This window comes from Flavobacterium stagni, assembly GCF_004122105.1.
GTDB lineage: Bacteria > Bacteroidota > Bacteroidia > Flavobacteriales > Flavobacteriaceae > Flavobacterium > Flavobacterium stagni.
In genome coordinates, this window is sequence record NZ_SBKN01000004.1 from 57672 (window position 1) to 288357 (window position 230686).

Here is a 230686-nt window from a genome sequence, read left to right on the forward strand (position 1 = left end):
AGCATTGGTAGTACACGAAGCCGCCGAGTAAATTTTTACTTCATCAGGGTTGTATTCGTTATGATTAACTCCGTGTACAATATTAGGAACACCTTTGCCTGGCGCCGTCAATAATACTTTTTCCACACCTTTGGATGTCAAATGACGTTTCAAGGCTTCTTCTGTAGTGAACGCCCCAGTATTGTCAATCACCAAAGCGTCTTCAATACCGTATTGGGTATAATCGATTTCCTCTGGTCCAGCGGCCGTGATAATATGTACCGTTGTACCGTTGATTACTAATGCATTGTTGGCTACATCTGCAGCAACCGATCCTTCAAAATCACCATGAACGGAATCATAACGCAATAAAGAAGCTCTTTTTTCTAAGGATTGTGCATCATTGCGGTCTCGCGTCACAATCGCACGCAAACGCAATTGCTCTCCTTTACCAATTTTACTCATCATCTCACGCGCCAATAATCGTCCGATTCGTCCAAAACCATAAAGCACGACGTCTTTAGGTTTGATTTCTTGCGACTTTTTCGAATCTTTCAAACGATCAATCACAAAAGCACGGGCATCGTGCATGGTGTTGGTGTCTAAATGAAATTCGTAGGTCAATTTTCCAATATCGATACGAGAGGGCGGTAAGTCTAAATTAGAAAGTGCTTTGACAATTTCATCGGTATCAAAAACATTAATGGGTTTTTGAATGAATTCCCCTGCATATTCATGCAAGTTCATGATGTCACTGACGTTGCGGTTTAATAAAGGATTACGGAAAAAAATCAATTCGATGGATTTGTCGTACCATAAATCGCTCACAATTTTAATAATGTCTACGGCCGCTTTTCTGCGATCCACTTGAAATGCCAGTTCTTTCTCGTATTGCTGGATATTCGTCATAAGTATTGGGTTAAGGTTGTGTTGTACATTTATTTAATCCGGTGCAAAAGTAATTAACTACAACGTTTTCGTAAAATATTTTGCCAACTTTTTTCCAAAAAAAAACCACCTCTTACATTGGAGGTGGTTTTGAGAATTATAATGTCTAAATATTAGATGATAAATCGTAAAACTTGTCCGTTTTTCGTAATCAATTGAACACTCGCACCCTCGCGATCGTCTTTGTTGCCTAATATTTTAGAAACCGTTTCAATATCCGTCGCATTGGCATTGTCAATGCGCAATATTACACTGCCGATTAATTCGTCTTTATAAGGCAACAATCGTTCGTTGGTAATGTCTTTGATTTTTACACCCGATTCAATATTGAATCGCTTTTTGTCACCTGCATTGATGTTTTCCAATTCCATACCTCGGAATTCGGTATTCATCAAGTCGTTTTTGATCAACGTTACAGGTACAATTTTCGTCGAGCCATCACGAATAATCGTCACATTTACTTTGTCATTCGGACGTTTCGTGTTAATGTAGCCATTTAATTCTGAATAAGAAGTGATTTTTTGATTGTCCAATTTGACAATAATATCTCCTTTCTTAATTCCTGCTTTGGCTGCTCCCGAATTTTCAATCACATTGGTAATGTAATAGCCTTCCGTTTGTTTTAATCCGAGTTGTTTTGCTGTCGTACCATTTAATTCATTCCCCACAGCACCCAATACGCCGCGTTGTACATTTCCAAATTCCATAATATCCTCAATGATTTTACGGGTAATGTTGGATGGAATCGCAAAAGAATACCCTGCATAGCTTCCCGTTGGCGAGGAAATCATCGTGTTGATGCCCACTAATTCACCTTTTGTATTCACTAAGGCACCACCACTGTTTCCTGGATTCACAGCCGCATCAGTTTGGATGAAAGATTGAATCCCGTTGGTGTCTAAATTTCTTGCCTTAGCCGAAACAATTCCTGCGGTAACTGTAGAAGTAAGATTATACGGATTCCCAACAGCCAAAACCCATTCGCCAACTTTCACTTGATCCGAATCGGCAAATGTGGCAAATGGTAACTTTTCATCCGCATCAATTTTTAATAAAGCCAAGTCCATTTTGGCGTCGGTTCCAATTAATTTGGCTTTGTATACTTTTTTGTTGTTTAATGTGACTTCCAACTCAGAAGCATCCTTGATCACGTGATTGTTGGTCACAATATAGCCGTCTTGGGAAATAATGACGCCCGAACCTGTTCCAACTTGCTCTTGTTGAATGCCGCCACGGGAACCGTAGAAAAATTCGCGTATGGGATCATAAACGGTTCTCACGGATACATTTTTAACGTGCACAACCGTATGCACTGCATTGTCTGCAGCTGCAGTAAAATCAATATTTTCAGCTCCCATGCCAACGGTTCGTGTTCCGTAATTGGGCGCTAACGTGACTAAACCGTCACGTGAATTTCCTTTTTCAATAAATAGTTTATACGCACCTAAAGTAGTTGCACCACTCAAAAGCGATACTAAAAACAAACTTGATAATCGTTTCATACGTCAAAAATTAGTTCACTATTTAACCTCAAAATTATTAAAATATTACCCGGACCCTTTTCCTTTAACGCTCGTTTAACATTGTTTAACGTGCTATTAATATTCGTAACTTTGTTCTTTATACAAAAGTAAAAATGCTGCTCAAATTTCAAAAATACCAAGGAACCGGTAACGACTTTATCATGGTCGACAACCGTACTTTATTTTTTCCCAAAAATGATACCAAACTTATAGAGCATTTATGCGACCGTCGGTTTGGCATTGGTGCCGATGGATTGATATTGCTGGAAAATGACACCCTGTCAGATTTCAAAATGGTCTACTACAATTCCGATGGAAATGAGAGTTCGATGTGCGGCAATGGTGGGCGTTGCTTGACCGCTTTTGCGAAAAGTCAAGGCGTAATTGAAAATAAAACAACCTTCAATGCTGTCGATGGATTGCACCATGCGCATGTTGATTCCAATGGAATCATATCGTTACAAATGATTGATGTGAACACAATTTCACTACAACCGGAGTATGTTTTTTTAAATACGGGTTCGCCCCATCATGTGACACTTGTTGATGATTTGTCTTCGTTCGATGTAAAAAATCAAGGAGCCGCCATTCGCTATTCGGATTTGTACGGCAAAGCGGGTAGTAATGTGAATTTTGTACAGCCTTTAGGTGAAAATCATTTTCGATTGCGAACCTATGAGCGCGGTGTTGAAGATGAAACACTTTCCTGTGGAACGGGCGCTACAGCCACAGCCATTGCAATGCATGCATTAGGAAAAACCACAGCCCATGTCATCGATTTGGATGTGGAAGGGGGAAAATTGCAAGTTGCCTTCGAAGTTAACGACGGGAAATACTCCAACGTACATTTAATCGGGCCAGCTACTTTCGTTTTTAACGGTGAAATTGAAATCTGATGCAAACCTTACACGGAACTAATTTATACTTGCGTGCCCTCGAACCCGAGGATTTAGCCTTTTTATATGCTATCGAAAACGAGGAATCCATTTGGGAAGTAAGCAACACGATCACACCTTACAGTCGGTTTTTGATACGGCAATACCTAGAAAATGCCCATCAAGATATTTTTGAAGCCAAACAATTGCGTCTCGCGATTTGCCAAAAAGGAATGGAAGAAGCGATTGGTTTAATTGACTTGTTTGATTTTGATCCCGTCAATCGTCGTGCGGGAATCGGAATTATCATCAAAGAAGAACAAAATCGCGGAAAAGGTTGGGGGAGAGAAGCTTTACATTTGTTGGTAGATTATGCATTTACGCATCTTCAATTGCACCAAGTCTATGCAAATATTGGTGAAGATAATGCGGCGAGTATAGCCCTTTTTACTACATTTGGCTTCCAAAAAATAGGCGTAAAAAAAGATTGGATTTGTCGCAACGGACACTATTTTGACGAATCCTTGTATCAATTGATTCAAAATTAAAACAATAAAAATGTTCGCAAATAAGAAAAAATTACTGTACAGTATTGGTGGGTTAGTGCTTATCGTGGGGATCGGATTCTATCTTCGTTTTTTTGCATCGAATACAACTTTTAATGAAGAGGAAAAATGGGTAACAGTTCCAACAGGTTCCAATTTTGAAGAGGTTAAAAAAATAATTGCGCCTTATATCGACGGAATGGGTGGATTTGAAAACATGGCAGCACTTCGTCGTTATGATCAAAATGTAAAACCCGGGCGTTTTTTATTAAAAAAGGGTATGGGTAACTTCGGGATCGTTGCCGCATTACGCCACAATATACCCGTTAAACTGACTTTCAATAATCAAGAACGATTGGAAGATTTGTGTGTGCGCTTCAGTCAACAAATTGAACCCGATACAACGCAATTGATGAAAGTGTTTCGCGATTCTATTTTTTTAAAAGAAAATGGATTTACAAAAGAAAATGTAATCGCCATGTTTATCCCCAATTCCTATGAATTTTATTGGAATATTTCAGCCGAAAAATTCAGGGATAAAATGTTGAAAGAATATAAAAATTTCTGGAATACCGGTCGTTTGGCCAAAGCCGAAAAATTAGGAATGTCTCCTGTAGAAGTGATTACTTTGGCTTCTATCGTGCATAAAGAAACGGTCAAAAAAGATGAACGTCCCCGCGTAGCCGGTGCTTATTTAAATCGCTTGGAGCAAGGGATGCCTTTACAAGCGGATCCTACGGTAATTTATGCGTTGAAATTAAAGGATAATGATTTTACCAAAGTCATCAAAAGGGTATTGTATGGCGACCTTACGCTGTCTTCTCCTTATAATACGTATGTGCATGTAGGTTTGCCTCCAGGACCCATCGCAATGCCTGATATTACAGCTATAGACGCAGTTTTAAATCCCGAGAAACACAATTATATTTATTTCTGTGCTAGTGTAGATCGTTTTGGTTATCATGAATTTGCGGCTACCTATCCAGAACATCAGGTGAATGCCAAGAAATACGCCGATTGGATCAATTCTACTGGAACGACACGCTAACGAATGTATCGTTTTCTATATACAATACTATTGCTGTTCACCTTGAGTCTTCACGCTCAACGTGAACAGTTTTCTTTTTTAAAACCCTCCGACTCGTTAAATAAACCGAGAAGAAATGCGGTAGTGATAACTACGACAGGATTAGCAACCACTGCATTAGTCGGACTCCATCAATTGTGGTATAGCGATTACCCGCAATCCAAGTTTCATTTTATTAATGATAATGACGAATGGCTACAAATGGATAAAGCTGGCCATTTGCTATCGTGTTATCATCTTAGTAGGTTGAGCGCTGAATCATTTCGTTGGGCCGGCATGTCGCAAAAAAGTCAGTTGCTCTATGGCGCTGCTTCGGCTTGGGCATTTATGTCGGTTGTCGAAGTGTTTGATGGTTATTCTGCAGAATGGGGCGCTTCATTGGGCGATGTAGTGGCCAATACAACCGGGACGGCATTGTTTGTGAGTCAGGAACTGCTTTGGAAAGAACAACGAATTCTTCCCAAATTTTCCTTTCATCAAACTTATTTTGCGCCGCAACGCCCCAATACGCTAGGGAGCTCGTTCAACGAACAATTATTGAAAGACTACAACGGACAAACCTATTGGCTCTCTGCCAATCTTCAAGCCTTTACCAAAAGTAATTTTATCCCCAATTGGTTAAATGTAGCAGTAGGGTATGGTGCAAATGGATTATTAACCGGAAAAAGTGAAAATAATACCGTTTTAGGATTAAATAACTATCCACGAGAACGACAATTTTACCTCAGTCTTGATATAGATTTAACGAAAATTCGTACAAAAAATAGAATTTTAAAGACGGTATTTTCAACCTTCAACTTTTTAAAAATTCCTGCGCCAACCCTTGAATATCAGGCGTCCGGAAAATGGAAAGGACATTGGATTTACTTTTAACAAGCAATTAACTGCCTGATATTCAATATTTATTTCAAAAAAGGTCGTATATTCGCCCCCGCTAATCAAGTGGTGACAGGGCTTGGAAAACAAACTATATGATCAGAAAATGGACGTATTATCTTACCATTTTACTTGTAATCGGATTTATTAGTTCCGCATTTAAACCCTTAGACGTAAGCGACCACAATTGGTTTTACGTTGATGAGCAGGATGAATTAGTATACCAACTTCCTTCTCAAAATCCAAACGACTATAGTAACAATACAATTCCTTTCACAGGAAAGTATTTTATCGGTTTTAAAGAAGCTTTAGCTTTCAAAGAATCGCAAGGGAATTACAAAAAAATCAATACCAAAGGGTTTATGGGGAAATACCAATTTGGTCCCCAAACCTTAGCCTCGATTGGTATTCACAATCCAGCAGCTTTTATGCGTAATCCTGAATTACAGGAAAAAGCATTTGTTGCCTTGTTGAAAAAACACAAATGGGTTTTGCGTGACGAAATCAAACAGTACCGCGGAAAAACAATAGGCGGTGTTTACATCACCGAATCCGGAATTCTAGCGGCCGCTCACTTAGGTGGCCCTGGATCTGTTCGACGCTTTTTGAAGAGCAATGGCGAACGGAAATGCCGTGATGGGTACGGTACATCCGTGAAAACCTATATGAAACGATTTGGGGGTTATGAAACCCATAATCTTTTAGCAGAAAAAAATCCACAAGTAAAATAAAAAAATAGCCTCCGAATTGGGGGCTTTTTAATGGGTTTTATGCAGGATAAAAATCGCCGGACGTTTATCCAAATCTACCTTTTGTCTTTTCCAGTCAGCTATACGTAGCGTTTTTATATATTCTGTAGGAAGTGTGATATCTGCTGCAATACACAGTAATGTATTGGGTTGTAAATGCTGAAGTAAATCTTCTAGAAGTCGATTGTTTCGATACGGTGTTTCAATGAATAATTGGGATTGGTTGCGTTCCAATGAAAGGCGTTCCCAGTTTTTTAAAGCGGTTTTCTTTTCTCCTTTGTCAATCGGTAAGTAACCGTTAAAGGCAAAACTCTGACCGTTCATACCACTGGCCATCATTGCCAATAGGATAGAGGAAGGTCCCACTAAAGGTACTACTTGGATGCCACGCTCATGGGCGAGTTTGACAATGTCAGCTCCCGGATCAGCGACGCCAGGACAACCCGCTTCACTCATTAATCCTACATTTTTTCCTTCCATGCACGGTTGTAACATGCTGCGGTGTTCACTTGCTTGAGTATGCTTGTTTAAGGTGCTGAGTTGTAAAGAGGGTTGGGGTTTTTCAGGTGTAATTTTTTTAATAAAACGACGCGCCGTTTTTTCATTTTCAACGATGTAAATATCAATGACTTCGATAATGCGTTGAACAGTATAAGGCAAAACTTCCATCGGATCATTTTCACCTAAGGTAATTGGAATAAGATACAGTTTTCCTCTGGGTGTCGTTTCCATTATTTCTCCAATAAACGTTGGGCAATAATATCGGTGGCTTCATCCAACATTTCGTAAACCATGTCGAAGCCATTTTGCAATCCGTAATACGGATCGGGTACATCTACATTATCACCGGGGAACAAGGCGTCCAAAATCAATTGCACCTTTTGCTTTTGTGCCTCATTTTTGGCTAAAAAAACCACATCGTCATAATTGGAATTGTCCATGACATAGATGTAATCAAAAGTATCGAAATCGTTGACAGTAAATTGACGAGCCTTTTGGTGTGAAATATCTAATCCATTTTTATCAGCCGTAGCAATAGAACGATGGTCCGGTTGACGACCAACATGGTAGTTTCCCGTTCCAGCGGAATCAACAAAAAACTGATCTTTAGGCAATTTGGAGGCCAAAAGTCCTTCCGCCAATGGCGAACGACAAATGTTGCCCAAACATACCATTAAAATTTTAACAGGCATGATGGAAAAGTGTACTTAAATTTCGGCACAAAAGTACGAAACCCGACTACAATGACAACTTTTTGTTGATATCTTCCACAAACTTTTTGAACTGTTTGTCGGTGGCTACTAAGTTGTCAACTGTTTTACAAGCGTGAAGAACCGTAGCGTGATCGCGGTCACCAATTTGTGAACCAATATTTGCTAAAGAAGCTTTGGTGAATTTCTTAGCAAAGAACATGGCTAATTGGCGCGCTTGCACTACATGGCGCTTGCGGGTTTTAGATTGTAACGTGTCAATGTCCAATTGGAAATAATCCGAAACCACTTTTTGGATGTAATCAATTGAAATTTCACGTTTTACATTTTTAACGAATTTCTCGACGATACTTTTCGTTAATTCAATGGTTACCTCTTTTTTGTTGAACGATGACTGGGCGATCAGAGAAATGATGGCACCTTCCAATTCACGAACATTGGATTTGATGTTTTGCGCCACATATTCTACAATGTCATTTGGCATTTCTACGCCATCACGGTACAAAATGTTACGTAAAATTGATACGCGCGTTTCGTAATCGGGTTGGTGTAACTCCGCCGAAAGTCCCCACTTAAAGCGAGACAATAAACGTTGCTCTATATCTTGCATATCCACCGGCGCTTTGTCAGAAGTCAAGATAACTTGCTTGCCGTTTTGATGCAAATAGTTGAAAATGTGGAAAAACACATCTTGTGTTCCTGATTTTCCAGAAAGGAATTGCACATCGTCAATGATTAATACATCAATCAATTGATAGAAGTGAATAAAATCGTTTCGGTTGTTTTTCTTAACCGAATCAATATATTGTTGGGTGAACACTTCGGCTGAAATGTACAGCACGGTTTTTTCAGGATATTTGTCTTTGATTTCAACCCCAATGGCATGGGCCAAGTGGGTTTTACCCAAACCAACGCCACCAAAAATCAAAAGTGGGTTGAATGAAGTGCCTCCTGGTTTATTCGCTACAGCCAAACCTGCAGAACGGGCTAAGCGGTTGGAATCCCCTTCCAAGAAATTGTCAAAACTGTAGTTCGGATTTAATTGCGACTCAATTTTAACATTGCGAATTCCTGGAATCACAAACGGATTTTTTAACTCCGGATTCAAGTTTTTGTACGGAGCGTCAACGTTTTGTGATTTAATCGGACTGCGGTGAGCACTTGGCAACTGCTCCGTGAACGGTTGTTTGTTGCCATAGGTGTTTTCCATCTTAATTTTATACAGTAACTTTGCGTTTTTTCCAAGTTCTCGGGTTAACGCCACCTTTAACAGTTTTACATAGTGTTCCTCGAGCCATTCGTAAAAGAATTTGCTCGGAACCTGAATGTACAATGCATTATCAGTAAGTTCAACGGATTTGATAGGTTCAAACCAAGTTTTGAAAGCTTGCTCCTGGATATTGTCCTTTATGAATGAAAGACAATTCTCCCATACTGATTGCGCAGTTTTACTCATAAATCTGTTAAAATTAATAATTTGTTAAAGGTTCTGTTGCTGAGGAAAAGCACGATTTGCTTCCTAAATTTTGGGTTAACAAATATGTGAACAATTTTGGTTAAAAAAAAATAAAACCCTATTGATTTTTTGAAAATATTGTTGTAAAGAATTTTCCAATCATAGATTAACGGCATAAAAATATAGATGAAATTAAATGAAGTTCACGTTCGGGTTCGCTACAGCGAAACGGACCAGATGGGAGTGGTGTATCACGGGAGTTATGTGCCCTATTTTGAGATAGGGCGCGTGGAATGGCTCAGAAATAGGGGGATTTCGTACAAAGCCCTCGAAGAAAGCGGGATTGCACTTCCCATTGTATCCATGCACATCAATTATAAAAAACCCGCACGGTATGATGATTTGCTCACCATCACAACACGTTTAAAACAATATAGTGGCGTGAAGATTGAATTTGATTGCGAAATCCGCAGTGAAAACGATGAGTTATTAACAACTGCTCATTTTATACTCGTTTTTGTCGATGTCAAAACAGGACGTCCTATTGTGCCGCCAACCGAAGTTTTGGAAATCATGAACGCAGATAATTAATCCAAGCGTTGGATTTCAATTTCAAATAAGGAATTAAAAATGTCGAAGATACTTTCGGCATTTTTTTTTCGGGTAGCCACCACCACTTCACAACGCATTTCCATCGCCTGGGAAACCAATTCCAAATTCTTTTCCTTAATCACCCGCATCACTTTGTTGAGGTTTTTGTAGTCAAAAGTGACCTTAAATCGAACGTCAATCGTGCGCTCTTCAATCGTTGAAGCCTCCAATGTCATTTGCGCCGAAGTGCGGTAGGCCGAAATCAAACCGCCTACTCCCAATTTAATCCCACCAAAAAAGCGCACCACCACGACCAAAACATTGGTTACACCAAACGACTGAATTTGTCCATAAATAGGCATACCCGCCGAGTTGGAAGGTTCGCCATCATCGTTGGCGCGGTAACTAATTTTCTCCGTACCCAATTGGTAGGCATAACAAAAATGAACCGCCCCCACATGCTGCTTGCGCAACGTTTCCAAATGTTCCTTCACTTCAACCTCTGTCTCTACCGGAAACGCATAGCCAAAAAACTTGCTGTGCTTCTCCTTATATAAGGTCTCCTCGGAAGGTGCCGTTAATGTGAGGTACGTATCGTTCAAAATAAAATCGTTTGAGTCGGCAAAAATAATAAGTTTCATCCGATTTTGGGCGTTGCCTCCGGCCAGGCTTTCGGGAGTCGCTACCCTCGTGACCTCGGGTGAGCTCCAACAATCCCTCAATCCTTAACGCGGGGCAGTGCTAAAGGGATAATGTGACAATGTGTCGATGAGACAACCTGCCTGCCGGCAGGCAGGTGAGTCGATGTGGAAAAGTGGAAAGAGTTTAAAAGAGTGTAATGGTAGTAGTTTAAATGTTTAACGGAATTGTCATTTTCAAATTTTCAAATGAATTAATTTTCAAATCTTCCTAATCTAAATTCTAAAATCTACAAAGGAAACTCCTTATGTTGGAACAACTCGGTGACGTCTTCTTTGCCCACCTGTAAATTCCAAACATACAAGCCCAATGCTTCTGCCGCGTCCGTGTTTACTTTTTTGTCGTCAATAAATAAGGTGCGTTTGGGCGATAAATCGTATTTATTGAGGATGTGATTGAAAATCTCGGGTTCGGGTTTGCGCATGCCCATTTCATAGGAGTAAAAGACTTTTTCAAAACAATTATAAAAGTCGGTGTAAAACGACATGCCCACTTTGTGTTCAAATTTACTGATGTGAATCTCATCCGTATTGGTCAACAAAAACATGCGGTATTTGCCCGAAAGCATTTGTAAAAACTCCAAACGCTCCAAGGGGAATTCACCAATAATCGAATTCCAAGCATCACGAATTTCCAACAACGTAGCATTCGGAATGTAGTTATGAAAAGATTCCAAAAATTCTTGCTCCGAAATTTTTCCCTTCTCAAACAAGTCATTCTGTGCAATCAAATCGTCTTTCGGACCGTCTAATCCCAATTTTTTAAACGCTTCAATTTGCGCTTCCTTCTCTAAATTGATGAAGATGTCTCCAAAGTCAAAAATAATGGCATCAATCATGACGGTAATACATTTTTAATTGATTCTCAACTATAGTTTCAGTGTGCGCTACAGGGGCATTGAATTGCGGTGCAGCTAGGCCCGAACCCAATGTAATCCCACTTTCAAACACCCGCGCTTCATCCCATAATCCCGCGTCTATAAAACTTTGTAAGGTTTTTTGACCGCCTTCGATGAGCACCGATTGCAGTCCTTTTTGAAATAAAATTCCTGCAATTTGTTGGGGGAGCGAACTCTCAAATATACAATTTTGATAATCAACTTGGTCGGTTGCCGTCAAATTTTCTTCGGCAGTAATCACAATTGTAGCAGTTTTTCCGTCTTTTACATGAAAGTCGGTACTAATTTTCCCACTGCGATCCAAGACAATCCGCGTCGGATTCTTGCCCCACCAATCCCGAGTATCCAATTTCGGGTTGTCGTCCAAAACGGTTTGAGTGCCCACCAAAATCGCTTGCTCTTCACTGCGCCATTGATGCACCAATTGGCGCGCATATCGGTTCGAAATCCAAACCGGTTCTCGCTTTTCTTTTGCCAACGGCGCTATAAACCCATCCGCCGATTGGGCCCATTTTAGTATTATATAAGGTCGCTGTTGATTGTGAAAGGTGAAAAAGCGTTTGTTGAGTGCCCGACATTCGTTTTCCAAAACGCCAACCGTCACATTTCTTCCCGCTGCGCGCAGTCGCTCAATGCCTTTTCCAGCCACCGCTGCAAACGGATCAACCGTACCCACCACAATATTCGGAATGCCTTTTTCCAAAATTAAATCAGAACACGGCGGCGTTTTGCCAAAATGACTGCAAGGTTCCAAACTCACATAAATCGTCGCCTCTTTCAAAAGTTCGGGATTTTTCACCGAGCGAATAGCATGAACCTCCGCATGGGGTTCGCCCGCTTTTCGGTGCCAACCTTCTCCGATAATTTGGTCGTTGTGCACGAGCACACTGCCCACCATCGGATTCGGATACGTGGTGCCCAAGCCATTTTGCGCCAATTGAATGCAACGCTGTATGTATTTTTCATGTATCTTCACCCCACAAAAATACGATTACCCGAGCAATGAATTCCATATCCATTCGTAAAATTCAACAAAACGACAATCTTGCAATAGCCCGAGTGATTCGTGCCGTCTTCGAACATGAAGGCTATCCGTTAACGGGAACTGCCTATGCCGATCCGCAATTGGATTTTTTGTTTGAAACCTATCAAGCGCCACAATCGGCTTATTTTGTGATCGAAGTGGAAGGGACAATTTGTGGGGGTTGTGGTGTTGCTCCGCTTGAGAACGGTGCAGACGATACCTGCGAACTCCAAAAAATGTATGTGTTGCCCGACTATCGTGGTCGTGGCTTTGGGAATCAAATTATCCAACTCTGTTTAGAAGCGGCCAAAGCATTTGGATTCCAAAAATGCTATTTGGAAACCTTACCCGAAATGAAAGCCGCTCAACAAGTCTATCAAAAAATGGGTTTTGATTATCTTTGCGCACCACTCGGAAACACAGGTCATACCAGTTGCCCCGTGTGGATGCTGAAATCGCTTGCATAAATGGTTTTACTCCAACTCAAATCCCAGTTTCTTGACCGACTCACGCCTTTGTACGACGCAGAGGAAGTGGCGCGTTTTTTTGAATTGTTGTTAAATGCCTTCGAATCCAAAAAGCGTATTGATTTGGCCTTGGATCCCGAACTCGAAACCCAACAACTGCCCCGCTGGTATCAAGCGATGGAAGCCTTAGAACGTTTCGAACCAATACAATATATTATAGGAGAAACTGAGTTTTTCGGACTTCCTTTTGAAGTCACACCAGCCACCTTAATTCCGCGTCCCGAAACCGAAGAATTGGTGGAATGGATACTGAAGGACGCCAATGCTGCCTCACTCTCCATTCTGGAAATCGGAACCGGTAGCGGCTGTATTCCCATCACTCTGGCGAAACAGCTGCCTCACGCGCAAGTCACTTCTATCGATGTATCAACGGAAGCCCTTGCTGTAGCCACACGCAATGCCAAGCGCAACGCCGTAAACGTGCAATTCATCCACCAAAGTGTTTTGGAAACCGAAGCACTTGAGACTTGTTTTGCCGATCAATTTTTTGATGTCATCGTTTCCAATCCGCCCTACGTGCGCCATTTGGAAAAACACGAAATTCAACCCAATGTGCTCGAACATGAACCGCATCTCGCTTTGTTTGTTGAAGATGACGATGCACTGTTGTTCTACCGCCACATCGGACAGTTGGCTCAAAACCATTTGAAAAAAGGAGGGAAGTTGTATTTTGAAATTAATCAATACCTCGGAAAAGAAACGGTTGCGCTATTGAATCAGCTGGGATTTCAGGGTATCGAACTCCGGAAAGATCTTTTTGGAAACGATCGAATGATTCGTTGCGAACGCTAGTTATTCGTAACGTAAGGCTTCGACAGGGTCGAGTTTGGACGCCTTCAACGCAGGATACAATCCAGAAACCACTGCAACAATAAAACTGGTAATGACGGCCGTAATCATCGCCATCCACGGAATGGTAAAGTCAAAATCCAAAAGTGAGGCAAAAAGGTAGCCAATCAACATTCCTAAAATCATTCCAACTAATCCTCCCAATTGGCCAATCACCAGCGTTTCCATAAAAAACTGCCAAGCAATCGTACTGCGTTTGGCACCCAAGGATTTGCGCACCCCGATTTCGCGGGTACGTTCGGTGACCGAAACAATCATGATGTTCATCAAAGCAATCGACGAACCTAAAATGGTAATGAGTCCGATCACAAAAGCCGAAATATTCAATGTTCCCGTCATTTCTGCAATGCGTTGCACCAAATCGTCACTGCGGGAAATTCCAAAGTTATTATCCTCCACCGGATTCAAATGACGCACACGACGCATCGTCAAACGCGCATTATCAATGGCTGCATCCAAGATTTCTTTGCGGGAAACCATGGTGCTAATTGTATAATTGATAGAAGGTGCTGAAAAGAGTGAGCGCGCAATTTGTATCGGAATCATCACCCGTTGGTCTTGGTTGTTGCCAAAGGTCGATCCTTTTTCTTTCAATACGCCAATAACGCGGAATTTAGCGCCCCGAACCGAGATGATTTGGTCGATGGGATTTACGTTTTTCAATAATCCGTCCTTAACAAACGCATTCCCCACCAAACACACATAGCGGTTGTTGGCAACGTCAAACACGTTGAAGTTTCTACCTTGAATTACCTCCGAGCCTGTGTTGGGGACATAAAACTCGTCCACACCCAAAACAGAAATAGACGGATCTGTTTTTTCGTTTTCAAATTTGATTTCTGCCTTGGCAGTAGCGGTAAAATACACTGCCGTTTGCGTCGCAGGATACTCGTATTTTTCCTTAAACGCTTTGGCTTCAGGATAGGAAATAATCGGGTTGATTTGGTCCACTTCGCCACCGCCACGACGTCGGTTTTTGAATTCGTATTGGTTGATGTTGAAGGTGTTCGAACCCATGGCGGCAAATTTAGAGTTCAGCGTATTGTCCAAAGCCGAAACCACCGACAAGATGCCCACCAAGGCCATAATCCCGAGGGCGATAATCAAAATGGTTAAGATGGTACGCAAGAGTTGGGAACGAATCGAACCCAAAGCGATTTTAATATTTTCTCTAAAAACTCCGTTCATGGTGACCATAGGTAACGAAAATACGGATTTTGTTACAGATTTTCTTCTTCAATTTTATTAGGGCGTTGGCCGGGCTTTCGGGAGTCGCTACCCTCGTATCCTCGGGTGAGCTCCAACAATCCCTCAATCCCTAACGCAACGGTGCAAAAAATCGCGAAATGGAAATTGTTGAAGTCTCGGTTTTTAAACTCCTTGAAATGTCCGATATTTGCAGCCAAATTCTATTTAAAAGTATTCAAAATGGCACAGAAACCAGGACTTCCCACAGGAACTCGGGATTTATCTCCCGCTGAAGTAGCAAAACGCAACTACATCATGTCGGTCATGCGCCATCATTTTGAATGTTTTGGATACCAACCCATTGAAACACCTTCGTTTGAAAATGCTTCCACTTTAATGGGGAAATACGGCGAAGAAGGCGACCGGTTGATTTTTAAAATTTTAAATAGTGGCAATTATTTCTACGACAAAAACCGTGTTGAATTACCGGAATCGTTGGATGCTTTATTGTCGAATTCAGCGGAGACCATAACCTTGGAGCAGCGCATCGAATTGAACCGTTTTACGGCTAAAATTTCGGATAAAGCCTTGCGTTACGACTTGACTGTACCTTTTGCGCGGTATGTGGTGATGAACCAAAATGCCTTGGCGTTTCCGTTTAAGCGCTACCAGATGCAACCCGTGTGGCGCGCCGACAAACCCCAAAAAGGGCGTTACCGTGAATTTTATCAATGCGATGCCGATGTCGTTGGGTCAACTTCGCTTTGGCAAGAAGTCGAGTTGGTGCAATTGTACGATGCCGTTTTTGCCGAATTGGGATTGAACGGCGTAACTATCAAAATCAACAACCGTAAAATACTTTCTGGAATTGCTGAGGTGATTGGCGCTTCGGATAAGTTGATTGATTTTACAGTGGCTTTGGATAAATTGGATAAAATCGGGGAAGACGGTGTGAAAAAAGAAATGTTGGAAAAAGGCATTTCCGAAGCGGCGCTCACTTTGGTGCAGCCGTTGTTTTCATTCACGGGTTCGACCACCGAAAAACTCACCCAATTGGAACAACTTTTGGCCCAATCCGAAGAAGGGATGAAAGGGGTAGAAGAGTTGCGATTTATCACAGAACAAGTGTTGCAATTGGGCTTACAACAAGCGCAATTGGATTTGGATGTCACGTTAGCCCGTGGATTGAATTATTATACCGGAGCAATTTTTGAAGTAGCGGCACCAGCAGGCGTAAAAATGGGTTCGATAGGCGGTGGCGGTCGCTACGACGACTTAACCGGCATCTTCGGATTGAAGAATGTGAGTGGGGTAGGAATTTCCTTTGGATTGGACCGCATTTATTTGGTGTTGGAAGAACTGGGCTTGTTCCCAGAAACGATTACATCGGCGCCGAAGTTGTTGTTTTTTAATAATGGGCCTGAGCAGGCCGTTGCAGCGATGCAAGCGGTAACCGCATTGCGCAAAGCGGGTGTTCGTACTGAATTGTATCCGGATGCGGCCAAATTGGATAAGCAATTTAAATTTGCTGAAAAACGCGGCATTCCTTATGTAGTTCGCGGTATAGAAGGCAACGTGTATTCGGTGAAAAATATTGCCTCGGGCGAGGTGTTGACTATCGATTTGGAGCAATTAAAGACTTTATAATTCAATATAAAAAATAGTTGAAACCACGTGAGCACCACGTGGTTTTTTTATGGATGGAAAATGCCTAAAGGAATTCGGTACTTGTCTTTTAGCCCCGATGGAAGCGGCATCCCCGTAACGGAGTGGAGGGATAGAGCGTACAGCGGGAAGGCACTGGAATGAAAGCAAGGCGACTGCTCCAAAAGATAAAAGCCACGCTAATCAGGCGTGGCTTTATCGTCGTCAAATCAAAATTGTTTAAACCCTAATTAAAAACAATCTTTTTCGATGTGGTTCCTTTATCGGACACTACTTTGGTGATGTAGGTTCCGCTGCTGATTCCGTTAACCGGAATTTCGATGTGTGATTGGTCTTGGCCATTCACTTTGAAGGTCATTACTTCTTGACCCAGCATGTTGTAAAGGATCACTTTGTGGATTGTAGCATCGGCTACATTATTTTTGATGGTCAACACATCGTTGGTAGAAGTGTAGACTACTTGAATGCTATTTTCGTTGTTGAAATCGGTGTTGTTCAACGCTGTTGTGTCTTTGAATGTCAGAACAAATCGGTTGTCGGTGTTGCCTTGGGGCACTTCTACGATGTAGGGATTGTTAGTGATATCGTGGAATACGCCGTCTTGGTTGTCCAAGATATAGTAGCGTTGTGCAGCGGGAAGGTTTTCCACTTCGTCAATCATGAATTTGATTTCTCCAGTTATATACGCCTTCACTCCGATAGGGTACATTTTGTTCACATTGAAATAATCGTCACCTTGGATAGCCAGGTTTGTCCCCGCCGTTTTAAAGTACACATCGTTAGGTTGGTTGTCGATACTTACGGCATCGAACCCATAGTCTAATGCTGGTGTGGCTAAATTTTCCATGAAACCTAACAAGATATTACGGTGGTAATTGTCTTTGGAAGTCATACCCAATCGCACACGGATGTATTGATCATTGGCGATAGGATCTTCTTCATTGTTGCCCAAGTAACTTGTGGTTGCATTTGCATTTTTGAACAAAGCGTTTGAAGAAGCATTGGTTTCTTTGATGAACGTACGTTGGCCATTAGTAAACGTAATGGTTCCGCCGGTCGAATTACCGACTACAAAGAATCCTTGTCCCACAGGGATATAGCGTTGCGGTACGCGGCTACTGTTTCCTACACCGTTGATTCCGGCTGGCGCTGAGGGTCCGACACCACCAACTAAATTACGTACAGAGTATCCACCTTGGTAGGCTGATAAATTGTGCGAGTTGTTGTTTGCGGCATGTTCCCAGAAGTACAATGACCCAGTGATTGAACTTGTGTTGGCATTGATGAACAAGTTGGCATCAATAGCTGACGGGTAAGGGTTACCGGTCAAGTTCAAGTTGGAAGGTGCTACTGTAGTAGTAACTGTACCGTTGTTAGGTTTCCCTACGAAAGTCAAGTTTTGGTTAGGACCTGTTGCCCCACTTCCTTTTAAGGTAAATCCTTGTGCGGGATATAATGCTCCATTTTGACCAACCGATTGCCAGTTGGCATAAGTATTCGTTAAGTTTTGGAATTTAAAAATCCAATAGCTACTTAAGGTGATCGGAGAGGTGGCTGCGCCATCGAGTCCGCTCGTCCAAGTAATATTTTGTGGAGTAGAGGTAGTACCATCTTTTACCACACCGGCTACAGTAAATGCACCGTTGTTGGTTGTGGTGTTAATGGCTGCTACAGGAGAACTCCAATAGTTGTAATTGTAGATGTTTTTTGTTCCTTGTTGGTCGCGTTCAATAGAACCGGCGCTAGTTACTTCAAGGTCACTAGAGTTGGTTTGAATTAATTGCGAACGGCCTGCTAAATCAAGAACACCATCCAGTTTTAAGTACCAGGCATTTTGCATTTTGGTGTCGTTGTTCATGGTGACACGTACACCAGAATTGATGACCATGGCTAAGTCGGTTGAATTGCTGGTTTCGGTAATGTTATGACGTACGTCGATGATGTTCCAGTCGAAGTTGAGAACATCGGCACCGTCAATATCTTTAGTGGTATCGGTAATAGCAGTGGCAAAGTCACCCGTGCGAACCGTTACGTAGGGCATTGGGGCTTCTTGTGTTGCGATTACTTTATGGTTGTAAATTTTTAAACCAGTTCCAGTGTCGATTCCAGGTGACACAAAATTATCAGCGATGTCGTCTTTAAAGGCATCCATACGGTAGTAGCGAATCAAGTTGGCATAAGGAAGGGATTCGATATCTTTTGGAATAAATGTTCCTCGAACTTGCGCACCATTACTTTGGATTTCTTGGTTGATCATGCGTTGTACTTTTGTATCGGACATGCTTACGTTGAATACACGTACTTCGTCCATTTTACCATTGAAATAGGTATTGGTATTGGTTGGGTTTTTTCCTAAGGTAAAGTTGGATGTGTCGGCACTAATAGCTCCGCTCACCGAGAAAGTTTGTGGGTCACCGTTGAGGTAAATTGTCAAACTTCCACCACCGTAGGTTGCTGCAACGTGGTACCATTTGCTTCTGCTTAAAGCGGCTGTATTGGTGTAGGTAAAAGTTGTGCCATTGATCACTACTTGTAATGCACGACTGCTATTTACTTTGATATGGAAATTGGATTGTCCCATAACGATTCCGTCGCTTGCAAATGTAGGGGCAAGGTCAATCCAAGCCATTAATGTTGCATTGGATAAGCCACCTAAAATGGGGCTGTCTTCCGCATAATCGTTACGTCCGTCAAAGTTGAGGTAAAGCTTTTGATCCAAATTTCTTGGAGAACCTGTTACGGATGTATTGGTATCGAATGTATCTAATAAACCGTCTTCGTCAGCATCTGCAGTACCATTGATTCTACCGTTGTTATCGGTGTCAAGCGCGGCGAATAATCCGGTAGCCACATCATTGATACCGTCATTATTGGAATCCAAATCTAAAACATCTGCGGTTCCATCATTATCGGTGTCTTGCGCATAGGCTTTGCCGTTTGTCCCATATCCTGTATAATTATCATGAATGTTCATGATTCCGTCTCCATCAGCATCTAAATAATCTCCTTTACCATCGCCATTGACATCGCCATCACCAATTAATAAACCAGCTTCATCAATATCAAATAATGAGTCATTGTCACTATCTAAATCAATATAATTAGGAACTACGTCGCCATCACTATTTAAAACCGTATAGGAAGGAGCTGCTAATGTAGCTTCGATATAATCATTCAAACCGTTGGCATTGGCATCTGCCCATAGTGAGGCATTGGTTTTATCCATGGTGGATGATTGGTTGCTGTAGGCTTTAAATCCGGCTTCTTCAATATCGGGTGTACCGTCGTTATCGGAATCTAAATCGCTAATGTCCGCTACACCATCGGCATCAGTATCGACGCAACTTTGATTAATTGTAATTTGAATATCGTCGATAAAGTTACCTACAGATTGGTCACCAGTAGCAGTTGGCCCTGCTTGAAAGGTAATTACAATCTGGCGCATTCCTGTTGGGATTGTATACGTTCCTGCATATAATCCCCATGCAGAATTGCCATCCGTTAACGTTTGTACTGGCGTTGACGCTAATGCATTGGCTAATGAATTTCCAATTTTCATATAAGCCGTATCCGTGCCTACACGACCACGGTGTCTTACCGAATAGGTAATGGTTCCGCCAGCTCCATTCAAACAAAACGTTTGATAGAGTACGCCGGGAACATTCGCATTCAATTCAGCAAATTGATTACCAGCAGCAGCATTCACACCATTGAATCCAGAACTCCATATTTCGATTACATTTTCAGCACTGGTTTGCCAACCTGTAACAGAAGCTGTAGGAACAAATGAGTAAGTTGATGCACCAATTACAGGAGTTTCAAAACTACCATTTTGGAAAGGGTCTGTAGTACATGTGCGGCACTCAGAAAGATCGCTAATGCCGTCGTTGTCGTCATCGGTATCCACACTTACATCAATGCCGTCACCATCAATGTCGGTAATTCCCGTACCTTGAATAGAAAACGTATATGGATTTTCATTTTGGTCGTTGTTAACAATACTAATGATTGCATTACGTGTTCCAGTTGCAGAAGGGTTAAAAACGATGGTAAATGTTGTCGAACTATTAGCGGCGACAGTAGTTGCTGGAGGTGTTCCAATAGAGAAATCACTTGCATTGGCTCCAGAGAAACTGATTGTTCCAATAGTCAAAGGTGCTGTTGAAGATAGGTTACGCAATTGAAAAGTTTTTGAAATACTTCCTACGGCAACATCGTTGGAACCAATGAAGGTAAAATCTGAAGTAGATGGGGTTGCATCTCCATTCCCGATGGCAACGTTATTACCACGAATATCAATTTCGGGATAATCAACAGTAGCAATTACTAGAGTGCGTGTAGCACTTACACAGGTTCCATTTGCAGCTTCTGCATAATAATTGGTAGAAGTGCTAATGGAGGGTGTTGTGAATGTAGTTCCAGTTCCTAAAATACTTCCTCCGGAGGAATTAGCATACCAATTCACAGTGCCATAATTTGCTGTGGCGCCAAGTGTAACAGTTCCCGCTCCAATAATAGTTCCAGGAGTTGTTCCTGTAATACTTGGTCGAATATCAACATAATTTGTCAATGCGCTGGAGGTGCGATAAACACGACAGTTGCCTGAAAGTGCATAAGATAATATACGATAATGGATGTAATTGCACAAAGTACTAACATCATCGGTAAATGTTGTATTGGATCTTCCGTTGTTTAGCGCAACGATAGTCCATGAACCTAATGTCTGTCCAATACTGTAGTTGGTATAATTGGTAGGATTGGTCGTTCCTGGAGCTGAAGTAGTTGTACTTGTGGCTCTTAATATGATATATCCACCAGCAGTTGCATTAGAGGCTTGTGTAAAGGACCCATTTACGGAAGTACCATTAAAGCTCAAATTAAGTGCTGTTGGTTGAACGGTAGGAGTTGAAAGCGATGTGGTTGCAGGGGATAAGATAGACCCTGTACCAATAGGAGTATTACCTACAACTATAGCGTGACCACTACCACCAATGGTACCGTTATTGGTGAAAGCTCCTGATGCACTAATGTAATTGCAACTGGTTGATGAGCCTCCTAAAATGACACCTCCGCTGTTATTTAAAATGATAGCCGTATTGAACGAGCCTTGTTGTGTTAAAGTTCCCGTGTTGGTTAAAGTACCTGTTATTGAAGCATTCCCATTTATGCTCAAATTACCACCACTAAAGTTAGTAACAGCGGTCCCTGTTAAAGAGCCAGTAATATTCATGGTGCTGCTATTTGATAACAAACCAGTTAATGCCAAGGCACCATTGATAGTAAAATTTGAACCACTATTATTGGTAAATGTTGTAGCAGTAACATTAGCCGTTGTATTGAAAGTACCGTTATTAATAATTCCAGCCGTTGAAACAATAGTAGCAGAAGCTGTAATAGCTCCACCTGAATTATTAGTAATTCCAACAGTATTCAAAGCCCCTGTAATGTTTAAACTACCATTGTTACTGATTAAGCCTGAACTGTTTGTTGTACCTCCCAATGTAACAGAACCGCCACTGTTTACTGTAAGTGCAGTAACCGATAGCGTACCGTAATTGTTGAATGTAGTAGAAGATCCAATATTGATTGAACCTAATGAAATGGTCCCCGTAGCTGCATTGGTAAAGGAAGTCCCCGAGTTGAAATTTAAATTAGTAGTTTTCGTGAACGTACCATGATTTATAATAGTCCAATTCCCATTATAGTTGGGAGCTGTTGACGGGTTATAATTCACACCTGTTCCAATACAAAGGGTGTTACCATTAAAATTATTAAGTCTCCCAGTGAAAGTTCCTGAACCTGTGATACAGACAGTTTGACCTGCTGTAAGGTTGTACGTATTGTTATTGGGAACCGTAATGGTTAAATTACATCCACTACTACATTGAGCATTTAGGGTTTGTGTGAGTAATGTAATTAATACTATGAAGTGCAGTTTAAGGGTAATTGCTTTCATAACATTTAAGTTGTTTATTGTTTTGATTTGATTTGACGGTTCAAAGATATGTAGGTAAAAGTGTATAAACTCGATAAAGTGCATAAAAAATCGATGAAATACACAAAAGTGGTGTTAGAAGAAATAAAATCTTACAAAAAAATCATATAAAATTGTAAGTTGATTCGGAGAAAAGGGAGTGAAAGGGTAAGATAATTTGTATAAAAACAAAAAAGCAGCCTGAAATTCAGACTGCTTTTTACTAGTAGCGAGGACGGGAGTTGAACCCGTGACCTCAGGGTTATGAATCCTGCGCTCTAACCGACTGAGCTACCTCGCCAGGACAATGCAAAGCGTTTGCTAATGCGGGTGCAAATATATAATTAATCTATATGTCTGCAAATAAATACCGCCAAAAAAAAATATTTTTTTTAAAGTGAAAATTCTTAAATAAATTATATATTTCGAAAAAATTTATTTTATGGCACAAAAGGTACGTTACGAAATCGAGTTCCCCATCAACTCGTCACCTCAATTGCTTTATCAATACATTTCTACGCCATCAGGTTTACAAGAATGGTTTGCCAATACCGTTAATTCTCGCGGTGAATTTTTTACATTTCATTGGGATGATACGGAAGAAAATGCACGTTTAGCTTCTAAAAAAACAGGAGAGAAAGTTCGATTCAAATGGGTAGATGATAATAAAAAAGATACCGAGTATTTTTTTGAACTTCGCATATTAGAAGATGAAATTACCAAAGATGTTTCCTTAATGGTTATCGACTTTGCAGAAGAAGATGAGGTGGATGAATCCAAACAATTGTGGGAAAATCAAATTTCCGATTTGAAACACGTTATTGGTTCGGTGTAATCTCATTTCAATAAAGTATATTTGTCCCTCCAAAAAAGAGGGATTTTTTTATGCTTAATTTCAACGGAACCTTAACCGATAGTTTACCTGTTAGTGTCTACAATCGTGGCCTACTCTATGGCGATGCTTTGTTTGAAACTGTTCGCGTAACCGCGCAAAAAGTACATTTTGCGGAAGATCATTATTTTCGATTAATGGCTTCGATGCGAATTTTACGTATGCGTATTCCCGCTAATTTTACCCTGGAATATTTTGAAGAACAACTGTTATCCGTAGTACAAACCAACGGAGCTTTCCGTGTGCGAATGACTGTTTTTCGAAATGAAGGGGGACGTTATACTCCCAATACCAATACTGTTTCATTTTTTGTAAGCGCTGAAGAATTGGAAAATGAGCAATTCGTTCTTAACTCATCGCCTTGTGAAGTCGATTTATACAAAGATTTTCACCTTACCAAACATTTGTTGTCTACCTTAAAAACAACCAACCGATTAATCAATATTGTTGGGTCAGTCTATGCACAAGAAAACGGACTGGATAACTGTTTGTTAGTCAATGAAGCTAAAAATGTAGTGGAAAGCCTCAACGGGAATTTATTTATGGTAATGGGAGATACCGTGACAACACCACCTTTATCAGAAGGTTGTTTGAACGGCATTATGCGTAAACAAGTGTTGCAAATTGGGAAAAAAATAGAAGGATTGCATTGGGTCGAAGCACCGATTTCTCCTTTTGATTTGCAAAAAGCCGACGAATTGTTTTATACGAATAGCATACAAGGAATACAATCCATTACCAAATATCGTAAAAAAGAATACGGAAATACAGTGGCGCAACAGCTAGTCCAAGCGCTGAATGCTTTAGTTTAAAATTGGATTTTCAGGCGCATTCGACCAAATCAAATAATCGCCACCCAATTCCATGATTTTTTCTTTCCAAAAATCATTCGAGGATTTGCCTAATATTTTATTTTCATAGGTATTGGTGCAGATAATCCAGGAGTTTACTTGCAATTCGCTTTCCAATTGTTGGGCGCCCCAACCCGTATAACCCAAGAAAAACCGAATCGAATCCCGTTGAATCGTTCCGTTATTGATCAATTCTTTGGTTAATTCAAAATCGCCTCCCCAATAAATTCCGTGAGAAATTTCGATACTATTTGGAAGTAAATCGGGAATAGTATGAATAAAGTATAAGTTGTCCTGCTCCACCGGTCCGCCATTATACACTTCAAATGAGGATTCGATCTCCGGAATTAAATCATTGATGGAATAATTTAAGGGTTTGTTTAAGATAAAACCCACCGAACCTTCATCGTTATGGTCAGCTAGCAAAATCACCGACCGATTAAAGGACAAGTCGCCTATAATCGAGGGTTCAGCAATTAAAAGTTGGCCTTTATGGAGTTTTTCGGAGATCATTTAACAAGCAATTTTAACTAAAATTACAAAAAAAATCTTCCGATTCCAATTTGAGGCAAAAAAAATCCCGATCGAAATCGGGATTAATTTATAGAATATAGGTCTAGAATTAGTTTACAGAACCTTCTAATTCAGCACCAGCTTTAAATTTCACTACATTTTTAGCAGCGATTTTGATCGTTTTACCAGTTTGTGGATTTCTTCCTTCACGAGCAGCTCTTTTAGAAACTGACCATGATCCGAAACCTACTAAAGAAACTCTACCACCTTTTTTCAAAGTAGCTCCTACGTTTCCTAAAAATGACTCTAAAGCTAATTTAGCAGCTGCTTTAGAAATTCCAGCATCAGCAGCAATTGCATCGATTAATTCTGACTTGTTCATAATAATAGTTATTAATTGTTGGTTAAACTTAATTGTTAATCAAAACAAATTTAATAGAAAATCCACAGCACGCAAGCCTTTACCTTTATTTTCGCTTATTTTGTTGATAACTCAAGTGTTTTGTTGATAAGGTGTCGTCAAAACGTTGGAATCGCCCGTTAACAGCGGACTTGTCGCTAAAAAGCACTACAATTTTCGCTAAATTTCATTCCATTTAAAATTTCAAATGCCGCCATTTGTTTTTTACCTGGAAATTGTAATCGAATCAAATTCAAAAATCCGTCGTTAACCGCAATTTTGATTTCTTTCTTTCCAGTTACCCAAGTTCCCGGCGCCAAATTGTGCGTTTCTGGTTCCCATGACGCTTCATAAATTTTTACATTCCACTCTTGTTCACCATCTTTTACCATACACCAAGCTGCTGGATACGGCGATAATCCGCGAATTTGATTATAGAGTGCCAAACCCGATTGGGTAAAATCCAATTTACAATTCTCTTTGTTTAATTTGTAGGCCGTTTTAATATCGGGTGTATCGGTTTGAAGGGTCGTCGTCACCGTTCCGTTTTGAATTTGGTCCAAAGTCTCAACCACCGCTTCACATCCCAATGCCATCAATCGATCGTGTAAACTTCCTGCGTTTTCCTTTGGATCGATCGCCGTGGTCTTCGCTAAGATCATCGCACCCGTGTCGATTTTGTCATCGATAAAAAAGGTGGTCACTCCCGTTTCTTTTTCACCATTAATAATAGCCCAATTAATCGGTGCCGCTCCGCGATAGTTGGGAAGTAACGACGCGTGTAAATTAAACGTACCCAATTCCGGCATGCGCCAAACGACCTCGGGCAACATACGAAAGGCAACCACCACTTGTACGTTGGCATTTAATGCAGCCAATTCTTGAACAAACATTGGATCTTTTAAATTGGTCGGCTGCAACAAATGCAATCCTTTCTCCAAAGCATATTCTTTTACTGCTGAATATTTCACTTGCTGTCCACGCCCTGCCGGTTTGTCCACCGCCGTAATTACACCAACTACGTTATAATTGTTTTTTAAAATCGTGTCGAGAATCCCCACTGCAAATTCTGGAGTTCCCATAAAAACTATGCGCAAATCATTCATGCTATCGTAAACTGTATTTGTTGTTGGGCAACAACCGAATGCGTTCGGCTTCCAACAACGATTGGAGTGCAAAGATAAGTACCTCGTCGGGTTGTGAAAGCATTTCTTGTAATTCTCTCGAACTCAAATCGGATTTTTTTAAGGCTTTGAGTAAGGCCTCCGGTAAATCACCCAATTCGACTTTCGACTTTTGAGCGTTGAGACAAACCGAACAAATTCCGCAATTTTCTGCTTTCTCTTCTCCAAAATAACGTAATAGATAGCGGGAATTGCATTCATTTGTATTCGCCGTATACGCCAAAACCGCTTGTAGTTGCTCGGCTTTCAGTTGGTTCTGACTCGCCAAATATTTGCTCACACGGTTAATCGTGCGCTCATCATCCCGAACTTCATTAAACGTCAGTTGGGCATCATTCGATTTGGCATGCAATTCGATGAGTCCGCGTTCTTGTAATTTGTGTAAAACCGCCAAGACTTGGGTTTCTGTCCCACCCGATTTCCGTGCGACTACCGATATATTAATAGGAGTCATCAAATCATAGACACCCGGATGTGTGCGTAATAAGGTCACCACAATGGGTTCGTCCTGCGGATTCAAACTCGTATACCGCATGACTTCCTTGGATTCAATGATGAATTGTAAGGTCAGTTTTTCTGAAAATTCTTGTGACAAGGTCAGTATTCCCTGGCGATCCAAAAATTGCAAGGCATTAAAGGTTTTCAGAACGGGCAATTGGTACTTACTGCAAAAACGATTCAGGTTAAACCCAAAGGTTTCATCCAATCCTTCTCCAAAAGCGACCTGCAAATCCGAACACAGTTTTTTATACACCACATTCAAAAAAGCCTTGTCGGGTAAAACAGCAATAAATTGGTTCTCGGCTTGAAGTCGGTCAGACGCATTCGCTAATAAAATGGCATATGCCTTTTCGCCATTACGGCCCGCGCGTCCTGCTTCTTGGTAATAATTTTCAAGGTTAGGAGGGAGGTTGAAATGAAAAACGGTGCGAACATTACTTTTGTCAATTCCCATCCCAAAGGCATTCGTAGCCACCATCACCTGCTTTTTTTCTTCCATCCACAAACCCATCTGCTTTTCTTTATCCGCCATCGAAAGTCCGCCGTGATAAAAAGTCGCCGTAATCCCTATCGCTTCCAAATGTCCCGCCGTTTCTGCACAAGCTTTGCGGTTAGAAACATAAACTATTGATGGGCCCGGATATTTTTTTAAAACATTTTGGGTAAAATACAATTTGTCGGGCGCTGGGTAGACCATGTAGGCCAAATTATCCCGGGCAAACGACTTGGTGAACAACTTGGGTTCGTGCAATTGCAATTGGGTAATGATATCGGCTTTGACCCGTTCGGTAGCGGTTGCCGTCAACGCCAAAAAAGGAACTTTCGGGAAGTGGGTCTTTAAATCCGCTATTTTCAAATAGGCCGGACGAAAATCATGACCCCATTGCGACACACAATGCGCCTCATCAATGGCTATAAGATGGATCGGCAAAGCTTTTAATCGCTCCACAATCCAATCGTTTTGCAAACGTTCCGGAGATATATAAAGTAATTTATACCCACCAAACTGGGCGTTGTCGAGCAAGTCGGATAAAGCATCGGTTCCTACACCACCCGTAATCGCCATCGCTTTAATGTCGTGCATTTGCAATTGATTCACCTGATCTTTCATCAAGGCAATCAACGGCGAAATCACCAACACCAAGCCTTCTTTTAAAACGGCCGGCACTTGATAACACAAGGATTTCCCACCGCCTGTCGGCATGAGCCCAAAGGTATCGTGACCGTCCAGAACCGACTGAATAATGGCCTCCTGCGGTTCGCGAAACGCCGCATAATTCCAATGCTTTTTTAAAATGTCATGTAATGCACTCATTCGGTTCAGGGCTTGCCTTCACCACAAAGATAACGGAATATTACAACTGATTCAGGATAAATTCGATGCGCGATTCCACGGTTCCCACGGGAACTTCAACCAAGTCGTAGCCATACGAACGGTAGGTTTCCCGTAAATGATTGTAAATCAGTTGGGCTTGCTCAAAGTTTTCATAACGGGCTTCGTCACTTTGATAAATCGCTTCCCAAGGCGGTAAAATAAAAACTTTGGAATAGGTGTGCTCCTTGCAGGCTTGGTCAAAAAAAGCCGGATACGCATCGCCAATATAATGCATATAGGCTAAAATATCCGGAATGCCGCGGTCCAAAAAAACGCGTTCGTGGGTTTCTTCTTGGGCACTAAAATATTGTTTTTTGCGTCCTTCCAACAAGAGTTCGCTGAACAACAACGGTTTCTCCAAAAACAACTGTTCAATCCCTTGTTCACGGGCTTCGAGCGTAATTTGTCGCGAAATTTCAGGATAGCATAAATGCCCCATTTCGACCATCTGGTTGATAATCGTCGTTTTCCCCGTGCCGGGTCCGCCCGTAATCACAATAATCGATTGACTCATAATCTTTGGAAAGGCGCAAATGTATCGAAATGTTTTCGAAATTGTAAATGTAAATAGCGATTTTCCATAAGCTCAAAACGAATTCCCTAACAATCAATGCCTTGATTTGGGCGTGCCCCCGTGTTCGTTACTGTGCATATATTCAAGTTTGCATAACACGGGGTCGGGCTGTCGGGAGTCGCTACCCTCATGCTTCGGGTGAGCTCCAACAATCCCTCCATCCCTCACGCAAATCCTGCAAAATTCACTCTAAGTACTGCATTCCAAGTGATGATGATAAACTCATAAACAAACCCTAAACCGCTTAGCAAACTAAAGGCAAATACCGTATATTTGCCCTTATTTAATGAAGATGGATAAAAAAACGGAAGAATTTTACATTCGCCTAAAAGAAGAGTTGCAAGCCACCTCCGATTGGCCCAGTGTGTATTTGTATAAATTTATTGTACCTACCGATACCCAAAAAATTGTCATTGTGGAAAACGCATTTGATAACATGGGCGCGGTAATCAATACACAACAGTCTAAAAATGGTAAATTTACCAGCATTTCGGTAAATGTGATGATGACTTCTCCCGAAGCAGTAGTGGAGAAATATCAAGAACTGTCTACCGTAGAAGGCATTATATCCCTATAATATGGTACCAAAATACATCAAGGAAAATGCACACGACACTGTGCAACATTTGGAATACAACGCTGAACGATCCGCTTTGTTCATTCCCGAATACGGTCGTCATTTGCAAAAACTAATCGATCATGTTGTGCTCATCGAAAATCGTGACGAACGCAACAAAGCGGCACGTTATGTTATCAATGTGATGGGTACTTTAAACCCGCACTTGCGTGATGTGCCCGATTTTCAACATAAATTATGGGATCAAATTTTTATCATGTCCGATTTTAAATTGGATGTCGATTCACCCTATCCCATTCCGACACGTGATGTAATCAATTTGAAACCGGAACGTTTGCCGTATCCGCAAAAGAATCCGAAGTACCGTTTTTATGGAAACAACATCACTTCCATGATCAATATTGCCAATTCTTGGGAAGAGGGCGAACTCAAAAGCGCACTCATTATGGTGATCGCCAATCACATGAAAAAATCCTATTTGAGTTGGAACAAAGACACCGTGACCGATCAAGTGATCTTCGAACATTTGTACGAACTCTCAGACGGTCGCATCAACCTTTCCCAAAGTGAAGAAGAATTGTCTACCACCACGGACTTAATTCGTACCAACAAAAAAATGTCGAATAAAGCCCAACAACCCCTGCCCAAGCACAAAGGTGGTTTTCAAAAGAAAAACAACAATAACAACAACGGGAAAAAATTTATTAAAAAGAATCACAAAAATTAAATAAAGCAAGCCAACTGGCCAATACCAAAAACATGGGAACATTCAAGATTGAAGGAGGAATCCGCTTAAAAGGAGACGTAACCCCACAAGGAGCAAAAAACGAAGCGTTACAAATTTTATGTGCTGTTTTACTAACACCTGAAAAAGTAACCATCAACAATATACCCGACATTATCGATGTCAACAAATTAATCACGCTATTAGGTAACTTGGGCGTAAAGATTCAAAAAAACGGACCAGGTTCGATTACCTTCCAAGCCGACGAAGTGAATGTAGGTTACCTAGAAACCGAAGCTTTTAAAAAAGAAGGCGGTTCGTTGCGCGGTTCGATCATGATTGTCGGACCTTTATTAGCACGCTTTGGAAAAGGATATATCCCAAAACCAGGAGGTGATAAAATCGGTCGCCGTCGTTTGGATACCCACTTTGAAGGTTTTATCAACTTGGGGGCTAAATTCCGCTACGAACGCGAAGACCATTTTTATGGGGTTGAAACGAAAGACCGTTTGAAAGGAACCTACATGTTATTGGATGAAGCTTCGGTTACCGGAACCGCAAATATCGTGATGGCAGCTGTTCTAGCCGAAGGCGTAACCACTATTTACAATGCGGCTTGTGAACCGTATTTGCAACAATTGTGTAAGATGTTGAATTCCATGGGTGCCAAAATCACCGGTGTGGGATCCAACTTGTTAACGATTGAAGGCGTAGAAAGTTTAGGCGGATGTGAACACCGCATCCTGCCCGATATGATCGAAATTGGAAGTTGGATTGGTTTAGCCGCGATGACCCGAAGTGAAATCACCATCAAAAATGTAAGCTGGGAAAACCTAGGTGTCATCCCATCGGTGTTCCGTAAATTGGGGATCACTTTAGAACAAAAAGGTGACGATATCTATATTCCATCACATGAAAATGGCTACGAAATCAAAACCGATATCGACGGTTCTATTTTAACTATTGCCGATGCGCCTTGGCCCGGATTCACGCCCGACTTATTAAGCATCGTGTTAGTAGTAGCCACACAAGCCAATGGCGATGTGTTGATTCACCAAAAAATGTTTGAAAGCCGTTTGTTCTTCGTAGATAAACTTATCGATATGGGGGCCAAAATCATGTTGTGTGATCCGCACCGTGCCGTAGTTATGGGTCATAATTTCAAATCCCAATTGAAAGCTACTACAATGTCCTCACCTGATATTCGTGCCGGAATCTCCCTTTTGATTGCTGCACTTTCAGCAAAAGGAACATCAACCATTCAAAATATCGAACAAATTGACCGCGGTTACGAACGTATCGATGAGCGTTTACGTGCCTTGGGTGCCAATATCGTACGAGTTTAAATTATTAAATCTCAATAGTTGAAATTCCAAATTCCATACGAAAACTACTAGTATTGGAATTTGGAATTTCTTTGTTTTGGAATTTTTGAATCCATGGAAATCTATGCAATTATAATTCTTTGTCTTGCGGCTTTTGCGGCGGGTTTTGTCGATGCGGTTGTGGGCGGGGGTGGACTCATACAAACGCCCGTGGCGATGATTGTTCTGCCCAAAGAGTCGGTAGCGACTTTGATAGGGACTTTGAAAATACCCGCTTTTAGTGGCACTTCAATGGCCGCCCGACAATATGTGCGAAGAGTAGCTTTAAAACTACGGTTGCTAATATTGATGGGTACTTTAGCTTTTCTGGCTTCTTTCTGTGGTTCGTGGTTGCTGACCCAAGTGCGCAACGACTTTATGAAACCCGTACTTTTAATCGTATTAATCGGAATTGCAATTTATACGTTTGTGAAAAAAGACTTTGGGCAACAATCACAAAAGTTGCGAACTGACAACGAACTCCTTATTTATGGTATACTATTGTCAGTAGTCATCGGTTTTTATGACGGCTTTATTGGTCCGGGAACGGGCAGTTTTCTGGTGATCGGCTTCATTCTTGTACTCGGGTTTGACTTTTTGCAAGCTTCGGCTCATGCCAAAATGGTCAATCTGGCCACCAATTTGGGTTCGATCCTCCTTTTTTTACTCAAAGGAAAAATTATTTGGACATTAGCACTTCCTATGGCACTTGCCAATGCAACGGGTGGTTGGATTGGAGCCAAAACCGCCATTTCCAAAGGAAATCAATTCATTCGGAAAGTGTTTTTATTCGTTGTAATTGGAACATTACTTCGCTTTGCTTGGGATGTGGTTTGTTTATTCAACCATATCTAAAAATTTCAATCCAAACAATATGGCGTCACCTACATAGCCACTTTGGTAGGAGCGGATATAGTCAATGCGTAAAATTTTGAATTTTTTAAACCCTAAATTATCCAATCCTACCGTAAATTCATGATACGGTGTGCGATGGGGAATAGATAAATTATGGTACCCGACAACGAGTTGAGCATTGATTTTGTTCAATAACGGAATTTTATTCATGATAAATCCTTGGTCGTTGTGCTCCATGTGAAACTCTACAAAAGCATCATTCGTACTGGCACTGTAGTAAGGGAGATTGTTAAATACATTCGTATACGTGCCACCACCATTGACATGCGTTTGGTTACCGTTAAAATGTTTGAAATCGGGAAAGGCAATTTGCTCGGCATTGAAGAATTTGCCTGCTTTAAAGTTGTATTCTAAATTTCCTTTATTGCCCAGTTCTAATTCTTGGTTAATCCGTGCCATGACAAAATCGTAGTTGTATTTTTTGTCACTTCCTGCCAACCCTTTTTCATAGGTAAGGGTTAAAGTAGGATACGCCCCATTGCCTATATTGAATTTTCCATCAGGGCGCGACCAGTATTTTTGACCAAAATCAAAGCGAGCTGTTAGGTTGGTTTTGACCAAATTATATTTCGTAAATGCAGGCGTCAATTCGTCCAACGGTAAAAGTGGATTGTTCGATGAATATACATCTTTAGATTTTACGGATGCTTGAAATGAATTGTTGAACAACGGTTTGCGCTCGCCATAGTCTACAGAGGCATTGAGTCGAATCCCATTGGTCACTTCGCTACTAAAACTAATAGTAGCACTGTTTTTCTCGTATAACTTCATGAAATTATTTTTAAAAAACAGGGAGCTGATCGAGTTGATGTTTTCCGTTATAGGGTTAGAGGGATTGAACTGATTTACATAGGAACCGCCGCTTAGTGTGAGAAAGGAATTGTGTTTGTTTTCCAATTTTTGAGAATAATAAACCGAACCTCGTAATTTTTGTTCTGCAAAACCATAATTTATACGCGATCCGATTGTATAATAAGTGCGTTTGTCCTCATTACGTTGGTTATAACTAAAGCCAATTTGTGCTTTCCAACCTTGAACAGTATTAAAAGAGGTAGAAAAAAGCGGACCGTCATAGGTAAAACTTCTTTTTTTGTACGAATTGGAATAGGTGTACCCACTGATGATATCCATGAAACCGAATTTGTTTCGCTTTTTGTCGATGGAATCCAGGTAGGCTTTTGATTTGTGTTTGGTTTGAATCAATTCCTTTTTTACATAATCCGATGTTTCTTCATTGGTTAGCGGTACGGGTCGAATGGAATTCCAGAAGGTATCGTCTTTTTTATTGGCATTCTCTTCAAATTTCAATACTTCAGCCGTAAAGGTTTTGCGCTCAAATTTATCGGGGAATTCAAAATTAGAATAGACATAGGTAAAGCGACCGTTGAAATTAAATCCGAAAATACCGGCTTCAAAATCGAGGGTTTGGGTGTTTTTAGACCACACTTTTGTGGCGTTGTTATAACTAAAACTTTGCTTTAAGGAGAGTGAATTCAACGCCGGATTCTGTATTTGCACTCCTTTTATAGTTAAATCGACGGCATATATCGCATAACTTTCTTCCACTATATATATGTAGCCTTCAAATGCAGGTTCGCTTGTGCGCCGCGGAATCACTTTAATTTTATTGATTTCGCGGTTGTTTTCATCGGCAAAAGAACCTTCCATTTTATACCTATAATAGGCAAAGGCATTGTCTGCTATTGGGGAAATAGCTTTGGCATTAAGGTCAATATAGTTTTCGTAAAAGTCAAAATTGGCTTGGGCAGCATTATTAAAACTGAATCCGTTATCCTTGCCACTCACTTTGGAAGCCACAATTACTTCTTTCATTCTATCTGGTTTTTGAAACGTCAATTTGGATACCGTTTCAGAAAGATAAAGGATGCCGCTACGTGTGGAGTCAATGACTTCGTCAAAAAAGTCCACTTTTTGGCCCATAAACGTTTTGGGTAAATTTTTCACGCGAAAGAGTCCGCGCGAATAAAAGTCGCAGGTATATCTCGATGTTTTTGCACTATTGCTTTTACGATTAGCGATGGCATTTTTGATAATCGCATTGGCGGGATTCGCTTTGGGATCGATGACCACTTCATTTAATTGGATTTCTTCTTCTTTTAAAATGAAATCAACAACTATGGTTTTTCCTGAATAGTCAACCACTTGTTTTTCGGTTTTGTATCCTAAATATTGAACGAGTAGGGTATAGGTTCCGTTTTGTCTTGGCGACAATTCAAAATTACCATTGTCGTTTGAGGTGGTACCTATATAAGTGTCTTTAATATATATGTTGGCAAAGGGAACGGGTTGACCTTTGGTGTCGGTGATTTTACCTTTGATTTGGGCATTAGAGAGTGTAAATAAAAACAAAAGAGCGATGGAATAATACAACTTCATGTTATTGATTTAAAAAATGATACAAGGCTAATTCATAACTTTTCAATCCCAATCCAATGATGACTCCTTTTGCATGGGGAGAAATATACGATTGGTGGCGAAACGATTCGCGCGAAAAAGTATTGGATATATGTACCTCAATAACTGGAGTTGTTACAGCTTTCACCGCATCGCCAATTCCGACTGACGTATGCGTATAGGCAGCGGCATTTAAAATAATACCCTCATAATCAAAACCACATTCTTGAATTTTGTTTATGAGTTCACCTTCAATATTACTTTGAAAATAGGATAAATCAATCGTTGGATATTGATTTTTAAGGGCGTTAAAATAAGATTCAAAGTCTTGATTGCCATATACATCAGGTTCTCTTTTACCTAATAAATTCAAGTTTGGGCCGTTGATAATTATAATTTTCATCGTTTTCAAAAGGGCTTTTTGGTCATTTTTCACCTTAAAATTACTGAAATTAATGGTTTTTAGCGGTGATTTTTTGATTTTTCCATTTTTTAAAAAATCGTTAAATAGGCTTAAAAATCAATTAAGATCTTGAAAATAAAATGCTTACTCTATAGGTTTTGTTAACAACTATGTTGATAACTGCAAATTGCTATCAAATTTTTTGAGCTTGGAATAATTTTAACTTTGTCTCAATAATTTTAAACAAAATAAAACATGAAAAAAATTATTTTATCTATGGTTGCTGTTTTAGCTTTATCTACAGCTAATGCGCAAGACAAAAAAGAATCTAAAGGATTTGGTTTCTCTGAAGGAGATATCTACGTTGGTGGTATGTTAAAATACAACAATGAGAAAAATGATAACGGAACTACTTCTGTTACAACTTCTTCTTCTACAATTGCTCCTGAAGCAGGTTATTTCTTAACTGACAAATTTGCAATTACTTTAGGTGTTGCTTTAGGAAACACTGACAACGGTACTACTAAAACTAAAACTTTTGGTGCTAATGTTGGTGGTCGTTACTATTTCTTAAACATGGGTGAGCGTTTCAAAACGTACACTAACTTTGGTTTAGGATTTGGTTCAGATGATAACGGTGGTAATGGTGCTGACAAAACTAACACTTTCTCTATTGGTGGTGGTTTAGGTATCAACTATTTCGTTACTTCTAACTTAGCAATTGATTTCCAATTGTCTAACGTTATTGGTTATTCTTCAGAAAAAACTGGAGATTTTAAAACTAACAGCATTGACGTTAATGCTAACGTTTTCAACAACTTCTTTGGAAGCACAGCTTCTTTCGGTTTGATCTACAAATTGTAATCAATCGAGTGAATAATTTCAAAGCCATCCTTCGGGATGGCTTTTTTTGTTTGTATCTTTCGGCATGCAATGGAATACTTACCTAAAAGGCTATCAAAATTATTTACGGTTGGAGCGCGGTTTGTCTGCGAATACCATAGCTAATTATTCCTTTGATATTGAACGACTGATCGCTTTTTTGAACCAACACACTATTTTGGTTTCGCCGCTCCAAATTTCGCCTCAAATCATTCAAGATTTTGTATATCAATGTTCCAAAGAAGTCAATGCCCGTTCACAAGCCCGAATCATCAGCGGATTAAAATCGTTTTTCTCCTATTTATTATTTGAAGATTTACGAAAAGATTCTCCGATGGAGTTGATCGAAGCCCCAAAAGTAGGTCGCAAACTCCCCGATACCTTAAACGTGGATGAAATCGATCAATTAATTGCAGCCATTGATTTGTCTAAACCTGAAGGCGAACGCAATCGGGCTATGCTGGAAGTATTATACGGGTGCGGACTTCGGGTATCTGAATTGGTTGAATTAAAAATTTCCGATATTTTTAGTGATGAAGGTTTTATCAAAGTAACAGGTAAAGGGAACAAACAACGATTTGTCCCTATTGCGTCGTACACATTAAAATATATCAACTTATACCGAACAACCATACGGGCGCACCAAGACATCCAAAAAGGCTTCGAAGACACTTTGTTTTTAAATCGAAGAGGGAAAGCATTGACCCGAGCTATGGTGTTTACGATAATAAAAGATCTAGCAGTAAAAATTAATCTTCAAAAATCCATCAGTCCCCACACGTTTCGGCATTCTTTTGCAACCCATTTATTGGAGAATGGAGCCGACTTAAGGGCGATTCAAATGATGTTAGGACATGAATCCATCACAACAACAGAGGTTTATGTGCATCTCGATCGCCGTCATTTGACCCAAATTGTGCATCAATTTCATCCTCGAAAGCAATAAATGTAATATAAAGATTACAAAAACACTTATTTTTAATCAAAAACTGCATTTTATCGATAAAAAAGTACCATATATCGATAATAATGTTAAATTTGGTTTGCTGATTTTAACAGATCAGGTAAAAAAAGCGCCCCAAACGCCCCAAAACAATAGGATTATGAAAACAAACTTAGCCTCGAAAGAACTATTGGTTCATGATAGTTATGGATACCATAAGCGTATTCTTAATTTGATTCCCGATTTAATTTTTCAGATTACTGTTAACTCCAATGATGACTTTTATTTCTCGTATTTGAATAAAAGCATCATTTCTTTTTTTGAAGTAAATCGGTTCGAACTCACTTGCAACCCTTTTGAAGTGATTAAAAGTCGGATCCATCCCGATGATCGTGACGCTTTTTTTAAATCCATTTTTGTGGCCAAAGATTGTTACGATCAATGGCACCATGAATTTCGGGTACAATTGACCAATAAAGGAACGTTGTGGTTTAAAGCTACAGCAAATATCGATATCGATGAAAATGGTTGCGCAGTGTTTATTGGTAGTTTGAATGATATAACCGATATCAAGCTTCGTGAATTCAAAATCATCGAGTCAGAAGCGCGTTATCAATTTGCTTTAGAAGCTTCCCATAATGGGGTTTGGGATTATGATGTGGCTACCGATAAAGTTTATTTTTCAAAAGAATCCTTACATATTCTAAAATTTGACGAAACTGATAATTTAGTCACCAATTCCAAATGGGACGACCGTATCCATCCCGAAGATTATGCTACTTATCAAGAAGAAATTCAACAACATATTGACGGTTTGACTCCGTATTATGAAAACGTAAAACGTGTGTTAACCAAAGATGGTGAATACCGTTGGATACGCAGTAAAGGTAAAATTATCGAGCGCGATGATAACGGACAGCCTTTAAGAATTATTGGTGTGCATTCAGATGTAACCCTTGAAAAGGAAAAAGAGAAAGCCATGCAGCATCAAATGGAGATTATTTCCAAGCAAAATAATCGTTTGCTCAACTTTGCGCATATTGTTTCCCATAACTTGCGTTCCCATACGGGTAATTTCAAAATGCTGATCAATATTATTGATGAAACCAATGATCAAGAGCAAAAAGACGAATGTTTCGGATTCTTAAAAGCAACTTCGAAAGCCCTTTCTGAAACGATTGATCATTTAAAAGAATTGGTAGATATTCAAAGTACGATTGTTCATAAGAAAGAAGATTTGAACTTAAACGAATTTTTACACCAAACCTTAGAAGTTTTAAGTAATGAAATTAAAGACAATAAAGTAAATATTGTAAATTTGATAGATCGAAAAGAAACCGTACAGTTTAATCCAGCTTATTTAGAAAGTTTGTTTTTGAACTTTACAACCAATGCGATCAAGTATTCGCATCCGGATCGCACACCTGAAATTACCTATTCATTAGAGAAAGAGAATGGAAATGTAATGCTGGTGATAAAGGATAACGGATTGGGAATTAACTTGGATAAGCACGGACAAAAGCTTTTTGGTATGTATAAGACTTTTCATCAACATCCCAATGCAAGAGGCATCGGATTGTTTATGACAAAAAACCAAATCGAATCTATGGGGGGGACTATTGAGGTGGAAAGTCAAGTAAATGTAGGCACAACTTTCAAAATCAACTTTAGTAATGAAATTCAATAACATTTTTGTAGTAGATGACGATCTCGTCTACCATTTCGTAATCAAAAAGCTCTTTAACAAGTGTAATATCGATGCCGATGCCAAGTTTTTCTTCAACGGTTTAGAAGCCATAGATGGCTTGAAAAACGTGATGAAAACGGAAAACGAACCCGATCTGATTTTATTGGATATTAATATGCCTGTTTATGATGGCTGGCAATTTTTGGACGAATTCCGAAAAATAAAAGACAACATGAACAAAAACATCACGGTTTATTTAGTAAGTTCTTCCAATGATTCCACCGATTTGAACCGTTCCAAAGAATACAAAGAAGAAGTAAAAGATTATTACTTCAAACCCATTACCACAAAAGAATTTGAAGAAATGCTCACTGCAGCATCCTAAGACTGTACCACTCTAACAAAAACAAAAAAGCACATACAACATAAAAAAAGGGACCGAATTTCGGTCCCTTTTTTATGGTATAAGCATTACGTTATTTTGCAATGTTAACGGCGCGTGTTTCACGAATTACTGTGATTTTCACTTGACCCGGATAAGTCATTTCCGTTTGGATTTTTTGTGAAATCTCAAACGATAATTTAGCAGCCATTTCATCAGTTACTTTTTCACTCTCTACGATCACACGCAACTCACGTCCGGCTTGAATAGCATAAGCATTTTTCACACCGTGGAAACCAAATGCAATTTCTTCTAAATCTTTCAAACGTTGGATATACGAATCCAATACTTGACGACGGGCACCTGGACGTGCTCCCGAAATCGCATCACATACTTGGATAATAGGTGAAATCAAATATTTCATTTCAATCTCATCGTGGTGCGCTCCAATAGCGTTGCATACTTCTTCTTTTTCACCGTATTTTTCAGCCCATTGCATACCCAATAAAGCGTGTGGTAAATCACTTTCTGCATCCGGCACCTTACCGATATCGTGTAACAGTCCGGCACGTTTCGCTAATTTCACGTTTAATCCTAATTCGGCAGCCATGATACCACACAATTTCGCTACTTCACGCGAGTGTTGTAACAAGTTTTGGCCGTATGAAGAACGGTATTTCATACGCCCTACAATCTTAATCAATTCAGGGTGTAATCCGTGGATTCCTAAATCAATAACCGTGCGTTTACCTACTTCAATGATTTCGTCTTCAATTTGTTTCGTTGTTTTGGCCACCACTTCTTCAATACGAGCCGGGTGAATACGACCGTCAGTTACTAATTTATGCAACGATAAACGGGCAATTTCACGACGAACAGGGTCAAAACAAGAAAGAATGATCGCTTCTGGCGTATCGTCTACAATGATTTCTACTCCAGTAGCCGCTTCTAAAGCACGGATATTGCGACCTTCACGACCGATAATGCGTCCTTTTACATCATCCGATTCAATGTTGAAAACAGAAACGCAGTTTTCCACCGCTTCCTCTGTTCCTACACGTTGAATCGTACTGATGATTACTTTTTTCGCTTCTTGTTGCGCGGTCAATTTGGCTTCTTCAATGGTTTCTTGAATGTGCGCCATTGCGCTAGTTTTGGCTTCTGCTTTTAAGCTTTCCACCAATTGTTCTTTCGCTTCTTCCGCTGACAAACCAGATATAACTTCCAATTGTTCCACTTGCGACTTGTGCATCTTTTCTACTTCTTGATGCTTTTTGTCCAAGATTTCAATCTTTGTTTCGTATTCTTTGGCTTTCGATTCAAAATCATCGTTTAATTTTTTCGTCTTTGCCAATTCACTCGAAACTTGTGATTCTTTATCGCGAATACGCTTTTCCACTTCAGCCATTTTTTTGTCTTTGGCTAAAATTTCTTTCTCGTGTTCCGCTTTTAGTTCTAAAAACTTCTCTTTTGCCTGAAGCAATTTATCTTTTTTAATGTTTTCTGCCTCTTGGTTGGCGTCTTTCAGAATCGATGCGGCTTCTTTTTTTGCATTTTTAATTAGGGTCGATACGTTGCTTTTCTCAAGCATTTTGGCAACACCAAAACCGCCGGCAAGTCCGACCACTAGGCCAATTATGATTTCTACTATACTCATGGTTAATAAAAGGTTATATATAAAAAAAGCCTACATTAATTGCTTGTATAAACTCGTATAGACAAGTTTTGAGCTAGCTCGCTGTTCAAGCTTCCCGTCAAGCGGGCCTGCTATAGTAGCGACGAATTGCTCATTCTAATTTGTTAGTGTTGAGTTTACCAAAAATGAACTAATGTAGGCAGTGTCTTTATTGCTTAGTTATAAGAACGTTTTCTCTATTATTTGTTGAGATATTTTTCCAATGCGTTATTCAATTGTGCTAAACGATCCGCGGAATCCGTGTCCAAAACAGCTACTTCTGTTTTTTTCTGTTCCAATTGAGAAGCAAACTGTAACGCACACATCGCTAGAACATCTTGTTTGTCGCGTACGGCATAGTTTTCTTCAAACTGTTTGATCATGGCATCGATTTTTTTAGCTGCAGCACGCAGGCTTTCCTCTTGTGTCATTTCCACAGTTAATGGATAAACACGGTCGGCAATCGATATCTTGATTTTCAGTTTATCGTTCATATTTAATCAGCCAATTGGGCAATACAATAATCGATTTCTCGTATCAGTGCATTGATCTTAAGCTTGGTATCTCGTTTATATTCGTCACTGCCCAGTAACGCGTTGGTCATTTTGAGCGCTTCAAAGTCCTTTACTATATTTTCCTTTGCGGATTTATGTTGTTGGATTTCTTCGACAGAAACCTTTAGCTGCTGCTGTAATGCCTGATTTTTAAGTTCTAAATCGTCGATCTTCGCGAACAACTTTTGAACTTTTTTTTCCAGAGCATCAATGATTTCCGTGATTTCACTCATAAGTGACGTGTTTCGTTACTTTATCCCACAAATTTATAATTCTGACATCATTAAACCAATAAAAACCACAAAAAATAAAATTTATTTTACAACAATTGGATAAAGATTTGCCTTTCAGGATTTTGGAAATTCTTAACAGCTTTCGTTTTTAACTCCAAATCCCTTTTGTTATCTTAGCCAAAATTGTGGATTGTATGCGCTGGATGCTATTTTTTTGTTTTTCAACTACTTATCTTTTTAGTCAGAATTACCCTCAGGATTATTTTCAAGCGCCCTTGGATATTCCGTTGCAACTGTCAGGGAACTTCGGCGAATTACGGCCCAATCACTTTCATGCAGGGTTTGATTTTAAAACCCAACAACGGGAAGGGCTGAATGTCTATGCAGCCGCAGAAGGCTATGTGTCCCGCATTAAAATTGCTACCAATGGCTATGGGAAAGCGATTTACATTACCCATCCGAATGGATACACCACTGTTTACGGCCATTTGCAAAAAGCAGTTGGTGCCATTGAAGCTAAAATTCAAGAATTGCAATATGCTGAAAAATCCTTTGCGGTTGAAGCCTATTTTAAACCGGGTGAATTGCCCGTAAAAAAAGGGGAACTCATCGCTATTTCAGGGAATACAGGAGGATCGGATGGGCCGCATTTGCATTTTGAATTTCGGGATTCCAAAACCGAGAAAATTATAAATCCATTGTATTTTGGCATTCCGATCAAAGATACCAAAGCGCCTACAATTGCCAATTTAATGGTGTATCCTGTGGGTGCCAATTCCGTGGCCAATGAATCCAAACGTCCCACATTGTTAAGTCTGTCCTTACAAGCCGATGGTTCGTATTTGGCGCAAAAAGTGAAAGCAACCGGAACCATAGGTTTTGCCATCAATGCCTACGATCGCGATGATGTTTCATTCAATAATAATGGGACCTATTTTACCCAATTGTCGCACAACGGAGCGCCTACCTTCGAAGTGTTGTTTGATCAAATGCCTTTCGATGAAGCGCGCTATGTCAATGCATTTATCGATTATGAACGGTATAAGAAGTCGCACCAACGTTTTCAGAAACTCTTTTACAATTATCCCTATCCGTGGTCCAATTTGCGCAATGTGAGGGAGGGCGGACTCATCAATGTTTCTCCCAATTTTGTGTCGATAGAAAGGATTGAGGTGTCCGATTTTAATGGAAATAAAGTACGAGTTGACATCCCCGTAGAATATTCCAATATGCCGGCAAAAATCGAGGAGGGTGGAATCAAAACGCCCTATTTTATCAAATGCAAAACCGATGCTTTGTTTGAAAAAGAAAACGCGACCGTCTATTTTCAGGCCCAAACGTTTTACGATGATTTTTATTTGCAGTTTGAGGTGAAAAATGGGGAAGTACAAGTGCATCAAGATATTGTTCCCGCTCATAATTCGTTTACGGTGACGATTCGCGACGAATCCGTTCCAGTTGCTTTGCGCTCAAAAACCTACATCGCCTCCGTAAATGGAGCAAAATTAGGATACAATACAACAAATGTGGAAGGTGCCACGTTTAGTATTCGCACCCGAACTTTAGGAAAGTTTAAATTGGCCCAAGATGTTTTACCGCCCAAAATTGTTTGGTACAAACAACCTAAAAATAAAGATTGGACCACATCCAAAAGCCTGAATTTAACAATTTCGGATGATCAAACGGGTGTGGCCAAAGTAAACGGCTACATCAATAATCAATGGGTGTTGTTTGAATACGAACCTAAACTAAAACGAATCACTCATGTGTTCGACGACCGATTTTTAAATGATGGTGCCAATAATTTGAAAATTGAAGTGGTCGACCATGTCGGAAATTCGACTATATTTGAATCAACATTTAACCGAACCAAGAAAAAATAACGATTTTGTCAATTCATAAATTACTTTATTCGCTGTTGTTTACATTCGTAGCTACAGTAACTTTCGCACAAACCGGGAAAATAACGGGTGTGGTTTTGGATGAAAATAACAAACCGATTGAAGGTGTCAACGTTTCGACACTTTCCACATCAGTGACCACCGATGCTTATGGATTTTATGTCATCGAAGTTCCCGCCCAACAAAAAGTCACCGTCAATTTTAAGCACGTCGCTTTTAAAATGGTTACCCAAAATTTTGAAGTACAATCCCAAGAAGTGTTGGAATTTAATCCGGTGATGGATAGTGAATACGAGCAATTGGGACAAGTCGTAATTAGTGGTGTTCGACCTAGAGCAACCGGTGTGATTACCGTTACCCCTGAAGTAGTTCGCAAAATTCCGGGATTGAATGGTGGGGTTGAAAATATTTTAAAAATTTTGGGTGCCAATGGAAACAGCGACATGAGTACGCAGTATTCGGTTCGTGGTGGAAATTACGATGAAAACTTGGTCTATGTGAACGAAGTCGAAATCTACCGCCCATTTTTGATTCGTTCGGGCCAACAAGAAGGATTGAGCTTTGTCAATAGTGATTTGATTCAGAAAATTGACTTTTATGCCGGTGGTTTTGAAGCCAAATACGGGGATAAAATGTCGTCTGTATTGGATATTACCTACGAAAAGCCCAAGGAGTTTGGGGCCAGTCTCGATGCCAGTTTTTTAGGAGGAGCACTGTCTGCTAAAGGGATTTCAAAAGATAAAAAATGGAGTGCCATTGGTGGTATTCGCTACCGCGATAATTCTTTATTGGTGAATAGTCAGGAGACACAAACCAATTACCGTCCACGGTATATGGACGGACAGTTGAATGTGAATTTCATGCCTTCGGAAAAATGGAACCATAGTTTATTAGGAAATGTATCCTTGAACCGGTACAACTACCAACCGTTGACACGACAAACCAATTTTGGAACCTTGGACGAACCCATTGCGTTGCAAATTTTTTACGAAGGACAAGAAGACGACCGTTATCAAACCTTATTTGGAGCTTACAAAACGACTTTCAAACCGAATGATAATAACAATTACCGTTTTATCGCTTCGGCTTACCATACGCAAGAACAAGAATATTTTGACATTGATGCATCTTATTTCTTAGGCGAAGTAGATGCCAATATCGGTTCGGAAACGTTTGGTAATGTTACGTTCAATCGGGCGATTGGATCCCAATTGAATCACGCACGCAACAACTTGGATGCATTGATTTTCAATGCTGAAATCAAAGGGTCCAACAACCAAACCGGAAAACATCGCTTTGATTGGGGTGTAAAATATACCCATGAAAATATTCGCGACCGTATTGTTGAATGGGAAGTGATTGATTCTGCTGGATTTTCTTTGAATCCGCCGGTGATTGATATTCCTGTGGACCAACCGTATCAGCCGTATATCGGACCTTTAGTGCCGTATCAAAATGTGCGTGCTACTAATTTTGTTGATATTAATCGTTTTTCAGGATATGCACAATGGAATACGCGAACCCGTTTACGTCGTGGGACATTGATTGCTACAGCGGGTGTACGTGCCCACAATTGGACGGTTTCGGGACAAAATATAGCCTCCAAATCGCAAACTGTGTTTAGTCCGCGCGTACAATTGGCATATAAGGTTGATGGAAAAGATCTTTTGTACCGTTTTTCAACCGGATTCTATTACCAACCGCCGTTTTACCGTGAATTACGGGATCAATTTGGGGTCGTGAATCCCAATGTAAAAGCTCAGCAATCGTTTCATGTGGTTTTGGGCAATGAATACGGATTTAAAATGTGGGAGCGTCCCTTCCGTTTGGTAAGTGAGTTGTATTACAAAGACATGCAAGATGTCAATACCTATACCTTGGAAAATGTGCGTATTCGTTACCGTGCCAACAATGATGCGGTGGCCTATGCTTACGGATTGGATGTGCGTTTGAATGGAGAATTTGTAAAAGGAACGGAATCGTGGTTTACTTTCGGGTATATGAAAACGGAAGAAAACCAAAACAACCGTGGTTATATTGCGCGACCTACAGACCAACGTTTAAAATTTGGGATTTTGTTCCAGGATTATATGCCCAATATTCCAAATCTGAAATTGTACATGAATATTGTGTACAATACCGGTTTACCGGGCGGTTCACCTTCGTATGCAGATGCGTATACGTACCAAAGTCGCCTGCGCGATTACCGCCGTGCTGATGTTGGGTTTTTCTATGTGTTTACGGAGAAAAACGCACAGCGTCCGAACGGACATTGGTTGAAGAAATTCAAGGATCTCTCGTTGGGATTTGAGATTTACAATATGTTCAATAATCAGAATGCCATTACAAATACATGGGTGCGCGATGCGTATACCAAAAATCAATACGGCATTCCCAATTATATGACAACACGAGTGTTTAATTTGCGTTTAACCGCGCGTTTATAACAGACCTATGAAAAAGTTGGGAGGAATTGCACTTGGAATACTTACGGTATTGGTTGTGGGTTGTAAGAATGACCAACCGCTACCCAAAGTAATTTATGATAAAAAAGACCAGGCCGCTAAAGCTGAAAAAAAAGAAAGTGATACACTGACTTTGGTCGACTTACCCATACAGTTTGATGGTACACAAGTTTTGCTGTTTCCTGTTGGGAAGGTGGCGATGTATGAAGACAAAGGGTTGAAAGAAACTACGTATTCCGAAATTCCGAGTCATACTGTTTCCAATACCAGCGAATTTGAGATTGCCGGAACGATGACTAATTTGAAATTTCAAGTGAAAGATACCGACAGTTTGCGGGTTCTTACGGATAAAAAGGTATTGATCAGTCGGGTGAGTTATTTATCGGCATTGGCAGCCAGTATCAAGAAGCAATTGTTGGTCTATGAAATGGAAGATGCCGACACGAATCAAGACGGCGCAATTAACGAAAGTGATATTCATGGGTTGTACATTAGTGTGTTAGACGGCACAGGATTTCAAAAGATTTCCCCCGATTTGCAAGAAGTGATTGGATGGAACGTGATTCATCAACGCGGGCGATTGTATTTTCGAACCTTAGAAGATGCGAATAAAAATGGCGCCTTTGACAAATCCGATATTGTGCATTATTTTTATGTGGATTGTAAAGTCAATCCATTGCAAGTACACGAATATTTTCCGCTTAAATAGCGGAATTTTTTTTGAAATAAGGTAGGTGATTTTCAGCCCCGGGCGCAACGGCATCCTTTATGGAGCGCAGCGGAGTAAAGATACAGTGGAGCACGGGAAGGTACGTTTTCAATACCCATTCGTGTGCTGCCAAAAAAAAAAGACCTTCCGAAGAACGTCTTTTTTTTATTTAGGCTTGTTCAAAACTTTGAAGGGATACCAGTTTGGAGTAAGTCCCGTCCAGCGCTAGGAGTTCGGCGTGTGTACCTTGTTCGACAATCTGACCTTTGTGCATCACTACGATCAAGTCGGCGTTTTGAATGGTCGATAGGCGGTGGGCAATCACAACTGAGGTTCTGTTTTGCATCATGTTTTCTAATGCCACTTGTACTAATTTTTCACTTTCAGTATCGAGTGCTGAAGTGGCTTCATCGAGAATCATGATCGGCGGATTCTTTAATACCGCTCGGGCAATAGAAAGGCGTTGTTTTTGTCCGCCCGAGAGTTTACCTCCCGCGTCACCAATGCCGGTTTCAATGCCTTCGGGCAACTCTTTTACAAACTCATACGCGTTGGCCACTTTGAGTGCGTTGATGATTTCTTCGTCGGTGGCATCGGGCTTCCCGATTAATAAGTTGTTTTTGATGGTATCGTTGAAAAGAATGGATTCTTGGGTAACCAAACCAATGTTTTTGCGGAGCGAATGCATGGTGATGTGGTGCAATTCGTGGCCGTCGATGGCGATGTATCCATCGTTGATGTCGTAGAAACGCGTTAATAAATTGGCGATCGTACTTTTACCTGAACCCGATTGGCCCACCAAAGCGATGGTTTTTCCTTTTGGGATGGTAAGGGAAAAGTTTTTCAAGACCAATTCGTCGGTATAGCCAAAGTTGACATTTTTCAGGGTAATGTTCTCTTTGAATTCGCCCATCTCCTTGGCATCAGCTGGGTCAGTGATGGAATTTTCAACGGCCAAGATTTCAAAAACCCGTTCGGCCGCAGCCAAACCGCTTTTTACCGAATAAGAAGCTTTCGAAATTCCTTTGGCGGGTGTTAAAATGTTGTAAGCTAATCCCATATACGCAAGGAATTTCGCTGCATCCAATAGCGGTTTTCCGTCCAAACCACGATCCACCAAGACCATGTTACCACCGAACCATAACAAGACGGCAATTACAATGATTCCGAGGAATTCACTCATGGGCGATGCCAAATTGTTTTTGCGGCCAATACTGTTGGAAAGTTTTAAAATGTTTTCTACGGTACCCGTGAATTTTTTTGAAAAAGTATTTTCGGCATTGTAGCCTTTAACGACTTTCATTCCGGTAAGGGTTTCTTCCACGATTGAGATCAAATAGCCACCTTCACTTTGTACTTTGACTGATTTTGTTTTCAATGTTTTTCCGATTCGCGAAATAATAAATCCCGAAATGGGAATGAAAACAAAAACAAACAAGGTTAATTTAAAGCTGATGGCAATCATCGCACAAATCGTAAAAAGAATGGTCATGGGTTCTTTTACGATTAATTCGAGAATATTAAAAAACGAATTTTGTACTTCATTGATGTCGCCTAACATGCGTGCCATCACATCGCCTTTGCGTTTTTCAGAGTAATAGGAAATGGGCAAGGAAATAATTTTGGCATATACTTCATTACGAATGTCTCGTAATACACTGTTTTTAATCACCGTTAAATGATTGCTCGCTAGGTAATTGAATAGGTTTTTCAGTAAGAATGTAGAAATAACCAAACAAACAACCAATAAAAGTGCATACTGAGCCCCGTTGGTTTCTGTGAGTCGCGTGATATAGAAATACAGCGATTGCTTTCCGTAATTCATGATATCCCAAATGCCTTTGTAAACGGGTTTTTCAGTTATACGTTCTGCTTGATCAAACAAAACCTGAAGCATTGGAATCAATGAAATAAAGGACAGCGTACTGAACAACGCGTAAAAGATATTGAATACGATATTCCAAACTACATGATGTTTGTAGTTTTTCATATACGGAAGTATTCGTTTTAAATTTGGATCCATTAGTGTAACTGCATTGCAGCGATTATGTTTTTAATTTTTTGGTCTAATTCAGCTTCTACCAAGTCAATTTCGTCGAGCGACAACACAGGCGCATTGACACTGAAATAGAATTTGATTTTGGGTTCGGTCCCACTGGGGCGTGCGCAAATCTTACTGCCGTCTTCCAAATAGTAAATCAATACATTGGATTTTGGGATGGTAATGTCAAATTCGCTACCGTTCATGATATCGCGTCCTTTGGACGTTTGATAATCTTCAATACACACCACGCGTTGTCCGTTAATTTCCGCCACCGGATTTTCACGCAAGTCTACCATCATTTGGTAGATTTCTTGTAAGCCTGAAATGCCTTTTTTAGTAAGCGAAATCAGGTGTTCTTTATAAAATCCGTGGTCCACGTAGAGGTTTAATAATTCCTGGTAAAGCGAACTTCCAGATGCTTTGGCTTGAGCAGCAATTTCGCACACCAATAATGTGGCGCCTACGGCATCTTTGTCGCGTACGGCATCACCGACCATGAATCCGAAACTCTCTTCACCACCACCGATGAATTGGAGTTCGGGGAAGTCTTTGATGAATTTAGCGATCCATTTGAATCCGGTTAAACCTACTTTACATTCCACATCATAAGCGGCCGCCAATTCCAACATCATAGGAGTCGACACTATAGTGGAGCCAATGAACTGTTTGCCGTTGATTTTTCCGGCGCGTTTCCATTGTTCCAACAAATAGGCGGTCATGATGACCATGGTTTGGTTTCCGTTTAACAAGACCAATTCGTTGTTGGTATTGCGGACAGCAACGCCCAATCGGTCTGAGTCGGGGTCAGTTCCCACCACGATGTCAGCGCCAATTTCGTTGGCCAACGCCAAGGCCATGGTTAAGGCTTCGGGTTCTTCGGGGTTGGGTGATTTTACAGTAGGGAAGTCGCCGTTGGGTTCGGCTTGTTCTTTTACAATATTCAAATCGGTATAGCCTGCAGCGGTTAATACGTAAGGAATCGCTTTGATGGAGGTGCCGTGTAACGAAGTGTACACAATTTTCAATCCTTCACGCGCTTCTTTTGGCGTATTGAAACTCGCATTGGCTAGGGTAGAGGCCACAAAGGCTTCGTCGATAGCCGTGTCAATGTATTCAATCAAATTGTCATTGGCTTCAAAGCGAATGTCGGCGTAATTAAGGGCTTCAATCACTTGGATAATTTCGCCGTCTTGTGGCGGAACCAATTGCCCGCCGTCTTGCCAATATACTTTATAACCGTTGTATTCGGGTGGATTGTGAGAGGCTGTCAACACAATACCAGCATGGCAATTTAAATGTTTTAAGGCGAAAGACAATTCGGGAGTAGGACGCATTTCAGAGAACAAATACACATGAATTCCATTGGCTGAAAATACATCGGCGACAACTTTAGCAAGTGTATCACTGTTGTGTCGGCAATCGTAAGCAATGGCCACTTTCAAGGCTTCACCTGGAAAACTTTTGATTAAATAATCCGAAAGTCCTTGAGTGTTTTTCCCAAGAGTATATTTGTTGATGCGGTTAGTGCCTACGCCCATAACGCCGCGCATCCCGCCCGTTCCGAATTCAAGGTTTTTATAAAAACTCTCTTCCAATTCTTTTGGGTTGGAAGCCATCATTTCGCGGATAGCCGCTTGGGTATGTTCGTCAAAGGTTGGAGTCAACCATTCGTTTACTTTGTCTAAAACGTGCGATTCAATTTGCATTTTAATAAGTTTTTAAATCCAAAAGTGTTGTGTTGAGTTTAAAAAACAATTAGCGTTCTTCCGCAATTTTATAGCGTTCTTCGTTGCTTTTGGTGCGAAGGATTATTTCGCCCAAGAAACCGGCCAAGAACAATTGGGTTCCAATGATCATCGAAGTTAGCGCAATATAGAATAACGGGTTGCTTGTCACTAATATGGTATGGAAACCGGTATATAATTTAATCAATTTCACGGCAATGATAATTCCGGTCGAAATGAATCCGAGTACAAACATCAAGGCTCCGAAAGCGCCGAACAAGTGCATTGGACGTTTGCCGTAACGCGAGAGGAACCAAATGGTGATCAGGTCCAAAAAGCCGTTGATAAAACGACTCATGCCAAATTTGGATTCGCCGTATTTACGAGCTTGGTGGATGACTACCTTTTCGCCAATCTTGTTAAACCCTGCATTTTTGGCAAGTACAGGAATGTAGCGGTGCATTTCACCCGAAACTTCTACGTTTTTTACCACAAGGTTGCGGTACGCTTTTAAACCACAGTTGAAGTCGTTCAAATAGACACCCGATGTTTTTCGAGCCGCCCAGTTGAATAATTTTGAAGGTAGGTTTTTGGTCACCACGTTATCGTAGCGTTTTTTCTTCCAACCCGAAACCAAGTCGAAGTTTTCTTCGGTAACCATTTTGAATAAGCCTGGAATCTCATCCGGACTGTCTTGTAGGTCAGCATCCATCGTAATTACCACATCGCCTTGGGCACGGGCAAAGCCGGCATGCAACGCTTGCGATTTACCATAGTTACGGAAAAAACGAATCCCTTTTACGTTGGGATTTTCTTGGCACAAGCCTTCAATGACGTTCCAGGATTGGTCAGTACTTCCGTCGTCGATAAAAAGAACTTCGTAGGTGTATTGGTTTTCATCCATTACCTTTTTAATCCACTTGTGGAGTTCAGGCAAGGATTCTTGTTCGTTAAGTAACGGGATTATAATGGAAATATTCATCTACTTAGAAAGTGGCTTGTTCTTTTTTTACAATGAGCCCAACAATGGTTCCGTGAATTAATCCTACAAAACTATACATGAGGATGGAAGTAGGAATTAAAACATAGGGTTTCATGAATTTTTCCATGATGGATAAACTCATTTCCATTTGTTCTTTACTCAAATTAGGGTTTTGTTGGATGGTGATGCTACGTATTTTTTCCATCAATTCAGGGATGAAATCCGGGAAGACAATCGTGAAAATCCAAAAGAAAATACTGTAAATCAAGGCCGCAATGGCACCCATTCCCACCGTAATTTTTATCGCTTCTCCAATAGAAATGAATCCGTTGTTGCTTTTTTTGTATTGGTTCGAACCCATATAACCCAACGCGAAAGGCAAGATTAAGAAGTTCAATAAATTAATAACAAGTCCGTACGTTTTATTGGTTTGTGGATCAATGTTCATCACATAACCCACCACAAATTCTAACACCATTACGATGCCGAATAAAGCGCCGTAATTTAAAATCGTTTTTCCAACTGTAGTTTTTTGTTCCATGTCTGTTAAGTATTGGTAAGATTCAACCCGCAAATATAGTGAATCTGCCGTAACGATTTTCGGATTTTCGGATTAAAAAAAAGTGATTTTGAGTTTGATAATTGAAAATTAGTTGTATTTTTGCACACTCAAAATTAAAAGGATTAATAAAAAGTTGCAGCCGGCTAATACCTTTTGATTGAAAAGCATCAAGGCCAACTGCTTCATAACTAATAAAAAGATTTACAAGATGAAACAAGGTATTCACCCAGAAAATTACAGATTAGTAGCTTTCAAAGATATGTCAAACGAGGATGTATTTATCACAAAGTCTACTGTTGAAACTAAAGAAACAATCGTTGTAGACGGAGTAGAATATCCGGTTTATAAAATGGAGATTTCAAGAACATCACACCCATTTTACACTGGTAAATCAAAACTAATCGATACTGCCGGACGTATTGATAAATTCAAAACCAAATACGCTAAACACGGTAAGTAATTTGATATTTATTGTGTGTTCAAATACAAAGAGACCATCCTTCGGGGTGGTTTTTTTATTGCCTAAAACTTCGTACTTTTGACGCTTTAGCTGAACAAACTACCATGAATTATATCCTTTTCGACGGTCCCGTCCGTACTGCCTTACTTCCGTTTACCTTTACCCGTCCCGTATGTGATATTCGTGTTGGGATTTTGACGATTCGTGAAAAATGGGAAAAACATTTGGGGTACACCACCACTACTTTAACGGAAGACTATTTGTCTGAAAAGTTTCCTATGGTGGAAATGGAGGCCAATGTGATGATCAACGGTGCCTATTTCCCAAATCCTGTTTTGGTGGAAATGGTGCGTAATTTGGAACCCAACCAAGCGATCTTTCGCGGAGAAGATGTCGTTGCTTTTTACACCACGGATACCCAAGAGGAAGTAGATTTTGATACGTATGAAATCTTAGAGTATACCGATGACTGTTTGAAAATCGAACATACCTGGGATATTTTTGCTAAAAACGATGCGGCCATTCGCGAGGATTTCGAATTCTTAACGGCCGATCGTCATTCGCAACCCATTCCGAAGTCGGTTAATGTGATTAGCCCAGAAAACATTTTTATTGAAGAAGGCGCGCGTCTCGAGTTTGTGACGTTAAACGCGTCTGCGGGTCCGATTTACATTGGTAAAAATGCCGAAATCATGGAAGGTTCTGTAATTCGCGGTCCATTTGCCTTGTGCGAAGAAGCCCAAGTGAAGTTGGCCACCAAGATATATGGAGCGACTACCGTAGGGCCGCATAGCCGTGTGGGTGGTGAAGTAAGCAATTCAGTTTTATTTGCCTATTCCAATAAAGGACACGATGGTTTCTTAGGGAATTCGGTGTTGGGCGAATGGTGCAACATTGGCGCCGACAGCAATAACTCCAATTTGAAAAACAACTACGAGGAAGTTCGCTTATGGAGCTACGAAACCGAAGGTTTTGCACGCACCGGACTCCAATTCTGTGGTTTGATGATGGGAGATCACAGCAAGTGTGGGATCAATACCATGTTCAATACCGGAACGGTAGTGGGTGTTTCTTCGAATATCTTCGGATCGGGATTTCCGCGCAACTTTGTTCCTAGTTTTAGCTGGGGTGGCGCTTCAGGAATGACGACCTATCTCACGAGCAAGGCGTTTCAAACCGCCAAAATCGTTATGGCTCGCCGTCATGTGGAATTTGACGAAGTCGAAGCCCGTATTTTGGAACATGTGTTTGAGGAGACGAAGAAATATCGGAAGGAATAAGAGTTGATTTGAAAATTTGAAAATTTTTAGATTTGAAAATTTCTATTCGCTCTTAAGAAAAGCGCTGGTTTTCTTTGTGATTTATATTCAATCCATTTTACGATAAAAAATATGTACCTTTGCGGCCGCAATCACTTGACAACGATTTCTAGGGTTGTGTGCATTTATGGAACAGCAAAAAAAAGTAGCCTTTTATACCTTAGGCTGTAAGCTCAATTTCTCCGAAACGTCTACTATCGCGAGAAATTTTCAAGATGAAGGATTCGAACGTGTCGACTTTGAAGACGTAGCCGATATCTATGTGATCAATACGTGTTCGGTGACGGATAATGCCGACAAACAATTCAAACAAGTCGTAAAAAAAGCTTTAAAGCTCAACGAAAAAGCGTTTGTGGCAGCCGTGGGTTGTTATGCCCAATTGAAACCGGAAGAACTAGCCGCAGTTGATGGTGTGGACTTGGTTTTGGGCGCTACTGAAAAATTCAAAATCACCGATTACATTCACGATTTGTCCAAAAATGATATGGGCGAAGTGCATTCTTGTGAAATTGAGGAAGCGGACTTCTATGTGGGCAGCTATTCCATCGGTGATCGCACCCGCGCGTTTTTGAAAGTGCAAGACGGCTGTGATTATAAATGTACCTATTGTACGATTCCATTGGCGCGTGGTATTTCCCGTAGTGATACCATGGCGAATGTGTTGCAAAACGCTGCTGAAATCTCTAAACAAGGCATCAAAGAAATCGTTTTGACGGGTGTCAACATTGGGGATTATGGTAAGGGCGAATTTGGGAACAAAAAACACGAACATACGTTCTTGGAATTGGTGCAAGCTTTGGATCAAGTGGACGGAATTGAACGGTTACGTATTTCGTCGATCGAACCCAATTTGTTGAAAAACGAAACCATTGAGTTTGTCGCCCAGAGTCGGACCTTTGTGCCGCATTTCCATATTCCTTTGCAATCGGGCAGCAATGCTATTTTGAAAAAAATGAAGCGCCGTTACATGCGCGAACTCTACACGGAACGCGTCGCTACAATTCGTGAAGTGATGCCGCATGCCTGTATTGGCGTGGATGTGATTGTAGGTTTTCCGGGTGAAACGGACGAGCATTTCTTGGAAACCTATCATTTCTTAAACGAACTGGATATTTCGTATTTGCATGTGTTTACCTATTCCGAACGCGATAATACCGAAGCCGCTTTGATGGACGGTGTAGTACCGAATAATGTGCGCGCTAAACGCAGTAAGATGTTGCGTGGCTTGTCGGTCAAAAAACGCCGCGCCTTTTATGAAAGTCAGTTGGGTACTACCCGCACGGTTTTATTTGAAGGCGAAAACAAAGAGGGCTACATCTATGGATTGACTGAAAACTATGTAAAAGTAAAAACACCTTGGAATCCCGAATTGGTGAATACGTTACATGAAGTGCAGTTGACGCATATTGACGAAGATGGTGGTGTGCGGATTGCGTTTGTGAATGTTGCGGTGTAATTTCTAATACTTCGATCGAAAATGCAATCGCGTGATGCGGTAGAAGGCTTCAAGAGTTTTGACGGAAAATAAATAAATATAAGGTCACGATTAATTTTTAATAATCTTGTGTGTAGAACTGTAATTCGCTGAAATTATTTTTAAAAAATAAATTCCCGATTGTAAAAAATCAATATTGATGTTTTTGGTATTTCCATCAAGTTCGTAAACAATATTTGAATAAATATCTAAAATTCGAATTTTAGAAACATCTTCATTTATGGAAATATTAATAGTACTCGTTGTTGGATTTGGATAAACCAATATATTGTCTTCTGAGTTAATAATTGAGTTGTTTAAACTACAAGTGCTAAATAAAATTGGAGCATTTTGACTAACTGTAGTACCATTACCAAGTTGACCAATATTATTTGAACCCCAGCAAAAAACATTACCTTGACTATTTTCTGCAAAACATTGAAAACCACCAGAAATAACTTTTGACCAATTAGATTCAATACCTATCTGAGTGGGGATCAATTTATTTGTTGTTGAATTTATACCTAATTGTCCATTTGAATTTTGTCCCCACGACCATAAAGTGCCATCAGATTTAATTCCATAACAAGAAAAATTTCCTGCTGATAATGCTACCCAAGGTAAGTTTGAATTAATTAGTTGTGGAGTATTTCTACCTGATTGAGAATTAATTCCTAACTGTCCGCTTGAGTTTTGTCCCCAACTCCAAAGCGAACCGTTTGTTTGCAAAGCAACACTGTAATAAGTCCCCGTTTCAATATCAACCCATTGATTAGAACTTCCTATTTGAACAGGTGTTGATTTATCTAAATAACTTCCATCACCTAATTGCCCGAAATTATTTCTGCCCCATGACCATAATGTTCCATTAGATTTTAAGGCAATAGTATGATCCGCACCTGATGAAACTTTCACCCAATCTGAATTAGTTCCAATTTGTATAGGAGTGAAATTACCTATTGTTGTACCGTTTCCTAGTTGGTAATAAAAATTATCACCCCAAGCCCATAAGGTCCCATTATTTTTTAATCCTATTGAAAAATCACCTCCACACTCGACTCTAAACCAATCATTTGAAGATCCAACTTGTACAGGTGAAGTTCTTGTAAATGAAGTACCATCTCCCAATTCACCATTCCCGTTAAATCCCCATGCCCATAATGTGCCATCTAATTTTATTCCAAGACAATAATTATATCCCGTTGTAACCGATCGCCAATTATTCAACGAACCTGATTGCGCGGGAGGAGAGACAATATTGGAAGTTGTGCCCAGACCAATCTCTCCAGATGTATTTGAACCCCATCCCCAAAGTGTTCCATCTGTTTTGATACCCATTGAGAAATTTCCTTTGCTGTAAATTCCTTGCCAACATTGAGAATAAGCATTGGCAAATCCAATAAATATTAGAGTAACTAGTATTTTTTTCATTTGTCGTAGTATATAATTTCACGTTCTGCTATCAGTGATGGTTTTCCTTCTTTTGTGCCTTCTAAATACATATAACATTTGATCCAATTTTTATGATCATCGTATTCATAGTCGTAATAGCGTGGTCTTCGGGAAACTCTTGTCATGGGCTGCCCCTCAAAATCAGGTAAAAAATCAATTTGAATTAAATCGCCATATTCATTATAATACCGTACTGTTTTTTTGATCTTTGAAGAATATTCCCCTTTAATGTCATAGTAAATAGACTTTTCGACATAATCCAACTTTCGGTGGTACACATATTCCTCGCTACACAAAAGTTCTTCTTTTGATGACAAGCTTACAAATACAATTCTCCCTTGTGCATCGTATTTAAAGTTTGCAATCATTTCGGGATAGTATTCATTCAATTCAAAATCAGTCCTTAAAAAATTAATGTTTACTCTATCGATATCATACTTGGGATTTAACTTAATGGAATATATTATCTTTGTAACTTGACTTTTTTCATTATAGTAATAAGTACGAACAGTACATATAATTTTTTTTGAATCCTTCAAAGATTGAAGTGAGTCTAGCGAAACACCCCATTCATATTCATTTTCAATAAGTATTTTATTTTGCTTATCTAAAATGTAACTAAACTTTGCAATATTAAATGCATCTTTTACCTCACCCGGTTCAGGTCCTTTTATACAATAGTCATATTGCGGAAATAAAGGTTTATCATATACATTAAGGTATCTTTTTTTTAAGTTACTTTTTATTTTTTTCTTAAAAATGGAATTATCATAATAATAAGTATAAATATCTTTCTTTCTCTGTTGGTATACTGTATCAATAGTTCCTCCCCAGAAGGTTTTGCATTGTCCTGTTGGATAATAATAAAAATCAAATTTAGGTGTAGCATCAGCCCTGAGCCTCATACTATTATATTCTTGGGTGCTGATATTGGGTTTTATATAGGAATATTTTCTTCGAATACTTTTTACTTTCCCATAGAAATGATATTCGTAGTTATCTTTAAAAAAATAGTTTGCATCATCTAAATCCTGTGCAGAAGTTAGAACTGCAGTAAATAAAAATAGGGTGGTAATTAGATATTTCATTGTACAGGTTTTTGGGCGGATAGTGATTTACAGCAGTATAAAAATAAGCATAATTTCTAATACTTCGACCGAAAATGCAATCGCGTGATGCGGTAGACGCCGTAGCCGTAAATTTCGACAAATTCATATTTATGACGACCGGGGTTTTTAAAATCGATGATTTTCTCGGCAGCGATTTCGTAGTATACACCAGCACCTTCAAGCATAAAACGGTTTCCCACATTGCGGTAGGCCGAACGCACGAGTTGGAACTCGGATAAGTTCCAAGTGGTATTTTCAGCCTCGACTTCTTCGGTACTGGTCATGAGACCTTCGGTGATTTCGGTGGCACAGCCGTAGTATTTTTCGATGTGTTCAAAAAAATCGAGAATGTTGTCGCGTAGTTCTTCGGTGTTCATGGTTTAAAGATAAAAAAAAGCCGCTTCTGTAGAAACGGCTTTATCAATAACTTATTTTGTTAGATACGAATTCCAGGGGGAAGCAAATCGCGATAGGTGGGATGCTTCCGCATAAATGCAGCTACTTTAGGGAAAACGGGAACGACTTTCAATTTGCGTTCGTAGGCGATTTCCATAATGTTTTTCAATAAATCGGTGATGAAGGCTTCATCTTCTGTACCGTTAATGCGGGTCAAGAAAATCTTTTTTTCTTGAAAGGAATACTCAACAGAAACCATTTCACCGTTGAACGTCGTCTCAAATTGACGTGCAAAGGTATTGTCCTTAATTTCCATTTGTTCCAAAATTAACTCTGAGTTCATCTTCTTTTCGTAGTATTCATTAATTTTATGCAAATTTCGGAATAATTTAGAAACTTTGCACCCTTTAAAGCGTTAAATCTTTGTGTATGACCCGAATTCCGGTTTACTTCATGCCCGGACTCGCCGCGAGTTCCTCCATTTTTGAACGAATCCAATTGCCCGAAGACCAGTTTGAAGTGCATTTGTTGGAATGGTTTTTACCCGAACCCAATGAATCGTTGGCGGCTTATGCCCAACGGATGGCGGCTCAGGTTACCGATCCAACGGCTCTATTGGTGGGTGTTTCCTTTGGAGGGATTCTTGTTCAAGAGATGAAAGCGTTTCTGCAACCGCGGAAGGTGGTGATTATTTCGAGTGTAAAATCCAATCGCGAATTCCCGCGCAAGTTCAAGGTGGCCCGAACCACCAAGGCCTATAAACTGATCCCGACGGGATTGTTGCAGGATGTCGAACTCTTGGTCAAGTTCGCTTTTGGGGAGACGCTGAAGCGCAAGTTGCATTTGTATGAGCAGTTTTTGCACATGCGCGACAAACGCTATTTGGATTGGGCGATCGAGCAAGTCATGTGTTGGGAGCGCACCGAAGTAGATCCCGCCGTGATTCATATTCACGGTACGCAGGATGAGGTTTTTCCTCCGAAATACCTTAAAAATTATGTGCCTGTCAAAGACGGAACGCATGCGATGATCTTGAGTAAATACCGTTGGTTGAACGCGCATTTGCCCGCAATTTTACTACAAGAATAGGGGGAGTGGACTGAAATTTGTAGTTTTGCAAAAGAATCGTGCGGTGCGTATACGAAACCGCTGTATTCTTACGTTGGACTACAAAAAACTGGCCCTTATGAAATCGATACGTTGGATGGCAACTGGTGCGTTAGCTGTTGTAATTACGGGATTATTTGTTTTCGCTATTTCTGGCGAAGAAAAGAAACACTTATTTAAAGAAGGTACGGCTCAGTATTTCCCTGCGAAAGTCGATTTTGCGGGCGAAGCGACACCCTTGCATCTGGCCGATGTGAAAGAACGCTTCGATCGGGAATTATTGGTGAATGCTAATTTACATTCGTCGACCATTTTAATTATGAAGCGCGCCAATCGGGCTTTTCCTGTGATCGAACCCATTTTGAAGCAATACGGGGTACCCGATGATTTCAAGTATTTGGCGGTGATTGAAAGTGCCTTGTTGAATGCGGTTTCGGCTTCCGGAGCGCGTGGCGTGTGGCAGTTTATGCCCGATACGGCTAAGGAAAAAGGCATGGAGGTGAGCGAAACGGTAGACGAGCGGTACCATTTGCAAAAATCAACAGAGGCGGCGTGTAAGTATTTATTGGCCGCCAAAAATAAATTTGGTTCGTGGACGATGGCGGCAGCGAGTTATAACGGCGGTATGAACGGTTTGTCTCGAAAACTAGAAGAACAAGGGGTAACCGATTATTACGATTTGTTATTAACCGACGAAACCCACCGTTATGTGTTCCGTATTTTGGCTTTAAAAGAAATTATGCAACATCCCGATTTGTATGGATTTGACGTGAGTCAGCACGAATTGTATGAAAATTTACCCACCAAAATCGTGGAAGTCGACAGTTCGATCAACGATTTGGCTAAGTTCGCCAAACTACAAGGCGTGAACTATAAAATCTTAAAAATCCATAACCCTTGGTTACGCGACAAGAAGTTGGCGAATCCAGGAAAAAAGAAATACCAGATTGAGATACCGACGAAAGGGTATTAGGAGTTGTGAATTAGGAGTTATGAGTTATGAATTAAGGTGCTGGAAGGCACCTTTTTTTTATTTTAAATTATAAAATCTAAATTATAAATTTCTGTTGAAGTTTCGGGAGGAATTTCGTGTAAAAGTAGAAAGAGTTTAATTGTTTAATAAGTACCTTTTAATAAGTACGTTTTCTTTTCTCTTGCTTCTTTTTTCTTTTTGCCACGAAGACTCAAAGTCACCAAGATTTAAGACCAGAAAAACTAGTTTTTTGGCCTGCTTAATTGCCTTAATTTATGCGGTTTAGTGAGTAGTCTTAATTCCTTAATGTTTTGAAATTTTGGAGCACAAAGTATCACGATGTTGACACAAAGTTTAAAAGGTTAATTTGTGTAAAAATGTAAGGGGTTTAATAGTGTAGAGTGAACCGTGATAATAACACGCGCCTTCTTTTTTCTTGCTTCTTTCCTCTTTCTTCTAAAAAAAAACTTTTCAAAAGTACCCTCATTTCTAATTTATAATCTAAAATAGAACATAAAAAAAGACCCCTTTCGGAGTCTATATTATTTAGATGCGTTTCATTTGTTCTTTCATCATGGTGATTTGCTCTTTCAACATGCCTTGTTTGTCGAGCTTTTTCACTTCGTTGATTAAGTTGGTGGCTTCCAATTTACGGCGGCGGGATAAAGCAATTCCGGCTAAATTTAATTTGGCTACCGCTAAGTCCATATCCATGTTCAATCCCAATTCGATGGCTTTTTTGAAAAACTTCTCGGCTTGGTTCAAGTTGGTTTGTGACACCATCAAGCCTTGTAAGTAATTGTAGTAGCCTTGTTGTTTTTTGATTAATGCCGTTTCTGGGTTTTTGATTTTGGCTAACCATTTTTGTGCGCCAGGGAAATTTTGTTTACGCATTTGTAAAAAAGCCAACAAAATAAACTCGTTACGGAAGTATAAAGCTAAAGGAAAAAGGGAAATGATGATTAAGAAAATTCCATTCCCTACGTTATTTTCGGTAAATTGCCATACCGCTGCAGCAAAAATCAGAACGGTTAAAACGATTTTGATATTTCTGTGAAACATGATTGTAAAATTTAGGTTGCAAATGTACTAAAAGGAATTTAAAATATTTTTAAAAAAGCGCTTGCAAGAAATAAAAACCTTTGTATATTTGCACTCGGTTTTGAAAAGCCGTAATCATAGAATAATTATCAGGATTTAAAGATATCGAACAATGAGTAAAAGAACATTTCAACCATCGAAAAGAAAAAGAAGAAATAAACACGGGTTTATGGAAAGAATGGCTACTGCAAATGGTAGAAAAGTCCTTGCTCGTCGTCGTGCAAAAGGAAGACATAAATTGACGGTTTCTTCTGAACCAAGACACAAAAAATAATGGTATTTACTATCATATATAAAGGCGTTACTTTTATTAGTAGCGCCTTTTTTTTATACTGTTTATAACTATTGATAAGTTGGCAACCCCGATTTTTTCAAAAGTTTTATAAACCGACTAATTTTGACACACACAACAATAAACAACTAAACCACAACACCACATGCCGAAAGATTCCTCTATCAAATCCGTTTTGATTATTGGTTCAGGTCCGATCATCATTGGTCAAGCCTGTGAATTTGATTACTCGGGGTCACAATCCGCCCGTTCACTTCGCGAAGAAGGGATTGAAGTTATTCTTATTAATTCCAATCCCGCTACCATCATGACCGACCCAGCCATGGCGGATCATGTGTATTTAAAACCCTTAACCACCAAATCGATTATCGAAATCCTAAAAGCGCATCCCAATATTGATGCTGTACTCCCTACTATGGGCGGACAAACGGCGTTGAACTTGTGTTTGGAAGCGGAAGAAAAAGGGATTTGGAAGGATTTTAATGTGCGTTTGATTGGGGTAGATATCAATGCAATAAACGTCACCGAAGACCGTGACCAGTTCAAAACCTTATTAAGTAAAATCGGTATACCTTATGCGCCGGCCAAAACGGCCAATTCTTTCTTGAAAGGAAAAGAAATTGCGCAAGAGTTTGGGTTTCCTTTAGTAATTCGTCCTTCGTTTACGTTGGGTGGAACTGGGGCAGCTTTTGTACACCGCAAAGAGGATTTTGATGAATTGTTAACCCGCGGTTTGGAAGCGTCACCGATTCATGAGGTGTTGATTGACAAAGCGCTTTTGGGTTGGAAAGAATATGAATTGGAACTTTTACGCGACCAAAATGATAACGTCGTGATTATTTGTTCCATCGAAAATATGGATCCGATGGGGATTCACACCGGGGATTCTATTACGGTAGCGCCTGCCATGACGTTGTCGGATACGACCTTTCAAAAGATGCGCGATATGGCCATTCACATGATGCGCTCTATCGGGAATTTTGCTGGAGGGTGTAATGTGCAGTTTGCCGTTTCTCCCGATGAAAAAGAAGATATCGTTGCTATCGAAATCAATCCACGGGTATCGCGTTCGTCGGCCTTGGCGTCTAAAGCGACTGGATATCCGATTGCAAAAATTGCCAGCAAATTGGCTTTGGGGTACACCCTTGATGAATTGCAAAATCAAATAACGAAATCCACTTCGGCCTTGTTTGAACCGACGTTGGATTATGTCATCGTGAAAATACCGCGTTGGAACTTTGATAAATTTGAAGGCGCAGATCGTACCCTCGGACTCCAAATGAAGTCGGTAGGTGAGGTGATGGGCATCGGGCGCTCGTTCCAAGAAGCGTTACACAAAGCCACGCAATCCTTAGAAATCAAACGTAACGGTTTGGGTGCTGATGGAAAAGGTTATAAAAACTACGAACAAATTATAGAAAAACTCACCTATGCGAGTTGGGATCGCGTGTTTGTAATTTACGATGCGATTCAAATGGGAATTCCGTTGAGCCGTATTCACGAGATTACCAAAATCGATATGTGGTTCTTGAAGCAATACGAGGAATTGTATTTCTTGGAGAAAGAAATTTCGAATTACCGCATTGATACATTACCCAAGGAATTGTTATTAGAAGCCAAACAAAAAGGCTACGGCGACCGTCAAATTGCGCACATGTTGGGCTGTTTGGAGAGTCAGGTGTACCGCTTGCGCGAAGACATGAATATTCGTCGCGTTTACAAGTTGGTGGATACTTGTGCGGCCGAGTTCAAGGCAAAAACCCCGTATTACTATTCTACTTTTGAAGCGGAGATTGAAACCGCTACTGGAGAACGCTATGTTTCCAATGAAAGTATTGTCACAGACCGTAAGAAAGTCGTGGTGTTAGGTTCGGGACCCAACCGTATTGGACAAGGAATTGAGTTTGATTATTCCTGTGTGCATGGGGTTTTGGCGGCAAAAGAATGTGGCTACGAAACCATCATGATTAACTGTAACCCGGAGACGGTGTCGACCGACTTTGATACGGCGGATAAATTGTATTTCGAACCTGTATTTTGGGAACATATTTACGATATCATCCAACATGAAAAGCCAGAAGGCGTGATTGTACAGTTGGGTGGACAAACGGCTTTGAAGTTGGCCGAAAAATTAAACCGCTACGGTATTAAAATCTTCGGAACCAGTTATGATGCCTTGGATTTAGCCGAAGACCGCGGTCGTTTCTCGGGCTTGTTGAAAGAATTAAATATTCCGTATCCTAAATTTGGTGTAGCTGAAAATGCAGAACAAGCGTTGCAATTGGCAGATCAATTGGAGTTCCCGTTATTGGTTCGTCCTTCTTATGTATTGGGTGGCCAAGGGATGAAGATCGTGATCAACAAGCAAGAGTTGGAAGAACATGTGATTGAGATTTTAAAACATATACCGAATAACAAATTGCTGTTGGATTACTATTTGGATGGTGCCATTGAAGCGGAAGCGGATGCTATTTGTGATGGTGAAAATGTGTACATCATCGGAATCATGGAGCATATCGAACCTTGTGGAATTCACTCGGGCGATAGTAATGCGACATTGCCTCCTTTTAATTTGGGCGAATTTGTAATGCAGCAAATTAAAGATCATACGAAAAATATTGCCTTAGCCTTGCAAACGGTTGGGTTGATCAATATTCAGTTTGCCATCAAAGATGATATCGTTTATATAATTGAAGCCAATCCAAGAGCTTCTCGTACGGTGCCTTTTATTGCGAAAGCGTATGGCGAGCCGTATGTGAATTATGCGACCAAAGTGATGTTGGGTGAGAAAAAAGTCACCGATTTCACCTTTAATCCGAAGTTGAACGGATTTGCAATCAAGCAACCCGTTTTCTCTTTTAATAAGTTTCCGAATGTGAATAAGGCACTCGGTCCCGAAATGAAATCAACGGGAGAAAGTATTTTGTTCATTGAAGATTTAAAAGATGATCAATTTTACGATTTGTATTCCCGACGAAAAATGTATTTGTCTAAATAAGAAAAGGCTGCTTTCGGGCAGCTTTTTTTATGCGTGAAATTGCGTAGTTTTACCAAAAAAAAGCATGGCCTTTCGCACCCCTTTTAATTCCAAAGCCCGCACCGATGCCAATACCGGTTTAGGTACCAATGCCGCTAGTTATGGCGGACGATTCTTTACCAAATCGGGTAATGCCAATATTCGAAAGTCGGGTATCCCTTTTTTGGATAGTATCAGCTGGTACCATACGATGTTGACCTTACCGCGATGGAAGTTTTTTGTGATTATCTGCGGATTTTACTTTTTGGTGAATTCTGTTTTTGCCTCGATGTATTATGCTTTAGGGGTCGAACATTTGAATGGCGTCAATGCCAATTCGAGTTGGGACGCCTTCGGTCAAGCGTTCTTTTTTAGTGTGCAAACCTTCACTACGGTAGGGTACGGACATGTGAGTCCGAGTGGCTTCTTGACGAGTTTTGTCGCAGCTGTTGAAGCCTTATTTGGTTTGTTGAGCTTTGCCATTGCAACAGGTTTGTTTTATGGACGATTCAGTCAGCCCAAAGCCCATATTTTATTTTCCCACAATGCCATCATTGCGCCGTATAAAGGCGGTACAGCTTTAATGTTGCGCATGTGTCCGTCCAAAAACGCCAATTTGAGTGATGCGGAAGCGCGAGTAACGTTGGGAATGCATGTTGAGGAGAATGGACAGATGGTCAATAAGTTTTTTACTTTGGATTTGGAGTTGTCCACGATTAATGCGTTGAATTTAAACTGGACCTTGGTACATCCGATAACAGAAGATAGTCCGTTGTATCAATTTACAGCAACTGATTTTGAGAATACTGTGGGCGAACTCATTGTGTTTTTAAAAATGTTTGACGATATGTATAGCAATACGGTCATGAAGCGCACTTCCTATACTTTTGATGAGATTGTTTATGGCGCCCGTTTTCTTCCGATGTTTACGCGTGATGTCAACCAACAGAAAACAATTTTACAAATCGATAAGTTGAATGCCATCGAAAAAGTACAATTATAAAAAAAGCCCTGATTTGACGTCAGGGCTTTTTTTTGGAATGTATTGTGTTTAGTTTTTCACGATTTTCTGAGAAGCTGCATTTCCATTCGCATCTAACACTTTTAAAAGGTAGGTTCCTTCGTTTAGTGATTGGATGTTTAGGGTGTCATTTTCAATTTTAGAGGACAAAACCATACGGCCATTTAAGTCATATACTTCTGCGCTTACAGCAGTGTATCCTTCTTTGGTTTTAATGGTGATGCTGTTTTTCGCAGGGATTGGGAAAACACTCATTGCTGACACATCAAAAGTAGTGTTAGCTAAGGTCGAACCTTCTGTGATATCAATTCTTTGGTTAATTCCAGGATTGTTAATCGTATCTACTGTTCCCGAAGGCCAACGAATGATTACTTGAGTAATTGCGGTATTGGTCCCAATTCCGAAGTGTGCATTTAACGAACTCATGTATTTGAAACCTTCACCGCTACGGATGTCACGAATTTGTTTTCCAAAAGCACCATAGATTTCAACGCGAGCTCCAATACCGTTGCTGTTGCTTTGTACACCATTTAAACGGATTTTAATCCAGTTATTTCCGTTTGGTACGGCATAACGAATTGTAGATCCATTTTGGATATCCAAGAAACCATCATTGTTCAAATCTCCTACAGCACCTACAGCAATTCCTGTGTAAGGTACAGCTGAAAACGTATTGTTACCTTGATTAAACATAATTTTGTTTCCACCGCCTAAAACATCCACTTTACCATCGTTATCAAAATCGTAAGCAATGTTGTCAATGTTTGTTGAAGTATTGGTATCCCAACCAGATCCTGTTGTAATGTTAGTGAAAGCAGTCAACGAACCTGTGGTTTCAAAATTATTTCTAAAGAATTTATGCAATCCAGCACTTGCTGTAATAATTACGTCCATATCGCCATCGTTATCGAAATCGGCAATACCCGAAGACCATGTTTGAATAGGGGTTACGTTCACACCTGCTGCTGCAGAGATGTTAGTATAGGTTGTACCGCCATCATAACGAATTAACTGACATGGAGGTCCGGAACATTTTGAAATGAATACATCTGAATCTCCGTCATTATCAAAGTCAGTAAACAATGTGGCATAGTTTCCACCGCCACTACTTAAATTCATAGCACCAGGCGTAATGTTGGATTGGTAATACGTTAAATTTCCATTTCCATCATTTAAATAATATACATTTTCATTGATGTCATGACAAGAGAAGATGTCCAAGTTTCCGTCTTTATTCAAATCGGCAAAATTGGTACGTTGACAAAAGATATATTGTCCCGGTGTGTACCCAGTATAGGACGATCCATTATTCGCTGAAGTAAGGATTGACAACCCACTTCCGTTTCCAAGTACGATATCATTATAGCCGTCTTTGTTGTAATCTCCAGCGGCCATACTCCAATTGGGGTAAAAAGAAACATCGGTAAAAGGATAATTTACAACATTGAAAGTACCTGCTGTTGAAGTTTGGTAATGTACTTTCATTGTTCCAGTACTAATTCCTACTACATCATCCAAACCATCATTGTTCATGTCAACTACACAAATATTGTAAGTGTTGTTGATCGTTGAAACTGTTTGCGTAGTATAATTTACTGGAGTAACCGGGGGAACTACAATTGGGTTTTCAGTTAATTGGAAGGTAAATCCAGCACTGGTCCATTTATTATCCCAAGCGATGTAATACGTAGTTCCTGCTGTCACATTAAAAGTGGCTACAGTAGAGTAATTAGCCCCACTATCATCATCACCAGCATAACAAGTCAGTGCACCACAAGTTCCTGTGTAAATGTGTACACGCGTGTCCACTCTTGGTGTGTTTGCAGTGATGTCTGTAGATAAAATTACCGTGTAATTTTGAGTTGGGGTGTAGCTGTACCATTCAGCGGCTCCATTTGTTCCTAAAGCCCCGTTAGCAGCACATATTGTTGGAGGTAATTCTGTACCGTTTACGGCTGTCACAACTTGTGTTCCAGCTGTAATAGCTACAGCCGTTCCACAGGTGTCTTGTGCCTGAGTGAAAACTGCGGTTAGCAGGGTTAATAATAAAGTAATTTTTTTCATATTGGTTAAAGGTCAGGTTATATTAAATTGTTTAGTTACAAGGTTGTAAGGAATTAATCCATTGCTCGATTAATTGAACGCCTTCCGTATGGATGATGGAACGCCCATGCAGTGGCATCATGTAGGATTCATTCTCAGTATTGATACGGTAATACAACATCGAGCGGTTTACGTTTCCTGGCGCCACAATTTTACTCAAGGCCGGAGGGAAATCCTGCATATCAGCCGTAGGGACACAAACGCCCATATTGGTTGGGTTGTTGTAAGTTTCCGTAAAGGCAAAACGCATAGGTCTATAATAACAATGACCTAATTCACTATGGCAATGCGCACAATTGATGTCGAAATAGGAGCGAACTCTTTTCTCAAGCGGTTGCGAAGTATCGTTATAATTGATTGTCGTATTTTCAGCGGTAGGCAACGTCGCACTGTTTTCCAATATCCCCAACTCTTTCCATTTGGTGATTTGGTTTTTTGATCCCGTAGCATACGTGTAATTGAAGTTGATGTTTTGAGGTTTGATACCGATTGGTGCATTATAATACAAACCTGTATCATTGTTTCTTAATTTATGACACGTAACGCATTGGGCTTCATTAGGAAAACGATAATTGGCAGTTTTTACCGTGTTGTTTTCCATAAAACTGATGGTCATATTGCTTCCTGTCATATTCAAAAAGGCATCTGTTTGTTCATTATTCCAAATGTATTCCGCGAAAATCCAACCTTCTGCTTTTCGAATCATGATACGTGTTTCCATCACCCGGCGCGTATTGTTGGGTTGAACTTCGTCGTAATAAAAGGTTTTTATGATCGCAGCTCCAACAGGAAGCTCTAGAATTTTACCGTCACCATTGTACGTCGCTTTAGTCCCTTCGGGTAACCACACAAAACGTTTTTTGTGGGCATAATCGGTAAAAAGTGCACTGGCTGGTTCGTAAGGGATGACATTGAGTTCGGGTACCATATCCACCATAGGAGCTTTAAAAAAATGGTAATCCGATAATTTGGCATAAGGTACTTGGGTGAGGTCGACAGTTACCGGACTCACTTCTACATATTCCGGGTCGTCATTGGAGGAACACGAGTAAATAAATAGCGAGAAAATAGCTGCAAGCAACCCAAATAAGTAATATTTTTTCATCATTTTTGTTTCTAGTCCAAAAATAGAAAAAAAAATCTATTTACCTAATTCCATTGTAGTTATCTGAGAATTTTTCATGTATAAATTAGAATTTGAAAAAAGTAGACTTAATTCATTTCGACTTTAACATTGTAGTTTTCGAGGTTTTTTAGGGCTTCATCCGACTTGTAATCAAATTCTATTTCATGGCGGTTTCTAGTTTTTCGGGCTTCAATTTGTTGGATGCAATTGTAAAAGCGGCGCACTTCTTCAAAAGTGTTCAGTAGTAAACCTGGAACTTCCGTGTTTTGACCCGTTTCGTCTTTGGCCACCATTGTAAAATAACTGGAATTGCAGTGTTTGGATTTTCCCGTTTGAATGTTTTCCGATTCGACACGAATGCCAATAATCATCGAACTGCGCCCTACATAATTCACACTTGCTTTCATGATGACCAATTCGCCCACTTCAATCGGATTTAAAAAATCGACCGTATCTACTGAGGCCGTGACACAGTAATTGCCCGAAAATTTTGACGCACAAGCAAAAGCAATTTGGTCCATTAACGACAAAATATACCCACCGTGAATTTTTCCACTAAAATTGGAATGCGAGGGTAACATCAATTGTGAAATCGAAATCCGTGAGGATTTTACCGATTTATATGTTTTCTTCATGAGAATGATTTTCTAAGGATTCATTTTTTGTACTACCGGCTCTGGAAAGTAACACTTCAGGCAGCGCTTTTTTTGCTTTTGCGCCCATTTTTTTCAAACGCTCCACACTGCTCACTAAATTTCCTTTGCCTTCGATTAATTTATTCATGGCGCCTTGGTACTCGGATTTTGCTTCATCCATTTTTTTACCAATCTTGATTAAATCACCCACAAATCCTTCAAATTTATCATACAATGCACCCGCTTGGCGCGCAATTTCTAACGCGTTTTCTTGCTGCTTTTGATTGGTCCACATACTATTTATTGTTTTTAAAGTGGCCAAAAGCGTGGTGGGTGTGACAATGACGATATTCTTTTCAAACGCTTTGTTGTATAACGTGGTGTCTTCATTCAATGCTACCGCAAAAGCCGCTTCGATAGGAATGAAGAGCAAGACAAAGTCCGGACTCTCCATTTGGTACAAATCGTAATAATTTTTTGCACCCAATTGTTCGACATGGCGGTTTATAGCAATAATGTGATCCCGTAAATGATTTTTTTTGAATTCGTCATTTTCTTCATTGGTGAACCGTTCATAAGCCGTCAAGGTCACTTTTGAATCCACAATCATTTTTTTTCCATCAGGTAAGGCAATCACCACATCGGGTTGCAAACGTTGCCCATCTTCGGTGGTAAAACTTTGTTGGACAAAATATTCCCTGTCCTTTTCCAAGCCCGATTTTTCCAACACGCGCTCTAACACCAATTCGCCCCAATTTCCTTGCATTTTACTGTCACCTTTCAAGGCTTTGGTCAAATTCACGGTTTCTTTGGACATTTGTTCGTTCATTTCGCGCAAGCCCACTATTTGCTGGCGTAAAGCGGCATGGTAGTCGATGCTTTCTTTGTGGGTGTCTTCGACTTTCTTTTCAAACAACTGAATTTTATCTTGCAAAGGTGTCAAGATGTTTTTCAATTGCTCTTTGTTTTGTTCGGTAAATTTGGTGGTTTTTTCTTCTAATATTTTATTCGCCAACAATTCAAATTCTTTGGTGAATTTTTCTTGCAACTGTTCGACCTCCTGACGGTATTCTTTATTGCGTTCCAACAAATTATCAAAATCGACTTCTTTTTTGGTAAGTTGCATCGCCACAGCTTCTCGTTCGTTTCGGAATTGTTCTTTTTCAGCAGTTACATTTTTTACTTGTTGCTGCATTTGATCCAATTGCAGGTTAATTTGGCGAATTTGTTCCTCTTTTTGGGCTAAGGTAGCTCCTGCTTGGTTGCTCGAAAGTAATTTTCCGATGAAGAAACCCAGCACCAAGAATACGGCTGATAAGATGATGGTAAGTGTCATTGGTATGAATTTTTAGCTCATAAAAATACAAAACAAAAGCCGTCTTTCAATAGTTGTAGTTAATTTCATAACTGTATTTTTGAAGCGAAATTTAAAACGATGGAACACAGGCATTTTCTTTTGCATAAACCCCACGGTTATTTAAGTCAGTTTATTTATGAGAAAAAACGGCACAAGAAACTATTGGGAGAATTGTATGCTTTCCCTGAAGGAACCATGGCTATTGGTCGGCTGGATGAAGACTCGGAAGGCTTACTTTTATTAACCACCGACGGGATGATGAGTGAATTGGTGCGCAGTAAGACCATCGAAAAAGAATACTATGCTCAAGTAGACGGCCTAATTACGGATGAAGCTATTGCACGATTGGAGGCGGGAGTGGAGATCGGGTTCAAAGGGATACGCTATACCACCAAACCGTGTCAGGCAAAAAAAATAGTAGCGTTACCCGAATGTATAGGAGATGGTCGGCGTATTCGTGATGAACGGCACGGTCCGACGAGTTGGGTGAGCCTCACCTTAACAGAAGGGAAGTTTCGTCAAGTGCGTAAAATGACGGCTGCAGTCGGTTTTCCTACGTTACGACTCGTGCGGGTTCGGGTAGGCGAATTTACCTTGGGTTTACCAGCGGGTGAGGTCCGCGAAGTATCTTCTTTTTTTTAAAAAATCATACCTTTTTTATATAAAAATTTTTAATGGCACGTTTATTGGGTTTGCTTTTTACGAATTAAGAATTATTTTTACCAAAATTTTAATCATCATGAAAAAAATTACTTCTGTTTTACTGTTATTGATGGCTTCACTTTCTTTCGCTCAAGGAAGTCCGGTGGGGCATTTGACCATTTTCTCTGAAGATGGTGATAAATTTTATCTCATTTTAAATGGGGAACAACAAAATGACATTCCACAAACGAATTTGCGCATCGAAGATTTGAATCAGCCGTATTACAATGCGCGAATCCAATTTGAAGACAAATCGTTGATGGATATCACGACCAACAACATGATGATTGCCGATGTAGACGGCATCATGTCGGATGTCACTTATAAAATTAAGCGTGACAAAAACAAAAAAGGAAAAATGAAAATGAATTATTTTTCAGCGATTCCTGTTCGTCCGAATTATATTGCACCTTCTAATGTGTATGTGATGCATTATGGACAACCGCGTCCTGCTCCTGTTCAATCCCAAACGGTAGTTGTACAGCAACAAGCGCCTCAAACGGTAGTGGTGCAACAAACTCCGCCCGTTCGTGGAGGTTCGGTAACACAAACAACGACAACAACCACGACTTCAGGTGGTGATAATATTAATGCCAATATTAATGTGGGTGGAATCAACATGGGATTTTCCATTAACGATAATATGGGTGGTGGAAGTGTTACTCAAACCACAACCACAACTACTTCATCTTCATCACATGTTAATCATAACGGTGGCGAATTCCAAAATCCACGTCCTGTTGTGGTGACTACTCCTACACCTGTGGGATGTCCGGGAAGAAGCTGTATGCGTCCAGCGGATTACAATGCGGCTTTGGCTACCTTAAAAAAACAAGCGTTTGAAGATTCTCGTTTGAAAACAGCCAAGCAAATTGTGGCAGTGAACTGTTTGAACGTAGATCAAGTGATCGAAATTGCAAATTTGTTTTCGTTTGAAGATAACAAATTAGAGTTTGCGAAATATGCGTATGACTTTTGTATTGAGCCACGCAATTACTTTAAAGTAAACGGAATTTTTAGTTTTAGTTCCAATGCGGACGAACTATCCGAATATGTGCAAAGTCGTCAATAATTGCATTGACTTTTAATAGATAGAATAAAGCTGTTCTTCGGAGCAGCTTTTTTTATGCAATGATGAAGCGTCCAGTAGTTGGATCAAAATGGATATTTTCGTCTTGAAATAAGGTAGAAAAAACACCCGAACTGATATGATTGCAAGGTTGATCGAGAATTACCTGTTGGTGGGTCATGACCAGCATTTCATCGGAAAGTTGGATGGCCAAATCAATATCGTGAGTCGAAAATAAAATGCATTTATGGGTTTCTGTCGCTAATTTTTTAAGTAAGCGAAACACACTCACTTTATGCACCAAGTCCAAATGTGTGGTGGGTTCGTCCAACACCATCCACGGCGTATCTTGGGCCAAAGCACGGGCGATCAAAACCCGTTGCAATTGTCCGTCGCTGATTTCAAAGTGTTTTCTATGTTGGAAATCCGCTACTTCTGTGAGTTCGATGGCGCGGGCAATTTGTATTTTATCGGCCTCGGTGAGTTGCCCCAACCAATTCGTGTAGGGTTGGCGTCCCAAGGCAATTAATTCATACACCGTTAAATTACTCATCGGAATTTTTTCCGTGAGGACGAGTGCCAATTGTTGGGCCCGTTCTTCCGGAAGCAGTTTGTCAATGGGTTGGTTGTTAATGAAAATTTCTCCCGAAAGCGGTTTTTGTAAGCCGCAAAGGGTCCGCAATAATGTCGATTTCCCAATACCGTTGGGTCCGACTAAACTAATCAACTTTCCGGTTTGTAACGTTAAATGGAGTCCTGATGCCAAGACGTGATCTCCGTTTTTTGTAGGGTAGCCTACGGTTAAATTGGATGTGGTTACAAGTGCTTTTTCCATTACAACAAACTTTTTTTACGAACCATTAACCAAATAACCACCGGAGCACCTACTAGCGAAGTGATAGCATTGATGGGCAAGGTAAAATTAAATCCGGGTAACTGGGACACGGTATCGCAGCACAACATCAATCCCGCTCCAAGCAATAAGGTGGCGCCAAATAAGGTACGGTGATTGTGGGTTTGGAATAGTAATTTCGCTAAATGCGGTACGGCTAACCCCAAAAATGCAATCGGACCTGCGAAGGCTGTGATGCTCCCCGAGAGTAGACATGTTGCTGTAATGATTAATAAACGTGAGCGCCGAATGGGAATTCCCATGCTAGCCGCATAATTTTCACCCAATAACAAACCGTCGAGTGCTTTGATTGAAAAAAGACTGATTAATAATCCAATGAATAAGCACGTCGCCAGAATGGCAATGCTGCCATAAGAAAGATTCCCGATATTGCCCATGCTCCAAAAGGTGAAGCGTTGCAATTGTTCTGCCGAACTGAAATAACTCAAGATGGAAACAATCGCCGACGTAAAACTCCCAAACATAAGTCCGACAATCAATAAACCTGCTGTATCTCTCAATTTACGCGCAACGATGAGCACCAAAAGTAACACGGCAAAACTACCCAAACACGAGGCAATCACAATTCCATAGGGTGATATAAGTAGCGAACCTATAGCAGCAGGAAGTAAAGTCGCTCCCATAATGACAAAAGCCACACCAAGACTGGAACCCGAACTGAGTCCGAGCACATACGGTCCCGCCAGTGGATTGCGAAATAAGGTTTGCATGAGTAGGCCACAAGTGGAAAGTCCCATGCCTACTATAATCGCCGTCAAGGCTTTGGGAAGTCGAAAGTGGATGATGATGTATTCCCAAGTGGACTTTTCGGCAGTGGTGCCGAACAAACTTTTCAAAACTTCTTTGAGGGGAATAGCGACTTGACCCAAGGCAAGGTTGGTAAGGAGCGCAAGGAGAAAAAAGACTCCGAGGCCGATAAACAAGTTGCGATGGCGTTGCGTTGTGGTCACTATTCGAGTTTTACAAAAAAGTAAAGTTGGTACGAAGGTAATAATTCTGGATGGAGAATTTTGACCAAATCTTTTAAAACGAGATCAGGGCGGTTGGGTGCCAATTCATAATATAAGCTTCCTCCGGTTTTTCCTTTTTTGCGGTTGAAGGAATACACTTGTTTGTTTTGAAATGCTTTGAATTGGTTGTAATGCGGATTGCTAGCTTGCATATCGGTCAACGAATTGAATTGTCCCGAGGTGATCCAGAGTTGGGCATCGTGCGCTTTTTCAAAAACGGTTTCAAAGGATAAGGACAAACTACCCGTACCTTTTGTGGCTTTCCACAGATAGTCGCCATGGGCTTCATTGATTAACAAGCTGCCCCAGCTGTCACCTTTGGGAAGGTACCATTTGCCTTCAAAAATATCGCCAGCCAATACGGTCGTTTTTTGTTTCACTTGGGCGGCGATGACTTTGGTGCGCTGGTAATCCTGTTCAATTTTGGTAAAAATTTCTTCGGCTTTGGCTTGTTCGTTGTATAGGGCACCAAAAAATTTAATCCATTCGGCGCGGCCTAGCGGCGTTTGTTCGTTCCAATCGCCGTTGAGGATAACTTTTAAGCCGCTTTTTTGTAGGTTGTCTAATGTCGGGTTATTGTTGTCGATTCCGTAACCTACAATGACATCAGGTTGGAGTTCGAGCAACACCTCCATGTTTAGGGTTTGATTGGAGCCCAATTCTTTGATTTTACCTTGATCAATGCGTTTTCGAACCTTATCTGAAGAGATGTAATCTAAGTTGGGGAAACCCACAAGGGTGTTGACTTTACCCAACATTTCTATCGAAGGAATGTGCGTGGTTGAAGTCGCCACCATTTTTTTGATCGGTACAGTGATAGCAGTATAGTTTTGAAGCGTATCGGGTAGGGTAACGCCTTTTTTATGCAAAACGTAGGAATAGGTTTTTTGGGCTTCCGGCCAAGGGTTGCGAACAGTTACTAACGTGAAATTTTCGAAGTTTTCAATGGAGAATCCGGTGGCATATTTAACCGTATTCGAGGGTTTTAGAGGCGCAGTGGCGGTGGTGTCCGACTTGCATTGCACCGTCAAAATGGCCAAAAGGAAAACGAAAAGGAGTCCGGTTTTGCGAAACATGAATTTTTTTTGGCAAAAGTAGGGATTTCGGTTTGGAGTTATGAATTATGAGTTATGAATTATGGATTGTGTTTTTATAATTGAAAATAAAAATTACCTTTGCGGGCGTATTTCGGTTGGGTAAGCACGTCTGTGTTTATTCATTAAAAGGGAATCAAGTACGGAAATTTAGAATTTAGAATTTAGAATTTTTCAAATCTTGAGCTGTACCCGCAACTGTATGCTACCAAGCTTGTCATCGCTACGATGCCATTGTTCGAAAGAATGAGAAGGCGGATGACAAGACGCAAGCCAGGAGACCTGCCGTGATATACTGAGTATCAAACTTTCGGGATAAAAGTTTGGGTATGGGTAATTCTATACTTTTTTCCCAGTAGTAGTAATTTTTAGGGAACAAAAATGAACAACAAATGGTGGGGTATTGGTGCCGTATGGGCGCTAGTATCAACGTTGGCGTATGGTCAACAAAAGGAAACATCCAAGGTGAATCAATTGGATGAGGTCGTGATTTCCGACACGAAGTTTGCGCAAAGCAAAGAAAAATCGGGAAAAGTAATTTCAAAAATTTCACAAGACGATTTAAAGAAGCGCAGTGGGCAAACCTTAGCGCAAGTGCTGAACAGTGTGGCCGGCGTGGAAATCAACGGGAGTCAAAGTGCCAGCGGTAAAAACTTGGGCTACTACATTCGCGGGGGTCGCAACCAACAAGTGTTGATTGTGATTGACGGGAATCCGGTGACGGATCCTTCGGGGATTAGCTTCGAATTTGATTTGCGCTTGATTCCGGTAGACCAAATTGAAAGTATCGAAATCATGAAAGGTGCTGCGAGTACGTTATATGGAACAGGTGCAGCGACAGCGGTAATCAACATCACTACCAAATCGGCTGGAAAAAAAGTACTGCAAGGAAACGGGTATGTGAACATGGGTTCGAACAATACCGCGCAACAAAGTAAGATCAACGCACAGGAATTCAACCAAGGTTTTTCAGCGAATGGAACGGCGGGTCAAGTAAGTTATGCTGCTGCAGTGAATAGTACAGAATCCAAAAACATGTCACAACTCGCGCCCCCAGCTGGACAAACGTATGAAGCCGACCGATTTTCGAGAATTAATATTTCGGGGAAATTGGGATGGAAAGCCACGTCAAAATTACGATTGGATGTGTTTGGGAGTCAGGACAAAATCCAAAACGCCTACGATCAGGCTTTTGACAATACAGGAACGGGCGATACGCCGTTGAATTCTACAACATCAAAACAAGAACGTTTTGGGTTTTCACCAACGTATACGTACAATAAGGGCGAGTTCAAAATCAATTCGGCCTACACCAAAATCGCTCGCGATTATGACGAGTTTAATTCATGGATGAACCAAATCGACCGTTCGAGTTATGTAGGGCGTTCTGTAGTTGTCGATGCGTTTAATAAGTATACCGTTCGCAAAGACTTGTTTGTGATTGCGGGGGTGAATTACCAGTTTCACGATATGAATTCGGTCACGCCTTACGGATCCATTGCCAAAGACACGACGAAGTTTAATATGGTGGATCCGTATGTGACGGCAGTTTGGAATTCAAAATTTGGATTGAATCTCAATGTGGGCGCTAGAATGAATCACCACAGTGCGTACGGCAATCATTTTGTATACAATGTGAATCCGTCGTATACATTCAAGAACCTTCCTGTAAAATTGATTTCATCGGTGAGTACGGCCTATGTGACGCCAAGTTTGTATCAATTGTATTCCCAATATGGCAATCGTACGTTGCAACCCGAATCGAATTTTACGGGAGAGTTGGGATTTGAAACCCAGTTGTTACAGAAAAAAATGGTGTTTACAGCGGTAGGATTTTACCGTGAGCAAACGGATAGTTTTGGGTTTTTCACGAATCCGAGTACGTTTCAATCCAACTATATCAATATTGATGGGATGAATAAAGCCAAAGGTGTGGAAACTTCTTTGGACTATAAAGTGACACAAGCGGTCCGATTGACGGCCAATTACACCTTTACGCAGGTGGATGAAGCCTTAAATCGATTAATTCCGAAGCACAAAGCGAATGTGGGATTAGAGGTAATTCCGTCTTCACGTTGGTTTGTGAATGTGAATTACCAATATACGGACGGTCGTCGCGATTTATTTTTTGACGGAAACACCTTTGCTACGGTACCGGTTCAGTTGGGATCCTACTCCCTTTTGAATGGTTTAGTGAAATATGAATTACTCAAAAATCAGTTGACTCTTTTTGCCTCAGCAACGAATATTTTGAATGAAGAATTTACAGAGAATGTGGGGTATTCCAGCCGCGGACGTAACTTCCGTATTGGATTGAACCTATCTTTGTAAAACCAATTACTTTTCATGTTTGTGATTGCTCTTCCTTGATTAACAGGGGAGAGCAATTTTTTTTGAAAAAAAATACCGTTCCTTTGTAACAATCGAAATTGAAGTTCGTCTTCATTTTATAAACCGGTACTGACCATGCACCAAAACGAATTTGTACAACTGATTACTCCTTTTAAAGACAAGGTTTTTCGCTTGGCAAAACGGTTATTGGTGAGTACGGAAGAAGCCGAAGATGCCACCCAAGAAGTGATGGTGAAGTTGTGGGCCAAAAACGAAACCTTATCTGAATTGAATAGTGTGGAAGCGATGGCGATGACGATGACCCGAAACTATTGTTTGGATCAGTTGAAGTCGAAACGTGCTGGGAATATGAGTATTGCGCATAGCAATTACCAAGATCGGCAAGCGGGATTGCAACAGCAAATGGAGGATGGCGATCGGTTACAATGGGTTGAGCGAATGATTAACGATTTACCCGAACAACAACGGATGATTATTCAGATGCGGGAAGTAGAAGAATACGAATTTGAAGAAATCGCCAACGTGTTGGGAATGAATGAAACGGCTGTTCGTGTTGCTTTATCGAGGGCACGAAAAGTTTTACGAGAAAAAATGATGCAAATTGAACAGTATGGAATCGGTTAAAAACATAGAATTATTACTGGAAAAGTATTTTGAGGGCGAAACGAGTATAGCGGAAGAAAAAGTGTTGAAACAGTATTTCACCTCCGAAACAGTGGCGCCTCATTTAGAGCAATATCGATCTCTTTTCGGTTATTTTAAAGCAGAACAAGAAGAAAAACTGGAACAACCGATAGTGTTGACCTCTCAGAAAACTACACTATACCGTTGGTTGGTAGCAGCGAGTATCGCTTTATTGCTTGGCGGTGGATTTTGGTTTACCCAACAAGAAGCGCCTCAAAATGCAGTTGCCCAATCAGAATTAGGAACTTATGATTCGCCAGAGGAAGCTTTTGAAGAAACGCAAAAAGCATTGGCTATGGTGTCGGGTCATTTGAATACCGGTATCGAGAGTATTGGCTATTTAAACGAATATGAAAATTCTAAAAATCAAGTATTTAAACAATAATTATCATCAAAAAACGAATCGTATTATGAAAACAATTCTTCAAACTTCAGTAAAGCGTCTATCCAAAGGAATGACTGTTTTGGCCATGTTGTTGGTAGTGCAATTGGCATCAGCACAGGCCGTATTTGACAAATTTGACAACCAAGATGACATTCGTGCCGTCATCGTGAACAAAAAAATGTTCTCCATGATGGCGAAAATGGAAGTCAAAGATAAAGACGGGCAACAGTTTTTGGCCTTAGTTAAAAAATTGGACAACCTTAAAGTATTCATGACAGCCAATGACAAACGTTCGACCGAGATGAAAAACGAGGCGATGAAATATGTAAAAACGGCTGGATTGGATGAGTTAATGCGGGTAACAGAAAAAGGAAAGTCCGTTCGTATCTATGTTCGCTCTGGTGCTACGGAATCACAAGTGAAAGAACTGTTGATGTTTATTGAAGGATCAGGAAAAGATGAAACAGTGCTTATGTCATTAACGGGGAACTTTGATTTGGATGAATTATCAGCATTGACTGAAAAGATGAATTTACCCGGAGGAGCAGAGTTGAAAAAAGCAGGTAAAAAATAAGAACGATGAGTACAGTTGTGCGATTATTTTATGCTCTAACATTTTTATTGAGCTTGTTATTGGTGAGTTGCCAATCTGAGCCTAGTATGCAAAAGTATTTTGTAGACCACCAACAAAAACCTGGATTTAGTGTTTTTGACGTGCCTTCCAGTATTATCAATGCGGACAAAGCCCATTTGAGTGCTGAGCAAAAGCGTGTGTTGGGAACCTTTAAAAAATTGAATGTATTGTTTTATAAAGCCGATCCCAAGCATCCGCATAAAATTGATGCCGAGCGCAAGCAGATGCAAACGATTTTAAAAGACACTACCCATTACCAGCAATTGATGAAGTTCGGTTCCGGGAAAGACGGAGGTTCTATCAGTTTTGTGGGTTCAGAAGATGACGTAGAAGAAATAGTCTTATACGGCTGTAAATCCGATGGAGGACTGGCAGTGATCCGAATTTTAGGCGATAAAATGAATCCTGCGGATGCCATGACATTCTTGTCGGTATTGCAAAGTTCTGAAGTGAATATGCAACAATTGGAACCGTTGAAAGGTATTTTAAAACCGTAATGAAAAGAAGAAAAAAAATCCCGAAGCATCCTTCGGGATTTTTTTATGATTTGAAATATTTCCAAGGCACGACTAACATGCCAAAACATTCTCCGTGTTCCTTGCCAATGTGTTTGTGGTGCATTTTGTGTGCACGACGAACGGCTTTGGCGTAACGATTGTTGGCATTTCTAAACATTTTGAAACGCTGGTGAATGAAAATATCATGTACTAAAAAGTAAGTCAGACCGTAAGCAAAAATTCCCAATCCAATAGCTAAACCGATGGATAAGATATCATTTTGCCACAGTAAAAAAAACGCAATGCTTACTACGGCATAAAAAATGAAAAAGGCATCGTTGCGTTCAAACCAAGAATCGTGGTCTTTTTTGTGGTGATCGGCATGCAATGACCATAAAAATCCGTGCATCACATATTTATGAGTGAACCAAGCCATGAATTCCATCATGAAGAAAGTGAGGAAAAAAACTAAAAAATGAATCCACATAATTATAATATATTTAGACGGTAAGTGACATAACAACGCGCCAATAAACCAATTTTTTCGTAATCCGGAACTCGAATGCGGGTGTTGCGAATTTCCATAGAGGGCGTTCGTTTTAATTTGGATAATAATTTTTTATAATAAATGTACGCTGTATACACTCCAAATTTAGCTTCCAAAGGTAATTTAATTATTCCTGAGTAGGCCGCTTCAAAGTCGGCTTCAATATCCCGAATAATTTCGGCCTTTGAGGCTTCATCCAAACGGGTCAGGTCGGTATTGGGGAAATAGGTCCGACTCAAATCCTCAAAATCGGCTTTGAGGTCGCGCAAGAAATTCACCTTTTGAAAGGCAGAGCCCAAACGCATCGCGGATTCTTTCAATTCGTCATACCTTTTCTCATCGCCATTCACAAAAACCATCAAGCACATGAGTCCGACCACATCCGCAGAACCGTAAATGTATTCTTGGTATTCGGAATAGGTGTGGTATTTGCTTTTGTGCAAATCCATTTTCATGCTTTTCATGAAAGCTGCAATCAAATGACGTGGAATGTTGTATTGATGCACCGTTTTCTGAAATGAATTGAGAATGGGATTTAAGCTAATACGGTCGTTTAATGCTCGATCTAAATCTTGTTCAAATCGCTCAAATAAAGTTGCTTTATCGTAATCATGAAAGGTATCCACGATTTCATCAGCAAAGCGAACAAAGCCATAAATGTTGTAAATGTCTTGGCGAATGGAGGGGGCTAACATTTTTACGGCCGAGGAAAACGAAGTGCTATAAGCCTTAGTTGTCGTGCGACTGCATTCATAAGAAACTTGATCAAATAGCGATTTCATATCGTATGCGTTTAGTTGTTTTTTTCAATTAATTCGGATACCAGTTTTCCTGAAATTAATGAGGGTGGAACACCAGGTCCGGGGACAGTTAGTTGGCCAGTAAAATATAGGTGTTTTACTTTTTTACTTTTCAGTTTGGGTCGTAAAAATGCCGTTTGGAGCAGTGTGTTTGCCATTCCATACGCATTGCCTTTATAGGAATTGTATTCTTTAATAAAGTCGTTCACACAGAACGATTCTTTAAATAAGATATGTTCACGAACCGATTGTTCGGTCAATTGTTCTAAACGGGTAATGATTTTGTCAAAATACTGTTCTCGTAACGCTTCCGTATCTTCCAATCCCGGAGCTAAAGGAATTAAGAATATAGCGGCTTCTTTTCCTTGTGGGGCCGAATTTTCATCCGTTTTCGATGGAAAACTGGCGTAAAACAACGGTTCTTTCGGCCATTCGGGATGGTCATAAATCGAGGCTGCATGTGCATCAAAATCCACATCAAAAAAGAGACTGTGGTGTTCGACGTGTTCTAATTTTTTATCCAACCCAACATAAAACAGTAGGGAAGAAGGGGCGAACGTGCGTTTGTCCCAATAAGCCTCAGAATACGCTCTGTGTTGTGGTTCAATCAGTTGTTCCGAGTGATGGTAATCGGCACCCGAAAGTACGATATCTGCTTTTATGTATTTTCCGTTCACCCAAACGCCGGTAGCTGTTTTTTGAAAAACCTCAATTTTATCGACAGGCGCATTCGTATGAATAGTAACGCCTAATTCACGCGCTAATTGTTCCATGCCTAAAATAACCGAGTACATTCCGTTTTTAGGATGCCAAGTTCCCAAACCGAAATCAGCAAAATTCATGAAACTATAAAATGAAGGCGTGTCGGAAGGTTTGGCTCCTAGAAACAAGACGGGGAATTCTAGAATGGAAACCAATTTTGGATTGTTGAACTGTTTACGGATGTCTCTAGAAATGTTACTAAAAAACTGTCCTACACGAGAAGCGGTTTGTAAAGTAACCAGTTCGAGCGGTGAAACTCCGGGGCGATAGACTAAGTCTTTAATTGCAATATCATAATTATCTTGTGCAGTCTTCATGAATTTTTTCAATCGCAGGCCTGATCCTTTTTCGATGGATTCAAACGTTGCTGCGATAGTATTCATGTTATCGCTGATTGTAATGAAATCTTGAATACCAAAATAGACTTGATAAGCTGGATTGAGTTTAATGAGTTCGTAGTAGTCGGAAGGTTTTTTGCCGAAATCGGCGAAGAATCGTTCAAACACATCGGGCATCCAGTACCACGTTGGACCGATATCGAAGGTAAAACCATCGCGTTTGAGTTGGCGCGCTCGACCACCAATCGTACTGTTTTTTTCGTAAATAGTTACGTTGTTACCCGCTTTCGCCAAATAGCAAGCGGCGGCTAGTGACGAAAATCCAGATCCTAATATTGCAATTTCTTTTTTCATATTGTTTAACAAATATAGTAAAAAGTTAAACAATTTACTGTCTTTAAGAAAAATTTACAATTGTCCCAATAAATCGGTGATGGATTGGAAGACCTTTGTAGTGCTATTTAATTTTTGTTTTGAAATATGTTCTGTCATGCGACCGATAAGCCATAATTCATTGGTTTCATTATTGGTTGCTTCTTGAAGTTCATATACGTAATTATTGACTTCGTCTGCGGTGGGTTCAACGGTGATATAACCGATGAAAGTAATATTGGAGAAATATTTTTTTACATCGGTGAGATTATCTACCGGTACACTTTCTCCGAGGTAAACCGTATTGTAGCCACGATAATTCAATTCGTAATTGAGGTACATTAATCCCAATTCATGAATTTCATTTAAAGGTAGAAATAAAACAAAGGTTTTATCGGTGTGAATTGCAGGTTTTTTTACTACTTCTTCGGTTTGTACTAATAATTTCAATTTAATGAGATAGCTTATGAAGTGTTCGTGGGCAGGAGTGATGGTATCTGACTGCCATAATTCGCCCAATTCTTGCATCAAAGGAATGAATACTTCAAAAAACACTTCATTGAAGCTTTTTTCAGACAACAATTCGTCATAGGTTTCAAAAAAGAGCTTTTGATCAAAATTCATCATTGCCAGTTTGAAGGCGCTAATGGCGTGATGTTTGGCGCTTTTTTGAGAAACGATTCCCCTTACTTTTTCTTTAATTTCTTCGTCGGAAAGGGTTGAGATTTTGGAAATTTTATACCCGTAATCGTGCAATAATGTGATATTTAATAGCTTTTGAAGTGCTTTGATATCATAAAAACGAATGTTGGTATCCGTTCGCATGGGTTCAAAAACGTTATATCTTTTCTCCCAAATGCGGATGGTGTGGGCTTTAATCCCGGAAAGATTTTCTAAGTCTTTGATACTAAAAGTATTCTTGACGTTATTCATCACTCTGTTGTTTTGTTTAACAAATGTAGTTAAATAATTAAACAAAAAATAAAATTTGAATTTTTTTTACAAAAACTGCTCTTATAAAATACGAATAGAAATTTTAATTTCAGAAGTGAACGGAGTAAAGTCACGAGGGATTCTGCTTCGCAGTTCCAACAAAGGGCCGCTTTGAAAAAGAAAAGGAAAAATAGAAATTTTAAAATAAATTTTAATTTCAGAAGTGAACGAAGTAAAGTCACGAGGGATTCTGCTTCGCAGTTCCCACAAAGCTCCGCTTTGAAAAAGAAAAGGACAAATAGAAATTTTAAAATAAATTTTAATTTCTATTTGTCCTTTTCTTTTATTCGTGACCACGATGGGATTCGAACCCATACGCCTTGCAGCACCACCCCCTCAAGATGGCGAGTCTACCAATTTCTCCACGTGGCCTAAACAAAAAAAGTCATTCGCACGCGAACAACTTTTGTTTGTGACCCGACTGGGGCTCGAACCCAGGACCCCAACATTAAAAGTGTTGTGCTCTACCAACTGAGCTATCGAGTCAATAACATTTCTTGAATGCGGGTGCAAATATAAGGCGATAAAATTAATTTTTCAAAGCAATTTTATTTTAAATTTACCTTTTTTTAAATTTCATTCTTAACGCCTTAATTCCTAAGGTTTTACTTTATGCAAAAAGTTGTTTTAACGGGTTATATGGGGTCTGGGAAGTCGGTCGTGGCTGCTCAATTAGCCCAGAAATTACACTGCGATTGGATTGATTTAGATCAAGAAATTGAAAAAGTTGCTGGGATTTCAATTGCAAAACTCTTCGAGTCGAAGGGGGAATTGTATTTCCGAAAATTGGAACACGAGTTGTTTATCCAATTGTTAGCGAGTTCTGAATCATTAATCATCAGTACTGGTGGAGGAACGCCGTGTTATTACAACAACCATCAATTATTACAACAAACTGATGTAGCCTCTTTTTATCTAAAGGCTGCAATTCCTACCTTAGTCAGTCGATTGCAAAGCGAGCGCTCGAAACGCCCTTTATTGGCTAATTTAACGGAAGTCGATTTAGAAGAATATATTGCTAAACATCTATTTGATCGCAATTTCTACTATTTACAATCCAAGTTTGTAATCACGGTGGACGAAAAAACAGTGGAACAAATTGCAGATGAAATTATTGGGCGACTAACTTAAAACGGCATACGATTCGTTCTCTTCAAAAACTACGGAAACATGTTCTTGGGATGAAGTTGATAATGAAATGCCTTTAAAATCCACTTTTATTGGGAATTGTTTGTGGTTGCGGTCAACAAGTACAGCCGTTTTGAATTTTTTTAAAGGAACCTCTAAAAAATGTTTTACACCATACATTAACGTGCTACCCGAATTCAATACATCATCCACCAAAACGACTCCTTTGCCTTGATATTCTTGGGTAGAAATTGAGGTTGTAATAGTGTCTAAAGGATTTTGCTTATTGATATAAACTTCACAAAAAATTACTTTGAGCGGAGAAATACTCTCTAAAGTTGAAGCAATGCGTTGGGCTAAAACCGAACCATTTGAGGCGATTCCTGCGATAACGATGGTTTCTTCCTCCACAAAAGTTTCATAAATCTGATATGCGATACGTTTGATTTTATGTTCAATTTCTTGATGACTTAAAATGGTGTTCTGACTCATATTAGTGTGTTGTTGTGTTATTTTTTGATAAAGATAAAAAAGAGTTCGTTGCCTTGACGCGGAGGAATAGAATTATAGGCTGTTTCTAGAGTTTTAATATTGAAATACGGGGAAAAACGCAGAATATATTCTTCTTTTGATCCGCCAAAGGGTGGCCCCGATTCTGTGAGTGGGAATTGGAATAAGAGTCCGATTAATTTCCCCCCTTTTGCTAAAAGTCCATGCATGTGCTGTACATATTGATCACGTAAACTGGGGTCTAGAGCACAATAGAACGTTTGCTCAATAATTAAATCATAGGTTGCTTTATGTTCAAAAAAATCAGCGTGGATTAGTTGCTTTGGGTTTACCTCGGGTAAGCGATTTTGGATGTTAAGCAACGGTTGTTGGGCAAAATCCAAGACATTTACATTGGTAAAACCATGAGTGATTAAATATTCAAATTCATAACTATTGCCGCCACCGGGGATTAGTATACGAATTGACTTATCTTCAATTTGGTCCAAATAGGTTTTTAAAGGTGCGGTAATGCTGCCCACATCCCAACCCGTTGATTGGGTTTCGTATCGATTTTGCCAGTAGGCACTATTCAGTTTCGTCATCGTTCCAAGTATTTTCCTCCAATTCGTCCAAATCACGACGGTCTTTTTTGGTAGGGCGTCCGGTTCCGGCCCTGCGGTAATGTTCTTTGGATAATCGCAACAGTTCGAGGTGCGCAAAAGCTTCCGCTGGCGTATTGTCCTTGCGATAAATGTCAACTAATTTCGCTCCAACCCGATTGGGCGGTAAATCCAATACCACTATTTCATAGGTTATTTGGTCTTTACGGAAGTGGATAGAATCACCCGGATAGACTTCGCGAGAGGCTTTACATACTTGGCCATTCACGGAAACTTGGTTTTTTTTACAAGCTTCTGTTGCGATATTTCGAGATTTGTAATAACGCACACACCACAGGTATTTATCGACTCTCATAAATTGCTAAAAACTACGTTAAATAGTTTACAAAAATAAATCAATATTGTATCTTGCGGGCATTAAATACAAGAAAAAAATGCGTTTAAGATTTTTGTTGAGTGTTGCTGTTGTAGCCAGTTTTATGCTCTTTTCGTGTTCAAAAGATAATAATCCAACAATAGTTGTTCGCGATAAAGCTGAGCAGTATGCTACGGATATTGCTGCTATTGATGAATTTATAGATACGCATTATATGGAAGTTGATCCAGCTACCTACGATGTTAATTTTTTAGAAATTCCACAAAATGGTACACAAGAGTCTATTCGTGAGCAAACTCAGTATCCCTTGAAAGATACCTTGATTTCCCAAGATGATGTAGATTACAAAGTGTATTTTATTAAGTTTAGAGAAGGTACACAAAAACGGCCAACTCAAGTGGATTCCGTTCACGTAGCCTATAAAGGAATTAATTTGGATTTATCTGTTTTCGATCAAGCTCCGGTGGCCAATTGGTTTACACTTGAAACTGTTATTACTGGATGGTCCCACATGATACCTAATTTTAAGTCGGGTACCTACACTTCTGTTCCCGGACAACCCTTACAGTATGATAATTATGGTGCTGGGGTAATGTTTTTACCTTCAGGGTTGGGTTATTTTAATGGGTCATCTACGAATATCTCCGCATATTCTCCTTTGATTTTTTCTTTTAAATTAATTGAAGTACAATATAAGGATCATGATCGCGACAAGATTTTCTCCAAAGACGAACGAAGTTTTCCATTAACCAATTGGAGTGATAATCCCAAAGATTTCGATTCCGATGGAGATGATAAAGCCAATTATGTCGATGTCGATGATGATGGGGATGGTTTTCTAACCCGAAATGAATTGTTATATACCGTGAATGGGACCAATTATTACTATCCTTTTAATGGTGCTTTGGTAGATGATCCATCAACACCTAATGTAGATGAACGCAGAGGTATTCCTCGAAAATATACTGGACCTGTTGTCAATGGAGTTGCGACTCCCGTAGATGAAGACTTTACGGCTAATCCTCGATTACGACGTCATTTAGATCCAACAGCAACACCTGTTAATCCATAAAAAAGCGGTCATTTGACCGCTTTTTTAATTTTATTATTGTCCCATTTTTTTTCGCTCTGCGACAAATGCTTTAAATTTTTTACCGTATTTGGTTTTGGCAATTTTTGGGCTGATTGATTTATCTATAGTGTCCAAATATTTTAAAGTCACATCGGGAATCTCCGCCAAAGTAATATAAGGTGCGATTTCATAATCCCCGTGATTCACGACAAAATTTGTAGTGGTCAAATACCTTCTTTTTAAATTATCGTCCTGTTCTTTTTGGATACTATCTATACGGGACGTATTTTTTTCATTAATAGCGATTAACCGTGCCTGAATCAAATCCAAATTTTTATTGATTAATCTTGACATCATTAGTCGGTATTCATTGTATAAATCTTGGTTTTTCGAACCTTTAATGGTTGCATCAGCCGTAAAATAGTCCAAAGAAGTTTGAATGGTCATACTGCCCGGTTCGGCAAAAAACGGCAGGTTGTTGTCAATGGAATTTGTTACGCCACGATCCAAAAACAAATACAACATTTCGGGTTCTTTTAAATCGATATGTGTACTGAAATCTGATTGGCCATTGAATTTTAACGTGTCAATAGGAACCAATTTCGAACTGTCATTTAAACGCTGAATGTATAACGTTCCTTTTTTAAATCCTTTTATGGATCCACTGATGTCCAAACCGTCTTTTGGTTTTTTTTCCTCAGCACAAGAAGCCAAGACTAGAGCAGCGAATCCGCCTATAATAATATTGCGCATTGTTTTAAAATTTTCACAAAGATGAAAAAAAATCCTCAATCTGTTTTACAAATTGAGGACTTTAAAAAAACGGGTCTATTCAAGTTTATCCTTTCAACCAGGATTCTTTCAATCGGTTTTTGGTGGAGTCGATAACCATAAATCCTTCCGACTCACTATACGAAAATAATGCTTTTCCTTTTAATGTCAGTGTTTTACCGTCTCTTTTTATTGTTAAAGTTACGGGTTCATTTTCGTTCCATTGTTGGACAGTATCCATCAATGAAGCAATATCATCCATCGAGAACGCTTTTTCATTAATGGCTAAAATAACATCATCCGCTTTTAATCCCATGGATTTCATGAATTCAGACAATTCAACGCCTTCGCGAACTGTGATTTGTTTCTCCGCATTAGCTGTAATACAAGGTGTATATTTTAAAAAGAATGGATTGTCTTTTTTCTTCACTTTTCCTTTTCCAACACCCATCTTAGCAAAGTAAACATCATAGTCTATGGGAGTAGTTCCAGAAACATGGGTGCGAAGAAAATCGCCTACTTCTGGATAGGTTAGTGCCACAACACGATCAAATAAAGCGCTATCTTCAAATGGACGCGATGGGCCGAATTCATTGGTTAATTTTTGCATTAAATCCAAAACACCACGTTCTCCATTGCTTTTTTCACGAATAATGATGTCCAAACACATGCCAATCAACGCTCCTTTTTCATATACATTGGTGTATTGATCTTTGTAAGGTGCTTTCAAGACATTCTGACTCATTTCTGTAAACGACATATTGTCTTTGAATTGTTTGGCATTTTTAATCTTACTGCGCATTCTACCATAAAAGTCATCTTCACTGATTAACCCTTGATTGACTTGGAACAAATTGGCGAAATATTCCGTGATTCCCTCATACATCCAAAGGTGTTGCGACATTTTCGGCGCATTGAAATCAAAATAATGGATTTCGTTCGAATGCACACCCAATGGCGTTACAATATGGAAGAATTCATGCGATACTACATCAATCAATTGTTTACCCAACATTTCTTTGCCCATCATTTCAGGGAAAACAACGGTTGTAGAAGTGTTGTGTTCTAAAGCTCCAAATCCTTTAGCATCCGCTCCGGTAACATTGGACAAATACAACAATATGGAATATTTTTTATTGTTGTTAATCGGACCCAAGAACTTTTTCTGGGCACGAATCATTCGCTCAATATCGGGGGAAAGGGTAGCGGCATTGTGTTTTCCACTGGGAGAATAAATGCTAAATAAAATCTCCATCCCGTCAACAGTAAAGTTTGTGTAATCCGGTTTGGCATACATAATCGGATTGTCTACTAATTCGCTATAACGATTAGCTAGAAATAAATCTTCCGTCGAACTTGGATCAGAATCCGTCAATGATGTGGCACCATATAATCCTTCGGGATGGCTGATTTTTACCAAATATGGAAGGTCTTTTTTACCTTCGAAATAACCAATAAATCCATGTTGGTTAATCATAAAGTTTTTATCCGCTAAAATATTGGTTCCAGCCGGTGAAAAAATTCCTTCGCCAAATCGCATACTTTTTTCGGTATCGTAAGTGTCATTCACGAAATAGGTCAAAGTTTTTAACTTTTGAGCCTCTTTAATTGACCATGAGTTTTTGTCCAAAGTAGTTACCGTTAATGGATTTCCGTCTTTATCAAAAGCCTTTACTTCTTCAATCATTTTTCCATAATCATCTTCAGAATAAGTGCCTGGAATGATTTTGGGCAAATGATACACAATTTCAGCTTCTTGAATTGTTGGAGCTGAAACAGTAACTTTTACTTTGTCATCTTTTACCTGAATTAAATCCAAGTGAATACCCACGTCGTTGCGTAATTGTTCTGTTTTAGGAGCAGAACCACAACCGATGATGAATAACGCCGTTGCGAACGAAAGAATTATTTTTTTCATAAGGTTAATTTTCGTTCGATAAGTAGTCCAATTTTACAATTCGTTACAATTGTTGGACAAATTGTGTAATAATTGCCACCAATTTAGTTTCGACTGGCAATGTACCATTAGTATATGCCTCTTTATTTAACTCCAAAGTTGGCGTATTTTTCAAAACATGATTCATGTCTTTTATAATTTCCAATTGTGCTTTTGGGCAGGCTTTTTTCAAAAGTTCGGCATCTTTGACCTGCACTTGTAAATCTTGGTCCCCATTAATGAGCAGAACCGGAATGGTTAATTTTTGAATTTCGGTATACGGATTGTACTGAAACCAAGACAGTAGGTATGGGATCACCGTAGGTCTAAAAATAGCCGCTGTATTTTCAACTTTTGTGTCACAACTCCATTTCCCTGTGGATTTCATGGTATCTATGCATTGTTGTAGTGAGGCAGCAGCTTCAGGTTGGTCTTTGGTCAATTGTTCCGTTAGAATTTGATCAGCTGGGCGACCCGGACCTGAAATGGAAATATATCCAGCGACGCCCTTTTGTGCTGTTAGTATCCCAATCAGCGAACCTTCACTATGTCCGGCGATGATAATCTTTGCATAACTATTTTTGGATTTAAAATATTCCAAAACACTGGTAGCATCAACGACCATGTCTTCAAAGCGCAATTTGCTTTCATCTAAGGTTTTATTGATGATTTGGGCAATAATGCGTTTGTCATAACTAAAAAAAGCAATGCCATTTTGTGCGAGTTGTTGGCCTAAATATTTATAACAATTGGTGGACAAACCGGGTTGGTTGCCATTTCGATTTGTTGGCCCGGAACCGGCAATGAGGATTACAAGTGTGGTCGAACCCGAATTGGGTTGCATCAAACTTCCTTTGATTAAAGGGTTAATTTCAATTTCTTGGGAAGTAAACGAATTTTGTCCCATGGTAGTCAATGAGAACCAAAAGAGTAGCAATTGTATTATGGGTTTCATAGGTTAGATTTTACCTAACGAATGTATGAATTTTAATAATGCTATTTAGCGTTTGGAGATTTTATTTCCCGTGATTTGGCGTTGTAAAGTACACTTGAAGCGATCGATGCCATCCACTCTTTTGTGGGCATGCTTAGTCGCTCTTCCTTGAACGCGAGCCCGCCACATCCGGAAGCTGGACGGCTTCATTTCCCGTCGCATTAAGGTTATGGTTTCTTGTTCCGATAAACCAAATTGATACGTAATTGCTTCAAAGGGCGTTCGGTCTTCCCAAGCCATTTCAATGATGCGGTCAATTTGCTCTTCGGTTAACGTATTGTAATCCATAGTGGCAAATTTCGAATTTACCGATGAAAAACTGTGATGAACAAGCGTTAAATTATTCTTGTGAAGGTTTACGAATGGGTTGGAACGGAATCTTCAACAAATTCCCTAAAGCATTGTTTTCTTTGGGGTCCATGTGCGTATCCACTCCATAAATAAGCTGTTCACGTTCCATATAGGAATAGGTACCAAAAATTCGATCCCAAATCGAAAAGATGTTTCCGTAATTACTATCGGTATACGGTAATTGGTAATGGTGATGAATTTTGTGCATGTCGGGTGAAACAATGAAAAAACTTAAAATCTTATCGAGTTTTTTAGGTAAACAAATATTCGCATGATTGAATTGGGTAAAAACCACCGATAAGGTTTGGTACAAAAACACCATCCACATAGGGCAACCCACAAGAAAAACTCCAATTGTAGTGAAAGCAAAACGGATCACACTTTCACCGGGATGGTGACGGTTTCCAGAGGTTGTATCAATGTAAGTATCTGTATGATGAATTAAGTGAAAACGCCATAATAGGTACCAGCGGTGTTCAAAATAATGGGCCGCATAAGCACCAATTAAATCCAATAGTAGGAGTCCGCAAACAGTATACAGTATCATTGGCATTTCGGGTAACCAATTCAATAGTCCAAAATCATGTGTTGTAACCCAATTGGCAGTGAATAATAAGATAAACGCCAAAAGGAAATTGATAATAATGGTGGTCAGGGTAAAAAATAAATTAATACCGGCATGTTGCCATTTGTTGTATCGAAATTTAAAAAAGGGAACGGCACTTTCCAAAATCCAGAAAAAGGCAATGCCTCCTGCCAAGATGGCGGCACGATGGGAGGAAGGAATGGATTCAAAGTAGGCAATCAGTTCGTTCATAGTATTTCGATTTACTCAAAAATACAATTTATTTCAATATTCGAAACGTGAGGTTAATGCGGGGTCCCACGGGTTTGGCCGTCTTCGGAATTTGGTGTTTCCAAAAATGTTGGGTTGTTCCTTTCATTACCAACAAACTTCCGGGCGTTAAATTGATTTTGAGTTTTGCGTCTTTTAAAGTGTTATGTTGTAAATGAAACATACGTTCCGCCCCCAAACTTAGCGAGGCAATCACTGGATTTCGGCCGAGTTCTTTTTCATTATCCGCATGCCAACCGTTACTGTCTTGACCATTGCGGTATAAATTTAGTAAAACAGTAGTAAACCGTTCTTCGCAAACCGCTTCGATTTCTTCTTTTAAAAAAGTTAATAAAGGTGTCCAAGGATGAGGTTGCATCACAATATTTGAATACGCATACGGTTTTCCTTCATTCCCAAACAAAGCCGTGAGTCGGGGTTGGGCATGCGTTTTACCATATACAGTAATAGAATCCTGTTGCCAAGGAATTTCCGATTGCAATTTTTGAAAAAAATCAACCACTTGTTCCTGGCCTAAAAAGTTGGGAAACAACATAATTTCGGCATCGGGGACAGCAAATACAATAGGCTCTTGAAAATCAAAAAGTGACATGCTCAAAGATAAAACACTTTTTTTGGTTTTCAACTTAGAGCAAGGGCTGTGAAAAATCAATGTAGTAATACGCCCAAATCATCAATACAAATTGCAAAGGCAAACGCAAATAAAGTAGCCAAACGGGTAATCCTAGTCGGGCTTCCTTGTATATCGCCATATAGATATTCGCTGGAAATATGACTACCAATAAAACAATTATCGACAATGCCGCAATATTGGTAAATCCAGAAATACACAAGCAAATGCCCAAAAGTATTTCTAAAAATCCAGTCATCTCATTGATGAATTTTTTATTCGAAAAAAAAGGAGGAATAATTTTATAGTAGAGTTTGGGGTTCCGGAAATGATTGATGCCAGCCACTATATACACTAGGGACATGACATACAAATGCCAGGGTTGCTCCATGTTTCGTTCGATTTTCGAAGCGAATGTAGTAAAATTTTAACATTTAATATAAAAATATTCGCTCAAAAAGTTTCGCTATCAGCTTATTACTGCTTTTTTTTAAGATTGATGTTCATCAAAACGATTGCGAAAATAATGAGAGCAATTCCCGTCCATTGAAGAAAAACCACCTTTTCATTCAAGATAACAAAGGCCATCATTACAGATACGGGAAGTTCTAATGCGGAAACGATACTGCCCAAGCCAATGCCCGTAATTGGAAATCCAGCATTCATTAAGATTGGAGGAATGATGGTGCCAAAAAGCGCTAAAAATATTCCCCATTTCATGAAAATAGTGAAATTGAACGGCGTATTTTGGGTAGCCAATGCAAATCCAAAAACGATAATCGCTCCGCCCAATAACATGTATAAACTGCGTTGTGCAGAAGAAATACCAATAGCCACACGATTGGCCGTAAACATAGTTGTAGTAAAGGATGCCGCAGCCATTAATCCCCAGAAAATGCCACGCCAATCCAATGCAACAGCATTGTTTAAGATATTGGTTGCCAGTATTGTTCCCGTTAATACAATCAGAACAGCAATAATTTTTTGACCAGAAGGGGCTCTTTTCTCTAAAATCCATTCCAACAAAACTCCCATCCAAACCGTTTGCATCAACAATACAATGGCAATGGAAACATTGATATAACGCACGCATAAATAATAGAAAACACTTGTCATTCCTAAAGAAGTTCCGGCCAGCATCAAGTTAAAGATGTTCTTGGGAGTTGCTTTTTCAACCGCTCCTTTGGCTTTGGATTTATTGAAGGCATTGATCAAAAGCATCCCTACAATTCCGTAAATAAATTGGGAAACGGTGACTTCAGCCGTGGTATAGTTTTCGCCGTAGGCTAATTTTACAAAAGTGGCTAACATCCCATAACTTGAAGCCCCTAAGCCGACTAATACTACCCCTTTGAATACGTTCGATCCTGACATTTTCTAAAATTTAAAAAGCCGGCAAAGATACACCATTACTTTCCAAATTGACAAGATTCCGGTTTGATTTCTTTAAAAAATGCCGGTTAGCCCCGCTTGTTGAATACCAATTAGTTTGGGGTCAAAGGCTAGTTTTTGTTCCAAAATTCGGGCGTACACACTTCGAAAATCGATCTCATATTGCAAGTCGCCTTGGGTTAACTGACTTAAATTTGGGTTTTTTCCAATAATTTTTCCCGAAGTATTGCCGCCAATAATAAACATGGGCGCCGCAGTGCCGTGGTCGGTTCCGTTGCCGTTGTCTTTCACCCGTCGGCCAAATTCAGAGAAAACAACCAAGGTAACCTGAGGCAATAACCCCGCTTTTTTCATTTCTTGGTAAAACGCAAAAACCGCCTCATCCAGTTCGCCCAATTTGTTTTTATGCACCGCCAATTGATTATCGTGGGTGTCAAAACCGTTGTGACTGGTGTAATATACTTTGGAGTGCAAATTCCCTTTTATCAATCGGGCTATCCATTCTAGATTTTTACCCAACTGACTCTTCGGATAGCTCACTTCAGTAGTGGATTGGGCTAAGGCGTTGCGAATGTCATCGGCGCCTTCAGTAACGGATCGGGCAATTTTTCGCACAAAGTCTAGTTGGGGATTGTCGGATAATTTGGTACTATCACTTTCGTTTTTACTGCGAAAACGCACCGGGTCTTTCAACGTGATGGCATTGGGTTCTTTGCCTTTTAAAGCCAAATTGTCAATGCTGTCCAAGTTGACTGCTCCCGTAGGATGATGTTCTTTGTAATGCATGTCCAAGTAGCGGCCCAGCCAACCTTCATTCAAATATTGTTGCGATCCTGAAGCTGTTTGCCAAATTTCTTGACTGCGAAAATGCGAACGGTTGGGTTCGGGGTAGCCTACATTTTGCACCACACATAAATCGCCATTTTGTTGGATTGTCGCCCAGTTTTTTAGAGCCGGGTGCCAACCCATTCCGGCGTTCTTCCCTACAATTTCACTTTTGGGAATCCCCACATTTTTACGGTATTCATAATACAACGGGTCATCAAAAGGGATGAAGGTATTGAGTCCGTCATTGCCGCCATTCAACTGAATAAAAACAACGCACGAGTCGCCAACCACACTTGTTCGATGCGATCCCATCGCGTGTAAAAAGTCGGGAACAACTAAAAGTCCACTCGTAAAAGTTCCTGTTAAGCTTAAAAAGTTTCTGCGATGCATCTTAAATCAATTGAAATTCTGGTGTTTTTATGATGTAATTGAATAACCGAATAACGGCTTGTTGGGCATTGGCACTTTGGCCATCAAAATCATATTTTAAAACCGATTCCATGTCTTTTTGGAGTTCGGGACTTACCTGAAAAAGCAAACGGTTGCTTAGTTTTTGAATGATTTCCACATTGGAATCTGTAGGTGAAAAAGCGATGGAAATGTTTAAATTTTCATTTTTCATTTTTGGAACTTCCCCATTTTCAGGAGCATCTTTAAAAATCCTTCGGTTTAAGAGTCGGCCACTACAGAGCAAATCCCCACTGTTTTGCCGTTGCAAATAGATTTGAGAGGTCAGCCAACTTGTGCCGCCATCCCAGCCTTTGACATTGGGTTGGTTGAATAAATCCATGCCTTGTTGCCGTAAAAAGAAAACTAAAACGGGAATATTCGGCATTTTAATTTGAAGTTCGTCATGGAGTTGTGCGATAAATTCCAACGGATTTTTAATCTTACTCCCTGCAGTAGGTTTGGCGTATTCTTCTGTAAAAATTTTAAGTAACAAAGGTTGGATTTCAAAATTGACCTTTCGAAAATAATCCCCATAATAGGTTACCAATTTTTCGTCGGGAGTATCATATATGAACCATTTCAAGATTTTACGAGTGATTAAATAAGGAATTTTGGGTTGTTCAAAAATTTGATCGACCAAATCATCGGCCTTGAAATGCCCTGTTTTTCCCAAATAGGTAATCGTATCATTATCCTCGATACGCGGACGGTATTGCGCTTTGGATTCGCCAAGATTCAAGCCAGCCAAAGCTTTGGCACCATTTTTAATATCTTCTTCTGTATAATTCCCAATGCCTAAGGTGAAAAGTTCGAGCAGTTCCCGACTCAAATTTTCGTTGATTTCACCACGTTTGTTGTCCACATTGTCCAAATACCGCACCATGGCATTGGTTTGAATGACGGCTTTGGTCAAAGTTTTAAAATTACCAAACGCCATTTCCCGTAGGAGTTGGTTGTGTTGGTAAATCCACCAATTTACTTTTACTTTCTGACTGGTTGCCACAAAATGATTGTGCCAAAATAACACCATTTTCTCGCGTAAAGGAAATTCAGCCTGAAGTAACTCCTGAAGCCACCATTGTTTGAGTTCGACCCCTTTTTGAATTTGTTCTTTGATTAATTTTTTAGCTTCTTCGGATTGCCCATTTTTAAATTGTTGGCGTTTCTCCCGAAGTTCTAGCAACGACTTTGGATCGTCTTTCAAACATTCGGGCTCGGTTTGTGAAAAAGGCGCTTTAAAGGCTTTTTTCAAAAAAGATTCCATTCCCAAGGCTTGAATAGCGGGGGCTTGACGGTTTGAAAATCCGAGGCGTAAAGACCAAAGATGTGGAAGTTCCATGTGGTTCAGTTTTTTGATAAGACTACTTTTAACAGTTAAGGTTTAAATATTTTTTTAAAAATGGAGTTATCCTAATAACCAACCTTTCATCCATGAGACATTTAGTTATTGCATTTGTGTTACTTTTAATTTGTTGTAATAATGGTAGTTCCAAGGAAAATAAGCCACTTGCGCCACCCGCAAAATCCTATGTTAAAAATCACCAAGAAGCTCTTGCCTATTGTAAAAAGAACGGGTTTAACACCGACATTTATTATTTAGTGGATTTAAGTGTACATCCCGGAAAGTTTCGGTTTTTTGTATTCGACTTTAAAAAAGATTCTATTACGCATAAAAATATTGTTACCCATGGCAGTTGTGATGTGTTTGAAGAAAATCCCGACCAATGGGAAAAAGCTAAATTTGATGCCCGTCAAAATAGCCATTGTAGTATGAAAGGGAAATTTAAAATCGGGAAACGGGATTACAGTTCGTGGGGCATAAAAGTCAAATATTGGTTGCATGGTATGGAAGAGCAAAACAAATCAGCCGTTGATCGAGTGGTAGTTTTGCATTCGTGGAGTGCCGTTTCCAATACTGAAATTTATCCACGTGTGAGTCCGCTGAGTTGGGGCTGTCCCGCGGTTTCGGATGCTTTTATGCGGATTTTGGATCAACAATTGCAAACTACTTCACATCCCGTTTTGCTTTGGATTATTGATTAATATAAATAAAAGTTTATATATGTTATTTAAAACATAAATAAAAATATATGAATTAACTTTTTCAACTTTGCATCGTTAAATCAGAAAACGATGACAAGAATTACAATTGCAAAAGGGGATGGAATTGGTCCAGAAATCATGGACGCTACCTTATCCATTTTAAATGCTGCCGGTGCAGCCTTAGTGTATGACGAAATTGAAGTTGGAGAGAAAGTCTATCTTTCAGGGAACACTTCAGGGATTGCTTCCGCTTCTTGGGACACGATTCGTCAGAATAAAGTTTTTCTCAAAGCACCAATCACCACTCCTCAAGGAGGTGGATACAAAAGTTTGAATGTTACCACCCGTAAATTTTTAGGGTTGTATTCTAATGTTCGTCCTTGTCTTGCTTTAAGTCCGTATGTCGCCACCAAACATCCTGCGATGGATGTGGTAATTATTCGCGAAAACGAAGAAGATTTGTATGCAGGAATTGAGCACCAACAAACGGACGAAGTGGTGCAATGTCTTAAATTAATCAGTCGCCCGGGTTGTGAAAAGATCATCCGTTATGCTTTTGAATATGCCCGCGCTTTTGGACGTAAAAAAGTGACCTGTTTCACTAAGGACAACATCATGAAACAGTCCGATGGGTTATTTCACAAAGTTTTTGATGAAATCGCGGTGGAGTATCCCGAAATTGAAAATGAACATTGGATCATCGATATCGGTGCCGCCAAATTGGCTGATACTCCGGAAGCATTTGATGTGATTGTCACCTTAAATCTCTACGGCGATGTGTTATCGGATGTCGCCGCACAAATCGCTGGTTCGGTAGGGATGGCCGGTTCGGCAAATATTGGCGAAAGTTGTGCCATGTTTGAAGCTATTCACGGTTCGGCACCCCGTCGTGCGGGACAGGATATGGCCAATCCTTCTGGGCTTTTACAAGGAGCCATTATGATGTTGCAACACATTGGTCAAAATAATGTCGCAGAAAAAATTCAAAATGCTTGGTTAAAAACCATTGAAGACGGAATTCATACGTATGATATTTATGTCGAAGGGGTGAGTACTCAAAAAGTAGGGACCAAAGCTTTTGCAGCAGCCATTATTGAACGCTTGGGACAAGTGCCATCTGTGTTGAAGCCAGTATCATACGGTGCATCCAAACCCATGCAATTGCCCAAATACCAACGACCCGCACCCAAAACCAAAATGCTACATGGTGTGGATTTATTTGTACACTGGAGTGGTACAAATGCCGATGAACTGGCTGAGAAAGTTCGAGTCTTGGGCGATGGAAATGTAGGATTAAGTATGATCACCAACCGCGGTATAAAAGTTTGGCCTGAAGGATTTTCTGAAACGTTTTGTACCGATCACTGGCGTTGTCGATTCAAACCGCTAGATGGAAAACCGATTGAAAAAATCAAAGTTATTCAATTGTTACAGCAAGCCCATGTTTTGGAGATTGATGTCATCAAAACAGAGAATTTATATCATTTTGACGGCGAACCCGCTTTCTCATTAGGTCAAGGTCAATAATACGTTAACTATGGAATTACAATTAATACAGGGACAATTTTCTCCCCAGGAAGCGCTGAGTTTACTGCGCGAAATGGTGGATGTGAAAATAAAATTTCATGAACGAAAAATTGCCACGGCTGCTTCGGAAGAAGATATCAAGTTCAGGGAGAAACGCATCAAAGATTTGCAAGCTGAATGGCAACAAATTCAGACGCAGCTACAGCAAAATGAACGTTCTATTTCCCTTAAAGCCCCTGTGAATGTTACCTTTTAAATTAGGATTTCTTATTCTAAGTTTATTAGGAATCACAGTATATCAAATGAAAAGCGGTGATGGGATAGTTTCCAACTTCTTAGAAGCAATCGGCATTGTGTTACTGCTAACCATTTTAAAATTAACGACGGATGGAAGAAAAGAGAATTACATTGATTAAGGGTTCGTTTCAAGCGGATGAAGCTTTCGAATTATTGACCAAATTGATGAATTACAAAATACAATTTCATCAACAAGATGCATTCAGTAAGTCGATTCGAAATGTGGCACAAACCCAACATGCACAGCAACGTATTATAGCTTTACAACAAGCTTTACATGAAGTGCAAGAGTTTATGAAGTCCGGTCAAACTTCGGATTCAACGTTTAAAATATATAGTGAAATTCATATTGAGCGTGAAGCATGAATGCTTTTTTAGGTAAAAAATTATGCATTGCCACAGCGCATCAAAAGGAGATCGCTATTGCTCCTGTTGTTGAGCAGGGACTGAGAGTTGAGTGTGTGGTCCCTGCTCATTTAAACACCGATAGTCTGGGTACATTTTCGGGTGAAGTTTCACGAAAAGGAAGTGTACTCGAAACCCTTCGCGCCAAGTGCGCCTTAGCTATGAAAGAGAATAAATCCGATCTCGTACTGGCAAGCGAAGGGTCTTTCGGTGCGCATCCCTCGAGTCCGTTTTTACCAGCTGATTTTGAAATGGTACTATTAATTGACAACCAAAGTGGCAAAGAGTTTACAGGGTCGTTTTGGACAACCGACACCAATTTTTCGTCGACTTCAATCACAAGCGAAGACGAAATGGAATCGTTTATGGAACGCATTGGTTTTCCATCACACGGTATTATTTTAAGAAAAGAGGCTAATAGTTTTGACCCTATTTTCAAAGGAATTACCAATGTGGAAACACTTTGGGAGACCTATACTTTTTTAAAGAAAAATTTTGGAACCGTGTATGCAGAAACCGACATGCGCGCCATGGTCAACCCCAAACGAATGAAGGCCATTGGGAAAGCAACTGAAAATTTGGTGAACACTATTTTATCGCTTTGTCCAAATTGTCAAGCACCTGGATTTTCCATTCAAAAAATGGAAGCAGGTTTGCCTTGTGCTTGGTGCAAACAACCTACGCGCTCACCGTTGTACGCCTTGCGTAAATGCCAGGAATGCAGCCATGAAGTAAAATCCTTTTTCCCCAATCAAAAAGAAATGGAAGATCCGCAATATTGCGATTATTGTAATCCCTAACAGCTATGCATACCCCAGAAATACAGATTGCCAAGCTATATTTAGAAAATGAAGATGTGGTGGCCATTCCAACGGAAACGGTTTACGGTCTTGCTGCCAATATGTACAGTGAGAAGGCTGTTGAAAAGATTTATCAATTAAAAAAACGTCCGCGAAACAGTCCGTTGATTGTTCATGTGGAGTCCATCGCGCAATGCGAACAATTGGTCAATGAAATTCCGATGCCGCTATTGACCTTGATGGAACATTTTTGGCCGGGACCGTTGACGGTTTTATTGCCCAAAAATGAACGCGTTCCACAATGGATTACCGGTGAGAGTCCGTTTGTCGGACTGCGAATGCCGAATCATCCACTCACTTTAGACTTGATACATCAATGTGGGTTTCCTTTAGCGGCACCTAGCGCTAATCCTTTTTCGAGAATTAGCCCGACCACCGCTGCGATGGTCGAACATTATTTCAAAGAAGATGATGTCTTTGTTTTGGATGGTGGGCCATGTGTTTCCGGTTTAGAATCGACCATCGTTGGTTATGAAAACAATCGAGTAAAAGTTTACCGATTAGGGTCACTTTCTTTGGAGGCAATTACAGAAGTTATAGGCGATGTTTCTTATGAAGGAAAATCCGATAAAATCTTTTTTACACCCGGGCGTTACCCCAAACATTATGCCCCCAACACACCGGTTTTTCTTACGGAAAATATTAAGGAAACAATTCAAACTTTCGGACTTTACAAGTCACAAAAAATAGCGGTTTTGACTCATTCAAGGATTGAAAATTTACCTGAAAACTGTTCATTATTTAATTGGGAGTCATCCACTGATTTTGAGAATGCCGCCCAAAAGTTATATGCTAAACTCTTTGCCATCGATCAAATGCAATTTGATGGTATGGTCATTGAAAAATTTCCAGACGAAGGTTTGGGTAAAACAATTAATGATCGTTTACAACGCGCATCAAATCAATAATTATGGATTTACATTTACTTTTTGACAATTTAACAAACCCTGCATTGCTCTTTTTCTTGTTAGGTGTTCTGGCCGTGCAATTGAAAAGTGATTTACGAATTCCCCAAAATTCATCCAAGTTTATTTCAATTTATCTGCTTTTTTCTATTGGATTCAAAGGCGGGCAAGAGTTGTCGCACAGTACGTTTAGTCAAGAGATTTTAGGTGCGGTTTTTCTAGGATTAACTTCAGCTTTGGTGATTCCGTTTTACACTTTTTTTATTTTAAAACGCAATTTCTCAGTCTACGATTCAGGAGCTATTGCCGCGGCTTATGGTTCTGTAAGTGCCGTTACTTTTGTAACAGCGGGGAGTTTTTTAGAAATGCTTGGGTACCAATTTAACGGGTATATGGTAGCTGTAATGGCCATGATGGAAGCGCCTGCCATTGTGGTTGGGGTGAGTATGATTCGTTTTTTCTCCCCCGATAAAGAAGGTCCTAAATTGCTTAGTATTCTCAAACATTCATTAACTAATGGAAGTGTACTCTTAATTCTAGGAAGTTTGTGTATCGGATTTTTAGCGAATGAAGAACAAGCCCAAGGGATCAAGCCGTTTACGAATGATTTATTTAAAGGATTTTTGGCTGTTTTCTTATTGGATATGGGAATCAGTAGTGGTGAAAAATTGAATGATTTCTTTAAAAATGGAAAATTTGCACTCCTTTTTTCTTTAGTTATTCCTTTAATCAATGGCTGTTTTGTGGCGTGGTTTTCAGGATTCTTTGTAGCCGAAATAGGAAACCGATTTATGTTGGCGGTTTTAGCGGCTAGTGCCTCCTACATTGCGGTACCTGCGGCGATGAAAATTGCCGTTCCTAAAGCCAATCCAGGTTTGTTTTTACCCATGGCGTTGGCCATAACGTTTCCCTTTAATATCACTTTAGGGATGCCCATTTTTTTATCAATTATTGAAAGTTTTTGATTTTTTTCAATACTTTGTTTGGTTAGAGTAAACAGTGTAACTGTTTAAAAAGAGAAATCCCGAAACAATCGGGATTTCTTCATTTTAAAAATTATCTTCTTCTTCCACCTCCGCGTGGGGTGCGGATTACGGTGGTTCCTCGAGGGGTGCGGCGAACTACTTTGGTACCTCTTTTATTGTGTACAACTACTGTAGAGTGGCGACGCATGGGTTTATAAATACGATGAGCTACTACTACTCGACGTGTGGGAACTCGATGGAAATACACACGATGAGGTGCACATCGGGTGTAAAATACGGTGTAACTCACAGGTCGCCAAGGACGCCAGAATTTGGGGTAAGTTCCCCAACGCCACGGTGAGCGCCAAACCACATACCCTGGACGATAAATGAATCGGACGGATGGCCACAACCAAACATTCACCACTAGAGGTTGATTGGAATAATAGGGTGGGTTCGGACCCTTATTTTCTTTCACTGATTCAGCCACATCTGTGGGTTCGACAATCGTATTGGCCGCATACAAATCTTCATCGCCTTCAATTTGCAATTGCGCACTTTCATTTCCTGTTTTTTCAATACCAATGACCGCAATGTCTTGTTTTTCATTTTCGGATAAAAACGTACTCAAAACAATCGCATGGGTATCGCCTTCTTGGTAATCATCAACTTGGATGTAATCGATTGTTCCGTCTCCGTTGAGGTCTAAATTATTAACACCATTATTCTCTTGATTGAGAAGTTGTTCAAATTCTTCCAACGAATTTGCTTTTTGAAATAAGGTCAATGCTCCTTCTAAACTAAAATTATCTCCCGTGAATTCAGGAAGATTTTCGTCTTGCGCCTGTGTGGTTGCCAATCCGAGTACAACCAACACAAATGAAAAATACCGTTTCATAATGTGATTTTTTTAGTTGGACTTCAACTTGTGATTAAGGTTTAATCCACGATGAAGTCGGCCAATAATTTTAACTTATACAACAAATTTGAAAATTGAAGGGCAATGTTGCTGTTTTCTATTTGCGAAAGACTGCCGTGGTACTGTTGTTGGATGCGCAGATCTTCTATTTTTTCATCAATATTTTTAAAAAGCCAAGCGCAGGTTTTACCCACATATTTTTTGTTGCGATCGTTGTGAATGTGCTTGAGTGTAACTTCACCCGATTTTATGGTGTTGAAGGCAAATCGTTGTTTTCGAGCAATTTGAATTTGTTCGTTTTTCAATAACGATAAGAGTTTGTCATAGTTAATGCTTTTCCCTTTTTGAGCCGTTTCAAATGCTTTCAAATTGAGTTTGAGTTCGCGAATCAATTGGTCTTTTAAGGCGCGATTGTTTTTCACTAGTCCGCCTAGATTCAGGACCAATTCGGGTAATTCTTTTATTAAAGTGAGCCAATCAAATCCCATTAATCCTTGTTTTTTGTTTCTTCAATTAAATCTTTTAAATGGACACGCAAAGCGGTTACTGAAATGCTTATTTCCCAAAAAGAAATTCCAAGCGAGATCAATAAGCACAATAAACTTAACCCAAAAATATAAATGCCGAAAACTGTTTGTTGGAGATACAATAAAAGCATGGCAAATACGGAGAGAAATAAGGATAATACTCCAAACATTTGCATGGCGCGAATTAAGGTGAGTCGTAAATTCAAATTCTTTATTTCGTCCAAAATACTTTTGTTGCGGTTTTCGTCATAATTCTTTTTGAGTCCGCGCACAATTTGAGCAATGGTCAAAAAACGATTGGTATAGGCCAATAAAATCAACGAAGTGGCGGAGAAAAGTAGGGCAGGGGTTTCTATGGAAAGGTTCATCGGATTACTTTTTGTAAAGTTCGTTTAAATTCAAAAAATTAAAAAATGCCCGAAGGCATTCTTTAATTGGACTTCAATTTTTCCAATAAATACGTGTATTGCAATGCATTCCATTGGGCGCGTTGTTCATTGGTTGACGAACCCCCGTGACCGCCTTCTACATTTTCATAATAATATATTTTGTATCCCATATCTTGCATTTTGGCCGCCATTTTTCGGGCATGACCTGGATGCACCCGATCATCACGGGTGGAAGTCATAAAAAAGACTTCAGGATATTTCATTCCTTTTTTTACATTTTGATAGGGCGAATAGTTTTGAATATATTTCCATTCTTCGGGAAGGTCGGGGTTTCCGTATTCACCCATCCAACTCGCTCCAGCGAGCAATTTATTGTAACGCTGCATATCCAAAAGTGGCACCTGACAAACTACCGCATTATACAGTTCGGGATGTTGGGTAAAAGCGACACCCATTAACAAGCCGCCATTACTGCCACCCATAATGCCCAAATGTTCGGGCGAAGTAATGTTCCGCTGGATAAGATCTTTCGCAATAGCGGTAAAATCATCGTATACAATCTGACGTTTTTCTTTCAAACCAGCTTGGTGCCAAGCGGGACCAAATTCCCCACCGCCACGAATATTAGCCAAAACATAAATGCCGCCTTGTTCCAACCATAATGCGCCCATGGCACCGCTGTAAAAGGGTTGCATGGACACTTCAAATCCGCCATACCCATACAAAAGTGTGGGGTTTTTACCGTTGCGAACTGTCGATTTTGAAGAAATGATAAAATAAGGAACTTCTTTGCCGTCGGTTGAACGGGCCATGTATTGTTCTACTTGGTATTTATCTGCTTCAAAAAATGCAGGGAGCCCTTGTACTTTTTTGGGTGTTGTATTTTGGGCAGAAAACTCATAAAGCGAGGTGGGTTCGAGGAAATTCTCAAAAGTGAAATAAAAATCGTCGCTCTCACGATTGGCACTTACAATGTTAATGGTTCCAAAAGCAGGAGCACTCACTTTCGTCTGGTACCATTTGTCTTTTCCTTTACCTAAAAGAAAAACTTCACTTTTTACGTTGTTTAAGACATTGATTACCACCCATTTTTTTGTGGTGACTACCGATTCCAAACTCTCCACCGCAGTGGGTTTGAACAAAACATCAATTGCAAAATTTCCTTGCATTAGTCCCTCGAAATCAATGGCTAATAGACTTCCTTGGGTATAGATTTTTTGGTTGATTTCCCAATCTGATTTTAATTGGACTAAAGCTTTTCCAAATTTAATACCTTCTAGTGTAGCGTCTTCTGGCAAAGGAATGGCACGTAATTCTTGGTTGGAATACCAATATAACTTTCGAGTATAAAAGGATAGGGATTTGTTGATAATGATATAACTTTTGTCATTGTCACGGTAGACCGTTCCGCTGTTGAACACATCGGTTGGATCGCCTTCCAAAAGCACTTTAGCTTCGGATAAAGGCGTGCCACGTTTCCATAATTTCACATTTTTGGGATAACCCGAAGTCGTCAAAGTGCCCGGCCCAAAGTCGGTTGCCACAAGCAACGTATTTTCATCCACATATTGAATATTCGATTTGGCTTCTGGAAAGGTAATCCCGTTTGGGACAAATTGTTGGGTGCGCACATCAAATTCGCGGATTTCATTGGCATCGCCACCCCCATTAGACAAACTGATTAAATACAATCCGTTGCCAGGATAAAGCGGTGTTGCCCCGTGAAAAACCCATTTTTTTCCTTCTTTATTCGCTAAAGCATCCACGTCCAAAAGGGTTTCCCATTGTGTTGCTCCTTTATCGTAATTGGATTTTAACATCCGCCGCCAAATACCGCGAACGTGTTGGTCATCTTGCCAAAAATTATAGACATATTCCCCTGTGACAGAAGGATAGACAATGCGGGCTTTGGAATTGATGATGGTTAAGGATTGGTTGTAAAGTTGGGAGTATTTGGTATTCTTTTTTAATTGGTCAAATGTTTTTGTATTGTTGGTTTTTACAAATTCCATGGCTTTCACACCATCGACTTCTTCTAGCCAAAGATAAGGATCTTGTTGGGCAGAGACGGCTATTGTTTGTAAACTCATAAGCGTAATTAAGACTAATTTTTTCATAGAAATTCGTTCTAAAGTTGGCTAAAGATACGGTATCTCACAAAATAAAAAAAGCTGTCAGTCGCAACCAACAGCTTTTTTATAGCTTTTATTTCAAATTATTTAATGCGCTCGAAACTGCGTTTCACAAAGGCGGTTAACTCTTCACCTTTCAATAATCCTTGGGAGATTTTAGCAAGATCCAACGCTTGTTTCACCAATTCTTCTTGCGCATTGGCTTCGGCTTTGAGCAGTGTTGCTGCCAAATCTGAATTGGAGTTGATTACCAAATTGTACATTTCAGGGAAGTTTCCAAAGCCCATCATGCCGCCACCGCCTGTCTGACTCATTTCTTTCATGCGACGCATAAACTCGGGTTGTGTCAAAATAAATGGAGTACTGTTGCTATCCATCGCTTCAATTTGAACGGTGTAATTGGCTTTGGGAACAAAATTTTCAATGACTCCTTTCAACTGTTCTTTTTCCTCATCCGATAGTTTAGATAATGTACTGTCTTCTTTTTGAATTAATTTATCAATGTGATCGGCATCGACACGCGCAAAAGTTAGATTTTCATTGTCAGCCTCTAATTTTTGAATCAAATGCGAAACAATAGGGGAATCTAAAACAACCACTTGATAGCCTTTTTCTTTAGCAATATCAATGTAACTGTGCTGTTGCTCTTTGTTGGAAGTGTAGAGTACAACTAATTTTCCATTCTTATCGGTTTGGATGTCTTTTACACTTTCTTTTAATTCAGAAAGCGTGTAGAATTTATCTTCAATTGTGGGATACAACACGAAGTCACCAGCTTTTTCATAAAACTTGGGTTCGGTCAACATTCCGTATTCCAACACGATTTTAATATCGTTCCATTTTTGTTCAAAGTCGGTGCGATTTTCATTGAAAAGTGCTTTCAATTTGTCCGAAACCTTGCGGGTAATGTAGTTGGAGATTTTCTTCACATTTCCATCCGCCTGTAAATAGGAACGCGAAACATTCAACGGAATATCTGGGGAGTCAATCACACCGCGTAACATTCCTAAAAACTCGGGAACGATTCCTTCCACATTATCGGTGACAAAAACCTGGTTTTGGTACAATTGGATTTTATCTTTTTGCATTTGTACCTCTTGCGACATTTTCGGGAAGTACAAGATTCCGGTCAAGTTAAACGGATAATCCACATTCAAATGGATATGAAATAGCGGATCTTCAAATTGCATGGGGTACAATTCGCGATAGAAGCTTTGGTAATCTTCATCCGTTAAATCGGTAGGTTGTTTGGTCCAAGCTGGTTCGGGATTGTTGATGATATTATCTACGTCAACAAATTCGGTCTTGTAATCCTCGCCCGCATCTTCCGGTTTTGGAAGGGCTTCTTTACGGGTGCCAAATTTGATCGGAATTGGCATAAACTTGTTGTATTTACGCAACAAATCCCCAATGCGGTGTTCTTCCAGGAATTCGGTGGAATCTTCAGCTATATGTAAGATGATTTCCGTTCCGCGGGTTGTTTTGTCATGTGGTACTAAGGTGAATTCCGGACTACCGTCGCAGGTCCAATGGGCTGCAGGTTCGTCTTTAAACGATTTGGTAATGATTTCCACTTTCTCAGCCACCATGAATGCTGAGTAGAAACCGAGTCCGAAGTGACCGATGATTCCGGTGTCTTTGGCAGAATCTTTGTATTTTTCTAAAAATTCTTCAGCGCCAGAAAAAGCCACTTGATTGATGTATTTTTCAACTTCATCCGCTGTCATTCCTAAGCCTTGGTCAATGATGTGAAGTTTTTTCCCTTCTTTATCAATTTTAACTTCGATAAAAGGATTACCGTATTCCACTTTTGCTTCGCCAATACCGGTAAGGTGTTTGAGTTTTAATGTGGCATCGGTGGCATTGGAAACCAATTCACGAAGGAAAATTTCGTGATCGCTGTACAGAAATTTTTTGATTAACGGGAAGATGTTCTCTACGGATACATTGATTTTTCCTGTTGACATATCTTAAAAGTTTAGTTATACAAAATTTGATTTCCAACTGAACAAAGAGAGTACCAAATGGGGAAAAACTGACAAATTGTCGTAGAACAAATCGCCATTAAGGATTCGTTAAATTCTACAAATTATTTTGTGTTAAGGTTTACCTTTGCATTAAAATAAAGACAAGAATACCATGAGAAAAATTTTTGTAATGTGTTTGGCAATAGTTATGGTTGTCGCATGTAAATCAAAGTCGGCAACCGCAACACGATTGGATCGAGGAACGCAAGTGGCTTTGAAAGGGAATTGGACATTGTCAAAGGTCGTTTTCCCAGGTTCGGATTATATTAAAATCAACGCTTTTGACTTGGCAGACAGTAAATGTTTTGTGGGAAGTCAGTGGAAGTTTATTTCCAATAATAATAAAGGAGAATTCGCTTTGAATCAAGGAAATTGCCCAGCTTACAGTTCGCCCATCACATGGTTCATCAATGATGAAGGTAAATTTGTGATGAAGATTTTGGACGAATCCAAAGCGAAAAAAGTAAAAGAAGGATATGTTTTAACTGTAGCCAATGTTACCGATTCTTCCTTTGAATTAATCGATACGGCCAACGTGGGAGGAAAGTCGGTTCAAGTAGTGTATCAATTTGTAAGAAATTAAAGTATGAAAAAGAATATAGCAATAGTTGTGGCAGCCGGACTTATCGCTGGTCCGATGATGACCAGTTGTGAGTCGGTTAAAAACACAAATAAAACCCAACGCGGTGCCGCTATTGGTGCGGTTGCTGGTGCGGTTTTAGGAGGTGTGATTGGAAACAATGCAGGTAAAGGCGGAAACGGTGCCATGGGTGCTGTATTGGGAGGTGTAATCGGCGGTGTTGCGGGTGGCGTCATCGGTCGTAAAATGGATAAACAAGCCCGTGAAATTGAAACCGCTTTACCCGGAGCGCAAGTGGAACGTGTAGGGGAAGGGATCAAATTAACTTTGGGTGAAAATGCCGTTCGTTTTGATTTTAACAAATCGACATTAACGGCTGGAGCCAAAGCCAATTTGGACAAATTGGTTCCGGTGTTTAAAGAGTATGCGGATACCGACATCAAGATATTTGGTTATACCGATGCCAAAGGCGCCGACGATTATAATTTGAATTTGTCAGAAAAAAGAGCACAAGCCGTAAAAGAGTATTTGGCTTCCAAAGGATTGAGTGTAGCGCGTTTTCAAATTGTGGGAATGGGCGAAGCAGATCCCATTGGTGATAATGAAACCGATGCGGGAAGAGCTTTAAATCGCAGGGTTGAGTTCTCGATTATAGCCAATGATAAAATGGTTCAAGACGCACAAAAAGAAGCCGGTCAACGGTAATAAATAGAAATCCAGTTCCGACTGGATTTTTTTATTTTCAAATATTAACAAATATTTTTGTTTAATTATTTGTTTAAAAGATTAAACAAGTAGTATCTTTACATCAAATACCAAAATATGGAACCCACAGCCAAAAAACGCGGAAAAAAGAAAATTGTTGACGATCAAGTCATTGTCAGTCTTTTTATGGACTCGGTATTGAAAAACGATGCCGAACCTAAGAATGTCTACCAGTTTTGCCATGACAACGGCATAACTGAAGCGGATTTTTATGTGCATTATGGTTCTTTAGCTGCGGTTAAAGAGGATATTTGGGTGCAAATGTTTGCCAATGCGGTTGCGACAATGAAGAACGATGAGCATTATGAAAGTTACAACCAACGCAATAAATTGTTGACATTGTACTTTACTTTTTTTGAAATCTTAACCTTGAATAGAAGCTATGTTCTTTTTCAATTGGAAGGCCATCAGCAAGCGTTAAAAAATTTGAAATCACTCAAAGGGTTGAGAAACCAGTTTAAAGATTTTGTCGTAGATACATTTGATTTCCCTCAAGAAGAAATGTGGAAAGAGAAATTCGAAAAAATCTCAAAACCAGTGATGGCTGAAGGTGCGTGGGTGAATTTTCTTTTCCTTCTAAAATTTTGGATTGAAGATACGTCCAAAGGCTTTGAAAAAACCGATGTTTTGATCGAAAAATCAGTGAATACAGCAATGGATTTAGCCAATACACAACCTCTTGAGAGTTTGTTTGATTTGGGCAAATTCTTGTGGAAAGAAAAAATGAACTAAACGGATGAAAACCCTAGATAAAATACCTACCGGAAAGATTGAACGCGCGGGTCAGTTGGTGAAAACCGGACTCAAAGTGGGTACCAATTATGTCGCTTATTACGGCGAAAAATTGGTCAATCCTTCCGTTTCTCGTGATAAATTGAATGAGAATAATGCAGAAGATATCTACGACGGGTTAAAAAATTTAAAAGGTAGTGCGTTGAAAGTTGCACAGATGTTGAGTATGGATAAAAGTATCATGCCCCAACAATATGTCGACAAGTTTTCGTTGTCGCAATTTAGTGTGCCGCCTTTATCTGCTCCTTTAGTTCGAAAAACATTTAAAAAATATTTAGGTCAATATCCCGAAAACTTATACGATACGTTCACTCCAGATGCTTCAAATGCCGCCAGTATTGGTCAGGTACACAAAGCAACCAAGGATGGGAAAAATCTTGCTGTGAAAATTCAATACCCCGGTGTAGCGGAGAGTATAAGTTCGGACTTGGCTTTGGTGAAGCCTTTTGCCATTCGAATGTTTAATTTGAAAGGGAAAGATTCGGAAAAATACTTCAAAGAAGTAGAAGATAAATTGTTGGAAGAAACCGATTACGAATTGGAATTGCAGCAAAGTTTGGAAATGACACAAAAATGTAGTGCCATTGAAAATCTTCGTTTCCCGAAGTATTATCCGGAATATTCTTCTTCCAAAATATTGTCGATGGAATGGATTGAAGGCCTGCATTTGTCGGAGTTTGCGCAACAGAATAAAGATGCAGCTTTGGGCGATCGCATTGGTCAGGCGCTTTGGGATTTTTATATGTACCAAATGCACGAATTAAAACAAGTGCATGCCGATCCGCATCCCGGTAATTTTTTGGTGGATAAAGAAGGGAAATTGGTGGCCATCGATTTTGGTTGTATCAAAAAAGTTCCGATGGACTTTTACATTCCTTATTTTGAATTAGCCGAGAAAAAGAACATCAATAATCCGGTTATTTTCAATGAAAAACTATACGAATTAGAGATTCTTCGTTTGGATGACAGTCCGGAAGAAATTGCCTATTTCACCAAAATTTTCCATGACTTGTTGAGTTTGTTTACCCAACCGTTTCACGCCGATTATTTTGATTTTTCGGATGAAGATTTCTTCGGAAAAATAGCCGTGATGGGTGAAGAATTTGCCAAAGATACCCAATTGCGAAAAATGAACGGTAACCGAGGTTCCAAACATTTCCTCTATATCAACCGAACATTTTTTGGCTTATATAACTTATTACACGATTTAAAAGCGCGCGTGCATACACGGCACTTTGAAAAATACTTGCAAGCAAGCAAGTAATGTTTGTTTATTTATTGGTTAGGTTGACAAAGGTGGTTGGTTTGAGCCACCTTTGTTATTTTAAAACCGTTTTAGTCCGTACCTTTGCCTCATGTTAGACGTTCGCGAAATTCAATTCTCATATCTCAATCAACCCACCATTCAACCGCTTTCTTTTTCGGTAGAAGCGGGTCAAACCTTTGCCATTATTGGCGAAAGTGGCTGTGGAAAAAGTACCTTACTCAAACTCGTTTACGGCTTGTACGATTTGGATGCGGGTCAGATTTTTTGGAAGGAAAATGAGGTGCTCGGACCCAAGTACCATCTCATTCCAGGCATGGAATACATGAAGTTTTTGGCCCAAGATTTTGATTTGATGCCGTTTATTACGGTGGCCGAAAATGTGGGGAAATATTTGTCCAATATTTATCCCGACGTGAAACGCGCCCGAGTTATGGAATTGTTGGATACGGTGGAAATGACCGAATTTGCCGATACCAAAGCAAAATATCTGAGTGGAGGTCAAATGCAACGCGTAGCATTAGCCCGTGTGTTAGCGCTCGAACCCGAAGTTTTGTTATTGGACGAACCCTTTAGTCATATTGATAATTTTCGAAAAAATAGTCTACGCCGAAAATTGTTTCGGTATTTGAAGGAAAAAAATATCACAACACTTATTGCTACCCATGACAGCACCGACGTTCTATCCTTTGCCGATGCGGTGATGGTGATGAAAGATGGCGCGTTTTTGGCTAAGGGAACCCCTCAAGAATTATTTCAAACGGATAATCATTATGTAGCCTCTCTTTTTGGGGATATTTCGGTCTTTGAATGGCAAGGAGAAAAGCACTTAGCATTTCCCCATCAACTCCAAATTTCAGCGGAAGGGATACCCGCTAAAGTCATACAGAGCTATTTTCGCGGAAGTCATTATTTCCTTGAGTTAAAAGTCAACGACTCAATTGTTTTTGTAGAACATGAATCGACAATTGAATCTGGAAAATCGGTATATTTTTCAATAAAAAAATAGTTCATTTATTCCGTATCATTTTTCTGGAAGATATTCCAAAATATCACCGGGTTGGCATTCTAAAACTTTGCAAATCGCTTCTAATGTACTGAATCGAATTGCTTTCGCTTTGCCTGTTTTTAAAATGGATAAATTGGATAATGTCAAATCAACTTTTTCGGAAAGTTCGTTCAATGACATTTTTCGTTTTGCCATCATAACGTCAAGGTTTACTACTATTGCCATAATTAAATTGTGTATTCATTTTCGTGTTGCATAGCCACTCCTTTTTTAAATAATTGGGCTAATACTAGAAGAATTATAGCCATAAAAATCCAGACATCAGCACCAGCAATGTGTACTGTTTGTTCATTGGGAATTGGTAAATTTAATAGAGATAATTTTTTTAAATAGCCAGAACCCCAGTAAGAGAATAGGCCAATACCTAAGGCAAACCAAGCCATATTGTTAATGAATGAAAAAAAAGCTTCCGTAAACGGATAGTTTACATTTAAGTGTTTTTTTACAAAAACTTTTATAATACAATAAAATAAAATCGACTTCAAAACAGCTACAATGATCATGATACTCATTAGTGTGATAAAATGCGAATTATCCGCTTGTAATACGTGATCTAATTCATAGTAATCGGCTGCATTTGGATTCCCGATTAAAGCATAAACCATAGTAAAGAGTAAGCTCCCCGAGTGAATACAAAGTCCGATAAAAACTACCCATGAAATAAGTTGAAGTCCTTTAAGAATAAAATCGGAACTAATTTTAATTTCCATAATGATTGATTTTTAATTTAAAGTGCTAAAGTAATAAAAATTTATTGATAAACAATAAATATTATTTTTTTTGCAATAAAAAAAGCCTTGAGTGAATTTACCCAAGGCTTTAAAGAATTTGATATTATAATTTAATTTTTCAAATATTTTTCCAAGAATTGGTCTTGCTCCCATAACAAATGGAAGATGTTTTCTTTGGCAACATAACCATGGGCTTCTTTAGGTAATAATACCAATCGGGCAGGTGCGCCCAACCCTTTTAAGGCTTGAAAATAGCGTTCCGATTGCAGGGTAAATGTTCCCGGATTGTTATCGGCATCACCGTGAACTAATAACAAAGGTGTTTTCATTTTATCGGCTTGCATAAATGGCGACATCCCGTTGTAAATTTCAGGTACATCCCAATAATTGCGTTGTTCACTTTGGAATCCGAAAGGGGTTAATGTTCGGTTATAGGCTCCACTACGGGCGATACCACAAGCGAACAAATTAGAATGCGTCAATAAATTGGCAGTCATAAAAGCACCATAGGAATGTCCGCCCACAGCCACTTTTTTACGGTTGATGTATCCCATTTGATCAACAGCATTGATGGCTGCTTCTGCATTGGCGACTAATTGTGGGATAAATGTATCGTTGGGTTCTGTCGTTCCTTCACCAATAATAGGGAACGAAGCATCGTCAAGTACCGCATAGCCGCGCATTACCCAATAAATAAAGGAACCATAACTTGGGAAGGTAAATTCGTTCGGATTTTTGTCGCTTTGTCCTGCCGAACTCTTGTCTTTGAATTCGGCTGGATACGCCCAAATCAATAGCGGTAACTTTTCTTTTTTGGCAGTACGGTCATAATTGGCAGGTAAGTATAATGTCCCCGATAATTCAACCCCATCGTTTCTTTTGTATTTAATTACTTCTTTGTACACATTTTTAATGCTTTCAAACGGATTTTTAAACGAAGTAATCGGCGTTAGTTTCCCGGATTTCATATTGCGGAAATAGTAGTTTGGAAATTCATTTTTGGATTGAATCATCACTAACAATTCGCCTTTTTTGAAATCTTCAATAGACTGTAAATCTTCTTTTTTATCTTTTAATTTCGATTGGTACAATCTTTTTGACTTCAAGGTTTTCAAGTTAAATTCATCCACAAAAGGGAATTGTCCTTCTTTTGTAAATCCTTTTCCTAACAGATACACATTGTCGTTTTCAATAGCTAAAACATAACGGTTGTAAGCATTGCGTTTGGTTTCAAATTCGCCCGGATCCGCATAAATGTCTTGTGAATTTAAATCCCAAACAATTTTAGGTTGTGTATTATTAATTGATGGATTGATAAAATAGGTTTTTTGGTTGCGGGTATCGTACCAATCGTCATAGACGAAAGCGACGGTTTCATTCCCCCAAGAAATACCCGAAAAGCGCTGAATTGTTTTCATAAATTCGCGTGGTGCTGCATTGAATGGTGCTTCCCATGAATACAAGGCATCGCGGTAATCTACTTTTTTACCAGCATCACCTTCGTCCAAAGCTTCTACAAAAAATAGGGTAGAAGGGAGGTCTGGACGCCAACTCATATTGCGTTTCCCCTTGCGTACAGAGGAAAATCCCTTGGGCATGATTTCGGTCAGTGGAACTTCGTTCACAACTTTTACCAAATTACCATCGGTAGTATATACTGTCGATTTTTGTGGGAAACGACTCATAGGAACGATATACGAATACGGTTTTTCAATTTGCGTAATCATGATGTATTTTCCATCAGGTGAAAAACTCACACCGGCATAAATTGCGGTAGGTTTGAATAATTTTTTTGTACCATCAAGGGTTACCCAGTACAATTCAGCACTTACCAATGCATCAAAATTGGCTTCATCGTTTTTGTTTTTTAATAAATCTTGATAAGTACGATTTTGCGATTTTTTACCATCACTCACAGAAACGGTCGGACCCGTTGGTAAATCTTTCTTTTGATCAATTAACGCAGGGCGATTGTCGGGCAATTGCATGATGAGTAAAGTCGCATTGTCTTTCCACATATAGGGCGAACCCAAATTCGCATTCAAATTATCAGCAGTGATTTTCTTTGCTGAAGCAGATGCTACATCAATAATCCAGAGTTCGACCCCTTTTGCAGTGGTATGGGTAAAACCAATTTTTCGCTCGTCGGGGGACCAACTTACGAAGGTGATTTTTGGATTTTCGGGTAAGCCCGCCACTTGAATTTCTTCAGTTGCTTTGACTTTACGAATTTTCAAGTTGGTGATGTAATTGGCCGTACTCGAAATATTGGTTACAGGATTGATGCGTAAGCCTCCCAATCGCATTTCCTCTTGGTTCAAATCATCAAGTGATTTATAAGTACTTCGGTAGGAGAGCAACATGTATTCTTTGCGGCTATCCATACTCACAGAAGGAGTTCGTTGGTAATCAGCCAAAGCTAAAATTTCGGCGGGTGGTTTTTGGTAGGAAAGGTTCTCTTGCGACCATCCCGTGGCCACTACAAAAAGAAAAAGAAGGTAACGAAGTTGAATCATTCTATGTTTGTTTTTGGGTGAATTTCAAATTTAGATTGGGTACAAATTGGTGTTAAATCTCTTATTTTTATTTCAAATACGCCTCTAATAAAACGTTAATTTTTTACTTTTGGATAAAATCTTCAACCATGAAAAAGTTGCTTTTGTCCGCTATTCTACTAGGGATGAAACTTTCAGCTCAACTCACTTGGGCTCCACTACCCAACGTCGCAGTAAATACGAACGGTCAACGTTTTGACGATGTTTTTTTTCTCAATGAAAATGTAGGATGGGCCGCTAATGGCTATTATGCTGCCGTTTATAAAACGACTGACGGGGGTTCAAATTGGACGTTGCAAACCAATAATACCTTGTTGGGCAGTAACCACTATTTTCGGAATATCGAATTTTTAGATGAGAATATTGGGTTTCTAGGCACCTTAAATGGTAAATTTTACCACACTACCGATGGGGGTACTACCTGGAATTTGGTTACTATAACCCCAAATCCACAAGCCATTTGTGGGTTGGATTGTGTAGGGACATCCACCGTTTATGGTTGTGGTGCCTATTTTTCTCCAGCATATATCATTAAATCAACCGACAGTGGTGTGACTTGGCAATACATAGACATGAGCGCTTATGCAGAAGCCTTAGTCGAGATCTTGTTTTTGGATGAAAATACCGGTTTTGCGGCTGGGAATAATAGTACCGGTGCCGTTATCTTAAAAACTACAGATGGGGGTCAGACCTGGACGACTTTATTCAACGATACCATTGCAGGGGAATATGTTTGGAAAATTCAAGTGTTACAAGGGAATTCCAATGTACTATTTGGCGCAATTGAAGCCGTTGCTCCTAACAACGGAAAATTAATTAAAACTACAGATGGAGGTCAGACTTGGATTACCAAAGTAGCCCCCGAACCCGAAATTCAAGCCGTCGGATTTGTGGATGAAAACCACGGATGGATGGGTGGTCATGCCACCGGATTCTATGAAACAACCAATGGCGGTGATTCTTGGACCAATACCACAGTCGGCAGTAATCTGAATCGAATTTTTGTAATGAGTCCGGATTTGGCGTATGCTTGTGGAACGACCATCTATAAAATGACACCCAACATGAGTGTGCCGGCTTTTAACGAACAAGCGCGAATTCCATTACAAGTGAAAATCGCACCCCATCCCATCAAAGATAAATTGAATATTGAAATTGACTATTTAGGCGTTGATCATTTAAACTTAGGACTTTATGATGTACAAGGTAAATTAGTCAAAACTCTTATTGTCGATGTTATTGACAGCGCAGGAAAGAAAAACTACAGCTTTGATTTTCCATATGCAAAAGGGGTATATTATTTGAATTTGCATACCAATACAGGTCGACAATCGGTTAAAATTGTAAAATAGAATAAAAAAAGACAGCCATAACAGCTGTCTTTTTTGTTTATAATTAGGGCAATTTAAAAGGTCACCGTATTTAATGTACTCGTTCCTGAAGTGGTAAACGTTGATTTTAATGTTCCACCTGTTGTGGAATAAGTTCCACCCGTGTAAAGTCCCCATCCCGAACTGTTTCCTACGAAACTTCCACCGGTGTAGGTTCCTCCAAAATAAATTTGATGAGAGGTACTTCCTGCTACATTCGGACTGGAAAAATGAAAATAGTACACCGCATTTTTAGGCTTAAAAGTCGCCAATTCCACGCCTGCTGCAGTACGAATATGAATGAGTGAAGTCGCTGCCAATTGTGCTGCCGATTTGATATACATGGTACGTTGTGTCGAAGTTGCGCTGAAATTCTTGGTCATGTTTGAATTCGAACCGGCTGAGATGACAGTCCCGCCATTCATGTTAAACGTTCCATTGAAATCGAATCCTTCTTCGGGCGAACTGGTAGGTCCACAAATGATCGATGTTCCTCCGGTAATCGTGATATTTCCGTTACTATCGACCGCATCTTTTCCAGCAACAATCAATACACCACCGGTTACATACAAATGACTGTTATCATTGGATTCCGTCCCGCCACTAACCGTACCATACGTACAGTTGATACCATCATTCGAAGCCGTAACATTGGTCACGCCACCTGCAAAAGTAATGATAGGCGCTTCTACACCTTCTCCCATGGCGGATACCGTTGAAATTGCACTGACGGTGTGAGTACCGCCATTCACAGTAACCGATGCATCCGAATGGATTCCGTCATCGGTAGAATTAATCGTTACTGTACCGTTATTCAAAACCAACGCACCTACAGCTACCATGGTTTTAGGGTGATTGTAATCCGTTCCAGAAACTAGAAAACGCGCTCCAGTGGTCGTAAGATTGATTGTTGGAGAAGAAGTGGCTGTTCCAATGGTCATTGTTCCATCCGATTTTAATCCTTTTCCTCCAGTTCCTGAGCATGAAGTGGTTACAGTTCCACCACTAATAGTAACATTGGTATCCGATGTAATAGCGGCGGCGGCATACGAGTCCAAAACACCCAATGTGTTCGTATACGTTGCTCCATTACCTGCTAATGTAACAGAAACCGTTCCTCCAGAAATGATTATAGCCCCATCCGAAGACAATCCTCTTGCTCCTGTAGCCGCAGAAGTTCCCACTATAGTTAAAGAACCGTTGGTGACTTGTACCTGACTCGTCGCTTTAATAGCTGTTGGATACCCCGGATTGTTCCCACTTCCTGAAGCGGTTAACACAGTAGCGCCTGATAAGGTAATAGTTGTCGTACCTCCATTTACGGCAATTATTCCGTCGGCTTTAATTCCTTTTCCGGCTCCTCCTGAATTGGTTAGGGTTAGATTTCCATTGGCAATCGTTACGTTAGCATCGGCTGAAATGTTTTTTCCATCGGTTCCCGTATTGGTTAAATTCAGAGTACCACCATTGATGGTTACATTGGTATCAGCTGAAAAAGCTGAGGTAGAATAAGAGTCGGCTACACCTAATGCATTGGTGTAGTTCGCACCTCCACCGGCTGTGGTTACAGTGATGGTTCCTCCATTTACAATAATTTCACTATTGCTGGAAAATCCTTTTGCCCCCGTTGCCGTTGACGTTGTAGTAATGGTAAACGTACCGTTATTGATGGTAATTATTGCATCCGATTTCACTCCAGTAGGATAAGAAGGATCGAAACCTGTTCCTGAAGCCACCAAAACCGTTGCGCCAGAAAGTGAAATAGTAAATGTCCCACCATCAAATGTGATGTTCCCTTTGGCACTAATCGCTTTGGATTGTGCTCCAGAAACGGTAGCATTGAAGGTTCCTCCTGTGAAAGAAATAGTATTGGTTCCAGTTTTCAGTGCTTTAACATCAGCTGCTGTTGAGGTAATTGTAAGTGATCCATTGCTCATGGAAATCGCACCATTTCCAGCATCAATTCCATCACTAGAAGAAGTGATGGTTACAGTACCGCCAGCTTGTGAATAACCTTCACAATGAAAACCATCGGTGGCTGCTGCTAACACTGTGACAATTCCATCGCTGATTGAGATCGATGACGAAGTGTTAATGCCGTGTTTTTTTAACCCCGTTACTTTTAAAGTTCCTGTATTAGCAACAGTAATCGGTCCGTCCGTGGTAATCGTTCCATTAGCCAAACTGGTTGTGCTGTCCACCAAAGTATTGATAGTATTGGGTGTCAGTAGCAAGTTTGTTGTTTTACCACCAATAATAGTAAATGCAGCACCAGAAGGATTGGTAAGCGTTACATTGTTCAAGACCAAATTTACGTCTTTATCGGTAGTGAGGGTCAGACTACCATTTGATGTCGAACCCAAGATATTGTATTCTAAATTATCTATTCCAGAAGTAGCATTTACGGTAACCGTACCGGCAACTGCAGAAATGTTCACACCTTGGTTAGCATACGGATTAATGATGGTGGCATTGTCCGTACCATTATAGATGATGTAAATTTTATCTAAGTTGGTCACCGTAGTTGAAAAATCGATATAATCAATTACTTGCTTTTGAATATCCAAAGATGTGGTATTCGCATTCAACTTGATTTTAGCATAGGTATTATCCAATTTCACATTTTCAACGTCTGAAATGGGTGTTGTATACATTACATTCCCTGAATTGTGAACGTTCATTTGCTGTTGGGCCCAAGTGAACGATGAAAGTCCCAATACGATTCCTAAAAGTAACTTTTTCATCGTTTTACAAATTTTAGCGTTACACCATTCACTTGAACCAAATAGATTCCTGATTCTAAATTGGAAACGTCAATATTTTGCATGGGGAAATAGGATCCGTTCTGCAATAATTGACCGTTATTGTTGTATATTTTTACTTGTAAAATTTCCTCATCAGCGCTACTGATTTGAATGTATTCCGAACCAGGATTTGGGAATAAATTTAGCCGAATTGCTGCTGCGGAATGTTGAGTCGTACTTAAATTATTGGTAAAAGTGATTCGTTGAATAATGGTTACAGGAATGCTGGTGGGTTGTGTCACCGTATCGTCAATTTGAATTTGTAAATTATCCCCTGAGAAAAAAAGTTTTCCCGTGGTTTGCACATTAAATTGTTGTTGGGTATTGTCGTAATACGTAATGACCACTCCTGTTTGTGAAAAAGCAGTCATACTCAATAACAATACTCCCAAGAAGTACCATTTTTTCATTTGTATATCGTTTTGATTTTCATAAAAACAAATTAAAACGGAAAAACCCTAAACGTAAATTAAAAGAGGTTAATCTAAAAAATGTGTCGGTTAATCCATTGGAAATTAATCAGGTGAATAAAAATTGTTTTTAATCCAATAATCAGATTATTATTTTTAGGAATTACTGTCCTATGAGAAATGACAATTTGTTAAATTTGTGTATCTAATTTTGAAAATTCTATAAAATGTTTCATTCTAAAATAACCGGATTAGGATTTTATGTTCCTGATAATGTGGTCACTAATGAAGATTTGTCCCAATTGATGGACACGAATGACGAATGGATTCAGGAGCGAACCGGCATTCAAGAGCGTCGTCATGTGATTCGCGGTGAAGATACCACCACAACTATGGGGGTTAAAGCGGCTAAAATTGCGATTGAACGCGCCAATATTGACAAAGATGAAATTGATTTTATCATTTTTGCCACCTTGAGTCCGGATTACTATTTCCCAGGACCGGGGGTTTTGGTTCAACGCGATTTAGGACTCAAAACGGTAGGTGCTTTGGATATCCGAAACCAATGTTCGGGTTTTGTATATGCGCTGTCTATTGCCGATCAGTATATCAAAACGGGAATGTATAAAAACATTTTAATAATTGGCTCCGAATTGCATTCGCATGGATTGGATATGACCACACGAGGACGTGGCGTTTCCGTGATTTTTGGCGATGGGGCAGGCGCGGCCATCATCAGTCGCGAAACCGATTTATCCAAAGGCATTCTTTCCACCCATTTGCATTCCGAAGGACAACACGCAGAAGAATTGGCGCTTATTGCTCCGGGAATGGGGAAACGTTGGGTGACTGATATTATTCATGAAAATGATCCCAATGATGAATCGTATTTCCCCTATATGAACGGACAGTTTGTGTTTAAAAATGCTGTAGTGCGTTTTACTGAAGTCATTAATGAAGGGTTACAAGCCAATCAATTGGAAGTGGCCGATATCAATATGTTGATTCCGCATCAAGCGAATTTGCGAATCGCTCAATTCATTCAGCAAAAATTTAGATTAACAGACGATCAGGTGTATAATAACATTATGAAATATGGAAATACCACTGCCGCTTCTATTCCGATTGCTTTAACTGAAGCCTGGGAACAAGGTAAAATTAAAGAAGGTGATTTAGTGGTTCTAGCCGCTTTTGGAAGTGGATTTACCTGGGGTAGTGCAATTATCCGTTGGTAATAATTTAGATAATAAAAAAAAGAAACCCCGAGAAAACAATCTCGGGGTTTTTTGCAAAATGGGTATTTAACCAACTAATTTCCTTTTTAACTTGGGGCAAAAAAGGCGTTATCTCTTCAAGGCAAAATGCGCTTTAAATTCTTTTTCTTCACCGTCTTTTTTATAGTTTACAATAAACCAATAATCGTCTGCCGGCATTTGAGTGTTGTTATAATTTCCGTCCCAACCACTACTTGAAGGTTTGATTCGGGTTAATAATTTGCCATAACGGTCATAAATGTAGATGTAAGCTACCTCTTGATCACTCAAGGTTTTGATGTTCCAAGTTTCGTTGGCACCATCGCCATTCGGTGTAAAGTAATGCGGATAGTTTACAACAATTGCATTGGTTACCGTTAATCCACAACCGTTTTTGTCACGAACTGTAATGGTATGGAATCCACTCATGACGTTGTTGAAGGTCGGACTATCTTGAAAAGCACCGTTGTCCAATTGGTATTCGTAATCTCCGGTACCTTGAGTTTCTACGGTGATGGATTGTGTATCGGCAAAGTCCTCATTTACTGTATACGCAACAATGGCAGGTTCAGAAGGGGTTACCGTTACAAAAACTTCGTCAGAAGCACACCCTGTTGCATTATTCGTAGCAATTACACTGTATACACCAGGAGTAATAGCGGTATAATTTGCACCTGTACCCACTTGTTGCCCTTGTTCGTTGTACCATTTGATGGTATGCGAAGCTGCCGATAATCCACTGGTAATGATATACGGTTGAATCAAATGATTCGTAAAGGTATTGTAACACATTATACCATCTACAGGAGTAGGTACTGGCAATTTGTTGATGATGATTTGAATGGCTTTAACCTCAAAACAATCGGGAGCTAAGGTGTTGCTTACGCGAACATAGACTAAGGTCGCTGTTGTTTGTGCGATGGCCGCTGTATTTGTTGTTGCATCTGCAAGTGTTGCATGGTAAGTCACTACAAATTCAGGTCCGGTTTGCGCTCCTAAAACTACAGGATTAAATACGGTTAATGCCACATTGAGTACGCCATCATTAGTGCCATCAGTATCGCAGAATGTACGCGAGGCAACAGGTACTGTATTCGCCACAGGAGTAGGGACTATGGTTACTGTAAACGAGGTTTCATCAGAACAATTTGGTGAATAGCCCGAATTTCCAAAAATATAAATGGTTTTCGTTTGCGTCACTACACTACCAGCATTGATGATACCGCCTGTTCCATTCGGACCATTATAGTAATTGCCGATTGCTAAAGAAGGCAAGGTATAGCTAGAACATGTTGTAACATTCGCCATTTGCGGTACATTATAAATCGAAATGGAAAAACTTTTTTCGTCAAAACAGTTGGGTGTAGTTCCAGTTTCGCTATATACATACAATGTTTGATTCGTAGTAAGCACATCTCCAGCATGTAATAATGTTCCACCTTTATTGGGAGCGGTATAATAATCACCTAAGGTTAAAGCAGGTAATGTATACGAATCGCAAGCAAATACATTGGCAATTGGAGCAATAACGGGTGATGGAGTAACTGTCACGGTGAAACTGCTTTCATTGGTACAGTTGATACGTCCTCCCGATTCTACATAAATGTAAATTGTTTGCGTTGTTGTAATGACAGCGCCAGGCAACAACTCTTGACCACCAGCTGTTGGTCCGCCACTCACGGTATAATATTTATTGTTTCCTGTAAGTGCAGGTAAAATATAGGAGTCACAAACTTGAGCATTCGGTACTACATCGGCATCAATAGTGAAAATGTTTACTGTGAAAGAAGTCTCATTGGTACATCCGTTATTATTGGCAAAAATGTATAGCATTTGCGTCGTATGAATAACATCGCCACCGTGTAATAAAGTTCCTGTTCCACCTGGACCTGTGTAATAATCTCCATGTTCTAGGTTGGTTAATACATAGGCATGACACGCATCAATGTCAGATCGTGAATCCACAACAGGGATTTGATTTACAGTTACTTCGAAACTAATTTCGTTAATACAACCCCCTTCGCCATTCAAATAAATATAGATGGTTTTAGAGGTAGTGATTAAATCACCTGCGAATAAAATATCACCAGTACCTCCTTGTCCAGTAAAATAATTACCATAAGGAATTTGTGGTAATTCATAGGCACTACATGCCGTTGTATTGGTTGGCGCGGTTAACGGTGGAAGATTAATTGTTATTGTAAAGTTATAGTTGTCTGTACAATTCGGTTGCGATTGTGACACCGCATAAATATAGATTGTTTGTGTTGTATTGATTTCTGTTCCAGCAGGAATTTGTGTCCCAGTTCCCATGGGTCCTGTGAAATAATTTCCAATTTCTAATGGAGGCAATGTATACGAAACACAAGCTGTAGCTGAAGTTGGGAAATTGATTCCAATAACTACGTTAAATGAGGTCTCACTTGAACAAGGACCGTTACTTGCACGAACGTAAATACGTTGTGTAGTAGTGATTACTGTTCCAGCACTCAATTGAGTTCCTTGACCATTCGGTTCTGTGAAATAATTTCCAAGAGACAATGGAGGTAGCGTATATGAAGTACAGTCAAATACATCATTGATTGGAGCAACACTACCTTGTGTCACAATGTTGATTACCATAGGTTTGTCAATAACACAGAAAGGAGGTTCTGTAGAAACAAAATGGAAATAGATAGTTTGCGATGTGGTTATTATAGTTCCACCTGGTAAAATCATCCCTCCACCGTTCGGTTCAGTGTGGTATTCTCCTTGTGTCAATTGAGGTAAACTGTAGCTATTACAGTATTCTGCAGGCTCATTATTGATGTCATCTGGTTTGATGATGGTTACCGTGAAAAAGGTCTCACTTGGACAAGAAGGTGGAGTTGGATAAGAGTTATAAATGTATAGTGTTGTAGTCTGAGTGATGATGTCTCCGGCAAATAGTTGTACACCTTGACCTCCAGGTTCTGTAAAATACTGACCATTTGTTAAAGGTTGTAATGTATAATCTGCACAAGTAATCACATCATCTAAATCATCAACTGGTGGAACTGGTACAATTACTAAGTTAATGGCAACAACAGCAAAACAAGTTGGGTCTGTTTTTACATATACGCGTGCATAACAAACACCTCCAGTAGAGTTGATAAAACCTGAGGCATTGGTATTGTTATTTGCGTCATTTAATGTTCTAAAATAATCCACACCATAGATAGCAGGATCTTGACTTCCTAATACGTCTGCAGTAGCTGCAATAGGTAAATTAAACATTACAGGTCCGCCTTGTGGACGGGCACACGCTTTTACATCGGGTGCTGGATTGGCAACTGGTGGAGCGGTTAGTAATAATTGAAATGATTTAATTACAAAACAACCTGTTGTCGGATTGACCACACGCATGTAAATGGTTTGATTTCCATTACAAGTGTAAGAAAGTGGAATCGGATTGACATCATTAGTTGCGTCAGCTTGACTAGTATAATAACGAACAGTGGTTGTAGGCGGTTGGTTTGCCATCACTGTTGTTGTATTTAAATTTAAATTGTAAGTATAAGAGCCAGAACCATTATCACATTTATAAAGGTTTTTCGGATTGCTTACATTATATGCAGTATAAAATTCAACCACAATGGAATCCGAAATTTGTTGGCAAGGAAAAGCAATATTGGTATATACCAATTCATAAGTTCCTGGTGATGTAACAACCAAATTGGGACCTGTTTCACCATTTAATACCACACCATTTCTTTTCCATACAAAAGTGTACAAAGCAGGGTTTAATCCAGAAGGAATTGTGGTGTTTTGTCCACTACAAATGGCCGTTTGATTGGCAACTGTTAGGTTCGGACCCAAAACGTCTTGTCCAATGTTAAAACTTTCAGAAGCGATAAAAATGGCAGAATCCGATTTATAGTCCCCACGGTCTGCAATCACCAATTTGATTTTGTAGGAATGCGTTGTATTTAAACTTGATGATACAGTCATTAATGTGGTTTGCCCATTAAAATTAACTGGCGCAGTTGCAGCATTGTTACCTCCATTATAACGTCCAAAGTATTGAGCATTTGCAGAAGGACATGTTGAATTGTACAAATAATCACGAATAGTAACTACCGAAATCGGCAAGTTGGTATTCGGAACTACAGCCAAATTGGTTGTTACACCTGTGGTCATGTCGGTTAATAAAAATGCAAATGCATCTGAAAATTGACATTGGAAATTTCCATATTCTTCGGATGCAAAAAGAAAATCAAAATTGAAATACGGGGAGAGCGGCGTGAATTCAAATTCCAATACGGTTGCATTCGTAGAACTCATCGTAATACCCGAAGCAGCCAAGGTAGCTTCTAAATCGGCATCTCCAATCCAAGCGGAATTTCCTGATTCTAACAAAGTGGTATTCGGTCCGGCAGCTTCTAAAGCACTTCCAGTCGTTAAAACCACCCCACTAGACATCGGGAAATTGGAATTGGAATTGGAAAAATAAGCAATACCATTTGTCGAACCAAAATTGGATCCGGTTCTCCAAGTTATGTTTTGCGCAGTTACACAAGGTGAATTAATCAATACATTATTGACCAATTGAGGTACTGTGTAGGTGTTTTGATCTACAGTAATGGCTTGTGAAAAACCAAATACACTGTAGAAAAACAGCATGAAGGTTAATAGTTTTTTCATAGGGGCTTGATTTTGACATCACAAATATTATAAATAACATCGATAAAATACAAATAAAATCGATGAAATGCGTTAAATGTTTTTAAAAGTAAGAAAAGTATTATAATAAAATTCGCACAAAACTACTTTTATCCATTTTGTTAATCTTAATCGGAACAAAAAGTTTATTCATTTATCTTTGCATTTTTAATTTTTATATCATGACATTACAGGAAAATCTTACCGTGTCCATTCAAGAAGCTGTTTTTCAAAGTTTTGGGATTACTCCCGAAAAAATTGAATTTCAAGCCACCCGTAAAGAGTTTGAAGGTGATATTACGGTGGTTATTTTTCCTTTATTGAAAATAATCAAGGGGAATCCCGTTCAAATTGGTGAATCCATTGGAAACTATTTAGTTCAAAATCATCCCCATGTGGTTAAGTATAATGTGGTTTCGGGCTTTTTAAATATTGTAATTTCCGATGATTATTATATTCAATACTTTAATGAAATACGGCATAATCCAACCTTTGGATTTGTAAATGATTTGGACGCAAAGGCTGTTATGGTGGAATATTCTTCACCCAATACCAATAAACCTTTGCATCTTGGCCACATCCGAAATAATTTATTGGGATTTGCGGTTGCTGAGATTTTGAAAGCTTCTGGAAAAAAAGTGTATAAAACGCAAATCATCAACGATCGTGGGATTCACATCTGTAAGTCGATGTTGGCTTGGCAATTATTTGGTGATGGTCAAACGCCAGAATCTACAGGATTAAAAGGAGATAAATTAGTAGGTAATTTTTACGTCGCTTTTGATCAAGCGTATAAAAAAGAAATAGCAACGTTAATTGCTGAAGGAAAATCGGAAGAAGAAGCCAAAAAACAAGCGCCACTTCTTTTAAAGGCACAAGAAATGTTACGTCAATGGGAGGCGGGTGATGAAGAAGTAGTTGCTCTTTGGAAGAAAATGAACCAATGGGTGTATGATGGATTCGAACAAACCTACACGGCATTGGGAGTCGACTTTGATAGTTACTACTATGAAAGCAACACGTATTTACTGGGCAAAGAAGTCGTGCAATACGGTTTGGATAAAGGAATCTTTGAACGCGACCCTGATGGATCGGTTTGGATTGATTTGACGCAAGAAGGTTTGGATCGAAAAATCGTTTTGCGTTCCGATGGCACCGCAGTATATATGACCCAAGATATTGGTACCGCAATTCAACGGGTAAAAGATTATCCCGATGTAGGAGGAATGGTTTATACGGTTGGAAATGAACAAGATTACCATTTTAAAGTACTGTTTTTAATTCTAAAGAAATTAGGATTTGAATGGGCTGAAAGTTTATACCATTTATCGTATGGAATGGTTGAATTGCCTTCGGGAAAAATGAAGTCCCGTGAAGGTACAGTAGTCGATGCCGATGATTTGATGGCTGAAATGACACAAACTGCGGGTTCGATTGCCGTTGAATTGGGTAAACTTGAGGGGTATTCAGCATCAGAAAAAGAAGCACTTTTCAAAATCATTGGATTAGGCGCTTTAAAATATTACATTTTAAAAGTAGACCCTAAAAAACAAATCATGTTTAATCCTGAAGAATCCGTGGATTTCAATGGAAATACGGGACCATTCATTCAATATACTCATGCGCGAATTTGTTCGATTCTGCGAAGAGCCGATTTTGATTATTCCAATGATGTAAGTCTGATTTTACATGAAAAAGAAAAAGAATTGGTGAAAATCATTTCTAATTTTCCAGATGTAATTCAAGATGCCGCCCGTCAACACAGTCCGGCACTCATTGCTAATTATACTTACGAACTAGTTAAAGAATACAATTCGTTTTATCAGTCGGTTTCTATTTTAGGAGAAACGGATTCAGCGAAGAAAATCTTCCGTGTACAATTGTCAAAAATTGTTGCACAAACCATTCGAAATGCCTTTGGGTTATTGGGAATACAAGTCCCAGAACGAATGTAAAACCACAATTAAATCCGAAGAAATTCGGATTTTTTTATAACGTATAACGAACAAAAACATTAATTGTTCGTTCCAATGAATAGGTGTTAATTTCTTCTATGGATTGCACATTGGTGTTTACTCTATAGAATTGGTTGACTTTGTTTTTTGTATTCAAAATATTCAAAATAGACGCCCCTAATGTAAGGGATTGTTTTTCTTTAAAAGGAAAAACATAACTGCCCGAGGCATTGATTTGAATAAAATTGGGTAAATGGGACGAGTTGGGTGCATTGAAATTAATGTTGGAAGCACCAGTATTAGGGTCGTATTGTAAGTTTTGGGATTGAGGTAACGTTGTTGGCCTTCCGGTAAACCATTTTCCTCCCAAGGTCAGTTTCATTTTTTGGGTGTCATATACAATACCTGTTGCCCAATGATGCATGATTTCATTATTGCTTGGAAATTGGACGTTGTTATTATTTATTCTAAAGGTATAGTTGTTATTGTTATACGAATAAGTGGCCCAAACAATTATGTTTTTCCATTGGCGCTGAATTAAAAATTCGCTGCCCCAAATGAAATAATCGCCTGTAAAATTTAAATTTTCATATTGATTTTGAAAGCCCTGACTTCGAGCCGTTATTCCGATTACCTTTTTGATGAAAAATTCATTGCTGATCAACCAGCCTTTGAATCGGTAAGAACCACCTGCGGAGAGTTGGCGGTTTTTTAAAATGGGAATGTCACTGTTATTGCTTAAAATCCAGCGTCTTTTTTCAATTCCTAAAAAGTCCTGTTGACGATCAACAATCTTACTAACCGTCTGATTCTTCATTTCACCATTAAATTCAAATTGCCAACGTGCATTGGGTTGCCAAGCTATATTAAATCGGGGTTCGGTAATAAATACGCCCCAACGTTCAAAATAATTTTGGCGAATCCCAAAGGAAGTCTTGATGTTTTTTTCGGGCAATTCCCATTTTAAATCTCCTATCAAGGCATGGTTACGGAGTACATATTTCACATCCGAATTGACTGCAGGTGAATTGATTCGATTGATATTTTGATTTCCTATTTCATCAAATTGATAACCAAAATCAAGCGATGTATTAGAATTTAGGGTGTATTTATTTTTTAGATCAATACCTAAATGCTGAATTTCATTACGTTGGTAATGCGTTTGTGTGGTGTTGAGCGATTCGTAATTGGAATACAGCTCATACTGTGAAAAAAACAAACGATAGTCACTTTTAAGTTTGGGATTCCATTGAATGCGTGAAGTAACAATTCCGCCTGTAGTTTCTTGGTCAAGGGAACTACTTTTTTTGATAAAAATAGCATTCTCAGTTCGCGATTGTGTTAAGTTCAATTGGTTGGTTAGCAGTAAGAAATCTACAAAAAGTTCCACTTTCGGACTGATTCGCTGTGCCAATTGACCCGATACATCCATGAAATAAAATTTTAAATCATTGGTGTAGGCAATATTGCCATTCAACAATAAATCGGTGACGACTGTGTTTTGAAATACACGATTATAATAATTTTGGTAAGTCGGCGTGTTCAAAACATCCGTAATTGAACGTCGGGCACTCAAAGCTAAACGCGTTTTTTCATTGAATTGGTGACGAAAAGTCGCGTCTACATTAATCATGTTAACTCCAAAACTTACTTTTTCTTCTTTTTTATTGTCAGGCAGTGTGGATATATCGACAACACCCGAAACGCTGCCGCCGTAATAGGGCGAACTCCCATTTTTGACAATATTAATTTTGTGGGCTAAATTGGGATTAATAGCAGATAATAAACCGAAGAAATGGCTCACTTGATACAAGCGCATACCGTTCCATTGGAACAAGATTTGATCTTGATTTCCGCCACGTATGGTTAAATTGGATAAGGTTTCATCAGAGCTTATGACACCCGGAATTTGTTTAATGGATTCGAAAACATCGGCTTCGGTGAGTCCGGGCAACAAGCCAAATTGTTTAGGTTTGATTTCAAATCCACTATCCCATTTTTTGGTCACACCTCTTGTGAGGATAATTTGGGTGTCTACTTCCTCCAGCTGGGTGGTTTTGGTTTTTAAATAAAAAATAGGCGTGTTTTGCGGACTCAAATCCTCAATAATTAAAGGATCATGATTGACATGCGTTATTGTGATTGAAGTTGTAGCGTGATCGCTAATTTGAAAATAACCACTGGAATTGCTTATGATTACTTGCTCAGAGGGATGTAAGGTGATTGTTGCATTTTCAACAGGCTGCTTGGTTTCCACATCTTTTAAATAGCCTTTAAAATATATTTTAATCTTTTTATTGTCCGAAATAGAAATGTACTTGTTATTAATTCTATTAAAGGTAAGTTGCGTTTGTTGGGCGAGATTGGTTAACTTTTCGTTTAAAGGGAGTTTATTATTGGGCGGTATTACTTTTAAACCATTGACTTCATTTTCCACATAACTAAATTCAACGTTATGTTGTTTTTCAATTTGTTTCAACACTTGTACTAAAAGCACAAAGTCTCCCGTCTGAGCACGAAGACTCATAAAGGAGACAAAGCATAGAAACAAACATGAAAAATATTTTAGTCGCATCATGGAATCAATTCAAAAGAATAGTCTTGTGCTCCTTTTTTAACCACTTTGAGGTGGTAAGAAGCCGCAAACAATTGGAGAGCAATATCCGAATTATCTCCAGGTAAATGACCTGTAAACAACTCTGTTTTGGGAAGCGTAACGTCGTTAATGGTAATGTTGTAATGACGTTTTAATTCTTCCAATACATCCTGTGGATGCACTTTCTCAAATTGTAATTCTTTTGAAATCCAAGAAGGATTTAAAGCTTTGGTTGGATGATTAATGATTAATTCATTATTGGCAAAAGCAATGGTTTGACCTTTGGTGATAATGATTGTTTTATTTTTGTGTTGAATTTTTACTTTTCCTTCAAAACAAGTAACATCAATACGATTGTTTCTTGCTTTTACATTGAATTGGGTTCCTAAAACGGTTACTGTACCTTCTTTCGTGATGACCTCGAATTTTTTTCCTTTGGCCACTTTGAAATAGGCTTCTCCAATTAAGTTCAATTTTCGATTAGAATCCCAATTGTTTTCCGAGTAAGTGATTTCAGACCCTGAATGCAAAACAACTCTTGAATTGTCGGGTAAATTGAAGGCTACATTTGAACCATTTTCAGCAATTTGTTGTTCGCCTCTTGTAATTACATAGGCACTTCCAATTCCTAAGAATAAAGTTACCATGGCTGCAATTTGCAAGGCTTTTTTCCAGAATAGAGAACGTACTTTTGTCGGGTTGCGTTTCTCCAGTAAGTTTTGATAAAAACGATCTGAATCAAAATCACTCACCTGTAGTTCAGCGGAATACATTTTTATTTTTTCCAATACCGCATAGTCTTCTTCCTGGCGGAGTGTATTCAACTCTGCTTCGGGGAGCTCATTGTTGAGCCAAGCTGCTAAGCGATTAGTATCTTCCATTTTCATCTGAATTCTGTATTAAAACAATTAGTATTTAATTTACCCTACCTAAAAGTTTGAAAATTTTTTTCGGAGTTCTAAAAGGGCCAAATGGATACGTTTTTCAACGGCTTTTACACTTATATTTAATTCTTCTGCAATCTCATGGTATTTTTTTCCATCAATACGATGCATTAAAAAAGCAGTACGTTGGGTCTCATTTAAATTAGCTATGGCAGAAAGCAATTTGGTTTTAAATTCCTCTTCCTCCAAGATATAGTCGGGGGACTCGTTTGTTTCTGTTCGTTGCGTGTTTTTTTTACCAAATTCAAGAACCACTTTTTTATGGGCCACTTGGTTGAGTGAGAGGTTATTGGCGACTGTGTACAAAAATGATTTAGCTTTTTCAACAGGTACCTGGTCACAATTTTGCCATAATTTAATAAAAGCTTCTTGGGTACAATCCTCAGCCTGATCCAAATCACCAAATTTATAGTACAGGTAATTTCGAAGCGCTTTTACGTGTTTACGGTAAAAAGATTCATAAATTGAATCTTGACAAATTGTATCTTCTGAAGACATTATTAAATGTTAAAATTTAAGTCTCTAAAAATAAAAAAATTATTTTAGGTAGGGTAAATTCATTTATATTTGTTTATAAGTAAAACCAATACACTATGAGCTCGATGCGTTTATTATCGATTCTTTTTTTGAGTGTGCTTTTTTTTGCTTCTTGTCAGGAGGAAAAAGAGTATGAAGAGGATGATAATACGCCTTCATTAAATAAAAATTCAGCACTGACTGGTTTGGTTGCTCGTGTGGTTCAAAACCCAACAGCTTGGGATGATATCATGGATGATAATTCCCACTTCAACATTGTACTTCCTGTTTCCGTTCAAGTGAATAATCAAAATGTTACTGTTACAGCTACCAATGATGGTTTAGAACAAATTTTCGATATCAAAAACATGTACAATAATGATGATGATATCGTTCATTTTCAATTCCCTATCACTGTTAAATTTAGAAATTACCAAACTCAGACAGTACTCAATCAAGCGGAGTACAATCAATTGATTAGTAGTTTGGGTCCTTGTACATTTTTAGATGAAATTTCTTGTGTAAAAGTACAATACCCAGTAATTGTTACTGTCTATGATTCCAGTTCACAAGAAGCCGATAGTTATACATTTACAAACAACTCAGGTTTGTATGCTTTTTTGAATAATTTGAGTGATGGAGATACCTTTAACTTTTCCTATCCTTTCTCTGTATTAGACAGCAATAATAACGCTCATGTAGTTACCTCAGATGTTGCATTTAATCAGTTGATTGAGGATAATATTGGGCAATGTCCTACCTATGGAAATACAAATCCAACACCTGATTTTATAACCTTACTCACCACCAATCAATGGTATGTTTCGTATTGCTATAAAGACAATACTGATGAAACAAGTCATTATAACGGATATTACTTTAATTTTTATGCTAACGGTACCTCAAAAGCAATAAAAAATGCTACCCAAATAAATGGGGACTGGACCAAATACCAAGACGGGAATAAACAAAAATTAGATTTGTCATTCTCAGGCAATACCCTAGAGTATATGGAAGAAGATTGGGAAATTATTGAATACACAACTACGTTAATTCGTTTAAAACATACCAGTGGAGGCGGCTCTGAAATCGATTACCTCTACCTTGCAAAATACTAAGCACTCTAAAACTATAATCATGAAGAAACTAAAATTAATTCCAATTTTAGCGGCCCTTTTTATGCTAAATGTGGCCTCTATGTGCAGCAATGATGATAACACATCAAACACAAATACTGTACAAAATCAAGTGGTAAGTACCGCAACTTCGGGTACATGGAGAATTACGTATTTTAATGATTCGGGTACTATTAAAACGACGCAATTTAACGGTTATAATTTTACATTTGGTCCCTCCAATGTCTTAACGGCAACCAACGGTACAAATACCTACACAGGTACATGGTCAGTAACGGATAGTAATTCCAATGATGATTCCATAAATGATTTAGATTTCAATATCCTTTTTGTATCTCCTGCACACTATGCAGAATTATCAGATGATTGGGATATTCAATCCCGAACAGATACGAAAATAGAATTAATAGATGTAAGTGGTGGTAACGGTGGTACTGATTATCTTACGTTTGAAAAAAATTAGTTAGTTAACCTTACTAATGTGTGTTTTTGTTAGAACCATCCCATTTTTTGGGATGGTTTTTTTATTCTATTTCCATTTGAATGACACCGTGTTAATTTATATCTTTGCACTTCAATTTTTGCAAGTACATTATGTTCCAAAATTTAAGTGAAAAACTCGATAAAGCATTTCATGTCCTAAAAGGTCATGGAAAGATTACCGAAATCAACGTAGCGGAAACACTCAAAGAAGTGAGACGCGCTTTATTGGATGCCGACGTAAACTTTAAAATCGCAAAAGATTTTACAACACGTGTCAAAGATAAAGCCATTGGTCAAGATGTATTGACAACATTGCAACCGGGACAATTAATGGTCAAAATCGTTAAGGATGAGTTGACTGAATTAATGGGCGGTGATGCGACAGGAATCAATCTTTCAGGAGCACCTACTGTTATCTTAATGTCGGGTCTTCAAGGTTCGGGGAAAACAACTTTCTCTGGGAAACTTGCGAATTACCTGAAAACTAAAAAGAATAAAAAGCCCTTATTAGTGGCTTGTGATATCTATCGACCTGCAGCAATTAATCAATTGCATGTGGTTGGTGAGCAAATAGGCGTTGAAGTTTATTCAGAGCCCGAAAATAAAAATGCAGTTGATATTGCTCAAAAAGCCATACAGTATGCCCGTTTGAATGGGTTCAATGTCGTGATTGTCGATACAGCAGGTCGTTTGGCCGTTGATGAAGAAATGATGAATGAAATTGCCAATGTTCATCAAGCTATTCAACCCCAAGAGACCTTATTTGTTGTGGACTCCATGACGGGTCAAGATGCGGTCAATACAGCAAAGGCCTTTAATGATCGATTGAATTTTGACGGAGTGATTTTAACGAAATTAGACGGTGATACTCGTGGTGGAGCCGCAATTTCAATTAAATCGGTGGTTAATAAACCTATCAAATTTATTGGTACGGGTGAAAAAATGGACGCCATTGATGTGTTCTATCCTTCTCGTATGGCCGACCGTATCTTGGGAATGGGTGACGTAATTTCCTTAGTGGAACGTGCTCAAGAACAATACAACGAAGAGGAAGCCCGCAAATTGCAAAAGAAAATCGCGAAAAACGAATTTGGTTTCGACGATTTCTTAGCCCAAATACAACAGATAAAAAAAATGGGAAGCATGAAAGATTTGGTTGGAATGATTCCCGGTGCTGGTAAAGCACTTAAAGATGTTGAAATTGAAGATGATGCCTTCAAACATATTGAAGCCATTATTTTTTCCATGACACCCAAAGAACGCAGCAAACCTTCCATCATCGATATGAAACGTAAAACAAGAATCGCTAAAGGTGCGGGTCGAAAAGTAGAAGAAGTTAACCAACTTCTAAAGCAATTTGACCAAATGAGTAAGATGATGAAAATGATGCAAGGACCAGGAGGTAAAAATTTAATGCGCATGATGGGAGGTATGAAAGGTATGCCCGGAATGCAATAAAAAAATACAAAGGGTTTGAAGTTCGACTACGAATTTTAAGCCCTTTTTTGATAACTACCAAAACACAACAACATGACAATTTTAGACGGTAAAAAAGTTTCAGAAGACATCAAAAATGAAATCGCTGATGAAGTGCAAAAAATGCGGAGTAATGGGGAAAAAGTCCCCCATTTGGCAGCAATCATTGTTGGGAATGACGGAGCGAGTATGACTTATGTGAGCAGTAAAGTAAAAGCCTGCGAACGCGTGGGTTTTGAATCTACCTTAATCCGTATGCCCAGTACTACTTCTGAAACAGAGTTGCTCAAAAAAATCAAAGAATTGAATGAAGATGATGCGATTGACGGATTTATTGTGCAATTGCCATTACCCAAACAAATCGATACCCAACATATTTTGATGTCCATTGATCCCAGTAAAGATGTGGACGGTTTCCATCCCGAGAATTTTGGAAAAATGGCATTAGACATGAGTACATTCATCCCTGCAACTCCTTTTGGAATTTTGGAACTTCTCGAACGCTATAATGTAGAAACCAAAGGTAAGCATACTGTCGTTATCGGGCGTAGTCATATTGTGGGAAGGCCCATGAGTATCTTAATGGGTAGAAATCACTTTCCTGGAAATTCAACAGTGACACTCACACACAGTCATACCAAAAATATTAACCAAATTACCACCCAAGCGGATATTATCATAACTGCCCTAGGCGTCCCCAATTATTTAAAGGCAGAAATGGTAAAAGACGATGTAGTGGTCATTGATGTCGGAATCACACGTGTGGCCGATGAAACTGCTGAAAAAGGGTACCGTATCGTTGGTGATGTGGATTTTGAAAATGTTTCCAAAAAAGCATCGCATATCACGCCGGTTCCAGGTGGGGTCGGACCCATGACAATTGCAATGTTACTGAAAAATACACTTTTAGCCCGTGAGCAAAAACGGTTGAAATAAATGAATATTCGGATTGCCACAACGCAAGATTGCCCACTTATTCAGTCACTAGCCAAAACGATTTGGCCTGTGGCTTATCGAACTATATTATCCAAAGAGCAATTGGATTATATGTTGGATAAATTCTATACTCCCGCTGCTTTAGAACTGCAAATGGAGCAAGGGCAAGTTTTTTTTATTTTAGAGGAAAATGGTGAACCACTTGGTTTCGCTGCGGTGGCGTTACATGAAAAACCTAATATTGCAAAATTGCACAAACTCTATGTTTTGTCCCATTTGCAAGGTAAAGGTTGGGGAAAAATTCTCTTAGAACATTGTTGTGTTTATGCATTGCAGCATCACCAACAGTCTATTTTTTTAAATGTCAACCGTTTCAATAAAGCGCTAACTTTTTATGAAAAGTTTGGATTTACTTGTATTGAAACGGTTGATATTCCTATAGGGAATGGGTACTTAATGGAAGATTATGTAATGGAAAAAAGGTTATAATTTTTTCAGAACTTCTGCTAAATTTCCTTTTTCATTACCCGCAATTAGTTTTTTTAAATTCGATGTTAGCGGCACGTTATTCTCTTTTTTAGCCACATAATTCATAGCGATTCGTAAAGTGTTTAACTCAACAGCAGCAATATCTTTTGAATCCCCATGTTCTTTAACCAAATAAACAATCATGGCTGCCAAATAAACCCCCAATAAATTGGAGTTTTCACCACTAAACTTGGTGGCAGTTTCAGATAGGCTAAATGTATAGTCGGGAGTGCCTTCCATCCATTGCATCAGGAATTGCAAATGTTGTATCCGAAGCATTTCATTGTTGTCTAGGGGTGAATTGAGTAAGTACGTTGCACTTTCAATTACTTTGGGCTCCGCAATTTTGTAATCGGCTTCTTTTTTAAATTCAATCGGACTAACTTCTTGACTAAAATTTAAAGACCAAGTTAAAAGTGCAAGGAATAGAAATACTTTTCTCATCTAAATATTGAATTAGGATTATAAATTACTGTTTTTGGAATCGAAGAACCACCTTAGAATCTGAGTTAGATAATCGAAGCAAGTACTGTCCAGGAACTAGTTCTGCTATAGCAATCTGTTGAGCGTACACGGGTTTAACGGCAAGTAAGCGCCCCGACAGATCAAATAATTCCGCGATCTGAAAAGCATCATTGGATAATGTGATGAAATCATGTGCGGGATTGGGAGCCAATTGAAGCGAAATAGCTTCATTTTCTACTGTTCCCAAGGCATTAACTGTTGTTGTATAAGTATTCGTTACAATCGGTAAATTGTAGTCAAAATAGATAGAAGCCGTATTGGAGAAGGAATCGCCAATGACTAAACTCGATTTTGTGCGAATTTTAAACACAATATATCCGTCATTAGAGGCATCATCAAACGGTAAATTGATGTTTTCGAAAATAAAATCTACTTGACCATTTGGAAGTGTTCTTGAATCATAGGGATGACTTGCGTCTAAAATGATCATCGAACTTAAATCCAATTTAGCACTGTCAATCATATCCGTAATCACAATATTACGGGCTGGTGCCGTTCCTAAATTTTCAAATCGAATCATATAGTGTACAAAATCGCCCACTTTTTCTGTAGAAATCGTAGCTCCTTCCAAACAAAACTTAAAGTTAGGATCAAAAGAATTTACTACAGTATGTTTTAATTCAAATTGGTTGTCATTAGAATGCTCATCGGTTAAACCATTCACATTGGCCGTAAAATTTAATACATCACCGGATTGTAGTCCAGGTGTACTGGCAGGTGTTTGTAATACATGGGTAACCAAGAATTCTTCCGAGGCAAACGGTTGTAAATCGGTAACGGTCCATGAAATCTGATTGGCATTGAGCGAAGTGGCTACAGGATTTACCGTGCTTAAACTTGCCAATTGAGCATTGAAGCTCCAAGTTATTGTAGCTGTCTGAGTAGTTGTTCCCTTGTTTTTACAAATGATTTTATAGGTTGCGGAATAGCCTGGAACCGCATCAGTTAGTGGAATGGCAATGATTTCTAAATCATTATGATTTCCATTGTAACTCAGACAAAAATCTTGGGTAAACGGACTGAGGTTTAAAGGGAAGTTGAGTTGTGAAACAGCCGGATTTATTACATAATATTCAGGATGTTCAATAATAGGTTCAATAGTATAATTGCCTTCGTTCAGATAAATGGAATAATTGCCATTTTCTGAAGAACTGTAACGTTGTTCCGTTTGGTTATTTCGAACCAACTTCAAATTTACTTTGGGAACGAGCGGATCATTTAGGTCACATCCATTCGAACTAGTGTTAAAACGAACCGAACCTTTTAAAGAATACAATGTTCCTCCTGGTTGAAAGGTACAATACGGATTGACAGCACATTGCGAACTACCCGAATAGGTGTTCACCATAAACTGTATACTTGCAATTTCAATGGGGTTATCGTCGGTGCAAACAAAGTTTAATTGGGGAGTGTTGGTCAAACTTAGTCCCGACTCAAACCGGTTGTTTTTAAGATACACCTGTTGCAGGTTCGGATTGTTGTCTAATTGAACAACCGATAAATTTGCCAAATTACTTCCGTCAAATTGCGAAATTAGCGTTTGCGATGCATACACATTCGCAATATTCAAACCGTTGTTGAAAACTAATGAATTCAACGGGTTATTACTGATGTCTAGCTGACTTAATCCCGTCAATCCCTGAGTGGTAAATGTTTGTATAGCATTTCCAGCCAAGTTCAAATTCACCAAAGCACCATTGTTTCCAAAAAGTACATCTTGAAATTGGTTATTTTGCCCCTCAAACCATTGCAATTGGTTCAAAGTGGAAAGATTTATCGTAGTAAGTTGATTGTTTTTACAAGCCAAATGGGTGAGGTTGGTCAAACTTTGAATGGGTAATTGCAACAATAAGTTGGCATTGCAATTCAATACCCGCAATTGAGAGAATGCTGAAATTCCGGAAAGCGAAACAATTTTTGCATTCACCGGACTCCCTTGGTTGTTGATGTCCAATTGAAAAACTTGTAGCGCTTCTTGCGTTTCTATTTCACCATTTGCATTGTTGTCAATAGCTATTGAATTCCCCGAACTGTTTTTAGCAATCGTATTAGAAGGAGAGGATTGAAGCAGTTTAAATTTAAAATTGGAGTCAGGAATAGTCACCACCTGAGCTAAGGTGAAAAAAGGCAAAACGATAAGAAAAATGAGTAATTTTTCTTTCATCTAAATTCGCAGTTATAAAGTCCACATATATTCCTATGTATCAAATATAACATAAAAAATCATATCTGTGATTTTTTATGTTAAAAAAGGAAAGATTAATCAAGTAAAGTTGATAATAATGAGCAAACTAAAAATAAAACAACCCCAATCAATGGGGTTGCTTACACTGCAAATTTATAAGGATAGGAAATAGGACATGTCAAAAGCTGATTCCGGTCCAGTCGCCCCGCATTTCCTCAGCGTAGGCAACATGTAATGTTCGCAGATGCGACCAAACCTCAAATTGAATCAGTAGTCTGAACAATACAACGCAATTTTTCATGTTTGTTTTGTATCGTTTTTTCTAAGGCGAATAATTAGATGAATAACACAGTACGAAGCTAACGAAAAGGAATTTTTAAAAAAATAGCTACTGAGTACATTGGGCAATCATTCGATTAAATGCCCCTTTTGCCTGAGGATTGTAATATTTAGAATTTAGAATTTAGAATTCATAACTCATAATTCTTTTAGCGTGTCCCCGTAGAAAGTATTGCCATTCATTCACGCCATTGCTTCGGGGTCGGGTCATTCGCTGCAAGTCCGTTGCCTTCGTAAACTTCGGCATCCGGGCTTTCCGCTGCTACCCCTCACGCGACTGTGTGCTAAAAAGGCATTGCGGTTTATAATTACTGTTTGGGTTTCCCTTTGAAGTCTTTGATAATAGGGAATCGTGAAGTTTTAGGTGTTGCTTTAAGTGTTCCGCTTGTTTTCGATTTTGGAGTTTGCTCACTTTTCAAATCACTAGCCTCTTCAGTTTTACTCGAAGGTGCAATCAATTGGTCCAATTGTTTTAATTCAGCAGGCGTGAGTTTTCGGTATTTTCCAACCGGAACATCCAAACTAATATTGATGATCCGAATGCGTTTTAAGGCGGTTACTTCATAATCCAAATATTCGCACATACGGCGAATTTGGCGGTTTAGTCCTTGGGTGAGTACGATGCGAAATACAAACCGACTGATTTGCTCTACCTTACATTTTCGTGTTACAGTATCAAGTATGGGTACACCATTACCCATGCGTTGGATAAATCGATCCGTGATGGGTTTGTTCACCGTAACGATATATTCTTTTTCGTGATTGTTGCGTGCCCGAAGAATTTTATTGACAATATCACCATCATTGGTCATAAAAATCAATCCCTCACTCGCTTTATCCAATCGTCCAATAGGGAATATCCGTTCGGGATAATTGATGTAGTCCACTATGTTGTTTTTGACGGCTGTATTTGTCGTACATTCAATGCCAACGGGTTTGTGGAAAGCCAAGTAAATACGCTCTTCTTGTTTGTTATGAATGGGTTTTCCGTCCACAAAAATTTGATCTTCCGAAGTCACTTTCATACCCATTTCGGGTAATTTTCTATTCACGGTAATGCGTCCTTGCTCAATGAGTTTGTCCGCTTCACGACGGGAGCAATATCCGGATTCCGATAAATATTTGTTTAAACGGGTCATGCCGCAAAGATACAGTTTCTATCGAACTTAATTTCGATTAATAAATTCAATAATGGTTTGGTACAAATAGGCATCGTGTAGACCATGACCTAAACCGCGTGTCGTGACAAATTCAGCTTTGGGCCATGCACTGGCAATTTTGTTGCTCTCTTCCCACAAAACTACAGCGTCCTCTTTATCGTGAATAATTAATCCTTCCTGAGGGATGTTTTCAACAAATTGTGCCGCAGAAAATTTTTCTATGGAAATGGAAAAACGCCGTTGCACATAGGTTTTTAAATGGAGATAAACCTTTCTATTCAATCCCAATAAAGTCACATAATTTTTTAAAATAATTTTAAAATCGGAAGGCGCACCTAAGAGTACAAAACGCTCGATTTCATGGGGATAATGTTTTTGATAATAGGTAATCGCATTTCCACCCACCGAATGACCAATCAATGCTTTTGGAGCATAAATGGAAGCGATTTTATGAATAAATTCCGCATATAAAGGAACATTGAATTCCTTGCCACTACTCATACCATGGGCCGGACCGTCAATGGCAATTATAGTCTTGCCTGTTTTAAGTAATTGTTTTAAAAGCTTTTTCCAACGCGAAGCATTACTTTCCCAACCGTGAATAAGAAGTATTACCTCCTCATTGCCTTTCCAAATATACGTTTGGATTGTATGGGTGTCTAAGGTATGTTTTACATGTTTGGCTCGAACTAAAGCTTTCGGGATATGGCTGGATTTGATTTTTCCTTTTCGGGGCGAACTAAATAGTCGGTACGCCAATCGGAAAGCATGTTTTGGATAGATATAGCTCATCACGTTGATGTACAAACCAACCAATTTGACAAGGATATATTGAGTAATCTTTTTCAAAGCAGGTAATCTTAAATTGGGGTAATGAAAAAGCCACCGTAAAAGGTGGCTTGGTATTATATCGATGCGAACATTTGTTCCATTTTTTCTCTTTCTTCCTGAGCCAGAACATTGTCCACCAAAATTCGTCCTGAATGCTCGTCGGTTAAAATTTTCTTTCGAGAAGCAATTTCAACTTGTGTTTGTGGAGGAATGGTGAAGAATGAACCTACAGAAGCTCCACGTTCAATAGATACTACCGCAAGACCATTACGAACACTGTTGCGGATACGATCATAAGCAGTTAATAAACGAGCTTCAATTCCTTGACGGTATTCGGCTGATTTTTCCATCAAAAAGTTTTCTTCTTTTTGTGTTTCTGCCATAATATCATTCAATTCCGCTTTCTTATGTTTTAAGTGCGTCGACTTTTGATCCAATTTCTCTTTGGTTTGTGAAATGGATTCTTTTTTGAATTCAATCGAAGCTTTTAATTCTTTGATTTGCTTTTCAGCCAATTGAATTTCCAATTCTTGGTATTCAACTTCTTTAGTCAACGCATTGAATTCGCGGTTGTTGCGAACGTCTTTTTGTTGTTCTGTATATTTTTTAATGGAAACTTGGTGCCCTTCAATAGCCGCTTTTTTTGATTTGATGCTTTCTTCAATCTGCGCCAAGTCCATTTGTAGTTTGTCCAAACGAGTGGTTAATCCGGCAACCTCGTCCTCTAAATCTTCTACTTCTAGAGGTAGTTCGCCGCGAACACTTCTAATTTCGTCAATGCGAGAATCGATTAACTGTAAATCATATAGCGCTCTTAATTTTTCTTCAACGCTCATTTCTTTTGTAGTAGCCATATTTTATAAGTACTTAACCGGGTTTGTATTTTCTTCTGATAAAACGACTGCAAAATTAGTAATTTTTTCTTTAAGAAAATCAACTATATAATTTTTTGTAAATCTTTCACTCTCAAAATGTCCGATATCTGCAAGCAACATTTTGCCTTCGGCTTCGTAAAAATTATGGTATTTTAAATCGGCAGTGAGGTAGCAATCTGCACCCGCTTGTAATGCATTTTTGATTGCAAAACTACCCGAACCTCCCAATACGGCTACTTTTTGAATTTTTTTACCCAAAAATGCTGAATGCCGAATGCCACCACAATCCAGTTTGGACTTGACCATCGTTAAAAATTCAACTTCATCCATTGGATGTTCTAATTGTCCGATGCGACCCAAACCAATGTTTTGATGCGAGTTTTGTAAGGAGTAAACTTCATAAGCGACTTCCTCATAACGGTGACTCGCAAAAAGCGCTTTTAGAATTTTACTCTGTAAATGCTTTTCAAAAGTCACTTCGATTTTGACTTCTTGGGCTGCTACCATTTCAAACCGTTCGCCCACCACAGGATTGCTGTTTTCATTGCCTTGGTAAGTGCCTGTTCCGGTCGAACTAAAACTGCAGTTTTCATAATTACCTATGGTTCCCGCTCCAGCAGCAAATAAGGCCGTTCGAATGGTTGCCGCATCTTCAACAGGTGCAAAGGTGACCAGTTTTTGAATGAAATCCGACTTGGGTACAAGTACTGAACTATTTAAAATACCTAGTGCATTGCAAAATAAAGCATTTACACCGTTTGGATGATTGTCCAAAGCGGTATGAACCGCATAAATGGCGATGTCATTTTTAATGGCTTTGATGACTGCTCGTTCCACATAATTTTTCCCCGTTATTTTTTTCAATCCCGAAAACAAAATAGGGTGGAAACAAACTACCAAATTGCATTTTTTGGTGATGGCTTCATCTATAACCGTCTCCAAAGCATCATGACAAACCAAAATTCCAGTCAACGTCGATTCAACATCACCCACCAAAAGTCCCACATTGTCAAAATCCTCTGCATAGGCCAAAGGCGCTAATTCTTCAAGGATAGGCAGTATTTCTTTAATTCTATAACTCATAACTCATAATTCATAATTCATAATTCAGAACTCCATTACGTTTCCCAACGGTTAAATTCTTCCATCCATTGCCATTGGCCATTGATTTTTTGAAAAAGAATAAAACTACCGCTGTTATGTTCGATGCTCCGGTAAAACCCCACTTTGATCAAACAGTAATTATTCGGTAAATAAATGGGTTGGTTGACAATCATCATCCTTTGATTATTTTCCCCGTTGGTCGCCGTTTTGGATTGAAATTCAGCCAAACTGACCGGCGCTTGTACTTTCTTCTGTAAATATTGGTGTTGATTGGTGAATAACAATTCAAACTCTTTATCCCAATTATCCAATGGTTTTGGCGCTTGAATTTGTTTTTTTATTTCGGAAACATAGTTTTTTAATACAGGATGGTTTTTACAACCTTCAGAAATTTCGATGGTATTATTGGCTTTTTCTTTATAAAAAAAGAGCAATTGCAAACGGTCTTTAACGATGGGTTTTTCGTTCGCATAATATTTAGTCAATACGATTTTGAGTAATGCAGCATTATCTTGAACGGTATTTTGACTCCATGCTATACCTGCTAAAAGTAACCAAAATACGAGTAAAAACCGTTTCATTTTTATAATCTTGAATCCTCCAAAGATAAAAAAATGTTACTTTCGTACTATGATAATTTTACGTTACCTACTTTTTCCATTCGCGTTATTGTATGGTTGTATTGCTGCCATTCGCAATATAATGTATGATAAAGGTTGGTTAACTTCCTATACTTTTGATATTCCAATCCTGGCAGTAGGCAATTTAAGTGTCGGCGGCACGGGTAAAACCCCACAAATTGAATCGTTAATTCGTTTGTTGCAACCCCATTACCGAGTAGCTACATTGAGTAGGGGATACGGTCGTAAATCAAAAGGCTATTGGGTGGCTAATGATATGGCAGTTTCTGAAGTTAATGGTTCCTTAATTGGTGACGAACCCTATCAAATGCATTTGAAATTTCCTGAAGTTACCGTTGCAGTGGATGCTGATCGTCGTAACGGTATTCTTCAGTTACTTGCTCGAAATCCGAAGCCGGAAGTTATATTACTAGATGATGCTTTTCAACACCGACGTGTTAAAGCAGGCTTTTATATTTTGCTTACGGCCTATGACGATTTGTTTTGTCAGGATTGGATGTTACCCACGGGAACCTTACGAGAATTTACTTCGGGAAAAAAAAGAGCAAATGTGATAATTGTCACAAAATGTCCAGCAGATTTAAGCGAACTTGCCCAACAGAAAATTCGTGAGCAATTGGACGTTAGCGTTCCGGTTTTTTTTAGTACAATTTCCTATGATTCTTTTGTTTACAATGCAAATGAACAACTAGCTGTGGATGAAATTCGACGTCAGTCCAAAGTACTTCTAACCGGAATTGCAAAACCAGGGCCGTTTTATGCCTTTTTACAACAAGAAGGCGATACGGTGCTTACCTTTCCCGATCACCACGATTTTTCACCTCAGGATATTGAAAAAATTAACCAAATCGCCAAAACGCAACCGATAATAACTACCGAAAAAGACTATGTTCGTTTGATGGGAAAAGGAATTGCGGCACCATTGTACTACTTACCTATAAAAAGTGAGTTTTTACAAGGAGAATCGGATTGGCAGCAAAAAATTGAAAACTATGTGGGAACAAGTACACGAAACCGTTAACTTCATTCAAAAATCTACGGGTTTTGCACCCGAATACGGAATCATTTTGGGTTCTGGATTGGGAAGTTTTACAGAAGATATACAAATCGAACACACTTTGCCTTACAGTGAAATACCTAATTTTCCTATATCCACCGTTCAAGGCCATCAAGGGGCATTAGTTTTTGGAACTGTTGGAACTAAAAAAGTAGTCGCCATGCAAGGTCGTTTCCATTATTATGAAGGCTACGACATGAAACAAGTTACTTTCCCGGTTCGGGTCATGAAATATTTAGGAGTAACCAAGTTAATTGTGTCCAATGCCTCTGGAGGTGTAAATCCTGCTTATGAAGTTGGTTCCATTGTAGTGATTAAAGATCACATTAATTTGATGCCCGAACATCCGTTACGCGGAAAAAATGACGAGCGATTTGGCCCTCGATTTGTCAATATGAGCGAACCCTATAGTAAAGAAATGATTCGCCAAGCGAAAGAAATCGCAATCCAAAATCAAATTACGTTGCATGAAGGCGTGTATTTGGGATTACAAGGCCCCACGTTTGAAACCCTTTCCGAATACCGAATGGTGAAAATTTTAGGTGCTGACTGTGTCGGAATGTCCACGGTACCTGAGGTGATTGTCGCCCGTCACATGGAACTGGAAACGTTTGGATTGTCCGTAATTACCGATATGGGTGATGAAGAAAATATCGAAGAAGTAAATCACGAAGAAGTTTTGAAAGCGGCGCAAAAGGCAGAACCCCACGTGCGACTCCTCATTCGCGAATTAATTAAGCAGTACTAACTACAGCAAATAATCGGAAATGATTTTATAAAATTTTTCGGGTTCGAAAGGTTTTGTCAATACGTCTGTCATTCCATACGATAATAGCATTTCCCGATTTTCATTTAAGGAAATGGCAGTCAATGCAATAATCGGAATGGTTGTGTTGAATTCCCGAATCTGTTCTGTGGCAATTGTTCCATTAATGCCCGGTAAATGCACGTCCATAAGCACCAAATCATAATTTTGGGCCTCTTTGCGAATTAAGGTCACACAGTCTTCACCATTGTCAAGAATGCGACAATTCATTCCCCGATTTTCCAACATCTTTTTGGTAATCATTTGGTTGATTTTGTTGTCTTCAACCAATAATATGCGTTTTCCTTGAACAATGGTTTCATCGGTTTCTGTAACGGTCACTTCAACGGGTGCGGTTACCATATTATTTTCACCCACTTGGAACGGTAAGGTGAAAGAAAAAGTAGTACCTAATCCAACTTTACTATTTAACGTTATAGAACCGCCCAATAATTCAACCAAACGTTTGACGATGGCCAAACCTAATCCAGTGCCGCCATATTTACGGTTAATTTCGATCGAACCTTGCGAGAAACTTTCAAAAATCTCACTTTGTTTGTCTTCTGGAATTCCGATGCCATTATCTGACACTTGGAAATGGATACGAATGTTTTTGTCTTGGACTTCTTCCAATTTTGCGATTAATCGAACGTGCCCGTTTTTGGTGAATTTCAATGCGTTATTCACCAAATTGATAATGATTTGCGAAAGTTTAGTCGGGTCACAAATCAAGTTCTCTGGAATCGCATTGTCGACTTCTATCTCAAAAATATTATGATTCTCTTGTGCGATTTCACGGAACGAATTTTGAATATTTTTCAAATGGGTGCGAATCGCACATGTAATTTGTTCAACCGGAACATTCTCTGATTCAATGCGGTTGATTTCTAATATGTCATTGATGAATGTCAACAGGTAATTACCCGAAAATTTCAACGAATTCAAATATTCAATTTGTGAAGGTTTCGGATTTTCTTCTATTAACAAATGGGTAATTCCATTGATGGCATTTAAAGGTGTTCGCAATTCATGACTCACCGTTGAAAGAAACTCAGATCGGGCTTTGGTAGCATTTTCCGCTTTTTCTTTGGCAAGTTCTAATTCACGGTTTTTTTCATGCAAGAGTTTATTGGATTCATTGCGCAAAATATTGTTTTTGTACAACGATAAACTCAGTAACGACAAAATGGATATCAGCGCTATCGCCAATATACTAATGAGTTTGGCAAAGTTCTTGGCTTTTGTCTGACTCTCTTTTTCGCGTTCCAGTTGTTCCGCGTGCTTTATTTTTTCAGAATTTTTAAACGCATCAAAATCGACAGGTTCAATTTTGGCATTAAATGAACGATCAATACTGTCTTTTAATTCGACATAGCGTTTCAAAAATCCATGCGAAGCATCAATGTTGGCATTTTTTTCTTGAATCTGACTTAATGCTAAAAGTATTTTGGATTGTAATTCAAGTGAAGCTGTTGACCGATTTAAAGCACGGTTCATGTAATTCAACGCCAAGTTGTAGCGTTTGCGTTCTTTTTCGATCATTCCCAAATGATACAAGGCTTCGGGTATGACTTTTCTTGTATGAATGGTGTCCGTTTGTGTTATGATTTTTTCCAACATGCCCACCGCCTGATGGGTTCGCCCCAACTGTTTATAAATAATGGCACGTTGCAAATTGATCAATTCAATAGCACTGTGAATTTTTAATTTTTCAAACAAGCTTTCCGCTTGATTGAGATTTTTTTCAGCTAAAGTGGTGTTGTGTTCTTCAATATAAGACATGCCCAAATGATAATAACACATGGCCTGCTCCGTTGAATTGGGCAAAGTAGAATAAATAGCAATACTTCGAACAAAGGCATCGATAGCATCTTCGTACTTATGCAAATCATAATAGACCAAACCTAAATTATAATAACTGTCGGCAAGTGCTTTTTCATCATTTTTTTTCTGAGAAAAATCAATGGCTTTTTTGGAATAATTCAGGCAGTTTTGGTAGTTGTTTGCTTTCTTATTGTATTGGATTTGCTGAAAATAATAGCCCAAACTATCGAAAGATTTCGATGCGTTTTTTTGGCTAAAAAGCACAAAAGGAACCAATAAGAAAAACAGTAGCTTTCTCATCTAGAGGCATTTTATGTACCAAAATAATGAAATTATTTGGAAACTAACCTAATTAAATCGACCAATCTCGATGAATAACCGATTTCATTGTCGTACCAACCGACTACTTTCACCATTTTATCGATAACTGAAGTGAGTTGGGCATCAAAAACACAAGAATGGGTGTTTCCAATAATATCCACAGAAACAATAGGATCTTCGGTGTAATCCAATATTCCGGTTAATTTATTTTCGGCGGCATTTTTAAACGCGGCATTGATTTCCTCTATCGAAGTGTTTTTTCTTACATTAAATGTAATGTCGGTCAGCGAACCATCGGGAACAGGAACACGAATGCCACAACCTCCCATTTTTCCCTCCATTTCAGGAAAAATCTTAGTTAATGCCTTGGCCGCTCCTGTAGTTGTAGGAACAATGGATTGTGAAGCACCTCGCGCCCGACGTAAATCTTTATGGGGTTGGTCGTGTAAACTTTGATCAGTAGTGTAGGAGTGAACCGTAGTGATGTATGCTTGTTCAATGCCACACAACTCTTCAATGACTTTAATCATGGGAGCTGCATTGTTGGTCGTACAACTTGCATTGGAAATGATGGTTTCCGTTCCGTCCAAAATGGACTCGTTGACACCCAAAACTATGGTTTTGATTTCAGGAACTTCAGAAGGCGCTGATAGAATTACTTTGGGAGCACCAGAAGTATGATGTTGCGCCAACTCATCATAAGTCTTAAACTTTCCTGTGGATTCAACCACAAGATCGACTTTAGCACTGTGCCATGGAATCTGTTGGATTTCTTTTTCATGGAAAAAGGCTACCGATTTTCCTTCAATGATAAATCCGTTAGCATCATAGGAAACGGCATGAGGGAATTTTCCGTGAATACTGTCGTATTTGGTCAAATGGGCCATCGTGGCGGTATCTGCGATGTCGTTTATCGCTACCACTTCAATTGCGTCATGATTCCACAATAATCGAAACAGGTTGCGACCAATTCGGCCGTAGCCATTTATCCCTACACGAATTTTATCCATGTGATTCAATTAAAGAATGTGTTTTTCGGCGTGGTAACTGGATCGAACTAAAGCGCCACTTTCCACATGGCGGAAGCCCATTTCTTTGCCAATTCGTTCGTATTTTTCAAATTGTTCGGGCGTGATAAATTCTTTAACCGGCAAATGTTTTTTTGTAGGCTGTAAATATTGACCCAAAGTCACAATGTCTACATTAACATTGCGTAAATCACGCATGGTTTCGATGACTTCCTCTTCCGTTTCACCCAAACCGAGCATGATACCCGATTTCGTTCTACGAATTCCTTGGTCTTTTAGGTATTTTAATACTTCCAAACTGCGGTCGTATTTGGCTTGAATGCGAACCTCTCGGGTTAAACGACGAACCGTTTCCATATTGTGCGATACGACTTCTGGATTGGCTTCCACTATGCGGTCAATATGACGGTGGATACCTTGAAAATCGGGGATTAAGGTTTCTAAAGTAGTTTCCGGATTCATACGACGAATGGCTTCTACCGTTTCCAACCAAATGATCGAACCCATATCTTTCAAATCGTCACGATCAACACTGGTGATCACCGCATGTTTGATTTTCATGATTTTAATGGATCGCGCCACTTTTTCGGGTTCGTCCCAGTCCACATCTTCAGGTCGCCCCGTTTTTACTCCACAAAATCCACAAGAACGGGTACAAATATTTCCCAAAATCATAAACGTAGCCGTACCTTCTCCCCAACATTCACCCATATTGGGGCAACTCCCTGAAGTACAAATGGTGTTCAGTTTATATTTATCAACTAAACCTCGTAATTCGGTATACTTCTGACCAATCGGTAGTTTTACCTTAAGCCATTTGGGTTTTCCATTGGGTGGTAATACATGGGTAGATTCTGTGTTCATACGCGTCATTATTGACTGCAAAAATACAATCAATATTTATATTAAAAGCGGTTCTGTTAAAGTTTTAAGAGTTGTTCTTTTACTCAATAAAATCCAATTCTTTGTTGTGAGTTTCAGGAATTGTCAATGTTGCATACATTCCCAAGCCAAAAGCAAGTATGCCTACAATTAATGCAGCATTAATTACGGTTTGTGATTGTTTACAATAATCAAAAAGCAAAAGCATTACGGGAAGCAAGCCACGAACCATATTCGGTACCGTTGTTGTAGTGGTATTGCGAAGGTTGGTTCCAAATTGTTCCGCGGCTACGGTGACAAACATCGCCCAATACCCGGTTCCGAGTCCGAGCCACGCGCAGAAAAAGTAATAACTGTTTTCTGTACTTGCGCCACCAAAAAGCATCCAAACCACGCCAATAACAGTAAAAAGCATCATGTAAAAAATTGCTTTTTTACGTGAATGCAGTGCATGAGAGATAAAGCCACTGGCAAAATCACCCGCAGAAATTCCCACATAGCCCCACATGATGGCTTTTCCAGGAACAATGGATGCTATCCCCATTTCTGGAGCAAATTGGTTGGCCATCATCGCTAAAATTCCGATGCAATACCAAGTGGGTAAGCCAATCGCAATGCACTTTAGGTATTTTATACAGCGCGTTTTATTGGTGAATAAGGATAGAAAGTTTCCTTTTGCAATAGCGGTATTATTTTCGATGTCTTTATAAATCCCACTTTCAGAAACACTAATTCGTAAGACAAGTAACAGAAGTCCGAGTCCGCCCCCAATAAAATAGGCAGTGGTCCAATTGCTTGCCATTTGTACGGTTAATTGGGCAACCACCGCGCCAAGTAGGCCAAATCCCGCTACTAAGGATGTGCCAATAGCCCGTAATTCTTTGGGTAAACTTTCTGAAACCAACGTGATTCCAGCGCCCAACTCACCTGCTAATCCAATTCCGGCGATAAAACGCAACCAAGCATACAATGTGGCTTGATCCATAAAATGCAGTTGCGGTAAAAATCCGCAGGCAATATTGGCGAGTGAGTAAACCAGTATCGAACCAAATAGCACGGATAATCGTCCTTTTTTATCCCCAAAAACACCCCAAATGATTCCGCCCACCAATAGTCCGGTCATTTGATAGTTTATTATTTGCGTGCCCACGGTGTCCACATCCATGCCGAGTTCGCTAAGACTGGGTACTCGAACAATGCCAAAAAGCAATAAATCATAGATGTCTACAAAATAGCCAAGGGCTGCAATGATAACAGGAAAGCTCAATAAGTGCTTCCATTTTTCCGAAGTAGAAAATTGGGTCATGTAAAGTTTCGTTTGTTGGTTGGCTAAAAATAATAAAAAAACCGCAGGGACTAACTGCGGTTTCTATTGGTGGTGATGTGATTAATTTTTTATTAAAATGGGAAGTGAAAAGCGAGTGCGAACCGCTTTACCGTTTTTAATACCTGCTTTCCATTTGATAGGAATTGCTTTCAAAGCGCGAATAGCTTCTTGATCAACGGTTGGGTCCGCATTTCGAATCACGTTAATATCCGTCATACTGCCATTACGTTCAATAACAAAGGAAACCATAACTTTTCGGGTTTCGCCTTCTAAATCTTCAATAACGTCTTCGTCAAATCGATCGACGACTTCTTTATAGAATCGTTGCATTCCTCCCGGAAATTCAGGTTGTTCATCCAACGTTGATGAAACCTCAATAGTGTTTGTTGGCGTTTCAGGAATAAACGGTCCGCCATCGCCTCCTCCGGGTGTTCCACCAGGTACGCCGCCTGGTGTTCCTCCTGGAACTCCACCGCCATCAGGGATACCGGGTGCTGGGTCAACAATTGGATCTGTCGGTTTTACAGGCTCGGGATCTTTTGGAACTTCTGCAGGTGCTACAGGTTTGTAATTTTTATTCGGATTTTCAGGTGCCTTCGGCGCTGCATTTCCCTTTGGAGTTTCAGGCTGCTTCGGTACAATAACATCCACCACAGTAAGGGTGTCTGATATTGTTGGAGGAATGTCATCGGGCATTGGTTTTACATTGAACGAACTCAATAGAAAAACACTTCCCGATAGGATTCCAATTCCGGTAAAAAATGCGATTAGTGTGGTTTTTTCGTTTTCACGACGCAATTGATAAGCGCCGTACTTTTGGTTTTTGCCTTCGAAAATGACATCCAGCCATTTCTTTTCAAAGATACTTACTCGGTTCATAATCATGTGTGTTTAAGGTAAAGTATCTTTAAAGCATAGGCAACGCGTATAAAATTGAATATATCAATGATAACGCAATCGTTTTAGTGATATTGTGCGATGCATGCAAATAAACGGTAAAGATGTTGCGATATTGAATGTGTTATAGCGAAAACACTAGCGTTTCTGTATAATCTCTGCGAGTAATTTTTTCGCGCGAAGCAATTTGATTTTGACATTACTCAAGGGTTCGTTGAGGTGTTCCGAGATTTCTTGGTAACTCAATTCTTGAAAATAACGCAATTGGATAATTTCTTGGTAATGGGGTTTTAATTCTTTGATGTATTGCAATAAACGGGACAAATTTTGCTCGGTAATCAATTCATCTTCAGCCGATGGTGAGGTGTCTGCTATATTGTACGCTTGTTGGTCATCTTCATCGGAAATTTCGACAAATAAGGAAGATTTTCGCTTGCGCAATAAATCAATGTGTACGTTTTTCGCAATAGCAATCAACCAGGTATTGAATTGGTATTCGGGATTGTAGGTCGCAATTTTGTCAAAAGCTTTGGAAAAAGTTTCAATCGTAATGTCCTCGGCATCTGTTTCGTTCTCTGTTCGTTTTAGCATAAAACCATACACCTCGTTCCAATAATGATCGAGGAGGTAAGTGAACGCTACTTGGTCCCCTTTCTTGGCTTTTTCAATGTATTTGATTACTTCCAATGGACGGGTTTTGAAAACAAATTCGTGATGGAAACATTGAGTTGGGTAAGAATCAACACAAACTCGATTACCGGATAAAAATACATGACGTCCTTTTCTTTCAATTTCCCAGCGGCTAGCCCCAAGGAAATCCAACTAAACAAGTAACGGAATCCCAATAAGCTACACACGATTATCCATTGAAATTGAAAAGATAAAAGGATAATTGGTAGGATTAAAAACAATAATTGGGAACAATAAAAGAGACCCAATTGAAATTTGTCAAATCCCTTGTAATGTTGCGCTGTCGACACATGACGGCGTTTTTGATTGAACCAAGCATTGAATTTGGTTTTGGGAGCCGAATACGTAAAACTCTCCGTTGTATAACAAATTGCTGTATTGGTGCCATTTCCCGCTTGATTGATGAATAAATCATCATCACCTGAACGTAATTTCATGTGATCCATAAACCCACGAACACGAAAGAATTCTTCTTTTTTGTAAGCCATGTTCCGACCCACACCCATGTAGGGTTTTCCCATTTTTGCCCAAGCAAAATATTGCGTTGCCGTCAATAAAGTTTCAAAACGAATGATTTTATTCAGGAACGATCCTTTGATTTTTTCATAGGCGCCATAGCCCAAAACGATGGTTTTTTGTTGGGTGTAATGTCCGGTCATTTCCTTAATCCATTGGTTGGATGTTGGATAACAATCGGCATCGGTAAACAGCAAATATTCGTATTTGGCCGCTTTGATTCCTAAGGTAAGTGCAAACTTTTTATTGCCCCAAAAAGCCTCGTTATTTTCAACTTTGACCAATTTAATATTCGAATATTGTTTTTCGAAGGCTTCAAATAAATCCAATGTTTCATCACTCGAGGCATCGTCAATCAATACAATTTCAAACTCGGGATAGTCTTGCTCGGCTAAAAGTGGAACCAATTTCTGAACATTTTCAGCTTCGTTTTTCGCGCAAACAATCACCGAAATGGGAATGCGTTTGGGCGTTCCTTTTTGGGCTTTGTAAAAAGAAAACTTACTAAAAAACACGATATAGTACAGGAATTGTATCGCTACAACTGCAATAAAAAGGTAAAAAAGTACAGTTAAAATCATATACGCGTTGCGTTAAAAAACGTGCGCAAATGTAGCGATTCTCAAAGCAATAATCAAGGTCGAATTCAACAAATTACGGACGGTTTTTTTTCATGGCGTCTGCCATTGCTTTCGCTTGAGGATCTTTCAAAGTTTCCAATTCAGAAATGATATTTTTATAATTCACATCATCTCGGTTTTGCGATAATTTTTTCTGAGCTTCAATGGATGTAATTTCGATCTCAAATCCGATGATTCCCCGTGCTTCGCGCATCGTCTTTTCGGATAAATTTTCGACTCGAATAGGGTTTTCTGATTTTTCCTCGTATTTGTCAACCAGTTTTTTCAAACCCAAAACCGCTTCTTCATGGGAATGAATTTTTATTTTTCCATACACATGAACCGCGATATAATTCCACGTGGGTACATTTTCATGATCATACCAAGAAGATGAAATATAGGCATGCGGACCCGTAAAAACCGCTAAGATTTCATTGTTTTCTGCAAAACCTTCATGCTGGGGATTGACTTTTGAAATATGTCCTAATAAATAAGGGGTACCATCCGATTTAAAATCCAACACCAACGGAACATGCGTTGCCCACAATTTACCCAAAGTTTGATTGATCAAAAGGGCAAAACCATTTTTGTGGAGAAATTCGTGAATCTCCGCTTGGTTGGTGAGGGAATAATTTTCTAGAATGTACATTAGATAATATTCACTTCGGCTTCGATGGCGATGCCGTATTTGTCAAAGACTGTTTTTTGGACCAATTTCGATAAGTTCACCAACTCTGTTCCCGTTGCATTACCGTAATTGACAATAACTAAGGCTTGGTTTTTATGCACACCTGCATCCCCATCACGGTAGCCTTTGAGTCCGGCATGTTCAATCAACCAACCCGCAGGAACTTTGACTTCTGTTGGTGAAACTTCAAAAAATTTAATGTCAGGGAACTTGGCTTGTACCTGTTCAAATTGGGTTTTGGAAATCACAGGGTTTTTAAAGAAACTCCCGCTATTGCCCAATTCTTTCGGGTCGGGTAATTTGCTTTGACGAATCGCAATCACAGCATTACTAATGTCTTTGATTGTCGGATTTTCAATTCCGTGTTTGGCCAATTCGGCTTTGATATCGCCGTAATTGCTATTAATTGTATGATTGTGTTTGGTCAATTTAAAAACCACCGAAGTGATGATGTATTGTCCTTTGGCTTCTTGTTTGAAAATGCTTTCGCGGTAGCCAAAATGACAGGCTTCCTTATCAAAATCACGGGTAGTTAATCCGTCCATCGAAACGGCAGAACATTCTAAAAAAGTGTCCTTAATTTCGGCGCCATAAGCACCAATATTCTGTACTGGAGTCGTTCCCACATTACCTGGAATGAGCGACATGTTTTCGAGTCCGCCAAAATCCTGATCGATCGTCCACAGCACAAATTCATGCCAATTTTCACCCGCCATGGCTTGCACCCAAACGTAATTTTCATCTTCTTTAATAACCGATTTTCCTTTGATGTCTATATGGATTACCAAAGCATCAATGTCTTGGGTTAACAGCATATTACTGCCGCCACCTAAAATGAATTTCGTCGTATTTTGATGGTTTTGCAAAACGTTTTGCAATTCTTCCACCGAATGAACGGCTACAAATTGACGTGCTTGGGCATCAATGCCAAAGGTGTTGTGGTTTTTTAAAGAAAAATTAGAAACAATAGTCATTTTTTGGTTTTGTGTTTTTGTTCGAATTCATTCGATTATTCTTCCGTTTCCAGTCCGCGACGGAGAAAGTCATTCAACGGTTTGAGGATGGCCAACTCCCGAGCAATCTTTTTACCAAAGTCGGGCGCGCTAAACCAATCGTCGTTGATCGGATAAGAGGCGGTAAAACTTTTTAACTTCAAAAATTCAATGGCTGGATGATTCGGATCCACGTCTTTCGGCGCTTTTTTCAATACATTGCCCTCTTCTCGAGATAAATTTTGATAGGTTTTGGCAAAGGATTTATCAGCAACAATTGCTTCCAAATCTTCATAAAAAAATTCGATTTCTTTACGGATTTTCTTCAACTGATCCGGCTCCGGACACCATACGCCACCCGCAATGAACGAAGCGCCTTTTTCATAATGAATGTAATAGCCCGGACTGTTTTTATGGCCTTTATTTTGGGTAAACCAAATGCCCATATTGGTCTTGTAGGGCGATTTGTCTTTGGAAAAACGGATGTCACGATTAATGCGAAACGTACAATTTTTAGGCTCCAAAGGTTCGAGTGTGGGATCCAATTTTTTCAATTCTTCCAAAACAGCTGCAATGGTCGCATGATAAAACTTTTTGTAGTCTTCATAGCGTTTTTTCTGACTGTGGAACCACTCAGTATTATTGTTTAGTTTGAGTTCTTCTAAAAACTGAAATGCTTCTTTTGCGTTCATTTATTGCAATTGTTTTTTGATTTCTTCTTCCTCTAAATAGCCCAAATTGCGCCAGATTGGTTTTTTGTTTTGGTACAAAATCAACGTCGGATAGCCTTCCACTTTCAAGGATTCTGCCAATGCCATATTCGCTTCGGCGTCGATGCTCACGACCACGACTTTGTCTTTCATTTCTTCTGAAATTTTTTCCAATGTGGGTTTCAATTTTTTACAAGGGCCGCACCAAGTCGTATAGAAGTCAATCAATACTTTTTTATCTGTAGCCAAAATTTTATCCAAATCGGCTTGGGTCATCCCGCCTGAAGCCACTTCGTCAGCCAACCCAGCAGCACGCCATTTCATATAGCCGCCGTCCAATTCGTAGATTTTGGTAAAACCCAATTCTTGTAACTTTTGTGCCGCCGCCGAACTACGACTGCCTGCCATGCAATATACCAATACGGGTTCGTTTTTATCCAATACTGCAATTCCTTTGTCAAAAGCAGCCGCATCATTCCAATTCAAGTTTTGGGCATTTCCAATGTGTCCTGAATCATATTCTTCTGGCGTTCGCACATCCAAAACCTGCGCATTCGGATTGGCTTTCAATTGCTCAGCAAAACTCGGAGCATCTAATTTTTCGTAAACCGATGCTTCAGCATTATTTTCAGTAGTTTCTGCTTTCTTTTGGCAAGAAATTAAACTGATTACAAAAAGGGTAAGGGCTAAAAATTTTGTTTTCATAACGTTTTTTTTTGCTAAAAATAGTCACGTAAAGATAGCTAATCTGTAAGCTATGTTACAAATGAAATAATTTATACGTTTGATGGGTAGTTTTTACAATCGCTTCCGTGCGTTCGGGATGCGTATCCGAAATAAATAGTTGCCCAAATTCGTCTTGGTTGACCATGGAAACGATTTGTGCGACCCGACTTTCGTCCAATTTATCGAAAATGTCATCAAACAATAAAATCGGTTTTTCACCACTTTGTCGTTTGACAAATTCGAATTGGGCCAACTTTAACGCAATCAAAAACGATTTTTGTTGCCCTTGGGAACCAAACTTTTTAATCGGATGTTCGTCAATTAAAAACGCCAAATCGTCTTTGTGAATTCCGGTAGATGTATATTGTAATTGCTTGTCTTTATTAATGCTTTTGGCAAGAAGTTCGGCAAAAGCGCTTTCAAACAAATCACTTTCATACTGCAGTTGCACCTTTTCGGCCTGCCCCGTAATTTGTTGGTGGTGTTTTTGGAAAATGGGAACAAATTCGGACACAAACGCCTGTCGTTTCTCGAAAATGGGTTGGCCTAAATCCACTAACTGTTCGTTATACACGCTTAATGTGTCGTGGTCATAGGTGTGATTTAAAGCGAAATATTTGAGCAAGGCATTGCGTTGACCCACCACTTTTTGGTACTGAATCAACTGGTGCAAATAGCTCGAATCAAGTTGCGAAATCACGGTATCCATAAACCGTCGACGGGTATCGCTGCCTTCCGTAATTAAATCGGAATCAGAGGGTGAAATAATCACGAGCGGAATAAATCCGATGTGATCGGAAAACTTTTCATACAACTTCCCGTTGCGCTTTAAAGTCTTTTTTTGTCCTTTTTTCAGGCTGCAAGTGATTTGCTCCGGGCGTGCATTTTTTTCAAATTCCCCTTCAATCATAAAATACTCTTCACCATGACGAATGTTTTGAACTGCTAAAGGATTGAAATAACTTTTCCCGTAGGCCAAATGGTAAATGGCATCCAAAACATTGGTTTTTCCTACGCCGTTTTTTCCCACGAAACAATTGATTTTGGCATCAAATTCAAACTTGACGTCAGTAAGGTTTTTGTAGTTGAGTAAAGCGATGTGTTTTAAAAACATTGCAGGACAAAGGATTACCGGATTGGACCCAAATGGAGTATCATTTTTTTTGGGAGGTGCAAATTATTGAAAAATATCGAAAAAAAGGGCTTTTAAATTTGAATAAAAATTATATTTTTGCGCACACTAAATTAAACGTAAATGGCGACATATAATAAAAGAGGTTATAAAGCCCCCAAAGAAAAAGTAGAAAACGAAGAAAATGTACCGATGGATAATCAGTACATCGAAGATATTCCTAATGTAGATGAAAAAGACAGTACTACAGCTCGTGCATTCGATGCTTTAGACCAAACTGCATCACGTACAGAGGAGTGGGTGGCGCGTAATCAAAAATACATCTTAGGATTTTTAGGTGGTGCTGCTTTGATCACTATCGGTTATTTGATGTACCAAAAATTTATTGTGGAGCCAAACGAAATGACCGCTACGGATGATTTGTTGGTAACACAACAAAATTTCCAAGCTGCAGTAGATGCACAAGATCCTAAAGTGCAAGATTCTTTGTTTAATTTGGTAATCAAAGGTGCTGAAGGAAAACAAAGTGCAGTTGAATTAGCCAACCAATATTCAGGAACTGATTCTGGAAATTTAGCGAATTACTATGCGGGTATTGCGTATTTGAACTTGAAAAAATACGACGATGCGATCAAATACTTGGAGCAATACAAAGGTAACGATACGTTCACCGGACCAATTGCTACAGGTGCTATCGGTGATGCTTACGCACAGAAAAATGATAATGCTAAAGCGTTGGAATACTACGAAAAAGCAGCACGTGCGAACGCCAATGATTTTACTACACCGCGTTATTTGTTCAAAGCGGGTGTGATTTCTATGGAAATGGGTAAAAAAGAAGAAGCGGGTAAATTTTTCGCTGAAATTAAAGAGAAATACGAAGACACGCCAGAAGGACAACAAGTGGATGCGTTAATTGGAATGACGAAGTAATTTCGTTTCCAAGCGCTTAAATTCTAAAAGTCACATGGCTACAGAAAATAAAAATTTATCCCATTACGATAAAAATACAATCCCAAACGCGAAAGATTTTCGGTTTGGGATTGTTGTTTCAGAATGGAACGGTCACATCACGGGCGGACTTTATCAAGGCGCCGTGGATACCTTAATCGATTGTGGCGCTTTGCCCGAAAACATCATCAAATGGGAGGTTCCTGGGAGTTTCGAATTGATTTACGGAGCCAAGCGAATGATGGATACCCAAAACGTGGATTGCGTCATCACCATTGGCTGTGTCATTAAAGGTGAAACCATGCATTTTGAGTTTGTCTGTGAAGGGGTAACCCAAGGGATTAAAGACTTAAACGTAATCGGTGATATTCCCGTTATCTTTTGTTTGTTAACCGATAATAACGAACAACAGTCCATTGAACGTAGTGGTGGAAAACACGGGAACAAAGGAGTTGAAGCCGCGATTACTGCGATCAAAATGACCGACTTGCGGGAACGCAGCAAATAAGATACAACGAACCTGTACGAAAGTGCAGGTTTTTTTGTTTTTAGCACTTGGTTAACGTGTGCACTTCATCAAATTTCTGTACATTTGTTTTTGACCGAACCCTAACAAATAAATGGGGTAGGTGCTTCAAAGTCAGTTCACTACTATGTCCAGTATTATCCAATTATTACCCGATCACGTTGCCAATCAGATTGCTGCAGGTGAGGTGGTGCAACGACCCGCTTCGGTCGTGAAAGAATTACTTGAAAATGCCGTGGATGCCCAAGCAACCGATATCAAATTGATTGTCAAGGATGCAGGCAAAACCTTGGTACAAGTAATCGATAATGGTATAGGGATGAGTGTAACCGATGCGCGTCTCTGTTTTGAGCGTCATGCCACTTCTAAAATTCGTCAAGCCGAAGATTTATTTGCCCTTCATACCAAAGGTTTTCGCGGAGAAGCTCTCGCTTCAATTGCTGCTATTGCGCATGTCGAAATGAAAACCCGCCAAGAACAAGAGGAATTGGGAACGCATATCGTTATTGAAGGCAGTAAATTTGTCGCACAAGAACCGGCCGTTTTACCCAAAGGAACCTCTTTTGCAATCAAAAATTTATTTTTTAATATTCCCGCTCGCCGCAATTTTTTAAAGTCGGATCATGTTGAATTTCGACATGTGTTGGATGAATTTCAAAGAGTTGCTATGGCACATCCCGGAATTCATTTTACCTTAATTCACAACGGTAGCGAAACGTTTAATTTACCGAGTTCCAATTACCGCCAGCGAATAGTAAATATTTTTGCAGGGAAAACGAATGAAAAGTTGGTTCCCGTCGCCGAAGAAACCGATATTCTTTCCATTCAAGGATTTGTGGGGAAACCCGAATTTGCCAAAAAGAACAAAGGCGAACAGTTTTTCTTTGTGAACGACCGTTTTATTCGTAGTAGCTATTTGCATCACGCGATTATGTCGGCCTACGAAGGGTTGTTGCGTGACGGCATGCAACCGAGTTATTTCTTGTATTTGCAAGTCCCGGCGCATTCGATAGATATCAATATCCATCCAACGAAAACCGAAATTAAGTTTGATGACGAACAAGCCTTGTATGCCATTTTGCGTTCGGCGGTGAAACATAGCTTAGGGCAGTTTAATGTGGCTCCTGTCTTGGATTTTGAAAGAGACCCTAATTTGGATACACCCTACGAATACCAAACCAAATCGGCGGAATATCCAACCATCGAAGTCGATCGCAGTTATAACCCTTTTGCCGATGAAGTGCCCACACGTCGTGAACCAACTCGCACTGCTTCTGCAGGGAGTTACAGCAATCATTTCAGTAAACCCGCTGCAGCCCCTAGTTGGGAGAGTTTGTATGTGGGATTAAAACAAGATACCGAAGCTGTTGATTTTTCTGCTCTAGAAATGGAAGCGGAAGACGAAATTGCGCCGTCATTGTTCAATTCTCAAGAAACAGAAACGTCCACCCAAAAGACCTACCAACTCCAACGTAAATACATAGTGAGTCCGATTAAGTCGGGTCTAATGTTGATCGACCAAAATCGCGCCCACCAACGGGTGTTATATGAACAATATTTAACCAATATGACGGTGCAACAAGCGGCGAGTCAGCAATTGTTGTTTCCGTTGCAAGTGTCCTTTAATCCGGTTGAATTGCATGTATTACACGAATTGCAAGACGGATTGCAAACTGTAGGATTCACCTTTGATCGTTGGGAAAATGATGGAGTAGTGATTTCTGGAATTCCGATGCATACCAACGAATCCATGATTCGCCAACTCATGGAGGAAATTGTGCATGCGTTTCAAGAAGGACTTTCTGACAGTTTTAGTCAGAATGACACCCTGGCCAAGTCCATGGCACGGTCTTTGGCCGTTAAAAATGGAGCGTTTTTAACGGATAAAGAAATGGAAGCTTTGGTCAACAATTTATTTGCTTGTAAGGATCCCAATGTGAGTCCGTTTCAAAAACCGACGTTCATTACTTTGAGTGTGGACGAAATCGATAAAAAATTTACACTATGATGCAATTAACACCGGTTGTCAAACAACTGTTGATTATCAATATCATCTTCTTCGTAGGATGTTACACTTTACCGCATGCCAACGATTGGTTTGGTTTGCATTATTACGATAGTGATTTGTTCCATCCGTGGCAATTTTTCACCTATATGTTTATGCATGGCGGCCTATTGCATATTTTCTTTAATATGTTTGCGTTGGTGTCGTTTGGCGGCCTCCTAGAGCATTTCTGGGGGAGTTCGAAGTTCCTATTTTTCTACATTTCTTGTGGGTTAGGAGCCGCATTAGTGCATATGGGTGTGAGTTATCTCACTGTGCAAGATGTGATGCATCAACTGTCAGGAACTCAAATTACAGCTGAGGATGCGCGACTTTTGTTAAATGCCAATTACCAAACTATGGAAGATGCGCAAGGTCATATCATGGGTTCGGTAAATGATATTTTAAATAAATACCATTTTACGCAAGAACAATTTAATATTCTAGGTCATGCCATTGCAGAGTATCAAGTGCCAACAGTAGGCGCCTCTGGGGCTGTTTACGGTCTACTCGTAGCTTTTGCCTTTATGTTTCCGTATGCAGAATTGTCGCTAATGTTTATTCCTATCCCCATCAAAGCGAAGTATTTTGTCCCAATATTATTGTGTATTGACTTAATTGGTGGATTAAAGGGTTCGTCTATTTTTGGTGGAGCAAGTACAGGAATTGCACATTTTGCCCATTTGGGTGGTGCACTCACGGGTTTTATCATGATGTGGATTTGGCGCAATCAAAAGTTTAACCAAAACCGTTGGAATTAAAATGAGTATTTGGCAAGATATCAAATTGCAGTACCGTATTGGAGGCATTGTCAATCAGGTGATCTATTGGAATGTAGGGGTGTTTTTGATTGCAATTCCGCTCTTTTACAGTTTCCGACAAGGTTATTTTGACTATCCCAATTGGTTGGCCTTGTCCTCGAGTTTTCAAGAGTTTCCTTATCGCCCTTGGACACTAATTACCTATGGTTTTCTCCATTCGGGATTTTTGCACCTGTTTTTTAATATGGTGATGCTTAACTTTGCTGGTCGCTTGTTTCAAACCTTTTTTACCCAAAAACAATTCTTAGGCATGTATTTACTGAGTTTGGTGTTTTCCGGACTCTCATTTGCCATCATTTACACTTTTTTAGGGGGGAATAACAGTATTGTCGGGGCTTCCGGTGCTGCTTTGGCCACCCTTGTGGCGGTGACTACTTATCAACCTTTAATGGAATTGCATTTAATGCTTATCGGTCGTGTCAAACTATGGCATGTCACGGGAGTATTGCTTTTATTAGATGTTTTACAGTTTTCGTTGGGCAATTCGGGTGGACATATTGCGCATCTTTCTGGAGCTTTGTTCGGAATCATTTACATCAAACTCTTACAGTCAGGAACCGATTTGAGTGTAGTGGTGACCAAAGTGATTGATTTTTTTGCTAATTTAGGAAAACCCAAATCCAAGTCACCCTTCAAGCACGTACATAAAAATGCACCCCCAAAACGAAGTGCTTCCCAAAGTACGGGTGTAGTGATGAAGGATAAAAAACAACAACAAATTGACGAAATTTTAGATAAAATCAGTCAGTCGGGATACGATAGTTTGACCCAAGCTGAAAAAGAATTTTTATTTCGCGCAGGAAACGATTCATGAAAAAATTGTCTAGGTTTAATAAAGTAATGTATGTGCTCAATACGGTGGTTATCGTACTGACTTTCTTGGCCTATGTACTGCCTTTCTTGGCGCCCAAACTTTTTCCTTTTCTTTCTGTATTGACGTTGGTTTTGCCTTTTTTCCTGATTGTAAATGCCTTGTTTTTTGTGTATTGGTTGATTCAAATGAAGCGGCAAATGATTTTGTCCGGACTCATATTAATCCTTGGAATTACCTTTGTCAATAAATTTTATAAATTTTCTTCACTGGATTTACCTGCTGAAGAAGGAGATATGGTGGTGATGAGTTATAATGTTCGACTTTTTAACCTGTTCCAATGGATTCCAGGTGAACACGTGAAAGAAGACATCAAAAACTTCATCAATGAAGTCAACCCCGATATTCTTTGTATACAAGAGTATTCTGAAAATGCAGGTGTGGATTTACGGGTTTACAAATACCGCACAATTTTCATGCAAGGCAATCAGATAAAATCGGGTCAAGCTATTTTTTCTAAATTTCCCATTATTGACGAGGGTCAGATAGCCTTTGAAGGTTCAGATAATATGTTGGTATACGCTGATATTCGCAAAGGACAAGATACGCTGAGAGTGTATAACATGCATTTGCAATCCATCAAGATTTCACCCGACGTGAATGAAATGGAACAAAGTGTAGATTCTATCAATAAAAAGAAATCCTCGATGGTGTTCAATCGCATTAGTGATGCGTTTAAAAAGCAACAACAACAAGCCGAGAAATTGATGGAACACAAAAGTACGTGTACGTTCCCGATGTTGATTTGCGGCGATATGAATAACAGTGCGTTTTCGTATGTGTATCGCGGAATTAAAGGTGATTTAAACGATTGTTTTGAAGAAGCGGGAAAAGGCTTTGGGAAAACCTATAACTTTAAATATTATCCCGCACGAATCGATTACATTTTTGCCGACCGCCAATTTAAAGTCAAAGAATTCCAAAATTACCCCGAATTCAAAAATTCCGATCACTTTCCTGTGGTGACGCGTATTCGTTTTGAAAAAGACTAAAGGGTTTGACGCTGTAAGTAATCCAATGCACGTCGTCCTTCATTGAACAACAAATCCAAGATGCTTAAATTGTTCAAAAATCCGTGCTTATCACCAAATACTTGAATGTAGCTTTCGAATTGTGACGTATTTTTTTTTCCATTGATCAAATGGCGGAAATCGGTCTTGTCGTTAACTTCGTGAAAGTATTCTTCCGTTTCATCATACGTAAAATCCAATCCCAAACAACCCGAAACTATCTCCATGGTTTGGTAATTCAAATCCATTAAAAACGTATGCTTTTTTTCAAAAATGGGTACAATATCGTCTTCAAAATATTCGAAAAAGGGCGACGTACGGTAAGCAGCTTCTAACGACTTGAAATGTTGTTTTTGCCAATCAAAAGCCGTTTCCAGTTGCACATCCCGCATACGCTGATGGGCCGTTTTCACATGTTTGATGGGCACATTCAACAATTGCAAACCGTTCGGACTGTAAATATACATTCGATTACGGTTGGTTTGTTTTTGGAAATTATCCCCCGTTTCAAACGTCACATGCCCCGATTGAGCCAAGACGGCAAAAGTACTGATGGAAGGGAAATACCCCGGATGCACTAAAGTATGAGCAAAGTTGGTCATTACGATTCACTCTTGTTTTTGCGTTTTTTCCAATAGTATTCACCTACAAAATACAATCCTAACAATACTAAGAAATATTTGAAGTAGGATTGGGGTTCGCCATCACCACTTACAGTAGTAAATAAACGATCCCAACGAATACGCCATTCTTTAAATCCTTTGTCAAAGTTTTTGATACTCATCCAAATGAAAATCGGTTTTCCTACAATATGATCTTCAGGAACATAACCCCAAAAACGCGAGTCCTCCGAACGGTGACGGTTGTCTCCCATCATCCAATAATAATTTTGTTGGAAGGTATAGGTTGAAGAAGGTTTGCCATTGATGAGAATTTCACCATTTTTCACTTCCAAAGTATTGTGTTCGTAATCGCGAATGATTTTTTTATAAAAGGGCAATGTGGTTAAATCCAACTTCACCGTTGCTCCCGCTTTGGGTATGTAAATCGGACCGAAATTGTCCATATTCCAAGGTTTCGTCTGTGGGAAAACGGATAAATCGGGTTTTTTTGAAATCATTTTAGTCACCGATTTGACACCAGGGAAAGAACGCATGTTAGCAGCGGCTTTATCGGTCATTGCCATAACATACAAAGTGTCGCTTTTTGCATCATTATTTTTGAAATAACCACCATCCGTGATGTCATTTTGATCTAAAAACGGTGTTAAATCAGAAAGCTGATTGTGGTCATAAGCCACTTCATACGAAAACTGTGGCTTAGCACGTTCAGGTAAAATCAATTTATTTCCATTGACAAATACGTCACCGTCTTTGATTTGTAAACTATCACCTGCAATTCCGACACAGCGTTTTACATAGTTTGATTTCTTATCAACCGGTTTCAAATAACGGCGATCTTTCGTAAAGAACTTAGCCACAGTATCCGCAGGCCAGTTGAAAACCACAATGTCATTATTTTTTACCGATTCAAATCCTGGAAAACGCAAATAAGGCAATTCAAATTTGTTTTTCCATGAATCCGGATTTTCATTATCGTACAAATACGATTTTGTTTTGATAAAAGGAATCGTATCATGTACCATAGGTGCCGCTACAGTAGTGTTGGGCACTCGAGCTCCGTAATGGAATTTACTCACAAACAAAAAGTCGCCAATTAGCAACGATTTTTCCAATGAAGAAGTCGGAATCGTAAACGGTTGAATGAAATAAGTGTGAACGAACGTTGCTACAACTACCGCAAAAAGTATCGAACTCACGGTTTCTCCCGTTTTGGTTTCCGGATGTAAACTGCGGTCTTCGCGATACACCAACTCTTGCGTATAATTCACATAGTACAAATAGAATCCCAGAGTAAATACGGCTAACGCAGTGTCTGCTGTGGATTTTTTGCCAAAACTGCGCAAGGTTTCCACCCAAATCACAGGGAAGAGAATCAAGTTGATGATGGGAATGAAAAGTAAAACGGTCCACCACGTAGGACGCTTAATAATTTTCAATAAAACAATTGCATTGTAAAGCGGTACTGCGGCTTCCCATGCTTTTCTTCCGGCTTTGACATAAAATTTCCAAGTTCCCGCTGCATGAATCAACTGAATAACAAGGATAAATAGTAACCACTGTGATAAGTTCATTGTGTGTGTATTTTAAAGTTCTAAAACATCTTTCATTGTGTATACTCCTTTACGTGGAGCCAACCATTCAGCGGCTATTACCGCACCTAAAGCAAATCCCTCACGGTTATGTGCCGTGTGTGAAATGGCAATAGTATCTACCGCCGAAGTGTAGTAAATATGATGCGTACCCGGCACATTTTCAATTCGTTTCACATCGATGAATAAATCGTTTGTGTTCGAATTCTCAAGCGTCCAATGTGCATGACCGCTATGTTCCATGACACCTTGGGCCAAAGTAATTGCTGTACCACTGGGTTTGTCCAATTTCTGGGTATGGTGAATTTCTTCTAAAGAAACCTTGTATTGATCAAACTTGGTCATCATTTTAGCCAAATACGCATTCAATTCAAAAAACAAATTAACGCCTAAACTAAAATTGGAGCCGTAAATAAAAGCCCCTTGTTTCGCTTCGCAAAGTTGTACCATGTTGTCATACTCGGACAACCAACCTGTTGTTCCTGAAACCACAGGAATGCCCAATTCAAAACAAGCGGTAATATTTTCCACAGCCGAATCGGGTATACTAAAATCGATTGCCACATCGGCTTGCTCCAATCCTTCAAAACTGGAGTTGCTGGATTTGCGTAAAACAATCGAATGACCGCGCTCTTGCGCAATACGCTCGATTACTTTTCCCATTTTTCCGTATCCTAATAAGGCAATTTTCATACTACTTTAGTAGCCGCAGCTGGTATTTTGTTACACTAAAATTTTAAGGAAACCCCAATGCCTAAGTTTTGGCGTCGGGTAAGGTCATTCTGAATCAAATCGGGTTTCAACGATAAATTGTCATTGACATTGAATTGCATCAAGTGCGCATCTACATTGGCCTCTACAATATTCAGAATGTAAAAAACGCCCACCAACAAAGCCGATAAGTCCCGGTTACGTTGGTAAAAACGCTGCGCCTGAATCAAACGCGAATCATCCAAATACGAAAATTGATCATCCGTTAGACCCAATAATCGATTCTTGTACGCATCCCGATAGGCATGGTATTTATTGTTGTTAAAAATGTAGGCATAAACGGATGTCCCAATGGCGGCATACACCAGCGGAATTTTCCAGTATTTTTTATTGTAGGCCTGACCCAGTCCGGGTAAGACCGCAGAGTAAAAAGCGGCTTTTGAAGGCGCTAACGGATTAATTGTAACCGCCTTTAGTTTGGTTGTATCACTGGGTTTAACCGTCAACGGTTTCACCTCTTGTTGGACTTGTGCCCGCGCGGCGCATCCTAACAAAAAGCAGGTTAGGAGGATGTACCACCCGCGAATCACCCTTTTTGAATTAATTTGATGATACGATTGAAATCTTCTTCCGAGTGGAAAGGAATACTGATTTTCCCTTTGCCATTTCCAGCAACTTTTACATCTACTTTCGCCCCAAAAAAATCCACAAAAGCTTTCTTTTGGTCGGCAGCAACTTCAAAATTTTGAGCTGATTTTTTGGCTTTGGCTCCCGGTTTTAAGCCGTCTTGGTATTTTTTTACCAAGGCTTCGGTTTCCCGTACGGAAAGGTTCTCACTGACAATTTTTTGGTAAATATCCGCTTGAACTTCGTGGTCTTCAATGTTGATGATGGCGCGACCGTGGCCCATCGAAATGAAACCATCGCGAATGCCCGTTTGGATAATGGGATCCAATTTCAACAAACGAAGGTAGTTGGAAATCGTCGAACGCTTTTTTCCAACTCGATCACTCATTTGCTCTTGGGTCAATTGAATTTCTTCAATCAAACGCTGGTACGACAAGGCAATCTCAATGGGATCCAAATCATGACGTTGGATATTTTCCACCAAAGCCATGACTAACGACTCGTTGTCGTTGGCAATACGAATGTATGCGGGTATCGTAGTCAAACCGACCAATTTCGAAGCACGCAAACGGCGTTCCCCCGAAATCAATTGGTATTTATTGAAATCTAATTTTCGAACGGTAATGGGTTGGATCACTCCCAATTCACGAATGGAAGTTGCCAATTCCTGCAACGCCTCTTCGTTAAAGTTGGAACGCGGCTGAAACGGATTGATTTCTACCGAATCAATATCAATTTCTAAAATATTACCAATCAGTTGATCGGCGTTTTTGTCTTCTGCCGAACGAATATCGTTTTCCGGATCTTTCAATAAAGCTGAAAGTCCTCTACCTAATGCCTGTTTCTTTACCGCTTTTGTCATAATTCACTAGCTGTTTTTCTTAATCACTTCTTCCGCCAAACTCAAGTAATTGGACGCTCCTTTGCTGGTGGCATCAAAATTAATGATGCTTTCCCCAAAACTGGGAGCCTCACTGAGTTTTACATTGCGTTGGATGATGGTTTTAAACACCATATCGTTGAAGTGTTTTTGGACTTCTTCCACCACTTGGTTCGATAAGCGCAAGCGGGAATCGTACATGGTCAATAACATGCCTTCGATGTCCAAGTTGGGGTTGTGGATTTTTTGGACACTTTTTACCGTGTTCAATAATTTTCCCAAACCTTCTAAGGCGAAATACTCACATTGAATCGGAATAATCACCGAATCCGCCGCGGTCAATGCATTCAAGGTCAATAAACCCAAGGAGGGAGCACAGTCGATTAAAATGAAATCGTACTGTTCGCGGATGTCTTTCAAGGCCTGCTTCAACATGTACTCTCGGTTCTCCTTGTCCACCAATTCGATTTCAATCGCCACCAAATCAATGTGGGCCGGAATAACGTCGACATTGGGTGAAGTACTTTGCATTACCGCTTCAGCAGGCGTATTGCTGTGTTCCAAAATTTGATAAGTACCAATATCTACTGATTCCACATCGATACCCAAGCCCGAAGTAGCATTGGCCTGTGGATCCGCGTCAATTAGTAATACCTTTTTTTCCAAAACACCCAACGATGCCGCCAAGTTTACCGAAGTAGTTGTCTTGCCCACACCGCCTTTCTGATTCGCAATAGCAATGATTTTTCCCATGAAAAATGTCCTCAATTTTAAGAGGTGTAAAAATACAATTTATTATGGTTTATTCAAGCCTTATTTGTTAACAATCGCCTAAAGTTTTTCAGTTTTAATCCTAGTTTTTTGAGACTTAACCACATAGTTAATACGCAAAAAAAAATCGGAATGTTCGTCCGATTTTCTTTTTTTTATTTACTCCCTTTACTCTTGATCATGGCTTCCAACATGTCCCACATTTCTTGGGGAATTTTTTCCAAAATATTGAACTGTCCCGCACCTTGCAACCATTCGCCGCCGTCAATTGTGACGACTTCGCCATTGATATAGGCCGAGAAATCAGAAACCAAATACGCGGCAAGATTGGCCAACTCCTGGTGGTCGCCCACGCGTTTCAGAGGCACTTTTTTTGCCATATCAAATTTGTCGGCTAAATCGCCCGGTAACAAGCGATCCCAAGCGCCTTTAGTAGGGAAGGGACCCGGTGCAATGGCGTTCATGCGGATGCCGTATTTGGCCCATTCTACTGCCAAACTGCGCGTCATGGCGAGCACTCCCGCTTTGGCCGTAGCACTCGGTACCACGTAGCCCGAACCCGTCCAAGCGTAGGTGGTCACAATATTCAAAACGTTGCAATTCGTCTGTTTTTGGGCAATCCAATGCTTACCAAATGCCAATGTACAGTTTTTGGATCCTTTTAATACAATATCGATAATGGTGTCAAACGCATTGGCCGACAAACGCTCGGTAGGGGAGATGAAGTTCCCCGCTGCATTGTTCAACAACACATCGACTTTTCCATAGGCTTCAAGTACCGCCGCCAACATCGCTTCCACTTGGTCGTAATGGCGCACATCGCAAGCCAAAGGCAAACATTTTCCACCCGTTTCAGCTTCCAATTCAGATGCCGTCGTTTTTAATTTTTCCAAATCGCGGGAGGTAATCGCCACTTGCGCCCCCAATTCCATAAAATATTTCGTCATGGCTTTGCCTAATCCGCTTCCACCACCTGTAATGACAATCGTTTTTCCTTCTAAAGCTCCATCGCGAAGCATCTTTGCTGCAAAATTCATAAAGGTCTATTTTTCGTAAAGATAGGAATTAATTTGTTATGCATGCATAGTATATTCTTTTTTTGGGCGCCCCTCCTTGCGTCGGCCGGGTCATCCGTTGCAAGTCCGTTGGCTCCCTTCGTCCGCCATCCGGGCTTTCCACTACTACCCCTGGCGCGGGTCAATGTGTCAACCTGCCTGCCGGTAGGTAGGTGTGGCAATGTGTCAATGAGTCAATTTGCCTGCACGCTAGTGAGCAATAAACGATAAGTTTACACTCATTACACCCCTTCCCCTTCCCCTTCCTCCACCTTTCCACTTTCTCCACTTTTCCACCCACTCATCATTCATAACTCATCATTCATAACTCATCATTCATAACTCATCATTCATAACTCATCATTCATAACTAAAAAAACCGAACCCAGTTTCCCAAGTTCGGCCCGAATAAGCACTATTCGACTTTAGTATAGCTCGTTATTTTTTGATGATTTTTTGGGTGATCATTTGATGGGCATCTTGAGCGGTTAAAATATAGGTCCCCGATTCCAAGTCGCTGATGTCTAGCGTGTACAAGTAAGGTCCCGAACTCTCCATGGTATTGGTACGCACGCGTTTACCCGTAGTGTCAAACAAGTTGTAGGTCACCAAACCGACTAAATCGCCGGGACGAATTTCCAATTGTCCATTGACCACCTCAGAGATTACCGCAAATTTTGGAGACGCAATTGGATCAATGACTACATTGTCGAGAGCTGCAAAATTCGTCACCACATTATCTACGACCAAACGCGTACCAAATACGGGAGTTTGTCCTTCTTTTGCTGTTTTCAAAGTAATGTACATGTAGGAAGGGGTCGAACCCGTATTGAAAGGAATAAAACTGTACAAGTATTCAAAATTGTTTCCTGTGGGGACTAAATCAATGGTGGTCGAACCAATTTCTTCACCTTGATTATTGAGAACCGTGATTTTGGCTTCACCTGTTTCATTTCCAGCGGGTAAAAATTTATAATACAAGCCCAACAAAGTGACATTAGCACCGGGTTCAATGGGCACTCCTGCATTCCATCCCGGACTATCCAACTCGGGATTGTTGAAGATTGAAGCCTGAGCCATGATAGCTTCATTTCGTGTTACATTAAAACCATTGGATAACTCCATTGCATATTGACCTGCCTGACTTTCTGTAGTTGAAAAGACAAACGAAGGTATGCACCAAGGGTATTGGATTTGATCCATTTCTGTTTCGCCTGTTGTCGGATTAATGCTGATCATTTGCACAAAATCCATTCCCCAATTTGAGGGCAAGAAGTTCTCTTTGACAACTTCAAAATCACCATTGGTTACTTGGGCAAAACCACCCCAACTGAGAAGTAAGGCAGTCATACTGGAAATAAGGTAATTCTTTTTCATAGGATTTGATTTTATCGTTTTTTGATTGTTGATTGGTTGTCCAAATGTACGATTAGTTTCATACGTTGTATCTTTTTTAAGGTAAACAACAGGTAAACATGGTGCGTAATGATCTGTTTTTTATAGATTTAGCAAAAACTCAGTAAGGTTGTCTTCGGTTTGCATTTGCAATTTTTTACGCAAACGGTGCCGCGCTGTTTTCACACTATCCGGTGAAATATTCAATATCGCCGCCATCTCTTTGATGGATAAATTCATTTTGATCAATGCACACAGTTTTAAATCATTGGCACTAATCTCTGGAAAGCGTTGTTTCAACCGTTCGTAAAAATGACGATTCGCATTTTCTAAAACCACATCGTAATCTTTCCACACCCGATCCTGAATTCCTTGCTGTTGGACCAAACGAAGCAACTGTCCCTCAAAACCGTTTTGTTTTTCCTTGACCAAACTTTGGATGTTTTCCAACAACTCATTTTTCTCGAGCATTTGTAGGGTCATCGAACTCAGTTGCTGCTCCCGATGTTCCAAGTCGCGGGTGTATTGTTGCTCTTTTAATTGTTTCTGCTCTTCCAAAAGTTGCATGTACGCTTCTTTGGCACGCAATAACTCCCGATCGCGTTTTTGATAGCGTTTTAGATAAAAGTAAATCAGACTAAATGCCACAACGATGACGCCGAGTAAAGCCCACAAAATGGTGTTGGTTTGTCGTGTCCACTCTTTTTCACGGGTAACTAAATTAAGTTGCCGGTCTTTTTCGCCCAATTCAAACTGCAAGGCCAGACTACGCGCCATGCGTTCGCGCTCTTCCGTGAAAAAAGTATCTTTTAATGCAATTAATTTTTGACGAAAACGACTTGATGCGGCATAGTCGCCCAAACGGTCATGAACCGCTGCTTGTTGTTCCAATACCTGAATGGCAAAACTTTTATCGGTTAATTTTGGGGTTAGTGTCCATGCTTGTTCCAAGACCGTTATCGCTGTGCCGTATTGATTGGTTGCCGCTAATCTTCGCGCTTGCCCCAATAACGCACTTACCATGGCTTGCTGGTTTTGGGTCGCTTTTGCCAGATTCCATGCTTTTGAATAGGCGATTTCGGCTGCTTGAAATTGCTTGTTTTTTACATACAAATCCCCTTGAGCTATGAGCGCTCCGGGTAAATACACACTGACTTTATTTTGCTTAAAAAGTGTTTCCGCCTGTTTAAAATAGAATTGAGCCGAATCACCCTTGCGCAATTGAAGATTTAATTTCCCCAAGCTCATATAGGCCAAACCCAAAGTTCCCGTAGTATCGACCGTATTCTCTAATAATCGTATAGTTTCACGCGATAATTTTTGCGCTTTGCTGTAGTTTTTTTGCCGACTGAATACCGTACTGATTAGTTGCAAGCAACGGGCACGTCCCAAGGTGCTGACTTCCGGTTGGGTGGTTTCAAGCGATTGGTATTCGTGTAACGCTTGAAGTGCAAATTGTAATCCGCGCTCCAAACTCGATCCGTAGGTGCAAATTCCCAAGTGGAGTAGGGCTTCTGCATTGGCTGCAGTTTGGTGCGACTTTACCGCTTGTTGGTGGGCTTTCCAAAATTGGGCATACGCCAAATCATCCCGATCTTGGGCCAAGTGGTGCCACCCTAATCGCATTAATGCATTATGGTTTTGGGCAGCGGAAATTCCGATTCCAAAAAGTAACAATACGATGAGGTGCATTTTTTTCATTCCCTCAAAAATAGACAAATCCGTTGAACCCAAGACTAATTTCGGGTTTACAACAGGTAAACACAATGGCTATGGGATTGGAATACAAATAAATAAGTGGCGTTTTAAAGTTGGGTAGCCCAGCCAAAATGAGTTTGTATAATTGTCGATTTATTCTCTAATAAGTAGTTTTTAAAAGCTTCAGCCGCGGGTGAAAGGTTTTTGGATTTTAACCAAATCAAATTCCATTGCGAAAATTGGGGCAATCCTTCTGCAGGAATAATTTGCAAATCGCCGTTCTGTAATTCATTTTTGATACCAATCACCGGCATAATCGAACAACCCAATCCTGCTATAATCGCTTGTTTCACCGCTTCATTACTGGTCAATTCCATTTTTTTGGTAATCTTGATGTTTTGCTGTTCCAAAAAACGCTCCATCACATGGCGGCTGCCCGAACCCGGTTCGCGGTAAATCAAGGGTAATTGCTGAATCTCATCCAATGTCAACGGACGTTTGGGTTTGTCAAAATTGCGATTGGCTACCAATACCAATTGATTTTCCATCAACGGGATGTTTTGAATATTCATGTCGGGCAATACGGAAACCAACGCAAAGTCAACTTCATTGCGTTCTAGCGACTTGACAACACGATTTTTATTGGTAACATCCAACATCAATTCCACCTCTGAATGGAGTTTCATAAAGTCGGCCAACAAATAAGGAATGACATATTTACCCGTAGAAACCGAAGTAATCTTCAATTTTCCCGACAATTGTCCTTTAAATGCCATCGTTTTGTAATTGATGGCGTGTACCTCATTCAAAATATTTTCAGCTGCACGTGCAATTTCTTGCCCAAACTCGGTGACATACAATTGGCGTCCCACCACTTCAGTCAGCGGAATATCAAATTGCTCCTGAAAATTTTTCAATTGAATGGAAACCGCAGGTTGGGTAAGGTACAACTCCTCAGCCGCTTTGGTGATACTCTTCGTCTCAGACACTTTTAAAAATACCTGAAGTTGGTGCAGGGTGTAATTCATAAATATTTTTTATGATAGTAAGCAAATGTACACATTTCGTTTATGCGACAATCGTTTCAATGTTTTATTTCTTTTTTTGATTTTATAATTTAAACAACAACTGTCCTAAATCGTTTGCGAATCCTCATTTTTTACTTAATATTTTCCAAACAAATCCTAATGATTTGCAAATGAAACGTAAATGCAATTGAATAGTTTGTTGAAAATGAGTGTGTTTTAAAAGTATAAAAATAATTTATACAATCCATTATTTCATTAAATAAAAATCACTTCAAATCCCGTAGTTACTTTGTACAGCAAAGAGGACTCCGTTTTGAGAACCTCCCATTTGTGTACATTATGAAACGATTTATCACTTATTTCTTACTTGTAACAGCCTTATTCTCGTTCGGTCGCATGCCGATGAGTTTTGCTTTTGCACCCGAAAAAGTGATGACTACTGCAGGGAGTTCGATCGAACATTTCAACAAGGCTGCCAAGTTTGGAACTTTCCAAATGGTCGAGTTTGATAACGAAGCCGAAGATGATGTGCAGTCCAGCCAGGATTGGTATATACCAGTTTCCAATGCTATTGCTTCAGTAGTAGTGTTTTTTCCACAACTTCAAACCCCACGATCCATTCCATCCCACCGATTGAATTGGACACTTCCCAAAACTACACCGCTCTTTATTCAGCTGTGTAACTACCGTTTGTGATTTTTACTTCTTTTTTGGCTTGCCGTAGGTCGTTTACCTACCCATTTCCCATTCCCAAAATTTAAGTAAAATATCATGAAAATAGTATTGCGATGCAGCTTGTTACTCCTTGCAGTAATGGCCCTAAGCTGTAATTCACACCAAGAAGAAAAACAAGAAGCGGTCAATTATATTGCCACCAGTCCGCTGAAAAAAGACACTTTAGTAACCCGTAATTATGTGGCACAAATTCGTTCGGTACAACACATTGAACTCCGTGCTTTAGAAAAGGGGTACCTCCAAAAAATATACGTAGATGAAGGTCAGTTTGTACGTCAAGGACAATTGATGTTTGAAATCATGCCCATGATCTACAACGCCGAATTCCAAAAGGCTAAGGCTGAAGCCAACTACACCGAAATCGAATACCAAAATACCAAACAGTTGGCCGATCGTAATGTTGTTTCTCCCAACGAACTCGCACTCGCCAAAGCCAAATTGGATAAAGCCCGTGCCGAAGTTTCACTCGCCAAAACGCATTTGCAATTCACGCAAATCCGCGCTCCTTTTAGTGGTTACATGGACCATTTTCAAGTGCGTTTGGGAAGTTTGGTCGATGAAGGTGATTTGCTAACAACCCTTTCCGATAACTCCAAAATGTGGGTGTACTTCAACGTGCCCGAAGCGGAATATTTGAACTACAAAACCCACACGACAACGGAGAATATGGCCCAAGTAAAATTGTTAATGGCCAACAATCAACAATTTGGTGCCGTAGGAAAAGTAGAAACCATTGAAGCCGACTTCAACAATGAAACTGGAAATATTGCTTTCCGTGCCACGTTCCCCAACCCCAAAGGTCTCTTGCGTCACGGGGAAACAGGAAATATTCAAATGTCCATTCCGTTGAAAAACGCCATTATCGTGCCCCAAAAAGCTACTTTCGAAATTCTTGAAAAACGCTACATTTTTGTCATCGATAAAAACAATGTGGTGCATTCCCGCGAAATCAAAGTGGGTACCGAATTACCTGATCTTTACGTCATTGAGAGCGGATTAAAAGGCGACGAAAAAATCCTACTTGAAGGCATCCGTAAAGTGAAAGACGGTGACAAAATCAAGTTCACCTACGAACGTCCCGAGCAAGTATTGCCCAAACTAAGTGTGTACGTAGAATAACTTTAAAACGCTGAAATTATGTTTAATAAGTTTATTCAACGGCCCGTATTGGCTATTGTCATCTCTTTGATTATCCTGTTTTTAGGGACTTTAGCCATCAAAAAATTACCTACTTCACAGTTTCCTGAAGTAGCCCCACCCGTAGTGATGGTGAGTGCATCTTACCCCGGTGCCAGTGCCAAATCCTTGGCCGAATCAGTAATTATTCCCCTCGAACAATCCATCAACGGTGCTTGGGGCATGCGCTATATGTCTTCGGATGCTACGAGTGCTGGGGAAGCGAATATCCAAGTAGTGTTCGAACCCGGAACCGATATTAACCAAGCCTTAGTACAGGTTTCCAACCGTGTGCAACAAGTAACCAACCGTTTGCCCATCCTCGTACAACGCGAAGGAGTGGTGATTACACCCGTGATTCCGTCCATGTTGATGTACGTGAATTTGTATAGCAAAGACAAGAATGCCAACATGAAATTCTTGTTCAACTATGCTGGGGTGAATATGGTGCCCGAACTTCAACGGATCAATGGAGTAGGTCAAGTGCGTATCCTCGGAAGTCGTCAATATGCCATGCGCGTTTGGTTGAATCCCGATCGCATGCGAGCTTACAAGGTTTCTCCCGACGAAGTCATGGAAGCCATGAACGACCAAAGTATCATCGGGAAAGCTGGACGTATCGGTCGCGGTGACGGTAAACAAGCAGAAGCATTAGAATATGTGCTCACCTACAACGACCGTTTTAACGACCCCAAACAATACGAAAACATCATCATTCGCGCCAATGCCAACGGGGAAACCTTACGTTTAAAAGACGTGGCCACCGTATCTCTAGGCAGTGAATACTACGATATTTATTCCAACATGAACGGCCATCCCTCTGCGGCTTTGGTCATCAAACAAACTTACGGCAGTAACGCCAGTGAAGTGATTAAAAATGTGAAAGCGAAGTTGGAGGAATTGAAAAAGACCTTCCCGCCGGGCATGGAATACGAAATCAGTTACGACGTGTCCAAATTCTTGGATGCCTCTATCGAAAACGTTATCCACACACTGCGAGATGCCTTTATTTTGGTAGCCTTAGTAGTGTTCATTTTCTTGGGCGACTGGCGTTCGACCTTGATTCCAACCCTCGCTGTTCCCATTTCGTTGATTGGTGCTTTTTTCTGTATCCAATTGTTCGGACTCAGTATCAACATGGTGACGTTGTTTGCCCTAGTTTTAGCCATCGGAATTGTGGTGGATGATGCCATCGTCGTCGTCGAGGCGGTCCATGCCAAGATGGAAGAGGAGCACCTCACACCTTATAAAGCCGTACGTAAAGTAATTGGCGAAATCTCGGGTGCCGTTATTGCAATTACCTTGTTGATGGTGTCGGTGTTTATTCCAGTTTCGTTTATGACCGGACCCGTGGGTACTTTCTACCGTCAATTCTCTATCACAATGGCTTCGTCTATCGTGTTGTCGGGTATTGTGGCGTTGACCGTTACTCCCGTATTGTGTGCAATGATTTTGAAAGATAACCACGGCAAACCCCGCAAGAAGTCGTTGATGAATCGTTTCCTCGATGCTTTTAATGCCAAATTTGACAAGCTTACCGGTCGCTATGTTGGCTTACTTCGTTTGGTGGCACACCGTAAAGTGTTCACCATCGGACTCTTTGTCGTGTTTGCGTTGGGGATTTTTGGTGTAAGCAACAGTTTGCCTTCCGGATTTATTCCGAGTGAAGACCAAGGAATGTTGTATGCTATCATTCAAACGCCGCCGGGTTCAACGTTAGAACGAACCAATGATTTGTCCAATAAATTGGTGAAAATCATCAATTCAGTAGAGGGAGTTCAATCCGTTTCTTCTATCGCAGGTTATGAAGTTTTGACCGAAGGCCGCGGTTCCAATGCCGGTACCTGTTTGATTAACCTTAAACCTTGGTCAGATCGCAAACATAGCGTTCACGAAATCATTGAAGAATTGGAACAAAAATCCAAAGAAATCCCTGGAGCAACCATCGAATTCTTTGATCCACCCGCTGTACCCGGTTTTGGGGCTGCTGGAGGTTTTGCCCTACAATTGTTGGATAAAACCAACTCGGGCGACTTGAACCAACTCGAGAAAGTGAAAAACGATTTTATGCGTGAATTGGGTAAACGCAAAGAACTCACCGGTTTGTTTACCTTCTTTAGTGCCAATTATCCGCAATACGAAATCGAGTTTGATAACCAAGCCGCCATGCAGAAAGGCGTTTCGATTGGTAATGCAATGAATACCTTGTCCATTTTTGTGGGAAGTACCTACGAACAGGGATTTATCAAATACCAACGTTTCTTTAAAGTCTTTGTTCAAGCTTCCCCCGAATACCGTCGTTTGCCCTCGGATATTATGAATCTGTATGTGAAAAATGATCGGGGTGAAATGGTACCGTTTTCGGCCTTCATGCACATTATTAAAAAGCAAGGGGCGAATGAAATCAACCGTTTCAACATGTACAACACCGCTGCCATTCGTGGTGGTGCCGCCAAAGGCTACAGCAGTGGTGAAGCCATTAAAGCAGTAGAGGAAGTTGCAGCGCAAACCCTTCCACACGGTTATGGCATTGACTGGGCCGGATTGTCGTATGACGAAACGCGCCGCGGTAACGAAGCCATCTATATTTTCTTGGTAGTGTTGGTGTTTGTGTATTTCGTACTTGCAGGACAATACGAAAGTTTCATTATTCCGTTGGCAGTAATCTTATCGTTACCGGCCGGAATCTTTGGTTCTTTCTTATTGATCAAAGGATTGGGCTTGGCCAATGATATTTATGCGCAGGTCGGATTGGTCATGCTGGTCGGACTCCTCGGTAAGAACGCGGTATTGATTGTTGAATTTGCCGTACAGAAACAACAAGAAGGCATGTCGGTACTCGAAGCCGCTATTGAAGGGGCACGTGTGCGTTTCCGTCCCATCTTGATGACTTCCTTTGCGTTTATTGCCGGACTGATTCCTTTGGTAATGGCACACGGTGCAGGAGCCATTGGTAACCGAACCATCGGAGCCTCTGCTTTGGGAGGAATGTTGTTCGGAACTGTGTTTGGTGTGATTATCGTCCCCGGATTGTATTACATCTTCGGTTCGATAGCAGCCGGACGTAAATTGATCAAAAACGAAGACAACAGTCCGCTGACCGAAGACATTGCCCACCAATTAGATAGTTTCCCTCAAAATGATGAAGACGATGAATAAGTTGAAAAAAAATGCCCTATATACAGCGACAGCTTTGGCTACGCTACTCTACGTTTCCTGTGGTGTGCCCAAAACGGCCACCCGGGAAGCGAATACTTCCGTGCCGCAAACGTATGCCAATGGAAGTACCGATACCTTGACTTCGGCACAAATCAATTGGAATACTTTTTTCAAAGATCCCAATTTGACGGCCTTGGTCGATCAAGCATTGCAAAATAACCAAGAGTTGAACATTCTTTTGCAAGAAATTAGTATTGCCAAAAACGAGGTAAAAGCCCGAAAAGGAGAATATTTACCGTTTGTGACTGCGGGTGCGGGTGCCGGAATCGACAAAGTGGGTCGCTACACTAGCCAAGGAGCAAGTGACGAAGCCAACGAAATCGCGCCCGGTAAGAAATTCCCCGACCCGTTACCCAACTATGGAGCGGGCGTACAAATCAACTGGGAAGTCGATATTTGGAAAAAGTTGCGCAACGCCAAGCAAGCCGCCTTGCACCGCTATTTGGCAACTGTGGAAGGGCGAAATTTTATGGTGACCCATTTGATTGCTGAGGTGGCGACATCTTATTACGAACTCTTGGCGTTGGATGCCCAATTGGAGATGTTGCAACAAAACATTGCCATCCAACAAAATGCTTTGGAAGTAGTAAAATTGGAAAAAACAGCAGCACGCGTTACCGAACTCGCCGTTCGGAAGTTTGAAGCGGAGGTGTTGAAAAACCAAAGCCGTCAATATGAAATCCAACAGCAGATTGTAGAAACCGAAAACCACATTAATTATTTGGTAGGTCGTTTTCCACAACCTGTACTGCGCACAACAACTGCGTTTACCGAAAGTACGCCAGCGCTTGTGAACAGTGGTATTCCTTCCCAACTGTTGGCCAACCGTCCCGATATCCGTCAGGCGGAGCAACAAGTGATGGCTTCCAAATTGGATATTAAAGCAGCCCGTGCGGCATTTTATCCGTCGTTTGCCATTCGCAGTGGTATAGGCTATAGTGCTTTTAATCCGAGTTATTTTTTGAAAACACCCGAATCGTTGGCGTATTCCTTAGCGGGTGATTTGGTAGCGCCTTTGTTGAATCGAAATGCGATTAAAGCCAATTTCCTCTCGGCGAACAACCGTCAGGTGCAAGCGGCTTTTGGCTATGAGCGTACCGTCTTGAATGCCTATATCGAAGTGGCCAATCAACTGGCGCGCATTCAGAATTTGAACAAGAGCTACGAATTAAAAGACAAACAAGTGGCAGCTTTGGTGCAGTCGATCGATTTATCGACGCTGTTGTTCAAGTCGGCTCGTGCCGATTATATGGAAGTGTTGCTGACCCAACGGGATGCCTTAGAATCCAAAATGGAATTAATTGAAACCAAAAAGCAACAGTTTACCGCTGTTGTCAATTTGTACCGTGCGTTAGGCGGCGGTTGGAAAAAAAATAGATAATCGAATTAATGAATAATGGAATTTATTAAAAACGTATGGAAACCCATGGGTATACTGTTCCTTTTTGTAGCGTTGCTCATCGTGAAAGTTCGATGGCTTACTGAGGCAACAGTCGCACAATGGATAATTGACAGTTGTCTTGTTGGGTTGGCCTTACGGTATTATCAAACCTTCGCGTTGTATGTAATGTATGGCGTTATGGTAATTGGAAAAGGAGTAGGAATAAGACGATTACTGAAGTAAGCTTGGGGGCAAGACCCAGGGGTGGGAAAAGCAAATGTTTCATGATGCCCAAGCGGATAAAAGTAGTTTTCTTAGGTGAACATCCACCTGCGAGAAACAAACAAACCTACAGGATGTTCGGACTCTTTTTGGCCGGTTGTGCAAGCAGCCGGCTTTTTTTAGTATTATAAATTTTGGATTTTGTTATTTTAAATGAAAAGGGCTACATATTAAACTCTAATCTGTTCTTCTCATTTCAAAATTTCCAGAATAAACTTTTTCGATATAGTCTCCTATTTCAATTTCTATCGATTCGATAACCATTTCCCAGGTGCCCGTTACTCGAGTTTTACTGGAATCAATAGTGCCATAGTAATAAATATCGGGATGGTTTTCGGATGGGTCTATAGCAAGGTTTCCCGCTTCATCTTTAAAGTAGAGACACGGATATTTTTTGACAAAACTGATGATATGATCTTGGAAAAAACCATGAACTTGAATGGGTTGGTCAAATAAATGTCCCGCTTCTGCATCGGTAGCAATTCCTGAAAAAGAGTTGTCATCTACAGTAATCTCCAATCCAAAAGCGACAGGGTGACGTACTTCTATTTCATTGTCATCTTCGGGATATTCAAAAAAGCCTTTCCACGATTGTTTTGAATGGATGAGTTTCATTGATTAATTAGTCGATTTAATTTAAAACAAATAAAACTAGTTCAATAACTGCATAATTTCCATTTCCGTATTGGCCATGGCTTTCAAAAGCGTATAACTTTTATCAATGCCTTTGCCTTCATGCGTCGTATAAAATTCATTGAAAATTTTATTGGATTGTAAGGCTTGTTCTTTATTTCCAATGGATAAATAATATTCTTGTTGGTAGAGGTAAGCAAAAAGTTTATTGTCAATTGTAGCGTTTTCATCCGTGATTACAGCATTCAATAGTCCTTCTACTTTGGTATTATTTGATTTTATTTCGTCAAACAAATACATTTCGACCAAGTCTCCATTGTTCATTTCATCGATTAGCATTTTCTCTTCGACAGCATCAAATAGATTTTTACGATAAATCACCAAATTGTCTCGAATGAAATACCAACGGACCAAATTATTGGGATTGTCATTCGTGAATTTTCGATTTTCTTGGTCAAAATTGGTTGCGAGTATGAGTATAGGTCCGTCCTTTGTTTCAGGTTGGATTGTAAATAGTAATTCGGCATCGGGTTGAGTGGGTTGCGGAAATACAAATTTTATTGCATTGTCTTTTGAAATTCGTTGGCGAACGGTCTCAATAATTTGCGCCATTTCCTGTGAATTCAGTTGTTTGTACAAATCGGTACGGTAAAAAGCATCCGCAAAAAAGTTGTGCGTAAAAATAAATTTGTCAAAGTTGTACGTATTCGATTTACTTTCTCCCGAATAGTATACTTTGAATTTATTTTGGGCGTGAATGGATGTGGTGAAAATCAAAAGTAGTGCAAAAGTGCAGCGAATCAGAATAGTTATCTTCATGGTAATGCAATGGTTTTTATAAAATGCAAAAAATCGAATCTACGGTATTATTTCGAGATTTCCTTTTTTAATTGGTCTAAGTATCGCTTTTCCAGTTGAATTTCAGTGGGGGTTGAGTTGCCTTTTTTTGTTTGATGGTTTGATTTTACTTCGACAAAAACACTGTCAATGCCCTCTGGCGTATCCCCAAGGATTTGCACTTCGGATGCACTGGCTTTGGCCCATTTTTTAACCAATACACTGTCGCCAACTCGCAAGACGCTAAAAAAGTCGGCAGGATGTTCTTCAACATACTCAAATGCAAAATTCCCATAGATTTCTCCAGAAGCGCCATCCACTTGGTCGGCCAACTCGATAAAACGGAGCAGTTCTTGTCTTCGCTGGGCTGGCGTCGACTGTTGAATTTTCTCAATTTGTTGGGTGACGCGTGTTTCCAAGTCACTTTGAACAGGGGCTTCAGATTTGATTTCTGGGGCCTGTTTAGATTTCTCCTGATTTTGACAGGCGATCAAAGTGATTAGGAAAAAAAGGAGGAAGTGTTTCATGATTAATCGTGTTAAGAAAGATTATTTTTTCGATAGAAAACCACATTCAAAATACCGCTAAATCCCATGAGTGAGAGTAAAAATAAGCAAAGCGTTGCTCCATATTCCCATACCGGACAGTAATCAAAAAGTGCTTTTATATTTGGAAATCGCTTTAAATACTCGGGTAGGAGTAAGGCAACCCCTACTGCAGTTCCCCAATGAAGTACAAGTAATACGGCGGTTAGCCCTTTTGAAGGAACAGCGTTGAGGTAGTTGTACAAAAAACGTTTCGTCATGATTTTGGTCAAATAGGCCAGAAGTCCGGCTACCAAAACCAGTACAAAGAGGATGAATTTAATGCGAGAATCGTGGTGTAGCATTTTATGAACGTTGTCTATATTGCAGTAAAATTTAGTAACTATTAATTTAGTTTAGGTCTATATTTTCCAAATAAAAATAATCGGGAAACACGGTATATTTTTCTAATTCATTTACTTTTTTAACCCATTCAGGGAAATGGTACTTCACTTTAATCACACTATCGTTCACCAGTGAATATTCGCTAAATACATCATCATAGTGCGGGAACTTTTTCACGCCATTGGATTGGGACAAGGATTCTATATCGTACACAAAATCTTTTTTAAACGTCCAAACCAATTCAATTTTATCTGTACCCGTGTAATAATGGTGCGTAAAGAACCAATAATAACATTGGCCATGAAACTGCATTCGTGCATATTCATTGTAAAAGACAATTTTGGGATAAGAACTACCTTCTTCGGGAGTTTGCTCGGCTGTCCAAACAAAAGATGATCCTTCATGTCCCATGAAGTCACCTATTTTTTTTGGTGATTCTACCTTTGCTTTTTGAGGACCTACTTTTCTTTTCCTTGTATTTGAGTTGGACGAATGATTCTGGCAACTCAAGCAGATGACTAGCAGCAATCCGAGAAGGAGTTGTTTCATGGGTGTGATTTGTTATGTAATTTTATGTGAGCGTAAATGATTATAATTTTTAATTAGCATTCAATTCATAGAGCACTTAACGCAAACTCAAGATCAGTGAATCACATTCCAATAGCCACTTTACGGTTGGTATAGAGGTATTGTAGGTATAGTTGATGTTCGGACTTTCTTTATCCGATGAAATGGTATAAAAGTCCAACTTTCCTCTTCGCTAATTTACAAAATAGCCATTAAAGATTGTTCATCAGGCAATTCAAAATACTGATTTTTTTGGCGTGAATACAAATAAAAGCAAGACAAGGCGCTGTGAATAGGGCAAAAAAAAACCAATCTAAAAAGATTGGCTTAATCGGTACAGGTAAAAATATATCTTAGATAATGTTTACGTTCGTAGCTGTAGGTCCTTTTTTTCCGTTTTCAACGGTGTAAGTTACTTTGTCGTTCTCACGTACAGATTCATTCAAACCTGTAACATGCACGAATACGTCATTACCACCATCTTTTGGAGTGATAAATCCAAAGCCTTTCTCTTCATTGAAAAACTTAATTGTTCCTTCGTTCATAATAAAAAATGTGTATTAATAAAGCGCAAAGATATACTTTTTTCGTTACCCTATTCAATATATTTCAAAACGATACGCTTTTGGTTATAAATAGTTTATAAAAAGGAGGTTGCGATTTTAATTTTTTTAAAATTTTAGGAAAGGAATTGTACTTTTTTTAGAGTAAATGTTCGTTGTCATTGGAAGTAAGTTGGCCCTGACTTTTGAATGCTCATGTGCGGAAAGGGGGAAGTAGAATTCTTACTCTTTAGTAAACTCACTTTACAATTTCAGGCGATTAATTACTATTTCCTCTTAGTCCGTTTTTCTTCAATCCTCGAAATTTTTTCTTTAACGCTTCTTTTGTAAAATAATCGGTTTTCCCAGTTTCCAAATATTTTTTCCAATGCTCAAAATTTTCTTTTGTCAAATCAAAACCAATTGTTGGGTTATCCCAGTTAAAAATTATTTCACTGATGATTTTACCTTCCTGACTTTCACCATCCCAAGTGAAATAAATAGAAGACATAAAGGCAAAGGCGATAGTTTGAACATCAATAACATGTAAATTCTCGTTTAGCAAGTCGTTACAAATTTTAATAAGATGATCTTTTGTAATTTCAAATTCACCATCCTCAATTTGTTCAATTGGAAAAGAAGAAGTTTCATATCCTATTTTCTGTTGATTAGTTTTCCAATCCAACATAAATTCTTCAACAGTCAGTGAATTTTCAAGGTATTCTTTAAGCTTTTGTTCTCTCATCAATCGGTTTTTGAAATTGGCTTATAACGGTTTGATACAATTCGAATTTAGTGGGCAAAGGATAAATATATTGCCTAACGAAGTTAACCCTTTTTTGCTTTGTACTGTTCGCTTCGCTTGAGTCGTGTAACAAATCGTGAGCTTAATACATTCCAGCGAAAGTTGTTAGTGGCTGTTATAAGCAGTTATTATATTTTGTATTCCAGCTTACAATTTAATTCGATTTTTGGCGTCTGTAAATCTTTTCCTTTTCTCGGTTCTGTGGAGTATAAGATTGCTTTAAATTCATATTTTCCTTCCACATTATTTTCAATAATAGTTTTGAATGTCTTGGGAATCGCCCAAAACTTTAGAAACTTATATTTTGAGAAATCTTTGCTCGGCTTACTTTCAATTGCGATTGTATAAACACCGTTCTTTGAGTCGAAAATGACGTTTGAGTTTTCTTCTCCAGTAAATATTAGCTTTATACCATCAATTGTTAATTCTGCTTTTTCAAGTCCGCCTTCTATATCTTGAATTTCTGCTTTGAATTTAGTTCTTCCGGATTCTGATTGACAATTTAAATAAGCTGTTGCAGAACCAATGGTTTTGAAGGATGTTAAGCTTATGATGATAATTAAACAAAATAGTATTCTTTTCATTTCTGTTTGTCTTTTAAGCAGATTCGTCAATATTTGCTTGTGTCGTTCCGCCGCGAACTAAGTATGGTAGTCTAAGCGAAACGATTTTCCTACTAAGATAAACGCTATTTGGGAATTTAAAATTAGTAGCCATAGCAGCTGTTAGTGACTGATTCTTTTTAATTTCGTATCTACAAAATCTATAAGAGTTTGGAACGATTCTTCACCAATTTCTTCTTTCGCTAAAATATAGGATAATTGGGACTCTGCATTCATATCTATAAAAATATTGTCTTCAATTATTCTATATGAACTGAATCCTTCCCATGTAATTTTAAAATCATACTTGTAATCTTTATATTTAAAATAGTCATCATGAAATTCCCAAATTGTATTTTCCTTACTCTTCTTGAATTTCTCAATTACATCATTCAAAGCGTTGTCATATTTTCTTTTATTTTCTCTGTATATTAAGTTTGACCTATAATATATATAAAGGCCTAAAAAACCAATTGTTACCATTATAAGGCCAATATTGTCATTCCCATAAACTATAAGCGAACCAAGTAAAACTGAAATAATTGATATGTTAAGATTTGTTTTATGCTTTTTCAAAGTCTTATTCCATGTTAAATCATATTTCAGTTTAAATTGTCTTCGGGTTATATCTTCATTGAAGGGGATTTCAAATTTCATATCATTTCTTTGTAAAGGTTTGTTTTGTAATAGTTACGAATGTTCCGCCGCTAGCCGACTGAGGCAATCAAAGCGAAACGATTATTTCTTACTAAGATAAATGTATTTCGTGTAAACCAAACACCAAACTTTCACTTACCAGCCATAGCGGCTAGCGGCTGTTATAGGCAGTTTTTTTTATTCAGGATCTAAAATGAATTCAGGTTTTAATTTCAGTTTGCTTTTATTTAGTTCAATTCTCATTCTGTCTATTTCATTTTTATATAATTGCGCATCAAACTCGAAATTATACTTAACATCATTATAATCAAATATCCATGTAGTTTTTCCTTCAAGATGTTTAACTTTCGTCTTTTTCCAACCTCCGCAATCAGCTACTCCACATTCACAAGTAAAAATTAAATATTCATTATCTCCTTTGAGGCTATTTTCAAGTTCCTCAAAAATTGCGGCATTCAAATCTTTATCTATTCTTTTGAGGAATTCTTCACCGTCAATTTTAAGATTTAGCCAGAACTCTATTTCATTTCCGTTGAGCTCTTCTTTTATGTCTAATTCTAATGAATTCATGAATTTTCTAGATGTTCTTTAAAATTGCCTATAACTCTTTTATATCTCTTAAGTATTCATTCGACGACTCAAAAATTGGCTTGTAAATACAATTCAATCAGAAACGTAAAATTAGTATTTTATTAAAAATCTACAAGCTGTGAGTTGAAAGTCGATAGAGTCGTAAGTTGAAAAGTCGTAAGTCATCAGGAAACAGTAAACAGTCATCAGTGAACAGTCATCAGTTATCAGTGAACACTGTACACTGCAATCTGAACACTGTATACTGTACACTGTATACTGTGTACTTTCTCCCAGTCATCTTGCGGTTTGGTTCGGTATTCTGCCAAGGTTCTGCCACTAAACCATAAGATAACGGTAGCTTGAATAGCTTCAAAATGGGAAGAAACTCGAAGGAAGTTCGAAGGAAACCAAAGTGAGATTTGAAAATGGGATGATTTGAAAATTTGAAAAAGGTTGTTCAATCACGTTCTCTCTATATCATCAAGAACTGTTTTCATAGTTAGTTCTTTACGGAATCCAACCTTGAGCAACCTTGTGCCCAACTTTGTGTAACCTTGTGCTCCAAAAAAATCAAAGTGATACACTGTCTCTCTTCTACACTTATAAACAAAATATCACTTTTCAACGAAACCAACTTGATCCCGAAATTTCGGGAGAAACTTGAAACCTTGAAATAGCTGCTGAGATTCTGAGCCGCTGAGCTTCTGAGCCTCTCGCGTTTGTGCTACACTCTTACACCTTTTCAACCTTGCAATCAACTTGCAGGCGTACCACAACTTTAAACCTGAAACTTTAAACTTGAAACTCTTTTCTGGATTACTTCGTGATCCAGAGTTGGGGAACGTTGCTCAAAGAAAACCGACCGCTTCGCAGTGGTTTTTTTGTTTGTATCCTTCGCTGCAAAGTGAACTTTGCGCTCAGTATACAAACAAAAAAACCGGACACTGTCCGGTTTTTCTTCGGTCGGGATGACTGGATTCGAACCAGCGACCCCTAGCACCCCATGCTAGTACGCTACCAGGCTGCGCTACATCCCGATTTTTGCGTTGCAAATATAGACTTATTTTTTGTTTTTAAAACACTAAATTTTACGTAATCGCTCGACCGCTTGTGCTAATGTGGCCTCCTCTTTCGCAAAACAAAACCGAATGCATTGATTCTGAGTGTTTTCTTTGTAAAAAGGGGAAAGTGGCACCGTCGCAACACCAAATTCAGTCACCAAACGTTTCGTGAATTCCAAATCGTTTTCCTTACTTATCGAACGGTAGGAAGCCAACTGGAAATAGGATCCCTCACAAGGCAATAATTCAAATCGCGTGTCGGCCATCAGGTTGCGAAAATAATCGCGCTTCTTTTGGTAAAAAGCCCCCAATTCCTGCACATCCACAAAGTCCATGTAGTCGTTTAACGCCGCTTGGGCTACCGAGTTCACGCAGAATACCAAGAACTGGTGCACCTTTTTAATCTCTTGCATCAAAGGGTCCGCCGCAATTACATATCCCACTTTCCATCCCGTAATATGAAAGGATTTTCCAAACGAAGAAACCGTAATCACCCGATCCCATAACCTTGGATAATGATGAATCGAAATATGCTTTTGTTCAAACGTAATGTATTCATACACCTCATCCGAAAGCACCAACAACTGTGGATGCAAAGCCATAACTTGCTCCAACTGTTCAAAATCACTTTTTGACCATACCCGACCCGACGGATTGTGTGGGTTGTTGATGATTAACATTCTCGTCTTGGCCGTAATCGTATTGCCTATCCGTTCCCAGTCGGGAAGGAAGTCAGCTGTCATCGGTATCCGCACAGGAATCCCTTGACACAATACGATCGGTGTTTCATAACTGTCGTAACTAGGATCCAAAATCACGACTTCTTCACCCGGATGCACCAAGGCTTGTATTGTAGCAAATAGGCCTTCTGTTGCGCCAGCAGTAACAAGCACTTCAGTAGTGGCATCGACCGTGCGCCCATAGGAATCTTGGGTGAGTTGGGCCAAACGCGCCAACAAAGGTGGATAGCCACTCATAGGGGCATATTGGTGTTGATCGGCATGCGCCCAACGCGATAAACTGTCCCGTAAACGGGGATCTACCGGGAAATTGGGAAACCCTTGGGATAAATTAATGGCCTGGTGTTGTGCCGCCAATTGCGACATGACCGTAAATATACTGGTTCCTACGTGCGGAAGTTTAGAGAGCATGATTTTGCTGTTTCCGACGAAGGTAACAAAATTTCATTCGGTGCACAAACCAATTAGTACAAGGCTTTGCGGTAAACAATCGTCCCGTTATCCAATTTGATTTTCAGTATCCAACCCGCATGTTGTGGCAGTAAACGCTGCAACACCACAGGTTCCATACCAGTATGCGAATACACATCCACCAAGCGGCCTACCAAATCATATACTGTCACTTCAGCGATGGGCAATTGGGTGGAATGCACCGCCAATTGCTGTTGCGTCACCACCGACACTGTAGATTCCCATTCCCAGTTGGGTTGCTCTAACGCCTGTGTTTGGTAGACAATAGAGAAACGGTCCAATTGCGCACCAGGGGTAGCCGTAAATTGGTAGGGATTGGCTTTCAAATCGTGGTATACCCCTAAAAGATTGTCTTTTAGGTAAATGGCTTGTTGGTTGAACTGGCCATCGGTTGCCGCGATACCAATACGATAAAGTCCTTGTTCTGGTAAATGAACACCAAGTGGAACTTCATCGTCTACCTGAAACGGTAATGCCCGACCCTGAATGTTGTATTTGTCTTGGTCAATTTTAGAAAACAATTGAATCTGCGACATCACGGCAATGCGGTTGTCAAAGAAATGGTCCGCCTGCATGGTTGCATTTTGGACATATCCAATTAAAGTGCGATCCGTTGCGCCTGTGGGTCCGATAATGTCCAACCAATACCGGTGGCGCTCCAATTGCGTTATTGCATTGGGTTGGGCCGCACGGTAAAAAGCGGTATTGTTCAACAGTGCATTACGCATGGTATTGTTGAATTCGACGACATCACTACCTGCGGGTCCGTCCAACATTTGAACCATAAATCCTTGACCTGCACCAATCGATAAATCAGCCCCCGCCGCAGGGCAACAAGAGGTTCCTGTAAAATTATAGGTAATATAATCGTTGGGTGTATAATTATAGGCAAAGGTGCCGTAAAACGGACTGATCAATGAAGTAGGTAAGGTTTGGTGGCTCCACAACGCAATGCTGCCGTGAATCGTAAAGGCATTGGCAAACAAAAACTGACTACCACTCAAGGCTGAAGGATAAGGGTTTCCTAATAGGTTCATATTGTCGGTCATGTTGGTAATCTCAGTACCGTTAACACCCGCATGAAACAAGGCATTGGTGTCGGTACCACGTTGCACAGGAACGAGTAAGGTACCGTTATTGGGAACACCTGTAAATAAACCCGTAAACGGACTCGCGGCTGTATTGGTAAAACTATCGGGACCGCGTACAATATAACCTTTACCAGCCGTCATCACATCAGTATCTGCTACTTGCCAGTTGCCTTGACCGCCGTTGGAATTGGCAATGGTCGTATTCCATTTGAACACAGGACCGTTAATTAAAGGTGCTGCCAATTGGGATATATTAAAATTGCTCACAGGTGCACTCCAATACACATAATCAAATTTGCGTATAGTGGTATCCCGATGGTATTGGATGGATCCGATATTCACTACATCATCAATCTGAATCAAACTGGAGGTATTTTCAATAGTAAAAGTTCCTGTAGGTTCAACAGTGACAAGGTTGGTAACAGTTAATACACTTTGTGGAAGCGTGGTCAATACGGCTCCATTTAATACAGTCAAAGTGCCCGCATAGCCCAAAGCACTAGCATTCAATATCGGTTGGTTCGCCGTCATTGGGATCACCACACAATCTCCAGAATTGGGTACACTAGCAGGAGTCCAGTTTTGGGCAACCTCCCAATTGGTATCTACCGAACCGTTCCATGTTTTGGTACCGTTTACGGTTACCGTTGTTTCATCTATTTCAGTAAGCACCGAACCGTTACATAAGGCATATGAAACTTCTGCGGTATAGGTGGTGGTTGCACTCGGACAGACGTTGATTGTGGGAGTCGTTCCTACAACAGGACCACTTAACGGACCTTCATGCCATTTGATGGTGGTAATCGAAGTGCCACTTGGAACAAATCGCCAAGCTTCATTAAAAGCGGTCCAATCCGGGTCTAAACCATTGCGGTTGGGCGCAAAAACGCCTTGTGTTCCTGTTGCATTTTGTAAACCAATAATTGCATTCCCGCCATTCCACGAACTACAAACGCGTTTTTCTTGAACATAGACTTCGATGACATTCGTATTTTCATACAACACAATCATTCCCGTATACAATAATGAAGAGCAGGAGTACATGGGCACATTGCGGAAAGAAGCAACCAAAGCTCGACAACCCGTATCTAAGGTGATTAATTCCCATCCAATTTGTCCACCCAATCCAGGGTGAATGTCTTGATAAACGCCAAAGATGGTGTTTTTAAAGAGGATCGTACTGGGTATGCTACTCGCAAATGACCAAGACGAATAACCTCCAGGAACATTGGTTGAAATATCAAAGGAGATAGCTCCGTTCGAACTGATAATACATTTGTTATAATTATTGCCGTAAAAACAAAAGTTAAAAGGCAAATTAATGACGGGTGACCACACGTCATCGATATTGATACTCACTGGATTTTGTAAACAACCGAATTGATAGGGAGGATTATACGGAATTGATTGAACCGTGTAATTTGAGGTATCACCCAACGGTAAGTAAGTAGCTTCTAATGTAGTACAACCCGATGTGCCACAGCCTCCAACCGGCAAAGGATCTTGTCCATTCAAATTTAAACCTCCAGACACCACTGTGGGGCAACCGGCCGAACTTGTACCTTGGCTATTGCCAGGCGTACAAGCGGAATACGAAATCGCAATCGGTCCAATCCATGCTCCCGATCCATCGGCTATGGAACAATTGGAACGTACCCAAAAATAATAGGTAAAGGAAGGGACGAGTCCGTTCAAGACAACACTAGTTTGTGAACTTACTGTAGAACCCGAAGGGAAGGTAGTGTATAACGGCGGATTGGCTGAAGTACTGTAGTAATATTGGTAACCATTGGTGGGAACGGGTGAAGCGGGGGTCCAACTCACGATGGCTGAATTAGGTCCTGTGAATAAAAAGCTCACCTGACTCGGATTGGCACTACATGCAAGAGGTAAAACTTCTATCGTGTAATCTTCCGTCTCGCCATTTATTAGTGTTCCACATGGATTAGGATTGGGCGAGTTGATATCAGCTTTAATTCGCATACGGTGTTGGCCTAAAGCGGCATTCCCTGGGATTAAAAAGGATCCCGTTGCGCTTGTTACCAAAGTACCTGAAGCATACACTTTTTCCCCAGCATCATTAAAATCCAAATCATCATTCCAGTCCACCCAAATATTAAATCCATAGGAATACGTGCCGTTGAAGAATTGCGCATTGAAACTCAAGGTTCCGTACAAACTTTTACTCACTAGCTGACTCGTAAAATCGCCGTAACCACCTGTAGAATAGCCGGATCCGACATTCGAGATGTTTGTTGTTCCCCCCGTAGTTACAAAGGAATCAATATAGCGTGTCGCAGAAGTTGAACCCGATAAACAATACCCTGTGAACGTAGAACCCGTAACATAGGCACTGCTACAACTTCCCGCCGTGGCTTTAATGCGGTAATAGTAGATTGTGTTGGGGTTTAATCCCGTTACATTGAGTAATGTTGTGGGGTTGTTAACTACGTAAGGTGAACCCGCCACTAGAGCTGTAAATGTGGCATTGGTTGAAATATCGATGGTATAAACAATGGGGTTAGCATTTCCTCCAATGGGTAAAAACCAATCCAAGGTGAAGCTGTTTAATGTGGTACTTGTTACTTCAACCGTATTGGGGACATCCACACAAGTTACGGCACTATTGCTAGTCGCTGCATCCAAGGCATACACTGGGCCTGCACAATCTGTGGCGTTGTAGTATGCATATACATAATAGTAGTAACGCGTGTTTCCAATGAGTCCCGTAACTGAAAAAGAGGTTGACGGACCCGCTTGAATAAAAGTAAGATTAGGACCTAATGTTGCAATAGTAGTCGCATCATACACGATTCCCGGTTGAGGCGTACTGGGTGGAGTAGCAGTTGTTGATTGAATGACTAAGTAACCTGTAGCCCCAACGATTGGTACAAAAGATCCATTAACAGTAGTACTTCCGGTTGTGGTCAATACCAAATTTGAAGGCTGTCCTGTTGGAGGGTCACAAAAGGGTAGCGTTGTGGTACAAATTCCAAAATCACCGCTCGCGCCTCCGCCATTTTCCCAGATTCGGATGTAAATAAAAGTACCAGGTGTGAGTCCGCTCACCGTTACAAACGGCATGTTGGCATTACTACTGCTATTATCATCACAAGCAATTTCAACAAGGCTGAAACAATCACCGGTATACACTGCCATTGCTCCATTCGTCATTAGTATTGCTTGAGTATCGATATTGACCAAGCCAGTAATCGGAACTTGGGTATAAAACCAAACATCGTTATTCACATAATTGCCGCAACTAGGTGGGGTAATCCAGTACGTATTACTAGCGTTGGTATTGGAAAACGAATTGTAATTGCATACGGTATCCAATGTGTCTAGTAAGATAGCGCCACAGGGGTCGTCATTGGCGGGTGGAATTACACTACAGGTAATCTGAAAATTGACAGCATCCCCCGAACTCACTAAAGGGTCTAATAAGAAATAATAATTTATTCCTGCTTCTAAATAAAAATAGGGCGTAGTTTGTGTACCGGTCAAATCACCTGCACAATTCCAAAAGTTCATATCACATCCCCAGAATTCTTCTTTGAATTGATAACTAATGGTTCCCGTTGAAGAATTTTGTTGGATAGTGTAGTATCCCGAATCAGTGGGAGTAAACATATATATTGTTTCAATTCCATCGGTATAGTTACCACAATACGATGCATAATAACTACCAATTCCAGAAGGAATAGTTAAAGAAATAGGAGTATCACATGCTGCAATTGGGATAATGGAATCACATGGATTAGGAGGTGTAGTCACACAAATGTTAAAACTCCCAAAACCAAAACCAAATTCTGAACTATAAACCCTTACGATATAATTGTCTCCAATTGTCAAACCTTGTAATAATCCAAATTCAATATCCTTATCAATTGTAGAGTCAAAACAACCTATACTTTGTAAATCGGCACAATCGTCAAGAAAGACTTCAAAAGCCGCATTGACCATCGTATTGGGGGTGATGGTAACGATATGCGTATCGCTGGTGGCGGCAAATTGATACCACACATCATCATCGGTCGAACCCGAACAAGCCGGTGCCGATTCTTCTGCACCTACCGATGTACCATTCAATGAAGCTGCACATGCTGCTGTTGGATTAACAGGCACATTATCAGCATTATCACAATTATCATTGGTCGGAGTAGCTACTCTACAACCTATGGTAAAGTTTACTGTTCCACCCACCACATCTTGCGGATCAAGCATAATGTAATAGGTCACTCCTCCCAATAAATCCATATACGGACTTAAAGAATTGTTAGGAATAGATGAGCTTAAGCAGCTCCAACTGTATTCATCACATCCTAACGACGCATCTTTGTATTGAAAATCAACTGCAATTGTACTGCTGTTCATTTGTACATAATACAAACCATCTTGTGGAGGAGTAAAGGCATAGATGTATTCAATTCCTGGTGTTTCAACTCCACAAGCATAGGTCAAATAACGGCCATTGCCAGCGACAACGGTTTGATTAATGGGAACACCACAGATAGCCACTGTAGTAACCGATGAACACGGATTGGGTGGCGAACTGACACAAAAGGTAAACGTACCTTGTCCACTAGCACTGTTAAAACTGTGAATGCGAACGTAATAATACACGCCTATGTTTAAACCAGTTATTGTTAAGGTTTCCGGACTTGAACCCGTTGTTAAATCTTGACAAGCAATAGAGGTGAGTCCGAAGTCGCACGACCCATCAAACACTTCAAAAACCGCATTGTTCAAAGTTCCAGGTGTAACCGTTAAAATATGCGTGGAAGAAGTCGCTTGAAAGGTGTACCATACATCATCATCAGCAGTTCCTGTACATTCGGGTTGGGAGTTGGTCGCGCCAATTGTAGTGCCACTTAAAGTGTAAGTACAGTTGTTTAAAGGATTAGCAAGTATTGTAGTCGCATTTAAACATTCATCATTGAATAATAAAGGGGAGCTACAAGTAATCATAAAGTTTACCGTATCTCCAATATCAGTGTAGGTGTCAAGCATAAAATAATACGTTACACCACCAGTTAATACAAAGGAGTTACTGCTTGAAGCATCAAATAAATCCCCAATACAAAGCCAGTTATTGCCATTACACCCGTCAGAAGCAGGTTTGAATTGGTAGTTGACAACATCTGTCGAACTCAATTGTTCGATACTATAATTTCCAGTAACAGCTGGTGTAAAGGATACTATTTTTTCTGGACCCGTTGTCCCATAACCACATGCAAAGGAATTGTACATGCCTGTACCAGCAGGAATTGTGATTGAAGTTGCTGTACCACAGGAAGTAATAGCGGTGATACTACTACAGGCATTAGGTGGTGCGGTTATACAAAGGCTGTTTAAGGTCAACGAACTCCCACCGCCCACATTGACGACTTTTAAATAATAAATGCCATTGGGTAAGAGTTGATTGATGAACTCAGTTTGTGGTGTGTTGTTGTTGGTATCCGCATTAGCACAAGCAATTTGCGTTAAACCGGTACAAGCAGCGGTTGAGGAGATTAATTGTAAATATAGATTACGATCAGCCGATTGCGCTACAATGGTTACATTCAATGGGCCACCACTCACGGTAAACGTATACCATCGCTCATGGCGAAACGAAACGGTGCCACAGGACGCGTTGAGGTTGGGCGCGTTTTGAGTAGCGTCATTGACGGTTGATGTTGTGATGCACGGTCCGTTAATAGGGGCAGACAGTGCGGTAGCGCAGGTTGTTTGGGCCGGACTTAGGAATCCGAAGATTTGGAACAAAAATAAAATCCTAAGGGTTAGTGTGTTTAGTTTTCCCATGAAACAATGGATTTAACATTTGTTCAAGGGTAAAACACCTTAAAAATAAAACACCCTACTATTTTTCGACGAAATGTAAATAATTCTATTTATGTAAGAAAAAGAGACTATAAAAAAAGCGCCATTTTCGGCGCTTTCATTTAATTTTCAAGTAAGACTTCTAGTATACTTATCGCGGCATCACTAATTTTTGTCCCTGGTCCAAAAACAGCTACCGCGCCTGCATCAAACAAGAATTGGTAATCTTGTGCCGGTATAACACCGCCTACAATCACCATGATGTCCTCGCGTCCGTAGCGTTTTAATTCCTCAATCACTTGTGGGACTAAGGTTTTGTGTCCGGCGGCTAATGAAGAAACGCCTAAAATATGTACATCATTTTCAACCGCTTGCTTCGCTGCTTCTGCGGGAGTTTGAAACAAGGGTCCGATGTCCACATCAAAACCCACATCAGCATAACCCGTAGCTACTACTTTTGCCCCACGATCGTGGCCATCCTGTCCCATTTTTGCAATCATGATACGCGGACGACGCCCTTCTTTCTTGGCAAAAGCATTCGCTAGTTGTTGCGCTTTGGCAAAACTTTCATCGTTTTTAATTTCTTTACTATACACGCCACTAAAACTTCTAATTTGGGCTTTATACCTGCCAAAAACAGATTCTAAAGCATCACTAATTTCTCCCAAAGTAGCTCGTAATCGGGCTGCTTCTACGGCTAAAGATAATAAATTCTCTCCTCCGTTTTTCGCCGATTCAGTTAAACGTGCCAAAGCCGTTTGTACAGCTTGTGTATCGCGAGTCGCTTTGATTTGTTCTAATCGTTCAATTTGTTGGCGGCGCACCGTTTGGTTATCCACCTCTAAAATATGTAACGGATCTTCTTTTTCTAAACGGTATTTGTTTACCCCAACAATCACATCTTGACCACTGTCAATTCTAGCTTGTTTACGAGCCGCCGCTTCTTCAATACGCAATTTTGGAATACCCGCTTCAATGGCTTTGGTCATTCCGCCCAGTGCTTCTACTTCTTCAATTAACGCCCACGCTTTTTCTGCGATTTCAGCCGTTAACTTTTCAACATAATAACTTCCCGCCCAAGGATCAACCGTTTTGCAAATCTTAGTTTCTTCTTGTAAATAAATCTGGGTATTTCGTGCAATTCGTGCCGAGAAATCAGTGGGTAGAGCAATGGCTTCATCCAACGCATTGGTGTGTAACGATTGGGTGCCTCCAAATGCTGCAGCAGCGGCCTCAATAGCGGTTCGCGCCACATTGTTAAACGGATCTTGTTCGGTTAAACTCCAACCCGAAGTTTGACAATGCGTACGCAAAGCGAGTGATTTCTCATCTTTGGGAGAAAACTGTTTTAACAACTTCGCCCACAACATTCGTCCTGCACGCATTTTGGCAATTTCCATAAAATGGTTCATCCCAATCGCCCAAAAGAACGACAATCGAGGTGCAAAACTGTCGATGTCCATCCCAGCTGCCATCCCTGTGCGAATGTATTCCAAACCATCGGCAAGGGTGTACGCCAACTCAATATCGGCAGTAGCTCCAGCTTCTTGCATGTGGTAGCCCGAGATCGAAATCGAATTGAACTTCGGCATATTTTTACTCGTATATTCAAAAATATCCGCAATGATTTTCATCGATGGAGTAGGCGGGTAGATGTACGTATTACGCACCATAAACTCCTTTAAAATATCGTTTTGTATCGTACCCGAAAGCAATTGCGGTGCTACTCCTTGTTCTTCTGCGGCCACAATATAAAACGCCATAATGGGTAAAACCGCACCGTTCATGGTCATGGAAACCGACATTTCTCCGAGGGGAATTTGGTCAAATAAGACTTTCATATCCTCCACCGAGTCTATCGCAACGCCTGCTTTTCCTACATCGCCTACTACACGCTCATGATCAGAATCATAGCCACGGTGTGTTGCTAGGTCAAAGGCAACCGAAAGGCCTTTTTGACCCGCAGCAAGGTTACGACGGTAGAAGGCATTACTTTCTTCTGCGGTTGAAAATCCGGCATATTGGCGAATCGTCCACGGACGACGTACATACATAGTCGCATAAGGTCCGCGTAAATTAGGTGCAAATCCCGCACCGAAATCCAAATGCTCAAGACCTTCCAAATCAGCGGTACCGTAAGTAGGTTTCACTGCGATTCCTTCAGCGGTAGTGAAAGTAGCCGGTACTTCATGATGTTGTTGTTCCGTATTGCGCGGAGCCAATTGTAAATGTTGTATATTTTTTCTCATGACTATTCCTCTGAAGCTAAACGTTCTTGTTCTATTTTCTCAGCCAATCGTTTTTCAATAATCGGTACGATTAACGTTTTGCGCGGATTTTGTTTCACGAATGGATACAATTCCAAGTCTCCTTTCATGCGGTCGTTCTTGTTGGGATATTTATTCGTTCCCAATAAAACTTCTTTACCGTTATCAAAAGCGTCTTGTTCTTTTTGGGCACTTTCAGCAATTTTTCGCTGTATGGTTCCCTCGATTAATTGGGTGATAAAACCGCCATGGGCTTCAATATCTTTAAATAAAGCCAAGGCCTTTTCGGCCATTTGTTCGGTTAACGATTCAATATAATAGGCACCTTCTGCTGCATTATGAACCGTGTCTAAATAACTTTCGTGCTTTAGAATCAACAATTGATTGCGCGCTATGCGATCCCCAAACTCATTGTCTTTGTGGTACAACGCATCATACGGAAGGTTGGCTACAAAGTCGGCTCCGCCCAACACTGCACTCATGCATTCTGTCGTAGTACGCAGCATATTGACATTGTAATCGTACAAGGTTTTGTTTCTACGACTGGGTGTAGCAACAATATGGATCTCGTGTTCGTGATGGTATTCTTTGGCCAACGTTTGAAACAACAAGCGCAATGCGCGCAACTTGGCAATTTCGAAGAAGTAATTCGAACCTACAGCTACTTCCACCGTAATAGGATGTTTGTGCACAGCAATACGGTTAAAATATTCGTTGGCATGCGCTAAGGTGTAGGCCAACTGTTGAATCATATTCGCCCCCGCATTTTGATACAAACTACTGTTAATAGTTAAAAAAGGAACCGCTGTCGAATGGGCCAGTGTATTTAGATGTTCAAAATCTTGGTCCAAATTAGCAAACCAATTTCCGTCTTTTCCCAACTGCCCAATCGGATCAATTTGAAGGATAAAACGCGCTTGGTGTTTCTCTGCAAATTGGTTGAGTTGGTTTACGAAATCGATAGCGAGAAAAGGCAAATAAAAAAAATAGGGTGTAGTTCCTAACGGCAATCCAGCCATCAAGGTTTCGATATTGACTTGCTCATTTTCTATGGTAAAACGAATCGCTTCAGCACCACGTTGTAAAGTATCCAAAGCACGCGCATTGGATTTTGCCACATCGTGAACAAAGATATTTTGGGTGATGTGAAAACCGTGACTTGCTGGAGCTGCTGCAATTTTAGGTTCGAATTCGTCGCAGTGGTAAAACGGTTTGACTTTAATGCCTTCCGGACTTTCCCAAACCAAAGTTTCGTTGTAATCAGCGCCTTTGAGTTCGAACTGAATCTGTTGTTTCCACTGCTTTGAGCTCACGGCTTCAAAGTCGGAAAAGAGGTTGTTTTGACTCACAATTTCAATTTTAAATTGATTTCTAGTTTACAGTCGGCCGTCTAGCCCCGATGGAAGCTAACTACCCTGCCGACAGGCATGTAGTGCGTACAGCGGGAATGACGATTATTTCAAGTACTAAAGTTTCGCTCCTTCAATACTGTCTTTCTTACGATCTTCTTCGATATCAATGATGTAGATATCTTCACTGTCGCGTTTCATGTAATATTTTTCACGGGCATACCGTTCGATATAGCCCGGGTAATTCATTTCTTTGATGCTTTTTTCGTCTTTGGTAATCTCCTCTTGGTAATATTCTTTATTGCTTTCCAATTCGTCAATTTCTTTGTCGAGAATGCGATGGTCGAAATAGGAATAATTATCTAAAAAAAGCATCCAAACAATGAAGAAAATCAAAACCAAAGTGTACCGACTGCCTAAGAATCTCAGGAAGGGATAGTTTGCAACAAGGTTTTGATACCAATTCTTCATGGGTTAGGCGATACGTTGGTTAATCACCGCGCGCACCACATCGATGGCTACGGTATTGTATTTGTCATTCGGGATGATAATATCGGCAAAGGCTTTTGTGGGTTCGATGAACTGCTGGTGCATCGGTTTTAGGGTCGTTTGATAACGGTTCAACACTTCTTCCATATCGCGACCGCGTTCGGCTATGTCTCGCTTTAATCGACGAATTAAACGTTCGTCTGAGTCGGCATGAACAAAGACTTTGACGTCAAACATATCGCGTAAATCCGGATTGTTGAATATCAAAATACCTTCTACGATCATTACTTTTCGCGGATGCGTGATCACGGTATCGTCAGTGCGGTTGTGTGTGACAAAAGAATACACAGGTTGTTCGATGGTTTTACCCTCTTTTAGATCTTTCAAATGCTGCACCAAAAGGTCAAAGTCAATCGCACGAGGATGATCAAAATTAATCATACTGCGCTCTTCATAACTCAAATGGGGGTTGTGTTTGTAATAGGAGTCTTGTGAAATGATTCCCACTTCCGTCTGAGGAAGTTCGTTCATAATTTGGTGTACCACCGTTGTTTTTCCGGATCCAGTACCTCCGGCAATTCCAATAATCAGCATTTGTGTTGTTTTCAATTTATTCTAAACACAAAAGTAGCAATTTTAGTTCGATTCTAACGAACCCCTTGCAGACAAAAGTTGCAAAATTACTATCGTTCGTAGGCTTAGAATTTTTCAAAAACACCCAAGCCAAAGAGGGCAAAATCATATTTCACCGGATCGTTTGGATCCAAATGGCGTAAGGCAGTATCCAATTCCCATAGCGCTTTGGCATCGTTTTGCTTGCGCGAAAGGAGTCCGAGCTTACGCGCCACATTTCCAGAATGTACATCCAGCGGACAGGAGAGTTTGTGCATCGGAATGTTTTTCCAAATGCCTAAATCCACGCCTTTATTATCCTTGCGGGCCATCCAACGCAAATACATATTGATGCGTTTGGCGGCTGAATTGTTCAATGGATCAGAAATGTGCTTGTGGGTGCGTTCTTGATGGTCGATTTCAAAAAATATTTTTTTAAACGCACTGATCGCGGGCTGCATGGAGTGTTCGGATTGGTGTTGTTCAAAAACAGCTTCCATTCCGCCATGATTTTGGTATATATGACGAAGTCCTTTTAGGAAGGTCTTCAAATCACTAGCGTTGAATGTGCGGTGCACAAAATCATCGAGTTTGTCAAGGTCGGATTCCCGATGCGACATCACAAAATCATAAGGAGAATTACCCATGCGATCGATGATTTTATGAGCCGAATTGATAATCATTTTCCGATTGCCCCAAGCAATAGTCGCAGCCAAGAAGCCCGCAATTTCGATGTCTTCCTTTTGGGTAAAAAGATGTGGTATTTGGATGGGATCGGATTCGATAAAATCAGGACGGTTGTACAATTCCGCCTTTTCATTTAAAAAATCACGGAGTTCGTTTTGCGTCATGGGGAAGTTTTTTGGAATAAAATCCGTCTTTTAAATCGGTACTGCGTTGTTGGGGAATCAAATGAAAATAGGTTTTGAAATACTCCACTTGGTCTTTGTTAACCGTAGGAAGCGGACCGTTGTAGGTTCCCCAGAAAAAGTCGTGGTTGATCGGACTGTAGTACTCCAAATTGCCTTCGCTTACTTTTTCGAATGTCATGTCGTATTTCGAGTTAGCATGCGGGGAAATGATGTATTCGGATTCGAAATGACTCAGTGCCAACATGAATTTATAGTTGGAAAACCGGTTTAAATTCACAGGCACAAATACGAAAACCAGTAGCGGAATGGCACTAATAAGCAGCAACGTGTGAATTGTTTTTCTTTTGTAAAAGAATAAACTCACTCCCAAGCAACCCAACCATAAGATGCCGTTCATGAAAAAGCGGTATTGGGGCGAAGTAGCAAACAATAGTCCCATTTGAATTAGTAAAACAAAGTACAAAACACGGTAAGCTTTTTCTTTGATTTTAAGGAAGAAAACGGGTGCAATTAGCAACAATGCAATCCCCAATTTGTTGAACAATCCATTCATTTTTGGGAGTTGGAGCCAACGAAGAAACAACTCCCATTTGGAAAAGGAATCGTAATTTTCTGTGGTAAGGAAATAGCCGTATTTTTTAAGTTCTTCGTAATAAAAATGTTCGATTTCAACGGGTAATGAATAGTCGAAATAGTTTCCTGAAAATAGCTTGGAAGGGAAAACGGGAACCCCACAAATGATAAGGTTTTTGGCAACAAATAATCCCAAAGTTAGCGAGCATAATAGAACGATTTTTGGGAAAGATGACTTCAAGGATTTGAAATGCACCACAAACCAATAAGCGGGCAGTAGTGCTAATGTCATTGCCGTGTTTTTTACAAATAAGGTAAACAAAACCAAAAGAGTAAGTTGGATAAAAACTTCGCTACTCGGATTAGCATAATGCTCAACAAATAGAAAGAAAATCACAAAGGTGAGCACATAGACCACCACATCGGGCGAGGGCGCACTGATGAACTGAAATAGGAGCACACTGGTCAACGGAAACAAACCCACGATGAGTTGGTGGCGCTTTCCAGATTCAAAATACTGTTGGAGTTGTTGTACCGAAAAGAAGACGCCGTAAAGCAGGAACAATGCACTTAAATCGTTGAAACGGTCGTAGAGAAACGAGAAGTTCAACGCACTTTGGGCAATATGCCAACCGCTTAATTGACCCAGGAAAAAATGCAAATTGATAAGTCCTTTTACCATGCCGTATTCGTTCAGCCATTTGATGTTTTGCAGGTAATAGGATTCGTTGTCTATGACATAAGGCGCTGAGGCACATTGGGCGAGAATCAAGACTGCGATTCCGATGAAATAGCTTTTTAAAAAGAGATTTAGCGATGTAAATCGGTGAATGGTTTGGCGAATGCCTGTAATCCATTCCGATGAATAGCGCCAAGCGATAATGAGATTCAGCACCAAAAGAATACTATGAAATTCCCAATGCAAGCGTCCAAAGATCGACCAAGTTCCGGCAAAGAAGGTGAGTAGTGCCAAACCCGTGGTGGTTTGCACAATCGGGAGACTTATTTTTAAACGCAATACATGATTTCCTGCTGTACCCCACAAATGAATCGTCCAAGCGATATAGAGCCAAGAAATCAGAATGAGTAACATACTTATGAAATTTTACCGTCAACCATCACCAATTTGCGATCGGCTTGATTGGCTAATTCTTCGTTGTGTGTAACAATGACAAAGGTTTGTCCCAATTCATCGCGCAATTTGAAAAACAATTGGTGCAAGTTATCTGCTGTGGCCGTATCGAGATTTCCCGATGGTTCATCCGCAAAAATCACGGCCGGATTGTTGATTAAGGCACGTGCTACTGCCACGCGTTGTTGCTCTCCACCTGATAACGCAGCGGGTTTGTGGTGCAGGCGTTCGCCTAATCCTAAGTATTCTAGATGTTTTTTAGCTGCGGTTTCTGCTTCCGATTTCGATTTTCCGGCAATAAAAGCGGGAATGCAAACATTTTCCAAGGCTGTGAACTCCGGTAAGAGTTGGTGGAATTGAAAAATGAAACCCAATTTTTGGTTGCGAAAAAGCGATAGTTTTTTGTCGTTTAAATCCAAAATATTCACGCCGTCAATAGCCAGTTCCGAGGTACCTTTGTCGGCTAAATCTAGCGTTCCTAAAATTTGCAAAAGGGTCGTTTTACCTGCCCCTGATGCGCCCACTATAGAAACAATTTCGCCTTTTTGAATGGTCAAATCCACCCCTTTAAGCACGTGCAATTGGTCGTAGTGTTTTTGAATATTTTTGGCTGTAATCATGGGTCACATTTTTTACAAAGAAACAAAGAAAAACGGGAACATTCCAAGTTTGATCGACCAAACTTCTCCACTCTACAGCTATTAAATATTCGTTAAAAACATCTTTTTGTTTAATTGTTACGTATATTTGTTAAACAAAATTTACACTCATGAGCACCGTCACAGAAAAAGAATTATTTGAAATCCTTGGTGATGACCACCAAATGACCGCTGCCGACACCCCTTTACGTCCGGATGCCTTTGTCAAATCGGATGCGGAGAAGATGACGGTAATCGAACACCACTTTGAACAAATCATGGAAGCGCTCGGACTCGATCTTACAGATGATAGTCTACGCGGCACACCCCATCGTGTGGCCAAAATGTTTGTTCAAGAAATTTTTTCAGGCTTACATCCTGACAATAAACCGAAAATTTCTGTTTTTGAAAATTCCTACCACTACGATAAAATGTTGGTGGAAGCCAATATCAATTTCAATTCGACTTGCGAACACCATTTTCTACCCATCATTGGAAAAGCGCATATCGGTTATGTGTCCAACGGGAAAGTGATTGGTTTGTCTAAATTAAACCGTATAGTTGATTATTACGCTCGCCGACCCCAAGTACAAGAGCGTATGGTGATGCAAGTATTCAACGAACTCAAAGAAGTTCTGGATACTGATGATGTCATGGTCGTCATGGAAGCCAAGCATTTGTGTGTGTCCAGTCGTGGAATTAAAGACGAGACAAGTTTTACGTCGACTCTACAATATGGTGGTATTTTTGAAAAGAAAGAATTTAGAGATGATTTCTTCCGCTTGTTAGGAGAAAAACAATAAAGTTAAGGGACTTCGGTTCCTTATTTTTTTTCTAAAAAATCAGCGATGAACCCCAATTTTAAAGCGCGCAACATGTTTTTTTCAAATTGCCAAAAGAATTTAAATTGACCAAAGAGAAAACCTAAAGTGACCAATAAAATTTGATAAATGGGGAAAATGACTAAGAAATACAAAAGCAAATAGAGCGGATAGGCCAAACTCGTTTTTGTAATGCCTAAAAGCGGTAATAATGGTTTGGCAATTAACGCAGAGGACGAACCGGTAAGCGCAAAAACAACGACAATGACAAAATACTGCCAATTAGAGGTTATGTTGTATCGTTCTTTGAAACTTGCCATGGTGCAAAAGTAAGGAATTAAGGGCGTACGTCAAAGGTTCCCAACTTTTGTTTGTAATGCATTTGAAAATAGATGAAATAATTATAAATCAAGTAATTTACCTCATAGCCGTAATGAATATGTGGATCATAATTGATTTGCAATTCATACAGATTGGGATTGTATTGTTGTGGCTGAAGTACTCTACGGTTCCATTCCTGTACCCAAATACGGTTGCGATTTTCTAAAAATTGTTCAGAATAATAGCCCCGACCCCGAGCCGTACCATTAACCCAGGAGTTGAATCCAGGTTCGATAATAATTACTTCATATTCAAGCGAATCATTGGCAATCCGAATCGTGTCTTCTTTTTGAGCTACTTCATGACGATCCTGACTGGCTGTACGCGCCGGACTAGCACAAGCCCAAATGGCGATGATCAATATCCCTGCAAGTACACACTTTTTCATGTTTTAAAAATAATAAAAAGTAGGCTAACTCCTTGATAATAATTCGGTTTTAACAAAAAAATAAGCACCCGTTAGAGTGCTTATTGATCTTATTTTTTTCCTAAGAGTCCGATAATCTGTTCGGCCAATTCAGTTCCAATTCGGTCTTGTGCTTCCAATGTCGCCGCGCCAATATGAGGCGTAAGCGAAATTTTGGGATGCATCAAGATTTGAATTTCAGGTTGAGGTTCTTTTTCAAAAACATCCAAACCGGCAAAAGCTATTTTTTCATTGTCTAAGGCCTCAACCAATGCCACTTCATTAATCACACCGCCACGGGCACAGTTCACAATACCCGCTCCGTCTTTCATGAGCGCCAATTCCTCCGCATCAATAATGTATTTTTCTTGCGAGGGAACGTGAAGCGTAATAAAATCAGAATGTTTCAATACATCGTGAAGCGGTTCAGTTAAAATCTCCACATCAATAAATTGTCCGTTATAGAATTCAACTCGAATCGAAGCTTTATCAATAAAACTATCGGCAGCAATTACGCGCATACCCAAGCCCAACGCCATTTTAGCGACTGCTTGACCAATACGACCAAATCCAATGATTCCCAGAGTTTTACCGCGTAATTCCGTTCCATTTGCATAGGCTTTTTTCAAACCGTCAAAATTAGAATCGCCTTCCAATGGCATGTTGCGGTTGGCATCGTGCAAGAAGCGAACACCCGAAAACAAGTGTGCAAACACTAATTCCGCTACACTTTCCGACGAAGAGGCCGGTGTGTTAATCACATGAATGCCTTTACTACGGGCATATTCCACATCAATATTGTCCATTCCAACTCCACCGCGACCGATGATTTTGAGTCCAGGACAAGCATCGATAATATCTTTACGAATCTTAGTGGCACTGCGCACCAACACCACTTCAATTCCTTTTTCGTTGATGTAATTCGCCACTTGCTCTTGAGCCACTTTCGTCGTAATCACTTCATATCCGCCTTTTTCCAAGGCTGCAATTCCACTTTTGGAAATGCCATCATTTGCTAAAACTTTCATTTTTTATTTTTTTTATGGAGCTGTTCCGGCTATCCGCTTTATCTTTTATTCCGCTGACGCTTCATAAAAGGATACCGCTGCTATCCGGGCTAGTCCGTTTAAATCGAACGCTCCAATTCTTGCATTGCGTTTACTAATACTTGAACACTTTCCAACGGCAAAGCGTTGTACATCGAGGCGCGGTAACCACCCACCGAACGGTGACCGTTCAATCCCGAAATTCCCGCTGCTTTCCATAAGGCATCAAATTTTTCGGTTTGTGCAGCATCTTTGAGAAGGAAAGTAGCATTCATCACACTGCGATCCTCCACTGCGGCCGTACCTTCAAACAACGGATTGCGATCGATTTCAGCATACAACAACGCTGCTTTTGCGGCGTTTATTTGCTCAATTCCTGCGATTCCGCCTTGTTTTTTTAACCATTGCAAAGTTAGTAAAGACGCATAAACTGGAAAAACTGCAGGCGTATTATACATGCTTTCGGCCTTAATTTGTTTTTGGTAGTCCATCATGCTCGGTAGTGTGCGACCTGTTTTTCCTAATAATTCTTCTTTGATCACGACTAAGGTTGTCCCAGCCGGACCCATGTTTTTCTGTGCGCCGGCATAAATTAGAGCAAATTGTGAGAAATCAAGTTGGCGTGAAAAGATGTCCGAACTCATATCACAAATCACAGGAACATCCGTTTTCGGAAATGATTTCATTTGGGTGCCAAATATGGTGTTGTTGCTCGTGCAGTGGAAATAATCAGCATCTGCTGGAATCGTGTAGTCTTTGGGAATATAATTGAAATTAGCCGCTTTTGACGAAGCAACCACTTCCGTTTCACCAAATAATTGCGCTTCTTTTATCGCATTGGAAGCCCAAGTTCCGGTTTCCAAATAGGCCGCTTTTCCGCCTACTTTCATGTAGTTGTAGGGAACACGTAAAAATTCCATGCTGGCACCTCCTTGTAAAAAGAGCACTTGATAGCCTTTGCCTTCCAATCCTAATAATTCAAGCACTAAGGCACGCGCTTCTTCCATCACCGCGATAAAGTCTTTACTACGGTGCGAAATTTCTAGAATCGACAATCCCGATTGGTTAAAATCCAAAAGGGCTTGTGCGGATTGTTCAAAAACTTCTTGAGGTAAAATGCACGGACCCGCGCTGTAATTGTGTTTTTTCATAATTAAATTCCGAATAAATTCATTGTTGTGTTGTCATTCGGGTGCAAATTTCAACATTACATGAGAGATATCCGAAATTCGTAAATTCGATTCCATTCCGACTTATCAACTAAAACGTTATAGTTAATAAGTAGTTTATTAGTTTTTTAAGAATTTTGTTGTGAAAATCTTACCGTTTTCGTCAGTTGCTTGTAAAATATACATTCCGTTTTCCAAGTGAGTAATAGGAATTCTACCATTTTCAGTAGAAAATGCTAACGATTTACCGCTTACATCAAAAAGTGCCAATTTTTGGTAATTAAAATCAGCCGTTATTTGAATGTATTCATGAGCTGGATTGGGAGCGATATTCAAAGTAGCTGTTAAAAATGTAGGATTTCCCAAACTTGAAAAGGGAACGTAATACGCTTTACCATCATAAGGACCAGGGTTGTTTTCTTGGGGCGATCCAATCGCTAAACCCGTATTGTTCATAGCAATAACGCTTCCAAAGGCATCATCTTGTAAATCGGGGCCTTGGCCATATAGCGTCAAAGTGAGATTCCAAGTATTGTTTGCATATTGATAGAATCGTAATGGAAATTTACGCTCCATTTGTAATACATAATTATTCGTCCCAATAGCCATAAAATCGCCCTCAATTTTCATGACATTGACCATAGAATCGCCGTAATTTAGATTCATAGTAGCTGAATTGGTCCACATCGAACCATCGTGAACAAAACGTGTTAGATAATTGTCCGAGTAATCATTGGTTAAGACGAGAAGGTTGTCATTATGGAATGCAAAGTCTTTGATCACATTGGCGGAAGTATTCGTAAAGTTGAATGCCGTATTCTCTATCCAAGAATTTCCGTTCCAATCATAAGCCTTCAACGATTGAAAGTCACCTGAGGTGTAATATAAATTCCCGTTTCCAATATAAATTCGATTGTTATGTGTCCAAATCTTGCTCCCAAAATACGGTGTTCCAGGTGCTGTTATTTGTTGTACGAATGTATAAGCTGTTCCATTGAATTGGTAAACATACACCGAACCAGCATTGCCGCTTAAACTGGTAACCTGACTCACGAATAAAAAATTACCCAAAAGATGAATGTTTTTTCCAAATTGATCCTCAGCCGCCGGATTGGGTGCCGTAAGGGTTTGGACTAAGGTGCCTGGTGTTGAATTTTCAAAAACGTAGACACTTCCAGAGTTCGCCACCGACCCATCTTTACCCGGTGCTCCTGCCACAACAAAGTTTTGATTCACATCTAAACTATAAGCAAAATCGTCTTCCGCTGTCAAGGTTGGAACTTCATAAAAATTGGTTTGTACTGCGTTCCCTGATGTATAATCAAATCGGTAAATCGCACCTTTTTGTGCATTAAATGAGGTGTTTTGAGTAGTCGCAAACAAATGGTTGTTGTCATCCAAGGCGACTCGCTTACCAAAGGCATTACCAGAAAACCCTGAGGAAGGGTATACGGGTGTTAAGGTTTGGGAATTAGTGATTAAAGAAATAAAAGCGAATACAAATACGAGTGGCTTCATACAATTACATTTTTATGTAAATGTAGAAAATTTTTAAATCGATTTTAAAAAATCCAAGGTATTTACATGATCGGCATAGTCCCAAAGTTCGGGGCGTTGCGTTTTTCCAAACGGAATGCTGTTGGGGATAAGTTCGTTGGATACGATGCATTGCAACTGATCGGCCTCTTCCGAAAGTCGTTTTTTTACATCGTCCAAATGCGAGTAGTATTCATAAAAAACAGACGAAATGGGAGAGGCATAACCCGAATCTTCTTTAATAGTTAAAAATCCATTATCCAAAATAGGAAACAAGCTCATTAAATAAACGGCTTTGTTGTAGTCGTAGTTATTGGCATATTTGTCGTACTGGATCAAATCATTATAGGTGTACATCGCTTCAAAAAAAGTAGCAAAGGAATAGCCTTCGGGAACAAAAAGTTTGGATACATTACGACAGCCCAATCCAAAATAACGGAAAATATCTTCGCCCAACTGAATCAAGTCTTCTTTGGATTCTGTTCCATCCAAAACCGCCACCGAATTTCGGTTTTTACGAATAATGGACGGTTTGTCTTTGAAATAATACTCAAAATAACGGGCCGTATTGTTGCTTCCCGTGGCGATTACAGCTTCAAAACCTTCTAATTTCCCTTCCGTAAACGTGATACAATTTTGAAATTCGGGTTGGCAAGCAATCAGATATTCCACTAAAAAAGGAACCATTTTTTGATCGTTGGATGAGGTTTTTACCAAAGCGTGATGCCCCGAAACCAAAACACTCAGTACATCATGAAAACCCACAAGCGGAATGTTACCGGCTAATACTAATCCAATTGTTTTGGGTGAAGTTTCTGAAAAATCATAGCCTTCCAACCAGGTGTCTAGATTACTTTTCGTCAATGCTGCTGCCCAGGATTGTACCGCAAATCGCATTTGTTCGGGGGTAAACCAACCGTTGTAGTGTTGCGCCGTTTCGATATGACCTAACATGCGGTCAAAAAACAAATCGTTGTGTAATACCGCCGAATTTTTGATGGGTTGTTCAGTTCCAAATTGCTGTAAAAACTGACCCAATTGCAGTAAAGCGGTTTTTTTATCGATTTGTAACATAGGTTGCTTGTGTATGAAGGGTATTGATTGTAAATTTGCGCAAAATTAATAAATTTCGCTATGGCAATCATTATAACTGACGAATGTATTAACTGCGGAGCGTGTGAACCTGAATGTCCGAACACGGCAATCTACGAAGGTGCTGACGATTGGCGGTACAAAGACGGAACTAAATTACGTGGAAAAATCGTTTTACCCGACGGAACAGAAGTCGATGCCGATGCGCCTCAGAAACCCATCTCAGACGATTTGTATTACATCGTTCCGGGTAAATGTACCGAATGTAAAGGGTTTCACGAAGAACCTCAATGTGCGGCTGTTTGTCCCGTTGACTGTTGTATCCCCGATGATAATCATGTGGAAAGCGAAGAGACGTTGTTGAATCGTCAAGCTTTTTTACATAACGAATAAGCAAAATTTTAGCTTAAAACACCAAACACCTGACGTAATTCAGGTGTTTTTTTGTGTTTTTTCTGTACGGTTTTAACATTTGTAATGGAATTTTCTTAAATTTGGGTCAAACCCCTAACGCCATGAGAAGATTACTGCTACTAATGTTGGTCTTCCATTTCTCGTTAACCAACGCCCAACTAGGAGACATTCATTTGATCCTTAAAGACGCTGAAACACTCGCCCCAATCGATGATGTTACCGTCACTGTTTTGCGCACCAAACAAAACCACTTGAGCAATGCTGAAGGCAGGGTTTCGTTTGCCTTAACCGGAGTTTCCAGTATTCAAATTACGCATACGCAATACGAAACACAAACGCTGCGTTCAACCGCTCTCAAAGAAAAAGAGAATGTGGTATTACTGAAAAGTGTGGTCAATACCTTGGACGAAATCATTATTACCAAACAACATCCCCAAAAAATCCTCAAAACCTTAATCGAAAATTCGGTAGCGAAACTCACCACGCCGTGCCGATTAAAAGTCTATTCCCGTGAGTTTTTTAAACGCAATGGGAATTATGTATTTTACAACGATGGCTTGATGAATTTTCAGATTTCTGGGAAAAATAAAGATTTTAAAAATTCCATTTTAGTAGAGCAAAATCGTTCCATCGGTTTGATAGATACCGATGTTCCCAATGATTTGTTGGGCTACGATTTGAACAATATCATGGAGAATTATTACAATTTCAAATACCTCGAACCGTTGTTGGAAGCCCGTGCTAAAAAGGACTACGATTTTGTAATTAAATCCTATACCAAAAACGATAATTATTACCTGATGGTGGTCAATGCGCTCGATCCCGTCAAAGGATTTAAAGACGATTATTCGATTATTTATGATAAAAAGAAAAAAGTAATCATCGAAGTGAGTTCCTCGGTCACCCCCAATTCTGTGGCTAATGCCCATGAGAAAACGGCAGTGGGCGCTCGCAATATGTACAAATCCAATTTTAAAAATAGTTACCGATTTAACGGTGAACATGAATATTACTTACTTTCCTCCCGTGAAGAAATCGGATTTGAACGGGTAGACAAAAAAGAAATTCGCACCGAAATTGAAGTGAGAAACTATTTTGTCACGACCAATTTTAGCCAAAATGAATTTACATTCAAAGAAAGCGAAGTCTTTAAGGATAAGGCTTTGTTTAATTTGAAAGATAAAATTTTAACCGACTATTGGAATGTGTCGGGATTGATACCTACTCCCGAAGAAGAGACGATTATTAAGAGTATTGCCGACGAACCCTAATTCGCTGTTTTGTAAATGGGTTGAATGCCGTATATTTGCGCACTTTTAAAATTCAATTCTAATGAAAGCAGGAATCGTGGGGTTACCCAACGTCGGAAAATCAACTTTATTTAACTGTTTGTCCAATGCGAAAGCGCAGAGTGCCAACTTTCCTTTTTGTACGATCGAACCCAATATTGGTGTGGTAAACGTACCCGATCCACGTTTGGAAAAGTTAGAAGAATTAGTGAATCCCGAACGTGTATTGCCTGCTACCGTTGAAATTGTAGACATCGCTGGATTGGTGAAAGGGGCGAGTAAAGGCGAAGGATTAGGAAATCAATTCTTGGCCAATATTAGAGAATGTAATGCCATCATCCACGTGTTGCGTTGTTTTGATAATGACAATATCGTACACGTTGACGGAAATGTAAATCCGATTCGCGACAAAGAAACCATCGATATTGAATTGCAATTAAAAGACTTGGAAACGGTTGAAAAACGCTTGGAAAAAGTGAACCGTACCGCAAAAGCAGGTCTTAAAGAAGCCGTTTTGGAACAATCGTTGTTGAACCAAATTCGCGATTTGTTATTGCAAGGAAAATCTGCGCGAACGGTTGTCGCACAAAACCAAGACGAAGCCGATTTATTAGAAGCCTTCCAATTAATTACGACCAAACCTGTTTTGTATGTATGTAATGTAGACGAAAGCGCCGCTGTAAACGGTAATCAATATGTAGAGCAAGTTAGAGAATTGGTAAAATCTGAAAATGCAGAAGTGATTGTATTAGCAGTAGCTACCGAAGCCGATATCACTGAATTAGAAACCTATGAAGAACGCCAAATGTTTTTAGAAGACATGGGCTTGGAAGAACCGGGTGTTTCTAAATTGATTCGTGCTGCCTACAAATTATTAGACTTACAAACCTATTTTACAGCCGGTGTCAAAGAAGTTCGCGCTTGGACCATCCACGTAGGTGATACCGCTCCAAAAGCGGCTGGCGTAATTCACACCGATTTTGAAAAAGGTTTTATCCGTGCGGAAGTTATTGCTTATGATGATTATGTAACTTTTGGTTCTGAAGCGAAAGTGAAAGAAGCGGGAAAACTCCGTGTAGAAGGTAAAGAATACATCGTGAAAGATGGCGATGTAATGCATTTTAGATTTAATGTGTAACTTTTCAAGTTAACTACTTATATCAAACACGGCTTCGGTCGTGTTTTTTTATGCGTTCCTTTTTCAGTCATAAAAAAAACTGACTTTTAGTTCATTTTTTTTTATTTTAAATGAACCAGAAAATTGTCATCCAACTGTTTAGTTTTTCTTCATAATGATGTTTTTAGAAAATAGCTAAAATCATACAGTTAGAAAAGATTCATGATTTAAAATCGGAATTTTGATTTGTAGTATTATTTTGTTCTCTTTTGTTTTTCAAAAGAATAGGTGCAACTGAAATATTTGGTTTTTAATAAATAGCATAAGTATTTTTTATATATTTATTGAGAAACAAACAACAACTCTATAATGAAAACGCGCCAAATTTTACTAGACTCCAATTTAGTTAGTAAATGCCTGAATGAAAGTCCGAGTTTTTCCGCTGATAATGCCCATTTGGTACTCGCTTTTGGACAGCGCACATTGCTCGATACGGTCCAACCTTATTCAACCTTACGGCAAATTTACCCAAACGCGACTATCGTAATTTGTTCCTCTTCGGGACAAATTTCGAATCAAGTCCAAATTGAAGAATCCATTGTGGCTACAGCAGTTGAATTTGATAAGGCAAAAATTAAATCGGTTGTCTATGATGTTTTAGATGGTGATTCCATTCAACAGTTAGGTTCGAAAGTGCACGATGAATTGACAGCACCTGATTTGAGAGCGATTTTAGTATTGTCAGAAGGAACGCATGTCAATGGATCGGAATTAATCCAAGTATTAGGGCAACAAACCCAAGGAAAAATTCCATTCTTTGGCGGTTTGGCTGGGGACGAATTTAGTTTTGAAAAAACAGTGGTCGGACTCAATATCGATGCATCTCCGGGTAAAATTGTTGCTGTTGGTTTCTATGGTGAAGGACTAGAATTCGGATTTGCGAGTGAAGGCGGTTGGGCCGATTTTGGTCCGGAGCGCGAAGTAACCCAATCCGATAAAAACGTGTTGTATAAAATTGGCGATCGCTATGCGTTGGATTTATACAAAGAATACCTCGGGAAATATGCCGATGAATTGCCGGGTTCAGCACTTTATTTCCCATTATCTATGAAAGAAACACCCGATGCAGAATCGGTAGTACGAACGATTTTATCAATTGATGAAACACAGAAGTCCATGACTTTCGCAGGAGATTTACCAGTTGGTGCTCGTGTACGCTTAATGCGGGGCAATATGGATCGATTGGTCGATGCAGCAGCAGAAGCGGCCAAACACATTCGGAATAGTTTACCCCATCCTCCCCAAATCGCATTCTTGGTCAGTTGTGTTGGGCGTCGCATCGTTTTGGCTGAACGAATTGAAGAAGAATTAGAAGTAATAAAGAATACATTAGGGAGCGAAACCGTATTGTTCGGATTTTATTCCTATGGCGAAATTTCACCCAATAAACACAAACTAGGATGTGAGTTGCACAATCAAACAATGACCATTGCAACGATGTATGAAGCGTAATTTTTTATGGATAGAACCTTGCTCCACCGCCATTTAAACCGACAGATTGATAAGTATTTATCGGAAAATAATTTAACGAATTCTCCCGAATTGGCCGCTTTTATCGAAGTGATCAATCAAACGTATCTCAATTATGAAAAAGAGGCCGAACTCTTTGAACATTCTACCTTGCTCAATGACCAAGAGTATTTTGAGATCAATAACCGACTCAAAGAGGAATTAGCCAAAAAACAACTCTTTGAAGCCCGTTTAATTGAACTTATACAACAATTAAATGGTGATAGTAAACCGTTGGAAGGAGAGGCCAATCTGCTGAATTTAATTCATATTCTCAACCGTGAAATTGAAATCAAGCACGAATACCAAATGCAACTCAACCAGGCTAAAATTGACGCTGAAAACGCCAATGAAGCCAAGTCGGAGTTTCTTTCGATCATGAGTCATGAGATTCGAACGCCTTTGAACGCGATCATCGGACTCGTGTACATTATGGAAAAAGAGGATTCGTTGGAGAGTTACCGGGAAAATATTGAAGTACTCAAGCTTTCAGCACAAAATCTGTTCTTACTCATAAATGACATCTTAGACTTTAATAAAATTGAAGCCGGGAAAATCGATTTGGAGAAAATTCCCTTTGATTTTAAAAGTTTGGTCCAACAAATTGCCCGTGCACTTCAGGCGCGCGCCAATGAGAACCTGAATAAAATTCGACTGGAAATCGATCCTAATTTTGTGTCCAATGTAGTTAGCGACCCGTTGCGGATGAACCAAATCATCACCAATTTAGTGTCCAATGCCATAAAGTTTACCCAAAAGGGATTGATTACCATTCGGTTGAGTCAGTTGGACGTAACCGGCGGCATTTCGACATTTAAAGTGGAAGTAATCGACACGGGGATTGGTATCGATAAAGCACAATTTACCTCTATTTTTGAAAAGTTTTCCCAAGCCGAAACCCGCACGTCTCGCCAGTTTGGGGGAACGGGGCTCGGACTTGTAATCACCAAACGTTTGTTGCATTTGTTTGACTCGGATATCGCCTTTGAAAGTAAGTTGGGCTTCGGAACTAATTTTTATTTTACCCTCAGCTTACCCGTTGATTCCCAAACCGCCACAGCCCATTTGCACGATGACGGTCAAACCGAAGTGATGTTAAATGGATTGCAAGTTTTATTGGTGGAAGACAACAAAATCAACATCAAAATTGCGGAAAAAATCATGAGTCATTGGGGTGTACAGGTCGAAGTGGCAGAAAACGGCTTAATCGGTGTACAAATGCATGAAAAAGGGAATTATGATGTGATTTTAATGGATTTGTCTATGCCCGTGATGGATGGCTATGAGGCCACTCGTATCATTCGTGAAACAGACACACAAATTCCCATTATTGCCTTGACGGCTTCGGCATCGTATGGCTATTTGGAACGTGCCCTTGAAATCGGAATCAATGAATACATTATCAAACCTTTTAACCCGAAAGAATTGAATTTGAAGTTGAAAAAGTTTAGTAAAAAATAGAATTTACTATTTTTATAAACTTAAATTTTAAGCGATTGAAGCCTTTAGTTTTAATTTTCTTTCTTTCTTTATTTTCCTTTGCACAAAATCGTACAGATGAAGAAATAGATAATTTGGTTTTTCAATACCCAAATCGATTTTCATCTACTGAAGAATTAGCACAAAAAATAAAAATTGATTTTCAAACCGAATATGAAAGAGCCCGAGCTATTTATGTTTGGGTTACTTCACATGTGCGCTATGATGTCAAAAGATATTTAAAACCAAAAAAAGAAAAACCAATTCGATGTACCACAAAAGACGAATGTGAAAGGGAAAACCAAAAACGTAAAGACGCCATAATTGATCGCGCTTTTCGGAAAAATTTAGCCATTTGTTCGGGATATTCCTATTTGTATCAGCGGATTGCACAACAAGCTGGTTTAGTTGTCAATGTTGAGGTTGGTGATGCACGCAATAATAAATTTGATATCGGAAGGCGAAGAATAGCTATTTCACATGCTTGGAATACCGTTTATGTCAATGGAAATTGGATTTTGTTGGATGCCACTTGGGGTGCAGGTTATGTTGATTCAGGTGAACAAAAATTTTATTCAAAATACAATTCCTTTTATTTTAATACAAAACCAACACTTTTTTTCAATGAACATTATCCTGAAAATGGCGAATGGATGGGAACTCCAATAAATAAAAGGGACTATTTAAATCGAGTTATGGTTCCCGTAAATGAAATGACACAAACGTTTTATATTGCAGAACCTCAAACCGGTGTGATTCAACGTAAATTGGGTGAAAAAGTAAAATTTGTAATCTACGATTTGCCCGTATTCAGTTCGCTCTCCTACTCTTTAAAAAAGGAGGGAGAGTACAGCTATCCGGAAGTTCATAAAATAGGTGAAAATTGTATTGAATTCGAAATTATTATTGATCGAAATATCGGTCGGTTTTTGCATATATTTATTGATGATGTACACTTAGCCACTTACAAAATTCAAATGCACAGATAAGCTAAAATGACACCTTATTAGTGTAAAAACCTGTCAAAAACATTTTTAATAACTTTCCTTTTTTTGCCTTCCAAAACCGCCTCGGAAACCTTATATTAGCTGAAAATCGTTACGTTTTGGATTATGGCTGAACAGGTGCAATATAATGAAGATAATATACGCTCACTCGACTGGAAAGAACACATCCGGATGCGTCCGGGGATGTACATCGGAAAGTTAGGTGACGGTTCTTCGCCCGATGATGGTATTTATATCCTAGTCAAAGAGGTCATTGATAACTGTATCGACGAATTTGTTATGGGTACAGGAAAAACCATCGAGGTAACCATCAAAGATAAATTAGTGACCGTTCGCGATTATGGTCGTGGTATCCCACTAGGGAAAGTGGTGGATGTAGTGTCCAAAATGAATACCGGTGGAAAATACGATTCCAAAGCCTTCAAAAAATCAGTGGGTTTAAATGGAGTCGGTACCAAAGCCGTGAATGCGTTGTCCAACTTTTTCCGTGTGGAATCGGTTCGGGATAACCAACAAAAAGCAGCTGAATTCTCAGCAGGGAATTTAACTGTGGAAGAAGATATTCAAGAATCGACCAAACGCCGCGGTACCAAAGTCTCGTTTATCGCCGACGATACTATTTTCAAAAACTACAAATACCGCAACGAATATGTGGTGCGGATGTTGAAAAACTACTGCTACCTTAATACCGGTTTGACGATTTATTTCAATGGCGAAAAATACTATTCCGATTACGGTTTAAAGGATTTATTACAAGAAACCATCACGGAAGAAGATTCGGTATATCCGATTATCCATTTGGTGGGTGATGATATCGAATTTGCCCTTACCCATAGTAAAACGCAATACTCGGAGGAATACCACTCATTTGTCAACGGACAAAATACCACCCAAGGAGGAACGCACTTGAACGCTTTCCGCGAATCGGTGGTGAAAACGATACGGGATTTTTACAATAAAAACTTCGAAGCGTCGGATATTCGTAAGTCGATTGTAGCGGCCGTTTCGGTGAAAGTCGAAGAGCCCGTTTTTGAGTCCCAAACCAAAACCAAATTAGGTTCCACTGATATCGGTCCCGATGGTCCTTCCATTCGAACTTTCATCAACGACTTTGTGTCGACCAAATTGGATAATTATTTGCATAAAAATCCAGAAGCGGCCGAAGCGTTATTGAAAAAGATATTGCAAGCGGAACGCGAACGCAAAGAACTGTCGGGCATCCGTAAGTTAGCCCGCGACCGTGCGAAGAAAGCGAGTTTGCACAATAAAAAACTCCGCGATTGCCGCATTCACCTTACCGATTCCAAAAATGAACGCTGCCTCGAAAGTACCTTGTTCATCACAGAGGGGGACTCGGCTTCGGGTTCGATCACCAAAAGTCGGGACGTGAATACGCAAGCTGTTTTTAGTTTACGTGGGAAGCCGTTGAATTCCTATGGCATGTCCAAAAAGATTGTGTATGAAAATGAGGAGTTCAACTTACTCCAAGCGGCTTTGGATATTGAAGAAGATTACGACAGCTTGCGCTACAACAATATTGTAATCGCCACCGATGCCGACGTCGACGGGATGCACATTCGTTTGTTGTTGATTACATTTTTCTTGCAGTTTTTTCCCGAATTAATCAAAGAAGGGCATTTGTTTATTTTGCAAACGCCACTTTTCCGGGTCCGCAACAAAAAAGAAACCATCTATTGCTACAGCGACGAGGAACGTGTCGCGGCCATTGAAAAGTTAAAACCCAAACCCGAAATCACGCGATTCAAGGGATTAGGTGAAATTTCGCCCGATGAGTTCAAGTATTTCATTGGCGAAGATATCCGACTCGATCCCGTGATGCTGGATAAAGCCACGTCGATTGAAACGTTATTGGAGTTTTATATGGGCAAAAACACCCCAGACCGCCAAGATTTCATTATCAATAATTTGAAGGTGGAGTTGGATGTGTTGGAGAATTAAGCTTCTGAGTTACTAAGTTTCTGAGTAGCTGAGCGAGAGGTTGTTAAATGAAAGTAAATATAATTAGAAGCGCGAAGTCGTAGTAGTGATTAAAGTATTGGACGAGGTTCAAACTCAGTGACACAGCGGCTTAGCGTCTTAGCAGCTAAATATGAGAGACGAAGAAGAGGATATCGTTCCCAATGAAGATGGATCGCAAGACGATTCAGGTAACGATACACCGCAAGAGCACACGGAAGAAGGTTTTGACGACGTAATTCGTCCCGCTTCTGGCAGTCATTTTTACGAAAACAACGAAAATCCGGAAGATACCATTACCAAAGTAACCGGTATGTACAAGGATTGGTTCTTGGATTATGCGTCGTATGTAATCCTAGAGCGTGCGGTGCCTGCGATTGAGGATGGATTCAAACCCGTGCAACGTCGTATTATGCACTCCATGAAAGAGTTGGACGACGGTCGCTACAACAAAGTGGCGAATATCGTAGGACATACCATGCAGTACCATCCGCACGGGGATGCGAGTATTGGAGATGCCATCGTGCAAATCGGTCAAAAAGACTTGCTCATCGATATGCAAGGAAACTGGGGGAATATCCTCACCGGTGACGGGGCTGCGGCTTCCCGATATATCGAAGCACGTATTTCCAAATTGGGGCAGGATATTTTGTATTCACCCAAAGTAACCAATTGGCAACTCAGCTATGACGGTCGTAAAAATGAACCGATTCATTTACCCGTAAAGTTTCCGTTATTGCTCGCACAAGGAGCAGAAGGAATTGCGGTGGGTTTGTCGACCAAGATCTTACCGCATAATTTCAACGAACTCATTGACGCCTCCATCAAGGTGTTGAAAGGAAAGTCGTTTACCATTTACCCTGATTTCCCCACAGCGGGTATTGCCGATATGTCCAATTATAATGACGGGATGCGCGGCGGTCGTGTACGCGTTCGTGCCAAAATCTCGCAATTGGATAAGCAAACGTTGGTGATTACTCAAATTCCGTTTTCAACGAATACATCGACCTTGATTGATAGTATTTTGAAAGCGAATGAGAAAGGGAAAATCAAAGTCAAAAAAATTGAAGACAATACGGCTGCAGAAGTAGAGATTCTAATTCATCTACCGCCCGGCGTGTCTCCCGATAAAACCATTGATGCTTTGTATGCGTTCACGGCTTGTGAAACGTCCATTGCGCCACTGGGCTGTGTGATTGTCGATAACAATCCGATATTTATGGGCGTTTCGGAAATGTTGCGCATTTCGACCGAACGCACCAAAAACCTGCTCAAACGCGAGTTGGAAATCCAGTTGGACGAACTCGAAAACAAGTGGCATTTGTCCACTTTGGAGAAGATTTTCATTCGGGAAGAAATGTACATCGATTTCAAATTGTACTCCGATCGCGAAAATTTATACCAGTACTTGTACCAACGATTTGAGCCGTTTAAAAAGGATTTCGTTCGCGATATCCACGACGACGATTTGCAAAAGCTGACGCAGATTCCGATGATTCGTATTACGCGATTTGATTCGGATAAAGCGGATGACGCCATTGCCAAATTGGAAGCTGAAATGGAGCAAGTGAAACACGACTTGGATCATTTGACCGACTATGCTATAGCGTTTTTCCAAAACATCAAAGACAAATACGGCAAAGGGCGGGAACGACAAACGGAAATTCGCAATTTCGATACCATCGAAGCTACGAAAGTGGTGTTGCGCAATACCAAATTGTACGTTAACCGTGAGGAAGGTTTCATCGGTACGAGTTTAAAACGCGATGAATACGTCGCCGATTGCTCGGATATTGATGATGTGATTGTGTTTTTGCGCGATGGGAAAATGATGATTTCCAAAGTGGACGATAAAAAGTTCATCGGGAAAGACATAATCCATGTGGCGGTTTTTGACAAAAACGACAAACGCACCATTTACAATATGATTTACCGCGACGGGAAGAACGGCGCTTCGTTTATCAAACGTTTTAACGTAAGTGGCGTTACTCGCGATAAGTTTTATGACTTAACCCAAGAAAAAGCGGGCAGTATGGTTTTGTATTTCTCTGCGAATCCGAATGGTGAAGCTGAAACCGTGACCATTTTGTTGCGCCAAGTGGGTAGTGTGAAAAAACTGAAATGGGATGTCGACTTTGCCGAAATCATGATTAAGGGTCGGGCCTCCCGCGGTAATACCGTGAGTAAATACCCGATCAAGAAAATTGAATTGAAGGAAAAAGGGATTTCGACGCTCCGTCCGCGTAAAGTATGGTTTGACGATACAGTACAACGCTTGAATGTGGATGGTCGGGGCGAACTCTTGGGCGAATTCAAACCCAACGATCGGTTGTTGATCATCAACCAAAGTGGAAAACTGAAAACAATTATTCCGGAGTTGACGACCCACTTTGACGAAGACATGATCGTATTGGAAAAATGGAATCCGAAGAAACCGATTTCTTGTATTTATTACGATGGCGAAAAAGAACGCTATTTTGTCAAACGTTTCTTGGTAGAAAATGAAAATAAGGAGGAAATCTTTATTTCGGAACACGAGAAATCCCAATTAGAGATTGTCTCTACCGATTGGCGTCCTGTAGCTGAGGTGATTTATGCCAAAGTGAAAGGCGTGCAAAAGGAAAATCAGGTGGTCGATTTGGAGCAATTTATAGCTGTAAAAGGGATTAAAGCGCTCGGCAACCAATTGACGGCTGATAAACTGAAACAAGTGAATCTATTGGATCCGTTGCCGTATGAAGAACCCGAAGAAGAACCGGAAGTAATAGCCCCAACGGAAGGGGAAGAAGGCGAAAACCCTGATATTCCCACCGAATTGGATGACGACGGTCAAATTACCTTGGCTTTAGAATAAAAAAAGAAAACCTGTTCGAAAGAGCAGGTTTTTTTTGTAGGTTTCGAATTGTATGAATACCAAAAAGTAATTTGTTTTTTTTAAACATACCAATTTTTGGTATATTTGGTAAAAAGAAATGCTATGGCCAAAAACACTTCCATATTATTAGGCGATTATTTTGAGAATTTTGTCAATGAAGAAATTGCTTCAGGTCGCTACAGTTCGGTGAGTGAAGTCGTGCGATCCGCACTGCGATTGCTCGAAGTGGAAGAACAAAAAATAAAAAAACTACGATCAGAAATTGAATTAGGTGAAGCCAGTGAAATGATTGCTGATTTTGATGCAGAAGCACATTTGGCCCAACTTCATAAGAAGCATCAATGAAAACCGCCTTTCGGATCAGTGCAAAAGCACGGGAAGATATCGATACTATTTGGCTATATACTTTTGAAAATTGGTCACTTGATCAAGCCAATTATTATTACCGTTTATTGTACCAAGAAATTAAGGCTATCACCACAGCTGTTGACTGCGGTAAAGACATCGGTTTTATCAAACTTGGTTATCGCCAATATAAAGTCAAATCTCATTTGATTATTTATCGCGTTGCCGATGATGGTTGCGTTGAAATTATCCGTGTTTTGCATGAAAGGATGGATATTCCTAATAAAATTTGAGGTTTGCACTTCCTCCGCGTTAGGGATGGGAGCAAGGTACCCTGCCGCAGCCGTGAGGCAAGGCCGGTACCGCGGACAGCCCGGCGGGAACCGCAACGCCCAAAAAAAAGCACCCCGAAAGGTGCTTCTGTATTAATTGGTGATGTCGGTATCTTTGAGTTTTTCGTCTTGAATTTTGTTGTTGTGCAACTGAACGGGTTTGCTGGATTTCCTCATTTTTAAGTTCAGGAATTCCACAAACAAGGAGAAGAAAATCGAGAAGTACAAATAGCCTTTGGGGATGCTGTGGACTTCGTTTTCTCCCAAGAATTTGAATCCGGCGAGGTGCGACCCTTCGGCCAACAACATAACGCCGATCAAGATGAGGAAGGATAAGCCGAGGATTTGAATCGTAGGATGCTCGTTAACGAACTTGGATACGGGTCCGGCGAAAATCATCATGATAATAATCGAAATCACTACGGAGAGAATCATAATGATCAAAGCCGCTTCGCCAAAACCTTTGGGTGCGGGTTCGCTACTCACCAATCCCACAGCCGTCAAGATACTGTCAAACGAGAATACGATATTCAACAAGGCAATTTGGATGATTGCAGCCGACAAACTGTTGGAGGCTTTCCCCGTTTCGCCTTCTTCAGCGCCTTCGAGTTTGTGGTGAATTTCGGTCACCGATTTGTACAAAAGGAACAAACCACCCCCGAAAATAATCAAGCTCTGCCCGGTCACATGTCCCGATAAAAAGCCCCAGTCAAAGTCGTAGATACTTTTCTTCAAGCCCATAACCCAAGTGATTCCGAACAACAGTATGATGCGGAACAACATGGCCAACAGCAATCCGATGCGTCGGGCTTTGGGTTGTTCCTCGGCTTTCAGTTTGCCCGAAACGATGGAAAGAAAGACAATGTTGTCAATCCCCAAAATGATTTCTAAGAAAGTTAAGGTTAGTAAAGCGACGAGCGCATTGGTTGAAAATAAAACTTCCATGGTAATTTGTCGTATAGTTTAAAGTCGGTTTAACGGTTATTGGTCTAATTTTGTTACAGTTCCCGTCTGTTTTTTGATGTCGCCCACAAACGAATATTCCATAATGTACTGATTGTCTTTGGTTTCGACGATACGCATACTAATGGCTTTTTTTTCGTCCCGGTTACGCGGATGTTTTTTCTGAATGATGAGTTCGCAGTCGTTTACCCAACGCACATTAGCGGTGTCGGTGCGACCGTGGTAGGTTTCGATCTGATGCTCGGCGGTGCGCACAAAACGTGTCGTGTCGGTTTTGCCGTTGATGGTTTGCACAAACTCAAACGAACCCGTTGTAAAATCGGTACAGTTGCATTCCGGCATTTTTTGACAAGCCGAAACGGTGAGAAGGAGTAAAAAGAGACAAGTTGTTTTTTTCATATTATTTTTTATTGAGCCCTGCCTGTCGGCAGGCAGGTATTCCTGCTGTGTGCGGACTTGCCTACCGGTTGAGGTAGGTCTCACTTCGTAAACTCCGTGAGGATGCCGCTTCCACCTGCCTGCCGGCAGGCAGGTCAGGGCTAGGGTTATCGATTCATTTCGCCATCCGTGAAATGACGGCGTTGTTTCTCTTGGGCAAATTTATCGGCATTGTATTGCCCGGATTGATTCTTGGGTATTGACAGGCTGTCCCAAGCCGAGGATTTCAACATTTTGGCTGCAAAAACGATTTGCCCCACATGATACGGATAATGCGCCAATTGCCGGTTGATGGCTTCCATAACGGTATGACCTTCGTTCGGATGTAAATGAGGGTGTCCAACTGTTCGGGCTCGAGCTGCTGCAAGGCGTTTTCAAAACAGGCCCAACCTGCATTCCAGGCATTGCGGACTTCCGTTGCAGTGGTTAAGTCGTTTTCAAATTCGCTATCGCGGTTCCGCCACGATTTTTCACCGTCAGTGGTTAAGAAATCAGTCCAACGCGACAACATATTGCCCGACAAGTGTTTCACGATGATTGCAATCGAATTACTGTCGTCATTCACTTGCTGAAAGAGTTGCTCGGGTTCGAGTTGCGCCATGGCTTTTTCACCCAACTGGCGGTAATACGCAAATTGCTTGCGTACACTTTCCAAATAATTGTTAGAGATTGCCATCGAAAAGTGCTTTCATCATCGTTTGTAATCCTTTAAACGCCAGAAACACGGACGTGATACATATTCCACAACCGATGACTAACACCAAATAATGCCAGTTGGTGTGTTTGTTCATGAAGGCATTGTACATTACACTCGGACCGATGAACATGAGTGGCAATGCTCCGAATAGGTATTTGAGGCCTTTGGCTAAGAGGTTTTTGTTGGTACTCATTTTTAAAAGTTATGAGTTAGGAATTATGAGTTATGCGTTAGGGAACTCAAGATTTATAATGTATCATTTAAAATTCTCAACAGCTTTTCGCACGCTGCCGTGGGTTAACAGCAATTGGTTGGCGGTTTCATAGTCCACTCCAATTTCGTCCATAATCATGCGCGTGCCGCGGTCAACGAGTTTGGCGTTGCTCAATTGCATATCGACCATTTTGTTGCCTTTGACACGTCCGAGCTGAATCATGGTAGCAGTGGAAAGCATGTTGAGTACCAACTTTTGAGCGGTACCTGCTTTCATACGACTGCTTCCGGTGACAAATTCGGGTCCGACCACCACTTCCACAGGGAATTGCGCCACCTTAGAAAGCGGACTCCCGGCATTGCACGTGATGCTTCCCGTTACGATTCCTTTAGCATTACAGGCTTCCAATCCAGAAATGACATAGGGTGTAGTTCCCGAGGCAGCAATGCCTACCACTACATCATCTGAGCCAATTCCGGCGGCTTCGAGATCTAGCCAGGCTTGGGTCGTGCTGTCTTCGGCATTTTCTACTGCTCGACGAATGGCTTGGTCGCCGCCTGCGATTATACCGTTGACCAATTCATGGGGTACGCCAAAGGTGGGCGGACATTCGGAGGCATCGACGATTCCCAAACGACCCGAAGTTCCCGCACCGATGTAGAATAACCGACCGCCTTTTTTGAGTTGGACAACCGTTTGCGTGACCAAAGCCTCAATTTGCGGCAAGGCTTTTTCTACGGCTAGCGGCACGGTTTTGTCTTCGTTATTAATATTTGTTAGCAATTCGTGTACGGACATGTTTTCCAACTGTTCATAACGCGAGGATTGCTCGGTAGTTTTGGTAAAACTCATGTTATTTGCACGTATGGTAAGTGATGATTTTTTGAACATCATACACGTTTACCGATTTGTTGAATTGTTTCACAATACTGGGATTGGCCTCACTGGAAACCCATATTTTCAATTCGGCATCCAAGTCAAACGTTCCGGCACTTTCAATACTAAAACGGGCAATACTTTTATAGGGAATGGACTTGTATTCCACTTTACTGCCAGTAATTCCTTGTTTTTCCACAAGAATGATTCGTTTGTTGGTGAATAAGAAGGTATCGCGGATGAGTTTGAACCCGATTTCGATACTTTCGCCCTCGACCATTAGTTTGCCGTATTCTTGTTGTAAACTTTCTAAACTTGCTTCTCCAGCATTGCCTAGTAAGGCTGAAAATAGACCCATTGTATTTGTTTTTTTAGAAAGTATAAAAATACAGAATCTACCCTGAAACCCAAGCCGATTTCAAGGAAACTTATTCACGAATGCAGTTGATTTTTTTATAAAAACAAGGCCAAAACGATCCCCAGAATGATGACCGTAATTTTGGCGATATTAAATTTATGTCCTTCGCTACTTTCAAAAATAATGGTCGAAGAAATATGGAAAAGAATACCGATGACAACGGCGGTAATTTCGCTGTAGTAAGCGCCTAAACGGGGTAAAGTATCTGCCAACCAAGTACCCAGTGGCGTCATGAGCGCAAAGCCCACCATAAAAACGGCTAGGGTGTTTTTGGAGAGTCCGGCCTTTACAAAAAATAGGGTAAGAATCATGGCAATAGGGAAGTGGTGCACCGCAATACCCAACGCCAAATCGTGATGATGTCCAACGGGAAATCCTTCCAATAACGCATGCAAACACAAACTGATAAACAAGGACCAGGGCATTTTATGAATATGTCCGTGACCGTGCACGTGACCGTGTTCGGCACCTTGGGAGAAAAACTCCAAAACAATTTGGAAAATAATTCCCAACATGATATAGACACCAATATGTTTCACCTCGTTGTGTTCATACACTTCGGGTAATAAATTGATTACCGTCAACGATAGTAAAAACGAACCACTGAACGCCAACAACAATTTCAATTGTTTCTTTTCCTTGGGTTGCAGCCATAGTGCTGTTCCAAAGCCAAGTAACACAGAAAGTAAGGGGAGGATGTAGTCCATGGTTGGGGTTTAATGTTTCAGGTTTAAAGTGTAAAGTTAGTGTAAAGGTTTAAGAAGTTTAAAAGTGTAATGGGTGTAACAGTTTATTGGTTCTAACCCATTCTTTTTTCTTGCTTCTTGCTTCTTTCTTCTTTTTTCTTTCTTCTTTCTTCTTTTTTCTTTCTTCTCAGTACTATTTAAAAATCATAATTAAACGCTCACTGGTTTTTTTATAGAACTTTTTTAATTTATAATCACCAAAGATATCCAATAAATAAATGCCCGCGCGTTCCATCATCGCTTGGAAATCTTCTAAACGAAGGGCTCTAACCTTTTCGTAATAACAAAAATCTTGGCCTTTGTCGTGAAAACGGATTTCCTTGATAATGTATTTTTCGTCGGTGTAACGCTTGATGTGGAAGGTGATGCCGTCAACGGTTTTTTCTTCTTCGGGTACCAATTCGTCGATAACTTGCTCGACATTCATAAAGTCGATGACCCCAAAGCCGTATTCGTTCAAACTATCATGAATCGCCACTAACGTTTTGTAATTGTCTTCGTCTTCGTCAAAATACCCAAAACTGGTAAACAAGTTGAATACCGCATCAAACTTCGCTTCAAAAGGTTCGCGCATATCGTGCACTTCAAACCGCAAGTGATGGTTTTCGTTTTTGGAAGCCTCCGCAATGCTATTAGCGGATAAATCGGCGCCGGTTACATCATAGCCCAACTGACTCAAATAAATCGAATGGCGTCCGCGTCCGCAGGCCAAGTCCAAGACTTTTGCTTTTTCGGGCAAATTCAAATACTGCGTCAAATTGTCCATAAACAATTGCGCCTCACGGTAATTCCGTTCTTTGTATAAGATATGGTAATAAGGAGTATCAAACCAGGAAGCATACCATTGGTCGTCTTCAATCGGGTGGGTTTGTGTAGTCAAATCGGACATTTATTCGCTTCAAATCAATTTCAACGTGCAAATTTAGTGTATTTTTGCCCATCAAAATCAAATTAACCCTTTTTTGGAAGGAACCGTTCGTTTCGTCTAACGTTTATTCCAAATGAAAATCGGTTGCCAATCCGTATGGAAAATTTTAAAATGATT

General features: G+C 39.9%; 212 protein-coding genes, 4 tRNA genes, 1 pseudogene and 1 riboswitch (2 of these 218 only partly in view). Of the genes and pseudogenes, 84 read left to right on the plus strand and 133 right to left on the minus strand.

Translation table 11 applies throughout. From position 1 onward, the window contains the following. Positions 1-888, minus strand: partial view of a glyceraldehyde-3-phosphate dehydrogenase gene (locus tag EQG61_RS07665; protein ID WP_129461340.1) — the 5' portion only. It extends 561 nt beyond the left edge of the window; 888 of the gene's 1449 nt are visible here — the first part of the coding sequence; it begins with the start codon at positions 886-888; the stop codon falls past the left edge of the window. 152 nt (positions 889-1040) lie between these two features. Then, positions 1041-2429 (minus strand): S1C family serine protease, encoded by a 1389-nt coding sequence (locus EQG61_RS07670; RefSeq protein ID WP_129461341.1) that lies wholly within the window; start codon positions 2427-2429, stop codon positions 1041-1043. 134 nt (positions 2430-2563) lie between these two features. Between EQG61_RS07670 and dapF the strand changes: the two genes are divergently transcribed. The 5 genes from dapF to EQG61_RS07695 all read left to right on the plus strand — a co-directional run bounded on the left by dapF (position 2564) and on the right by EQG61_RS07695 (position 6564). Beyond that, a complete protein-coding gene (dapF, locus tag EQG61_RS07675; RefSeq protein WP_129461342.1) occupies positions 2564-3346 on the plus strand; it encodes a diaminopimelate epimerase in 783 nt (260 codons plus the stop codon). Then, complete coding sequence (locus tag EQG61_RS07680; RefSeq protein WP_129461343.1) at positions 3346-3873, plus strand: GNAT family N-acetyltransferase; 528 nt, start codon at positions 3346-3348, stop codon at positions 3871-3873. The genes dapF and EQG61_RS07680 overlap by 1 nt, the downstream gene beginning before the upstream one ends. Before the next feature lie 10 nt (positions 3874-3883). Continuing rightward, the gene (gene mltG, locus EQG61_RS07685; RefSeq protein ID WP_129461344.1) at positions 3884-4918 is read left to right on the plus strand and encodes an endolytic transglycosylase MltG; all 1035 of its coding nucleotides are present in this window, start codon (positions 3884-3886) and stop codon (positions 4916-4918) included. Positions 4919-4921: 3 nt separating this feature from the next. After that, positions 4922-5830: a DUF2279 domain-containing protein gene (locus EQG61_RS07690; protein WP_129461345.1), complete on the plus strand. Its 909-nt coding sequence runs from the start codon at positions 4922-4924 to the stop codon at positions 5828-5830. A gap of 98 nt (positions 5831-5928) precedes the next feature. Next, positions 5929-6564 carry a lysozyme family protein gene (locus EQG61_RS07695; RefSeq protein WP_129461346.1) on the plus strand — a complete coding sequence of 212 codons (636 nt, stop codon included), beginning with the start codon at positions 5929-5931 and terminating at the stop codon, positions 6562-6564. Positions 6565-6591: 27 nt separating this feature from the next. Here the strand turns inward: EQG61_RS07695 and EQG61_RS07700 are convergent, their stop codons facing one another. The 3 genes from EQG61_RS07700 to dnaA are packed head-to-tail and all read right to left on the minus strand — an operon-like array spanning position 6592 to position 9249. Continuing rightward, the gene (locus EQG61_RS07700) at positions 6592-7314 is read right to left on the minus strand and encodes an SAM-dependent methyltransferase (protein ID WP_129461347.1); all 723 of its coding nucleotides are present in this window, start codon (positions 7312-7314) and stop codon (positions 6592-6594) included. Continuing rightward, a complete protein-coding gene (locus tag EQG61_RS07705; RefSeq protein ID WP_129461348.1) occupies positions 7314-7775 on the minus strand; it encodes a low molecular weight protein-tyrosine-phosphatase in 462 nt (153 codons plus the stop codon). The genes EQG61_RS07700 and EQG61_RS07705 overlap by 1 nt, the downstream gene beginning before the upstream one ends. Positions 7776-7821: 46 nt before the next feature. Continuing rightward, a complete protein-coding gene (gene dnaA, locus EQG61_RS07710) occupies positions 7822-9249 on the minus strand; it encodes a chromosomal replication initiator protein DnaA (protein WP_129461349.1) in 1428 nt (475 codons plus the stop codon). Positions 9250-9435: 186 nt separating this feature from the next. On the opposite strand from dnaA, the gene EQG61_RS07715 reads away from it, so the two are divergent. Then, the gene (locus tag EQG61_RS07715) at positions 9436-9840 is read left to right on the plus strand and encodes an acyl-CoA thioesterase (RefSeq protein ID WP_129461350.1); all 405 of its coding nucleotides are present in this window, start codon (positions 9436-9438) and stop codon (positions 9838-9840) included. On the opposite strand, the gene EQG61_RS07720 is transcribed toward EQG61_RS07715, so the two are convergent. The 3 genes from EQG61_RS07720 to ribD all read right to left on the minus strand — a co-directional run bounded on the left by EQG61_RS07720 (position 9837) and on the right by ribD (position 12413). Continuing rightward, a complete protein-coding gene (locus tag EQG61_RS07720; protein ID WP_129461351.1) occupies positions 9837-10481 on the minus strand; it encodes an IMPACT family protein in 645 nt (214 codons plus the stop codon). The genes EQG61_RS07715 and EQG61_RS07720 overlap by 4 nt on opposite strands. 287 nt (positions 10482-10768) lie before the next feature. Beyond that, positions 10769-11377, minus strand: coding sequence for an HAD family hydrolase (locus EQG61_RS07725; RefSeq protein WP_129461352.1), 609 nt, complete (start codon positions 11375-11377; stop codon positions 10769-10771). Further along, positions 11370-12413 (minus strand): bifunctional diaminohydroxyphosphoribosylaminopyrimidine deaminase/5-amino-6-(5-phosphoribosylamino)uracil reductase RibD, encoded by a 1044-nt coding sequence (gene ribD, locus EQG61_RS07730; RefSeq protein ID WP_129461353.1) that lies wholly within the window; start codon positions 12411-12413, stop codon positions 11370-11372. Before ribD ends, EQG61_RS07725 begins: the two co-directional genes overlap by 8 nt. Before the next feature lie 26 nt (positions 12414-12439). On the opposite strand from ribD, the gene EQG61_RS07735 reads away from it, so the two are divergent. Next, complete coding sequence (locus EQG61_RS07735; RefSeq protein ID WP_129461354.1) at positions 12440-12928, plus strand: GNAT family N-acetyltransferase; 489 nt, start codon at positions 12440-12442, stop codon at positions 12926-12928. After that, positions 12929-13780: a peptide chain release factor N(5)-glutamine methyltransferase gene (gene prmC / locus EQG61_RS07740; protein ID WP_129461355.1), complete on the plus strand. Its 852-nt coding sequence runs from the start codon at positions 12929-12931 to the stop codon at positions 13778-13780. It begins immediately after the preceding gene. On the opposite strand, the gene EQG61_RS07745 is transcribed toward prmC, so the two are convergent. Next, on the minus strand, positions 13781-15025 hold the full coding sequence (locus EQG61_RS07745) for an ABC transporter permease (protein ID WP_129461356.1): 1245 nt from the start codon (positions 15023-15025) through the stop codon (positions 13781-13783). 240 nt (positions 15026-15265) lie between these two features. Here EQG61_RS07745 and hisS point away from each other — a divergent pair, with 240 nt between their 5' ends. Then, on the plus strand, positions 15266-16672 hold the full coding sequence (hisS, locus tag EQG61_RS07750; RefSeq protein ID WP_129461357.1) for a histidine--tRNA ligase: 1407 nt from the start codon (positions 15266-15268) through the stop codon (positions 16670-16672). 244 nt (positions 16673-16916) lie between these two features. Here the strand turns inward: hisS and EQG61_RS07755 are convergent, their stop codons facing one another. Both EQG61_RS07755 and EQG61_RS07760 read right to left on the minus strand, forming a co-directional pair. Then, entirely contained in the window at positions 16917-22646 is a 5730-nt protein-coding gene (locus tag EQG61_RS07755; RefSeq protein WP_164974910.1) for a LamG-like jellyroll fold domain-containing protein, read from the minus strand. A gap of 245 nt (positions 22647-22891) precedes the next feature. Beyond that, positions 22892-22965: transfer RNA gene (locus EQG61_RS07760), tRNA-Met, on the minus strand. Between the two features lie 141 nt (positions 22966-23106). Here EQG61_RS07760 and EQG61_RS07765 point away from each other — a divergent pair. Continuing rightward, positions 23107-23499 (plus strand): START-like domain-containing protein, encoded by a 393-nt coding sequence (locus EQG61_RS07765; protein ID WP_129461359.1) that lies wholly within the window; start codon positions 23107-23109, stop codon positions 23497-23499. A gap of 50 nt (positions 23500-23549) precedes the next feature. After that, positions 23550-24368 carry an aminotransferase class IV gene (locus tag EQG61_RS07770; RefSeq protein ID WP_129461360.1) on the plus strand — a complete coding sequence of 273 codons (819 nt, stop codon included), beginning with the start codon at positions 23550-23552 and terminating at the stop codon, positions 24366-24368. Here EQG61_RS07770 and EQG61_RS07775 read toward each other — a convergent pair. From EQG61_RS07775 to EQG61_RS07795, 5 genes are all read right to left on the minus strand, one after another. Further along, a complete protein-coding gene (locus EQG61_RS07775) occupies positions 24360-24920 on the minus strand; it encodes a YqgE/AlgH family protein (protein ID WP_129461361.1) in 561 nt (186 codons plus the stop codon). The genes EQG61_RS07770 and EQG61_RS07775 overlap by 9 nt on opposite strands. 109 nt (positions 24921-25029) lie before the next feature. Then, positions 25030-25302 (minus strand): HU family DNA-binding protein, encoded by a 273-nt coding sequence (locus tag EQG61_RS07780; protein ID WP_073363284.1) that lies wholly within the window; start codon positions 25300-25302, stop codon positions 25030-25032. A 176-nt stretch (positions 25303-25478) separates the two neighbouring features. Continuing rightward, positions 25479-26426, minus strand: a complete 948-nt coding sequence (fmt, locus tag EQG61_RS07785; RefSeq protein ID WP_129461362.1) for a methionyl-tRNA formyltransferase — start codon at positions 26424-26426, stop codon at positions 25479-25481. A gap of 1 nt (position 26427) precedes the next feature. After that, positions 26428-28320, minus strand: coding sequence for a RecQ family ATP-dependent DNA helicase (locus tag EQG61_RS07790; RefSeq protein WP_129461363.1), 1893 nt, complete (start codon positions 28318-28320; stop codon positions 26428-26430). A 40-nt stretch (positions 28321-28360) separates the two neighbouring features. Beyond that, on the minus strand, positions 28361-28894 hold the full coding sequence (locus EQG61_RS07795; protein ID WP_129461364.1) for an AAA family ATPase: 534 nt from the start codon (positions 28892-28894) through the stop codon (positions 28361-28363). A 352-nt stretch (positions 28895-29246) separates the two neighbouring features. Here EQG61_RS07795 and EQG61_RS07800 point away from each other — a divergent pair, with 352 nt between their 5' ends. The 4 genes from EQG61_RS07800 to EQG61_RS07815 all read left to right on the plus strand — a co-directional run bounded on the left by EQG61_RS07800 (position 29247) and on the right by EQG61_RS07815 (position 32474). Next, entirely contained in the window at positions 29247-29531 is a 285-nt protein-coding gene (locus EQG61_RS07800) for a DUF493 family protein (protein ID WP_129461365.1), read from the plus strand. Position 29532: 1 nt separating this feature from the next. Beyond that, entirely contained in the window at positions 29533-30258 is a 726-nt protein-coding gene (locus tag EQG61_RS07805) for a DUF4290 domain-containing protein (protein WP_129461366.1), read from the plus strand. A 32-nt stretch (positions 30259-30290) separates the two neighbouring features. Next, entirely contained in the window at positions 30291-31601 is a 1311-nt protein-coding gene (gene murA, locus EQG61_RS07810) for a UDP-N-acetylglucosamine 1-carboxyvinyltransferase (RefSeq protein ID WP_129461367.1), read from the plus strand. A 93-nt stretch (positions 31602-31694) separates the two neighbouring features. After that, positions 31695-32474, plus strand: coding sequence for a sulfite exporter TauE/SafE family protein (locus EQG61_RS07815; protein WP_129461368.1), 780 nt, complete (start codon positions 31695-31697; stop codon positions 32472-32474). Here the strand turns inward: EQG61_RS07815 and EQG61_RS07820 are convergent. Both EQG61_RS07820 and aroQ read right to left on the minus strand, forming a co-directional pair. Beyond that, positions 32457-34931: a DUF5686 and carboxypeptidase regulatory-like domain-containing protein gene (locus EQG61_RS07820; protein ID WP_129461369.1), complete on the minus strand. Its 2475-nt coding sequence runs from the start codon at positions 34929-34931 to the stop codon at positions 32457-32459. The genes EQG61_RS07815 and EQG61_RS07820 overlap by 18 nt on opposite strands. A 1-nt stretch (position 34932) precedes the next feature. After that, positions 34933-35352 carry a type II 3-dehydroquinate dehydratase gene (aroQ, locus tag EQG61_RS07825; protein WP_129461370.1) on the minus strand — a complete coding sequence of 140 codons (420 nt, stop codon included), beginning with the start codon at positions 35350-35352 and terminating at the stop codon, positions 34933-34935. 255 nt (positions 35353-35607) lie between these two features. Here aroQ and EQG61_RS07830 point away from each other — a divergent pair, with 255 nt between their 5' ends. From EQG61_RS07830 to EQG61_RS07845, 4 genes are all read left to right on the plus strand, one after another. Further along, positions 35608-36216 (plus strand): outer membrane beta-barrel protein, encoded by a 609-nt coding sequence (locus EQG61_RS07830; RefSeq protein ID WP_129461371.1) that lies wholly within the window; start codon positions 35608-35610, stop codon positions 36214-36216. A gap of 64 nt (positions 36217-36280) precedes the next feature. Continuing rightward, positions 36281-37180: a site-specific tyrosine recombinase XerD gene (gene xerD / locus EQG61_RS07835; protein ID WP_129461372.1), complete on the plus strand. Its 900-nt coding sequence runs from the start codon at positions 36281-36283 to the stop codon at positions 37178-37180. Between the two features lie 157 nt (positions 37181-37337). Next, complete coding sequence (locus EQG61_RS07840) at positions 37338-38864, plus strand: PAS domain-containing sensor histidine kinase (RefSeq protein WP_129461373.1); 1527 nt, start codon at positions 37338-37340, stop codon at positions 38862-38864. Continuing rightward, positions 38851-39249 carry a response regulator gene (locus tag EQG61_RS07845; RefSeq protein ID WP_129461374.1) on the plus strand — a complete coding sequence of 133 codons (399 nt, stop codon included), beginning with the start codon at positions 38851-38853 and terminating at the stop codon, positions 39247-39249. The genes EQG61_RS07840 and EQG61_RS07845 overlap by 14 nt, the downstream gene beginning before the upstream one ends. Positions 39250-39340: 91 nt before the next feature. Here EQG61_RS07845 and rny read toward each other — a convergent pair whose 3' ends face one another. The 3 genes from rny to EQG61_RS07860 all read right to left on the minus strand — a co-directional run bounded on the left by rny (position 39341) and on the right by EQG61_RS07860 (position 41708). Then, positions 39341-40903 carry a ribonuclease Y gene (rny, locus tag EQG61_RS07850; RefSeq protein WP_129461375.1) on the minus strand — a complete coding sequence of 521 codons (1563 nt, stop codon included), beginning with the start codon at positions 40901-40903 and terminating at the stop codon, positions 39341-39343. Between the two features lie 218 nt (positions 40904-41121). Continuing rightward, positions 41122-41415, minus strand: coding sequence for a cell division protein ZapA (locus tag EQG61_RS07855; protein ID WP_129461376.1), 294 nt, complete (start codon positions 41413-41415; stop codon positions 41122-41124). 2 nt (positions 41416-41417) lie between these two features. Next, positions 41418-41708 carry a hypothetical protein gene (locus EQG61_RS07860; RefSeq protein WP_129461377.1) on the minus strand — a complete coding sequence of 97 codons (291 nt, stop codon included), beginning with the start codon at positions 41706-41708 and terminating at the stop codon, positions 41418-41420. Positions 41709-41902: 194 nt separating this feature from the next. On the opposite strand from EQG61_RS07860, the gene EQG61_RS07865 reads away from it, so the two are divergent. From EQG61_RS07865 to EQG61_RS07875, 3 genes are read left to right on the plus strand one after another with little or no spacing between them, the layout of a single operon-like run. After that, positions 41903-43591: a M23 family metallopeptidase gene (locus EQG61_RS07865; RefSeq protein ID WP_129461378.1), complete on the plus strand. Its 1689-nt coding sequence runs from the start codon at positions 41903-41905 to the stop codon at positions 43589-43591. Positions 43592-43596: 5 nt separating this feature from the next. After that, positions 43597-46056, plus strand: coding sequence for a TonB-dependent receptor (locus tag EQG61_RS07870; RefSeq protein ID WP_129461379.1), 2460 nt, complete (start codon positions 43597-43599; stop codon positions 46054-46056). A gap of 7 nt (positions 46057-46063) precedes the next feature. Further along, positions 46064-46783 (plus strand): hypothetical protein, encoded by a 720-nt coding sequence (locus EQG61_RS07875; RefSeq protein ID WP_129461380.1) that lies wholly within the window; start codon positions 46064-46066, stop codon positions 46781-46783. A 169-nt stretch (positions 46784-46952) separates the two neighbouring features. On the opposite strand, the gene EQG61_RS07880 is transcribed toward EQG61_RS07875, so the two are convergent. Genes EQG61_RS07880 through EQG61_RS07895 form a run of 4 tightly spaced genes read right to left on the minus strand, consistent with a single transcriptional unit; the run spans position 46953 to position 52074 of the window. Continuing rightward, on the minus strand, positions 46953-48806 hold the full coding sequence (locus EQG61_RS07880) for an ABC transporter ATP-binding protein (protein ID WP_129461381.1): 1854 nt from the start codon (positions 48804-48806) through the stop codon (positions 46953-46955). Beyond that, complete coding sequence (locus tag EQG61_RS07885) at positions 48806-50533, minus strand: phospho-sugar mutase (protein ID WP_129461382.1); 1728 nt, start codon at positions 50531-50533, stop codon at positions 48806-48808. Before EQG61_RS07885 ends, EQG61_RS07880 begins: the two co-directional genes overlap by 1 nt. 49 nt (positions 50534-50582) lie before the next feature. Further along, the gene (locus EQG61_RS07890; protein WP_129461383.1) at positions 50583-51533 is read right to left on the minus strand and encodes a glycosyltransferase family 2 protein; all 951 of its coding nucleotides are present in this window, start codon (positions 51531-51533) and stop codon (positions 50583-50585) included. A gap of 4 nt (positions 51534-51537) precedes the next feature. Further along, complete coding sequence (locus EQG61_RS07895; RefSeq protein ID WP_129461384.1) at positions 51538-52074, minus strand: DUF4199 domain-containing protein; 537 nt, start codon at positions 52072-52074, stop codon at positions 51538-51540. 229 nt (positions 52075-52303) lie between these two features. Between EQG61_RS07895 and EQG61_RS07900 the strand changes: the two genes are divergently transcribed. The 3 genes from EQG61_RS07900 (at position 52304) to mtaB (ending at position 55330) form a co-directional block, all read left to right on the plus strand. Continuing rightward, complete coding sequence (locus EQG61_RS07900) at positions 52304-52555, plus strand: type B 50S ribosomal protein L31 (protein ID WP_129461385.1); 252 nt, start codon at positions 52304-52306, stop codon at positions 52553-52555. 104 nt (positions 52556-52659) lie between these two features. Continuing rightward, on the plus strand, positions 52660-53835 hold the full coding sequence (locus EQG61_RS07905) for a GlmU family protein (protein ID WP_129461386.1): 1176 nt from the start codon (positions 52660-52662) through the stop codon (positions 53833-53835). 166 nt (positions 53836-54001) lie between these two features. Further along, positions 54002-55330, plus strand: a complete 1329-nt coding sequence (mtaB, locus tag EQG61_RS07910) for a tRNA (N(6)-L-threonylcarbamoyladenosine(37)-C(2))-methylthiotransferase MtaB (protein WP_129461387.1) — start codon at positions 54002-54004, stop codon at positions 55328-55330. Between the two features lie 90 nt (positions 55331-55420). Here mtaB and EQG61_RS07915 read toward each other — a convergent pair whose 3' ends face one another. From EQG61_RS07915 to EQG61_RS07930, 4 genes are read right to left on the minus strand one after another with little or no spacing between them, the layout of a single operon-like run. Further along, positions 55421-56779 (minus strand): T9SS type A sorting domain-containing protein, encoded by a 1359-nt coding sequence (locus EQG61_RS07915; protein WP_129461388.1) that lies wholly within the window; start codon positions 56777-56779, stop codon positions 55421-55423. Next, positions 56776-57888, minus strand: coding sequence for a hypothetical protein (locus tag EQG61_RS07920; RefSeq protein WP_129461389.1), 1113 nt, complete (start codon positions 57886-57888; stop codon positions 56776-56778). Before EQG61_RS07920 ends, EQG61_RS07915 begins: the two co-directional genes overlap by 4 nt. Before the next feature lie 56 nt (positions 57889-57944). After that, the gene (locus EQG61_RS07925) at positions 57945-58286 is read right to left on the minus strand and encodes a hypothetical protein (RefSeq protein ID WP_129461390.1); all 342 of its coding nucleotides are present in this window, start codon (positions 58284-58286) and stop codon (positions 57945-57947) included. A gap of 59 nt (positions 58287-58345) precedes the next feature. Beyond that, complete coding sequence (locus tag EQG61_RS07930; protein WP_129461558.1) at positions 58346-58621, minus strand: GNAT family N-acetyltransferase; 276 nt, start codon at positions 58619-58621, stop codon at positions 58346-58348. Positions 58622-58734: 113 nt separating this feature from the next. Here EQG61_RS07930 and EQG61_RS07935 point away from each other — a divergent pair, with 113 nt between their 5' ends. Further along, the gene (locus EQG61_RS07935) at positions 58735-59394 is read left to right on the plus strand and encodes an alpha/beta hydrolase family protein (protein ID WP_129461391.1); all 660 of its coding nucleotides are present in this window, start codon (positions 58735-58737) and stop codon (positions 59392-59394) included. Positions 59395-59491: 97 nt separating this feature from the next. Beyond that, a complete protein-coding gene (locus EQG61_RS07940) occupies positions 59492-60385 on the plus strand; it encodes a lytic transglycosylase domain-containing protein (RefSeq protein WP_164974911.1) in 894 nt (297 codons plus the stop codon). A gap of 546 nt (positions 60386-60931) precedes the next feature. On the opposite strand, the gene EQG61_RS07945 is transcribed toward EQG61_RS07940, so the two are convergent. After that, complete coding sequence (locus EQG61_RS07945) at positions 60932-61447, minus strand: DUF2892 domain-containing protein (protein ID WP_129461392.1); 516 nt, start codon at positions 61445-61447, stop codon at positions 60932-60934. Positions 61448-61598: 151 nt separating this feature from the next. Between EQG61_RS07945 and rpmH the strand changes: the two genes are divergently transcribed. The 3 genes from rpmH to EQG61_RS07960 all read left to right on the plus strand — a co-directional run bounded on the left by rpmH (position 61599) and on the right by EQG61_RS07960 (position 65797). After that, complete coding sequence (rpmH, locus tag EQG61_RS07950) at positions 61599-61760, plus strand: 50S ribosomal protein L34 (RefSeq protein WP_056072822.1); 162 nt, start codon at positions 61599-61601, stop codon at positions 61758-61760. 163 nt (positions 61761-61923) lie between these two features. After that, a complete protein-coding gene (gene carB, locus EQG61_RS07955; RefSeq protein ID WP_129461393.1) occupies positions 61924-64776 on the plus strand; it encodes a carbamoyl-phosphate synthase large subunit in 2853 nt (950 codons plus the stop codon). A gap of 64 nt (positions 64777-64840) precedes the next feature. Beyond that, positions 64841-65797 carry an ion channel gene (locus tag EQG61_RS07960; RefSeq protein WP_129461394.1) on the plus strand — a complete coding sequence of 319 codons (957 nt, stop codon included), beginning with the start codon at positions 64841-64843 and terminating at the stop codon, positions 65795-65797. 48 nt (positions 65798-65845) lie between these two features. On the opposite strand, the gene EQG61_RS07965 is transcribed toward EQG61_RS07960, so the two are convergent. The 4 genes from EQG61_RS07965 to rmuC all read right to left on the minus strand — a co-directional run bounded on the left by EQG61_RS07965 (position 65846) and on the right by rmuC (position 71015). Next, positions 65846-67879: an FG-GAP-like repeat-containing protein gene (locus tag EQG61_RS07965; RefSeq protein ID WP_129461395.1), complete on the minus strand. Its 2034-nt coding sequence runs from the start codon at positions 67877-67879 to the stop codon at positions 65846-65848. Positions 67880-67910: 31 nt separating this feature from the next. After that, on the minus strand, positions 67911-69023 hold the full coding sequence (locus EQG61_RS07970; RefSeq protein WP_235829042.1) for a hypothetical protein: 1113 nt from the start codon (positions 69021-69023) through the stop codon (positions 67911-67913). Between the two features lie 107 nt (positions 69024-69130). Beyond that, a complete protein-coding gene (locus tag EQG61_RS07975; RefSeq protein WP_129461397.1) occupies positions 69131-69679 on the minus strand; it encodes an acyl-CoA thioesterase in 549 nt (182 codons plus the stop codon). Continuing rightward, entirely contained in the window at positions 69663-71015 is a 1353-nt protein-coding gene (gene rmuC / locus EQG61_RS07980; protein WP_129461398.1) for a DNA recombination protein RmuC, read from the minus strand. Before rmuC ends, EQG61_RS07975 begins: the two co-directional genes overlap by 17 nt. Before the next feature lie 99 nt (positions 71016-71114). On the opposite strand from rmuC, the gene EQG61_RS07985 reads away from it, so the two are divergent. Then, on the plus strand, positions 71115-71678 hold the full coding sequence (locus tag EQG61_RS07985; protein WP_129461399.1) for a pseudouridine synthase: 564 nt from the start codon (positions 71115-71117) through the stop codon (positions 71676-71678). Between the two features lie 97 nt (positions 71679-71775). Next, positions 71776-72810, plus strand: coding sequence for a DUF4476 domain-containing protein (locus EQG61_RS07990; protein ID WP_129461400.1), 1035 nt, complete (start codon positions 71776-71778; stop codon positions 72808-72810). A 52-nt stretch (positions 72811-72862) separates the two neighbouring features. Here EQG61_RS07990 and EQG61_RS07995 read toward each other — a convergent pair whose 3' ends face one another. The 3 genes from EQG61_RS07995 to EQG61_RS08005 are packed head-to-tail and all read right to left on the minus strand — an operon-like array spanning position 72863 to position 75806. Beyond that, the gene (locus EQG61_RS07995; RefSeq protein WP_129461401.1) at positions 72863-73642 is read right to left on the minus strand and encodes an ABC transporter ATP-binding protein; all 780 of its coding nucleotides are present in this window, start codon (positions 73640-73642) and stop codon (positions 72863-72865) included. Beyond that, on the minus strand, positions 73642-74670 hold the full coding sequence (locus tag EQG61_RS08000) for an iron ABC transporter permease (protein ID WP_129461402.1): 1029 nt from the start codon (positions 74668-74670) through the stop codon (positions 73642-73644). The genes EQG61_RS07995 and EQG61_RS08000 overlap by 1 nt, the downstream gene beginning before the upstream one ends. Then, on the minus strand, positions 74670-75806 hold the full coding sequence (locus EQG61_RS08005; RefSeq protein ID WP_129461403.1) for an ABC transporter substrate-binding protein: 1137 nt from the start codon (positions 75804-75806) through the stop codon (positions 74670-74672). Before EQG61_RS08005 ends, EQG61_RS08000 begins: the two co-directional genes overlap by 1 nt. 96 nt (positions 75807-75902) lie before the next feature. After that, positions 75903-76128: riboswitch (cobalamin riboswitch) on the plus strand. A 77-nt stretch (positions 76129-76205) separates the two neighbouring features. Here EQG61_RS08005 and EQG61_RS08010 point away from each other — a divergent pair. From EQG61_RS08010 to EQG61_RS08030, 5 genes are all read left to right on the plus strand, one after another. Beyond that, positions 76206-78155 carry a TonB-dependent receptor plug domain-containing protein gene (locus tag EQG61_RS08010; protein ID WP_129461404.1) on the plus strand — a complete coding sequence of 650 codons (1950 nt, stop codon included), beginning with the start codon at positions 76206-76208 and terminating at the stop codon, positions 78153-78155. Positions 78156-78290: 135 nt separating this feature from the next. After that, the gene (locus EQG61_RS08015; RefSeq protein WP_129461405.1) at positions 78291-78800 is read left to right on the plus strand and encodes an RNA polymerase sigma factor; all 510 of its coding nucleotides are present in this window, start codon (positions 78291-78293) and stop codon (positions 78798-78800) included. Beyond that, a complete protein-coding gene (locus EQG61_RS08020; protein ID WP_129461406.1) occupies positions 78787-79245 on the plus strand; it encodes a hypothetical protein in 459 nt (152 codons plus the stop codon). The genes EQG61_RS08015 and EQG61_RS08020 overlap by 14 nt, the downstream gene beginning before the upstream one ends. A gap of 25 nt (positions 79246-79270) precedes the next feature. Further along, positions 79271-79819: a DUF4252 domain-containing protein gene (locus tag EQG61_RS08025; RefSeq protein ID WP_394345562.1), complete on the plus strand. Its 549-nt coding sequence runs from the start codon at positions 79271-79273 to the stop codon at positions 79817-79819. An 86-nt stretch (positions 79820-79905) separates the two neighbouring features. Continuing rightward, positions 79906-80376, plus strand: coding sequence for a DUF4252 domain-containing protein (locus EQG61_RS08030; RefSeq protein ID WP_235829043.1), 471 nt, complete (start codon positions 79906-79908; stop codon positions 80374-80376). A gap of 43 nt (positions 80377-80419) precedes the next feature. Here the strand turns inward: EQG61_RS08030 and EQG61_RS08035 are convergent, their stop codons facing one another. From EQG61_RS08035 to EQG61_RS08060, 6 genes are all read right to left on the minus strand, one after another. Next, a complete protein-coding gene (locus tag EQG61_RS08035) occupies positions 80420-80863 on the minus strand; it encodes a sterol desaturase family protein (protein ID WP_129461408.1) in 444 nt (147 codons plus the stop codon). A 2-nt stretch (positions 80864-80865) separates the two neighbouring features. Further along, complete coding sequence (locus EQG61_RS08040) at positions 80866-81705, minus strand: phytoene/squalene synthase family protein (RefSeq protein WP_129461409.1); 840 nt, start codon at positions 81703-81705, stop codon at positions 80866-80868. 11 nt (positions 81706-81716) lie between these two features. Then, the gene (locus tag EQG61_RS08045) at positions 81717-83177 is read right to left on the minus strand and encodes a phytoene desaturase family protein (RefSeq protein WP_129461410.1); all 1461 of its coding nucleotides are present in this window, start codon (positions 83175-83177) and stop codon (positions 81717-81719) included. A gap of 54 nt (positions 83178-83231) precedes the next feature. Continuing rightward, positions 83232-84128, minus strand: coding sequence for a MerR family transcriptional regulator (locus tag EQG61_RS08050; protein WP_129461411.1), 897 nt, complete (start codon positions 84126-84128; stop codon positions 83232-83234). Positions 84129-84478: 350 nt separating this feature from the next. After that, a tRNA-Leu gene (locus tag EQG61_RS08055) sits at positions 84479-84560 on the minus strand. 41 nt (positions 84561-84601) lie between these two features. Then, positions 84602-84674, minus strand: a tRNA-Lys gene (locus EQG61_RS08060). Positions 84675-84800: 126 nt separating this feature from the next. Here EQG61_RS08060 and EQG61_RS08065 point away from each other — a divergent pair. Continuing rightward, on the plus strand, positions 84801-85319 hold the full coding sequence (locus tag EQG61_RS08065) for a shikimate kinase (protein ID WP_129461412.1): 519 nt from the start codon (positions 84801-84803) through the stop codon (positions 85317-85319). Here the strand turns inward: EQG61_RS08065 and EQG61_RS08070 are convergent. From EQG61_RS08070 to EQG61_RS08080, 3 genes are read right to left on the minus strand one after another with little or no spacing between them, the layout of a single operon-like run. After that, a complete protein-coding gene (locus tag EQG61_RS08070) occupies positions 85311-85808 on the minus strand; it encodes a phosphoribosyltransferase family protein (RefSeq protein WP_129461413.1) in 498 nt (165 codons plus the stop codon). The two genes, EQG61_RS08065 and EQG61_RS08070, sit on opposite strands and share 9 nt — an antisense overlap. A 17-nt stretch (positions 85809-85825) precedes the next feature. After that, positions 85826-86410: a class I SAM-dependent methyltransferase gene (locus EQG61_RS08075; protein ID WP_129461414.1), complete on the minus strand. Its 585-nt coding sequence runs from the start codon at positions 86408-86410 to the stop codon at positions 85826-85828. Then, positions 86394-86783 (minus strand): RNA-binding S4 domain-containing protein, encoded by a 390-nt coding sequence (locus EQG61_RS08080; protein WP_129461415.1) that lies wholly within the window; start codon positions 86781-86783, stop codon positions 86394-86396. Before EQG61_RS08080 ends, EQG61_RS08075 begins: the two co-directional genes overlap by 17 nt. Before the next feature lie 79 nt (positions 86784-86862). On the opposite strand from EQG61_RS08080, the gene EQG61_RS08085 reads away from it, so the two are divergent. Continuing rightward, positions 86863-87876, plus strand: coding sequence for an FKBP-type peptidyl-prolyl cis-trans isomerase (locus tag EQG61_RS08085; RefSeq protein WP_129461416.1), 1014 nt, complete (start codon positions 86863-86865; stop codon positions 87874-87876). Between the two features lie 33 nt (positions 87877-87909). Here EQG61_RS08085 and EQG61_RS08090 read toward each other — a convergent pair whose 3' ends face one another. From EQG61_RS08090 to EQG61_RS08135, 10 genes are all read right to left on the minus strand, one after another. Beyond that, positions 87910-88629 carry a DUF4369 domain-containing protein gene (locus EQG61_RS08090; protein WP_129461417.1) on the minus strand — a complete coding sequence of 240 codons (720 nt, stop codon included), beginning with the start codon at positions 88627-88629 and terminating at the stop codon, positions 87910-87912. Between the two features lie 85 nt (positions 88630-88714). Continuing rightward, complete coding sequence (locus EQG61_RS08095; protein WP_129461418.1) at positions 88715-90565, minus strand: M61 family metallopeptidase; 1851 nt, start codon at positions 90563-90565, stop codon at positions 88715-88717. 43 nt (positions 90566-90608) lie between these two features. Beyond that, complete coding sequence (locus EQG61_RS08100; protein WP_129461419.1) at positions 90609-91538, minus strand: alpha/beta hydrolase; 930 nt, start codon at positions 91536-91538, stop codon at positions 90609-90611. A gap of 45 nt (positions 91539-91583) precedes the next feature. Next, entirely contained in the window at positions 91584-91865 is a 282-nt protein-coding gene (locus EQG61_RS08105; RefSeq protein WP_129461420.1) for a TIGR03643 family protein, read from the minus strand. 52 nt (positions 91866-91917) lie between these two features. Continuing rightward, entirely contained in the window at positions 91918-92745 is an 828-nt protein-coding gene (locus tag EQG61_RS08110; protein ID WP_129461421.1) for a sterol desaturase family protein, read from the minus strand. A gap of 28 nt (positions 92746-92773) precedes the next feature. Beyond that, entirely contained in the window at positions 92774-93376 is a 603-nt protein-coding gene (locus EQG61_RS08115; protein ID WP_129461422.1) for an alpha-ketoglutarate-dependent dioxygenase AlkB family protein, read from the minus strand. A 34-nt stretch (positions 93377-93410) separates the two neighbouring features. After that, positions 93411-93785 carry a DoxX family protein gene (locus EQG61_RS08120; protein ID WP_129461423.1) on the minus strand — a complete coding sequence of 125 codons (375 nt, stop codon included), beginning with the start codon at positions 93783-93785 and terminating at the stop codon, positions 93411-93413. A gap of 86 nt (positions 93786-93871) precedes the next feature. Then, complete coding sequence (locus EQG61_RS08125) at positions 93872-94768, minus strand: EamA family transporter (protein WP_129461424.1); 897 nt, start codon at positions 94766-94768, stop codon at positions 93872-93874. Between the two features lie 72 nt (positions 94769-94840). Continuing rightward, complete coding sequence (locus tag EQG61_RS08130; RefSeq protein ID WP_129461425.1) at positions 94841-96004, minus strand: DUF1501 domain-containing protein; 1164 nt, start codon at positions 96002-96004, stop codon at positions 94841-94843. A gap of 1 nt (position 96005) precedes the next feature. Further along, a complete protein-coding gene (locus tag EQG61_RS08135; protein ID WP_129461426.1) occupies positions 96006-97403 on the minus strand; it encodes a DUF1800 domain-containing protein in 1398 nt (465 codons plus the stop codon). Between the two features lie 92 nt (positions 97404-97495). Between EQG61_RS08135 and EQG61_RS08140 the strand changes: the two genes are divergently transcribed. The 7 genes from EQG61_RS08140 to EQG61_RS08170 all read left to right on the plus strand — a co-directional run bounded on the left by EQG61_RS08140 (position 97496) and on the right by EQG61_RS08170 (position 103066). Then, positions 97496-98107: a murein L,D-transpeptidase catalytic domain-containing protein gene (locus tag EQG61_RS08140; protein WP_129461427.1), complete on the plus strand. Its 612-nt coding sequence runs from the start codon at positions 97496-97498 to the stop codon at positions 98105-98107. A 90-nt stretch (positions 98108-98197) separates the two neighbouring features. Continuing rightward, entirely contained in the window at positions 98198-99634 is a 1437-nt protein-coding gene (locus EQG61_RS08145; protein WP_129461428.1) for an NADP-dependent isocitrate dehydrogenase, read from the plus strand. 10 nt (positions 99635-99644) lie between these two features. Further along, positions 99645-99890 (plus strand): hypothetical protein, encoded by a 246-nt coding sequence (locus EQG61_RS08150; RefSeq protein WP_129461429.1) that lies wholly within the window; start codon positions 99645-99647, stop codon positions 99888-99890. Positions 99891-100021: 131 nt separating this feature from the next. Next, positions 100022-100297 (plus strand): hypothetical protein, encoded by a 276-nt coding sequence (locus tag EQG61_RS08155; protein ID WP_129461430.1) that lies wholly within the window; start codon positions 100022-100024, stop codon positions 100295-100297. Next, positions 100294-101136, plus strand: a complete 843-nt coding sequence (locus EQG61_RS08160) for a DUF6671 family protein (protein ID WP_129461431.1) — start codon at positions 100294-100296, stop codon at positions 101134-101136. The genes EQG61_RS08155 and EQG61_RS08160 overlap by 4 nt, the downstream gene beginning before the upstream one ends. Positions 101137-101141: 5 nt before the next feature. After that, complete coding sequence (locus EQG61_RS08165) at positions 101142-102104, plus strand: L-threonylcarbamoyladenylate synthase (protein WP_129461432.1); 963 nt, start codon at positions 101142-101144, stop codon at positions 102102-102104. A gap of 2 nt (positions 102105-102106) precedes the next feature. After that, positions 102107-103066 (plus strand): sodium-dependent bicarbonate transport family permease, encoded by a 960-nt coding sequence (locus EQG61_RS08170; protein ID WP_129461433.1) that lies wholly within the window; start codon positions 102107-102109, stop codon positions 103064-103066. 91 nt (positions 103067-103157) lie between these two features. On the opposite strand, the gene EQG61_RS08175 is transcribed toward EQG61_RS08170, so the two are convergent. The 5 genes from EQG61_RS08175 to htpG form a co-directional block, all read right to left on the minus strand. Continuing rightward, the gene (locus EQG61_RS08175) at positions 103158-103964 is read right to left on the minus strand and encodes a hypothetical protein (RefSeq protein WP_129461434.1); all 807 of its coding nucleotides are present in this window, start codon (positions 103962-103964) and stop codon (positions 103158-103160) included. A 41-nt stretch (positions 103965-104005) separates the two neighbouring features. Then, positions 104006-104473: a hypothetical protein gene (locus EQG61_RS08180; RefSeq protein ID WP_129461435.1), complete on the minus strand. Its 468-nt coding sequence runs from the start codon at positions 104471-104473 to the stop codon at positions 104006-104008. Continuing rightward, positions 104473-104880: a DUF2721 domain-containing protein gene (locus EQG61_RS08185; RefSeq protein ID WP_129461436.1), complete on the minus strand. Its 408-nt coding sequence runs from the start codon at positions 104878-104880 to the stop codon at positions 104473-104475. The genes EQG61_RS08180 and EQG61_RS08185 overlap by 1 nt, the downstream gene beginning before the upstream one ends. 62 nt (positions 104881-104942) lie before the next feature. After that, on the minus strand, positions 104943-107018 hold the full coding sequence (locus tag EQG61_RS08190; protein WP_129461437.1) for a prolyl oligopeptidase family serine peptidase: 2076 nt from the start codon (positions 107016-107018) through the stop codon (positions 104943-104945). A 98-nt stretch (positions 107019-107116) separates the two neighbouring features. Next, positions 107117-109000 (minus strand): molecular chaperone HtpG, encoded by a 1884-nt coding sequence (gene htpG / locus EQG61_RS08195; protein WP_129461438.1) that lies wholly within the window; start codon positions 108998-109000, stop codon positions 107117-107119. Positions 109001-109172: 172 nt separating this feature from the next. Between htpG and EQG61_RS08200 the strand changes: the two genes are divergently transcribed. From EQG61_RS08200 to EQG61_RS08220, 5 genes are all read left to right on the plus strand, one after another. After that, positions 109173-109643 carry a lipocalin family protein gene (locus tag EQG61_RS08200; protein ID WP_129461439.1) on the plus strand — a complete coding sequence of 157 codons (471 nt, stop codon included), beginning with the start codon at positions 109173-109175 and terminating at the stop codon, positions 109641-109643. 3 nt (positions 109644-109646) lie between these two features. Beyond that, complete coding sequence (locus EQG61_RS08205; RefSeq protein WP_129461440.1) at positions 109647-110345, plus strand: OmpA family protein; 699 nt, start codon at positions 109647-109649, stop codon at positions 110343-110345. Between the two features lie 117 nt (positions 110346-110462). Next, positions 110463-111137, plus strand: coding sequence for a TetR family transcriptional regulator C-terminal domain-containing protein (locus tag EQG61_RS08210; protein WP_129461441.1), 675 nt, complete (start codon positions 110463-110465; stop codon positions 111135-111137). A gap of 4 nt (positions 111138-111141) precedes the next feature. Then, complete coding sequence (locus EQG61_RS08215; RefSeq protein WP_129461442.1) at positions 111142-112461, plus strand: ABC1 kinase family protein; 1320 nt, start codon at positions 111142-111144, stop codon at positions 112459-112461. Between the two features lie 91 nt (positions 112462-112552). Continuing rightward, positions 112553-113470 carry an ABC transporter ATP-binding protein gene (locus tag EQG61_RS08220; RefSeq protein WP_129461443.1) on the plus strand — a complete coding sequence of 306 codons (918 nt, stop codon included), beginning with the start codon at positions 112553-112555 and terminating at the stop codon, positions 113468-113470. Positions 113471-113485: 15 nt separating this feature from the next. On the opposite strand, the gene EQG61_RS08225 is transcribed toward EQG61_RS08220, so the two are convergent. The 3 genes from EQG61_RS08225 to EQG61_RS08235 all read right to left on the minus strand — a co-directional run bounded on the left by EQG61_RS08225 (position 113486) and on the right by EQG61_RS08235 (position 116777). Further along, positions 113486-113695, minus strand: a complete 210-nt coding sequence (locus tag EQG61_RS08225; protein WP_129461444.1) for a helix-turn-helix domain-containing protein — start codon at positions 113693-113695, stop codon at positions 113486-113488. A gap of 2 nt (positions 113696-113697) precedes the next feature. Beyond that, complete coding sequence (locus EQG61_RS08230; protein ID WP_129461445.1) at positions 113698-114240, minus strand: DUF2975 domain-containing protein; 543 nt, start codon at positions 114238-114240, stop codon at positions 113698-113700. Between the two features lie 131 nt (positions 114241-114371). Next, a complete protein-coding gene (locus EQG61_RS08235) occupies positions 114372-116777 on the minus strand; it encodes a S9 family peptidase (protein WP_129461446.1) in 2406 nt (801 codons plus the stop codon). Between the two features lie 128 nt (positions 116778-116905). Between EQG61_RS08235 and EQG61_RS08240 the strand changes: the two genes are divergently transcribed. Next, positions 116906-118168 carry a YCF48-related protein gene (locus EQG61_RS08240; protein ID WP_129461447.1) on the plus strand — a complete coding sequence of 421 codons (1263 nt, stop codon included), beginning with the start codon at positions 116906-116908 and terminating at the stop codon, positions 118166-118168. A 53-nt stretch (positions 118169-118221) separates the two neighbouring features. Here EQG61_RS08240 and EQG61_RS08245 read toward each other — a convergent pair whose 3' ends face one another. After that, the gene (locus tag EQG61_RS08245; protein ID WP_129461448.1) at positions 118222-120930 is read right to left on the minus strand and encodes a beta strand repeat-containing protein; all 2709 of its coding nucleotides are present in this window, start codon (positions 120928-120930) and stop codon (positions 118222-118224) included. Continuing rightward, positions 120927-121400 carry a T9SS type A sorting domain-containing protein gene (locus EQG61_RS08250; RefSeq protein ID WP_129461449.1) on the minus strand — a complete coding sequence of 158 codons (474 nt, stop codon included), beginning with the start codon at positions 121398-121400 and terminating at the stop codon, positions 120927-120929. The genes EQG61_RS08245 and EQG61_RS08250 overlap by 4 nt, the downstream gene beginning before the upstream one ends. Before the next feature lie 227 nt (positions 121401-121627). Between EQG61_RS08250 and EQG61_RS08255 the strand changes: the two genes are divergently transcribed. Continuing rightward, a complete protein-coding gene (locus tag EQG61_RS08255) occupies positions 121628-122635 on the plus strand; it encodes a 3-oxoacyl-ACP synthase III family protein (protein ID WP_129461450.1) in 1008 nt (335 codons plus the stop codon). Positions 122636-122743: 108 nt separating this feature from the next. Here the strand turns inward: EQG61_RS08255 and EQG61_RS08260 are convergent, their stop codons facing one another. After that, complete coding sequence (locus EQG61_RS08260; RefSeq protein WP_129461451.1) at positions 122744-127315, minus strand: T9SS type B sorting domain-containing protein; 4572 nt, start codon at positions 127313-127315, stop codon at positions 122744-122746. Positions 127316-127515: 200 nt separating this feature from the next. Between EQG61_RS08260 and argS the strand changes: the two genes are divergently transcribed. Next, positions 127516-129288 carry an arginine--tRNA ligase gene (gene argS, locus EQG61_RS08265; protein WP_129461452.1) on the plus strand — a complete coding sequence of 591 codons (1773 nt, stop codon included), beginning with the start codon at positions 127516-127518 and terminating at the stop codon, positions 129286-129288. A 34-nt stretch (positions 129289-129322) separates the two neighbouring features. Here the strand turns inward: argS and EQG61_RS08270 are convergent, their stop codons facing one another. Genes EQG61_RS08270 through EQG61_RS08280 form a run of 3 tightly spaced genes read right to left on the minus strand, consistent with a single transcriptional unit; the run spans position 129323 to position 133326 of the window. Then, positions 129323-131815: a TonB-dependent receptor gene (locus tag EQG61_RS08270; protein WP_164974912.1), complete on the minus strand. Its 2493-nt coding sequence runs from the start codon at positions 131813-131815 to the stop codon at positions 129323-129325. Between the two features lie 47 nt (positions 131816-131862). Further along, positions 131863-132765, minus strand: a complete 903-nt coding sequence (locus EQG61_RS08275; RefSeq protein ID WP_164974913.1) for a FecR family protein — start codon at positions 132763-132765, stop codon at positions 131863-131865. 48 nt (positions 132766-132813) lie between these two features. Beyond that, positions 132814-133326, minus strand: coding sequence for an RNA polymerase sigma factor (locus tag EQG61_RS08280; RefSeq protein WP_129461455.1), 513 nt, complete (start codon positions 133324-133326; stop codon positions 132814-132816). A gap of 95 nt (positions 133327-133421) precedes the next feature. Between EQG61_RS08280 and EQG61_RS08285 the strand changes: the two genes are divergently transcribed. From EQG61_RS08285 to EQG61_RS08305, 5 genes are all read left to right on the plus strand, one after another. Then, positions 133422-134462, plus strand: a complete 1041-nt coding sequence (locus EQG61_RS08285; RefSeq protein WP_129461456.1) for a hypothetical protein — start codon at positions 133422-133424, stop codon at positions 134460-134462. 19 nt (positions 134463-134481) lie between these two features. Then, positions 134482-134943 carry a hypothetical protein gene (locus EQG61_RS08290; RefSeq protein ID WP_129461457.1) on the plus strand — a complete coding sequence of 154 codons (462 nt, stop codon included), beginning with the start codon at positions 134482-134484 and terminating at the stop codon, positions 134941-134943. Positions 134944-135074: 131 nt separating this feature from the next. Continuing rightward, positions 135075-136421 (plus strand): signal recognition particle protein, encoded by a 1347-nt coding sequence (ffh, locus tag EQG61_RS08295; protein WP_129461458.1) that lies wholly within the window; start codon positions 135075-135077, stop codon positions 136419-136421. Between the two features lie 72 nt (positions 136422-136493). Continuing rightward, positions 136494-137375 carry a bifunctional 5,10-methylenetetrahydrofolate dehydrogenase/5,10-methenyltetrahydrofolate cyclohydrolase gene (locus tag EQG61_RS08300; RefSeq protein ID WP_129461459.1) on the plus strand — a complete coding sequence of 294 codons (882 nt, stop codon included), beginning with the start codon at positions 136494-136496 and terminating at the stop codon, positions 137373-137375. After that, positions 137376-137864, plus strand: coding sequence for a GNAT family N-acetyltransferase (locus tag EQG61_RS08305; protein WP_129461460.1), 489 nt, complete (start codon positions 137376-137378; stop codon positions 137862-137864). Here the strand turns inward: EQG61_RS08305 and EQG61_RS08310 are convergent. The 7 genes from EQG61_RS08310 to EQG61_RS08340 form a co-directional block, all read right to left on the minus strand. Next, on the minus strand, positions 137859-138347 hold the full coding sequence (locus EQG61_RS08310) for a hypothetical protein (RefSeq protein WP_129461461.1): 489 nt from the start codon (positions 138345-138347) through the stop codon (positions 137859-137861). The two genes, EQG61_RS08305 and EQG61_RS08310, sit on opposite strands and share 6 nt — an antisense overlap. Positions 138348-138372: 25 nt before the next feature. Continuing rightward, positions 138373-140592: a DUF7619 domain-containing protein gene (locus EQG61_RS08315; RefSeq protein WP_129461462.1), complete on the minus strand. Its 2220-nt coding sequence runs from the start codon at positions 140590-140592 to the stop codon at positions 138373-138375. Between the two features lie 668 nt (positions 140593-141260). Beyond that, positions 141261-142091, minus strand: coding sequence for a 23S rRNA pseudouridine(2604) synthase RluF (rluF, locus tag EQG61_RS08320; protein WP_129461463.1), 831 nt, complete (start codon positions 142089-142091; stop codon positions 141261-141263). Positions 142092-142118: 27 nt separating this feature from the next. After that, entirely contained in the window at positions 142119-142961 is an 843-nt protein-coding gene (locus EQG61_RS08325; RefSeq protein WP_235829044.1) for an alpha/beta fold hydrolase, read from the minus strand. Positions 142962-143017: 56 nt separating this feature from the next. Beyond that, positions 143018-143797 carry a zinc ribbon domain-containing protein gene (locus tag EQG61_RS08330; protein ID WP_129461464.1) on the minus strand — a complete coding sequence of 260 codons (780 nt, stop codon included), beginning with the start codon at positions 143795-143797 and terminating at the stop codon, positions 143018-143020. Between the two features lie 3 nt (positions 143798-143800). Then, positions 143801-144901 carry a Nif3-like dinuclear metal center hexameric protein gene (locus EQG61_RS08335; RefSeq protein ID WP_129461465.1) on the minus strand — a complete coding sequence of 367 codons (1101 nt, stop codon included), beginning with the start codon at positions 144899-144901 and terminating at the stop codon, positions 143801-143803. A gap of 35 nt (positions 144902-144936) precedes the next feature. Then, positions 144937-145503, minus strand: a complete 567-nt coding sequence (locus tag EQG61_RS08340) for a hypothetical protein (RefSeq protein WP_129461466.1) — start codon at positions 145501-145503, stop codon at positions 144937-144939. A 49-nt stretch (positions 145504-145552) separates the two neighbouring features. Here EQG61_RS08340 and lpxK point away from each other — a divergent pair, with 49 nt between their 5' ends. Together lpxK and EQG61_RS08350 are read left to right on the plus strand one after the other, a co-directional pair. Further along, complete coding sequence (lpxK, locus tag EQG61_RS08345) at positions 145553-146584, plus strand: tetraacyldisaccharide 4'-kinase (RefSeq protein WP_129461467.1); 1032 nt, start codon at positions 145553-145555, stop codon at positions 146582-146584. Beyond that, positions 146556-147368 (plus strand): purine-nucleoside phosphorylase, encoded by an 813-nt coding sequence (locus tag EQG61_RS08350; protein WP_129461468.1) that lies wholly within the window; start codon positions 146556-146558, stop codon positions 147366-147368. The genes lpxK and EQG61_RS08350 overlap by 29 nt, the downstream gene beginning before the upstream one ends. Here EQG61_RS08350 and EQG61_RS08355 read toward each other — a convergent pair whose 3' ends face one another. From EQG61_RS08355 to recF, 12 genes are all read right to left on the minus strand, one after another. Continuing rightward, complete coding sequence (locus EQG61_RS08355) at positions 147369-149549, minus strand: tetratricopeptide repeat-containing hybrid sensor histidine kinase/response regulator (RefSeq protein WP_129461469.1); 2181 nt, start codon at positions 149547-149549, stop codon at positions 147369-147371. It abuts the gene before it with no gap. Between the two features lie 32 nt (positions 149550-149581). Then, on the minus strand, positions 149582-150580 hold the full coding sequence (gap, locus tag EQG61_RS08360; protein WP_129461470.1) for a type I glyceraldehyde-3-phosphate dehydrogenase: 999 nt from the start codon (positions 150578-150580) through the stop codon (positions 149582-149584). Between the two features lie 9 nt (positions 150581-150589). Continuing rightward, positions 150590-151462, minus strand: coding sequence for a lipoyl synthase (gene lipA, locus EQG61_RS08365; RefSeq protein WP_129461471.1), 873 nt, complete (start codon positions 151460-151462; stop codon positions 150590-150592). Positions 151463-151541: 79 nt separating this feature from the next. Beyond that, positions 151542-152786 carry an MFS transporter gene (locus EQG61_RS08370; RefSeq protein ID WP_129461472.1) on the minus strand — a complete coding sequence of 415 codons (1245 nt, stop codon included), beginning with the start codon at positions 152784-152786 and terminating at the stop codon, positions 151542-151544. Positions 152787-152867: 81 nt separating this feature from the next. Next, a complete protein-coding gene (locus EQG61_RS08375) occupies positions 152868-153686 on the minus strand; it encodes an energy transducer TonB (protein ID WP_164974914.1) in 819 nt (272 codons plus the stop codon). 156 nt (positions 153687-153842) lie between these two features. Then, a complete protein-coding gene (locus EQG61_RS08380) occupies positions 153843-154391 on the minus strand; it encodes an RNA polymerase sigma factor (RefSeq protein ID WP_129461474.1) in 549 nt (182 codons plus the stop codon). Then, complete coding sequence (locus EQG61_RS08385) at positions 154382-155491, minus strand: glycosyltransferase (RefSeq protein WP_129461475.1); 1110 nt, start codon at positions 155489-155491, stop codon at positions 154382-154384. The genes EQG61_RS08380 and EQG61_RS08385 overlap by 10 nt, the downstream gene beginning before the upstream one ends. Positions 155492-155564: 73 nt before the next feature. Further along, a complete protein-coding gene (locus tag EQG61_RS08390; protein ID WP_129461476.1) occupies positions 155565-156179 on the minus strand; it encodes an FMN-binding negative transcriptional regulator in 615 nt (204 codons plus the stop codon). After that, the gene (murB, locus tag EQG61_RS08395; RefSeq protein WP_262707613.1) at positions 156179-157219 is read right to left on the minus strand and encodes a UDP-N-acetylmuramate dehydrogenase; all 1041 of its coding nucleotides are present in this window, start codon (positions 157217-157219) and stop codon (positions 156179-156181) included. Before murB ends, EQG61_RS08390 begins: the two co-directional genes overlap by 1 nt. Positions 157220-157227: 8 nt before the next feature. Beyond that, complete coding sequence (locus EQG61_RS08400) at positions 157228-157902, minus strand: DUF2461 domain-containing protein (RefSeq protein WP_129461478.1); 675 nt, start codon at positions 157900-157902, stop codon at positions 157228-157230. After that, positions 157903-158625 carry a thioredoxin domain-containing protein gene (locus EQG61_RS08405; protein WP_129461479.1) on the minus strand — a complete coding sequence of 241 codons (723 nt, stop codon included), beginning with the start codon at positions 158623-158625 and terminating at the stop codon, positions 157903-157905. A 55-nt stretch (positions 158626-158680) separates the two neighbouring features. Further along, positions 158681-159760, minus strand: coding sequence for a DNA replication/repair protein RecF (recF, locus tag EQG61_RS08410; RefSeq protein WP_129461480.1), 1080 nt, complete (start codon positions 159758-159760; stop codon positions 158681-158683). A 141-nt stretch (positions 159761-159901) separates the two neighbouring features. Here recF and EQG61_RS08415 point away from each other — a divergent pair, with 141 nt between their 5' ends. From EQG61_RS08415 to EQG61_RS08440, 6 genes are all read left to right on the plus strand, one after another. After that, positions 159902-160711: a tetratricopeptide repeat protein gene (locus EQG61_RS08415; protein WP_129461481.1), complete on the plus strand. Its 810-nt coding sequence runs from the start codon at positions 159902-159904 to the stop codon at positions 160709-160711. Between the two features lie 34 nt (positions 160712-160745). Next, complete coding sequence (ribH, locus tag EQG61_RS08420) at positions 160746-161237, plus strand: 6,7-dimethyl-8-ribityllumazine synthase (protein WP_129461482.1); 492 nt, start codon at positions 160746-160748, stop codon at positions 161235-161237. Positions 161238-161382: 145 nt separating this feature from the next. Continuing rightward, entirely contained in the window at positions 161383-163263 is a 1881-nt protein-coding gene (mutL, locus tag EQG61_RS08425) for a DNA mismatch repair endonuclease MutL (protein WP_129461483.1), read from the plus strand. After that, complete coding sequence (locus EQG61_RS08430) at positions 163260-164060, plus strand: rhomboid family intramembrane serine protease (protein ID WP_129461484.1); 801 nt, start codon at positions 163260-163262, stop codon at positions 164058-164060. The genes mutL and EQG61_RS08430 overlap by 4 nt, the downstream gene beginning before the upstream one ends. A 1-nt stretch (position 164061) precedes the next feature. Further along, positions 164062-164934 carry a rhomboid family intramembrane serine protease gene (locus EQG61_RS08435; protein ID WP_129461485.1) on the plus strand — a complete coding sequence of 291 codons (873 nt, stop codon included), beginning with the start codon at positions 164062-164064 and terminating at the stop codon, positions 164932-164934. Next, the gene (locus EQG61_RS08440; RefSeq protein ID WP_129461486.1) at positions 164931-165983 is read left to right on the plus strand and encodes an endonuclease/exonuclease/phosphatase family protein; all 1053 of its coding nucleotides are present in this window, start codon (positions 164931-164933) and stop codon (positions 165981-165983) included. Before EQG61_RS08435 ends, EQG61_RS08440 begins: the two co-directional genes overlap by 4 nt. On the opposite strand, the gene EQG61_RS08445 is transcribed toward EQG61_RS08440, so the two are convergent. From EQG61_RS08445 to EQG61_RS08495, 10 genes are all read right to left on the minus strand, one after another. After that, the gene (locus tag EQG61_RS08445; protein WP_129461487.1) at positions 165980-166603 is read right to left on the minus strand and encodes a WbqC family protein; all 624 of its coding nucleotides are present in this window, start codon (positions 166601-166603) and stop codon (positions 165980-165982) included. The genes EQG61_RS08440 and EQG61_RS08445 overlap by 4 nt on opposite strands. Next, complete coding sequence (lepB, locus tag EQG61_RS08450) at positions 166603-168195, minus strand: signal peptidase I (RefSeq protein WP_129461488.1); 1593 nt, start codon at positions 168193-168195, stop codon at positions 166603-166605. The genes EQG61_RS08445 and lepB overlap by 1 nt, the downstream gene beginning before the upstream one ends. A gap of 12 nt (positions 168196-168207) precedes the next feature. Continuing rightward, positions 168208-168906 (minus strand): 4-hydroxy-tetrahydrodipicolinate reductase, encoded by a 699-nt coding sequence (gene dapB / locus EQG61_RS08455; RefSeq protein ID WP_129461489.1) that lies wholly within the window; start codon positions 168904-168906, stop codon positions 168208-168210. Positions 168907-168941: 35 nt separating this feature from the next. Beyond that, positions 168942-169478, minus strand: coding sequence for a DUF5683 domain-containing protein (locus EQG61_RS08460; protein ID WP_317127773.1), 537 nt, complete (start codon positions 169476-169478; stop codon positions 168942-168944). A 32-nt stretch (positions 169479-169510) separates the two neighbouring features. Continuing rightward, the gene (locus tag EQG61_RS08465; protein WP_129461490.1) at positions 169511-170413 is read right to left on the minus strand and encodes a ParB/RepB/Spo0J family partition protein; all 903 of its coding nucleotides are present in this window, start codon (positions 170411-170413) and stop codon (positions 169511-169513) included. A gap of 6 nt (positions 170414-170419) precedes the next feature. Continuing rightward, on the minus strand, positions 170420-171184 hold the full coding sequence (locus tag EQG61_RS08470) for a ParA family protein (protein ID WP_129461491.1): 765 nt from the start codon (positions 171182-171184) through the stop codon (positions 170420-170422). A 173-nt stretch (positions 171185-171357) separates the two neighbouring features. Next, positions 171358-172239 carry an SDR family oxidoreductase gene (locus EQG61_RS08475; protein WP_164974915.1) on the minus strand — a complete coding sequence of 294 codons (882 nt, stop codon included), beginning with the start codon at positions 172237-172239 and terminating at the stop codon, positions 171358-171360. Between the two features lie 456 nt (positions 172240-172695). Continuing rightward, positions 172696-173634, minus strand: a complete 939-nt coding sequence (locus EQG61_RS08485) for a T9SS type A sorting domain-containing protein (RefSeq protein ID WP_129461493.1) — start codon at positions 173632-173634, stop codon at positions 172696-172698. Positions 173635-173754: 120 nt separating this feature from the next. Next, a complete protein-coding gene (locus tag EQG61_RS08490) occupies positions 173755-175353 on the minus strand; it encodes a tetratricopeptide repeat protein (protein ID WP_129461494.1) in 1599 nt (532 codons plus the stop codon). Positions 175354-175457: 104 nt separating this feature from the next. Continuing rightward, the gene (locus EQG61_RS08495) at positions 175458-176378 is read right to left on the minus strand and encodes a LysR family transcriptional regulator (RefSeq protein WP_129461495.1); all 921 of its coding nucleotides are present in this window, start codon (positions 176376-176378) and stop codon (positions 175458-175460) included. Positions 176379-176717: 339 nt separating this feature from the next. Between EQG61_RS08495 and EQG61_RS08500 the strand changes: the two genes are divergently transcribed. The 5 genes from EQG61_RS08500 to EQG61_RS08520 all read left to right on the plus strand — a co-directional run bounded on the left by EQG61_RS08500 (position 176718) and on the right by EQG61_RS08520 (position 183132). Beyond that, positions 176718-177074: a hypothetical protein gene (locus EQG61_RS08500; protein WP_129461496.1), complete on the plus strand. Its 357-nt coding sequence runs from the start codon at positions 176718-176720 to the stop codon at positions 177072-177074. 75 nt (positions 177075-177149) lie between these two features. Then, the gene (locus EQG61_RS08505) at positions 177150-178232 is read left to right on the plus strand and encodes an efflux RND transporter periplasmic adaptor subunit (RefSeq protein WP_129461497.1); all 1083 of its coding nucleotides are present in this window, start codon (positions 177150-177152) and stop codon (positions 178230-178232) included. 18 nt (positions 178233-178250) lie between these two features. After that, complete coding sequence (locus EQG61_RS08510; protein WP_129461498.1) at positions 178251-181448, plus strand: efflux RND transporter permease subunit; 3198 nt, start codon at positions 178251-178253, stop codon at positions 181446-181448. Next, entirely contained in the window at positions 181441-182889 is a 1449-nt protein-coding gene (locus EQG61_RS08515; protein ID WP_129461499.1) for a TolC family protein, read from the plus strand. The genes EQG61_RS08510 and EQG61_RS08515 overlap by 8 nt, the downstream gene beginning before the upstream one ends. Before the next feature lie 15 nt (positions 182890-182904). After that, on the plus strand, positions 182905-183132 hold the full coding sequence (locus EQG61_RS08520) for a hypothetical protein (protein WP_129461500.1): 228 nt from the start codon (positions 182905-182907) through the stop codon (positions 183130-183132). Between the two features lie 216 nt (positions 183133-183348). Here EQG61_RS08520 and EQG61_RS08525 read toward each other — a convergent pair whose 3' ends face one another. The 20 genes from EQG61_RS08525 to EQG61_RS08620 all read right to left on the minus strand — a co-directional run bounded on the left by EQG61_RS08525 (position 183349) and on the right by EQG61_RS08620 (position 206416). Further along, on the minus strand, positions 183349-183786 hold the full coding sequence (locus EQG61_RS08525) for a hypothetical protein (protein WP_129461501.1): 438 nt from the start codon (positions 183784-183786) through the stop codon (positions 183349-183351). 36 nt (positions 183787-183822) lie between these two features. Next, positions 183823-184623: a hypothetical protein gene (locus tag EQG61_RS08530; protein ID WP_129461502.1), complete on the minus strand. Its 801-nt coding sequence runs from the start codon at positions 184621-184623 to the stop codon at positions 183823-183825. A gap of 47 nt (positions 184624-184670) precedes the next feature. After that, entirely contained in the window at positions 184671-185168 is a 498-nt protein-coding gene (locus EQG61_RS08535) for a hypothetical protein (protein ID WP_129461503.1), read from the minus strand. An 11-nt stretch (positions 185169-185179) separates the two neighbouring features. Continuing rightward, positions 185180-185530 carry a hypothetical protein gene (locus EQG61_RS08540; protein ID WP_129461504.1) on the minus strand — a complete coding sequence of 117 codons (351 nt, stop codon included), beginning with the start codon at positions 185528-185530 and terminating at the stop codon, positions 185180-185182. 46 nt (positions 185531-185576) lie between these two features. Further along, positions 185577-186119, minus strand: a complete 543-nt coding sequence (locus EQG61_RS08545) for a hypothetical protein (RefSeq protein ID WP_129461505.1) — start codon at positions 186117-186119, stop codon at positions 185577-185579. 371 nt (positions 186120-186490) lie between these two features. Continuing rightward, positions 186491-186682 carry a cold-shock protein gene (locus EQG61_RS08550; RefSeq protein ID WP_129461506.1) on the minus strand — a complete coding sequence of 64 codons (192 nt, stop codon included), beginning with the start codon at positions 186680-186682 and terminating at the stop codon, positions 186491-186493. Positions 186683-186959: 277 nt separating this feature from the next. Continuing rightward, positions 186960-187424, minus strand: a complete 465-nt coding sequence (locus EQG61_RS08555) for a hypothetical protein (RefSeq protein WP_129461507.1) — start codon at positions 187422-187424, stop codon at positions 186960-186962. A gap of 188 nt (positions 187425-187612) precedes the next feature. Next, entirely contained in the window at positions 187613-188068 is a 456-nt protein-coding gene (locus EQG61_RS08560; protein ID WP_129461508.1) for a hypothetical protein, read from the minus strand. Positions 188069-188209: 141 nt separating this feature from the next. Beyond that, positions 188210-188743, minus strand: coding sequence for a hypothetical protein (locus tag EQG61_RS08565; protein ID WP_129461509.1), 534 nt, complete (start codon positions 188741-188743; stop codon positions 188210-188212). Between the two features lie 177 nt (positions 188744-188920). Then, on the minus strand, positions 188921-189313 hold the full coding sequence (locus EQG61_RS08570; protein WP_129461510.1) for a hypothetical protein: 393 nt from the start codon (positions 189311-189313) through the stop codon (positions 188921-188923). A gap of 966 nt (positions 189314-190279) precedes the next feature. Further along, positions 190280-190353, minus strand: a tRNA-Pro gene (locus EQG61_RS08575). Positions 190354-190397: 44 nt separating this feature from the next. After that, entirely contained in the window at positions 190398-191528 is a 1131-nt protein-coding gene (locus EQG61_RS08580) for a methionine aminotransferase (protein ID WP_129461511.1), read from the minus strand. 53 nt (positions 191529-191581) lie between these two features. Continuing rightward, positions 191582-198484 (minus strand): GEVED domain-containing protein, encoded by a 6903-nt coding sequence (locus tag EQG61_RS08585; RefSeq protein WP_129461512.1) that lies wholly within the window; start codon positions 198482-198484, stop codon positions 191582-191584. 140 nt (positions 198485-198624) lie between these two features. Next, positions 198625-200751 carry a methylmalonyl-CoA mutase gene (scpA, locus tag EQG61_RS08590; RefSeq protein WP_129461513.1) on the minus strand — a complete coding sequence of 709 codons (2127 nt, stop codon included), beginning with the start codon at positions 200749-200751 and terminating at the stop codon, positions 198625-198627. Positions 200752-200753: 2 nt separating this feature from the next. Next, positions 200754-202118, minus strand: coding sequence for a methylmalonyl-CoA mutase subunit beta (locus EQG61_RS08595; RefSeq protein ID WP_129461514.1), 1365 nt, complete (start codon positions 202116-202118; stop codon positions 200754-200756). Between the two features lie 117 nt (positions 202119-202235). Next, positions 202236-202589: an FtsB family cell division protein gene (locus EQG61_RS08600; protein WP_129461515.1), complete on the minus strand. Its 354-nt coding sequence runs from the start codon at positions 202587-202589 to the stop codon at positions 202236-202238. 3 nt (positions 202590-202592) lie between these two features. Beyond that, entirely contained in the window at positions 202593-203201 is a 609-nt protein-coding gene (gene udk, locus EQG61_RS08605; protein ID WP_129461516.1) for a uridine kinase, read from the minus strand. 104 nt (positions 203202-203305) lie between these two features. Beyond that, complete coding sequence (locus EQG61_RS08610) at positions 203306-204070, minus strand: TIGR02757 family protein (RefSeq protein WP_129461517.1); 765 nt, start codon at positions 204068-204070, stop codon at positions 203306-203308. Further along, entirely contained in the window at positions 204048-205757 is a 1710-nt protein-coding gene (locus tag EQG61_RS08615) for an LIC_10190 family membrane protein (protein ID WP_129461518.1), read from the minus strand. The genes EQG61_RS08610 and EQG61_RS08615 overlap by 23 nt, the downstream gene beginning before the upstream one ends. A 2-nt stretch (positions 205758-205759) precedes the next feature. Continuing rightward, positions 205760-206416, minus strand: coding sequence for an ABC transporter ATP-binding protein (locus tag EQG61_RS08620; RefSeq protein ID WP_129461519.1), 657 nt, complete (start codon positions 206414-206416; stop codon positions 205760-205762). 149 nt (positions 206417-206565) lie between these two features. On the opposite strand from EQG61_RS08620, the gene folE reads away from it, so the two are divergent. Continuing rightward, positions 206566-207237, plus strand: coding sequence for a GTP cyclohydrolase I FolE (gene folE / locus EQG61_RS08625; protein WP_129461520.1), 672 nt, complete (start codon positions 206566-206568; stop codon positions 207235-207237). A gap of 20 nt (positions 207238-207257) precedes the next feature. On the opposite strand, the gene EQG61_RS08630 is transcribed toward folE, so the two are convergent. The 6 genes from EQG61_RS08630 to EQG61_RS08655 all read right to left on the minus strand — a co-directional run bounded on the left by EQG61_RS08630 (position 207258) and on the right by EQG61_RS08655 (position 212867). After that, positions 207258-207575 (minus strand): DUF6787 family protein, encoded by a 318-nt coding sequence (locus EQG61_RS08630; protein WP_129461521.1) that lies wholly within the window; start codon positions 207573-207575, stop codon positions 207258-207260. Positions 207576-207592: 17 nt separating this feature from the next. Further along, positions 207593-208024, minus strand: a complete 432-nt coding sequence (locus tag EQG61_RS08635; RefSeq protein ID WP_129461522.1) for a DUF6146 family protein — start codon at positions 208022-208024, stop codon at positions 207593-207595. Positions 208025-208113: 89 nt separating this feature from the next. Beyond that, complete coding sequence (locus EQG61_RS08640) at positions 208114-209070, minus strand: D-2-hydroxyacid dehydrogenase (protein ID WP_129461523.1); 957 nt, start codon at positions 209068-209070, stop codon at positions 208114-208116. Between the two features lie 98 nt (positions 209071-209168). Next, complete coding sequence (serC, locus tag EQG61_RS08645) at positions 209169-210239, minus strand: 3-phosphoserine/phosphohydroxythreonine transaminase (RefSeq protein ID WP_129461524.1); 1071 nt, start codon at positions 210237-210239, stop codon at positions 209169-209171. A gap of 138 nt (positions 210240-210377) precedes the next feature. Beyond that, the gene (locus tag EQG61_RS08650; RefSeq protein ID WP_129461525.1) at positions 210378-211775 is read right to left on the minus strand and encodes a T9SS type A sorting domain-containing protein; all 1398 of its coding nucleotides are present in this window, start codon (positions 211773-211775) and stop codon (positions 210378-210380) included. A 33-nt stretch (positions 211776-211808) separates the two neighbouring features. Next, positions 211809-212867 carry an acyl-CoA reductase gene (locus EQG61_RS08655; RefSeq protein WP_129461526.1) on the minus strand — a complete coding sequence of 353 codons (1059 nt, stop codon included), beginning with the start codon at positions 212865-212867 and terminating at the stop codon, positions 211809-211811. 60 nt (positions 212868-212927) lie between these two features. On the opposite strand from EQG61_RS08655, the gene EQG61_RS08660 reads away from it, so the two are divergent. The 10 genes from EQG61_RS08660 (at position 212928) to EQG61_RS08705 (ending at position 225250) form a co-directional block, all read left to right on the plus strand. Beyond that, positions 212928-213278 (plus strand): 4Fe-4S dicluster domain-containing protein, encoded by a 351-nt coding sequence (locus EQG61_RS08660; protein ID WP_129461527.1) that lies wholly within the window; start codon positions 212928-212930, stop codon positions 213276-213278. A 122-nt stretch (positions 213279-213400) separates the two neighbouring features. Continuing rightward, a complete protein-coding gene (locus EQG61_RS08665) occupies positions 213401-214570 on the plus strand; it encodes a hypothetical protein (RefSeq protein ID WP_129461528.1) in 1170 nt (389 codons plus the stop codon). Positions 214571-214631: 61 nt separating this feature from the next. Then, on the plus strand, positions 214632-215726 hold the full coding sequence (ychF, locus tag EQG61_RS08670; RefSeq protein WP_129461529.1) for a redox-regulated ATPase YchF: 1095 nt from the start codon (positions 214632-214634) through the stop codon (positions 215724-215726). A 348-nt stretch (positions 215727-216074) separates the two neighbouring features. Beyond that, positions 216075-217217 carry an FIST signal transduction protein gene (locus EQG61_RS08675; protein WP_129461530.1) on the plus strand — a complete coding sequence of 381 codons (1143 nt, stop codon included), beginning with the start codon at positions 216075-216077 and terminating at the stop codon, positions 217215-217217. A 6-nt stretch (positions 217218-217223) separates the two neighbouring features. Beyond that, positions 217224-218735, plus strand: a complete 1512-nt coding sequence (locus EQG61_RS08680) for a response regulator (protein ID WP_129461531.1) — start codon at positions 217224-217226, stop codon at positions 218733-218735. 35 nt (positions 218736-218770) lie between these two features. Beyond that, positions 218771-219742, plus strand: a complete 972-nt coding sequence (locus tag EQG61_RS08685) for a transglutaminase domain-containing protein (RefSeq protein WP_164974916.1) — start codon at positions 218771-218773, stop codon at positions 219740-219742. Positions 219743-219865: 123 nt separating this feature from the next. Next, positions 219866-221719 carry a DNA topoisomerase IV subunit B gene (locus tag EQG61_RS08690; RefSeq protein WP_129461533.1) on the plus strand — a complete coding sequence of 618 codons (1854 nt, stop codon included), beginning with the start codon at positions 219866-219868 and terminating at the stop codon, positions 221717-221719. 151 nt (positions 221720-221870) lie between these two features. Next, positions 221871-224591 (plus strand): DNA gyrase/topoisomerase IV subunit A, encoded by a 2721-nt coding sequence (locus EQG61_RS08695; RefSeq protein WP_129461534.1) that lies wholly within the window; start codon positions 221871-221873, stop codon positions 224589-224591. Between the two features lie 123 nt (positions 224592-224714). Further along, on the plus strand, positions 224715-224957 hold the full coding sequence (locus tag EQG61_RS08700; RefSeq protein ID WP_129461535.1) for a type II toxin-antitoxin system ParD family antitoxin: 243 nt from the start codon (positions 224715-224717) through the stop codon (positions 224955-224957). Further along, a complete protein-coding gene (locus EQG61_RS08705) occupies positions 224954-225250 on the plus strand; it encodes a type II toxin-antitoxin system RelE/ParE family toxin (RefSeq protein WP_129461536.1) in 297 nt (98 codons plus the stop codon). The genes EQG61_RS08700 and EQG61_RS08705 overlap by 4 nt, the downstream gene beginning before the upstream one ends. Before the next feature lie 132 nt (positions 225251-225382). Here EQG61_RS08705 and EQG61_RS08710 read toward each other — a convergent pair whose 3' ends face one another. The 8 genes and pseudogenes from EQG61_RS08710 to EQG61_RS08745 all read right to left on the minus strand — a co-directional run bounded on the left by EQG61_RS08710 (position 225383) and on the right by EQG61_RS08745 (position 230530). Next, positions 225383-226234, minus strand: coding sequence for a TerC family protein (locus tag EQG61_RS08710; RefSeq protein WP_129461537.1), 852 nt, complete (start codon positions 226232-226234; stop codon positions 225383-225385). Positions 226235-226270: 36 nt separating this feature from the next. Continuing rightward, positions 226271-226651 carry a DNA topoisomerase IV gene (locus EQG61_RS08715; protein WP_129461538.1) on the minus strand — a complete coding sequence of 127 codons (381 nt, stop codon included), beginning with the start codon at positions 226649-226651 and terminating at the stop codon, positions 226271-226273. A 146-nt stretch (positions 226652-226797) separates the two neighbouring features. After that, positions 226798-227366 (minus strand): annotated as a pseudogene (locus EQG61_RS08720) (DinB family protein). Then, positions 227353-227580 carry a DUF6095 family protein gene (locus tag EQG61_RS08725; RefSeq protein WP_129461539.1) on the minus strand — a complete coding sequence of 76 codons (228 nt, stop codon included), beginning with the start codon at positions 227578-227580 and terminating at the stop codon, positions 227353-227355. Before EQG61_RS08725 ends, EQG61_RS08720 begins: the two are co-directional and overlap by 14 nt. A 63-nt stretch (positions 227581-227643) precedes the next feature. Then, the gene (gene murQ / locus EQG61_RS08730) at positions 227644-228453 is read right to left on the minus strand and encodes an N-acetylmuramic acid 6-phosphate etherase (RefSeq protein ID WP_129461540.1); all 810 of its coding nucleotides are present in this window, start codon (positions 228451-228453) and stop codon (positions 227644-227646) included. 1 nt (position 228454) lies between these two features. Continuing rightward, positions 228455-228835 (minus strand): PH domain-containing protein, encoded by a 381-nt coding sequence (locus EQG61_RS08735; RefSeq protein WP_129461541.1) that lies wholly within the window; start codon positions 228833-228835, stop codon positions 228455-228457. Between the two features lie 95 nt (positions 228836-228930). Next, entirely contained in the window at positions 228931-229602 is a 672-nt protein-coding gene (locus EQG61_RS08740; RefSeq protein WP_129461542.1) for a ZIP family metal transporter, read from the minus strand. Between the two features lie 172 nt (positions 229603-229774). Then, entirely contained in the window at positions 229775-230530 is a 756-nt protein-coding gene (locus EQG61_RS08745; protein ID WP_129461543.1) for a class I SAM-dependent DNA methyltransferase, read from the minus strand. 135 nt (positions 230531-230665) lie between these two features. On the opposite strand from EQG61_RS08745, the gene EQG61_RS08750 reads away from it, so the two are divergent. Beyond that, on the plus strand, positions 230666-230686 hold the beginning of the coding sequence (locus tag EQG61_RS08750) for a THUMP domain-containing class I SAM-dependent RNA methyltransferase (RefSeq protein WP_129461544.1). Its footprint extends 1149 nt past the window's final position; only the first 21 of its 1170 coding nucleotides appear in the window; its start codon is at positions 230666-230668; its stop codon lies off the right edge, out of view.

Excerpts from the sequence above, each read along its gene's own strand:
- EQG61_RS07670 (WP_129461341.1), bottom strand. The coding sequence starts at position 2,429 with ATGAAACGATTATCAAGTTTGTTTTTAGTATCGCTTTTGAGTGGTGCA.
- dapF (WP_129461342.1), top strand. The coding sequence starts at position 2,564 with ATGCTGCTCAAATTTCAAAAATACCAAGGAACCGGTAACGACTTTATC.
- EQG61_RS07680 (WP_129461343.1), top strand. The coding sequence starts at position 3,346 with ATGCAAACCTTACACGGAACTAATTTATACTTGCGTGCCCTCGAACCC.
- mltG (WP_129461344.1), top strand. The coding sequence starts at position 3,884 with ATGTTCGCAAATAAGAAAAAATTACTGTACAGTATTGGTGGGTTAGTG.
- EQG61_RS07690 (WP_129461345.1), top strand. The coding sequence starts at position 4,922 with ATGTATCGTTTTCTATATACAATACTATTGCTGTTCACCTTGAGTCTT.
- EQG61_RS07695 (WP_129461346.1), top strand. The coding sequence starts at position 5,929 with ATGATCAGAAAATGGACGTATTATCTTACCATTTTACTTGTAATCGGA.
- EQG61_RS07700 (WP_129461347.1), bottom strand. The coding sequence starts at position 7,314 with ATGGAAACGACACCCAGAGGAAAACTGTATCTTATTCCAATTACCTTA.
- EQG61_RS07705 (WP_129461348.1), bottom strand. The coding sequence starts at position 7,775 with ATGCCTGTTAAAATTTTAATGGTATGTTTGGGCAACATTTGTCGTTCG.
- dnaA (WP_129461349.1), bottom strand. The coding sequence starts at position 9,249 with ATGAGTAAAACTGCGCAATCAGTATGGGAGAATTGTCTTTCATTCATA.
- EQG61_RS07715 (WP_129461350.1), top strand. The coding sequence starts at position 9,436 with ATGAAATTAAATGAAGTTCACGTTCGGGTTCGCTACAGCGAAACGGAC.
- EQG61_RS07720 (WP_129461351.1), bottom strand. The coding sequence starts at position 10,481 with ATGAAACTTATTATTTTTGCCGACTCAAACGATTTTATTTTGAACGAT.
- EQG61_RS07725 (WP_129461352.1), bottom strand. The coding sequence starts at position 11,377 with ATGATTGATGCCATTATTTTTGACTTTGGAGACATCTTCATCAATTTA.
- EQG61_RS07735 (WP_129461354.1), top strand. The coding sequence starts at position 12,440 with ATGAATTCCATATCCATTCGTAAAATTCAACAAAACGACAATCTTGCA.
- prmC (WP_129461355.1), top strand. The coding sequence starts at position 12,929 with ATGGTTTTACTCCAACTCAAATCCCAGTTTCTTGACCGACTCACGCCT.
- EQG61_RS07745 (WP_129461356.1), bottom strand. The coding sequence starts at position 15,025 with ATGAACGGAGTTTTTAGAGAAAATATTAAAATCGCTTTGGGTTCGATT.
- hisS (WP_129461357.1), top strand. The coding sequence starts at position 15,266 with ATGGCACAGAAACCAGGACTTCCCACAGGAACTCGGGATTTATCTCCC.
- EQG61_RS07755 (WP_164974910.1), bottom strand. The coding sequence starts at position 22,646 with ATGAAAGCAATTACCCTTAAACTGCACTTCATAGTATTAATTACATTA.
- EQG61_RS07765 (WP_129461359.1), top strand. The coding sequence starts at position 23,107 with ATGGCACAAAAGGTACGTTACGAAATCGAGTTCCCCATCAACTCGTCA.
- EQG61_RS07770 (WP_129461360.1), top strand. The coding sequence starts at position 23,550 with ATGCTTAATTTCAACGGAACCTTAACCGATAGTTTACCTGTTAGTGTC.
- EQG61_RS07775 (WP_129461361.1), bottom strand. The coding sequence starts at position 24,920 with ATGATCTCCGAAAAACTCCATAAAGGCCAACTTTTAATTGCTGAACCC.
- EQG61_RS07780 (WP_073363284.1), bottom strand. The coding sequence starts at position 25,302 with ATGAACAAGTCAGAATTAATCGATGCAATTGCTGCTGATGCTGGAATT.
- fmt (WP_129461362.1), bottom strand. The coding sequence starts at position 26,426 with ATGAATGATTTGCGCATAGTTTTTATGGGAACTCCAGAATTTGCAGTG.
- EQG61_RS07790 (WP_129461363.1), bottom strand. The coding sequence starts at position 28,320 with ATGAGTGCATTACATGACATTTTAAAAAAGCATTGGAATTATGCGGCG.
- EQG61_RS07795 (WP_129461364.1), bottom strand. The coding sequence starts at position 28,894 with ATGAGTCAATCGATTATTGTGATTACGGGCGGACCCGGCACGGGGAAA.
- EQG61_RS07800 (WP_129461365.1), top strand. The coding sequence starts at position 29,247 with ATGGATAAAAAAACGGAAGAATTTTACATTCGCCTAAAAGAAGAGTTG.
- EQG61_RS07805 (WP_129461366.1), top strand. The coding sequence starts at position 29,533 with ATGGTACCAAAATACATCAAGGAAAATGCACACGACACTGTGCAACAT.
- murA (WP_129461367.1), top strand. The coding sequence starts at position 30,291 with ATGGGAACATTCAAGATTGAAGGAGGAATCCGCTTAAAAGGAGACGTA.
- EQG61_RS07815 (WP_129461368.1), top strand. The coding sequence starts at position 31,695 with ATGGAAATCTATGCAATTATAATTCTTTGTCTTGCGGCTTTTGCGGCG.
- EQG61_RS07820 (WP_129461369.1), bottom strand. The coding sequence starts at position 34,931 with ATGAAGTTGTATTATTCCATCGCTCTTTTGTTTTTATTTACACTCTCT.
- aroQ (WP_129461370.1), bottom strand. The coding sequence starts at position 35,352 with ATGAAAATTATAATTATCAACGGCCCAAACTTGAATTTATTAGGTAAA.
- EQG61_RS07830 (WP_129461371.1), top strand. The coding sequence starts at position 35,608 with ATGAAAAAAATTATTTTATCTATGGTTGCTGTTTTAGCTTTATCTACA.
- xerD (WP_129461372.1), top strand. The coding sequence starts at position 36,281 with ATGCAATGGAATACTTACCTAAAAGGCTATCAAAATTATTTACGGTTG.
- EQG61_RS07840 (WP_129461373.1), top strand. The coding sequence starts at position 37,338 with ATGAAAACAAACTTAGCCTCGAAAGAACTATTGGTTCATGATAGTTAT.
- EQG61_RS07845 (WP_129461374.1), top strand. The coding sequence starts at position 38,851 with ATGAAATTCAATAACATTTTTGTAGTAGATGACGATCTCGTCTACCAT.
- rny (WP_129461375.1), bottom strand. The coding sequence starts at position 40,903 with ATGAGTATAGTAGAAATCATAATTGGCCTAGTGGTCGGACTTGCCGGC.
- EQG61_RS07855 (WP_129461376.1), bottom strand. The coding sequence starts at position 41,415 with ATGAACGATAAACTGAAAATCAAGATATCGATTGCCGACCGTGTTTAT.
- EQG61_RS07860 (WP_129461377.1), bottom strand. The coding sequence starts at position 41,708 with ATGAGTGAAATCACGGAAATCATTGATGCTCTGGAAAAAAAAGTTCAA.
- EQG61_RS07865 (WP_129461378.1), top strand. The coding sequence starts at position 41,903 with ATGCGCTGGATGCTATTTTTTTGTTTTTCAACTACTTATCTTTTTAGT.
- EQG61_RS07875 (WP_129461380.1), top strand. The coding sequence starts at position 46,064 with ATGAAAAAGTTGGGAGGAATTGCACTTGGAATACTTACGGTATTGGTT.
- EQG61_RS07880 (WP_129461381.1), bottom strand. The coding sequence starts at position 48,806 with ATGGATCCAAATTTAAAACGAATACTTCCGTATATGAAAAACTACAAA.
- EQG61_RS07885 (WP_129461382.1), bottom strand. The coding sequence starts at position 50,533 with ATGCAAATTGAATCGCACGTTTTAGACAAAGTAAACGAATGGTTGACT.
- EQG61_RS07890 (WP_129461383.1), bottom strand. The coding sequence starts at position 51,533 with ATGAATATTTCCATTATAATCCCGTTACTTAACGAACAAGAATCCTTG.
- EQG61_RS07895 (WP_129461384.1), bottom strand. The coding sequence starts at position 52,074 with ATGGAACAAAAAACTACAGTTGGAAAAACGATTTTAAATTACGGCGCT.
- EQG61_RS07900 (WP_129461385.1), top strand. The coding sequence starts at position 52,304 with ATGAAACAAGGTATTCACCCAGAAAATTACAGATTAGTAGCTTTCAAA.
- EQG61_RS07905 (WP_129461386.1), top strand. The coding sequence starts at position 52,660 with ATGAATTATATCCTTTTCGACGGTCCCGTCCGTACTGCCTTACTTCCG.
- mtaB (WP_129461387.1), top strand. The coding sequence starts at position 54,002 with ATGGAACAGCAAAAAAAAGTAGCCTTTTATACCTTAGGCTGTAAGCTC.
- EQG61_RS07915 (WP_129461388.1), bottom strand. The coding sequence starts at position 56,779 with ATGAAAAAAATACTAGTTACTCTAATATTTATTGGATTTGCCAATGCT.
- EQG61_RS07920 (WP_129461389.1), bottom strand. The coding sequence starts at position 57,888 with ATGAAATATCTAATTACCACCCTATTTTTATTTACTGCAGTTCTAACT.
- EQG61_RS07925 (WP_129461390.1), bottom strand. The coding sequence starts at position 58,286 with ATGAACACCGAAGAACTACGCGACAACATTCTCGATTTTTTTGAACAC.
- EQG61_RS07930 (WP_129461558.1), bottom strand. The coding sequence starts at position 58,621 with ATGGAAATTAAGGACAATACCTTTGCACGTCAATTTGAGACGACGTTC.
- EQG61_RS07935 (WP_129461391.1), top strand. The coding sequence starts at position 58,735 with ATGACCCGAATTCCGGTTTACTTCATGCCCGGACTCGCCGCGAGTTCC.
- EQG61_RS07940 (WP_164974911.1), top strand. The coding sequence starts at position 59,492 with ATGAAATCGATACGTTGGATGGCAACTGGTGCGTTAGCTGTTGTAATT.
- EQG61_RS07945 (WP_129461392.1), bottom strand. The coding sequence starts at position 61,447 with ATGTTTCACAGAAATATCAAAATCGTTTTAACCGTTCTGATTTTTGCT.
- rpmH (WP_056072822.1), top strand. The coding sequence starts at position 61,599 with ATGAGTAAAAGAACATTTCAACCATCGAAAAGAAAAAGAAGAAATAAA.
- carB (WP_129461393.1), top strand. The coding sequence starts at position 61,924 with ATGCCGAAAGATTCCTCTATCAAATCCGTTTTGATTATTGGTTCAGGT.
- EQG61_RS07960 (WP_129461394.1), top strand. The coding sequence starts at position 64,841 with ATGGCCTTTCGCACCCCTTTTAATTCCAAAGCCCGCACCGATGCCAAT.
- EQG61_RS07965 (WP_129461395.1), bottom strand. The coding sequence starts at position 67,879 with ATGAAAAAAATTACTTTATTATTAACCCTGCTAACCGCAGTTTTCACT.
- EQG61_RS07970 (WP_235829042.1), bottom strand. The coding sequence starts at position 69,023 with ATGAAAAAATATTACTTATTTGGGTTGCTTGCAGCTATTTTCTCGCTA.
- EQG61_RS07975 (WP_129461397.1), bottom strand. The coding sequence starts at position 69,679 with ATGAAGAAAACATATAAATCGGTAAAATCCTCACGGATTTCGATTTCA.
- rmuC (WP_129461398.1), bottom strand. The coding sequence starts at position 71,015 with ATGACACTTACCATCATCTTATCAGCCGTATTCTTGGTGCTGGGTTTC.
- EQG61_RS07985 (WP_129461399.1), top strand. The coding sequence starts at position 71,115 with ATGGAACACAGGCATTTTCTTTTGCATAAACCCCACGGTTATTTAAGT.
- EQG61_RS07990 (WP_129461400.1), top strand. The coding sequence starts at position 71,776 with ATGAAAAAAATTACTTCTGTTTTACTGTTATTGATGGCTTCACTTTCT.
- EQG61_RS07995 (WP_129461401.1), bottom strand. The coding sequence starts at position 73,642 with ATGGAAAAAGCACTTGTAACCACATCCAATTTAACCGTAGGCTACCCT.
- EQG61_RS08005 (WP_129461403.1), bottom strand. The coding sequence starts at position 75,806 with ATGTTTCGCAAAACCGGACTCCTTTTCGTTTTCCTTTTGGCCATTTTG.
- EQG61_RS08010 (WP_129461404.1), top strand. The coding sequence starts at position 76,206 with ATGAACAACAAATGGTGGGGTATTGGTGCCGTATGGGCGCTAGTATCA.
- EQG61_RS08015 (WP_129461405.1), top strand. The coding sequence starts at position 78,291 with ATGCACCAAAACGAATTTGTACAACTGATTACTCCTTTTAAAGACAAG.
- EQG61_RS08020 (WP_129461406.1), top strand. The coding sequence starts at position 78,787 with ATGGAATCGGTTAAAAACATAGAATTATTACTGGAAAAGTATTTTGAG.
- EQG61_RS08025 (WP_394345562.1), top strand. The coding sequence starts at position 79,271 with ATGAAAACAATTCTTCAAACTTCAGTAAAGCGTCTATCCAAAGGAATG.
- EQG61_RS08030 (WP_235829043.1), top strand. The coding sequence starts at position 79,906 with ATGCAAAAGTATTTTGTAGACCACCAACAAAAACCTGGATTTAGTGTT.
- EQG61_RS08035 (WP_129461408.1), bottom strand. The coding sequence starts at position 80,863 with ATGTGGATTCATTTTTTAGTTTTTTTCCTCACTTTCTTCATGATGGAA.
- EQG61_RS08040 (WP_129461409.1), bottom strand. The coding sequence starts at position 81,705 with ATGAAATCGCTATTTGATCAAGTTTCTTATGAATGCAGTCGCACGACA.
- EQG61_RS08045 (WP_129461410.1), bottom strand. The coding sequence starts at position 83,177 with ATGAAAAAAGAAATTGCAATATTAGGATCTGGATTTTCGTCACTAGCC.
- EQG61_RS08050 (WP_129461411.1), bottom strand. The coding sequence starts at position 84,128 with ATGAATAACGTCAAGAATACTTTTAGTATCAAAGACTTAGAAAATCTT.
- EQG61_RS08065 (WP_129461412.1), top strand. The coding sequence starts at position 84,801 with ATGCAAAAAGTTGTTTTAACGGGTTATATGGGGTCTGGGAAGTCGGTC.
- EQG61_RS08070 (WP_129461413.1), bottom strand. The coding sequence starts at position 85,808 with ATGAGTCAGAACACCATTTTAAGTCATCAAGAAATTGAACATAAAATC.
- EQG61_RS08075 (WP_129461414.1), bottom strand. The coding sequence starts at position 86,410 with ATGACGAAACTGAATAGTGCCTACTGGCAAAATCGATACGAAACCCAA.
- EQG61_RS08080 (WP_129461415.1), bottom strand. The coding sequence starts at position 86,783 with ATGAGAGTCGATAAATACCTGTGGTGTGTGCGTTATTACAAATCTCGA.
- EQG61_RS08085 (WP_129461416.1), top strand. The coding sequence starts at position 86,863 with ATGCGTTTAAGATTTTTGTTGAGTGTTGCTGTTGTAGCCAGTTTTATG.
- EQG61_RS08090 (WP_129461417.1), bottom strand. The coding sequence starts at position 88,629 with ATGCGCAATATTATTATAGGCGGATTCGCTGCTCTAGTCTTGGCTTCT.
- EQG61_RS08095 (WP_129461418.1), bottom strand. The coding sequence starts at position 90,565 with ATGAAAAAAATAATTCTTTCGTTCGCAACGGCGTTATTCATCATCGGT.
- EQG61_RS08100 (WP_129461419.1), bottom strand. The coding sequence starts at position 91,538 with ATGAAACCCATAATACAATTGCTACTCTTTTGGTTCTCATTGACTACC.
- EQG61_RS08105 (WP_129461420.1), bottom strand. The coding sequence starts at position 91,865 with ATGGATTACAATACGTTAACCGAAGAGCAAATTGACCGCATCATTGAA.
- EQG61_RS08110 (WP_129461421.1), bottom strand. The coding sequence starts at position 92,745 with ATGAACGAACTGATTGCCTACTTTGAATCCATTCCTTCCTCCCATCGT.
- EQG61_RS08115 (WP_129461422.1), bottom strand. The coding sequence starts at position 93,376 with ATGTCACTTTTTGATTTTCAAGAGCCTATTGTATTTGCTGTCCCCGAT.
- EQG61_RS08120 (WP_129461423.1), bottom strand. The coding sequence starts at position 93,785 with ATGGAGCAACCCTGGCATTTGTATGTCATGTCCCTAGTGTATATAGTG.
- EQG61_RS08125 (WP_129461424.1), bottom strand. The coding sequence starts at position 94,768 with ATGTCAGGATCGAACGTATTCAAAGGGGTAGTATTAGTCGGCTTAGGG.
- EQG61_RS08130 (WP_129461425.1), bottom strand. The coding sequence starts at position 96,004 with ATGCATCGCAGAAACTTTTTAAGCTTAACAGGAACTTTTACGAGTGGA.
- EQG61_RS08135 (WP_129461426.1), bottom strand. The coding sequence starts at position 97,403 with ATGGAACTTCCACATCTTTGGTCTTTACGCCTCGGATTTTCAAACCGT.
- EQG61_RS08140 (WP_129461427.1), top strand. The coding sequence starts at position 97,496 with ATGAGACATTTAGTTATTGCATTTGTGTTACTTTTAATTTGTTGTAAT.
- EQG61_RS08145 (WP_129461428.1), top strand. The coding sequence starts at position 98,198 with ATGACAAGAATTACAATTGCAAAAGGGGATGGAATTGGTCCAGAAATC.
- EQG61_RS08150 (WP_129461429.1), top strand. The coding sequence starts at position 99,645 with ATGGAATTACAATTAATACAGGGACAATTTTCTCCCCAGGAAGCGCTG.
- EQG61_RS08155 (WP_129461430.1), top strand. The coding sequence starts at position 100,022 with ATGGAAGAAAAGAGAATTACATTGATTAAGGGTTCGTTTCAAGCGGAT.
- EQG61_RS08160 (WP_129461431.1), top strand. The coding sequence starts at position 100,294 with ATGAATGCTTTTTTAGGTAAAAAATTATGCATTGCCACAGCGCATCAA.
- EQG61_RS08165 (WP_129461432.1), top strand. The coding sequence starts at position 101,142 with ATGCATACCCCAGAAATACAGATTGCCAAGCTATATTTAGAAAATGAA.
- EQG61_RS08170 (WP_129461433.1), top strand. The coding sequence starts at position 102,107 with ATGGATTTACATTTACTTTTTGACAATTTAACAAACCCTGCATTGCTC.
- EQG61_RS08175 (WP_129461434.1), bottom strand. The coding sequence starts at position 103,964 with ATGAAACGGTATTTTTCATTTGTGTTGGTTGTACTCGGATTGGCAACC.
- EQG61_RS08180 (WP_129461435.1), bottom strand. The coding sequence starts at position 104,473 with ATGGGATTTGATTGGCTCACTTTAATAAAAGAATTACCCGAATTGGTC.
- EQG61_RS08185 (WP_129461436.1), bottom strand. The coding sequence starts at position 104,880 with ATGAACCTTTCCATAGAAACCCCTGCCCTACTTTTCTCCGCCACTTCG.
- EQG61_RS08190 (WP_129461437.1), bottom strand. The coding sequence starts at position 107,018 with ATGAAAAAATTAGTCTTAATTACGCTTATGAGTTTACAAACAATAGCC.
- htpG (WP_129461438.1), bottom strand. The coding sequence starts at position 109,000 with ATGTCAACAGGAAAAATCAATGTATCCGTAGAGAACATCTTCCCGTTA.
- EQG61_RS08200 (WP_129461439.1), top strand. The coding sequence starts at position 109,173 with ATGAGAAAAATTTTTGTAATGTGTTTGGCAATAGTTATGGTTGTCGCA.
- EQG61_RS08205 (WP_129461440.1), top strand. The coding sequence starts at position 109,647 with ATGAAAAAGAATATAGCAATAGTTGTGGCAGCCGGACTTATCGCTGGT.
- EQG61_RS08210 (WP_129461441.1), top strand. The coding sequence starts at position 110,463 with ATGGAACCCACAGCCAAAAAACGCGGAAAAAAGAAAATTGTTGACGAT.
- EQG61_RS08215 (WP_129461442.1), top strand. The coding sequence starts at position 111,142 with ATGAAAACCCTAGATAAAATACCTACCGGAAAGATTGAACGCGCGGGT.
- EQG61_RS08220 (WP_129461443.1), top strand. The coding sequence starts at position 112,553 with ATGTTAGACGTTCGCGAAATTCAATTCTCATATCTCAATCAACCCACC.
- EQG61_RS08225 (WP_129461444.1), bottom strand. The coding sequence starts at position 113,695 with ATGGCAATAGTAGTAAACCTTGACGTTATGATGGCAAAACGAAAAATG.
- EQG61_RS08230 (WP_129461445.1), bottom strand. The coding sequence starts at position 114,240 with ATGGAAATTAAAATTAGTTCCGATTTTATTCTTAAAGGACTTCAACTT.
- EQG61_RS08235 (WP_129461446.1), bottom strand. The coding sequence starts at position 116,777 with ATGATTCAACTTCGTTACCTTCTTTTTCTTTTTGTAGTGGCCACGGGA.
- EQG61_RS08240 (WP_129461447.1), top strand. The coding sequence starts at position 116,906 with ATGAAAAAGTTGCTTTTGTCCGCTATTCTACTAGGGATGAAACTTTCA.
- EQG61_RS08245 (WP_129461448.1), bottom strand. The coding sequence starts at position 120,930 with ATGAAAAAGTTACTTTTAGGAATCGTATTGGGACTTTCATCGTTCACT.
- EQG61_RS08250 (WP_129461449.1), bottom strand. The coding sequence starts at position 121,400 with ATGAAAAAATGGTACTTCTTGGGAGTATTGTTATTGAGTATGACTGCT.
- EQG61_RS08255 (WP_129461450.1), top strand. The coding sequence starts at position 121,628 with ATGTTTCATTCTAAAATAACCGGATTAGGATTTTATGTTCCTGATAAT.
- EQG61_RS08260 (WP_129461451.1), bottom strand. The coding sequence starts at position 127,315 with ATGAAAAAACTATTAACCTTCATGCTGTTTTTCTACAGTGTATTTGGT.
- argS (WP_129461452.1), top strand. The coding sequence starts at position 127,516 with ATGACATTACAGGAAAATCTTACCGTGTCCATTCAAGAAGCTGTTTTT.
- EQG61_RS08270 (WP_164974912.1), bottom strand. The coding sequence starts at position 131,815 with ATGAGTCTTCGTGCTCAGACGGGAGACTTTGTGCTTTTAGTACAAGTG.
- EQG61_RS08275 (WP_164974913.1), bottom strand. The coding sequence starts at position 132,765 with ATGGAAGATACTAATCGCTTAGCAGCTTGGCTCAACAATGAGCTCCCC.
- EQG61_RS08280 (WP_129461455.1), bottom strand. The coding sequence starts at position 133,326 with ATGTCTTCAGAAGATACAATTTGTCAAGATTCAATTTATGAATCTTTT.
- EQG61_RS08285 (WP_129461456.1), top strand. The coding sequence starts at position 133,422 with ATGAGCTCGATGCGTTTATTATCGATTCTTTTTTTGAGTGTGCTTTTT.
- EQG61_RS08290 (WP_129461457.1), top strand. The coding sequence starts at position 134,482 with ATGAAGAAACTAAAATTAATTCCAATTTTAGCGGCCCTTTTTATGCTA.
- ffh (WP_129461458.1), top strand. The coding sequence starts at position 135,075 with ATGTTCCAAAATTTAAGTGAAAAACTCGATAAAGCATTTCATGTCCTA.
- EQG61_RS08300 (WP_129461459.1), top strand. The coding sequence starts at position 136,494 with ATGACAATTTTAGACGGTAAAAAAGTTTCAGAAGACATCAAAAATGAA.
- EQG61_RS08305 (WP_129461460.1), top strand. The coding sequence starts at position 137,376 with ATGAATATTCGGATTGCCACAACGCAAGATTGCCCACTTATTCAGTCA.
- EQG61_RS08310 (WP_129461461.1), bottom strand. The coding sequence starts at position 138,347 with ATGAGAAAAGTATTTCTATTCCTTGCACTTTTAACTTGGTCTTTAAAT.
- EQG61_RS08315 (WP_129461462.1), bottom strand. The coding sequence starts at position 140,592 with ATGAAAGAAAAATTACTCATTTTTCTTATCGTTTTGCCTTTTTTCACC.
- rluF (WP_129461463.1), bottom strand. The coding sequence starts at position 142,091 with ATGACCCGTTTAAACAAATATTTATCGGAATCCGGATATTGCTCCCGT.
- EQG61_RS08330 (WP_129461464.1), bottom strand. The coding sequence starts at position 143,797 with ATGGCTACTACAAAAGAAATGAGCGTTGAAGAAAAATTAAGAGCGCTA.
- EQG61_RS08335 (WP_129461465.1), bottom strand. The coding sequence starts at position 144,901 with ATGAGTTATAGAATTAAAGAAATACTGCCTATCCTTGAAGAATTAGCG.
- EQG61_RS08340 (WP_129461466.1), bottom strand. The coding sequence starts at position 145,503 with ATGAAACGGTTTTTACTCGTATTTTGGTTACTTTTAGCAGGTATAGCA.
- lpxK (WP_129461467.1), top strand. The coding sequence starts at position 145,553 with ATGATAATTTTACGTTACCTACTTTTTCCATTCGCGTTATTGTATGGT.
- EQG61_RS08350 (WP_129461468.1), top strand. The coding sequence starts at position 146,556 with ATGTGGGAACAAGTACACGAAACCGTTAACTTCATTCAAAAATCTACG.
- EQG61_RS08355 (WP_129461469.1), bottom strand. The coding sequence starts at position 149,549 with ATGAGAAAGCTACTGTTTTTCTTATTGGTTCCTTTTGTGCTTTTTAGC.
- gap (WP_129461470.1), bottom strand. The coding sequence starts at position 150,580 with ATGGATAAAATTCGTGTAGGGATAAATGGCTACGGCCGAATTGGTCGC.
- lipA (WP_129461471.1), bottom strand. The coding sequence starts at position 151,462 with ATGAACACAGAATCTACCCATGTATTACCACCCAATGGAAAACCCAAA.
- EQG61_RS08370 (WP_129461472.1), bottom strand. The coding sequence starts at position 152,786 with ATGACCCAATTTTCTACTTCGGAAAAATGGAAGCACTTATTGAGCTTT.
- EQG61_RS08375 (WP_164974914.1), bottom strand. The coding sequence starts at position 153,686 with ATGAACCGAGTAAGTATCTTTGAAAAGAAATGGCTGGATGTCATTTTC.
- EQG61_RS08385 (WP_129461475.1), bottom strand. The coding sequence starts at position 155,491 with ATGATTTTAACTGTACTTTTTTACCTTTTTATTGCAGTTGTAGCGATA.
- EQG61_RS08390 (WP_129461476.1), bottom strand. The coding sequence starts at position 156,179 with ATGTACATTCTAGAAAATTATTCCCTCACCAACCAAGCGGAGATTCAC.
- EQG61_RS08400 (WP_129461478.1), bottom strand. The coding sequence starts at position 157,902 with ATGAACGCAAAAGAAGCATTTCAGTTTTTAGAAGAACTCAAACTAAAC.
- EQG61_RS08405 (WP_129461479.1), bottom strand. The coding sequence starts at position 158,625 with ATGAAAACAAAATTTTTAGCCCTTACCCTTTTTGTAATCAGTTTAATT.
- recF (WP_129461480.1), bottom strand. The coding sequence starts at position 159,760 with ATGTTTTTAAAACACATCGCTTTACTCAACTACAAAAACCTTACTGAC.
- EQG61_RS08415 (WP_129461481.1), top strand. The coding sequence starts at position 159,902 with ATGGCGACATATAATAAAAGAGGTTATAAAGCCCCCAAAGAAAAAGTA.
- ribH (WP_129461482.1), top strand. The coding sequence starts at position 160,746 with ATGGCTACAGAAAATAAAAATTTATCCCATTACGATAAAAATACAATC.
- mutL (WP_129461483.1), top strand. The coding sequence starts at position 161,383 with ATGTCCAGTATTATCCAATTATTACCCGATCACGTTGCCAATCAGATT.
- EQG61_RS08430 (WP_129461484.1), top strand. The coding sequence starts at position 163,260 with ATGATGCAATTAACACCGGTTGTCAAACAACTGTTGATTATCAATATC.
- EQG61_RS08435 (WP_129461485.1), top strand. The coding sequence starts at position 164,062 with ATGAGTATTTGGCAAGATATCAAATTGCAGTACCGTATTGGAGGCATT.
- EQG61_RS08440 (WP_129461486.1), top strand. The coding sequence starts at position 164,931 with ATGAAAAAATTGTCTAGGTTTAATAAAGTAATGTATGTGCTCAATACG.
- EQG61_RS08445 (WP_129461487.1), bottom strand. The coding sequence starts at position 166,603 with ATGACCAACTTTGCTCATACTTTAGTGCATCCGGGGTATTTCCCTTCC.
- lepB (WP_129461488.1), bottom strand. The coding sequence starts at position 168,195 with ATGAACTTATCACAGTGGTTACTATTTATCCTTGTTATTCAGTTGATT.
- dapB (WP_129461489.1), bottom strand. The coding sequence starts at position 168,906 with ATGAAAATTGCCTTATTAGGATACGGAAAAATGGGAAAAGTAATCGAG.
- EQG61_RS08465 (WP_129461490.1), bottom strand. The coding sequence starts at position 170,413 with ATGACAAAAGCGGTAAAGAAACAGGCATTAGGTAGAGGACTTTCAGCT.
- EQG61_RS08470 (WP_129461491.1), bottom strand. The coding sequence starts at position 171,184 with ATGGGAAAAATCATTGCTATTGCGAATCAGAAAGGCGGTGTGGGCAAG.
- EQG61_RS08475 (WP_164974915.1), bottom strand. The coding sequence starts at position 172,239 with ATGAATTTTGCAGCAAAGATGCTTCGCGATGGAGCTTTAGAAGGAAAA.
- EQG61_RS08485 (WP_129461493.1), bottom strand. The coding sequence starts at position 173,634 with ATGAAAAAGAATTACCTTATTTCCAGTATGACTGCCTTACTTCTCAGT.
- EQG61_RS08490 (WP_129461494.1), bottom strand. The coding sequence starts at position 175,353 with ATGAAAAAAATGCACCTCATCGTATTGTTACTTTTTGGAATCGGAATT.
- EQG61_RS08495 (WP_129461495.1), bottom strand. The coding sequence starts at position 176,378 with ATGAATTACACCCTGCACCAACTTCAGGTATTTTTAAAAGTGTCTGAG.
- EQG61_RS08500 (WP_129461496.1), top strand. The coding sequence starts at position 176,718 with ATGAAACGATTTATCACTTATTTCTTACTTGTAACAGCCTTATTCTCG.
- EQG61_RS08505 (WP_129461497.1), top strand. The coding sequence starts at position 177,150 with ATGAAAATAGTATTGCGATGCAGCTTGTTACTCCTTGCAGTAATGGCC.
- EQG61_RS08510 (WP_129461498.1), top strand. The coding sequence starts at position 178,251 with ATGTTTAATAAGTTTATTCAACGGCCCGTATTGGCTATTGTCATCTCT.
- EQG61_RS08515 (WP_129461499.1), top strand. The coding sequence starts at position 181,441 with ATGAATAAGTTGAAAAAAAATGCCCTATATACAGCGACAGCTTTGGCT.
- EQG61_RS08520 (WP_129461500.1), top strand. The coding sequence starts at position 182,905 with ATGGAATTTATTAAAAACGTATGGAAACCCATGGGTATACTGTTCCTT.
- EQG61_RS08525 (WP_129461501.1), bottom strand. The coding sequence starts at position 183,786 with ATGAAACTCATCCATTCAAAACAATCGTGGAAAGGCTTTTTTGAATAT.
- EQG61_RS08530 (WP_129461502.1), bottom strand. The coding sequence starts at position 184,623 with ATGAAGATAACTATTCTGATTCGCTGCACTTTTGCACTACTTTTGATT.
- EQG61_RS08535 (WP_129461503.1), bottom strand. The coding sequence starts at position 185,168 with ATGAAACACTTCCTCCTTTTTTTCCTAATCACTTTGATCGCCTGTCAA.
- EQG61_RS08540 (WP_129461504.1), bottom strand. The coding sequence starts at position 185,530 with ATGCTACACCACGATTCTCGCATTAAATTCATCCTCTTTGTACTGGTT.
- EQG61_RS08545 (WP_129461505.1), bottom strand. The coding sequence starts at position 186,119 with ATGAAACAACTCCTTCTCGGATTGCTGCTAGTCATCTGCTTGAGTTGC.
- EQG61_RS08550 (WP_129461506.1), bottom strand. The coding sequence starts at position 186,682 with ATGAACGAAGGAACAATTAAGTTTTTCAATGAAGAGAAAGGCTTTGGA.
- EQG61_RS08555 (WP_129461507.1), bottom strand. The coding sequence starts at position 187,424 with ATGAGAGAACAAAAGCTTAAAGAATACCTTGAAAATTCACTGACTGTT.
- EQG61_RS08560 (WP_129461508.1), bottom strand. The coding sequence starts at position 188,068 with ATGAAAAGAATACTATTTTGTTTAATTATCATCATAAGCTTAACATCC.
- EQG61_RS08565 (WP_129461509.1), bottom strand. The coding sequence starts at position 188,743 with ATGAAATTTGAAATCCCCTTCAATGAAGATATAACCCGAAGACAATTT.
- EQG61_RS08570 (WP_129461510.1), bottom strand. The coding sequence starts at position 189,313 with ATGAATTCATTAGAATTAGACATAAAAGAAGAGCTCAACGGAAATGAA.
- EQG61_RS08580 (WP_129461511.1), bottom strand. The coding sequence starts at position 191,528 with ATGCTCTCTAAACTTCCGCACGTAGGAACCAGTATATTTACGGTCATG.
- EQG61_RS08585 (WP_129461512.1), bottom strand. The coding sequence starts at position 198,484 with ATGGGAAAACTAAACACACTAACCCTTAGGATTTTATTTTTGTTCCAA.
- scpA (WP_129461513.1), bottom strand. The coding sequence starts at position 200,751 with ATGAGAAAAAATATACAACATTTACAATTGGCTCCGCGCAATACGGAA.
- EQG61_RS08600 (WP_129461515.1), bottom strand. The coding sequence starts at position 202,589 with ATGAAGAATTGGTATCAAAACCTTGTTGCAAACTATCCCTTCCTGAGA.
- udk (WP_129461516.1), bottom strand. The coding sequence starts at position 203,201 with ATGCTGATTATTGGAATTGCCGGAGGTACTGGATCCGGAAAAACAACG.
- EQG61_RS08610 (WP_129461517.1), bottom strand. The coding sequence starts at position 204,070 with ATGACGCAAAACGAACTCCGTGATTTTTTAAATGAAAAGGCGGAATTG.
- EQG61_RS08615 (WP_129461518.1), bottom strand. The coding sequence starts at position 205,757 with ATGTTACTCATTCTGATTTCTTGGCTCTATATCGCTTGGACGATTCAT.
- EQG61_RS08620 (WP_129461519.1), bottom strand. The coding sequence starts at position 206,416 with ATGATTACAGCCAAAAATATTCAAAAACACTACGACCAATTGCACGTG.
- folE (WP_129461520.1), top strand. The coding sequence starts at position 206,566 with ATGAGCACCGTCACAGAAAAAGAATTATTTGAAATCCTTGGTGATGAC.
- EQG61_RS08630 (WP_129461521.1), bottom strand. The coding sequence starts at position 207,575 with ATGGCAAGTTTCAAAGAACGATACAACATAACCTCTAATTGGCAGTAT.
- EQG61_RS08635 (WP_129461522.1), bottom strand. The coding sequence starts at position 208,024 with ATGAAAAAGTGTGTACTTGCAGGGATATTGATCATCGCCATTTGGGCT.
- EQG61_RS08640 (WP_129461523.1), bottom strand. The coding sequence starts at position 209,070 with ATGAAAGTTTTAGCAAATGATGGCATTTCCAAAAGTGGAATTGCAGCC.
- serC (WP_129461524.1), bottom strand. The coding sequence starts at position 210,239 with ATGAAAAAACACAATTACAGCGCGGGTCCGTGCATTTTACCTCAAGAA.
- EQG61_RS08650 (WP_129461525.1), bottom strand. The coding sequence starts at position 211,775 with ATGAAGCCACTCGTATTTGTATTCGCTTTTATTTCTTTAATCACTAAT.
- EQG61_RS08655 (WP_129461526.1), bottom strand. The coding sequence starts at position 212,867 with ATGTTACAAATCGATAAAAAAACCGCTTTACTGCAATTGGGTCAGTTT.
- EQG61_RS08660 (WP_129461527.1), top strand. The coding sequence starts at position 212,928 with ATGGCAATCATTATAACTGACGAATGTATTAACTGCGGAGCGTGTGAA.
- EQG61_RS08665 (WP_129461528.1), top strand. The coding sequence starts at position 213,401 with ATGAGAAGATTACTGCTACTAATGTTGGTCTTCCATTTCTCGTTAACC.
- ychF (WP_129461529.1), top strand. The coding sequence starts at position 214,632 with ATGAAAGCAGGAATCGTGGGGTTACCCAACGTCGGAAAATCAACTTTA.
- EQG61_RS08675 (WP_129461530.1), top strand. The coding sequence starts at position 216,075 with ATGAAAACGCGCCAAATTTTACTAGACTCCAATTTAGTTAGTAAATGC.
- EQG61_RS08680 (WP_129461531.1), top strand. The coding sequence starts at position 217,224 with ATGGATAGAACCTTGCTCCACCGCCATTTAAACCGACAGATTGATAAG.
- EQG61_RS08690 (WP_129461533.1), top strand. The coding sequence starts at position 219,866 with ATGGCTGAACAGGTGCAATATAATGAAGATAATATACGCTCACTCGAC.
- EQG61_RS08695 (WP_129461534.1), top strand. The coding sequence starts at position 221,871 with ATGAGAGACGAAGAAGAGGATATCGTTCCCAATGAAGATGGATCGCAA.
- EQG61_RS08700 (WP_129461535.1), top strand. The coding sequence starts at position 224,715 with ATGGCCAAAAACACTTCCATATTATTAGGCGATTATTTTGAGAATTTT.
- EQG61_RS08705 (WP_129461536.1), top strand. The coding sequence starts at position 224,954 with ATGAAAACCGCCTTTCGGATCAGTGCAAAAGCACGGGAAGATATCGAT.
- EQG61_RS08710 (WP_129461537.1), bottom strand. The coding sequence starts at position 226,234 with ATGGAAGTTTTATTTTCAACCAATGCGCTCGTCGCTTTACTAACCTTA.
- EQG61_RS08715 (WP_129461538.1), bottom strand. The coding sequence starts at position 226,651 with ATGAAAAAAACAACTTGTCTCTTTTTACTCCTTCTCACCGTTTCGGCT.
- EQG61_RS08725 (WP_129461539.1), bottom strand. The coding sequence starts at position 227,580 with ATGAGTACCAACAAAAACCTCTTAGCCAAAGGCCTCAAATACCTATTC.
- murQ (WP_129461540.1), bottom strand. The coding sequence starts at position 228,453 with ATGAGTTTTACCAAAACTACCGAGCAATCCTCGCGTTATGAACAGTTG.
- EQG61_RS08735 (WP_129461541.1), bottom strand. The coding sequence starts at position 228,835 with ATGGGTCTATTTTCAGCCTTACTAGGCAATGCTGGAGAAGCAAGTTTA.
- EQG61_RS08740 (WP_129461542.1), bottom strand. The coding sequence starts at position 229,602 with ATGGACTACATCCTCCCCTTACTTTCTGTGTTACTTGGCTTTGGAACA.
- EQG61_RS08745 (WP_129461543.1), bottom strand. The coding sequence starts at position 230,530 with ATGTCCGATTTGACTACACAAACCCACCCGATTGAAGACGACCAATGG.